The organism is Bradyrhizobium sp. HKCCYLRH1034, assembly GCF_051168375.1.
GTDB lineage: Bacteria > Pseudomonadota > Alphaproteobacteria > Rhizobiales > Xanthobacteraceae > Bradyrhizobium.
Genome location: NZ_JBNPUW010000005.1, coordinates 342036 through 556235, shown reverse-complemented (window position 1 = coordinate 556235; position 214200 = coordinate 342036). Strand labels below are relative to the sequence as shown.

General features: G+C 64.1%; 205 protein-coding genes, 3 tRNA genes and 11 pseudogenes (1 of these 219 cut by a window edge). 132 read left to right on the top strand and 87 right to left on the bottom strand.

The features are described 5' to 3' along the window. Together ACQR0W_RS15485 and ACQR0W_RS15480 are read left to right on the top strand one after the other, a co-directional pair. Positions 1–487: transposase (locus ACQR0W_RS15485; RefSeq protein ID WP_315718325.1), on the top strand; the 487-nt coding region annotated here is incomplete at its 5' end. Between the two features lie 223 nt (positions 488–710). Continuing rightward, positions 711–1412 carry a hypothetical protein gene (locus ACQR0W_RS15480; protein WP_315718324.1) on the top strand — a complete coding sequence of 234 codons (702 nt, stop codon included), beginning with the start codon at positions 711–713 and terminating at the stop codon, positions 1410–1412. Between the two features lie 402 nt (positions 1413–1814). Here the strand turns inward: ACQR0W_RS15480 and ACQR0W_RS15475 are convergent, their stop codons facing one another. Together ACQR0W_RS15475 and ACQR0W_RS15470 are read right to left on the bottom strand one after the other, a co-directional pair. Beyond that, positions 1815–2363 carry a DUF6714 family protein gene (locus ACQR0W_RS15475; protein ID WP_315718323.1) on the bottom strand — a complete coding sequence of 183 codons (549 nt, stop codon included), beginning with the start codon at positions 2361–2363 and terminating at the stop codon, positions 1815–1817. A gap of 408 nt (positions 2364–2771) precedes the next feature. Next, complete coding sequence (locus ACQR0W_RS15470) at positions 2772–3707, bottom strand: hypothetical protein (protein ID WP_315718322.1); 936 nt, start codon at positions 3705–3707, stop codon at positions 2772–2774. A gap of 429 nt (positions 3708–4136) precedes the next feature. Here ACQR0W_RS15470 and ACQR0W_RS15465 point away from each other — a divergent pair, with 429 nt between their 5' ends. The 5 genes from ACQR0W_RS15465 (at position 4137) to ACQR0W_RS15445 (ending at position 8581) form a co-directional block, all read left to right on the top strand. After that, positions 4137–4547 (top strand): hypothetical protein, encoded by a 411-nt coding sequence (locus ACQR0W_RS15465; RefSeq protein WP_315718321.1) that lies wholly within the window; start codon positions 4137–4139, stop codon positions 4545–4547. Positions 4548–4733: 186 nt separating this feature from the next. After that, positions 4734–5234, top strand: coding sequence for a hypothetical protein (locus tag ACQR0W_RS15460; RefSeq protein WP_315718320.1), 501 nt, complete (start codon positions 4734–4736; stop codon positions 5232–5234). A gap of 417 nt (positions 5235–5651) precedes the next feature. Then, positions 5652–6197 (top strand): hypothetical protein, encoded by a 546-nt coding sequence (locus ACQR0W_RS15455; protein ID WP_315718319.1) that lies wholly within the window; start codon positions 5652–5654, stop codon positions 6195–6197. Between the two features lie 477 nt (positions 6198–6674). After that, positions 6675–6917, top strand: coding sequence for a hypothetical protein (locus tag ACQR0W_RS15450; protein ID WP_315718318.1), 243 nt, complete (start codon positions 6675–6677; stop codon positions 6915–6917). A 17-nt stretch (positions 6918–6934) separates the two neighbouring features. Then, positions 6935–8581, top strand: coding sequence for a recombinase family protein (locus ACQR0W_RS15445; protein WP_315718317.1), 1647 nt, complete (start codon positions 6935–6937; stop codon positions 8579–8581). Positions 8582–8861: 280 nt separating this feature from the next. On the opposite strand, the gene ACQR0W_RS15440 is transcribed toward ACQR0W_RS15445, so the two are convergent. The 3 genes from ACQR0W_RS15440 to ACQR0W_RS15430 all read right to left on the bottom strand — a co-directional run bounded on the left by ACQR0W_RS15440 (position 8862) and on the right by ACQR0W_RS15430 (position 10833). Then, positions 8862–9947, bottom strand: coding sequence for a YeeE/YedE family protein (locus tag ACQR0W_RS15440; RefSeq protein WP_315736267.1), 1086 nt, complete (start codon positions 9945–9947; stop codon positions 8862–8864). A gap of 121 nt (positions 9948–10068) precedes the next feature. Beyond that, on the bottom strand, positions 10069–10419 hold the full coding sequence (locus ACQR0W_RS15435; RefSeq protein ID WP_315718315.1) for an ArsR/SmtB family transcription factor: 351 nt from the start codon (positions 10417–10419) through the stop codon (positions 10069–10071). 24 nt (positions 10420–10443) lie between these two features. After that, the gene (locus tag ACQR0W_RS15430; protein WP_315754880.1) at positions 10444–10833 is read right to left on the bottom strand and encodes a thioredoxin; all 390 of its coding nucleotides are present in this window, start codon (positions 10831–10833) and stop codon (positions 10444–10446) included. 121 nt (positions 10834–10954) lie between these two features. Between ACQR0W_RS15430 and ACQR0W_RS15425 the strand changes: the two genes are divergently transcribed. Continuing rightward, positions 10955–11689: a cytochrome c biogenesis CcdA family protein gene (locus tag ACQR0W_RS15425; RefSeq protein WP_315778323.1), complete on the top strand. Its 735-nt coding sequence runs from the start codon at positions 10955–10957 to the stop codon at positions 11687–11689. Here ACQR0W_RS15425 and ACQR0W_RS15420 read toward each other — a convergent pair whose 3' ends face one another. Next, entirely contained in the window at positions 11690–12406 is a 717-nt protein-coding gene (locus ACQR0W_RS15420) for a hypothetical protein (RefSeq protein WP_315718313.1), read from the bottom strand. A gap of 94 nt (positions 12407–12500) precedes the next feature. On the opposite strand from ACQR0W_RS15420, the gene ACQR0W_RS15415 reads away from it, so the two are divergent. The 17 genes from ACQR0W_RS15415 to ACQR0W_RS15335 all read left to right on the top strand — a co-directional run bounded on the left by ACQR0W_RS15415 (position 12501) and on the right by ACQR0W_RS15335 (position 28324). Next, positions 12501–13091 (top strand): SoxW family protein, encoded by a 591-nt coding sequence (locus ACQR0W_RS15415; RefSeq protein ID WP_316171758.1) that lies wholly within the window; start codon positions 12501–12503, stop codon positions 13089–13091. A 129-nt stretch (positions 13092–13220) separates the two neighbouring features. Then, positions 13221–13664 (top strand): sulfur oxidation c-type cytochrome SoxX, encoded by a 444-nt coding sequence (soxX, locus tag ACQR0W_RS15410; RefSeq protein WP_315754844.1) that lies wholly within the window; start codon positions 13221–13223, stop codon positions 13662–13664. A 20-nt stretch (positions 13665–13684) separates the two neighbouring features. Further along, positions 13685–14137: a thiosulfate oxidation carrier protein SoxY gene (gene soxY / locus ACQR0W_RS15405; protein WP_315718310.1), complete on the top strand. Its 453-nt coding sequence runs from the start codon at positions 13685–13687 to the stop codon at positions 14135–14137. An 18-nt stretch (positions 14138–14155) separates the two neighbouring features. Beyond that, entirely contained in the window at positions 14156–14482 is a 327-nt protein-coding gene (soxZ, locus tag ACQR0W_RS15400; RefSeq protein ID WP_315718309.1) for a thiosulfate oxidation carrier complex protein SoxZ, read from the top strand. Between the two features lie 33 nt (positions 14483–14515). Further along, entirely contained in the window at positions 14516–15340 is an 825-nt protein-coding gene (soxA, locus tag ACQR0W_RS15395) for a sulfur oxidation c-type cytochrome SoxA (protein WP_316171757.1), read from the top strand. A 24-nt stretch (positions 15341–15364) separates the two neighbouring features. After that, on the top strand, positions 15365–17059 hold the full coding sequence (soxB, locus tag ACQR0W_RS15390; RefSeq protein ID WP_316176139.1) for a thiosulfohydrolase SoxB: 1695 nt from the start codon (positions 15365–15367) through the stop codon (positions 17057–17059). Between the two features lie 5 nt (positions 17060–17064). Further along, a complete protein-coding gene (gene soxC / locus ACQR0W_RS15385; RefSeq protein WP_315826663.1) occupies positions 17065–18348 on the top strand; it encodes a sulfite dehydrogenase in 1284 nt (427 codons plus the stop codon). Beyond that, positions 18287–19045, top strand: coding sequence for a c-type cytochrome (locus ACQR0W_RS15380; protein WP_316186278.1), 759 nt, complete (start codon positions 18287–18289; stop codon positions 19043–19045). Before soxC ends, ACQR0W_RS15380 begins: the two co-directional genes overlap by 62 nt. Positions 19046–19071: 26 nt before the next feature. Next, positions 19072–19506, top strand: a complete 435-nt coding sequence (locus ACQR0W_RS15375; protein ID WP_316171783.1) for a DsrE family protein — start codon at positions 19072–19074, stop codon at positions 19504–19506. A 10-nt stretch (positions 19507–19516) separates the two neighbouring features. Beyond that, positions 19517–20419, top strand: coding sequence for an alpha/beta hydrolase (locus ACQR0W_RS15370; RefSeq protein WP_315718304.1), 903 nt, complete (start codon positions 19517–19519; stop codon positions 20417–20419). An 8-nt stretch (positions 20420–20427) separates the two neighbouring features. Continuing rightward, on the top strand, positions 20428–20868 hold the full coding sequence (locus tag ACQR0W_RS15365; protein ID WP_409978004.1) for a DsrE family protein: 441 nt from the start codon (positions 20428–20430) through the stop codon (positions 20866–20868). Positions 20869–20936: 68 nt separating this feature from the next. Then, complete coding sequence (locus tag ACQR0W_RS15360) at positions 20937–22037, top strand: YeeE/YedE family protein (RefSeq protein WP_315754833.1); 1101 nt, start codon at positions 20937–20939, stop codon at positions 22035–22037. A 418-nt stretch (positions 22038–22455) separates the two neighbouring features. Beyond that, entirely contained in the window at positions 22456–24144 is a 1689-nt protein-coding gene (locus ACQR0W_RS15355) for a methyl-accepting chemotaxis protein (RefSeq protein ID WP_316171756.1), read from the top strand. 452 nt (positions 24145–24596) lie between these two features. Continuing rightward, positions 24597–25139: a YeeE/YedE thiosulfate transporter family protein gene (locus tag ACQR0W_RS15350; protein ID WP_315754875.1), complete on the top strand. Its 543-nt coding sequence runs from the start codon at positions 24597–24599 to the stop codon at positions 25137–25139. Between the two features lie 10 nt (positions 25140–25149). Further along, entirely contained in the window at positions 25150–25707 is a 558-nt protein-coding gene (locus tag ACQR0W_RS15345) for a YeeE/YedE thiosulfate transporter family protein (RefSeq protein ID WP_315718301.1), read from the top strand. Between the two features lie 48 nt (positions 25708–25755). Further along, entirely contained in the window at positions 25756–26097 is a 342-nt protein-coding gene (locus tag ACQR0W_RS15340; protein WP_315718300.1) for a rhodanese-like domain-containing protein, read from the top strand. A gap of 259 nt (positions 26098–26356) precedes the next feature. Then, positions 26357–28324, top strand: a complete 1968-nt coding sequence (locus tag ACQR0W_RS15335; protein WP_316187105.1) for a methyl-accepting chemotaxis protein — start codon at positions 26357–26359, stop codon at positions 28322–28324. 98 nt (positions 28325–28422) lie between these two features. On the opposite strand, the gene ACQR0W_RS15330 is transcribed toward ACQR0W_RS15335, so the two are convergent. Continuing rightward, entirely contained in the window at positions 28423–29262 is an 840-nt protein-coding gene (locus ACQR0W_RS15330; protein ID WP_315754829.1) for an SDR family NAD(P)-dependent oxidoreductase, read from the bottom strand. Between the two features lie 151 nt (positions 29263–29413). Between ACQR0W_RS15330 and ACQR0W_RS15325 the strand changes: the two genes are divergently transcribed. Beyond that, positions 29414–29803, top strand: coding sequence for a response regulator (locus ACQR0W_RS15325; RefSeq protein ID WP_315718298.1), 390 nt, complete (start codon positions 29414–29416; stop codon positions 29801–29803). A 105-nt stretch (positions 29804–29908) separates the two neighbouring features. On the opposite strand, the gene ACQR0W_RS15320 is transcribed toward ACQR0W_RS15325, so the two are convergent. After that, positions 29909–30106 carry a hypothetical protein gene (locus ACQR0W_RS15320; RefSeq protein WP_315813825.1) on the bottom strand — a complete coding sequence of 66 codons (198 nt, stop codon included), beginning with the start codon at positions 30104–30106 and terminating at the stop codon, positions 29909–29911. Positions 30107–30363: 257 nt separating this feature from the next. Here ACQR0W_RS15320 and ACQR0W_RS15315 point away from each other — a divergent pair, with 257 nt between their 5' ends. After that, positions 30364–31596, top strand: a complete 1233-nt coding sequence (locus ACQR0W_RS15315; RefSeq protein WP_316171754.1) for a GGDEF domain-containing protein — start codon at positions 30364–30366, stop codon at positions 31594–31596. Between the two features lie 21 nt (positions 31597–31617). After that, the gene (locus ACQR0W_RS15310; protein ID WP_316171753.1) at positions 31618–32247 is read left to right on the top strand and encodes a peptidoglycan recognition protein family protein; all 630 of its coding nucleotides are present in this window, start codon (positions 31618–31620) and stop codon (positions 32245–32247) included. Positions 32248–32322: 75 nt separating this feature from the next. Here ACQR0W_RS15310 and rpoH read toward each other — a convergent pair whose 3' ends face one another. Both rpoH and ACQR0W_RS15300 read right to left on the bottom strand, forming a co-directional pair. Continuing rightward, the gene (gene rpoH, locus ACQR0W_RS15305; RefSeq protein ID WP_315718327.1) at positions 32323–33222 is read right to left on the bottom strand and encodes an RNA polymerase sigma factor RpoH; all 900 of its coding nucleotides are present in this window, start codon (positions 33220–33222) and stop codon (positions 32323–32325) included. A 219-nt stretch (positions 33223–33441) separates the two neighbouring features. Then, the gene (locus ACQR0W_RS15300; RefSeq protein ID WP_316171780.1) at positions 33442–34437 is read right to left on the bottom strand and encodes an RluA family pseudouridine synthase; all 996 of its coding nucleotides are present in this window, start codon (positions 34435–34437) and stop codon (positions 33442–33444) included. A gap of 31 nt (positions 34438–34468) precedes the next feature. Here ACQR0W_RS15300 and ACQR0W_RS15295 point away from each other — a divergent pair, with 31 nt between their 5' ends. The 3 genes from ACQR0W_RS15295 to ACQR0W_RS15285 all read left to right on the top strand — a co-directional run bounded on the left by ACQR0W_RS15295 (position 34469) and on the right by ACQR0W_RS15285 (position 35852). After that, on the top strand, positions 34469–34807 hold the full coding sequence (locus tag ACQR0W_RS15295; protein WP_316171752.1) for a hypothetical protein: 339 nt from the start codon (positions 34469–34471) through the stop codon (positions 34805–34807). Positions 34808–35160: 353 nt separating this feature from the next. Further along, positions 35161–35682, top strand: coding sequence for a DUF2846 domain-containing protein (locus tag ACQR0W_RS15290; RefSeq protein ID WP_316171751.1), 522 nt, complete (start codon positions 35161–35163; stop codon positions 35680–35682). A gap of 95 nt (positions 35683–35777) precedes the next feature. Next, a tRNA-Glu gene (locus tag ACQR0W_RS15285) sits at positions 35778–35852 on the top strand. A 189-nt stretch (positions 35853–36041) separates the two neighbouring features. Here the strand turns inward: ACQR0W_RS15285 and ACQR0W_RS15280 are convergent. Continuing rightward, a pseudogene (locus ACQR0W_RS15280) lies at positions 36042–36737 on the bottom strand (tyrosine-type recombinase/integrase); the annotation flags it as partial. 1020 nt (positions 36738–37757) lie between these two features. Between ACQR0W_RS15280 and ACQR0W_RS15275 the strand changes: the two are divergent. Next, positions 37758–37991 carry a helix-turn-helix domain-containing protein gene (locus ACQR0W_RS15275; protein WP_315770014.1) on the top strand — a complete coding sequence of 78 codons (234 nt, stop codon included), beginning with the start codon at positions 37758–37760 and terminating at the stop codon, positions 37989–37991. A gap of 410 nt (positions 37992–38401) precedes the next feature. Here ACQR0W_RS15275 and ACQR0W_RS15270 read toward each other — a convergent pair whose 3' ends face one another. The 3 genes from ACQR0W_RS15270 to ACQR0W_RS15260 all read right to left on the bottom strand — a co-directional run bounded on the left by ACQR0W_RS15270 (position 38402) and on the right by ACQR0W_RS15260 (position 41353). After that, positions 38402–39133, bottom strand: a complete 732-nt coding sequence (locus tag ACQR0W_RS15270; RefSeq protein ID WP_315770012.1) for a competence protein CoiA family protein — start codon at positions 39131–39133, stop codon at positions 38402–38404. Positions 39134–39539: 406 nt separating this feature from the next. Beyond that, positions 39540–39875: a hypothetical protein gene (locus tag ACQR0W_RS15265; protein ID WP_315770010.1), complete on the bottom strand. Its 336-nt coding sequence runs from the start codon at positions 39873–39875 to the stop codon at positions 39540–39542. After that, a complete protein-coding gene (locus ACQR0W_RS15260; RefSeq protein WP_315770008.1) occupies positions 39875–41353 on the bottom strand; it encodes a hypothetical protein in 1479 nt (492 codons plus the stop codon). The genes ACQR0W_RS15265 and ACQR0W_RS15260 overlap by 1 nt, the downstream gene beginning before the upstream one ends. A 361-nt stretch (positions 41354–41714) precedes the next feature. Between ACQR0W_RS15260 and ACQR0W_RS15255 the strand changes: the two genes are divergently transcribed. From ACQR0W_RS15255 to ACQR0W_RS15220, 8 genes are all read left to right on the top strand, one after another. Then, a complete protein-coding gene (locus tag ACQR0W_RS15255) occupies positions 41715–42611 on the top strand; it encodes a hypothetical protein (RefSeq protein WP_315770007.1) in 897 nt (298 codons plus the stop codon). After that, positions 42608–43075, top strand: coding sequence for a hypothetical protein (locus ACQR0W_RS15250; RefSeq protein ID WP_315770005.1), 468 nt, complete (start codon positions 42608–42610; stop codon positions 43073–43075). Before ACQR0W_RS15255 ends, ACQR0W_RS15250 begins: the two co-directional genes overlap by 4 nt. After that, positions 43072–44517, top strand: coding sequence for a HesA/MoeB/ThiF family protein (locus ACQR0W_RS15245; protein ID WP_315770003.1), 1446 nt, complete (start codon positions 43072–43074; stop codon positions 44515–44517). Before ACQR0W_RS15250 ends, ACQR0W_RS15245 begins: the two co-directional genes overlap by 4 nt. 3 nt (positions 44518–44520) lie before the next feature. After that, complete coding sequence (locus ACQR0W_RS15240) at positions 44521–45393, top strand: SMODS domain-containing nucleotidyltransferase (protein ID WP_315770002.1); 873 nt, start codon at positions 44521–44523, stop codon at positions 45391–45393. 9 nt (positions 45394–45402) lie between these two features. Continuing rightward, on the top strand, positions 45403–46872 hold the full coding sequence (locus ACQR0W_RS15235; RefSeq protein ID WP_315770000.1) for a dsDNA nuclease domain-containing protein: 1470 nt from the start codon (positions 45403–45405) through the stop codon (positions 46870–46872). A gap of 25 nt (positions 46873–46897) precedes the next feature. Continuing rightward, complete coding sequence (locus tag ACQR0W_RS15230; protein WP_315769998.1) at positions 46898–47956, top strand: TIR domain-containing protein; 1059 nt, start codon at positions 46898–46900, stop codon at positions 47954–47956. A gap of 108 nt (positions 47957–48064) precedes the next feature. Next, positions 48065–49372, top strand: coding sequence for a hypothetical protein (locus ACQR0W_RS15225; RefSeq protein WP_315769996.1), 1308 nt, complete (start codon positions 48065–48067; stop codon positions 49370–49372). 60 nt (positions 49373–49432) lie between these two features. Further along, positions 49433–49558 (top strand): hypothetical protein, encoded by a 126-nt coding sequence (locus ACQR0W_RS15220; protein ID WP_315769995.1) that lies wholly within the window; start codon positions 49433–49435, stop codon positions 49556–49558. An 87-nt stretch (positions 49559–49645) separates the two neighbouring features. Here ACQR0W_RS15220 and ACQR0W_RS15215 read toward each other — a convergent pair whose 3' ends face one another. Then, positions 49646–50134, bottom strand: a complete 489-nt coding sequence (locus ACQR0W_RS15215) for a hypothetical protein (RefSeq protein WP_315769994.1) — start codon at positions 50132–50134, stop codon at positions 49646–49648. 71 nt (positions 50135–50205) lie between these two features. Here ACQR0W_RS15215 and ACQR0W_RS15210 point away from each other — a divergent pair, with 71 nt between their 5' ends. Then, positions 50206–51006: a hypothetical protein gene (locus ACQR0W_RS15210; protein ID WP_315769992.1), complete on the top strand. Its 801-nt coding sequence runs from the start codon at positions 50206–50208 to the stop codon at positions 51004–51006. A 74-nt stretch (positions 51007–51080) separates the two neighbouring features. On the opposite strand, the gene ACQR0W_RS15205 is transcribed toward ACQR0W_RS15210, so the two are convergent. The 6 genes and pseudogenes from ACQR0W_RS15205 to ACQR0W_RS15180 all read right to left on the bottom strand — a co-directional run bounded on the left by ACQR0W_RS15205 (position 51081) and on the right by ACQR0W_RS15180 (position 55118). Then, entirely contained in the window at positions 51081–51701 is a 621-nt protein-coding gene (locus ACQR0W_RS15205) for an IS66 family transposase (protein ID WP_409978005.1), read from the bottom strand. Beyond that, positions 51698–52078 carry an IS66 family transposase gene (locus ACQR0W_RS15200; protein WP_409978006.1) on the bottom strand — a complete coding sequence of 127 codons (381 nt, stop codon included), beginning with the start codon at positions 52076–52078 and terminating at the stop codon, positions 51698–51700. The genes ACQR0W_RS15205 and ACQR0W_RS15200 overlap by 4 nt, the downstream gene beginning before the upstream one ends. 70 nt (positions 52079–52148) lie before the next feature. Beyond that, positions 52149–52445, bottom strand: a pseudogene (locus ACQR0W_RS15195) (transposase domain-containing protein); the annotation flags it as partial. 69 nt (positions 52446–52514) lie between these two features. Next, a complete protein-coding gene (gene tnpB / locus ACQR0W_RS15190) occupies positions 52515–52868 on the bottom strand; it encodes an IS66 family insertion sequence element accessory protein TnpB (protein WP_172179936.1) in 354 nt (117 codons plus the stop codon). Continuing rightward, complete coding sequence (tnpA, locus tag ACQR0W_RS15185; RefSeq protein WP_434840710.1) at positions 52865–53761, bottom strand: IS66 family insertion sequence element accessory protein TnpA; 897 nt, start codon at positions 53759–53761, stop codon at positions 52865–52867. Before tnpA ends, tnpB begins: the two co-directional genes overlap by 4 nt. A gap of 429 nt (positions 53762–54190) precedes the next feature. Beyond that, positions 54191–55118, bottom strand: a pseudogene (locus ACQR0W_RS15180) (3'-5' exonuclease). Between the two features lie 198 nt (positions 55119–55316). Here ACQR0W_RS15180 and ACQR0W_RS15175 point away from each other — a divergent pair. The 9 genes and pseudogenes from ACQR0W_RS15175 to ACQR0W_RS15135 all read left to right on the top strand — a co-directional run bounded on the left by ACQR0W_RS15175 (position 55317) and on the right by ACQR0W_RS15135 (position 63912). Beyond that, entirely contained in the window at positions 55317–56246 is a 930-nt protein-coding gene (locus tag ACQR0W_RS15175) for a Ku protein (protein ID WP_434840709.1), read from the top strand. A gap of 56 nt (positions 56247–56302) precedes the next feature. Beyond that, positions 56303–56569, top strand: a pseudogene (locus tag ACQR0W_RS15170) (hypothetical protein). Positions 56570–56575: 6 nt separating this feature from the next. Next, positions 56576–57181 carry a cell envelope biogenesis protein TolA gene (locus ACQR0W_RS15165; RefSeq protein ID WP_315769471.1) on the top strand — a complete coding sequence of 202 codons (606 nt, stop codon included), beginning with the start codon at positions 56576–56578 and terminating at the stop codon, positions 57179–57181. Positions 57182–57360: 179 nt separating this feature from the next. Further along, a complete protein-coding gene (locus ACQR0W_RS15160; RefSeq protein WP_315769474.1) occupies positions 57361–58083 on the top strand; it encodes a thermonuclease family protein in 723 nt (240 codons plus the stop codon). An 18-nt stretch (positions 58084–58101) separates the two neighbouring features. Next, positions 58102–59550, top strand: coding sequence for a hypothetical protein (locus ACQR0W_RS15155; protein WP_315769477.1), 1449 nt, complete (start codon positions 58102–58104; stop codon positions 59548–59550). After that, on the top strand, positions 59543–60379 hold the full coding sequence (locus ACQR0W_RS15150) for a hypothetical protein (RefSeq protein WP_315769479.1): 837 nt from the start codon (positions 59543–59545) through the stop codon (positions 60377–60379). Before ACQR0W_RS15155 ends, ACQR0W_RS15150 begins: the two co-directional genes overlap by 8 nt. A 2-nt stretch (positions 60380–60381) precedes the next feature. Next, a complete protein-coding gene (locus tag ACQR0W_RS15145) occupies positions 60382–61398 on the top strand; it encodes a hypothetical protein (protein ID WP_315769481.1) in 1017 nt (338 codons plus the stop codon). A gap of 19 nt (positions 61399–61417) precedes the next feature. Beyond that, positions 61418–62602: a hypothetical protein gene (locus tag ACQR0W_RS15140; protein WP_315769483.1), complete on the top strand. Its 1185-nt coding sequence runs from the start codon at positions 61418–61420 to the stop codon at positions 62600–62602. Between the two features lie 455 nt (positions 62603–63057). Then, complete coding sequence (locus ACQR0W_RS15135) at positions 63058–63912, top strand: DUF3883 domain-containing protein (RefSeq protein WP_315769486.1); 855 nt, start codon at positions 63058–63060, stop codon at positions 63910–63912. A gap of 135 nt (positions 63913–64047) precedes the next feature. Here the strand turns inward: ACQR0W_RS15135 and ACQR0W_RS15130 are convergent. The 6 genes and pseudogenes from ACQR0W_RS15130 to ACQR0W_RS15105 form a co-directional block, all read right to left on the bottom strand. Then, a pseudogene (locus tag ACQR0W_RS15130) lies at positions 64048–64278 on the bottom strand (DNA-directed RNA polymerase subunit alpha C-terminal domain-containing protein); the annotation flags it as partial. Between the two features lie 96 nt (positions 64279–64374). After that, positions 64375–64995, bottom strand: a pseudogene (locus tag ACQR0W_RS15125) (DNA-directed RNA polymerase subunit alpha C-terminal domain-containing protein); the annotation flags it as partial. Between the two features lie 28 nt (positions 64996–65023). Next, positions 65024–65665, bottom strand: a complete 642-nt coding sequence (locus tag ACQR0W_RS15120) for a GTP pyrophosphokinase (RefSeq protein WP_315769490.1) — start codon at positions 65663–65665, stop codon at positions 65024–65026. Then, on the bottom strand, positions 65640–66557 hold the full coding sequence (locus ACQR0W_RS15115; protein ID WP_315769493.1) for a hypothetical protein: 918 nt from the start codon (positions 66555–66557) through the stop codon (positions 65640–65642). The genes ACQR0W_RS15120 and ACQR0W_RS15115 overlap by 26 nt, the downstream gene beginning before the upstream one ends. 241 nt (positions 66558–66798) lie before the next feature. Next, positions 66799–66996: pseudogene (locus ACQR0W_RS15110) on the bottom strand (SOS response-associated peptidase); the annotation flags it as partial. A gap of 5 nt (positions 66997–67001) precedes the next feature. Next, positions 67002–67250: pseudogene (locus ACQR0W_RS15105) on the bottom strand (hypothetical protein); the annotation flags it as partial. 1454 nt (positions 67251–68704) lie between these two features. Between ACQR0W_RS15105 and ACQR0W_RS15100 the strand changes: the two are divergent. Together ACQR0W_RS15100 and ACQR0W_RS15095 are read left to right on the top strand one after the other, a co-directional pair. Further along, the gene (locus tag ACQR0W_RS15100) at positions 68705–70153 is read left to right on the top strand and encodes an AAA family ATPase (protein ID WP_410051237.1); all 1449 of its coding nucleotides are present in this window, start codon (positions 68705–68707) and stop codon (positions 70151–70153) included. Further along, positions 70117–71211 carry a hypothetical protein gene (locus tag ACQR0W_RS15095; protein ID WP_434888670.1) on the top strand — a complete coding sequence of 365 codons (1095 nt, stop codon included), beginning with the start codon at positions 70117–70119 and terminating at the stop codon, positions 71209–71211. Before ACQR0W_RS15100 ends, ACQR0W_RS15095 begins: the two co-directional genes overlap by 37 nt. Before the next feature lie 103 nt (positions 71212–71314). On the opposite strand, the pseudogene ACQR0W_RS15090 reads toward ACQR0W_RS15095, so the two are convergent. Next, positions 71315–71793, bottom strand: a pseudogene (locus ACQR0W_RS15090) (cytochrome P450); the annotation flags it as partial. A gap of 63 nt (positions 71794–71856) precedes the next feature. Then, entirely contained in the window at positions 71857–72063 is a 207-nt protein-coding gene (locus ACQR0W_RS15085) for a hypothetical protein (protein WP_315736291.1), read from the bottom strand. A 367-nt stretch (positions 72064–72430) separates the two neighbouring features. On the opposite strand from ACQR0W_RS15085, the gene ACQR0W_RS15080 reads away from it, so the two are divergent. The 4 genes from ACQR0W_RS15080 (at position 72431) to ACQR0W_RS15065 (ending at position 75594) form a co-directional block, all read left to right on the top strand. Next, complete coding sequence (locus ACQR0W_RS15080; protein WP_316235418.1) at positions 72431–72766, top strand: HPF/RaiA family ribosome-associated protein; 336 nt, start codon at positions 72431–72433, stop codon at positions 72764–72766. A gap of 51 nt (positions 72767–72817) precedes the next feature. Beyond that, positions 72818–73294, top strand: a complete 477-nt coding sequence (locus ACQR0W_RS15075) for a cupin domain-containing protein (RefSeq protein WP_316235417.1) — start codon at positions 72818–72820, stop codon at positions 73292–73294. Between the two features lie 306 nt (positions 73295–73600). Beyond that, on the top strand, positions 73601–74287 hold the full coding sequence (locus tag ACQR0W_RS15070) for a Crp/Fnr family transcriptional regulator (RefSeq protein ID WP_316235416.1): 687 nt from the start codon (positions 73601–73603) through the stop codon (positions 74285–74287). Positions 74288–74454: 167 nt separating this feature from the next. Next, positions 74455–75594 (top strand): sensor histidine kinase, encoded by a 1140-nt coding sequence (locus tag ACQR0W_RS15065; protein WP_316235415.1) that lies wholly within the window; start codon positions 74455–74457, stop codon positions 75592–75594. Between the two features lie 85 nt (positions 75595–75679). On the opposite strand, the pseudogene ACQR0W_RS15060 reads toward ACQR0W_RS15065, so the two are convergent. Next, positions 75680–75886: pseudogene (locus ACQR0W_RS15060) on the bottom strand (hypothetical protein); the annotation flags it as partial. A gap of 135 nt (positions 75887–76021) precedes the next feature. On the opposite strand from ACQR0W_RS15060, the gene ACQR0W_RS15055 reads away from it, so the two are divergent. Beyond that, on the top strand, positions 76022–76630 hold the full coding sequence (locus ACQR0W_RS15055) for a hypothetical protein (protein ID WP_316235451.1): 609 nt from the start codon (positions 76022–76024) through the stop codon (positions 76628–76630). 83 nt (positions 76631–76713) lie between these two features. On the opposite strand, the gene ACQR0W_RS15050 is transcribed toward ACQR0W_RS15055, so the two are convergent. The 3 genes from ACQR0W_RS15050 to ACQR0W_RS15040 form a co-directional block, all read right to left on the bottom strand. Further along, complete coding sequence (locus ACQR0W_RS15050) at positions 76714–77910, bottom strand: cytochrome P450 (protein WP_316235452.1); 1197 nt, start codon at positions 77908–77910, stop codon at positions 76714–76716. 348 nt (positions 77911–78258) lie between these two features. After that, positions 78259–83028: a DUF3320 domain-containing protein gene (locus ACQR0W_RS15045; protein ID WP_316235170.1), complete on the bottom strand. Its 4770-nt coding sequence runs from the start codon at positions 83026–83028 to the stop codon at positions 78259–78261. Positions 83029–83191: 163 nt separating this feature from the next. Continuing rightward, on the bottom strand, positions 83192–83836 hold the full coding sequence (locus ACQR0W_RS15040; RefSeq protein WP_315717604.1) for a glutathione binding-like protein: 645 nt from the start codon (positions 83834–83836) through the stop codon (positions 83192–83194). A 90-nt stretch (positions 83837–83926) separates the two neighbouring features. On the opposite strand from ACQR0W_RS15040, the gene ACQR0W_RS15035 reads away from it, so the two are divergent. Beyond that, positions 83927–84598 carry a TetR/AcrR family transcriptional regulator gene (locus tag ACQR0W_RS15035; RefSeq protein ID WP_316175065.1) on the top strand — a complete coding sequence of 224 codons (672 nt, stop codon included), beginning with the start codon at positions 83927–83929 and terminating at the stop codon, positions 84596–84598. Positions 84599–84602: 4 nt separating this feature from the next. On the opposite strand, the gene ACQR0W_RS15030 is transcribed toward ACQR0W_RS15035, so the two are convergent. Then, a complete protein-coding gene (locus ACQR0W_RS15030; RefSeq protein WP_316187050.1) occupies positions 84603–85568 on the bottom strand; it encodes a 2-hydroxyacid dehydrogenase in 966 nt (321 codons plus the stop codon). A gap of 88 nt (positions 85569–85656) precedes the next feature. Here ACQR0W_RS15030 and ACQR0W_RS15025 point away from each other — a divergent pair, with 88 nt between their 5' ends. The 5 genes from ACQR0W_RS15025 to ACQR0W_RS15005 all read left to right on the top strand — a co-directional run bounded on the left by ACQR0W_RS15025 (position 85657) and on the right by ACQR0W_RS15005 (position 88676). Further along, positions 85657–85974, top strand: coding sequence for a hypothetical protein (locus ACQR0W_RS15025; protein WP_316187051.1), 318 nt, complete (start codon positions 85657–85659; stop codon positions 85972–85974). Positions 85975–86073: 99 nt separating this feature from the next. Further along, positions 86074–86442 (top strand): YciI family protein, encoded by a 369-nt coding sequence (locus tag ACQR0W_RS15020; protein ID WP_315717600.1) that lies wholly within the window; start codon positions 86074–86076, stop codon positions 86440–86442. Further along, positions 86439–87710 carry an RNA polymerase sigma factor gene (locus ACQR0W_RS15015; RefSeq protein ID WP_316187052.1) on the top strand — a complete coding sequence of 424 codons (1272 nt, stop codon included), beginning with the start codon at positions 86439–86441 and terminating at the stop codon, positions 87708–87710. Before ACQR0W_RS15020 ends, ACQR0W_RS15015 begins: the two co-directional genes overlap by 4 nt. Before the next feature lie 96 nt (positions 87711–87806). Then, positions 87807–88226, top strand: a complete 420-nt coding sequence (locus ACQR0W_RS15010) for a DoxX family protein (protein WP_316187053.1) — start codon at positions 87807–87809, stop codon at positions 88224–88226. Between the two features lie 30 nt (positions 88227–88256). Next, positions 88257–88676 carry a VOC family protein gene (locus ACQR0W_RS15005; RefSeq protein WP_315717597.1) on the top strand — a complete coding sequence of 140 codons (420 nt, stop codon included), beginning with the start codon at positions 88257–88259 and terminating at the stop codon, positions 88674–88676. A gap of 5 nt (positions 88677–88681) precedes the next feature. On the opposite strand, the gene ACQR0W_RS15000 is transcribed toward ACQR0W_RS15005, so the two are convergent. Together ACQR0W_RS15000 and ACQR0W_RS14995 are read right to left on the bottom strand one after the other, a co-directional pair. Continuing rightward, the gene (locus tag ACQR0W_RS15000; protein ID WP_316187054.1) at positions 88682–89128 is read right to left on the bottom strand and encodes a hypothetical protein; all 447 of its coding nucleotides are present in this window, start codon (positions 89126–89128) and stop codon (positions 88682–88684) included. Positions 89129–89132: 4 nt separating this feature from the next. Beyond that, positions 89133–89933 (bottom strand): SDR family NAD(P)-dependent oxidoreductase, encoded by an 801-nt coding sequence (locus ACQR0W_RS14995; RefSeq protein ID WP_315717595.1) that lies wholly within the window; start codon positions 89931–89933, stop codon positions 89133–89135. 987 nt (positions 89934–90920) lie between these two features. Here ACQR0W_RS14995 and ACQR0W_RS14990 point away from each other — a divergent pair. Further along, positions 90921–92021 carry a hypothetical protein gene (locus ACQR0W_RS14990; protein ID WP_410051236.1) on the top strand — a complete coding sequence of 367 codons (1101 nt, stop codon included), beginning with the start codon at positions 90921–90923 and terminating at the stop codon, positions 92019–92021. 46 nt (positions 92022–92067) lie between these two features. On the opposite strand, the gene ACQR0W_RS14985 is transcribed toward ACQR0W_RS14990, so the two are convergent. Further along, positions 92068–92586, bottom strand: a complete 519-nt coding sequence (locus ACQR0W_RS14985) for a winged helix-turn-helix transcriptional regulator (RefSeq protein WP_316187107.1) — start codon at positions 92584–92586, stop codon at positions 92068–92070. 106 nt (positions 92587–92692) lie between these two features. Here ACQR0W_RS14985 and ACQR0W_RS14980 point away from each other — a divergent pair, with 106 nt between their 5' ends. From ACQR0W_RS14980 to ftsH, 17 genes are all read left to right on the top strand, one after another. Then, positions 92693–93244: a dihydrofolate reductase family protein gene (locus ACQR0W_RS14980; protein WP_316187056.1), complete on the top strand. Its 552-nt coding sequence runs from the start codon at positions 92693–92695 to the stop codon at positions 93242–93244. A 186-nt stretch (positions 93245–93430) separates the two neighbouring features. Continuing rightward, positions 93431–94081: a glutathione S-transferase family protein gene (locus ACQR0W_RS14975; RefSeq protein ID WP_316171488.1), complete on the top strand. Its 651-nt coding sequence runs from the start codon at positions 93431–93433 to the stop codon at positions 94079–94081. A gap of 112 nt (positions 94082–94193) precedes the next feature. Next, a complete protein-coding gene (locus ACQR0W_RS14970; protein WP_316171489.1) occupies positions 94194–94607 on the top strand; it encodes a YciI family protein in 414 nt (137 codons plus the stop codon). A 33-nt stretch (positions 94608–94640) separates the two neighbouring features. Then, a complete protein-coding gene (locus ACQR0W_RS14965; protein ID WP_315717588.1) occupies positions 94641–95057 on the top strand; it encodes a YciI family protein in 417 nt (138 codons plus the stop codon). Between the two features lie 33 nt (positions 95058–95090). Beyond that, positions 95091–95459, top strand: coding sequence for a hypothetical protein (locus tag ACQR0W_RS14960; protein WP_316187057.1), 369 nt, complete (start codon positions 95091–95093; stop codon positions 95457–95459). A 263-nt stretch (positions 95460–95722) separates the two neighbouring features. Next, a complete protein-coding gene (locus tag ACQR0W_RS14955; RefSeq protein WP_316187058.1) occupies positions 95723–96448 on the top strand; it encodes a TetR/AcrR family transcriptional regulator in 726 nt (241 codons plus the stop codon). A gap of 129 nt (positions 96449–96577) precedes the next feature. Next, on the top strand, positions 96578–97063 hold the full coding sequence (locus ACQR0W_RS14950) for a DUF2852 domain-containing protein (RefSeq protein ID WP_315717585.1): 486 nt from the start codon (positions 96578–96580) through the stop codon (positions 97061–97063). A 456-nt stretch (positions 97064–97519) separates the two neighbouring features. Beyond that, positions 97520–98203: a protein TolQ gene (tolQ, locus tag ACQR0W_RS14945; RefSeq protein WP_315717584.1), complete on the top strand. Its 684-nt coding sequence runs from the start codon at positions 97520–97522 to the stop codon at positions 98201–98203. Between the two features lie 39 nt (positions 98204–98242). Next, complete coding sequence (locus ACQR0W_RS14940) at positions 98243–98722, top strand: ExbD/TolR family protein (protein WP_315717583.1); 480 nt, start codon at positions 98243–98245, stop codon at positions 98720–98722. Then, a complete protein-coding gene (locus tag ACQR0W_RS14935; RefSeq protein WP_315717582.1) occupies positions 98719–99753 on the top strand; it encodes a protein TolA in 1035 nt (344 codons plus the stop codon). Before ACQR0W_RS14940 ends, ACQR0W_RS14935 begins: the two co-directional genes overlap by 4 nt. 68 nt (positions 99754–99821) lie before the next feature. Further along, positions 99822–101093: a Tol-Pal system beta propeller repeat protein TolB gene (gene tolB / locus ACQR0W_RS14930; RefSeq protein WP_315717581.1), complete on the top strand. Its 1272-nt coding sequence runs from the start codon at positions 99822–99824 to the stop codon at positions 101091–101093. Positions 101094–101339: 246 nt separating this feature from the next. After that, entirely contained in the window at positions 101340–103679 is a 2340-nt protein-coding gene (locus ACQR0W_RS14925; RefSeq protein WP_315717580.1) for a putative bifunctional diguanylate cyclase/phosphodiesterase, read from the top strand. 333 nt (positions 103680–104012) lie between these two features. Continuing rightward, positions 104013–104735, top strand: coding sequence for an N-acyl amino acid synthase FeeM domain-containing protein (locus tag ACQR0W_RS14920; RefSeq protein WP_315717579.1), 723 nt, complete (start codon positions 104013–104015; stop codon positions 104733–104735). A 279-nt stretch (positions 104736–105014) separates the two neighbouring features. Then, positions 105015–105509 (top strand): peptidoglycan-associated lipoprotein Pal, encoded by a 495-nt coding sequence (pal, locus tag ACQR0W_RS14915; RefSeq protein WP_172133860.1) that lies wholly within the window; start codon positions 105015–105017, stop codon positions 105507–105509. Between the two features lie 202 nt (positions 105510–105711). Beyond that, entirely contained in the window at positions 105712–106761 is a 1050-nt protein-coding gene (gene ybgF, locus ACQR0W_RS14910) for a tol-pal system protein YbgF (RefSeq protein ID WP_315717578.1), read from the top strand. A 62-nt stretch (positions 106762–106823) separates the two neighbouring features. Beyond that, entirely contained in the window at positions 106824–107897 is a 1074-nt protein-coding gene (tilS, locus tag ACQR0W_RS14905) for a tRNA lysidine(34) synthetase TilS (protein WP_315717577.1), read from the top strand. A 235-nt stretch (positions 107898–108132) separates the two neighbouring features. Next, positions 108133–110049, top strand: a complete 1917-nt coding sequence (ftsH, locus tag ACQR0W_RS14900) for an ATP-dependent zinc metalloprotease FtsH (RefSeq protein ID WP_315717576.1) — start codon at positions 108133–108135, stop codon at positions 110047–110049. 215 nt (positions 110050–110264) lie between these two features. Here ftsH and ACQR0W_RS14895 read toward each other — a convergent pair whose 3' ends face one another. Further along, on the bottom strand, positions 110265–111470 hold the full coding sequence (locus ACQR0W_RS14895; RefSeq protein WP_316187059.1) for an alpha/beta hydrolase family protein: 1206 nt from the start codon (positions 111468–111470) through the stop codon (positions 110265–110267). Positions 111471–111648: 178 nt separating this feature from the next. On the opposite strand from ACQR0W_RS14895, the gene ACQR0W_RS14890 reads away from it, so the two are divergent. The 3 genes from ACQR0W_RS14890 to ACQR0W_RS14880 all read left to right on the top strand — a co-directional run bounded on the left by ACQR0W_RS14890 (position 111649) and on the right by ACQR0W_RS14880 (position 115450). Continuing rightward, the gene (locus tag ACQR0W_RS14890; RefSeq protein ID WP_316187060.1) at positions 111649–112878 is read left to right on the top strand and encodes a glycosyltransferase family 87 protein; all 1230 of its coding nucleotides are present in this window, start codon (positions 111649–111651) and stop codon (positions 112876–112878) included. 157 nt (positions 112879–113035) lie between these two features. Then, positions 113036–113710, top strand: a complete 675-nt coding sequence (locus tag ACQR0W_RS14885) for a TetR/AcrR family transcriptional regulator (protein WP_316187061.1) — start codon at positions 113036–113038, stop codon at positions 113708–113710. A 126-nt stretch (positions 113711–113836) separates the two neighbouring features. Further along, the gene (locus ACQR0W_RS14880) at positions 113837–115450 is read left to right on the top strand and encodes a glycosyltransferase family 87 protein (protein WP_316187062.1); all 1614 of its coding nucleotides are present in this window, start codon (positions 113837–113839) and stop codon (positions 115448–115450) included. 6 nt (positions 115451–115456) lie between these two features. Here ACQR0W_RS14880 and pyk read toward each other — a convergent pair whose 3' ends face one another. Together pyk and ACQR0W_RS14870 are read right to left on the bottom strand one after the other, a co-directional pair. Next, on the bottom strand, positions 115457–116893 hold the full coding sequence (pyk, locus tag ACQR0W_RS14875) for a pyruvate kinase (protein ID WP_316187063.1): 1437 nt from the start codon (positions 116891–116893) through the stop codon (positions 115457–115459). Continuing rightward, the gene (locus tag ACQR0W_RS14870) at positions 116890–117486 is read right to left on the bottom strand and encodes a DUF1036 domain-containing protein (protein WP_315717570.1); all 597 of its coding nucleotides are present in this window, start codon (positions 117484–117486) and stop codon (positions 116890–116892) included. Before ACQR0W_RS14870 ends, pyk begins: the two co-directional genes overlap by 4 nt. A gap of 194 nt (positions 117487–117680) precedes the next feature. On the opposite strand from ACQR0W_RS14870, the gene ACQR0W_RS14865 reads away from it, so the two are divergent. After that, positions 117681–117983, top strand: a complete 303-nt coding sequence (locus tag ACQR0W_RS14865) for a DUF1244 domain-containing protein (RefSeq protein WP_316187064.1) — start codon at positions 117681–117683, stop codon at positions 117981–117983. A gap of 289 nt (positions 117984–118272) precedes the next feature. Continuing rightward, positions 118273–118548 (top strand): DUF2312 domain-containing protein, encoded by a 276-nt coding sequence (locus tag ACQR0W_RS14860; protein ID WP_008961835.1) that lies wholly within the window; start codon positions 118273–118275, stop codon positions 118546–118548. 168 nt (positions 118549–118716) lie between these two features. On the opposite strand, the gene ACQR0W_RS14855 is transcribed toward ACQR0W_RS14860, so the two are convergent. The 3 genes from ACQR0W_RS14855 to ACQR0W_RS14845 all read right to left on the bottom strand — a co-directional run bounded on the left by ACQR0W_RS14855 (position 118717) and on the right by ACQR0W_RS14845 (position 124581). Next, positions 118717–120372, bottom strand: a complete 1656-nt coding sequence (locus ACQR0W_RS14855; protein ID WP_315826702.1) for a DUF882 domain-containing protein — start codon at positions 120370–120372, stop codon at positions 118717–118719. Positions 120373–120643: 271 nt separating this feature from the next. Then, the gene (locus ACQR0W_RS14850) at positions 120644–122701 is read right to left on the bottom strand and encodes a L,D-transpeptidase family protein (protein WP_315826750.1); all 2058 of its coding nucleotides are present in this window, start codon (positions 122699–122701) and stop codon (positions 120644–120646) included. 386 nt (positions 122702–123087) lie between these two features. Further along, complete coding sequence (locus tag ACQR0W_RS14845; RefSeq protein WP_316171492.1) at positions 123088–124581, bottom strand: sigma-54-dependent transcriptional regulator; 1494 nt, start codon at positions 124579–124581, stop codon at positions 123088–123090. Positions 124582–124701: 120 nt separating this feature from the next. On the opposite strand from ACQR0W_RS14845, the gene ACQR0W_RS14840 reads away from it, so the two are divergent. The 10 genes from ACQR0W_RS14840 (at position 124702) to ACQR0W_RS14795 (ending at position 134988) form a co-directional block, all read left to right on the top strand. Beyond that, the gene (locus ACQR0W_RS14840; protein ID WP_315753921.1) at positions 124702–126684 is read left to right on the top strand and encodes a M3 family oligoendopeptidase; all 1983 of its coding nucleotides are present in this window, start codon (positions 124702–124704) and stop codon (positions 126682–126684) included. 206 nt (positions 126685–126890) lie between these two features. Beyond that, complete coding sequence (locus ACQR0W_RS14835) at positions 126891–127043, top strand: aa3-type cytochrome c oxidase subunit IV (RefSeq protein ID WP_315717565.1); 153 nt, start codon at positions 126891–126893, stop codon at positions 127041–127043. A gap of 140 nt (positions 127044–127183) precedes the next feature. Further along, entirely contained in the window at positions 127184–128311 is a 1128-nt protein-coding gene (locus tag ACQR0W_RS14830; protein ID WP_315717564.1) for a Re/Si-specific NAD(P)(+) transhydrogenase subunit alpha, read from the top strand. Between the two features lie 11 nt (positions 128312–128322). Next, the gene (locus ACQR0W_RS14825; RefSeq protein WP_315717563.1) at positions 128323–128640 is read left to right on the top strand and encodes a proton-translocating transhydrogenase family protein; all 318 of its coding nucleotides are present in this window, start codon (positions 128323–128325) and stop codon (positions 128638–128640) included. Between the two features lie 45 nt (positions 128641–128685). Beyond that, positions 128686–130083, top strand: coding sequence for an NAD(P)(+) transhydrogenase (Re/Si-specific) subunit beta (locus tag ACQR0W_RS14820; protein ID WP_315717562.1), 1398 nt, complete (start codon positions 128686–128688; stop codon positions 130081–130083). A gap of 18 nt (positions 130084–130101) precedes the next feature. Next, positions 130102–130902 carry an alpha/beta hydrolase gene (locus tag ACQR0W_RS14815; protein WP_316171493.1) on the top strand — a complete coding sequence of 267 codons (801 nt, stop codon included), beginning with the start codon at positions 130102–130104 and terminating at the stop codon, positions 130900–130902. A gap of 103 nt (positions 130903–131005) precedes the next feature. After that, positions 131006–132343, top strand: a complete 1338-nt coding sequence (locus tag ACQR0W_RS14810) for a sodium:proton antiporter (RefSeq protein WP_316166936.1) — start codon at positions 131006–131008, stop codon at positions 132341–132343. Positions 132344–132458: 115 nt separating this feature from the next. Further along, positions 132459–133556, top strand: coding sequence for a calcium:proton antiporter (locus ACQR0W_RS14805; RefSeq protein WP_316171494.1), 1098 nt, complete (start codon positions 132459–132461; stop codon positions 133554–133556). 15 nt (positions 133557–133571) lie between these two features. Then, on the top strand, positions 133572–133856 hold the full coding sequence (locus tag ACQR0W_RS14800; RefSeq protein WP_315717559.1) for a cupin domain-containing protein: 285 nt from the start codon (positions 133572–133574) through the stop codon (positions 133854–133856). A 223-nt stretch (positions 133857–134079) separates the two neighbouring features. After that, positions 134080–134988, top strand: a complete 909-nt coding sequence (locus tag ACQR0W_RS14795) for a hypothetical protein (protein ID WP_316171495.1) — start codon at positions 134080–134082, stop codon at positions 134986–134988. A gap of 227 nt (positions 134989–135215) precedes the next feature. On the opposite strand, the gene rpsU is transcribed toward ACQR0W_RS14795, so the two are convergent. The 3 genes from rpsU to purE all read right to left on the bottom strand — a co-directional run bounded on the left by rpsU (position 135216) and on the right by purE (position 137279). Next, entirely contained in the window at positions 135216–135518 is a 303-nt protein-coding gene (gene rpsU / locus ACQR0W_RS14790) for a 30S ribosomal protein S21 (protein WP_315717557.1), read from the bottom strand. Between the two features lie 166 nt (positions 135519–135684). Beyond that, positions 135685–136794 carry a 5-(carboxyamino)imidazole ribonucleotide synthase gene (locus tag ACQR0W_RS14785; protein WP_315753912.1) on the bottom strand — a complete coding sequence of 370 codons (1110 nt, stop codon included), beginning with the start codon at positions 136792–136794 and terminating at the stop codon, positions 135685–135687. Next, positions 136791–137279: a 5-(carboxyamino)imidazole ribonucleotide mutase gene (gene purE / locus ACQR0W_RS14780; RefSeq protein ID WP_315717555.1), complete on the bottom strand. Its 489-nt coding sequence runs from the start codon at positions 137277–137279 to the stop codon at positions 136791–136793. The genes ACQR0W_RS14785 and purE overlap by 4 nt, the downstream gene beginning before the upstream one ends. A gap of 87 nt (positions 137280–137366) precedes the next feature. On the opposite strand from purE, the gene ACQR0W_RS14775 reads away from it, so the two are divergent. Beyond that, the gene (locus ACQR0W_RS14775) at positions 137367–138128 is read left to right on the top strand and encodes a GGDEF domain-containing protein (protein WP_315753908.1); all 762 of its coding nucleotides are present in this window, start codon (positions 137367–137369) and stop codon (positions 138126–138128) included. Between the two features lie 44 nt (positions 138129–138172). Here ACQR0W_RS14775 and ACQR0W_RS14770 read toward each other — a convergent pair whose 3' ends face one another. The 3 genes from ACQR0W_RS14770 to ACQR0W_RS14760 all read right to left on the bottom strand — a co-directional run bounded on the left by ACQR0W_RS14770 (position 138173) and on the right by ACQR0W_RS14760 (position 139067). Continuing rightward, positions 138173–138424, bottom strand: coding sequence for a hypothetical protein (locus tag ACQR0W_RS14770; RefSeq protein WP_316171496.1), 252 nt, complete (start codon positions 138422–138424; stop codon positions 138173–138175). Between the two features lie 79 nt (positions 138425–138503). Beyond that, positions 138504–138716, bottom strand: a complete 213-nt coding sequence (locus tag ACQR0W_RS14765; protein ID WP_315717552.1) for a hypothetical protein — start codon at positions 138714–138716, stop codon at positions 138504–138506. 144 nt (positions 138717–138860) lie between these two features. Then, on the bottom strand, positions 138861–139067 hold the full coding sequence (locus tag ACQR0W_RS14760; RefSeq protein WP_009028242.1) for a YdcH family protein: 207 nt from the start codon (positions 139065–139067) through the stop codon (positions 138861–138863). Positions 139068–139357: 290 nt separating this feature from the next. On the opposite strand from ACQR0W_RS14760, the gene ACQR0W_RS14755 reads away from it, so the two are divergent. Next, on the top strand, positions 139358–139543 hold the full coding sequence (locus ACQR0W_RS14755) for a YdcH family protein (RefSeq protein WP_315717551.1): 186 nt from the start codon (positions 139358–139360) through the stop codon (positions 139541–139543). Positions 139544–139739: 196 nt separating this feature from the next. On the opposite strand, the gene ACQR0W_RS14750 is transcribed toward ACQR0W_RS14755, so the two are convergent. Next, on the bottom strand, positions 139740–140843 hold the full coding sequence (locus tag ACQR0W_RS14750) for an NAD(P)/FAD-dependent oxidoreductase (RefSeq protein ID WP_316171497.1): 1104 nt from the start codon (positions 140841–140843) through the stop codon (positions 139740–139742). Between the two features lie 211 nt (positions 140844–141054). Between ACQR0W_RS14750 and ACQR0W_RS14745 the strand changes: the two genes are divergently transcribed. The 5 genes from ACQR0W_RS14745 to ACQR0W_RS14725 all read left to right on the top strand — a co-directional run bounded on the left by ACQR0W_RS14745 (position 141055) and on the right by ACQR0W_RS14725 (position 148571). Beyond that, positions 141055–143760, top strand: coding sequence for a sensor domain-containing protein (locus ACQR0W_RS14745; RefSeq protein ID WP_316171498.1), 2706 nt, complete (start codon positions 141055–141057; stop codon positions 143758–143760). Positions 143761–143890: 130 nt separating this feature from the next. After that, positions 143891–145453, top strand: coding sequence for a glycerol-3-phosphate dehydrogenase (locus tag ACQR0W_RS14740; RefSeq protein ID WP_316171499.1), 1563 nt, complete (start codon positions 143891–143893; stop codon positions 145451–145453). 50 nt (positions 145454–145503) lie between these two features. Further along, positions 145504–146676 carry an ABC transporter ATP-binding protein gene (locus ACQR0W_RS14735; RefSeq protein ID WP_316171500.1) on the top strand — a complete coding sequence of 391 codons (1173 nt, stop codon included), beginning with the start codon at positions 145504–145506 and terminating at the stop codon, positions 146674–146676. After that, positions 146673–147587 carry an ABC transporter permease gene (locus tag ACQR0W_RS14730; RefSeq protein ID WP_315753900.1) on the top strand — a complete coding sequence of 305 codons (915 nt, stop codon included), beginning with the start codon at positions 146673–146675 and terminating at the stop codon, positions 147585–147587. Before ACQR0W_RS14735 ends, ACQR0W_RS14730 begins: the two co-directional genes overlap by 4 nt. Positions 147588–147758: 171 nt before the next feature. Beyond that, positions 147759–148571, top strand: coding sequence for an ABC transporter permease (locus ACQR0W_RS14725; RefSeq protein ID WP_315810583.1), 813 nt, complete (start codon positions 147759–147761; stop codon positions 148569–148571). Between the two features lie 101 nt (positions 148572–148672). On the opposite strand, the gene ACQR0W_RS14720 is transcribed toward ACQR0W_RS14725, so the two are convergent. From ACQR0W_RS14720 to ACQR0W_RS14700, 5 genes are all read right to left on the bottom strand, one after another. Then, positions 148673–149659 carry an alpha/beta hydrolase family protein gene (locus tag ACQR0W_RS14720; protein ID WP_315754981.1) on the bottom strand — a complete coding sequence of 329 codons (987 nt, stop codon included), beginning with the start codon at positions 149657–149659 and terminating at the stop codon, positions 148673–148675. Positions 149660–149666: 7 nt separating this feature from the next. Further along, complete coding sequence (locus ACQR0W_RS14715) at positions 149667–150518, bottom strand: carbohydrate ABC transporter permease (protein WP_315717543.1); 852 nt, start codon at positions 150516–150518, stop codon at positions 149667–149669. Further along, positions 150515–151390 carry a carbohydrate ABC transporter permease gene (locus tag ACQR0W_RS14710; RefSeq protein WP_315810585.1) on the bottom strand — a complete coding sequence of 292 codons (876 nt, stop codon included), beginning with the start codon at positions 151388–151390 and terminating at the stop codon, positions 150515–150517. The genes ACQR0W_RS14715 and ACQR0W_RS14710 overlap by 4 nt, the downstream gene beginning before the upstream one ends. A 116-nt stretch (positions 151391–151506) precedes the next feature. Then, complete coding sequence (locus tag ACQR0W_RS14705) at positions 151507–152889, bottom strand: ABC transporter substrate-binding protein (RefSeq protein WP_315717541.1); 1383 nt, start codon at positions 152887–152889, stop codon at positions 151507–151509. A gap of 142 nt (positions 152890–153031) precedes the next feature. After that, the gene (locus ACQR0W_RS14700; RefSeq protein WP_315810648.1) at positions 153032–154981 is read right to left on the bottom strand and encodes an AsmA family protein; all 1950 of its coding nucleotides are present in this window, start codon (positions 154979–154981) and stop codon (positions 153032–153034) included. 310 nt (positions 154982–155291) lie between these two features. Here ACQR0W_RS14700 and ACQR0W_RS14695 point away from each other — a divergent pair, with 310 nt between their 5' ends. Together ACQR0W_RS14695 and ACQR0W_RS14690 are read left to right on the top strand one after the other, a co-directional pair. Continuing rightward, positions 155292–156020 carry a CoA transferase subunit A gene (locus ACQR0W_RS14695; protein ID WP_315717540.1) on the top strand — a complete coding sequence of 243 codons (729 nt, stop codon included), beginning with the start codon at positions 155292–155294 and terminating at the stop codon, positions 156018–156020. Further along, positions 156020–156670, top strand: a complete 651-nt coding sequence (locus ACQR0W_RS14690; RefSeq protein WP_315717539.1) for a 3-oxoacid CoA-transferase subunit B — start codon at positions 156020–156022, stop codon at positions 156668–156670. The genes ACQR0W_RS14695 and ACQR0W_RS14690 overlap by 1 nt, the downstream gene beginning before the upstream one ends. 8 nt (positions 156671–156678) lie before the next feature. On the opposite strand, the gene ACQR0W_RS14685 is transcribed toward ACQR0W_RS14690, so the two are convergent. From ACQR0W_RS14685 to ACQR0W_RS14670, 4 genes are all read right to left on the bottom strand, one after another. Continuing rightward, entirely contained in the window at positions 156679–158400 is a 1722-nt protein-coding gene (locus tag ACQR0W_RS14685; RefSeq protein ID WP_316171502.1) for a hypothetical protein, read from the bottom strand. 178 nt (positions 158401–158578) lie between these two features. After that, positions 158579–159460, bottom strand: coding sequence for a formylglycine-generating enzyme family protein (locus ACQR0W_RS14680; RefSeq protein ID WP_316171503.1), 882 nt, complete (start codon positions 159458–159460; stop codon positions 158579–158581). 51 nt (positions 159461–159511) lie between these two features. Continuing rightward, positions 159512–160606 carry a copper-containing nitrite reductase gene (gene nirK, locus ACQR0W_RS14675; protein ID WP_315754991.1) on the bottom strand — a complete coding sequence of 365 codons (1095 nt, stop codon included), beginning with the start codon at positions 160604–160606 and terminating at the stop codon, positions 159512–159514. A gap of 350 nt (positions 160607–160956) precedes the next feature. After that, the gene (locus tag ACQR0W_RS14670) at positions 160957–161166 is read right to left on the bottom strand and encodes a hypothetical protein (RefSeq protein WP_315754993.1); all 210 of its coding nucleotides are present in this window, start codon (positions 161164–161166) and stop codon (positions 160957–160959) included. Positions 161167–161377: 211 nt separating this feature from the next. Here ACQR0W_RS14670 and hemN point away from each other — a divergent pair, with 211 nt between their 5' ends. Continuing rightward, on the top strand, positions 161378–162730 hold the full coding sequence (hemN, locus tag ACQR0W_RS14665) for an oxygen-independent coproporphyrinogen III oxidase (RefSeq protein ID WP_316171504.1): 1353 nt from the start codon (positions 161378–161380) through the stop codon (positions 162728–162730). A 72-nt stretch (positions 162731–162802) separates the two neighbouring features. Next, positions 162803–163006, top strand: a complete 204-nt coding sequence (locus ACQR0W_RS14660) for a DUF1858 domain-containing protein (RefSeq protein ID WP_409998699.1) — start codon at positions 162803–162805, stop codon at positions 163004–163006. Here the strand turns inward: ACQR0W_RS14660 and ACQR0W_RS14655 are convergent, their stop codons facing one another. Beyond that, positions 163007–163726, bottom strand: coding sequence for a Crp/Fnr family transcriptional regulator (locus ACQR0W_RS14655; RefSeq protein WP_315754997.1), 720 nt, complete (start codon positions 163724–163726; stop codon positions 163007–163009). A 170-nt stretch (positions 163727–163896) separates the two neighbouring features. Here ACQR0W_RS14655 and ACQR0W_RS14650 point away from each other — a divergent pair, with 170 nt between their 5' ends. Next, entirely contained in the window at positions 163897–165108 is a 1212-nt protein-coding gene (locus ACQR0W_RS14650; RefSeq protein WP_316171505.1) for an NnrS family protein, read from the top strand. Here the strand turns inward: ACQR0W_RS14650 and ACQR0W_RS14645 are convergent. Then, complete coding sequence (locus ACQR0W_RS14645) at positions 165093–168434, bottom strand: sensor histidine kinase (RefSeq protein ID WP_316171506.1); 3342 nt, start codon at positions 168432–168434, stop codon at positions 165093–165095. The two genes, ACQR0W_RS14650 and ACQR0W_RS14645, sit on opposite strands and share 16 nt — an antisense overlap. A gap of 319 nt (positions 168435–168753) precedes the next feature. Here ACQR0W_RS14645 and ACQR0W_RS14640 point away from each other — a divergent pair, with 319 nt between their 5' ends. From ACQR0W_RS14640 to ACQR0W_RS14620, 5 genes are all read left to right on the top strand, one after another. Next, positions 168754–169134, top strand: coding sequence for a phasin family protein (locus ACQR0W_RS14640; protein ID WP_315755002.1), 381 nt, complete (start codon positions 168754–168756; stop codon positions 169132–169134). A gap of 204 nt (positions 169135–169338) precedes the next feature. Beyond that, positions 169339–169773, top strand: coding sequence for a phasin (locus ACQR0W_RS14635; RefSeq protein WP_315755004.1), 435 nt, complete (start codon positions 169339–169341; stop codon positions 169771–169773). Between the two features lie 261 nt (positions 169774–170034). Then, positions 170035–170111 (top strand) — tRNA-His (locus tag ACQR0W_RS14630). Between the two features lie 296 nt (positions 170112–170407). Further along, positions 170408–170761 (top strand): hypothetical protein, encoded by a 354-nt coding sequence (locus tag ACQR0W_RS14625; protein ID WP_316171507.1) that lies wholly within the window; start codon positions 170408–170410, stop codon positions 170759–170761. 261 nt (positions 170762–171022) lie between these two features. Further along, positions 171023–171700 carry a ParA family protein gene (locus ACQR0W_RS14620; protein ID WP_231327589.1) on the top strand — a complete coding sequence of 226 codons (678 nt, stop codon included), beginning with the start codon at positions 171023–171025 and terminating at the stop codon, positions 171698–171700. A gap of 111 nt (positions 171701–171811) precedes the next feature. Here the strand turns inward: ACQR0W_RS14620 and ACQR0W_RS14615 are convergent, their stop codons facing one another. The 4 genes from ACQR0W_RS14615 to trxB form a co-directional block, all read right to left on the bottom strand. After that, the gene (locus ACQR0W_RS14615) at positions 171812–171982 is read right to left on the bottom strand and encodes a hypothetical protein (protein ID WP_315717524.1); all 171 of its coding nucleotides are present in this window, start codon (positions 171980–171982) and stop codon (positions 171812–171814) included. A 169-nt stretch (positions 171983–172151) separates the two neighbouring features. Next, positions 172152–173075: a 4-hydroxy-tetrahydrodipicolinate synthase gene (gene dapA, locus ACQR0W_RS14610; RefSeq protein WP_316171508.1), complete on the bottom strand. Its 924-nt coding sequence runs from the start codon at positions 173073–173075 to the stop codon at positions 172152–172154. A gap of 447 nt (positions 173076–173522) precedes the next feature. Continuing rightward, entirely contained in the window at positions 173523–174446 is a 924-nt protein-coding gene (locus ACQR0W_RS14605; RefSeq protein WP_315717522.1) for a LysR family transcriptional regulator, read from the bottom strand. Between the two features lie 7 nt (positions 174447–174453). After that, positions 174454–175419 (bottom strand): thioredoxin-disulfide reductase, encoded by a 966-nt coding sequence (gene trxB, locus ACQR0W_RS14600; protein WP_316171510.1) that lies wholly within the window; start codon positions 175417–175419, stop codon positions 174454–174456. Positions 175420–175708: 289 nt separating this feature from the next. On the opposite strand from trxB, the gene ACQR0W_RS14595 reads away from it, so the two are divergent. Further along, positions 175709–176188, top strand: a complete 480-nt coding sequence (locus ACQR0W_RS14595; RefSeq protein ID WP_015664493.1) for an Lrp/AsnC family transcriptional regulator — start codon at positions 175709–175711, stop codon at positions 176186–176188. A gap of 61 nt (positions 176189–176249) precedes the next feature. On the opposite strand, the gene ACQR0W_RS14590 is transcribed toward ACQR0W_RS14595, so the two are convergent. From ACQR0W_RS14590 to ACQR0W_RS14570, 5 genes are all read right to left on the bottom strand, one after another. Beyond that, positions 176250–176654, bottom strand: coding sequence for a DoxX family protein (locus tag ACQR0W_RS14590; protein ID WP_316171512.1), 405 nt, complete (start codon positions 176652–176654; stop codon positions 176250–176252). 255 nt (positions 176655–176909) lie between these two features. Beyond that, positions 176910–177386, bottom strand: a complete 477-nt coding sequence (gene greA / locus ACQR0W_RS14585; protein ID WP_315717519.1) for a transcription elongation factor GreA — start codon at positions 177384–177386, stop codon at positions 176910–176912. Positions 177387–177593: 207 nt separating this feature from the next. Next, a complete protein-coding gene (carB, locus tag ACQR0W_RS14580; RefSeq protein WP_315717518.1) occupies positions 177594–181058 on the bottom strand; it encodes a carbamoyl-phosphate synthase large subunit in 3465 nt (1154 codons plus the stop codon). Positions 181059–181293: 235 nt separating this feature from the next. Next, positions 181294–181370: transfer RNA gene (locus ACQR0W_RS14575), tRNA-OTHER, on the bottom strand. Positions 181371–181478: 108 nt separating this feature from the next. Then, complete coding sequence (locus ACQR0W_RS14570) at positions 181479–182183, bottom strand: class I SAM-dependent methyltransferase (protein ID WP_315717517.1); 705 nt, start codon at positions 182181–182183, stop codon at positions 181479–181481. Positions 182184–182291: 108 nt separating this feature from the next. Here ACQR0W_RS14570 and ACQR0W_RS14565 point away from each other — a divergent pair, with 108 nt between their 5' ends. Continuing rightward, positions 182292–182819 (top strand): Dps family protein, encoded by a 528-nt coding sequence (locus ACQR0W_RS14565; RefSeq protein WP_315717516.1) that lies wholly within the window; start codon positions 182292–182294, stop codon positions 182817–182819. Between the two features lie 94 nt (positions 182820–182913). On the opposite strand, the gene ACQR0W_RS14560 is transcribed toward ACQR0W_RS14565, so the two are convergent. The 4 genes from ACQR0W_RS14560 to ACQR0W_RS14545 all read right to left on the bottom strand — a co-directional run bounded on the left by ACQR0W_RS14560 (position 182914) and on the right by ACQR0W_RS14545 (position 185599). Next, positions 182914–183708: a sulfite exporter TauE/SafE family protein gene (locus tag ACQR0W_RS14560; protein ID WP_315717515.1), complete on the bottom strand. Its 795-nt coding sequence runs from the start codon at positions 183706–183708 to the stop codon at positions 182914–182916. A gap of 104 nt (positions 183709–183812) precedes the next feature. Then, the gene (locus ACQR0W_RS14555) at positions 183813–184706 is read right to left on the bottom strand and encodes an MBL fold metallo-hydrolase (protein WP_315717514.1); all 894 of its coding nucleotides are present in this window, start codon (positions 184704–184706) and stop codon (positions 183813–183815) included. A gap of 11 nt (positions 184707–184717) precedes the next feature. After that, complete coding sequence (locus ACQR0W_RS14550; protein WP_315717513.1) at positions 184718–185170, bottom strand: DUF6691 family protein; 453 nt, start codon at positions 185168–185170, stop codon at positions 184718–184720. A 6-nt stretch (positions 185171–185176) separates the two neighbouring features. Continuing rightward, positions 185177–185599: a YeeE/YedE family protein gene (locus ACQR0W_RS14545; protein ID WP_315717512.1), complete on the bottom strand. Its 423-nt coding sequence runs from the start codon at positions 185597–185599 to the stop codon at positions 185177–185179. An 87-nt stretch (positions 185600–185686) separates the two neighbouring features. Between ACQR0W_RS14545 and ACQR0W_RS14540 the strand changes: the two genes are divergently transcribed. Then, positions 185687–186013 (top strand): ArsR/SmtB family transcription factor, encoded by a 327-nt coding sequence (locus ACQR0W_RS14540; protein WP_315717511.1) that lies wholly within the window; start codon positions 185687–185689, stop codon positions 186011–186013. On the opposite strand, the pseudogene ACQR0W_RS14535 reads toward ACQR0W_RS14540, so the two are convergent. From ACQR0W_RS14535 to carA, 3 genes and pseudogenes are all read right to left on the bottom strand, one after another. Further along, a pseudogene (locus ACQR0W_RS14535) lies at positions 186014–186530 on the bottom strand (cupin domain-containing protein). 82 nt (positions 186531–186612) lie between these two features. Then, the gene (locus ACQR0W_RS14530) at positions 186613–187347 is read right to left on the bottom strand and encodes a hypothetical protein (RefSeq protein ID WP_316171514.1); all 735 of its coding nucleotides are present in this window, start codon (positions 187345–187347) and stop codon (positions 186613–186615) included. 10 nt (positions 187348–187357) lie between these two features. Then, a complete protein-coding gene (carA, locus tag ACQR0W_RS14525) occupies positions 187358–188548 on the bottom strand; it encodes a glutamine-hydrolyzing carbamoyl-phosphate synthase small subunit (RefSeq protein ID WP_316171516.1) in 1191 nt (396 codons plus the stop codon). A 181-nt stretch (positions 188549–188729) separates the two neighbouring features. Between carA and ACQR0W_RS14520 the strand changes: the two genes are divergently transcribed. The 4 genes from ACQR0W_RS14520 (at position 188730) to ACQR0W_RS14505 (ending at position 192489) form a co-directional block, all read left to right on the top strand. Then, positions 188730–189185: a GatB/YqeY domain-containing protein gene (locus tag ACQR0W_RS14520; protein ID WP_315717508.1), complete on the top strand. Its 456-nt coding sequence runs from the start codon at positions 188730–188732 to the stop codon at positions 189183–189185. 176 nt (positions 189186–189361) lie between these two features. Next, positions 189362–190969, top strand: a complete 1608-nt coding sequence (locus tag ACQR0W_RS14515) for an acyl-CoA synthetase (RefSeq protein WP_315717507.1) — start codon at positions 189362–189364, stop codon at positions 190967–190969. Positions 190970–191177: 208 nt separating this feature from the next. Next, a complete protein-coding gene (locus tag ACQR0W_RS14510; RefSeq protein WP_315717506.1) occupies positions 191178–191954 on the top strand; it encodes a DUF2189 domain-containing protein in 777 nt (258 codons plus the stop codon). 112 nt (positions 191955–192066) lie between these two features. Then, entirely contained in the window at positions 192067–192489 is a 423-nt protein-coding gene (locus ACQR0W_RS14505; RefSeq protein WP_315826724.1) for a hypothetical protein, read from the top strand. A gap of 13 nt (positions 192490–192502) precedes the next feature. Here the strand turns inward: ACQR0W_RS14505 and ACQR0W_RS14500 are convergent, their stop codons facing one another. The 3 genes from ACQR0W_RS14500 to ACQR0W_RS14490 are packed head-to-tail and all read right to left on the bottom strand — an operon-like array spanning position 192503 to position 193787. After that, the gene (locus ACQR0W_RS14500; RefSeq protein ID WP_315717504.1) at positions 192503–193015 is read right to left on the bottom strand and encodes an SRPBCC family protein; all 513 of its coding nucleotides are present in this window, start codon (positions 193013–193015) and stop codon (positions 192503–192505) included. Between the two features lie 3 nt (positions 193016–193018). After that, on the bottom strand, positions 193019–193480 hold the full coding sequence (locus ACQR0W_RS14495) for an SRPBCC family protein (protein ID WP_316171518.1): 462 nt from the start codon (positions 193478–193480) through the stop codon (positions 193019–193021). After that, positions 193473–193787: an ArsR/SmtB family transcription factor gene (locus ACQR0W_RS14490; protein ID WP_315754598.1), complete on the bottom strand. Its 315-nt coding sequence runs from the start codon at positions 193785–193787 to the stop codon at positions 193473–193475. Before ACQR0W_RS14490 ends, ACQR0W_RS14495 begins: the two co-directional genes overlap by 8 nt. 131 nt (positions 193788–193918) lie before the next feature. On the opposite strand from ACQR0W_RS14490, the gene ACQR0W_RS14485 reads away from it, so the two are divergent. Next, the gene (locus ACQR0W_RS14485) at positions 193919–194539 is read left to right on the top strand and encodes a LysE family translocator (RefSeq protein ID WP_316171520.1); all 621 of its coding nucleotides are present in this window, start codon (positions 193919–193921) and stop codon (positions 194537–194539) included. Positions 194540–194584: 45 nt separating this feature from the next. Here ACQR0W_RS14485 and ACQR0W_RS14480 read toward each other — a convergent pair whose 3' ends face one another. Both ACQR0W_RS14480 and ACQR0W_RS14475 read right to left on the bottom strand, forming a co-directional pair. Next, positions 194585–195421, bottom strand: a complete 837-nt coding sequence (locus ACQR0W_RS14480) for a PhzF family phenazine biosynthesis protein (RefSeq protein ID WP_316171522.1) — start codon at positions 195419–195421, stop codon at positions 194585–194587. A 25-nt stretch (positions 195422–195446) separates the two neighbouring features. Then, the gene (locus ACQR0W_RS14475) at positions 195447–195590 is read right to left on the bottom strand and encodes a hypothetical protein (RefSeq protein WP_315717499.1); all 144 of its coding nucleotides are present in this window, start codon (positions 195588–195590) and stop codon (positions 195447–195449) included. Between the two features lie 86 nt (positions 195591–195676). On the opposite strand from ACQR0W_RS14475, the gene ACQR0W_RS14470 reads away from it, so the two are divergent. Then, positions 195677–197086, top strand: coding sequence for a PLP-dependent aminotransferase family protein (locus tag ACQR0W_RS14470; protein ID WP_315754592.1), 1410 nt, complete (start codon positions 195677–195679; stop codon positions 197084–197086). Between the two features lie 4 nt (positions 197087–197090). Here ACQR0W_RS14470 and ACQR0W_RS14465 read toward each other — a convergent pair whose 3' ends face one another. Beyond that, positions 197091–197894, bottom strand: a complete 804-nt coding sequence (locus ACQR0W_RS14465; RefSeq protein ID WP_316171524.1) for an N-formylglutamate amidohydrolase — start codon at positions 197892–197894, stop codon at positions 197091–197093. A gap of 204 nt (positions 197895–198098) precedes the next feature. Here ACQR0W_RS14465 and ACQR0W_RS14460 point away from each other — a divergent pair, with 204 nt between their 5' ends. The 6 genes from ACQR0W_RS14460 to ACQR0W_RS14435 all read left to right on the top strand — a co-directional run bounded on the left by ACQR0W_RS14460 (position 198099) and on the right by ACQR0W_RS14435 (position 205769). Then, positions 198099–198911, top strand: coding sequence for a transglutaminase-like domain-containing protein (locus tag ACQR0W_RS14460; protein ID WP_316171526.1), 813 nt, complete (start codon positions 198099–198101; stop codon positions 198909–198911). Between the two features lie 62 nt (positions 198912–198973). Continuing rightward, on the top strand, positions 198974–199372 hold the full coding sequence (locus ACQR0W_RS14455) for a gamma-glutamylcyclotransferase family protein (protein WP_316171528.1): 399 nt from the start codon (positions 198974–198976) through the stop codon (positions 199370–199372). Between the two features lie 267 nt (positions 199373–199639). Beyond that, a complete protein-coding gene (gene dnaG, locus ACQR0W_RS14450; RefSeq protein WP_316171530.1) occupies positions 199640–201646 on the top strand; it encodes a DNA primase in 2007 nt (668 codons plus the stop codon). Between the two features lie 428 nt (positions 201647–202074). After that, entirely contained in the window at positions 202075–204183 is a 2109-nt protein-coding gene (gene rpoD / locus ACQR0W_RS14445; RefSeq protein WP_315717492.1) for an RNA polymerase sigma factor RpoD, read from the top strand. A 12-nt stretch (positions 204184–204195) separates the two neighbouring features. Next, complete coding sequence (locus tag ACQR0W_RS14440) at positions 204196–204546, top strand: hypothetical protein (protein WP_315754583.1); 351 nt, start codon at positions 204196–204198, stop codon at positions 204544–204546. A gap of 281 nt (positions 204547–204827) precedes the next feature. Next, positions 204828–205769, top strand: coding sequence for a DUF817 domain-containing protein (locus tag ACQR0W_RS14435; RefSeq protein WP_316171532.1), 942 nt, complete (start codon positions 204828–204830; stop codon positions 205767–205769). 248 nt (positions 205770–206017) lie between these two features. On the opposite strand, the gene ACQR0W_RS14430 is transcribed toward ACQR0W_RS14435, so the two are convergent. Next, positions 206018–206254 (bottom strand): hypothetical protein, encoded by a 237-nt coding sequence (locus ACQR0W_RS14430; protein ID WP_315716474.1) that lies wholly within the window; start codon positions 206252–206254, stop codon positions 206018–206020. Between the two features lie 219 nt (positions 206255–206473). On the opposite strand from ACQR0W_RS14430, the gene ACQR0W_RS14425 reads away from it, so the two are divergent. Next, positions 206474–206848 carry a thiol-disulfide oxidoreductase DCC family protein gene (locus ACQR0W_RS14425; RefSeq protein ID WP_316171546.1) on the top strand — a complete coding sequence of 125 codons (375 nt, stop codon included), beginning with the start codon at positions 206474–206476 and terminating at the stop codon, positions 206846–206848. 279 nt (positions 206849–207127) lie between these two features. Here ACQR0W_RS14425 and ACQR0W_RS14420 read toward each other — a convergent pair whose 3' ends face one another. From ACQR0W_RS14420 to ACQR0W_RS14410, 3 genes are all read right to left on the bottom strand, one after another. Then, positions 207128–207448 carry a hypothetical protein gene (locus tag ACQR0W_RS14420; protein WP_316171534.1) on the bottom strand — a complete coding sequence of 107 codons (321 nt, stop codon included), beginning with the start codon at positions 207446–207448 and terminating at the stop codon, positions 207128–207130. A 257-nt stretch (positions 207449–207705) separates the two neighbouring features. Further along, positions 207706–208218 carry a hypothetical protein gene (locus ACQR0W_RS14415; RefSeq protein ID WP_315716476.1) on the bottom strand — a complete coding sequence of 171 codons (513 nt, stop codon included), beginning with the start codon at positions 208216–208218 and terminating at the stop codon, positions 207706–207708. An 86-nt stretch (positions 208219–208304) separates the two neighbouring features. Continuing rightward, positions 208305–209249, bottom strand: a complete 945-nt coding sequence (locus tag ACQR0W_RS14410; RefSeq protein ID WP_316171548.1) for an OmpA family protein — start codon at positions 209247–209249, stop codon at positions 208305–208307. Between the two features lie 272 nt (positions 209250–209521). Between ACQR0W_RS14410 and ACQR0W_RS14405 the strand changes: the two genes are divergently transcribed. From ACQR0W_RS14405 to ACQR0W_RS14395, 3 genes are all read left to right on the top strand, one after another. Beyond that, positions 209522–210328 (top strand): lytic murein transglycosylase, encoded by an 807-nt coding sequence (locus tag ACQR0W_RS14405; RefSeq protein ID WP_315716478.1) that lies wholly within the window; start codon positions 209522–209524, stop codon positions 210326–210328. A gap of 81 nt (positions 210329–210409) precedes the next feature. Beyond that, on the top strand, positions 210410–214063 hold the full coding sequence (putA, locus tag ACQR0W_RS14400; RefSeq protein WP_316171536.1) for a trifunctional transcriptional regulator/proline dehydrogenase/L-glutamate gamma-semialdehyde dehydrogenase: 3654 nt from the start codon (positions 210410–210412) through the stop codon (positions 214061–214063). A gap of 119 nt (positions 214064–214182) precedes the next feature. Then, a protein-coding gene (locus tag ACQR0W_RS14395) for a metal-dependent hydrolase family protein (RefSeq protein ID WP_316171538.1) crosses the window boundary here: on the top strand, positions 214183–214200 show its start. The gene runs 1230 nt beyond the window's last position; the window shows 18 of its 1248 coding nt (coding positions 1–18); the start codon lies at positions 214183–214185; its stop codon lies beyond the right edge, outside the window.

The following is a 214200-nucleotide window of genomic DNA, read 5'->3' as shown; positions in this document are numbered from 1 at the left end:
GCCGCACGTGACCGTCTTCGACAAGTCGGCCCGCACCGACGGGACCTTCTCGCGTGAGGCCTTCACCTACGACCATAGCAGGGACGTCTATCGCTGCCCCGCTGGCAAAACCCTCACCACTACAGGGACGCTGGTGAACAACGATACGACGGTCCTCTACCGTGCGAGCAAGCACGATTGCCAAGCATACTCTCTCAGAAGCAGGTGTTGCCCCAACACCCCGGCCCGAAAAGTGCCGCGCTCGGTCTACGAGGGCGCTCGCGACATGGCACGCGAGATCGCAAGCTCACGGGAAGGCCGCACTTCACGCCGGCTCCGCAAGAAGATCGAGATGCTGTTCGCGCATCTCAAGCGCATTCTCAAGCTCGATCGCCTGCGACTAAGAGGGCCGAACGGCGCACGCGACGAGTTCATCCTCGCTGCAGCCGCTCAGAACCTTCGCAAAATGGCCAAGCTGATCCCGATGCCCGCACCGACGCCCGCGTGACCCCCACCAAGCCAACTCATCCGATAAACGGCAGTCGTTCACGACGAAACTACAGCCTACTTTTTCAACGGAATCGACCATAAGCGGACATTCACAGTCTCTTAAGGCCTTGAGGACCAGCGCCGATTGGGCGTATTCACAAGATAGTGCCACTTTGATACTCCTCGCGGCATTGAGCAACTCCATAGGGATTTGACTTCGATCTCTGCCTGCGGGTGCAAATGTGGTTCAGAAGAAAGTCGCCCCTCGTCTTTTTGTGATATTTGCGCGTGAAGCACATGAAGCCGTCATCTTCCGTCGGGGTCCGTCGGACTGGTTTCATATCATTCGCTGGGACACCAAGGGCGATAAGTTCTATCCGGGCGCCTGGCTGAAAGGGCGCATCTATCCAGAAAAATGTGATCTTTCGCCTGATGGCGAATTGCTGCTGTCGTTCATCCACAAAGGTCGTGGCCTGAGAACGGACTACACCGATGCATGGAGCTCGATCAGCAGGAGTCCGTGGCTTCATGCTCTTGGCCTGTGGCCCCAGGGAACAACGTATGGCGGCGGAGGACGATTTACAGATAATCGAAGCGTTGTCCTCAGATTTTACCCGGTAGCAGCACATCCAAATCATCCGGGTACCGGGATCAATGTCAGCTTTATTGCGTCTGACACGAGTTTTGCCAGAAAGACCGATCTCGCACCTTTACATCGATCGACCCAAGAAATTTCGGGAGCCGAGTGGACCGGCCGAGATCAGCGAGGCAGATTGGTTTACGCTGCTAATGGCAAGCTCATGCGCGCAGGCACAAAGACACAGCAAGCTACTTGCCTGGCCGACTTCAACAATCTCGTTCCGGACCCGCAACTGCCCCCTTTCTCCGCGACGGTGCCGCTCGGAGCGAAGAAGCTTCAGAGACGTGTCGAACGTAAACAATGATAGCAGCGCCATCTGGACCTGAGATCGTATATCAACGCGGATGGAATCTCTTTTCTCTTTTGGTGGAAGGCGCATCCCAGTAGCTCGTTCGCTATTGTCCGCTCTGGGTCAAAATGTGAAAATCCGACCTGAGCAATTCTGGTCCGTTGACCACCCCAGAGCGGACCTCAACCCGGCGGCTCGCCACTTCGCTGATGGGGAAGAAGCAGCCGTCGATGCACCCCACCCGGAAGGTCGGCTATGGGCGAATTGCGGACGTGACCGGGTCGCCGGACCGTACCCTGAATGGCCCTGGAGGCTGCCGACTTGCGGCGCTGCATCAAGTCGGCAACTATCCGAGGTACACCGGCCGTGACGCTAGCTCGTTCGGGACGGCAGCAAGTGACCCATAACGTAAGATGGTCAACGTCCTTGAGGCTTCGCCACTCGATCATACCAATACGTTCCTAGTGCCTCGACAATAGCATTATTCACGATATAGCCGTAATCTGGCCGATCTCGCAGTGCTCGCCATTCAAGATAATGAACGATCGCGACAGCCTGGCGGTGATCTAACAAGCTCCAGCGATTGCGAGCACATTCAGCCTCGAGCTTTTCGCTTTGTGGCTTGGCTCTCTTGTTGTGTGATCGGGGGGCAAAGCCGTGAGTGAGTGCAAAGATTGGGTCGACCATCCGCAGCTGGGTGGTCATATCCGCAATAATGTAGGCAGGTATGTAGAAGCAAATCGCTTCATCGGTCAGAAAGCTCAAAGCTGACCCGAGGCCGCTTGGTACCTTATCCAGCCATTCGGGCGCGAGTGTTGTCCAGTCATCCTTATCGTCAAATGCCGCGATGACCCGCAATGGCTCGTCGCCTTGGGCGCTGTTGACCAGCGGAAGGAACCGACCCTGCCGCCGTGCTGGGAAGGCCTGTCGTATTTCTTCGATTAGAGCCTCGACGGATACTGTCATGCTTTCCCTGCAAGATGCTCAGAGACGCGCCCAGTCGACGCGTCAAGCCCATGTCTCAGCTTCAACTTAACCGCCAGGCGCCCAGTGGACACATGAGGCTAAGAGACACGATTAACGCATCGTTTCTAGGGGCTATTTGTTGGCGTTCGACTTCCGGAATTGGCCCATGGCTGCCGACTTGCGGCGCTGCGGCAAGTCGCCTGTTATCTGGGGTACACCGGCCAAAGCGCCACCCCATTTCGGAGGACAGCCCATGGCCCGGCAGAGAAAGGCCGTCAGGGCCATGCCATGTCGGTTATTCGAGGTTGTGCAGAAGAGAGTCACTCGGCATAAGAATTTCAGTCTTTGACCCGAAGCTGACCTCGACACCAACTTGGAATCCCCCGACAACCCGCTCGGTTGATCTCGCTACGAGCGGCGGTGAACCTCGAACGACGCCATCAAGTCAAGGATACGCTGCTGCATCCTCTGCCAATTGGGCACGTCCTCCGGCCGATGACGGAAATAGAAGTGTCGGCCCTTGTTGATGAAGCGGTGCTGACAGGACTTCGGAACAGCCTCGGACGGCGTGCCGCAGCCTATTATCGTGGTGTTGACGCCATGACCGTCATCATAAGCAAGATAGCCATTTCCGACGTACTCCTTGCCGTCCTTGCCATGCGTGATGGTTTTGGTCTTCACGAGACCAAACTCTCTACTTTGCTCGACAATTTCTCCGCCGGGCGGATCTTTCATTAGACTTAGCATCCATTCGGGGTCCCACGTGACGAAGACCGAGTTGCTGTCAAATTCCGCCGGCATCAGACGGCGGTCGAGTGGTTGGAAGTCGGGAGCGGTCGTCGCAAGCAGCAAGCTCGGGCTTGACCCGCCGCTCCACTCTGCTTGCCAGACGGTTGGGATGAGATATGTCTCACCTCCAGAATACCTGATGTAATAGCTGTCCGGCGACACGGGGATCAGTGCCAGCCGCTTACCCACGAAGTCACGCACCTGCAGGCAGGTAATCGCCGGCCCCCGACCCTCAATATGCCCGTTTATTACGCCCGGCTCGAAGACGCGGTGGAGATACGACCAGTGATATAGGCGCACATTGGAGGGTTCGCCGACAACGAGGATCGCGTGGTGCTGCATGTAGAGCAGACCATCGTGCCTGGCCCTCATTTTAAAGATCGACAGGTCGAACCATACGCGTGCGGGCCGGTAGTCGGAGGCCCCGTCAGAAATCTGGATGCAATACGGCTCAGATCCAGCGATCTCTTCAGCGCCATGAGCTACAAGGAGCGATGTCGCCGCGCCTGCGGCGACAAAGAGCAAGGTCACAATTAGAGCCAGACCAACAAGCATTCGTAGCGAAATCAACTCAATCCCCGCCGTGCCACACATTCTATTTCGACCGGCGATATTGGAGTTTGCGCGTGGGGTCGCAGCAAGCACCGTTTATCGGAAAGTTCGGCAAATGGCCGGTGGTCGCGTACGGTATTGTACTTGTTCGTCCGCCTCCCAGAGTGAGAAACGTCAGTGTCTGGCCCAAGGCTGCCGACTTGCGGCGCTGCGGTAAGTTGCCTGTTATCTGGGCTACACCGGCCATAGCGCCACCCCATTTTGGAGAACAGCCCATGGCCCCGCAGAGAAAGGCCGTCAGGGCCATGCCATGTCGGTTATTCGAGGTTGTGCAAGAGATTTGCGCGGCATGAGAATCTCAGTGTTTGACCCATTGCTGACCTTGAGAAGTCTTGGCATCGTGTCGCGATTACTAGCGATCAGGGTGCGAATATGCGTACATTGAAGATGACAGGGCTCGGCGCGCTTTGCTTGATTGCTTGTCTTTTATTCGACCGAGCAGAGGCATGCGCGGTGGCGAGCGCACAGACTGGCGTGCTCTTCGACCATATCCCTGCGGAGCTCGATGCGCCCGTCATCGTAGAGGTGACGATCGTTGGCAGAGAGGCCGATATCAGTTCTCAGAAATACGGCCGTTTGGCTGTGATGGATGCTCGGGTCGACAGGGTTGTCAAGGGGACACCCGATCTTGACGCGTTGAAGGTTGTTACGTCCATCAGCACCTGCACCCGAATTGGCGTCGGACATGGTTTTGTTGCCGGTGCGATTGATCACGATGCCCGGATCGGCCTCGAGCTGATTGCGATACAGCGACCCTATCAAACCCTAACGCAAAGACGATGAACTCGACCGGGCTTATCAAAATGTGCTTCGTAAGGCTTCCTGTCCCGTTCACCGCGCCGACGTGAGCTTCGTTCAGCGACGTTGGCATTCATGCAATCTTTACTTGTATTCCGGACAACTCCGCTGAATGCCCCTAGAGGCCTTGGCCGATGGCGCCGGAGTTCTGACGCACCCTATGAGCCTCGTATGACATTTATTGGCCCGAGAGCCCTTTTTGGGATTTTGCTGTCTTCGTTGATAGCTGGATGCGATCTCAATCCTCAACTCCGTCCACTGCCCGTGCCAGCCGACCAGGCAGCGTTTCAGAGTGCGTGGAACGCTGGCCGCAGCTACAGTACTCTCACCAACTCGTCCAGCTACGATGGTCGTGTGGAAGAGAAAATGCCAAGGAATCTGCGTAATTGGACCGGGAAGGTGCTCATCAAGAAGACGGTGCGCGGCAAGGTCGATTTATTTGTAATACAGGTCGCCGATCAAGTTGCCGTCGTCGCCTACAACGTCGATCCGGCGCTTCGCGCTGATCTGGCAGATCGAGATAACTACGTTCAATTCAGCGGAGTTCGACCGGAACACCCGTCGCCAACATTTCCTTCGGACGAGCTACAGGTCTCCGGAATATGGGTACTTTTCGAAATGAGACTGGACAAGGTCTCAGTCCCTAATCACCGGCAGGGACAAGGCATATAAAGAATCCTTCAGAGCACGTTTCGAATGTTGGCGCGAAGGCGAATTTCACGCGCAGTCTGCGGAAGTCAGCTTTTGGCCCATCGCGACGAAATCCGCCTATGGCCTGCATGGAGGCTCTGAGGGAGTAGACCGGACCTGCCAGAGATCGGGCAAAGCCGTCGCGATCGACCCATCGCGACATATTGCGGTTCTGCACGAAGTCGGTCGCTATAGGGACAAAGCAGACATTGCTTTAGTCGCATCGCGCCGCAGGGTTTATGGGTACACGGCCTGGCCGTGAGTGAAAACCGGATATCCATTGACGTAACGAATCGGCCGTGATTCGATTCGCGGCACTGGCCGCTACAGGCCAGGCAAGCGGCCCGCACAGGTGCTGAAGACACCTGCACGAGCCTAACCCTCAACATGGAGAGTGCCATGTCTCAGGCTGATTCTGCCTATACCACGAGTCGTTCAATCTTTCCTGCCAGCCCGGCCGTTCGGCGCCGGCAGTTTGTCACCGGCGGCGGCGCCATCCTGGCCGGGGTCATCACGGCCTCACAGGCTGAAAGTGTTGGCGTTTCGACCTCGCCCGACCCGGTCCTCGATGCCATCGAGGGCCACCGCCGAGTCTTTGAGGAACTGGGGCGCCTGCTCGCCGAGCAGGATGCTGCCGAGCGCGAGCTGCGCGGTGCGCCCTGCGGCAGGCGGGCCGAGCTGGAGGCCAAGTTAAGTGGCCTCTGCGCGGCTGAAGGCGCACTCGGTCGGGCTGAGATGAAGGCCTCGCGTCAGCTCGCCGGAGTCGTGCCGGGAAGCCTCAAAGGAGCGGCCGCGGCGTTAAAGTATGTGCGCGAGTGTTATGAAGTTGGCCAGTACCCCCTTTACGAGGAGGATGGCTACCGGCTGCTGCTGCTCTCGACTGAACGCGCGATTTGTGCGGCCGTTGGTCTCGCTATTCCGCATCGTGTTGTTGATCCTCGCTAACGATTGCGCGTCTTCCTACGAGCGGGATGTGGAAACGAAGTCCTGGTCGAACCGCGACGCACCCCCAGACGAAGGCGGTGGAACGGATATCTGCGACCTACGACCATCGTGCCACATCTCGGCTCCACAAAAGGACGAAGAACAAGATCAACGTGAAGGCAATCCGGGTGCGCCTAGACATGACGCAGGAAGAGTTCGCAGCTCGCTTCGGATTCAGCGCTCAATACGCTATGCCATTCGGAGCAAGGTCGCGACAGCCGGAGGGGCCGACACGCGTGTATCTTCTCGCGATCGAGCGCGCCCCGAAGGCCGTGCAGAAGGCTTTGCAGGCTGTGTGATGCGTTCGAAATCTACGCCAAAACGGCCGTTCGTAAGTATCTGCGCGCTCCCGTACGATGGCAGGATTTTTGGTCTTCTCTTCCTGAATTCGTCGCCGCTTGATGCTCGTTTGACTTCACCAATCGGGCGAGCGACGGCATGGCAGATGACACAGAACTGGAGCTGGACGACATCAGACCGGCCAACGACAATCAAGGTCCGGAGGATGGAACGAGCAAGGCGGATAACAAGACGCGGCGACAGTTGGAGCAGGTGACGTTGACCATTTCCCGGCTGATCGGACGCCGGATTGCACGGAAACAGTTCGCGGCGCTCAGCGCCGCCAATGATAACAGGCCTCAAGCCACGAACGATGCGGAGGACGAGGCCGGCAAGGATTAGACAGAACGGAGACCGTCATGCCCCGCGTTGCGCTTTACGCCCGCTACTCGTCCGACAATCAGAGCGAAAGCTCGATCGAGGATCAGTTTCGCCTCTGCCGAGAGCACGCCAAGCGCGAGCGATGGAAGGTCACGAGCACCTATCACGACGCCGCCATTTCGGGCGCGAGCATGATCCTGCGGCCCGGTATCCAGTTGTTGTTGCAGGATGCGCAACGCGGTCTGTTCGATGTCGTGTTGGGCGAGGCGCTGGACCGGATTTCTCGTGACCAGGCGGATGTCGCCACGCTGTTCAAGCATCTGCGCTTCGCGGGCGTCTCCATCGTCACCCTGGCCGAAGGCGAGATCAGCGAGCTTCACGTTGGCCTCAAGGGCACTATGAATGCCCTGTTCCTCAAGGACCTCGCCCTGAAGACTCATCGTGGTTTGCGCGGCCGAGTGGAGAAGGGCAAGGCCGGCGGTGGCCTCTGCTACGGCTACAACGTCATGAAGGGGCTCGACGCCAACGGTGAGCCGATCCGGGGCGATCGCGAGATCATCGTGGAGGAAGCGAGGATTGTCCGACGCATCTTCCGCGCCTTTGCCGCCGGCAAGAGCCCGAAGGCCATCGCGGTCGAACTGAACAAGGACGGCATTCCCGGCCCGCTCGGCCGGGCCTGGGGCGACACCAGCATCCGAGGCCACGTCTCGCGCGGCACCGGCATCCTCAACAACGAACTCTATGCCGGAGTCCTGGTCTGGAACAGGCAGCGTTTCGTCAAGGATCCAGCGACTGGCAAGCGCGTGTCACGGCCGAATCCGGAAAGCCAGTGGATCAGGATCGAGGTGCCGCATCTCAAGATCGTGGACGATGAACTGTGGCAGGCCGCGCGGGCGCGGCAGCAGCAAATCTCGGCACTCTTTGGCCCCAACCCGGCCAATACGCGGGAGGGCAGGGCCAAGCGGCTGCACCTCGCCAACCGGCCCGTCTCCCTCCTTTCCGGCCTTCTCACCTGTGGCTGCTGCCGCGGCAAGATCGGCATCCTGACGCCGAATCGTTATGGCTGCCTCAACCATCATCGTCGCGGAACTTGCGCCAACAACCGCACCATCATGCGCGAGAAGATCGAGGCGCGGGTGTTGGCGGGACTGAAGGATCGCCTCGTCTCCTCCGAGGCGGTCGCAGAAGCGGTGCGTGCCTATGCCGAGGAGATGAACCGCCTCAACCACGACCGGCGGGCGCGGGCGGAAACAGACCACCGTGCGCTTCAGAAGATCGAGCGGGCCGTTGCCGGCATCATCGCAGCGATCGAGGACGGCCTCTACCAGCCGTCGATGAAGGCGCGGATCGACGAGCTTGAACGGCAGAAGGCGGAGATCACACAGCGCCTGTCAGAGGCTCCCGCCGACATTCCCGACATGCATCCCAACATCGCCAACGTCTATCGCAAGAACGTCGGTCGGTTCACCGAGGCGCTCGCCGATCCGGATGGCGGACGCGAGGCCGCCGAGGCGCTCCGCTCGCTCATCGGCGAGATCGTACTCACTCCCGGCAAGAAACGTGGCGAGGTCCATGCCGAGCTACGCGGCGAGTTGATGGGTATCCTTGAATTCTCTAATACCCAGGAAAATCAAAGAAGTAGTCTTGTTATGCCAGCAGTGGCTGCACCTCCCCGCAACCATTGAGACCGACACTCCCGTAGCCGACGAGGCTGCGGGAGTTTTGGTTTGTGAGCTGCTGTGCAGCTGAGGACAGTGCCGTCTCCCCCTGAAGCGTGGCATCGGAAGATCCGGGAATTATCACCAGGACGGCGCTCAGGCGACCATGCGAGCCGGCAGACAATCTGCGAAGCGCGTGAACTGAAGTATTGAGGCAACGGCGAAATCCACAATCCGTCTGCCTGCGGTACAACCCCATTGCCCTGGTGTGGGAGCGAGCTTGCACATTGCGCGAGCGCAGCCGCCGTCACGATGTCAGACGCAGCAGGTTGCGCACGGCAGGGCGCCATTCGCCGGTCATGGTGTATTCGAGGCCGAGACGTGCGCCGCAGGTGATCGCCAGCATCGTCAGCGGCGCCGAGACCGCCAACGTCGAGAATGCCGACAGGCCCTGTCCGATCGTGCAGCCCATCGACATGATGCCGCCGGTGCCCATCAGCAGCGCGCCGGTCATGTGACGCTTCAGCTCGCGCGCATCATCGCAGGCCTCCCAGCGGAAGACGCGCGAAAACATTGCCGCGACGAACGAGCCCAGGATCACGCCGGCGACGGAGCCGATCGCAAAATCGGCCCGGCTGCCGGACAGCGTGGCGATGTAGAGCACGGTATTGCCGAGCGGGGCAACGAAGGTCAGGGATGCCACGCGCGCCGGATCGAAATCGTCATTGCCGAGCCAACTGGTGGCGAACCAGCCGAACGCCACCGCGCAGCCTACGGCGAGGCCGGAGAGCAGCAGGCGCGGCGATCTCACGAGGCGCCCGTCGGCCAATGCCCAGGCCGCGAGCGCGACCGCTGCGACGGAAACGGTTGCCGGCCGCGCATATGAGCCAAGTGCGGGCGACAGCAGCATATCCATGCCCTGGGTCATCGTTTCGGGCAGGCGTATGGAGAGCGGCTCGATCAGCGAGATGCGCAGGAATCCCGTGAGCCCGCGCATCGCGGCCAGGGCTGACACGCCCAGCACCAGAAACACGACGATGGCGCGCAGATCACCGCCGCCGATACGGACCAGTGTCCCGAAGCCGCAGGTGCCGACCAGGGCCATCCCGATTCCGAACGACAAGCCGCCGAGGATGGCGCCGCCGAGCGGAATGGACGACGTCAAGTAGATCGAGCGCGACAGGTCGATCAGGCCGAAGCTGGCGAGCAGCTGGGTTGCGACCAGCGCGACCGCGGCCGCCAGAGCGAAGGATTTGAGTCGCCGGGTATCGGCGCCGAAGAACGCGTCCTCCAGCATCGCGAGCGTACAGAAGCGGCCGGCGCGACCGGCGACGCCGAGAACGGCGCCCGCGAGGAGCCCACACATGAACGTCAGTGCTGATGGGCTGAGCATTCCTCTCCGACATCCTCGTTGGTTTCCTGGCATTGTGCGCCAGGAGCGGCGGGGACGCCAGACCTCTTGCGCCGCTACGGGGCGCGCCGATGCGAAGCCCGAGACCGCGAGGGCCAACCGGTCAGCGGCGGCGCTTGCGGACCGGCTCGCAATAGACGTCGTAGATCGCCGTCAGGATCTTGCGGACATCTTCGCTCGCAAGGCTGTAGTAGATCGTCTTGCCCTCGCGCCGCGTCGTGACCAGCCGGTCGAGCCTGAGACGGGCGAGCTGCTGCGAGACGGTCGACTGCCGCTCGCCCAGGAACTGCTCGAGCTCGGTGACGGATTTTTCGCCTTCGGCGAGGATGCAGAGCAGCAAAAGCCGGGACTCGTGGGACAGTGCCTTCAGCATCTCGCTGGCTTCCCGCGCCTTCTCGATCATCTGCTCGAGCTCGGCAGAGGTTTCGATGTCCTTCAACTTCGGCAGCGGCATGAATTCTGAATCCCTCGGTTGGCGTCAGGAGCGGGCCGGAGCCCCGCTTGTAGCATTCATTATGCGGCCGAGCAGCCCAAAGAAGAACGCATCGCCGGGATAACCGCGGATGCGTCCGATCTCGCGGCCCTGATCGACCACCACGAAGGTCGGGGTGAACGCTCCCGGATCGATACCGGAAAGGTCCGTCGGCAGCGGCTTGGCAAGGTCGACCCGTCGCAGCGGCAGCGCGCGCCCCTCGTCGGTCTTGTCATAGATCGGACCGATTTCCGCGTTGAAGCGGGCGCACCAGCCGCAGCCCGGACGTTCGAACATCACGAGCTCGGAGGCGAACGCCGGGGACGAGAGGCAAATGCCGGTCACTACGGCTCCTGCGAGCGTTGCGAATCCGCGCGATGCACGTCTGCTGGTCATGCCGAGATCCTCTCTGGACTTGGTGGCCAATCTATCATTAAATTCGAATATGTACTAGTGCGCGATTTCCGAATCCTGCCCGGCAGGCCGGGCACGTAGCGCTGGCCGACCGGGGGGAAAGATGGATCTCGACGTCACGCTGGGCGCCGCGCTGGCCGCGGGTCTGTTGTCGTTTCTGTCACCGTGCATTCTGCCGCTGGTCCCGCCGTTCCTGTGCTACATGGCCGGCGTCTCGGCGGCCGACGCGATCGGCGAAACCAGCATGGCCCAGCGGCGGCGGACGGTGCTGACGGCGCTGTGCTTCGTCGGCGGTTTTTCGCTGGTGTTCGTCGGTCTCGGCGCCACCGCCTCGGTGTTCGGAAGGTTCATTGCCGGCCATCTCAGCCAGCTCGGCATCCTCGCTGGCCTCGTCATCATCACGATGGGGCTGCATTTCCTCGGGGTGCTCCGGATTCCGCTGCTGTACCGGAGCGCCACGATCGACGTCGGAAGCAAGCCGGCCGGCCTGCTCGGTGCGTTCGTGATGGGACTTGCCTTCGCCTTCGGCTGGACGCCGTGTGCGGGGCCGGTCCTTGCCGCCGTCCTGATGATGGCCGGCGCGGAGGCGACGGTGGGGAAGGGCGCGCTGCTGCTCGCCGCCTATTCGGTCGGGACCGGCATCCCGTTCCTGATCGCCGCTGCCTTCACGGGACAGTTCATGACCATGCTCAAGGGCATCAAGCCGCATCTCCCCCTGGTCGAGAAGACGATGGGCGGCTTTCTCGTCCTGACCGGCGCGGCCTTTCTCGCCGGCGTGATCCCGCGGATGTCGGAATGGATCTTCGAGCGCTTTCCGTCGCTCGCCACCATCGGCTGATCAGCCGAAGCGGAAGTCCAATAGATTGACGAAGGACTGCAGTTCGATCTCATAGCGATGCACCAGGCCGGCGTCGCTCTCGCGCGCCGCGCGGCCGATCTCGCCGGCACTCGTCGTGGCGCCGTCGATCAGGCGGCGGAACTCGGCCTGGCTCGCCACGTCGGGCGCGGCGAGGCCGTTGCAGCGTTGCAGCCGGTCGCGCAGCGCTGTGCCGGCCTGGACGACCTCGCCAGGCTCGGCCTTGCCCGCAGCGAACCGCGCAGCTGCGTTGCGCAACGCGTCCATGACGGGTGACAGGTCGAACACGCAATCGCTGAGTTCGACCACGCCGGCGTCCTGCCTCAGGGCGTGAAGCGACCGGCGCAACGCGGCAATGGCCGCCGCAGCGCGTGCCCCGTCACCTGCGGTCAGCGCTTCGTCCGCCTGCTTCAGGCGATCGTTTCCGGTGGCGATCAGCTCTGCAAAGGATTTGGCCGAATAGGGCGCATTGGAGCGCTCGGCGAGCCGGCTGAGCCTGCCCCAGGCGATCCGGGCGTCGTCGAGCTCGATCTGCGCCAGGCCCACATTGCCGGTGCGGCCATAGCTCGCGGCTGTGCGCAGGCTGGCCATCGCCGAGCGCATGAAGGCAGCAACGTCCGCGTTCTCTTCGGCGTGCCCACGGACGCCATGTGTGAGGCATGACAGCACGAGCGACAGCATGATGACGCGGCGCAGCATCGAATGTCCTTTTCACATTCTGTTATTCGAATATCATGTATCGAAATTCCGTGGACTTGGCAAAGTGGACTTGGCAAAGCGCGCGAGCGGGCTGATGACGACGAACCGGACGATGACACGGCGCGATCTGGTTGCGCTGCTGCCTGCCGCGGCGGCCGTCGGCCTGGCGTCAGCGCCGGCGCAGGCCGACGCGGCGCTCGGCGACGACGGGCTCTATCACCAGTCCTGGTTTCTCAACAGCTTCCTGGACCTGCGCGAGGATCTCGAAAGCGCGGCGTCGGACGGCAAGCGGCTTGCGATCATGTGGGAGCTGCGCGGCTGCCCGTATTGCCGCGAGACGCATCTGGTGAACTTTGCCGATCAAGAGATCACGGACTACATCCGCGCCAATTTCGAAGTGCTGCAGCTCAACCTGCTCGGCGCGCGCAAGGTGATCGACTTCGATGGCAAGGAGCTTGCCGAGAAGGAGCTCGCCGAGCGCTACGCGATCCGCTTCACGCCGACGTTCCAGTTCTTTCCGCCATCGGCCGAGGGGGTCTCTGCGAAGGAGCCGCTCGCGCGCGAGGTGGCGCGCGCGCCGGGCTATCTCAAGCCGCCGCATTTCCTCGCAATGTTCCGCTTCGTGCGCGAGAGGGCCTACGAGCGCGGCACCTTCCGCGACTATCTCGCTTCGACCAAGGGTTGAGTGCAGTGCGGCATCGAAATACGCTTGACACCAATCACATTATCAAATCATAATTCTTGAATATGATGGATCGTAAGTCCGTCGTGTCATCGTAAGGCGAGGGGACGCCTCGTCGGTCAGGGTGGAAACATGCGCCGTTTGATTCCGGCCGCCTTGCTCTGCGTGTTGCTGTCGGCAGCCGCGCGGGGTGACGAGCCGATCAGGCTCGATGTCGTCGACTATGCCATTCCGAAATCGCTGACGGGCGCGCCCGGCAATGCCGATGCCGGCAAGAAGGTGTTCTTGACGCGGACGCTGGGCAATTGCCTCGCCTGCCATCAGGTGTCGTCGCTGAAGTCGGAGGAGTTTCACGGCGAGTTCGGTCCGTCGCTCGACGGCGTCGCGACCCGCTACAACGCGGCGCAATTGCGCCTGATCGTCGCCGATCCCAAGCGCATCTTCACCGATACGGTGATGCCCGCCTTCTACAAGAACGACGGACTCAATCGCGTCAGGCCGGAGTTCGTCGGCAAACCCGTCCTCACCGCCGCGCAGGTCGAGGACGTCGTCGCCTTTCTCGAAACATTGAAGTAACCGCCTCTGGAGGATGATGCATGGGCGCAATCAACAGACGACAGGCGTTCCTTCTCGGCGGCGGTTTCGTCGCCCTGACGGTGCTGCCGATGGCCGCCAACGCCGAGCCGAGCAACGACGCGGCCGAGATGATCAAGAAGTTCACCGGCGGCAAGGAAGCGGCCAAGGGCAAGATCACGCTCGATCTGCCTGAGATCGCCGAGAACGGCAACACCGTGCCGCTCGCGCTCTCGGTCGAAAGCCCGATGACCGCCGAGAACTACGTCAAGGAAGTGCTGTTCGTGGCCGACGGCAATCCGAATGCCGGCGTCGCCACGCTGATGTTCACGCCGATGTCCGGCAAGGCCGAGGCATCGATCCGCATCCGTCTGGCGCAGACCCAGAACGTGATCGCGGTCGCGAAGATGAGTGACGGCTCGCTCTTCACGGAGCGCAAGACCGTCAAGGTCACCATCGGCGGCTGCGGCGGCTGAGACAGGGGAGAGACGAACATGGCAGACAAGCCGCGCATCAAGCTTCCGAAGGAAGCCAAGAAGGGCGAGATCATCCAGATCAAGACGCTGGTCTCGCATCTGATGGAATCGGGTCAGCGCAAGGATGCGCAGGGCAAGCCGATCCCGCGCAAGATCATCAACAAGTTCACCTGCGAGTTCAACGGCAAGCCGGTGTTCTCCTGCGCGCTGGAGCCGGCGATCTCCGCCAACCCGTACATCCAGTTCGACGCAAGGATCGACGAGGAAGGCACGTTCAAGTTCGCATGGACGGATGATGATGGCTCCGTGGTGACGGCCGAAGAGAAGATCGCGTTGAAGGCCTGATCGGCAGCGTGTGATCGCTAGGAGGAGTGACGGATGTCCATTCGCTACGGTTCTCTCGCCGTCCTGGCTTCGGCCGCGCTGGCCCTGTCGGCAGTCGCGACCTTCGGCCAGGATGCCGAACGGAAGGGCATTCCGGCGCCTCCCGGTCACGTCTTCAAGACCATCATCTCGGGCTATCAGTTCCGCACCAAGGAAACGCGCGCGCTCCAGGATGACGACCTGGAGAATCCCGGCTTCCTCGCGGTGGAGCGGGCCGCCGACGTCTGGAAGACGGTCGACGGCAGCGAAGGCAAGTCGTGCATGAGCTGCCACGGCGAGGCGGAAAAGACCATGAAGGGCGTCGGCGCCGCCATGCCCAAATGGAGCGATAAGCTCAACAAGCCGGTCAATCTCGAGCAGCAGATCAACATCTGTCGCACCGAGCACATGAAGGCGCAGCCCTGGGCCTTCAAGTCGAAGGAACTGACGGACATGACGGCGTTCGTCCGCTACCAGTCGCGCGGCATGCCGGTGGCGGTGAAGACCGACGGTCCGATGTCGCCATGGTTCGAGAAGGGCAAGGAGATCTACTATACGCGGGTCGGGCAGCTCGATCTCGCCTGCGCGTCCTGCCACGAGAAGAACAACGGCAAGTTCATGCGCGCCGATTTTCTGAGCCAAGGCCAGACCAACGGCTTTCCGACCTACCGGCTGCGCGATCAGCGCCTGATCCCGCTGCACGAACGGTTCGAGGGCTGCATGTTCGACGTTCGCGGCGTGCCCTACAAGCCGCTGTCGGACGAGTTCCTCGCGCTCGAAGTCTACGTCGCCTGGCGCGGCATCGGGCTGCCCGTCGAGACACCGTCGGTCCGCAACTAGCCGCGGACACAAGGAAGATACATCATGATATCGCGTCGCGAATTCGTTCAGGTCGCATTGGCGGCGGCTGCCCTGGCGGGTGGCTCCGGTCTTGCGGGTGCGACCCGCGCCTTTGCTCAGCAGAAGCTGACCGAGAAGGAGCTGCTGGCGTTCGATCCGGTCGGCAACGTCACCTTGGTGCATGTCACCGACATCCACGGCCAGCTAATGCCGCTGTATTTCCGCGAGCCGTCGACCAATCTCGGCGTCGGTGACGCCAAGGGCCAGCCGCCGCATGTCACCGGCAAGGATTTCCTCACCCGCTTCGGCATCGCGCCGGGCTCGTCGTCGGCCTATGCGCTGACCTCGGAGGATTTCGAGGCGCTCGCCAAGACCTACGGGCGGATCGGCGGGCTCGACCGCGCCGCCACCGTCATCAAGGCCATCCGCGCCGAGCGCGGCGACAAGGTCGTGCTGCTCGATGGCGGTGACACCTGGCAGGGCTCATGGTCGTCGCTGAAGACCCGCGGCCAGGACATGATCGACTGCATGGCGCTGCTGAAGCCGGATGCGATGACGGGGCATTGGGAGTTCACCTACGGCACCGAGCGCGTCAAGCAGGCGGTCGATGGTCTGGGCTTCCCCTTCCTCGGCCTCAACATCCGCGACACCGAATGGAACGAGCCGGCGTTCGAAGCCTCGACGATGATCGAGCGCGGCGGCGTCAAGATCGCGGTGCTCGGCCAGGCATTCCCGTACACGCCGGTCGCCAATCCCCGCTGGATGATTCCGAACTGGTCGTTCGGCGTGCGCGAGGAGGATGTTCAGACCCAAGTCGACAAGGCACGCAAGGACGGCGCCGGCCTCGTGGTGCTGCTGTCACACAATGGCTTCGACGTCGACCGCAAGCTGGCCAGCCGCGTCAAGGGTCTCGACGTCATTCTCACGGGTCATACCCATGATGCATTGCCTGAAGCGGTCAAGGTCGGCAAGACGCTGCTGATCGCGTCGGGCTCCTCCGGCAAGTTCGTCTCGCGGCTCGATCTCGACGTCAAGGACGGCGAGGTGAAGGGCTATCGTTACAAGCTGATTCCGCTGTTCTCCGACGTGATCACGCCGGATCCGGCGATGGCGGCCAAGATCGCCGAGGTGCGCAAGCCGTTTGCCGCCGATCTCGCCCGCCCGCTGGGACGGACCGAGACGCTGCTGTATCGCCGCGGCAATTTCAACGGCACGTTCGATGACCTCATCTGCCAGGCGCTGCTGCAGGAGCGCGATGCGGAGATCGCGCTGTCGCCGGGCTTCCGCTGGGGCACCAGCGTGATGCCGGGCCAGGAAATCACCTTCGAGGACGTCACCAACGCCACCGCGATCACCTATCCGGCCGTCTATCGCATGGGCATGACCGGCATGCGGCTGAAGGAGATCATCGAGGACGTCGCCGACAACCTGTTCAACGTCGATCCTTACTACCAGCAGGGCGGCGACATGGTCCGCATCGGCGGCATGTCCTACGCCATCGACGTCAACAAGCCGCAGGGGCAGCGCATCTCCGACATGCGCCTGATCAAGACCGGGGCCGCGATCGATCCGACGCGCGAGTATCAGGTCGCGGGCTGGGCCAGCGTCAACGAAGGCACGCAGGGGCCGCCGATCTGGGAGGTCGTGTCGAGCTATCTGCAGCGCCAGAAAACCGTTCGTCTCGAGCCCAACCGGGCCGTCAAAGTCTCCGGAGTGTGACGACGATGTCCAAGGACAAACTACTTCCCTCAGCCCCACGCGCGTCGCGCCGTGGTTTCCTGACCGCAGCCGGCGGTCTTGCCGCCACGGCGCTGGCCTCGCAGGCGCGTGCCGGCGTCGGCAATCCCGCCAACCAGCCGCCGAACGTGCCGGAATGGACGCGGACCCTCGGCGAGGGCGTCGCTGTGCGCCCCTACGGCAAGCCGTCGAAGTTCGAGAAGGACGTCGTCCGCCGCGACGTCGAATGGCTGACGGCTTCGCGCGAATCCTCGGTCAGCTTCACGCCGCTGCATGAGCTCGAAGGCATCATCACGCCGAACGGGCTGTGCTTCGAGCGCCATCACGGCGGCGTAGCCGACGTCGATCCGGCCGATCACCGGCTGATGATCCATGGCCTGGTCGAGCGGCCGCTGCTGCTGACGCTCGATGAGCTCAAGCGCTACCCGCGCGTCAACCGCATCCACTTCATGGAATGCGCGGCCAACTCCGGCATGGAGTGGCGCGGCGCCCAGCTCAATGGCTGCCAGTTCACGCATGGCATGATCCACTGCGTGCAATATACCGGCGTCTCGCTGCGCACCCTGCTCGAAGAGGCCGGCGTCAAGACCAACGGCAAATGGCTGCTGGTGGAGGGCGCCGACTCCGCGTCGATGGATCGCAGCCTGCCGATCGAGAAGGCGCTCGACGACTGCATCATCGCCTACAAGATGAACGGCGAGGCGCTGTATCCCGAGCAGGGCTATCCGATGCGCCTGGTCGTGCCGGGCTGGCAGGGCAATCTCTGGGTCAAGTGGCTGCGCCGTATCAAGGTCGGCGACCAGCCCTGGCACACCCGCGAGGAAACCTCGAAATACACCGATCTCTTGCCGAACGGAAAGGCGCGGCGCTTCACCTGGGCGATGGATGCCAAGTCGGTGATCACGAGCCCGAGCCCGCAGGCGCCGATCAAGCACGGCAAGGGCTTTACGATCGTCTCAGGGCTGGCGTGGTCGGGCAACGGCAAGGTCAAGCGCGTCGACGTCTCGCTCGATGGTGGCCGCAACTGGTGGCCGGCGCGGATCGACGGCCCGGTGCTCGACAAGGCGCTGACCCGGTTCTACTACGAGTTCGACTGGAACGGCGAGCCGCTGCTGCTGCAGTCGCGCGTCCAGGACGAGACCGGCTACGTCCAGCCGTCCAAGGCCGAGCTGCGCAAGGTCCGCGGCTACAACTCCATCTATCACAACAATGGCATCCAGACCTGGCATGTGCAGGCAAACGGTGAGGTCGAGAATGTCGAGGTCGCCTAAGCTCATCATTGCCGCCGCAGCGCTGGCAACGCTTGCGGGCTCGGCGGCGTTCGCCGGCGGTCCGAGCGAGAAGACCGAGGCCAAGTCCGATGCCAAGGCGCCGCAGCGCTTCAACATCGGCCGCGCGCCGAGCGCTGAGGAGATCCGCGGCTGGGACATCGACGTGCGTCCGGACGGGCAGGGGCTGCCAGTCGGCAAGGGCACCGTCGCCCAGGGCGAGAAGCTGTTCATGGACAATTGCGCCAGTTGCCATGGCGAATTCGGCGAGGGTGCCGGCCGCTGGCCGGTGCTCGCCGGCGGCAAGGGATCGCTGACATCAGACAATCCGGTCAAGACGGTCGGTTCCTACTGGCCCTACGCCTCGACGCTGTTCGACTACGTCCGCCACGCGATGCCGTTCGGCAGCCCGCAGTCGCTGAAGGTCGACGAGTACTACGCGCTGGTCGCCTATGTGCTGTATCTGAACGACGTGATCACCGATCAGAACTTCGAGCTGAGCAACAGCAATCTCGCCACGATCAAGATGCCGAACGAGGGCGGGTTCATCATGGATGACCGGAGCACGAGCGAGAAGGCGTTCTGGCAGAAGGATCCTTGCATGAAGAACTGCATCGCGCCGGTCAAGATCACCGGACGCGCGACAGCGGTCGACGTCACGCCGGAAGACAAGGACGGTAAGCCGCGAGGCGTCGAGTGAGGATTGCCGGATGCAGCCGCCGCCAGATGCTGTTGGCGGCCGCATCCGTCGCCCTGGCCGGAAGCGGGGTTGCGTCCGTCGCCACTGCAGCCGAGCCACATAGGCTCGCGTTGCAGATCAGCGACGAGGATCCGGCCAAGATGCGCGCGGTGCTCGACGTGGCCGCGAATGTCTCCCGCCACTATTCGGGCGAGGGCGCGGAGGTCGAGATCGTGATCGTCGCGTTCAATGGCGGCCTCGACATGCTGCTGGCCGACCGCTCGCCGGTGAAGGAGCGGGTGCTCGGCTTCGCCAAGTCGATGCCCAATGTGAGCTTCATCGCCTGCGGCAATACCTTGGAGACGCTCGCGAGCAAGGAGGGACGGCAGCCGCCTCTGCTCGACGGTGTCACGGTCGTCAAGACCGGGGTCGCGACCCTGCTGGAGCTGTCCGAGAAGAACTGGACGATCGTGCGTCCCTGAGGAATTTGCGATGCGGTGGTGGCTCGCTCTTGTCGTCTCGTTCATTGCGTCGATCGCCTTCGCGGCCGAGGAGCCGCGCGAGCTCACGATCGGCGGGCGTACGGCGCTCGGCACGCTCCGACTGCCGGCGCAGTCTGGACCGGATGTACCGCTGGTGCTGATGACGCACGGCACGCTCGCGCACAAGGACATGGAGACCATCCAGGGTCTGTCCAAGGCGTTGGCCGAGCGGGGGATCGCGTCGCTCGCGCACAATCTCGTGCTCGGTCTCGATCGCCGCACTGGCATGTACGATTGTGCCAAACCCCATGACTATGTGACGGACGATGCTGTCGTGGAGATCGCCGCCTGGCTGAGTGAAGCGCGCAAGACGTCGTCGCACGTCTTCGTCCTCGGTCATTCGCGCGGCGCCAATCAGGTCGCGCGCTATCTGGCCGCCAATCCCAAAGCGGCGGTCGACGGTGCGATCCTGCTGGCGCCCGCGACGGCGAGCATCGAGGCCGGTTTGAGAGACGCCTATGCGGAGAGCTACGGCCAGCGATTGGCGCCGCTGCTCGACAAGGCTGAGGCAGCGATCGCCGCCGGGCGCGGCGGTGATTGGATGTCGGTGCCGGGCTTCATCTATTGCCGCGATGCCAAGGTGACGGCGCGCGCATTCGCAGCATTCTATCGCGCCGACCGGCGTCAGGATACGGCGGCGCTGGTCGCCGATGTGAGCCTGCCGGTTCTGGTGCTTGCGGCAGCGCAAGACAAGACGGTACCGGACGTGGCAGCGTCGTTCGCGCCGCTGGCGTCACGCGCCGGCAGCCGTGTCCGACTGGAGACGATTGACGACGCAGATCACTTCTTTCGCGATCTCGCCGCCGAGGATGCCGCTGATCGCATCGCAGGATTCATTGCAGCCGCGCGTTAGGAGCCACCATGGAACGTCGATCTTTGATGCAAGCCGGTCTTGCCGGCCTGTTTGGAATCTTCGGTGTCAGCAGCGCACGCGCGGCGACGGAATCTCCGCGCCAGCGCGTCGCCTATCATCTCGCCGATCAGGACCGCGCCCTGTTCGTTCTCGGCAACCTCCAGAACCACGTCGATGGCACCGGAGGACCTGGACGCGCAGACATTCGCCTGGTGATCCACGGTCCGGGCTTGCGGGCCTTTCATGCGATTTCGGCCGACCAGACCATCTCGGCTCTGGCCGAGCGCCTCATGAAAGCCGGCGTCGGCTTCGAGGCCTGTGCGAACACCATGAAGGCGCAAGGCGTGAAACTCGACGATCTCTTGCCAGGGTTCGCGGTGGCGGAGAAGGGCGGCGTCGTGCGCCTCACGGAGCTGCAGCAGAGTGGATACGCCTACCTGCGCCCGTGACGGGCGCATGCGTCCTTGCCGATGCCGCCCGGCATGTTGAGCGGCAGGCCTGAACGACGGGAGCGCCTGTGCTCACCGCATTGATCGACCTTCTGGGTGAGGAGCTGGTGTCGCTGCTGTGCGGGCTCGCGGCCGGCGGCGCGTTCGGCTTCTTCGCCCAGCGCAGCCGCTTCTGCCTCCGGGCGGCCACGGTCGAGTTCGCGCGCGGGCAGGGCGGTCCGCGGCTGGCGGTGTGGCTCCTCACCTTCGCCTCGGCGCTGCTGGGCACCCAGGCGCTGGTGGCGATGGGCCTGCTCGACGTCTCCGAAGCGCGCCAGCTGGCGCAGCAGGGCAGCATTTCCGGCGCGATGATCGGCGGCACGCTGTTCGGCTGCGGCATGATCCTGGCGAGAGGCTGTGCCAGCCGTCTGCTGGTGCTCTCGGCCAACGGCAATCTGCGGGCGCTGCTGTCCGGCCTCGTCTTCGCGGTGACGGCGCAGTCGGCCTATCGCGGCCTGCTCGCGCCGGCACGCGAGTGGCTCACCAATCTTTGGCTCGTCGACGGCGGACCGTCGCGCGACATCATGAGCCTGTTCGGCGGGGGTACGCCCGAGAAGCTCGGCTTCGGCATGCTGTGGTTCCTGGCCGGGCTCGCCGCCGTGTCGAAGTTTCAGGTTGGCCCGAAGATCCTGCGCTCGGCGGTGGCCGCGGGCGCGGCGGTCGCCGGGGGCTGGCTCCTCACCTATCAGCTCGGCCAGGCCTCGTTCTCGCCGGTGCCGCTGAAGAGCCTGACATTCAGCGGTCCTTCGGCGGAGCTGCTGATGCAGGTGCTCGCCAGCCCGCAACTGAAGCCGGGCTTCGATCTCGGCATCATTCCGGGGGTGTTCATCGGCTCGTTCGTTGCGGCTGCGCTGGCGCGTGAACTCAATCTCGAAGGCTTCTCGGATGGGCGCGGCATGCGCCGTTACATGATCGGCGCCGTCCTGATGGGATTCGGTGCGATGCTGGCGGGCGGCTGCGCCGTTGGCGCCGGCGTAACCGGGGCATCGGTGTTTGCGCTCACAGCGTGGATCGTGCTCGGTGGCATGTGGTTGGGTGCGGCCGTCACCGATTTTGTCGTCGACCGCTGGCTGTTCGCCACCAAGCCGGCGCAGAGCCCGGTTCAGTCGCCCTCCGTCATGCCTTCTTGAGGCATCCTGCGGAAGCGAGCCTGCTTCTGCTGAGCGGCATTGGACATGCAGCGTCAAGGCGCAGCATCCATGAATCTCCGGGACCTGTCTGTCACAGGCTCGTCGACGCGTGGCGTGTCGGCGCACTTCAAGCCTCCGACGAAGAACATTGTCTGATCAGATCGGATCGAGCCCGAAGACACGCGTCTTTGCGTCGTCACGCCGGAGCGCAGATCGCGTAGTCCGCGGATTGGCCACAGGAGATGCGTGCCGAACACGGCATTCGGACCATCGTGCCCGATCATGACGTTGGTAGATTCCAGTCTGGAAATCCCGCCCGTTAACCAATTTGCGAAGGTCGGGTGATACCGTCGCGAGGGGACGACGCAATCATGCGGCGGACCGATACGAATCGCCGGGACTACGAAAGGCACGCGTGATGTCGCAACTCTCCATTCGAGCAAAAATGGCGGCCGTCATTGCGCTGCTGCTGGTGGCGATGACCATCGTCGGGTTGCTGGCCGTCCGCGGCATGCAGACAATCAATACGCATACCGAACAGATCGCCAAGAACTGGCTGCCGAGCGTGCGCGTGCTCGGCGAGTTGCGTTCGGCGATCAATCTCAATCGGGCGCAGCTGCGAGCCTACATGACGGCAGATACGACTGAGGAGAAGGACAATCTCGACCGCAACATGAAGGCAACGCTCGCCGTCATCGCGACGGCGCGCCGCTCCTATGAGGCGATGATCTCGTCGGCCGAGGAGCGCAGCCTGTTCGAGAGCTGGTCGCGGGGCTGGGAGCAATATGTCAAGGCTGCCGATGGTGTGCTCGAGGTGCTGCGCGCAGGGAACGGCAACGCGACCAAGCAGGCGAGCGATCTGTTCAACAAGACGGTCCGGAGCGTCGCCAATCAGTCGGACGAATTTCTTCGAAAGCTGATTGACCTCAACAATCGTGGCGCCGACGCCGAAACCAAGATCGCCGCGGATGGCTATGCCGAGGCATTTGCATTGATGTCGACGGTCATCGTCCTTGCCGTTCTCACCGGCATCGGCGTCGGAAGCTGGTTCGTTCGCGACATTTCCCGGTGCATCGCTTCCATCATCAGGCCGATGCAGGCGCTCGGTGAGGGTAACCTGGCGATCGAGATCCCCTATCGCGGTCAGAAGACCGAAGTAGGCATGATGGCCGACGCCCTGGAGGTTTTCAAGACCGCCTTGATTGCGAAGAAGCAGGCCGACGATATCGCTTCGAGAGAGGCAGAGGTGAAACTGGAACGCGGCCGGCGCCTCGACGAGATCACTGGCCGCTTCGAGGCCGTGGTCGGCGAGATCGTCGACACCGTGTCCACGGCATCGAGCACTTTGGAAGGTCACGCCGGCGGGCTCAGCAACACGGCGAGCCGCGCACAGAACCTGGCCACATCCGTCACCGCGGCTTCCGAGGAAGCCTGCACCAATGTGCAGTCGGTGGCATCTGCGACCGAGGAGCTCTCCGCGTCCGTCAACGAGATCAGCAGGCAAGTCCAGGATTCAGCCCGGATGGCCAATGAGGCGGTGGCACAGGCCCGCAGGACCAATGAACAGGTCAGCGAGCTCTCGAAGTCCGCTGCCCGCATCGGCGACGTCGTCGAGCTGATCAATACGATTGCCGGACAGACCAATCTGCTCGCGCTGAATGCAACGATCGAGGCCGCACGCGCCGGCGAGGCCGGCCGTGGATTTGCGGTGGTCGCATCCGAGGTCAAGGCGCTGGCCGAGCAGACGGCGAAGGCCACGGGCGAGATCGGCCAGCAGATCTCCGGCATCCAGTCCGCCACCCAGCAATCGGTCGGTGCCATCCGCGACATCAGCATCACCATCGAGAAATTGCAGGAGATTTCGTCGACGATCGCATCGGCCGTGGAGCAGCAGGGCGCTGCCACGCAGGAGATCTCGCGGAACGTCCAGCATGCGGCGGCGGGAACGCAGCAGGTCTCAGCCAACGTTGCGGATGTGCAGCGCGGTGCCGTCGATACCGGAGCCGCCGCGTCCCAGGTGCTGTCCGCCGCGAAATCGCTGGCCAACGACAGTGCCAGACTGAGCATGGAAGTGAAGAAGTTCATCGCCGGCGTGAGAGCCGCCTAGGAACTCGCAGCGACTGAGAGCCGCGCAGATCCGATCTCGCCGCCATTCGCCGGCCCGCGTCGGAGTGCTGGACAGGTGCGCAGGCCCGGCCACCACGCGCCGGGCATCGCTTCTGCGTTGGCCTGCGAGCCTCATCTCGAGGACTTCTCCCGCGGCCGCGGCAAGCGGCGCGACCGAGTCGCGTGGTGACGATGGACCTGCGAGAGGCCGCGCCGACATGAACAGAGCGTGGGGCTGCGGCGGATCATGCTCCACTGCGGCTTGCTCGGGCCTGCCATCCCCGAGGTCGTCCGTGCCGCTGATTCCTCGCCGTCACGCTGCCGCAGGACCTCGCCTTTCACCTATCGGCACCAGCCGATTTATAATTGCATAAATTCGAATATATGCATATAGTGGCGTACGTCGGTCGCGGCGCTGGGCCGCGTCAGCAGGGAGGACCCGTCGTGGCAATGATGAACGACGTCATGGTCAAGGATCTGGGCGAGTCCGGGCGCATCGACTGGTCGCCTTATCTGGTCGGCGCCGGCATCGGCATCCTAAGCTGGGTGGCCTTTGCCGGGTTCGGCGATCCGCTCGGCGTGACGACGGCGTTCTCGCGCATCGCGTCGCTGTTCGCCGTGCCGGTGATCGGATCCGACGCCGTCGCCGCCAACAGTTATTGGAAGTCGATGCCGCTGAAATGGGATTATGGCGTCTGGTTTCTGGTCGGCATTCCGCTCGGCGCATTCCTGTCCGCGGTCATCTCCGGCACGTGGCGACTGGAGCTGGTGCCAGAGGTCTGGAGGGAGCGCTTTGGCCCGTCGGTGTTCAAGCGCTTCGTCGCTGCGTTTCTCGGCGGCATCGTCATCATGTATGGCGCGCGTTTGGCCGGCGGCTGCACCAGCGGCCACGGCATTTCAGGCGGTCTGCAACTGGCGCTGTCGAGCTGGCTGTTCCTCGCCGTGATGTTCGCGACCGGCCTGGTGGTGTCGCGCGTCATGTTCCGCAAAGCATAGGAGAAGGGCCATGACGTCATTGATGAGCATCGCCGGTCCGCTGTTGATGGGCGCCGTGTTCGGCTATCTCCTGCAGCAGGGCAAGGTCACGAGCTGCAACGTGATCGAGAACCAGTTCCGGCTGCGCGACTTCACCGTGCTGAAGGTGATGGGCACGGCGATCGTGGTCGGCGGCATCGGCGTTCTGCTGCTGGTCGATACCGGCAACACCAAGTATTACGTCAAGGACGCCAACATGCTTGCGGTCGCGCTCGGCGCGGCGCTGTTCGGCGTCGGCATGGTGGTTTACGGCTACTGCCCGGGCACTGCGCTCGGCGCCATTGCCAGCGGCAGCGTTCATGCTGCAGTGGGCGCTTTCGGCATGATCGTCGGGGCGATCCTCTATGCGCTGAGCTTCGACTGGGTGAAGGCCCATGTCCTGAATGTTTGGGCGCTCGGCAAGGTGCGGCTGCCCGACATCACCGGCGTGCCGGATGGCGTCTGGTTCGCCGCGCTCGCGATCGGTGCAGGTGCGTTCTTCTTCTGGGTCGAAGCGTCCGCGGCCAAGGCGAAGCGGACACAGGGCTAGGCTGAGTCGCCCGAGTGCCCCTATGTCAAACAGTGAGAGGTTCCTCCCATGCTATCAGGACTGTTCAGCAGGTTGACCGGGTCGACCAGCGTGCCGGCGATCGAGCATGATGAGCTGGTGCGGGCGCATCAGCAGCGGAGCTGCGTCATCGTCGACGTGCGCGAGCCGCATGAGTTCAAGGGCGGCCACATCCCCGGCGCCGTCAATCACCCGCTGTCGCGTTTCGACCCGGGCAGCCTCGTGCACGACAAGCCGGTGGTTCTGATCTGCCAGGCCGGCGGCCGCTCGGCCACCGCCCTGCGGCGGGCGCTGTCGGCCGGGCGGCAGGATATCCGCCACTATGCCGGCGGCATGAGCGGCTGGCGGGCGCGCGGCGGTCCTGTCGCCTGAACGCGCCCTGCCGGACAGGTCGGACGCTCTGCTCTGTCAGCATGTTCCGACGGGACTTGTGAAGGGTTGAGGTGAAGTGATCTGCAACCAGCATGGATTGCGGCAGGTTAAGAGCAAAGTGTGCGGCGGAAGGCTCCGATAGCCGTTCCCGCCCCGCAGCAGCTAATTTGTTGTTGGTCCAGTCCATTGGTTGACTCGTTCAGGAATAATTAGTTGCAACGCTGCAATACTCGAACACCGGTCGACGTTCGAGGATCGCATGTTGAAGTTTGTTGGCTTGAGAACCCGGATCACCCTTTCTCTGGTGATCGGTGCGGCAGCGACGGCCCTCTTCGTGCTGCTGGTCGCCATGTGGATCATCGGCGGCATCATCGACCGCGCCAATGAGCGCGAGCTCCACGCCCAATATGACGCCTTCAATTCGCGCCTGCAGCTGGAGTCGACCCGCGCGGAAGCCATGAGCGCGGTGGTCGCCAAGATCCCCGCAGTCCAGGACGCCATGGCGCAGAACGACCGCGACGCCTTGATGCGGCTGTTCGGCGCGGGCATGGCCAGCCTGAAATCCGATTACGGCGTCGACCAGTTTCAGTTTCACACGCCGCCAGCGATGTCCTTCCTGCGGGTGCACCAGCCGGCCAAGTTCGGCGACGATCTGTCGGGATTCCGCAAGACGGTGGTGGCCGCCAACACCGACCGCAAGCCGATCGTCGGGCTGGAGGGCGGCGTTGCCGGCCTCGGCCTCCGCGGCGTCGTACCGATCGTTTCCGCCGGCAGGCATCTGGGCTCGGTCGAGTTCGGCCTGACCTTTGGCCAGAACTTCTTCGACGAGTTCAAGCGCAGCCGGAATGTCGAGGTCGCGTTCCGCCTGGCTGGCGACACCGGCTTCAAGCTGTTCGCGACGACGATCGGGGAGACCTCCTTCTTCGCAAGCGGCGACTATCGGGAGGCATCGGCCGGCAGCTTCCTGTCGCGCCAAGGACAGCTCAAGGGTGTTCCGGTCGTCGCGCTGCTGGGCCCGATCAAGGATTTCTCCGGCAAGCCGATCGGGGCCGTCGAGATCATCATGGACAACAGCGAGTTCATCCAGGCTCGCAATCGCGCCGGGGCGTTGGCGATCGGGATGACGCTGGCCGGCCTCGTGCTGATCGCGCTCGCCGGGCTGTTGATCGCGCGCGGCATCTCCCGCCCGATCGTCCAGATGACGAGCGCGATGCGCGAGCTCGCCGACGGCAACTTGGACGTTCGCGTCCCGGCCGACTGGCGCAAGGACGAGGTCGGACAGATGGCACGCGCCGTTTCGATCTTCAGGGACAACGCCGTCCGGATGAGGGATCTGCAGGCGGAGCAGGAGAAGGCCCAGGCTCGTGCCGAGGAGGACCGGCGCCGCATGCTGATGGAGGTGGCCGATGGCTTCGAGGCCAGCGTCCGCGGCGTCGTCGACGCCGTGTCGGCTGCGGCCATCGAAATGGAGGCGACCGCCCGTTCGATGTCGGTGACGATCGATCAGTCGAAGCAGCAGGCCCTGACGGTATCGCAGGCGTGCGGCTCCGCGTCGGACAATGTCAACACCGTTGCCTCGGCGGCCGAGGAGCTGTCATCCTCGATGAACGAGATCAGCAAGACGCTCGAGCGTGCGTCGTCCGTGGTTCGCAAGGCCGCGGACGAAGGGCAGCAATCCAACGACAAGGTGCAGCGGCTCAACATTGCGGCCAGCAAGATCGGCGAGGTCGTCGCACTCATCACCCAGATCGCCAGCCAGACCAATCTGCTGGCGCTGAATGCGACGATCGAGGCCGCGCGCGCCGGCGAGTCGGGCAGGGGATTCGCCGTCGTCGCTAGCGAGGTGAAGACGCTGGCGACCCAAACGGCCAAGGCGACCGAAGAGATTGGTGCTCAGATCGCCGCGGTTCAGGCCGAAACCGCCGCCGCGGTCCAGAGCATCGGTATGATCTGCACCACGATCCAGGAGGTCGACGAGATCTCGACCATCATCGCCTCATCGATCGCGCAACAGGACGCCGCGACCCGCGAGATCGCCGGCAATGTGAACGTCGTCGCCGGCAAGACCCAGGACGTCACGCGCAACATCGCGGGCGTCACGTCCGGGGTCGTGCAGACCGGCCACGCCGCCAACGAGGTGCTGTCGGCGGCCGGCGAGCTCGCGCAGCAGTCGACCCGGCTGCGTAGCGAGGTCAACCAGTTCCTAGCCCATATCAGGGCGGCCTGACCGGTCGTTGGGTGGCTGAAGTATCAAGCTCGCCGACACGCCGATCGCTCCGGCGTAGCCACGGGCGCGAGCTGGGGTGGGGGCTCCTGTCCCGTGGCTCATCCCTGCTTCGCGGCCGCCTTCTCGAGCCGCTTCGCCATCACGCGCCAATAGGTGCCCGGCATGAAGCGCTGCAGGAGATCCATGAAGCGCGCATCGCCGCCAATCAGGATGCGGGGCTCATTGCGCTCGATGCCCTCGATGATCCGCAACGCGGCGTCGCGCGGGCTGGTCCTGGCAAGCCGCTCGAACCGCTCGATGGCCTGCACGCGGCGCGCATTGTCGGTCATGCCCTGGCCGGCGCGGGCATTGCGCGCAATCGCCGTGGCGATGCCGCCGGGATGCACGACGGACAGCCGCACGGGACTGCCGGCGGCTGTGAGCTCGTGACGCAGGCTCTCGGAAAATCCCCTTACCGCGAACTTTGCCGCGGCGTAGGCCGATTGACCGGGCGGAGCGATGATGCCGAAGATCGAGGACAGGTTGACGACGTGCGCTTCGCGCTGGCGCGAAAGATGCGGCAGGAACGCGCGCGTGCCGTGCACGACGCCCCAGAAATTGATGTTGAACAGCCACTCCATCTCCGCCTGATCGATCTCGGCGAAGCTGCCGAACAGTGCCACGCCAGCATTGTTGACGACGATGTTGAGGCCGGGATGCGCGCGGGTCGCGTCTACTGCGAACTGGGTGACTGCAGCCACATCGCTGACGTCCAGCCGGTGCGTGGTCACCTTGCGGCCGGTTGCGGTGAGCTCGGCGGCGAGGCTTGCGAGGCCCGCCTCGTCGCGGTCGGCGAGCGCGAGATCGCAACCGCGGGCCGCCAGCTCCTGCGCCAGCGCACGGCCAATGCCGCTGGCTGCGCCTGTCACGGCGGCAGATGCGCCTCGAATGATCGTCATTGTCGCTTCACTCCCCTGATCGACCGGTTCTACGTGCCTGTTCCAATTGCAGCTGGGTTTTCGGCCACTTTTTCTGATTGGAACCGAACCATCCGGCCGTTCAGCTTTTAACTCACATTACTTTGCGAGCACACATTCGTGGAGGACCTGCATGGGACAGTCGCAACCTTTTCGCGCCACCGCACTGATCGTGGAAGACGATCTGGCGCAGCGCGAGATGATCACGCTGCTGCTCGAAGAGAGCGAGTACGACGTGATCGCGTGTGAGAGCGCGGAGGCCGCCGAACTCGTCCTGAACAAGCCGGGTCATCGCATCGTGCTGCTGATGACCGACGTCAATCTGGCGGGCCGCATGAACGGGGTCGAGCTTGCCCATCTCGCCAAGGCGCGTCACCCCCACATCAATGTGGTCGTCACTTCTGGCCGGCCGTTGTCGCAGCCGCTGCCGGGCGGCACGAAGTTCTGGAGCAAGCCGTGGGCGCCGCTGGACGTGCTGCGCGAAGCCGAGGTGACGCTCGAGCGCACGCCCGATATCAGGTGAGGCGTGTTGCGTGGCAACCGCCGACCGGTGGAGACGTAGGATCGGCTAGCGGGTCGAGCTGACTGAGAGCCGGGTGGAAGCCGCGCTCCCACCCGGGAAGTGCAACTACTTCTTCTTGGCAGCCTTCTTGGTCTTCTTCGCAGCTTTCTTGGTGGCCTTTGCGGCCTTCTTCGCCTTCTTCGCCATGGAATCCTCGTCAGGAGTTGATGGATTGCAACGCGACTTCGAGGCTTCGCTGGCGCACGCCAGCCATGCATCAGCCTCGGGTGTCGATCCCAGCAGATTCGCGAAGCTCTGCCTCACGCTGTCACCAGCGTGGTTGCGCTTATCCACAGCTCGATGCATTCGCCGGCCAGTTGCGCCACTGGCGCTGGGGGCGTGACAAGGTTAGCGGATCGTAAAAGGTGTCTTCATTGATTCAAAACCAAGGCGCAACCTTGGTTGGGCCCTTGAGGAACCGTTAACTGCGCCGCGCCCATGTTGCCTCGAGCAACAGGGTAGCTCATGAGCGCGGCGTTATTGAACATCGAGGACAGGACCTGCGGCGTCCTGCTGTCGGGATGCTGAACGTTCCGACGCTGTGGACCGCCTTCGTGGTCAATTTCCTCGCGTTGGGCCTGATCTGGGCCTACGTGATGCGCAGCTATCCCAATCTGGATTCGGCGCGGTACTGGACGGCATCTGCGTTCATGTGCGCGCCGGCGGCGGCGTTCGCGCTGACGCGGTTCTATTTCGGCTCGTTCGTTCCGCTGCTGGTCGGCGGCTCGCTGATGACCTTCGCGATCTGCCTCGCGGCGATGGGCGTCGAGCGCTTCTATGGCTCCAGGGCGTCGTGGCGACTGAGCTTGACCGTCGTCGCGATGACCTGCTCGTCGATCGCATTTTTCCAATACGGATACGACCACGGCCCACTGAGGATCCTGTGCTACTCGATCGGGCAGGCGGTCCCCATGGCGATCATCGCGCGGCTGGTGCTGGATGCGAGGCGCGGGCCCGTCAATCCGGGAGCGCGGCTGGCCGGCCTGCTGTCCGTTCTGATCATCGCGGTGTTTGCCGTGCGCTCGATCGGGGCGTTCATCGGCGCCGATTTCAATTTCAGCCGCTCCACCAGTGGCCAGGCCGCCGCGGTGCTGCTGCTGATCTTCCTGTCGATGTCGCTCAATTTCGGCTTCCTGCTGATGGCGGTGGACCGGCTGCGCAACGAGGTCGCCGACCTCGCGCTGCTCGACGATCTCACCGGCGTCGCCAACCGCCGTCACCTGATGCAGCGCCTGAGCGAGGAATGCGCGCGCGCCGAGCGCTCGCGGCGGCCGTTCGCGCTATTGGTGATCGATCTCGACGGCTTCAAGATCATCAACGACACCCATGGCCATGCCGCCGGCGATGCCTGCCTGCAGCACTTCACGCTGATGGCCCAGACCCGGCTGCGCCCCGGCGACATGCTGGCGCGCACCGGGGGCGACGAATTCTGCATCGTGCTGCCGGCGTCCGCCTTGCGCGAAGGCGCGATGATCGCGCGGCGCATCCTGCAGATCTGCCGCGACGATGCGGAGGCCTGTGCCGGCGCCGAGGTGCCGATCGAGGTCTCGATCGGCGTCGCCGAATGGACCGAGGATGTCGGCGCCTTCCCCGACCGGCTGATGGCGCGGGCGGACCAGGCGCTCTATGCGGCCAAGAAGGAGGGCAAGAACCGCTATGCCGTCTTCGCCGCCGACCCCGAGACGCCGACACTGGCGCCGGACCAGATCGAGCCGATGATGGCGCCGCGTCGGCAGGATGCCGCCGCCGGGTAGCCGGTGCTATCGTTGCCGGCCATGAGGCCGGTCCTGTTCTCCCTCCGCGCAGCGCTCGCGCTGTTTCTCGTCACGCTGCCTCTGCCTGTTACGGCTGAGGATCTCACGTCGCTCGCCCGTTCGTCCGGCACGCCGGACATCCCGGGACTGAAGATGGTCTGGCTGGCGCCGTGGGGCGATCCGCACCTCGCCCATCCCTGGACCAACATCATCATCCACCAAACCGAGGGTCCGGCCGGGTCGGCGCGGGCGGGGGCGCTGGCCCAGGCCAAGAACCCGAAACGGCGCGGCGTCACCGTGTGGGTGGAAACCGACGGCACGGTGTATTGGGCGGTGCCGGACACCCTGGTGACCCTGCATGGCGACGGCGCCAACCGCAACGACAACCGCTATATCGACAACGGCCCGACCTATCGCAAGGTCGTGCGCGACAATTCCATTGGCGTGGAGTTCGCCGGCAACTATCCCGACGTCACCCGGCCCGCCACGGACGCCCAGGTCGCCGCCTGGCGCGTGCTCTCGAAGCTGCTCCGGCTGCGCTATCAGATTCCGCGGGAGCGGATCTATGCGCACAACTGGATCGACTACAAGGATGCCCGCTACTGCGAGGGCTGTGCGCTCGCCGAGCTCGCCCGCGCCGCGCCCGACTAACTGCACCTAACAAGAAGCCGGCGTCTCCGCCGGCTCCGATCGCATCCAAAAACCACCTTCAAGCAAGCCGCGCGTCTAGTGCGCGGCCTCCAGGGCCGCCGCCTCCTGCTTGGCGATGGCGCCCTTGACGGCGGACTGCACCTTCTCGAACGCGCGCACCTCGATCTGGCGGACGCGCTCGCGCGACACGCCGAACTCGGCCGCCAGGTCCTCGAGCGTCATCGGCTCGTCGGCCAGGCGCCGCGCCTCGAAGATGCGACGCTCGCGCGCGTTGAGCACGCCGATCGCGCCGTTCAGCGCCTGCCGCCGGTGGTCGTATTCCTCGTGCTCGGCCATGATGGCTTCCTGGTTGGGCGTATTGTCGACCAGCCAGTCCTGCCATTCGCCCGCTTCGCCGTCGTCGCGGATCGGCGCGTTCAGCGAGGCGTCGCCGCCGAGGCGGCGGTTCATGTCGACCACGTCCTGATCGGTCACGCCGAGGCGCTTCGCGATCAGCTTGACCTGATCCGGATGCAGATCGCCTTCATCCAGCGCGTTGATGCGGCTCTTGGCCTTGCGCAGGTTGAAGAACAGCTTCTTCTGGTTCGCGGTGGTGCCCATCTTCACGAGCGACCACGATCTCAGAATGTACTCTTGTATCGACGCCTTGATCCACCACATGGCGTAGGTGGCGAGGCGAAAGCCCTTCTCGGGCTCGAACCTTTTCACCGCCTGCATCAGGCCGACATTGCCTTCCGAAACGACTTCGGATATCGGCAGGCCGTAGCCGCGATAGCCCATGGCGATCTTGGCCACGAGCCTGAGGTGGCTGGTCACGAGTTTATGCGCTGCGTCGCTGTCGTCATGCTCGCGCCAACGCTTGGCGAGCATGTACTCCTCCTGCGGTTCCAGCATCGGGAACTTGCGGATCTCGGCGAGGTAGCGTGAAAGTCCCGATTCTCCGTTGAGAACCGGCAGTGTAGCTGTACGGGCCATTGAGCGCCCTCCAGTTGGTTCAGGCCCCCGATAGCGGCGGGCCAGGCAAAGCGGTCGCTTGGTTAAAGCCGGCCGGTTTGCGACGTTCCATGCGTCGACCATTCGACGCAGGCGCAACATACACCATTTTCGCCCCCCGGTGGAAGGATTCCGGGGGTCACGACCCCGTGTGGCTCCATTAAGTTTTTGACATGCTTGCGTTTTTCTGAAGGTCCTGCGTCATAGCGCCGCTCGCAAGGCGCGCCCCAAAAGAGAAAGATCCTCCGGAAGCTCCGATTCCCAGCGCATTATTTCTCCCGTCCGGGGGTGCTCGATCACCAGCAGATAGGCGTGCAGCGCCTGCCGCCCGAGCGCCTCCAGCGCGGCGCGCGCGCCCGGCGCGAGCTGGTTGGCCTTGGTCTTGAAATGCGGGCCATAGACGGCGTCGCCCATCAGCGGATGCCCGAGATGGGCGAGATGCACCCGGATCTGGTGGGTGCGCCCGGTCTCGAGATGGCAGGCGATCAGCGACGCCACCGGCTTGCCGTCGCGGCCAGGAAAGCTCTCCTGCACCTCGTAATGGGTGATGGCCTCGCGGCCCTTGGGCCGCACCGCCATCTTGTCGCGGGCATGCGGATGCCGGTCGATCGGCGCATTGATGGTGCCATGCGGCCGGTGCGGCACCCCCCACGCGAACGCCAGATAGCCGCGCTCCATCGCGCCGGTGCGGCCGTGGTCGGCGAACTGCGCGCTCAGCGAGGCGTGCGCCTGATCGTTCTTCGCCACCACCATCAGCCCGGTGGTGTCCTTGTCCAGCCGGTGCACGATGCCGGGGCGCTTCACCCCGCCGATCCCGGAAAGACTGGCGCCGCAATGCGCGATCAGCGCGTTCACCAGCGTTCCCGTCTTGTGCCCGGCCGCGGGATGCACGACGAGGCCGGCCGGCTTGTCGATGACGACGATGTCGTCGTCCTCGTAGATGATTTTCAGCGGGATCGCCTCGGCCGCCGGCTCGGCGGCGACAGCCTCCGGCACGTCGATTGTGATCGTGTCGCCGGCTGTGACGTGATAAGCGGGGTCCCGCACCGCCTCCGCGCCAAGGCTCCCTGAAGTAAGGCTGACCTGACCGGCCAGGATCAGCGCCTTCAGCCGCGACCGCGACAGCTCCGGCAGCCTGGCCGCGAGCACGCGATCGAGCCGCGGCGAGCCTTCGTCGCCGGCGACCGTGACCGTCATCAGACCGTGGGATTGTGAAGTCGAGATGTCCATGAATTCTACCGTTGCGCCCGAGCCGTCCTCGCCCGAGCAGGCCCAGCTGATGGCGCGGCTGCGGCGCATGATGATGATCGCGGGCGTGACCACCTCGATCGCGATCGCAGTGCTTCTGGTCGCCATCGGCTACCGCCTTTTCCGCGGCGATGGAAGCACTGCGTCGGGCCCGGACCTCACCGCCATGCTCCCGAAGGGCGCCCGCATCGTTTCCACCGGCACCGCCGGCGACCGCCTGGCGGTGACGCTGGATGTCGGCGGCACCACCGAGATCCGCACCTTCGACGCCAAGACCCTCAAGCCCACCGGCCGCCTCCGCTTCGCCGTGGAGCCGTAGGGGCAGGGCGGTTTCGCCTGATCATTTTGGCCCATCTTTCTTTTAGCCCCGGCTTTCACACCGCGGGCGGTCAGCGCCTCTCCCGCCTGCGGGGGAGGTCGCATCGCATCGAAAGATGCAATGCGGGTGGGGGATCTCTCTCCACTGGCACCGGTGCCCGCGGCCGCCCCCACCCCAACCCTCCCCGGCAAGCGGGAGAGGGGGCGCACCGTCGGTGCGGCTGACAGCTCGGCTTCGTCCCGGGAACCATCGCCAAACCCGCGAAAGCCGGCCCATCTGCCACTCCCGGTATCGTTGTCCGCCGGTTCCATGTCTGCTCTAAAGACCCCCGGGGAACTCTGGAGTGGGGTGGAATGACCGGACATCTTTCGCGCGCGCTGAGCCTGCTGGCGGCGGCGCTGCTGCTGACCGCCTGCGCCGCCACGACGGCGCTGGAATCGCAGACCAAGCAGCGCGACGGCCGGATGGCGCGGATCTATTTCCTGCGCGAGAAGGGCCTCGTCGGCGCCATGGGCACCACGGCGGGCACCGCCGACGTCAAGGTCGCCGGCAAGACCGTCGGCGCGCTGCGCAACGGCTATTATCTGTTCGTCGATCGTCCGGCCGGCACCTACGAGCTGTCGGTCAATTCCGGCATTTCGCTGCCCTATGAGACCGAGATCCAGGTCGAGGCCGGGCAGGTCTACTATCTGTGCCTCGGCGCGACGCCCTATGGCCCGCCCGGCCAGGTGCTGCTGAACCAGGCCTATGCCGGCGGCAGCGGCACTCTGATGCCCCCTAGGTCGGGTCTGTCCGGCGCGATGTCGGGCACCGTGCTGTATCGCATGGACCCCGGCCCGGGCGCCGCGCTGATGGCCCAGCTCCAGGCGCCGTGAGGCCGGCGGCGAAAACCCCTCCGCAACATCGCATGCGAAATTTGCCTCTTCCGTCTTGCGGCGCGGCGATTTCGAGGCTATGCGGTTCACCTCACGCTCCCTTCGTCTAGCGGTTAGGACGCGGCCCTCTCAAGGCTGAAACAGGGGTTCGATTCCCCTAGGGAGCGCCAGTTCTGCCTTTCCCCCGCTGATTTCTTTGAGCTTTTGGTCGGTTTTCCCAAACCGGCGGATTGCGGTTGGGGAAGACCGTTCGCCTTGTGTCCTTCAAGCCGCGCCAGAGCATCGACCGCAAGGCTCGCCTGATCAGCCTCCTCAGTGTATCGCTCCGCCTCTGCAAGAGTGGTGTGGCCAAGGACGGACATGATCATCTTTGCCGTCGCGCCGGCCTCCGCCAGGCGGCGGCCGGTCGCCTTCCTCAGGCCGTGCGGCTGACAACCGAGCGGCAGGCCTGCGTCAGTGATGGCGTCGCGCATCCATTGGCTGAAGCCGTCGACGCTGAAGGACTGACCGTAGGCGGTCGTAATGATCGACACGTGGTCACGCTTTGCGACGGCCAAGGCCGAAAGCAGGTCACGGTGGAGCGGAATCAACAATCGCCGTCCTGTCTTCTGCTGCGCGACGGCGATTCTGTTTTCGGGCGTGATGTGGGACCATGCCATGCGGACCACGTCGGATCGTCGTTGGCCCGTGTTTAGGAACAGTTCGAAAGCCAGCCGCTGTTTGGTTTCCAGAGGCCACTTCTTGCGGAAAAGCTCGATCTCGTCCTCGGTCCAAGATCTGATGCGCTGAAGCTTGGGTCGCTTTATCCCGAGCGACGGGTCGTGCTTGATCCAGCCGATGTTGATTGCGTGACGGATCAGAATGCGAAGTTTCTTGAGGGTATCGAGAGCCGCGCCTGGCCGGTCGGCGAACGGCTGAAGAATGCCGGTGATGATGCGCTCGCGAGAAAGTCCAGTGACGGTCCGATGCCCGTGCTCGATTCTGAGGGCCTCGAGGCGTCTGCCGTACCCCTCCTTGCTGGTCTTTCGAAGGCCGACGTATTCCGAGCTTCGCATGTAAGAGGCGATCAGCGCAGAGATTGTGCCCTGAACGGGAGAGCAGATTTCGGGTCTCGATGTTGTCACCTGACCGAGAAGGGCGCTTTGGTAGGCCGACATGAACTCAGGGCTGGTCGGGTCATCTGGCAGGCGAATGCGCCGACCCTTGCCGCGCCGAAATGACAGGTACGTATGCCCCTTGACGTGATTGCGCTCAACGTATGGCGGCAACCTTCGAGGCATCGACATCACTCCACGTCTCGTCAAGGCCAGGATCATTGCCATCTGAAGGCAGCAGATCAATGGCAGTATCCAGTTCTCGGACGTCCCATGCTTTCCGGCGCTCACCTAGGATTTTGGGCCTTGGCATAGTGCCTGCTCGCACCATTTGATCAAAGACGTTGGCGGAAACGCAGATGTATGCGGCTGCCGCCTCGCGAGTAATGAGCCGCGGCTTGAGTGATGACGGGAGAGCCGTCTGCCGTGGCATCGATCGGATACCCTTTCCGAAGCCCTGTGCACCTGCCGGAAAAAAAGCCGGAGGACGTGTCTAGGCCTTGGATCAGGTAACAGTGAAGGTCTTTGCGTCCTTCGGAAGTGTCATCGCGCTATCGGAAGCAAAAGGGTCGGTTCACGGGCTCTATCGCGGGTGCTCATCGTCTGCTTGCGAGGCGTCATCCTGCTCGGACACGAGGAGCTCGGAGACGCGAGATACAGCGTCCGAGTGACTGCGAATCATCCCGCTCCACGTTCTGCTCTCCCGCGTCTCGCCGCGAAGTGGACCTCCCAAAATCGTGGTGATGAAGCCGCAGACCGGGGCGGCGGACACGGTGCGCTCGCACGTTAAGCTTGCAACTGTAATGACCACGTTGCCATGTTCTATCGCGGTCACTGCCACGGCACGACCCTGCGAATTTGGTTCGGCGAAACGACCTTGCGACACAGAACCTCCTCTTAGGCCGATCAGGCGTTACATACTTTAGTGGATACATACTATAGTTGATAAAAACCATGCGCGCAATGGGCTGACTTCTGCCCATGGACATGCGTCGGTTGGTTGGCCGCAACGTTCTGCGGATCCGAAAAAACAAAGAAATGACTCAGGAGAAGCTGGCGGAGATTTCCGGCTTCAGTCAGCAGTATATCAGCGGCCTGGAGAAGGGTCAGCGAAACCCGACCGTCGTCACGATTTACGAGCTGTCGGTTGCGCTTGATGTGGACTATCTCGACCTACTGAAGCCCGACGCTCAGTCGAAGAGAGAAAAGGAATAGCGATCTCTGCAATAGCCCGCGAACGCCGAGAATGCCAAAGCACGGCGTAGGTGTTCCATTGAGCGCCGTTTCCTGACCACGGAACGGCCAGGTATTGGCTTGAGCGAGAAAGGGGATCGCAATATCGAGCAGCGCGGTAGGTTCGCGGACGGCACGACGATTTACCCCTATCCAAACTTGTGCCGTCTGACCGCGTTCGAAAGGATCGCCTATCCTGGGCATATAGAATGCCTCGTCTGTACCGCGACCAATTCAGAAAGCTTGACGATTGCGTGCCTCGACAGTCTCTTTGCAGACATCAGTATCTCATCGCGAGCCGAAGCCGAGCGGATGATACGGTGAACTATCTGACGCCTCATACCGCGGTCTAAAAACGCCGCCGCGCGCGTTGCCTTCGTGTCAGGTGCCAATCAAACGCGTTGGGTTCGGTGTCGGGCTTCCTCACGTTCACGCAGAAGGTTTGCGACTAGCCGAAGCGTCTCCGTAAACGGCTCATCGAATGCCACGCCGTTCCGGTAGACCTCGATAAGATAAGACTTCGCGACAGGCGAAAGAAGGACAGCCCCGCCTTCGCTGCTCGGGTTCAGCCGCCAAAGTGTGGGCTCGGCGAATCGGCAAAGATCGGCAGGTAGGCTGTCGCAAAAGTCGAAATACACCGGGACGCGGCTCGCCTTCCAGTCTCGCAGGAGCGCGCTATCTTGCATGCGCGCAGGGATGACCAGCGGCTGCTGGTGCACGGCAATTCCGAAGGAAGCGAAGAATTGAGCCCTGTCCCGGTTCCGTCGTTGTCCATCGACGACCCAAATCAGCTTGGGATAAAACTGCTCACGCGCCTGTCGCTCTGCTTCTGGCAAAAATGAGTGTTGAAATTCGAGCGTGACGCCTTTTGCTGTTTTGACATCGGCGATGTGTTTTTCATCACCAGGCACCGCGTGGATGCACTCTTGCCAGTCCTTCGGAAAGTGGTCTTTCCAATCGCGATGCCACTGCGTCTCTGCCTCCCACCAGGTGTCGCAGGTGCTTGTCCCTCTGTGTGCCCAATGCCAAACGCGATGCTGACCGCACTTCGCGACCGTGGGATCGCCACAGACGCGGCATACACCGGGCAAGGCCCGGCGCCGCATCGCGGCATTCGCCTTCAACGAGAGCAAATCTCATCAGCCCTCCATTTCGGGCCCGACTAGATCTCGCAGTGCCAGTGTGCGGATGATCAAGTTCTGGCGCATCAGGCGTCTCCTTCGGTAAGGGGGATGCTGATACAGTGCCTCAAGGCCAGTTTTTCCGTCATGGCGGTGAGTGATTGCGGGAGCTGCAAACTCAAGTCACGGCCTAGGCCGGGGTCGCCCGCGTGGCAACGAAGGCCGTCGGAGATGAGCTGGCCTACAGTCTTCGAGCTAGAAAAGTCCACCTTGCCTTCGGCGACATCGTCCGCGGGCACGACCGAGATGCTTGAAGGACCATGTGCCCAAACGTAGGAGGAATTTGTGCGATCTTTCATGTCGTGCACTTGCCGGGCCAGGCCCTTTCGGTCTTTCTTCGACTGAACAATCATTCCCTTGTTGATGTGGATGCCGGGAGCTTCCACAACGGGGAAATATACACGTCTGCGCCCGATTTTTTCTCCCAACTTTTGGGGCCTTTGTCCGGGAAATCTTGTGCGTGCACTTTGACGTGCATGCCCTGCACCTCCATGTCGCGAATTTCGCGTTCGATGAGGGCCGTGATCTTGCTCGTGAACTGGTGCTCTTGAGTGGGCGCCAGATAGTGCCTTGCACAGGTCTGGGCGACGATGCCGTCGACGATCTCGCCGATGAGGCGATAGGCTCGCTCCTGCCGCTCCTCGTCGTCTTCCTTTGTAAGCACCGCTCCCCCCTGAATTTTCATTAGGCCGATCCAAGGGTGGTTGGCGGTTGCCCGTCGGCCCGCATGGCTTCCAAATACTGGAGAAGTTGCTGCAGTTGCTCTTCCGGTGTGAGATGCAATTCCGCAGCCCATTGCTTGGCAATCAAGGCCGGATCTCCAAGCGCCGCGACATCCGGCTGTCCATCGATAACGGGGAGCGATCGAAGTTTTTCGGCCAAGCCCTTAGCCGCTTGGTCGCGGTGAATACGAAAAAAGGTGTTTAATCCTTCCGCTGCCCGTTCTTTTCCAAGCTTGCGAAGATTTTCACCGATGCGCCGTTCCAAGCGCTCACTGGAAGTGCGCACGATGCCAGCGCGGTTGTCGAGCCAATCGGTGGCCGCGGCAGCCGTGATCTCTACTTGTGACGTGAGATGCAAAAGAAAGGCTGGCACGTCACGGGCATCGGGACTCACGATCTCAAGGCGCCGGTCAGGGTGGAACTCGAGCCACTCGCGGATGACAAGATTGATATGCAGATCGCCAAAGCCGTAGCCGATACACACGAGCGTAGTGACGAAATTGAGGTTCTGCTGAAAATGCTTCAGCATGCTTTTGGGAAGGACCTGTTGGCTTCGGGCATCGAACTTGTAGGCACCCGCAAGCAACGTTCGCCGTAGAAACTGCATCACGCCCTGTTCATCCGGGTAGCAGATCTCGTTTGCCGCCTTCACCGCGCCGGGATGACCCGGAATCTCGTAGAACAGGCCTTCGTTGACGGCGCGCAACACGTCGATCACGCCTTGCTGCCCAGGCGCGTTGGGTAAGAGCTTCAGCAGGTCCTTACCTTCGTTGAACGTGAAAATGTCCAGCGCGCCGTGAATCTTGAGGAGATAGATTCCAGGCACCGCCGGGTTCGAGAAACGCATGGCGCCGTGTTCATGCTCCTGCTGCGTGAGCACTTCCGCCTGGATCTCACCGATCGGTTTTCCCGTACGATCACGACGGACGAAGCTTTTCCGCTCCGGGCTAAACCCGCTGTGAAGCGGAATGGAAAGGCGGGCCGAGATGGCCTCGACGATCACGTCGTGGTTAAGCGAGAAAATCCATAAGGGCGTATTCTCATCGGCCAGCGCGCGCAGCCCATCATAGGCGGATAGCTGCCGCGCGAAAAACGCTTCGTTGTTGACATGCCGGTAGTAGAGCATGTGGTAGACCATTTCGACCAGCCACACATAGAGCCCGTGATACGCAAGCGCATGGGCGCGGTGACGGCGCCATTGCGTTTCAAGATAGCCAAGGATCGCTTCGTAGTGCATCTCCGGCCGTCCGAGGCAGACAATCATGTCCTCGATCACCTCGTCGGGATAGCCGCCTCCCTGAATCCGCCATCCTCTGTTGAACTCGCGCAGCTTGTCAGGTGTCAGCCATTCCTTGAGTTCTTTCGTCAGTTCCCAAACGAGCGGCAATCCCGCTTCGTAAGAGGCGCCGGCGCCGAGAAAAAGTCCGGTAAGCTGCTTCACCAAGAATCCTCCTCGCGGGCCTCGCTGCTGCGCTGCCCCACGAGCCATATTCTCATAGCCGCCAGCCCACCCAGCACAAGAAAATATAGGTTCGCCAGCTGGTTATAGCCGATCTTGATTTGCGGGGAAAAGGCTTGTTCACTCATTGTTCTTGACGACTGCATGGTGCAGAATGGTCTACTCCCGATTCGTAGTTGAGTTGGGTCTTTGAGTTATTGGGTGAGACGGAATGGTAATCAAGCGGATTGCCAGCTTTCTTGGCCGACGCAGGTCTAAGGCACTCGCGCCGTCCGCGCCAGCGCCGCGGGTAGACCGCGCGCCCGCAACGCCTCCCGCCCGTCCGGCGGCCAGCAAGCCACTCGTGATTTGGGAGTCGGAGCTGCGCGCGATCGCCGCCGAAGCGGCAGCGTGGACCGTCGAGACGGGAGGCGATCTCTTTGGGCGCTGGCCGGACAATCCGACGGTATTCCTCGCAACGAAGGCAGGGCCGAACGCACAGCGCGACAACGCCCATTTCCGCCTGGACGTCGATTATCTCAGGCAACTCAGCGAGCCGCTCGCGGCGGATTGGGCGCTTCGCTATTTCGGCGACTGGCATTCCCATCACCGCCTCGGCCTCTCGGAGCCGAGTTCGGGCGATCGAAGTCGCATCCGTCAGCTCGGCAAACGTAACGCCTTCCCGGGGATGGTGGAGATCATCGTCACAACGGAAGGGTCCCGCCAGACGCCTACGGTGCGTATTCACCCATGGTTCTACGACCTCGGCACGGAGGAAGAGCCGGTCGCGATGAGCGTCACGGTGCACGCCGGGTGCAGTCCGGTCCGGCAAGCGCTGATCGCGCGCGGCTTGTTTCCGGAGCAGTCGCTCAAGGAATGGGAAGCCGTTGCTCTGGCTCGTGTTCGCATTGGCGATGCGGGTGAGCCGCCTGTCCTCGGTTGTGCGCCTGCGGTTGACGCGGCGACGCGCGAGCGCGCCATCACGCATCTCGCCGAAGCCCTGGAGCGGGAGAGCGGCGCCCCCATTGAGCAGCATACGACGGCGTTCGGAAAAATTCTGGTCGCCCAATTGAAGGAGCCGCATCACCTCGCGTTCGCCATCGATCAGAAATGGCCGATGGATGTGCTTGAGGTTCATCGCCTCGATCGGGCGACGGGCAGCGCGGAGCAAATCGAAGCACCGGCAGGGCTCGTGGTCCCCGACATCAATGGAATCGTGCAGGTATATCGTGCGGCAAAGGGCCAAAGAGGTATTGCGTGACGTGGACAATGGCACACCGGCAGCGCATGGCGCTTGAACACCAAATCCTTCAGAATGAGGGTTTTACGCAGTTCGGCGTTTATCACTACCCGGCAGATGATACGTACAACGCTGGCGGCACGGCGACGACCAGCGTAGGCAGGAGTTATCGTCTTTTCTGCATGATCCCGCCGGGATATCCGACGCAGCGGCCGTCACTCTACATTACAGACCCGAGCCCATTGCTGAATTTCAGCGGTGTGGCTATCTCTCGGCTGGGCGTCTCGCACGCCATGCACACTCTTGAGCCGCACGCGGTGGGCTGGGTTCAGATTTGCCATTGGCGCGCCGATCGCTGGCATGCTGGCATCGTTTTGCAGAAGGTATTTCTCAAGGCGATGCTGTGGCTCGAAGCCTACGAGCAGCACCTCGCCACCGGGCGCGATCTCGCCGACTTTGTCCGTACCATGCAGGAGGCCGCATGAGCGACCAACGCTCGATGATCCGCGATGCGATGCAGGCCATTGCGCAGCGGAAACCCGGCAAGTCGAAGCTCGTCTACGACAAGACGAGGCGCACGATCGTCGCGGTTTCCGAGGGCGTGCCTACCCCGCAGGCGCTCAATATCACCGCTGACGATGCCGACATGTTCGGCGTCGTCACGCTTTCTTCGGGATGGTTGCGCGACAAGTGGCCGTCGTTGACCAAAGCTGGTTCCCTTCCCGTCGGCTTCAGCTCGTGGGACGATGGCGATGCGCTCACGCAGTTGGAATTGTGCATTCAAGGCAGCGGCACCCATGCGGCAGCGACGCTCGTCCTCGGCCAGCAGCAAGGGCAGGCCTCCGAAGGAATGGTGATTGCCATCGTTCCCACGGACAAGCCAACGCATCGCTCCGATGTGTTCGTATCGCCAGACAACATCGCTTACCGGGCCGAGCTGATTGAGTCAGCCGAGCCCGCGGCCAACCCGCGCGACGTCGTGTTCGCCGATATTGAGCCGCAACTTGACCTTCGCCGCGCCGGCATACTGGAAACGACTGTTCTCAAAGACCGAACCGTTCTGTGTATCGGGCTCGGAACGGGCGGCGCCCATGTCGCGGTAGAGCTCGCCAAATCCGGCGTTGGTCACTTCATCCTGGTGGATCGCGACCGCCTGTCGGTTGGCAATGTGGTGCGGCACCCGGGCGGAATCTCGCAGGTGGGCCGGACCAAAGTGAACGTTACGCGTGATCTCATCCTTGAAAAGAATCCCGGCGCGCAGGTCGAGGTGCATGTGATGGACGTCGGTTTCGAGAACCGTGACGTGCTCGCCGGGCTTGTGCAAGCCTCCGACCTCGTCATTTGCGGGACCGACAACCGGCAAAGCAAGTTGCTGATCAACGAGCTTTGCGTGTCGGCCGACAAGCCCGCCGTCTATGGCGGTGCCTTCCGCCGCGCCTATGGCGGGCAAATCCTGCGCGTCCGCCCGAAGCAGTCCCCCTGCCAGCAGTGCTTCGTCTCTTCCTTGCCGGACGAAGCATCCGATGTTGAGGTGTCTTCACAGGATGACGCCGACGCGATCGCCTATTCGGATCGCCCCGTCGCCGTGGAGCCGGGCCTTTCCTTAGACGTGCTGCCCATCGCGACGCAGCTCGCCAAGCTCGCCATGCTCGAACTCCTTGCCGACAAATCCTCCACGCTCAATGTGCTCAAGCGTGACTTCGATGCGCCGTGGTATCTCTGGCTCAACCGGCCCGAACCCGGCACGCAGTATGCCGACATGCCTCCCTTGAGCGAGAGCCGCGATGAAATGACGATTAATCGCTGGTATGGCATCTACTTTGAACGCGACGAGCAATGTCCCGTTTGCGGCGATTTCCTTTCCGGTATCGCCGCGGCGTACGGCCTCGACGCAACAAAACTTCCTGCGCTTCCGGAAAAGGAGTGACGGGTGGAGCTCTCTGCTGATTTCGCGCGCTACGTCAGCTCATGCGAGCCCGATGACGATGCTGTAAAGACAGCCAAGAAAGCGCATGAGAAAGTTCGTGATGAACTGAAGACGGACGAAGAAACCAAGGACGCTCACGAAGAAACGTTCCTGACGGGCTCGTATCGACGGCATACCGCCATCCACAATATCGAAGACGTCGATGTGGTGTGCATTCTCGATTTAGATATTTATGCCGACGGCTCCGAGCCCGAGGTTGTTCTCACCTGGCTTCAGGGCGTACTTGACAAATACTACAGCGAGACACGGCCGCAAGGCCGCTCGATTGGCATTAGTGCCAAGGGCGTGTGGCTTGACATCGTGCCCGGCACGCCCGTTTACGAGGACGGACCACTCTGGATTCCGGATCGCGACGCCAAGCAATGGGTGCAGTCGCATCCCAAGGGACAGATCAGCGCCGCAAGCGAGAAGAACAAGGATACGGGCGGTTATTACGTGCAAATCGTCAAGCTGATGAAATCCTGGCGCGACCGGCTTCCCAGCGAGAAATCGAAGCCGAAATCCTACATTCTGGAAACGCTCGTCCACCAGACGATCGGGCTTCCGACGTCGCACGCGCGGGCTGTCGCGAATGTGCTCGAAGGGATCAACTCGACCTTCGGGTTCTACCGCGGCTTGGGCACCGTGCCGTTCATTGCCGATCCGGGTTTGGGAACCGTCAATGTTGCCAAGCGCTGGGACAGCGCCGAGTTTGATGCGTTCCTCGACCAGGTGAAAGCGGCGGCTACGACCGCTCGCCAAGCGCTTGAAGCAACCGATGAAGCCGAAAGCCGCAAGCTATGGCGAAAGCTTTTCGGCTCGACCTTCGGGGCGTAGGAGAAAGGAATGGCCAAAACCCCCTCTGGACTGCCCGACACCACCGGATCCCTTCTGTCGCCGGACGCGATGGGCGGTCTGAATGCTGGAAAGGGCTTTGATTTTCAAACGCGCTACACGGTGTGCCATCTTCCGATCTGGTTGCAAGATGGCTCGTTCCATCAAATCTTTACGGAAGGCACCGGCGATATCGACATCCGCTATGTTGACGAAGGTAAGTCGCTCCGGAAACACATCCAAACCAAGGACCACGATGTCGCGCCCGCCGAATTCAAGGACGTGATCGAGGCGTTTCGCAGATACGATGCCGACATGCCGGGCACCTACCACGAGTTCCGGCTGGCATGCCCAAGCCTTTCGCAGCAGATGCGGCCGGTTGAAACCGGCCTCGCGCGCTATCGTAACGCCAAGCCCTTTTATGACGACGCCGTTCCCGCGCTCGCGCAGACACAACACGATGTCGACCAGCGTATGCGGGCCGTCGGCCTGAGCGACGAACAAATCGCCTTCATCCATGAGAAGGTCTTTATTGACATCGGGTATGGCGATCTGGCGCATGATGAGCGAGCGCTTGATATCTTCATAGCGAGAATGCTCAGCCATCCCGATTTTGCGAGCAAGATTCGAGCGATGGTCCAGCCCGCTTACGCTGCCCTTATGAACAAGGTCGGGGCCAGCAAAGGCGTGGTGCTGGACAAATCCTCGATCGAAGCGCTCTTGCGCTCTGCGGTTCTCGCGGACTTGTCCGCAGAAGCCAGTGTGACGCTTTGGGTTCATAACTGGACGAAGGAAGCCTTCACGCCGCCGGCGGATTACGAGCTGGATTGGACGCCGCTCTTTGACCGGGCCGCGCGCAAGGTGCCTTCGCCGGACGCCTGGACCAACGATCTTGTCCCGCAACTCGATACCTTGCGGAAGCAGATCATGGCGGCCGGAGCCGTACGCACAATCCGGCTCCGCGGAAAATGCGCCCTTTCAACCGGCCTTGCCGTTGGCGCAACGTTTCCGGCCGTGGGCAGTTGGACGTTCGAAATTCCGCAACCGCCCGCAAAGGAGTTTTGGCGCTCGGATGCGACCCCGACGCCCGGCTACACTTTGCAGACGGAAATCACGGAGGCCGACCCAAACGGCACCGACCTCGTGCTCGGACTGAACATTCGTGGCGATGGCCGCGTGGATGTCATGCGGTATATCGAGTCCACCGGACAGGCTCCCAATGCGTACGTCTTCATGGCACCGCCAAGCCAGGGCGCGCAATCGATCGGCGGCGATGGCGACGCCATCGCGATGGCGATGGCAGTTCGGGAGGAATTCGGCAAGCTCCAGAAGGCACGCCAGCTCCGTACGACGCGGCTCTTCTTCTATGGGCCGTTTGCGCTCTCGGTGTTCCTCGGCCAGCAGCTCACATCGATGGGACGCGTCCAATTGTTCGAGTATCAAGACCCCAGCTACGTACCAAGCTGCCTTTTGAAGACCTAACCCCTTTGATCGCATCCCTCGTCTCATGCCGGCGCCAGATAAACGACCAGAACTGATACGGCTGCAAAAGGCCTTCGAGGAGGAGGCCGGGAAGTTCCCGGATATCTCGCTATCCATCTTGTATTTCTCTCAAGAAAAAATTCCGGCCGATCGCCTCTTGAGAAAGCCCAATCACCAGATCATGCTCTGGCAGTACTACGGCCAGCTCGACGACTCCGACGATGCAGTCATGCGACTGTACAACAATATGCAAACTAGCAACTTCGCCATGGCCGGCTTAAGGGGCTGCCAGTTCTCCTGTTACGGGTTGCTGGAAGGCGAACCGACGGCCCACTTCATTCGTATGGCGCAGCGCGCTGCCAACCTCTTTTCCGAGAAGGAATGCGAGCGGATCAAGAACCAAGCCATCGCCGATTTCACATCGAACCTTCCTCCGTCGACGACGGGCAAGCCGATCTCCTGTAGCAATGCGAACAGTTTGGCGATTTGGCTCAATCATCTTCTGCATCACCTCGGACGAACGCATCCTCGCTACCTCATGGAAGCCAAGATTGGCGTTGATCCTTACGCGGCCTCCCTCTCTGCGATCGATGCGATGCTCGCCAAGGCGAAACGCAAGGCACCGGCGCCGCAGGCGATCGATACACGGCGCTTCAGAGTTGCGCTTTCCTTTCCTGGCGAATACCGCCCGTTCGCCTGTGCGATCGCCGAGCACCTCAAGGACGAGCTCGGAAACGATGTCGTATTCTATGACAATGATTATGTCGCGGAGCTGGCGCGGCCCAATTTGGATGTGCTGTTGCAGCGCATTTATCACGAGAACGCGGACCTTGTCGTCGTATTCCTGTGCGGTAACTACAACGGGAAAGAATGGTGCGGCCTCGAATGGCGAGCGATCCGGGACATCCTCAAGCAACGCCGCGATGCAACGGTGATGCTCCTGCGCCTTGATCAGGCGCAGGTGCCCGGACTGTTCGGTATCGATGGTTACATCGATGTCTCGGCATGGACGCCGGCTCAGACCGCCGAGGCGATCGTCAAGCGTCTCCAGTCAAATGATGCTTCGGCTCGCCACATCGGCTAACCTTGCGACTGACGCACGCGCATCTGAATTGAAGGTCGTTCTTTATTTTTCCGGTCCTTTGCCCCAGGCATCTGAGAAACGACCGGGATAAGAGACAGGAGTGATGGGATGGCCAGCCGATTTGCTGCGGGACGCCAACGTGATCACTTGGCTATGCCCGATGATGAATTCGACCGCCGGCTCGGGGCGATTGAAACCGCGTTTGGGGCCGATTGGCTCGCGACTAGCGATACAAGCCTCGGTAAACTGTGGCGGCGGAAGGACGCCGCGGCCGTAAACCAGTTGTGTTTGCTCGGGGACGCGATCGCTGGATTGGAGGGCATCGACCCGAACTGGGTCGCTGATCATGTCAAGAAAATCAAGAGCACCGATGCGAATAGCCGACGCGGCTCCCTTTTCGAGCTGATGGGCGTCAGTCTATTTCACCGTCCGCCTCAGACTGTAAGGCCGACTACACGCAACCATCCGGGTTACGATGCCGTCGTTACGACAGCCGACGGCGCGACTGCCGATATATCCTTGAAGAGTTACGGTGCGTCGGCACATGAGCAGGAGTTCACAAAGCAGGCGAAATTGACCGAGGAAGCTATCCTGCGCGTATTCAAGGAGCGCGGGCACGGCGGTGTGCTGTTCGCGATCGCGAACGCCTATCCCTCGACGGCAGATTGGAATCAACTCCGCGACGCGTTACCGACGCTGACATCGGGGCAATCAGCTTCGGTGGGGGTATGGGCCGTCAAGCTCGACAATACCTTACCGCAGAAATTTGGGCCTTACAGTAAGCAGCAGATATCCTATCAATTGTTCTTTGGCGCTCCATTTCACCAGAACGAAAGCAAGAATCTTTCGGACAAGTTTGATGGCGCGTTTGCCAACGCAACCAAGCATGCGGAGACATCGCCGAATGGTGTTCGTGTCGTCCTTATGCGCGTCCCGGAGACGATGTCGCTGCCTGCTTGCGATGGATGGGCCAAAGATTATTTGAAGAGCAATCCCGCCAGCCCGATCGATGCTATTTTTCTGTACCAACTGGCGGTGGTCGATCAGCCGAATGGCAGCAGCGTCATGGGCCATTCATTGATGGTTTCTGATACGCCCCGGTTCGCCGCATGGCGAAGCGCGGTGACGCCGCCACGAGGATTGGTCATGAATCTCGCGGTTGGAATTGGGATTGCGCCGAGCCGAGTCCTCATTACGAACGGTCCGACGAACGCTGTTTATCAAGATGGCTACCACTATCAGCGCGGCGAGTTCTTCACCGCGTATCCTCATGATCCGAACCGGCCGACGAACGTAGTCCTCCGTAATCTCGCGTCCGGCATTTTCCAGCATGCCGTGATTATTTACCCAAATGGCACAGAGCAGCTGCTCGGAGGGCATTTTCCGCCAACCAAGGACATCACCCTCTTCGAATGAGTCTACAACATTGAATCAGTGCCATGGCGAACTCGAAACAACTTCCTTCACGGTAACAAGATGCAGCCCGCGAACCGCAAGCGCGATACCGACCTCATGCGCTCCGCTCTCTTTGTCATCGAGGCCGTATTGGATGCCGATCGTGCATTTGGCGGCGCCTTCCGCGAACCGCAGCAATTCTTCTAGCCGAGCTCGTGACGGCGATAGTCGGCGTAGCTGTTCGGGCAACTATGGGAGCGCGGGATAGAGTTTTTCTATGACCGCTTGACACAACTAAAGGGATGCGAGCGCGCCTTGCGGAAGCAAATGGATATTGCCGTGGGCAACGTGATTGCGCAGCATGGGTATGAAATCGAGCTGGCACGCCATGGCGCCGCTTCCGGATGGCGAGGGCACTTCAAAGTCGCCGCGCTGAAGATACCCCTTGTCAAGCGCTGCTTGCAGGAGTCGGCTTAAGCCGGGGCTCCTCGAGGTGTTGGGCATAACCGCCGGGTCAAGGCGCCGGCGAAGAGCCAATTCCAGGACGGTGTAGCCGCCAAGTTCAGCGAGCGTGGTGAACTCGTATACAAACCACGAATAGACGAACGCGTTCCGCGCGGTGTCGAATTCGCGCCGTATCTCGTCCGGCACGGCATCCGATAGCTGGATCGGCTCGACCATGGCATGCAGATCCGCCATCGACATCGGACGGGTCCCGCTCGCATCCGCCAGGTTGCGGAACCGGATGTCGGGCTTGTAGATCGATGAAATGGATTTGAGCATGCTAGGTCCATCGGCACGTTGTCGCGGCGCCGCCCATTGGAATCGGCCGCCATACGGCGCAGAATATCCCAATGTCCATTGAAGCCGAAATTGAAGCCCATGTCGCCGCGATCACGGAGGCGTACCGGGAAACCGTCATGGGGCCCGATGCGCAGATCGAGGGGGGCGCGCGCCTGTGGGGCCAGTTTGAAGACGCCGTCGCCGCATGGCGGGCAAAGCCGTCCCCGAAACGGGTCCTCGCCATCATCGAACGGGTCAACGAATTGACCGTCGCGGGCCTGTTCATCAAGGACGATTCCATCGTGAAGCTTGAATACGAGCCACGACAGGCGGGGCTTGAAGGGCGTATCGACTTCCGCCTCGGCCTCGATATGGGGAAAGCGGCCCATGCCGAAGTGAAGACGGTCCAGCCGCAGACCGATGACAGCGACGAAAACTGGGAGAAATACGAGGAGCGCCGCCAACATTTTACCGCTGACACGCATGTCATCGTCCGAAAGGAATGGATGGGCGCGCAGCTTTTCGGTCGGTCGTTCTCAGCCCGGTCCGCCTTCATGCGGTACACGCTGGAATTCGAGAAAAGACTTGAAGCGGTTCAGGCCGCGTCGCCCGGTTCGGGCTGCCTGATCTTCTGCGGAAACGGTATCGATTGGCATCCGTCGCAGCTCGAAGACTTCGCCGACTTCTACCGTACGGGCAAGCACCGCCCGGACGATTCCTTCGGGGATATGGAACGTCATCACATGAAGGAGAACAACATCACGCTGCGCCGGAATATCCATTCCTTCGGCTGCCTGACCCGAGGGCATAGCGATCTTCAACCCAGCCGCTGGATTCTCCCGGTTCGAGGACCCCCCATCCCTTGCGCGTAACCTTGGCATGGCCAAGCCGCAAGCCTAGCTGTCGAGCCGACCGAGGTAGCGCGCCGCGCCGAGGCGCATCAAGTTTAATAGCGTCCGTTGATCGCAGGGTGACCGCGCTGCATCGTTTGTCGGAAAAGCGGTTCATATCGGGGTAAGGGATCGGCGTTCGACCGGCAGCTTACCTCCCGTGCGCGGGCGAACGCCGTCTCGCTTGTCATGGTGGCGATCTCCGCAGGCGTCAGATCGTACATCATCTCGGGCGGCGTCGCCCAGCGCTCGGCGTCGGCATGCCCGTCCGGGCAAGAAAGCCGTCGAATTTGCGTAGGCCGAGCGCCGTTTGCCTCTGACGCGCTCGGACCATTGCGGTCCACCGTCATCCACGAAGCGGAACATATGCACTCCGAAGACATCCCCGTCGCGGCGGAAGCCGCTGGCCCATATGAAGGAGCATGCGCTCGCGCAGAGGCAGGCAAAGCCATCGGGGTCTGCGAGGCCGTCCCCTTCCGGCCGCGCCTTGTCTTGCGTCGCGAGTGGCTCCAACAAGCTGCGAGCGTGATGCCCTCCTTGTCGGCCAGTTGCTCGAAGCCGGCATATCCGTCGACATGCAGGATACCCTTGAAGGCAGCAAGATGTGCGGCTGGACGTTCGGCTTTGCGGTCCGGAGCGAACAAATAGATGGCGGCCGGAGGTTTGGGGCCGCTCACGGCCTTTGCTCGCGCGCGTACACCCAAAGCCGTCCCGTCTTGGTTCGCCCACGGCCAGGATCGAGCACCGGGATCGGCGTGTCATCGGCAAAGAGATGGTTGGAGGCGAACACGTTATTGCACAGCCGTTCGTGCAAGGCCTCGAGCCACCAGCATGCGCCGCCAACCCAGCCCGCGAGCGTCGAGCGGCAGAGAGCGGCGCCATGACGGTCGAAGATCTGCGACTGCCGATAGACCGGAAGGTGATCGCAGTATTTGCTGATCAACACGTGGGCGAGCACCGCGGGCGTCGCCAGGCCGCCAACAATCAACCGCTCCGGCGCGCCGGCACCACGGTGTTGAGCTCGGCAGCCGTATTTCGGACGGGTCGTACGCATGACGCGAAGCTGCGCCGGGACCACAGCGGCCACAAACCCTGTCTTGCACGTTGAGCAGAACGTCTTCGCGTGGCAGATGATCGGGCAGCGCACGGCGTCGCGGTGGAGACTTGGCTTCCGGAGTGGCCTTCGGTTGAGCTTCCTCGACGCGGCCGATGTCGCTGTCGAGATCCTCCAGACCGAGTGCAAGCTGATCGGGATCGATGCGCTCCGAGCTACGACCGAACTGCATCCGCTGCAGCTGTTTGATGATGGACTTGAGACGCTCGATCTCGGTGTCGCGATGGTCGATGGCGGCCGCAATGTCGCGCACCAGGCGCTGCAGAAGCTCAGGATCAGAGGGAAGATTGGCGAGATCGAGCTGCATGTCCGATGGTACTCGAACACGCTGATTCGTAGAAGAATCGCAACTCAGTTCAGCACCGGTTTTGGCGGATCATCCTGCAATCGCAGGCCTCCATACGCGTTCTGGCGCGCGCCAGTCGATGCCTTCGATCAGCATCGCGAGCTGCGCCGGCGTGAGCGTGATCGAGCCATCATAACCCGCCATCACCGGCCACACGAAGCCGCCCTGGTCGATGCGTTTGGTGAACAGACAAAGCCCGTTGCCGTCCCAGAACAGGACCTTCAGGATCGATGCCTTTTTGCCGCGGAAGGCAAACAGATGACCAGAGAACGGGTCCTTCTTCAGCGTGTCTTGCACCAGCATTGCGAGGCCGTCCATGCCCTTCCGCATGTCGGTGTAGCCGAGGGCCAGGTGCACCTTCACGCCTGCAGGAACGAACATCATGATGCTGTCTCTCCGCTTTCGATCTGCGCCCGCACCGCATCCGGATCGCTGCCGGCGGGAGCGAAGACACGCCGTCCGTCAGCGAGGTCGACGGCCATCATGCCCTCCGGTGGACGCACGAGATCGCGCAGGGCGCGTGCGGCGGGCATGTCGTCGGGCAGCACAACACCGGCGAGCTTGGAGCGCTTCTTTTGCGCGATGCCGAACTGCGCGCGCCAGCGGAACAGCAGCCCGGTGACGATACCATGCTTGCGAGCGACGGCAGAGACTTTGGCGCCTGGTAGCTCGGTTTCCCTGGCGATCGCGAGCTTCTCCTCGTCGCTGAAGAAGCGCCGGGCCGGCGTTTTGGGCGCGGCTGGATCGCCGATTTCGGCGGCTGTCAAGCGACGTTCGGGCTGTGAGTTCCTAGCACTAGTGCTAACGGTGGGACGGGCGGAGGGATGAAGATGGGCGCGCCAATCGATCGTGACCTCGCCGGCCGCCAATCGGTCGCGCCATTTGCGCAGCGAATGCGGCGACAGCTGCATCGCCGCAGCGTAGGCGCGGAGCTCCATCCCGCTCCAGTTCAGCGCCTCAACATGCATCGCCCAGAACGCCTGCGAGGCCCGATTGCGCACATCCGAGGTGATCGTGAACCTGCGCTGCTTCTGCTTTCGGAGCGCCTTTTCTCGCTCTTCCCGGGCGCGCTCGCGGCGCAATTCCGTCTGATATTTCTCAAGCTTAAGCGCAGTCTCGTTGCCGGCCAGCCGCTTCAGCCAACGCCGCAACGTGTTCTCGGTCAGACGTTGTTGCTGGCAGTATTTGCGGATCCCGAGACCGCTCCGACGCCACGCTTCGATGTGCAGCGACCACCATTCGCGGCGAGCTCTGTTCTTGAAATGTTTGGATCCCACCGGAGATTCTCCACAGCAGCAGAGAACTCGAAATGGAACGACAACACACACGAGGGGGAAGGTGTGCAGAGACCGGACGGTTACCCCCGGCCGATTAAAGCGGCAAGATAAAAGCGGCTCGCCGGTTGAACAGCAAGCCATTGACATGGCTTGCGTTCAACCGTGCCGTTCGGTCGGAGCGCGTGCCGCGCTCGCAGTTTCTGCGAACTGAATCAATGCGATCTGTGGCACTCATCGTAGTACAGCGGGCTCAAGCGTAGAGTATCGAAAGTCTCTTAAATCCCTCGCTTGAAACAAGGCCAAGCGTGATCAGGACCTGCTTGAACCGGCCGTATTCCCGTGCAATTTCTTGGCCGTCGTAGAAGGCTCTTTGTCTTGCAAAGAGAGCTCCCGGTTTCTTTGCACCCTTTGGACAGGCCACCGTTCCTCTCAACCACGATTCGAAAATCGTTCGAATGCGGTCAGGCGCTGCAGCCGCGGCTCGAGATCGCGGAGATAAACCTCGTCTCTAAGATACGCGACCTCGGCTTCGATGGAGGACTCTTGCACGTTGACGTACCACGGCTTCGGCCGTCCATCCGTACCGTCGGACCACCGATAGCCGCGCTTCTTCAGGGAATCCTTGAGGCCGAAGGGAGACTGCTCCGCCCACACCCTAATGATCGGCTTGCGCGCGGTCTGGAGCAAGGCAGCCAACGCCGGCGCGCCTGTCGTGGGCAGGACGAAATCCAGGACCTCAAGCAGAGCGTGGCAGTCGTCGACTGCGCGATGGGCCTGGTGGAAGAATCCGGCGCCGTGCAGAAGGTAACCCAGCTGGGCGCCGGCGAAGCCGTGCGAGCGCCAGTCGACCTCGGTCGCGCTGCAGCCCCAGGCCTTACGCTCGAAAATCGGCCAGTAGCGCTCGGCGAACCGACGGTCGAAGGCCGCGTTGTGGGCGATGACGATGGCCGCGCCGGCGACGAACGCCGATACCGCGTCCGGATCGATACGCTGTCCGGCGACCATCTCGTCGGTGATGCCGGTGAGCGCCGTCACCTCGGCGGAGATGGGGCGGCTGGGTTCATGGAAGGCGGAGAAGACGCTCCTGACGCCGACGATGCGACCTTCCCGGATGTAGTCGAATGACAGCATGCCGAGTTCGATGATCTCGTCCCGGGAGTGGGTCGAGGCCGGTGGTCTTGGTGTCCAGCAGGACGGCCGTCCTGACCTCCTCTCCGATGGCGGCAGGGGAGGGGGCCCGGGGGACAAGCCTGCGCAGCACCCGGTAATCGGGCGATTGGGCGAGGGCATCTGCCATGGCCGCCAAGTCGGCAGCCTCGTCAAAATGGTGTCGGTGGAATCGCGGCGCGGCAGTCATGACGCGCCACCATACCCAAGCAAATGACCACCAGGTATCGGAGCAAGGCGATTCACGGCCATTTTCGGCCCACCTCGAGCCTCGCCAGGCAGTGCGAAGAGGATCACTTGGTTTCCCGATATTGATCAGCGGCCATGTCGGAACCCGGCGCCGTCATTCGTCTTAATTCCGGACCGTTGAAACCGGAGTTCCGCGTACATGGCCCCCCGCGCCAATTGGAAAGGCTTCCTGCGCCTGTCGCTCGTCACGTGTCCGGTGGCTCTCTACCCGGCCACGTCCGAGTCCGAGAAGATCAGCTTCAACCAGCTAAACCGGACGACCGGCCATCGGATCAAGTACGTCAAGGTCGATGCCGACACCGGCGAAGAGGTTCCCAACGAGGACATCGTCAAGGGCTATGAGCTCGAGAAGGGCCAGTACATCGAGGTCTCGAAGGAAGAGCTTGAGGAGATCGCCCTGGAGTCCACGCGTACCATCGAGATCGACGAGTTCGTCGACAAGGCCGACATCGACCCGCGCTATCTGATCCGCCCCTACTATCTGCGCCCCGACGGCAAGGTCGGCCATGACGCCTTTGCGGTGATCCGCGAGACCATCCGAGAGATGAACAAGGTCGCGATCGGCCGGATTGTGCTCATGAACCGCGAGCACATCATCGCGCTCGAGCCGATGGACAAGGGCCTGGTCGGCACCCTCCTGCGGTATCCTTATGAGGTGCGGTCGGAGCAGGAGTATTTCGACGATATCCAGGACGTGAAGATCACGAAGGACATGCTGGACCTCGCCCGGCACATCGTGAACCAGAAGGCAGGGACGTTCGCGCCGGAGAAGCTCGAGGACCACTATGAGACCGCGCTGATCGACCTGATCAATCAGAAGCGTGCGGGCAAGACGATCCGCCCGAAGGATCGGCCGAAGGGCGAGAACGTGGTCGATCTGATGGAGGCGCTGCGCCGTTCGGTCGGGCAGCAAACGCAGCCCTCGGATGCGAGCAAGCCCGCGAAGAAGCGGAAGAAGGCTGCCGCTGGCCAGAAGGAGATGCTGATGCCGATCGCCGGCAAGAAGGCTGCCGCCAAGGAGGCGCCGGCGAAAAAGCCACCCGCCGGCCGCCAGCGGAAGTCGGCTTGAAGCATCCTGTGACTCCGGACGGGCGCTGCTTCGTCGTTAAAGGGCGCCTTTGGCGGATGGCCGATCCTCGCCTCAGGGAGACCGAGCGCTCCCTGCTGACCCCGGCAGCTGATGTCGGCCAGGCGCGCCGTTCGAGCCGCCAAGGCGGCGGAGGATCCGAAGGCTGAAGCCGCGGCGCACCGCGCCGTGGACCAAGCCAAGAGAGCGCTGGGGAGCGGGGGCCCGTCTGGTGGACGGACGGCTCGCCCGATCTGAACCGCCATATGGCAAGGAACACGCCCTACGCCGCATGGTACGTTGAGGCCTTACATTCGTGCAGGTAACCTCCCGTGCCACGTAAGCTGAAAACCTATCAGACCTCGCTCGGCTTCTACGATCTCGCGATCGCCGCGCCGTCCATGAAGGCGGCGCTTGAGGCATGGGGCGCCGGCAGCAATCTCTTCCACCAAGGGGCCGCCAGGGAGACTGAGGATCCGGCCGTGGTCGCCGCTACCATGGCAAAGCCAGGCGTGGTCCTGAAGCGCCCAGCCGGATCGAGCGGCCGCTTCGCGGAGCAAGCTGGTATGCCAGACCTAGATGATGACTCCGGCGGTGCGAGGAGAAGGCGCCGTCTCGAACCGAAACGGAAAGTGGCACCCGAGATCAGCGCGGAGGACAAGCGCAAGGCCGCCGTGGAGTTCGAGCGCGAGCAGAAGAGACGCGAGGCCGAGCGCCGCAGGGAAGAGGCAGCGCGGGAGAAAGAGCGGGCCAGACGTGAAAAGCTGATCGTCAAAGCGCAGGCGGCGCTGGAGGCAGGACAGCGGCAGTACGAAGAACGAAGGGAAGCTCTCGACGCGGAGCGGCTTGAGCTGGAGAAAAGAATCGAGGCCGAAGAGACGCGATGGGAGAGCGAACGGAGAAAGCTCAACGAAGCGCTGCGCCAGTCGAGGGATTAGGTCTCCACGCTTTATTCCCGGCGGCCTCAGGGCAGCATTCGTCCAGCAGCCGAGCATGAGTCGAATTAACTATGACAGCGGGGACCGTGTCCGACAGATTGTCCCTTCCTAGTCCTCGCGAGGAAAGTGTAATAGGCTGTTAACTATCGATTTTTCATCAGATTTGATTGCGGTGCAGTATGCGCGCTGCTGTTGTCATCTCATGCTGCTTTTTGGCTCTCTCTTCCGCAATTGCGCGAGAGGTAAAGGGCGTTCCGCAAATTGTTGACGCGGACACCGTTTACGAGGGGACCGTCAAGATTCGACTTCTTGGGATCGACGCGCCTGAGACGGACCAGGTTTGCCTCGACGCGGGTGGTAAGGCTTGGGATTGCGGCATTGTGGCCAGACAACAGCTGAGAGCCTTTGCGCGCGAGCAATCCTGGAACTGCGAACTGACCGGCCAGGACGTCTATAGGCGGCATCTTGGGTCCTGCACAGTTTCTGGTCAGGATGTCTCACGTTGGCTAGTGAGAAACGGCTGGGCGCTGGCGTTTCGACGCTACTCGACGGCCTACGTTGCGGACGAAGATTTCGCCCGAGAACAGAAGCGCGGCCTCTGGAGCGGCGCTTTTGTAGCTCCCTGGGAGTGGAGGCATCGCAGCAACAATACCGTGATCCTTGGCGCGGTCGCCGTACCCGCGCAGGCGCAACGGATACTGATGGCGCCGGCTACTGTGGCCGAGCCGCCTTCGCCCGCTTGTGTCATCAAGGGCAATCTTAAAGGTGCTCATGAATGCATCTATCACGTGCCCGGAGGACGGTTCTACGATCGGCTGTCGATGGATCGAAGCTCGTCTCGTCGTTGGTTTTGCTCGGTAGCGGATGCTGAAGCCGCTGGCTGTCGCAAGTCCAAGCTCTAGATCCAGATTGAGATCCTTATGAAACCCACCGGCACACGTCAGTCAGCGATCGCACGCATTTTGGGCTTCCTGAGCCAACCCGTTCATCACTATCAACCGGCGACGAACATCTTTCTCGATCTCAATGTCGACCGCATAGCCGATGAGCTCCAGCTCGTCGAACACGGGAGAGAACGGGGAGCGCAAAACCATCCTGCTTCAGATGTACAGACGCTCGACGATATCGAGCATCAGATCATTGAAAGAATCGAGAGGCACAAGCAGGACTCCCACTCGATATACCTTGATCACCTGCACACCTATGATGAACGCGTCACGGCACTCAGCTTCGAGGAGCGCTTCGCGACTATTCAGCAGGCCGCACCCGAGGCCGTAGGTGATTTCAGGGCCGAGGCGACCGTCGGCCGAGATGAGCTGTTTGCCTTACGGCGTCGGCTCAATGAATCTGAAATCGAACGGGAGCGCTTTCGCACCCGTCATCGGATAGAACGGCCCGCCAGGCTAGCTAGCCTGGGGAAAGTCATTCTGAAGATCGGCATCCTAGCAATTTTGTTCGTTACCGAAGTGGTGGTGAACGGCAGCTTTCTTGCCAATGCAAACATAGGCGGTCTGCTAGGAGGGTTGGTCCAGGCGGTGGTATTCGCTGCCTTGAACATCCTTGCGAGCTTCCTCTGCGGTATGGTGCTCATACGTCTGGTCAACCAGCGAAGTTACTTCCTGAAGCTGCTCGGCGTCTTATCGTGTGTCGGCTATCTTGCTTTTGCCGTCGTACTAAACTTGACCCTTGCCCACCTGCGCGAGATTCCACCGACGATCAGCGGCGACGTCGGCCAAGAGGTGCTCCACCGTCTCCAAACCGCACCGTATATGCTCACCGACATCAATTCGTGGGTATTCTTCAGCGTCGGCTTTATTTTTTCTCTGGTCGCGATGGCCGACGGCTTGATGTTCTTTGACCCCTACATGGGGTATGCTGGCCTAGAACGTCGATGGCTAGACGCGAGCAAGCAGTTTTCGCGTGTCCGGAGTGAATTAATCGATCGACTACGCGACATTCGCGAGGACTGCACCGACGCCATGAACAATGCGGCGAGGGACCTCTCCGTTCGACGTGGGGAATACGATTCGCTGCTTCAAGGTAGGGGGCGCCTCGCCCAGCGCTTTACTCAGCACCAGAACCAGACAGAGCAAGCTGGCCGTGCCTTGCTTGAGATCTATCGCGAAGCCAACCGACGGGCACGTTCTACACCGCCCCCGAGCACCTTTTCGCGCAGCTATACTATGGAGCGCATCATCTACGCCGGCGGTGAACCGGATTCAACGGCTAGGGAACACCTGCGGAAGATGATCGCCGAAACCCAGGAGCTTCTAAACCAGCAGATCAAAGCCATTCATGAGGCCTTCGACGATGCCGTAAAGACATATCGTGAGATCGACGAGCTGCTGCCGGAGAAGAAGAGTGGCTAAGAGGCGCCCCAAACGGCAGAGCGCGTCCGGCATCGGTTGGGCCGGCATCGGCGGGATCTTGCTGATTTTGGTCGCAGTCGCATGTGTCGCTGCCCTAGCTTATTTCTATTTATCGACACCCAAGCGACCCGCTCTCGATGCGCAAAGCCTGTGCCCCCTTGATGGTCCGCACGGTATCAACGTGGTCTTGGTCGATACGTCCGACGACTTGCCCGAGGCGACGCGGCGGGAGGTGCAAGTGATCCTCGACGACCTAGTCGCGACTCTTCCCCCGTTTTACAGGCTTGATATCCGGGTGCTCGATATCGTGCGCGGCCGCAGTCGTTCGTTGTTTTCAAAGTGCAATCCGGGTGACGGTGCGGGCCTCAGCGAATGGACCGATAATCCCAGAATTGCTCGGCTGCGTTGGATAGAGAACTTCCGTAAGCCGGCATCTGAGGCAGTGAAGAACAGCATAGCCTCGGCCAAAGCTGCCAGTTCACCGCTCATGGCAGCGATCCAAGATATTGCCATTGATGAGTTTTCGGGTGCGGCCAATCAAAACGCAAAGAAAGCTCTGATAGTGATCTCCGACATGATCGAGTATACGCGAGACTATAGCCAGTACCCGTCTGCCGGTGATCTTACATTCCAGCGCTACAAACAATCACCAGCCTACATGAAGTATCGCACCGAATTGCATGGCGCTGCAGTATCAATCCGGTATGTCACGCGCCAGCCGAAGGGGCAGCCCCTGCTCAATGACATCAAGCACGCCGAGTTCTGGATTCAATGGATGAAGGACAATGGCGCGTCCTCAGTTGACGTCAAACGACTGCAGGGAGCCTAGGCATGGCTGTTCAAAACAATCTTCGAATTACACCAGGGTTGGCCAGCGGCCTGCTATTCTTCTCGGTGGTGGCGCTGGGTAGCGGATATATTGCTATCTCCAAGATGTATGGCTGGCCGGCGCTCTACGTCACCTCTGTTCCAGTTCTTATCATGATCGGATACGCGCTGATCCTAGGAATCGCGCGGCTCTTTCGCCTGCGGGACGACCAGTCGGGCGATAATCTCTATTATATGGGGTTCCTGTTCACGCTGACGAGCCTTGCCGTTTCGCTTTATCAATTCAGGGCTGAGGGGGCCGCCGAGCAGATCGTTCAGAACTTTGGTATTGCCATCGCATCGACGATCGCCGGCATCACACTCCGTATCTTCTTCAATCAGATGCGGCGAGATCCGATTGAAGTGGAAGCGACCGCCCGACTGGAGTTGGCAGATGCTTCGCGAAAAGTGAAGCGTGAGCTTGAAAGCACGGTTTTGGAATTTGGGTACTTCCGACGCATGACTCAGCAGTCGATTACAGAGGCGTTGGACGAGATAAACGAAACGCTAGGCACTGCGAGCGATAAGCTCGCGACCGAGATCCGGACTTTCGCGCAAACGGCCGGAAAACCTCTGGAAGAAGCCTCCCAGAAGTCTGGCAAAACTCTCGACGCCCTGAACGAAAAGGTTGTCGATACTCTCGAAACGGTTTCGGCCCGCCTCGTAAATGAGTCCGACCAGCTTTCGCGAAGTACGGCTAGTATCGTAAAGGCGATTGACGGCCTCGCGGCCAAGCTCGCATCGATGCAAATGCCTGAGCAGATCATTGAGATAAAGCTCGCGCCGGTCGTTTCCGGGTTAACAAAGGCAATCAACTCATTCAGTAAGAGTGCCGAGGTTCAAGCCAGGACGATTGATTCGAGCCTCCGCCAAACGCAGGCCATGGGTGCCGCTATTGATCGCCTCGTGCAGACTGTTCAGGCTGCAGAGGCTGCGCGCCCAGCCGCTGGACCTTGGGGGTCCAGTAATCGTGCGCCCTAGCCGCTGAAAGGTTGCAAGCATGGCTATGGATGGAGAGATCATTCAGCAGCGCTCGTCGTATCGACAGGGCCTTGTGCTCGGACTGACGATGGCTGAGATTATGCTGCTGTTGGTATTCTGTCTCCTCATCGCGATGGCCACCTTCTTGAAGCGCGAACAAGACAAGCGCTTAGCTGCCGAGCAGCAGCTGCAGCGGCAAGTCACGCAGAACCAGCGTGATCGAGACGTGGTGGCCTCGCTACGGGAGAATACAGCGGTCGCGGAGAAGCTTAAGAATTTTTCGGGCCTGACCGATCCCGCAGAGATCGATAAGTATTGGCGCGAGCTGGTCGACAGCCAAACGGCGATGGCCGATCTTGAGCGGAGTGGGGTATCGATCAAGGAGATTCGAAGTCGGATCGCCGATCTGGAGAAGCTGAAAGCAAGCGGCTTAGATATCGAAAAGGCTCTCAAGAATGCCGAGACAGTCAACGCAATTAATCGGGCGATGTCAAAGTCAGGTCAGCCTCCACCCTCGACGACCGCGATTCTGGAGAAACTCGAACGTGGATCAGCCGAGACTCCCGGAGCAGGGCCGAGTGGCCACCAGTGGCCGCCGATCATTACACTGAGTGACGCAGCGGGTTATTCATTCAAGAGCGGCAGCGCGGAGCTTTCACAGAAACTGATGGATGCGCTGACCGGCAAAACGCCTGAGGAGATCTTGGCATACATCAAAAAGTACGACGTGGATGTTATTGAAGTCGTTGGCCACACCGACGAACAGCCACTTGGCGTTCGGCCAACGAATTTGGACCGCGATCTCCCTTCCGTCCTCAAAGGCACCTCAAACATTTCGACGTTGGTTCCTGCCGACAACGCCGGCCTCGGGCTGGCGAGGGCGGTTTCTGTTGTAAGCGTGCTCCGACAGAGCCAACTGTTGGCGCCTTACAAGCTCCTGCCACTATCGGGCGCCCAATTGGTCAACACGGACGAGACGTTGTCGATCGAAGGGGCTCCACGTGATGATCCGCAGCGCCGGCGCATAGAGATCCGATTGCGGAAATCGGTGCCTCGAGAGATAACGTCAACCATTCCGCTAGAGCCAGCCATTACAACGCCAGTGCCCATGCCAAGGTCGAGACCTGTTCAGAAGCCGCAACCTCTATCGCTCACACCGGCACCTAAGCCGGTCCGAGCTCCCTTATGGACACCTGGAAACTGACCGTTGGCTGCCTTAAGGGCTGGGCTCTTAGACTGTGCCCGGAGCCGGTTCGCCATTTCCGCCCAGTCTGCATCATCCGCGTCCGTCCAAAGATCCCTGCGCTTACGAATCCGACGAGTCGCCGGTCCCTCTACTTCGTGTCGGATCGGATGACGCATGGCTGTCAATCGGCGTTCAAATATTGCGGGCCGAATGACATCGTCAGCATCGAAATTCACTCCATCACCATGAATCCTTCCGCTCGCCTCCTCGTTCCGTGCGGCTAGCGAGCCGCAGGGATTCGAATCTGGCGATGCTGACCCTGGGGCGGGGCTGACAATTTGGGGGCGGGCCTCTCTCGGGCAGGTTGAAACGCATTGAGGCGGACTTAGAAGCACAGCTGCTTGGTGCGCCTTGGCGAAATTGCGGATCTATAGGTCCATGGTAGGATCCCAGCGGAGCACGGGAAGCGACCGGTGAATACCAAAGGCTCGGCGCAGGGATCCAAGGGGACTGACTGGACAGCCGAGCAGGTTGCCATCGTGGTCGCAAACTACTTCGTGCTTCTCGAGAAGGAGCGCGCCGGCGAGAAGCTCAACAAGGCCGAATTATACCGTAGATTGGCGCCAGACATGGGCCGCTCCGAGAAATCGATCGAATGGAAACTTCGAAACGTATCCGCGGTCCTGGACGAGCTTGGGATCGCCTGGGTCTCTGGGCTGGTGCCCGCCCATAATTACCAGGACTCTCTAGTGGAGGCCGTAGAGATCCAGTTAGGGCGACATCCGAAGGTTCTTACTAGCCCGACCTCGGTGGCGCCGCGTTTTACGCCGGCGGGAGCGCCTGTGTTGGTCCCACCACCTGCCTTCCTCAATTCGGACCTGCAGGACCGTCATCCGGCGCTGCAGCGCCTGGTCCGGAAATACGACCCAGCAGTGAGGGACGAGTTCAACCGCTCCCTAGGGCGCGCCGGCGAGGAAATGGTGTTCAAGTTCGAATTTGATCGACTCTGCCGGGCTGGCCGGCGCGATCTCGCAAAGGAAATGGATTGGCCCGCAGATCGCGGTGAAGACCATCGAGGCTACGACGTGCGAACCTTCGAATCGGACGGCGAGGAGCGGCTGCTCGAGATCAAAACCACAAACGGGCACGCGCGGACTCGCTTCTGGTTGTCGCGTACCCAGTACGAAGTTGCGGCTCAGAACCCGTCGACTTACCGCGTCCGGAGAGTCTTCCATTTTCAGAACGGTGCTCAGATGTTTGACATCAAGCCACCGCTCCACGCCAGTCTAGAACTCATCCCGGACAAGTACGCGGCGGTGCCCCGGTAGACTATGTCGCGGTTCGGCATGCCCAGACCATGTGGTCAGCCTTGCCCAAGCAGATTGCCATGAGATATCCGCGATTCAGGCGATTCACGGCCATTCGGAGAAAGTCCGTTGGCTCAGGTCGGCTGGCGTTCGGGTCTACTCCGTGGACGCAGGGCCAAGGGGCCAACGCGACAGGTCCATCCCGAGATGCAGGTCCAGCTCATCGAGGACCTCCTTGATCTCGTTGAGCGACTTGCGTCCGAAGTTCGGTGACGTGATCAGGTCGGTTTCGGTCCTCTGCACCAGCTGTCCGATGTAGACGATCCCACCGTTCGTCAGGCAATTCGAGGTCCTCACGGACAGTTCTAGTTCATCGACGAGCGATAAAAACTTCGCCGCCTCGACTGCCCGAGCCTCGACGTCGGCTGGCGGCCACCCAGCGGGCCCTTCGCCTATCGACAGCCCCATCGAGGCCAGGAGCTCGACGATTTCGGTGAGAACCTTGCGGCGGAAACCGGGGATGCGCAGGAGATCCGTCTCGCTCCGCGAGATCAGATCACCTACGTAGCGCACACCCGCATTCTTCAAACAATTGTAGGCCAGAACGGACAATTCCAGCAGATCGAGGTCCTTGAGTAGGTGGATCGTCGGCGGGAGCCCGACCGGGGGCGGCGGTGGGCAGCGGGGCGGAGGGGGCGGGGTCCAGCCAAATTCGTATCCGCTCGATCGCGGATAACTGATGGCGCCACCGCGCTCAGACTCGTTCAGCAGGCTCTCGACAGCTTCGAGCGCGAGGCCGAACCTACAGCTGACCATCTCCCGTCCTTTTTGCCAGTGCCCCTCCTTGTCGTACTTCCGGAGCACCCGGTATCGGCGGAGGATTCTGCGCGCGTCGTGTTCGACCCGCCCTCCCTCCGACACCTCGACGTAGTAGAGCAGGCGCCAGTCGTCGATGCTGCCGTACCGGTCCCTCCGGAGCCGTTTTTCCTGGGCGCCGATGTTGATTGTCGTGCCTATCTTCAGGATACGATGCGCGAGAGACCCGGCGATGTAGACGTAGCCGGGCGCGTAGTACCGATCTCGGAAGTTGTCCGACCAATCCATCGGCTTCCCTCGATAAGCCGGCAATTGCCTATTTTATCACCACCGTGCTGCGAGACCTGAAGAGTTCGTCGAACATCTGATCCGCGCCCCACGCCTGCGCGGACGTATATGCAAGCTTGCGCTTTTCGTCGGAACTAAGCGGTATGGAGCCGGGTTTATAGCCAAGATCGTGTTCCGCTTCGGACCAGGCGTGTTGGAAAAGCGTCTTAATCTGGAGTTCGAAGAAGTCGGGCAGCATGGACTTGTCTAGGAAGTCGCCCTTGACGTCGCTCGGCAGCACCAGAACGTAATGCCTTCCGAAGTAGCCGAACTCCCACTCGGATTCCGGAATCCTATCGCGGTACTCGATGAGCTTGAAGTAGCTCTTGACGATTCCGTCCAGCCGCTCGACGTCGGCTTTGAAGAAAACGATGATCCGGGCGCCGATCTGGTCCTGTATTTGAGCCAGCGGCTCGGAGTATTTTTGCTTTCCGTTCGCCAGCGCCTGTGCCTTCTTGAGGAAGCTGGCCGGATCCTTCGCACGCGCCGTCACGCGATCGATCCGTGGCTCTGCCTTGAGGAGGTCGGCGAGATGTTCGCGCAACGCGGTCGCCGCGGGTTTGAGCGCGTTTTCGTAGCGGCCGCCATATTCTGTTGCGAGCGCGTCACCGCACTGTCTTGAGCTTTTCATCGATCACTTGGCCTCTTGTAACGAACCTGATCTCGTCTTTTGAACCTTCGACCGGCTCCTGTTCGAACACCTCGTCGAATTTCTCAGTGTCGGCAGTGAGCAGCGCGCCGTTGCTGAGCTCGACCGACTTGAATGCGACGAGGCTCTTGTACGTGCCGATGTCGAACTGGAAGACTTCCTGTGCGGCAGCGGAGGACTTTAGCTCATTCTTGATTGCGCTCTTAGCGGCGTCAGAAAGACCCAGTCGTTCTCCAAAATCGTCGATGTTCAGCCGTTGTCCGGCCAGACCGCTCGCGAGTGTTCCGGCCGCAGTCAGCTCCTGTTTGACGTCCAACGGGGCCCTCTTGGCAGCGTCCCGGAGCGCTATCGCGAGGCGGCGCGTACCCATTGCCGGTGTCGTGGTGAAGTCTGAGAGGAGAAAATCATTGATCCAGTAGTTTGACGGTTCGCCGGATAGCGTGTTGAGCTGCTTGTCGATCGCGCGTCCGAACCAAAAGCCGCCCTGTAGCGACGAGTGCTGGTAGAGAACCGCCTTGTAGGAGGTCCTACTCTTCATGAAAACGCGTTCCAGGAATTGGACGGACAGCGCGCCCGGCGTTTCGTCAACGTAGATCGCGCTATCGGTAGGGAAGCGAGAAAGGACGATCTTATGATCGCGTCCCTCCTTGCCCGCGATCAGGAAAAGCAGGCCCAAGCCCGAACGGCCATCGCTGTACTCGGCGAGCCGCTCTGCGATTTTGCGACCCTTCGGAAGATCTGGCTTGCTCAGATACGACACCAGCAGATCTCTGAAGTCGTTCTGCTGCCTACCGTCAGCGGCGGGGCTGAAAGTAATATCGACGTTGCACTCTGTGTCCGCTTTTGTGTACACGCCGCTCAGAAGGTCGAACATTCCTCCGGTCAGAGAAACCGTTGTACCTACGATTTTTGTCTTTCCCGATCCTTTTCCGGGATGCACAAGAAACGTATGGATGTGCTGTACAGCCAAATCTCCCCCCAACCCCTGATCCAGGATTCTCCCTTTTTGACGTCGATTATAGCTACGCAGCGTCAGCGAGCACAACTGAGACTAGCTTAGGGCGTATTCACGCCACTCGGGCGGGAGCGGACAGCAAACCTAGTCCTGGAAGATGTTAGGTCCCTCCGGCCGCATCCTCCTTTGGGCCGGTCGCCACGATCCGCAGCGCGCCATCCGGTAGCGGCCGCTGCAGCATCTTGGCCTTATCCCAGGGAGCGCGCATCCAGACGCCGTATTCCTCGGGCGTGGTCAGGATCACTGGCACGGCCTTAGGGTGAACGGTGCCGACCTCAGCCTTTGGCTCGCAGGTCAGAAGCCGTAGCCGCCGCTGATCGCCTGGTCGATGGCCGGTGACGGATCGGCCGGACCGCCGTTGGCCCACATGCGTTCGTTCCAGCTCTCGCAGAGAAGCTTGTCGGCCTTCCGGATCAGCGCCTCCCCTTGAGCACGTGCTTCGGCGGCCTGCTCGGTCAGAATCGTTGTCATGAATCGCGCCCGGCCGAGCTCCTTCTGCAGCGCCTTGCGGTCGCCTCCGCTGAGCGGAGTGGGGTGACGTTTAGGCGCCATTTGGACGTGGTCAATCGAAAGACGGCCAGCAGCCGTCCTCTTCGTAGCGCCCAGTCCTACGGGTGCACGTGTCGTCCAGGAGGCGTTGCCCGATCTCCCGCCAGACCGCCTCCGCACCGTAAAGGCGGAGGGCGTCCGCCTTTTGGATCTCGACGGTTCGGCCGCACCGTCGGCATTCAACCCGCAGCACGTGGCCGGGCACTTGACTGAGCCGCAGTAGGCGCTCGGAGGTGCCGGGGCCGGCTAGTCCACCGTCGGCCGCCGCGGCCTCTAGGAGGGCTTGCCAGTATTCGTCAGGCAAATCGTCTCCCGGATCCAGCCCGCGCACGGGAAGGGTCTTCCTGCCAACGCCGCGGGCCATATCCTCCATCTGTTTCCGTGTCGGCATGCGCCAGCTGGCGGGGCGGTCGATCATGGCAGAATGAGAACATAGCGCGAACTTGGAGTCGAGTCCTCCTATGCGGACATCTATTGAAATGGCACCTGTTGTCGTCCGAGTTCGGCCGCGTCGTTTGGGTGACGGTCCTGAAAGGCCTTGCAGAACAACGATGCCATTCTTTCCCAAATGGATTCTTACTTCGCTGATTTCGTTGGCTTTTTGCGCTTCCCTAGGGAGCGCCATTCCCCGGCGCTCAACCCTCGATCTCTGACCTGCACGCGCGGCTCCTCAGCCTCGCGGCGCGCTTTCGCGTCCGAGCTTTGCTCATCGGCACGCCCTTCCGAGAGAAGGGCGCAGGGAAGGCCGGGTGCAGGCCGCACCCATGGCCCGCCTGCAGAAAGAAAAGCAGGCGGCAGTCACCACAGGATTGGCCGAACAACCGGCCTTCCCTGCGCGATGGGTTGAACGGCTGCTCCGTGCTCTCCCAGGGGACCGGGCTTGCTTGCCCCCGTCATCGGGATGTCGCCGACCAAGACACCAGCGTCGGGGTGTCGGGACCACACGGCTTGACCGTCCGCTCGGGGTTCGTTCGTCCGCACGCGAAACGCGCACTGCGACCCCAGGCGGCCACCGCATCTCCCGCTCCACGGTCCGTGACGATCGCGAAACGCCCCTTCAGTGAGCGGAAGACGGCGAGGAGCATCGATCTGATTTGCCCGACGACACAAGGCCGGATTTGCCCGACGGAATGCGGCAAACTGGCACGACGGGCAGTTAGAGATAAATCGAGCGTGGAGGTTGCGCTGCTTCCGCGACGAAATGACGACTAGGTCCTATAGCTGAGCGCCGTGCGCGCGACCGATATGGGTTGCCTCTCATGCGCAAAAGTTACTATTTTGGATCTGCAAATGATTTGGATCAGAGGTCTTTTATGCTCAGTTTCGGAGTCTCAAATCTTAGGCGTTTGAAGTTTGTGCCTCCGATCAGGCTGAAGCCGATTACCATATTGGTCGGTCGTAACAGCAGTGGAAAAAGCTCATTTCTTAGAGCGTTTCCGCTTCTCAGGCAGTCAATAATGACGCGGACAAGCTCGCCCATCCTTTGGTATGGCGAGCTGATTGACTTTGGCTCTTTCGATATCTCGCGATCTGATCATGCTTTTGACGAGCCCATAACCTTCTCATTTGTTTTGGATACAATAACGAGTACACCGCGCCGCTTTTATTGGCATCCCGCCCGCGATCTTCCCATCTATTCCGGAGTTCATTTTGGTGTGAGCATCGTTGCCGCGGGTGAGCGCACACGTATTTCTCGCATTCACCTTCGTGTTGATAACCCGCAAGTTGAGTACGACATTCTGATTGGCGAAGACTTCAAAGTGCAGCAGCTTCTGCTGAATGGACGTGTGACAACAGAAGTAATCAGCGATGTGTCGCTCCAAATTACGCCGGGAACCGTGCTGCCCGAAATGTCTGTTGTTGTTCAATCTGGTGAAGCCGAAAAAGTAGCTCGTCCAGAGTTTGAATTCTATCAAAGCAAAGATCCTTTCGTTCAACCCCTTAAGAAATTCATCAAAGGTTATACCAAAGGAAAATTGAGTGACCGCGCGTTGGAATCCCTTTCGGATGATCTGATCGAGCTCGGTTTGCCTGATAATCAGCGTATACTCGGATCGCTGGGGCGGAGCGGTCCAAAGCCGTGGCAATCGTTCATTCGTGATGCATGTGTAAATGAAAGGAGCACTGCTTACGCAGGGCTACATCAATTGCTTTCAGTGGCTTCTCTGCCAAATTTGCTTGCAAGCATTCGACTTGAGTTGCGCTCAGTTATTACTTCGACGCTCTACATAGGTCCTGCAAGAGCGCGAAGTGAGCGATACTATCGATATCAGGATCTTGCCGTCTCAGAGATTGATCCTGACGGAAAAAACTTCCCCATGTTCTTGAATTCGTTGCAGCCTTATCAGATTCACCAGCTGTCTCGTTGGATCGAAGGGTTGTTTGGTTATGGTTTAGATATTGATCGTCAGAGTGCCGGCGGGCACATGAGTATCAATCTTGTAGTGCGAGGTATTAAGTCAAACATCGTAGACACAGGATATGGAGTTTCACAGATTTTGCCGGTTCTCGGGCAGATCTGGTGGGCAAGGAACAAAATCGTTCGCGAGCCGAACCCTCGTCCTCGCGTTTCATTGCTTGCCATTGAGCAGCCCGAGTTGCACCTGCATCCAGCTCATCAGGCGCTTTTGGCGGATGCGTTAGTTGGGGAAGTTGCTGAGAAGGGTGGTTCAAACCAGCCGGGTATCAATTTCTTAATCGAAACCCACAGTGAGACCATGTTGAACCGATTGGGTGAACTGATCTCGCTCGGTCGAATATCGAGCGAAGACGTTCAGGTTGTCCTCTTCGAAGCGCTTGAAGATGACGAAGATGGTCGTGTAACCGATGTTAGAATCGCCAACTTTAATGAAAGCGGTGAATTGCTTGATTGGCCATACGGATTCTTTCAGCCGGTAGTTTTCTGATGCTTTTTCATTTGGACGAGCCCGTTCAGGAGCTATCCAAGCTCGATGCTGATCAATTGGCAGAAGTTGTATCTGATCTTCTTGGTGCGGCGAGGCTTGGTTATCATGTTGTTGCAATTAGTAGAACTTCTGCATCGTGGATCAATGCAAATATTGATTTGTCGATGCGAGAACGCGCAATGCTCTCGCGGATATCTAGTGATTACACGCAGGCGGCTGGTCTGAGAAAGGTAGCAAAACGATACATAAATCTCACCTCTAATGATTTGTTGCACCTCGGGGTAACTGGAAATTGTGTGTCGGTGGCTGTCTTGCGATTAAAGCAATGTCGGTTGCTCGAAAGGTCAGTGCTGCTCGTAGAGAATATAAATTCAGACGGCGCGATATATGAGTTCTTGTTAAGCAACCGCCATAAATCAATTGGGTGTCCGGCTATTTCATTCGTTCGCTATCACGGAGGTGGTGATGATTTGCCAAAAGTAATGGAGCATTTAATCGTAGAGAGACGAATCGTTTGCGCAGTAGTGGATTCAGATAAGTCTGCTCCCATTTCGTTTAACAAAAAGATGCACCGCTTAAGTAAGGTGAGTGATGGTTTTAGCTGGCCGCTCTGCTTTTTGTTGACTCCCCCAGCGAGAGAAGCGGAAAGCTTAGTTCCCCTTGCTATCGTCGCTCAACTGCCTTGTGGTAAGGGTAGTGTGACGAATGGGGTTCATCTGAATATTGCTGCGGCGGAAAAGGTCGGTGGGCACGCTTCTACAGACGCGTTTTGGCTTTACTTTGATCTCAAAGAAGGTGTTTCTGTTGAAAAAGTCAATCGTCTGAATGATGCGGAGAGGGATTGGCTAACTGGCAAGCTCTCTTTGGTGGGAATCGATCCGGCTCATGTTAGTATTCCTGGATACGGCGAGAACATTATAAAGCAATTGTTTGAGAGTAACCGGCTATTGGGAGAATACAGGGACGCCGTGCAGCATCGCTCATGGCGTGATGTATTTGACCATTTCATATCTGAGATGGTGTGGATATTCGCCGGTGCGCCGAGGGTTCGCACTTAACAAGGGCGATCCGCTATATAATAAATGCTTAGTCTAAGGGGTGCACGCAGGATACGTTACGATATCGAGGTGGTGGCCCGAGGTAAAGCTGCTTCTGATCAATTTACCGCAACCTCACCGCAAGATTCAGCGGCCCCCGAAATCCAAACCCGTGCCACCGCACGCTGGCCGCATCCACCAGCTCCATCTTCGGAAACCGCTCGAACAGCATCGGCAGCAATATCGCGCCGACGGTGCGGCGGGAGAGGTGGGCGCCGGCGCAGTGGTGGGGGCCGTTGCCGAAGGCCTGGTGGGGGGTGGGGTCGCGCAGCGCGTTGGTGGTCTCGCCGTCGGTGAACAGCTCCTCGTCGCGGTTGGCGGGGGCCTGGATGGTCATCACAGTGTCGCCCTTCGGGATCAGGCAGCCGCGGATCTCGGTGTCCTCCATCACCAGGCGTGAGCTCGCCTGGATCGGCGCCACCCACCGCACCCTTCGTCGAACGCGGAGCGCCACTTGTCCTGCGCGCGCACGGCGGCAGGCTGCTCCGGGTTGGTGAGCAGGCCGTAGAGGATCGTCAGCAGCGCGTCGCGCGGCTCGTTGATGTCGCGGCAGCGGCCTCCGCACAGGAATGTGCAAGACGGGACGTTTGCGTTTCGAGACCGCCGCTACGGCGTCCAGTTCGCCGGGCCGAGCAGGGTCGGAGGAATGAGCGCGCCGGTCATGGCGTGGATGAAGTGGAATCTCGTGCAGGCCGGGCAGCTCACGGTCTCGAAGGTCACGGTCTCGAACCGACAGTCGTCCTTCGGCTGGTGCAGGATGGCATCGACCTCGGACCCTGTCTGGGGGCAGCGAAATGTGATCGGACAATCCATCATCCCATCTCCGGTGCAGACTCGAAAGTTGGGTCGCCGCAGGTTGCGCCTGATTCTCCGGTATTGACTGAGCAATATTGATCAGCCGCGCGCGTTCGCCTCTGGCAGTCTGGTTGCGGGAGACATTGGGAGACGCGCCTGAACAGCCGCTTCGCCGCGCCTGAAAGGCCCCGAGGTGGATCAAGCGTCGCTTCAGACCCTCAGTATCACGGGGCGTTCATTCGTGGCCGCCGCCCGCGAACGACGTGTCATGGCGTCGCGGGCCGTGCGGCGACGTCGAAGCTTGGATGACGATCATGCCGGGGAGCTGATCATGATCGCGAATTCCATCTTGCGACGATTGACGCTTCACCTGAAGGAGACACGGATGTTGATCGATGTCAGGACCGATGGAAACGTCGAGGGCGGCGAGCAGTTGTCGCAGGACGTGAAGGCGTCGCTTCATGCGGTGCTCCATCGCTATGAGGATCAGGTCAGGCGGATCGACGTGCAGCTCAGCGACGCGGTGAGCCACAAGCCCAGTCACGACGACAAGAGCTGCAAGATCGAGGTGCACCGTGACGGCGGCGAGCCGATCGTCGCGGCGCATCAGGACAGCTTCATGGAGCAGGCCGTGCGTGGCGCGGTCCACAAGCTGAAGCGCGCGCTCGACCATGCCTTCGGCAAGGAGGCGGTGTCCGATCAGCTTCGGGATCATCGCTAGACGCGTGGCGGGACGGTTTGCCGGCAAGGCCGCCGGGTGGGAGATCCGATGATGGACATGCTTGCTGAGATCACCGACATCGGGCCGCAGCCGCAGGCGTTCGACATCGAGCGGGCGACGCGGGACAATGCCAATTATCGGTCGGTCGCCTGGAGCGGGCGCTATCTGCAGGTGACGCTGATGTCGATTCCGGTCGGCGGCGACATCGGCCTGGAGGCGCATCCGGAAACCGATCAGTTCCTGCGGCTCGATGCCGGCCGCGGCCGGGTGCAGATGGGGCCCGCCAAGGACAGGCTGTCATTCGACCAGACGGTGTCGAACGGCTGGTGCGTTCTCGTTCCGGCCGGGACCTGGCACAACATCACCAACATCGGCACGACGCCGATGCAGGTCTACGCGATCTATGCGCCGGCCCATCACGCGCCGGGCAAGGTGCAGGCGACGGCGGCTGCGGCCGCAGCCGACCGTGACGACGCGCCCGCGACCTGGTCCGTGCAACCCAAACAGGTGGCCGATCACCACGGATGAACGACCGCGAGGATGCGATGAGGCCTCATTCACTCGGCCGGCTCGCGCCGAGGAGATGATCGAACGGCGCGGGGTCTGGTGCACGTCGGTCTCTCGTTCGAGGCGGCTCCGCCGTGAGCATCCTCCATCATGTGAGTGGCGACATCGCATGGAAGCTCTCGCATCGATTGCAGAATGGCGCTCGCGGCGCCCCGGCCTCGCCGAGAGCTCAATCGGAGGGTGATAAGCAGATTGATCTAGCGCAAAGCGGGAAGCGGTTTCCACCGTAAAAGTTGGGCATGTCCATCAACATGTCCATCGAGCGGGATGGGGGCTGTGCCGAGTTCGAACCTCGCCAGATTTGATCCGAAGGCCTTTCTCGACAAGGTTTGCCCGGGGCAGAAGGTCCTGAAGGTTCCCAAGGGGGGAAGCGTGTTCGCCCAGGGCGATCCGGCCGACGCCCTGTTCTTTCTCCAACAGGGAAAGATCAAGCTGACCGTCGTCAACGACGTCGGCAAGGAAGCGGTCATCGGCATCGTCGATGCCGGGCAGTTTTTCGGCGAAGGCTGTCTGACGCGGCAGGCGGTGCATACCGGCTCGGCATTCGCCCTGCAGGATTGCGTGGTCACCGCCATCGCCAAGAAGACGATGATCGCAGCGCTTCGCCTCCATCCCGAGCTTGCGGAGATGTTCGTCGCGTTTCTGCTGGCCAGGATCGACCGGTTCGAGGCGGACCTGATCGACCAGCTCTTCCATAGCAGCGAAAAGCGGCTGGCGCGGCTGCTTCTGACGATGGCCGATTACGGCCGCGGCGAAACGCCGCTGCCGGTCATTCCAAGAATCAGCCAGGAAACGCTGGCCGAAATGATCGGCACGACGCGGTCGCGCGTCAGTCATTTCATGAACAAGTTCAGAAAGGCGGGCCTGATCGAATATGACGGCGAGATCGTCGTCTATCCGGCGCTGCTGCAAGCCGTCCTGAACGACAACCTGCGGGCGGAGCAGCAGAACTAGCTGCGGTTGTGCAGCGCGCGGGTGGTCTGTTTTGCACAGACGGAACTCCGTCCGCATCGCTAGCTGCCATAACTCGCCGCCGGGCTCTGCGTTTCGTTTCGCCGCTTGAAGGCGGGACACGCGAAGGGTTCGTGACGGGGGGACGTGTTGCGTAGGGAGGGGACCACATGTTCAAGCAGCAGTTTTCCGACGCGTCTGACGCGTGCGCACTTGCCGAAGCCATTGTGGACACGGTCCGGGAGCCGCTGCTCGTCCTCGACCACGATCTCCGCGTGATTGCCGCCAGCCGTTCGTTCTATCTCACCTTCTCCGCGACGCCCGAGGACGTGCTGGGACAACTCTTCTATGAGCTGGATGACGGCGCCTGGAATATTCCGGCGCTGAAGTCGTGGCTGAGCCAGATCTTCTCCAACACCGGCGCGCTGCATGATTTCGAGGTGGAGCACGTCTTTCCCGCCGTCGGACCCCGGGCGATGCGGCTGAACGCCCGGCAGGTGTCCTACACGGTCGGGTCCCATACGACCATCCTGCTCGGCCTCGAGGACGTCACCAGCGAGCGCGAGATGGCGCGCCGGAACGAGGAGCTGCTGCGTCAGAAGGATATGCTGCTCGAGGAGTTTCAGCACCGCGTCGGCAACAGCCTGGCGATCATCGCCAGCATCATCTCGTTGAAGGCACGGTCCGTCGGCTCCGAGGAGGCGCGACGCCACCTGGACGACGCCCGCGACCGGGTCATCTCGTTCGCGAACATCCAGCAGAGTCTCCACACCTCCGCGCGCAGCGGCGTGGTCGCGCTCGGAGCGCATTTCGCGAGGCTCTGCCAGGCGATCTCGCAATCGATGATCGCCGACCATCAGCGGACCAGGATCGAAACCCGCGGCGACGGTCAGGCGACGACGAGCGAAGCCGAAAGTCTCGGGCTGATCGTCACCGAGCTCGTCATCAACTCCCTCAAGCATGCGTTTCCCGAGGACACCGCGCATGGGCTGATCACCGTGACCTACGAGTCCTCCGGAGCCGGCTGGACCCTGTCCGTCTCGGACAATGGAACGGGGAAATTGCGGCTGAACGGCCGGCCGAAGGGGGGCCTCGGCACCGGCATCGTCACGGCGCTGGCGAAGCAGCTCGGTGCCGAGGTCACGACCGTGGCCGGCCGGCCCGGCACGACCGTCTCGGTGCGTCACGCCGCCGTGGCGACCCGCGACGACTTGACCGGAGCAAGCGTGCCGTCCGCTTCCGCGATCCGATCCAGGGCCGAATCCAAGGCGGGATCCATGGCCGGATCGCGAACCGTCAGCCGATCGTGACGTCGTCGCCGATCAGTACGACCCGATCAGTACGACGGCGAGACCAGGGTCCTAGCCCACCCGCGACCAGATCAGGCGCACTGACTCAGCGCGCAGTAGAACGATCCCCCGCGCGCTGCTTCTCCTGCAGCCGAACCGGCAGATTGAGCGGGCCGCGGAAGCCGAACCCGTGCCAGCGCACGCTCGCAGGATCGGGCAAGGTCATGTTGGGAAAACGCTCGAACCGCATCGGCAGCAGGATGGCGCCGACGGTGCGGTGGGAGAGGTGGGCGCCGGCGCAATGGTGCAGGCCGCCCCGATTGCGCAGCTCACTCTCCTCGCGCGAGCGACGGCGTCCTGATCGCAAGGAACCAATGGTCCGACACGGAGATTGGTATCGAGACCGGGCTGGCCCCACTCCGGCGATGCCGCACAGGAAGGCCTTTCAATGAACAAGCGCAAATCAAATGGCTCCCACAAGGGGAACAGCGCGAAACCCGTCGTGGCGAAGCCGGTACCAATGCCCAAACACGCCGACGCGACAGCGAGGCAGAAGCGCGCTCGCGTGCTAACCGAGTTCGTAAGCTCGGACGCAGACGAACTGCAGGCAGTTCCGGAGACCGAAACGAGGCTCCCGGGACGATCAGCCCAGGAGACGGAAACGATCCTGCCGCCGCTCCCGCCTCTTGAGCCCGAATCCGCGCCGGCGCGCCTGCCGCCTCTCAGCGAGCTGAAGCCCGATGCCGTTCAGCCTGTCGGCGCTGGGACGGACTCGCACGAATCCCAACCAACCCCGATCGCTGAAGCCAGGGCGGCCGATCCCTCGCCCGTGGCGGGCGGACCGCCGCCGGCGCTCGCCGGCATGGAGGCCTGCCAGACCCTGCTTATGGAGATGACGCGAGACAATCTCGATTTGGCGGCCAGCCTCGCCACGATGCGCTCGCCTCTCAGCATGTTCGGCGTCGCGACCACGTTTGCCGGCAGACAGATCGACATCTACCGCAGGTTCACGAAGGCCGTCGTCGAGATCGCCGCCGGGCCTGCCAAAGCGCGATAACTCGAACGTGGTGATTCCAACCAACCCGGGCCCGGCTCAGGTGCACTGAGACAACGCGAAGAACAACGCCCTTCGTGCCGGACCTATTGCAGCCGTACCGGCAGATTGAGCGGGCCGCGGAAGCCGAATCCGTGCCACCGCACGCTCGCGGGATCGGGCAGCGTCATCTTCGGGAAGCGCTCGAACAGCAGCGGCAGCAGGATGGCGCCGACGGTGCGGCGGGAGAGGTGGGCGCCGGCGCAGTGGTGGGGGCCGTTGCCGAAGGCCTGGTGGGGGTTGGGGTCGCGCAGCGCGTTGTAGCTCTCGCCGTCGGTGAACAGCTCCTCGTCGCGGTTGGCGGAGGCCTGGATGGTCATCACGGTGTCGCCCTTCGGGATCAGGCAGCCGCGGATCTCGGTGTCCTCCATCACCAGGCGTGAGCTCGCCTGGATCGGCGCCACCCAGCGCACGCCCTCCTCGAAGGCGGAGCGCCATTTGTCCTGCGCGCGGACGGCGGCGAGCTGCTCCGGGTTGGTCAGCAGGCCGTAGAGGATCGTCAGCAGCGCGTCGCGCGGCTCGTTGATGCCGCCGCCGATCGCGATCTTGATGTTGGCGATGATCTGGCTTTCGGCAATTGGATTCTTCGCGTTGACCATGAAGGAGAGCGCGGAGGAATCCGGCTCCGCCTTCACGCGCTCCATGTTGGCGCGGATACAGCGGTCCATCTCCGCGTTGGCGATATCGGACGCGTCGAACGGCCCCGGCGTCCAGCCGAAATTGCCGGCGCCGTCGATCAGGGCCTGCGACCAGCGCTGCATGTCTTCATCGCTGGCGTCGGGAATGCCCATGACATGGGCGAGGATGCGCGCGGCCAAGGGGCCTGCGAGGGCGGGGAACAGGTCGACGACCTCGCCGCGCGGCAGGCGGTCGAGATAATCAGTGGCGAATTTGGTGTAGAGCGGCTCCCAGACGGCTTCGATCGTCTTCGGCATCAGAGCCGGCATCATCGCCATGCGTTCGGCGCGGTGCTCATCGTGATCCTTGCGCATCAGGGTATGCGCGAGGAAGGCGCGCTTCATCGGCGTGTTCGGATCGTCGGACGAGAACAGCGCCGCATTGTCCTTCACATATTTGGTGTCGGCCGCCTTGGTGAGGAACGTCCGGCCCACCGACTTGACCCGCAACACCGGCGCTTCGCGGCGCAGGCGCCGGTAGATCGGATAGGGATCGCGCGTCAGCTCCGCGATGGTGATGGTCTCGTCCAGGGGAGCCAGGGTCTGAGCCGGGGTCGCGGTCGGCATGGGGCGCTCCTATCGGGATGCGGGCCAGCCCGTGTCTCGCCTCAAGGATAGTGGCCGGGACGGACCCGTGCAATCCTGGTCCAATGCATTGGCCGGGACGAGCGTCCGTGCTGAACGAATTCTGACCTCGCCTGTTCCGTTCCTTCAGCGATTCCGCGCGGTTGCGGGGACAGCCGGAGGGCGACATGTCGCCCTGCGAGGCGTCAGCTCCGACATCGTCGGCGCGCCACCGCCGTTGCAGGACGCCGATGGATCGCGAGATCGTCGTTGCCAGCGCCCCTGCGCAACGCGGTGCGACGTGCGCTCCGCGGGGCGGCTGTGATGCGGCGTTCGGGCCGTGATTCCCGGTCAGTCCTGCGCCGCCGGCGAGGCCTCCTGCGGCCTGGTCAGCAGCGCTCCTTCGCGGCGCAGGTGTCCTGCGTCGAGAAGACTTCTGAGACTGCCCTGCACGGTCTCCCGCAACTGGGCGCTGGTCGACCCGAAGCCAAACAAGCGGGCCACCGCCTGGATCAACTGGTCCTCCTCGGCACCGAAGTTCTGCTCGACGATCTGCATGATGGCCGCCTTGATCTCGTCCGGCGGCAGCATCTCGGGCTTGCGCAGGGACTGCGATTGCACGTCCTCGCGCGTGCGGACGACGATCGCCTGTCCGGGCACGGCGTAGAACGGACCTCCGGCGATCTGTCCCCTCGCAACTGCCGATCCCAGCGCCGCTCTCACGGCATCGCGGATGCGGTTGCCGGCGCGGGCAAGGCCCCAGGCCGATCTGATCCGGACGATGATTTCCGATTCATGCACCGGCCCCTCGATGGCGACGATCTCGACGACATGCCGCGTCATGTCGGCAAGCGGCGTCTCGTGCGGCTCGATCTCCCGACGGACGCGCAGCTTCGCCTCTTCATAGGGGGCCACCGTCGGTGCCTGTGCGAGGATCTCCTGAGGGCGCTGCCCGGTCTGCTCCGGCGCCGGCACATCAGAGGTTGCCGGAGGCTCGGGTTGAGCTCGCGCAGTCCCTTGGTCGATGTCCCGCCAATGCGCCTTCGCAGCGTCGATCGCGCGGAGGACCTTCTCGGTTTCCTCCTTGGGACGGAGAAACCAGTCGGTCGACCAGATGCGATGCAGCACCCAGCCATGCGCTTCCAGCACATTCTGCCGCAGGCGGTCGCGGTCTCGCGCCGAACGAGACGCATGGTACTGGGCGCCGTCGCATTCGATTCCGAGCAGGAAGCGGCCCGGCTTGTCGGGATCGACGACAGCGAGGTCGACGAAGAATCCGGCGGTGCCGATCTGGGTCTTCACGTCGTGACCAAGCGCCCGGAGCCTGGCGGCGACCTGCTCCTCGAACACCGAGTCGGGATCGCGCCCGGTCTCCTGCGCGATGCCGAGCCGCCCCGTCTGGGCGAAGGTCAGGAACGTCTTCAGCGCCGCGATGCCGCGGCCCTTGGCGCGCGACAGGTCGATGTCGTCGCCGGTGATCGACGAGAACACCTCGCATCGGAGCTTGGCGCGCGAGATCAGCACGTTCAGCCGGCGCTCGCCTCCGTCCGAGTTGAGGGGGCCGAAGCTCATCGAGACGAAACCTTCCTTGGTTCGCCCATAGCCGATGGAGATGAAGATGACGTCGCGTTCGTCGCCCTGGATGTTCTCGAGGTTCTTCACGAAGAACGGCTCGCTGGCTCCGCGGACGAAGAAGCTCTCCGTTGCCGGGTTTTCCTTACGCAGGATTTCGAGCTGATCCTGGATCGCCTGGCGCTGCGCCACCGAGAAGGTGGCGACGCCAAGGCTTCGGTCCGGCGTCTCGCGCGCATGGCGCATGACGGCCTCGGCGACGAGCCGCGCTTCCCTGGGGTTGGTCCGGCTGCTGCCGCGTTCGTAGTGCGCATCGGGGTTGTAGTTGAACTTCAATCCCATTCCCGCGACGGCGTCGTACGGGCTCGGCACGATGAACAGCCGGTTGTCGTAGAACTGCTTGTTGGAAACGGCGATCAACGACTGGTGTTTGCTGCGATAGTGCCAGTTCAGCATCCGATGCGACAGGCCCTTGGCAAGGCAGAGGTCGAGAATGCTCTCGGCGTCCTTGACCTGGAAGGTCGGCTGATCCTCGTCGTCATTGTCCTCGTCGTCGTTACCTGTCAGCTTCGCGAAGAAGCGCGTCGGCGGCAGCTGCCGCTCGTCGCCGACGACCACCATCTGCCGGCAGCGCGCGACCGCGCCGAGCGCGTCGACCGGCTCGATCTGCGAGGCCTCGTCGACCACCAGCAGATCGAAGGCGATCGCGCCGGGCTTCAGGAACTGTGCCACCGACAGCGGGCTCATCAGGAAGATCGGCTTGATCTGCTGAATGACCGGACCGGCCCGTTCCAGGAGCTGGCGGATGGGCAGATGATTGCGCTTCTTGGCAAGCTCGCCGTTCAGCACGCCGAGCGGCCCGATGCCGCCGGCGTTGCGCGGCAGGGCCGCGGCATGCTCGTGGGCGATCTGGTCGCGGGCCAGCTGCATGCGTGCGACGTCGAGCTTGCGGAAGCCGTCGACCAGCCGATCGTGCGATTCGCCGTCGAAACGTTTCAGTTCAGGATGATCGGCGAAGATCACGCTGCGCATGGCGTCGTAATAGGACCGGTCGAAGGCGGCTTCGAGCGCTTCGCCCGGCAAGGAGCCGTCGAGCGTGCGGTCGACCAGCGCGGCGAGGCCTTGCGCGCGCGCAAGGCGGACCCGGCCCATGAACGCGATCCAGCGGGTGAGGCGCTCGGTCGCGTTCTGCCACTCCGACAATGTCTGCGACAGGCCGTCCAACCGGATCTGGTCGCCGGCGTCGAGCGGGATGCGGGCAGGCTCGAGCTGGAGAAAGTCGATCAGCCTGCCGAGGCCGGACCTCAGACTCGCGAGGCCGCGGTTGAGCTGTTCGATCGATCGTCGATCATCGGCCGACAGCGTCAGCTGCGTCAGCCGCTGGCGCGTGTCGTCGTTTGCGAACGGTTTGGGGAATGCGGTCCACCAGGTCGCCAATCTGGAAAGCGCATCCCAGTCCGACCGTTCCTTCTGCCACGCCGTTCCGAATGCGGTGCTGCCGGCAGCTTCGACCTCCTCGAAGGACCGGCGTGCGGCTTGCGCCGCGATGAGGCCGTCGAGCAGCAGGAGCCGCTGCTCGAGCGTTTTCGGCATCGGCACCTTCAGGTACGAGGCCAGCAGCGCCACCTGCTCGCGATAGCGCGGGCTGAGCAGGCGCAGCCAGGAGCGGCCTTTCTCGGCGATGACCTTGCGGCACTCGGCGATCGGTGCATCCCAGGCGGCCTCGACGAAGGCGCTCTCGAAGGCCGTCCTCAATTTCGCGTAGCGCAGTCCCTTGTCGATGATGTCCGTGATGAGTCCGGCCTGACTCCAGATGGCATTGCGGAAGGCGGTCCGGTCGCACTCCGGCATCGCGGCCGCGGCCTCGGCGAAGGCGAGTATCCCCGCGGCATCGGCCAAGGTGGCCGGCGGCGGGAGATCGAGCAGCGTGGCGAGGCGGGCCGCGCCTGTGGATACGCTGCTGACAACGCTCGAAATGTCGCCCAGCGAGCTCCGCAGCTCGGTCATTTCGGCTGGATCGAGCGCGTCGCGGCCGACACCGCGCCAGGGATGCAGGTGCGGCGCGCCGTCGGCCGCAATTCGTTCGGCGAGTTCGGCGATCAGCTCACGCCGCCGCTCCAGATCCAGAGGAGACCAGGAGGGGGCGCCCTGCAACGGATAGGGAGGCTGCGCGGAGTTGTCCCCGTAGCGCACGAGATGACCCAGCAGCCTGAACGGTGTCAGTTCGCTCGGCTGATGCGGCTGGTGCATCATCTCCGCATGCCGGTTGAGGCCATCACGGCTGTCGGTCAGGCGCTGCACCAGGGTGGCTTCGCCGCGCGGGACCGGGACCTCAGCCGATTTGCAGCGTTTCAGCTCTTCGAGCAGAACGCGCTTGTTGGCCTTGTTGGAGTGCAGCTCCAGCGCGAGCGCGCCGAGACCGACATGCTTCAGCCGTCGGTGCACGACCTCGAGCGCCGCCATCTTCTCGGCCACGAACAGCACCGTTTTTCCCTCGGCGGCAGCCGACGCGATGATGTTGGTGATGGTCTGCGATTTGCCGGTTCCGGGCGGTCCCTTGACGACGAGGTCGCGTCCGCGGACCACTTCCTCGATGACCACGGCCTGCGATGAATCCGCATCGACGACATGGTTCATCGCCACTGGCGGGATGACGGAATCGATCTTGCCGTCGTCGGCCACGATCGGCTCCGCGCCCTCGAAGCCGTCCTGAAGCAGCGCTGCAATCAGGGGGTGACGATCAAGGCCGCCATCTGCGGGCCAATTCTCTGGATCCAGATCGCGATACATCAGGAACTTGGAGAACGAGAAGAAGCCGAGAACGATCGCGTCCGTCCTGACCTCCCACCGCTGCTTGTTGGCGACCGTCTCCGCGACGCCGGCGAGATAGGTCGCGATGTCGACGTCGTCCTCGTCGCCAAAATCCTCGATCTTGAGTCCGAATTCGGCGTCGAGCTTGGCCTGGAGCGAGAGGTTCGGCGACGGCGGCTCAGCGCGCGAGACCAGGTGAAACCGATCGGCGGCGCTGCTGCGTTCCAGGCGGACGGGCAGCAGGACGAGCGGTGCGAAGCGCTCGACATCGGATTTGTCGTCCTCGAACCATCTCAGCAGCCCGAAGGCGAGATAGAGGATATTGACGCCCTGTTCTTCCTCGAGCGTTCGTGCGTCGTACCAGATATCCAGCAGGCGCTTCTGCAGCGCCTCCGATGACAGCCGGGTCCTGAGCCGGGTGTCCGGCTGCCGCGTCTGCGACTCCGAATCATCACCTTCCTGGTCCACCTTGGTGGTCGGCGTGTCGGATCGAGGTGCCGGCACGCTCAAGGGCAGGGTGCCTTCCGCCTCCGCAGTCTCTGCCTTCGTCGGAAGGAACGTGAAGCGCTTGCCTTCGCCGAGAAGCTCGAAGAGCGCAGCAGAGCGCGCGCCGACGATGTCGATGGTGCGGATGGTCTTGGTCTTGAGCGGGATGTGCACGAGCCGGTTGCGCGTGCCCAGATCGAGCAGCGCGCGCCGGTCCGCCAGCAATCGGTCTCGTACGGATGTGGTTGCCACGTGCAATCCTCCTGCGATTCGAGGATTGCAACCCGGAATGATCGCGGTCAAGCATCCGGCGCGGTGGAGAAGGGGGCAATGAGCGATGGTTCATCTTCCCCATGAAGAGGTCTCATCTCCCAATCGAGGGAGATGAGACTCGTATGTTCCCAGGCTCCTGTTCCTAGGCCGCCGCCTTATGCCGCGCCAGTTCCGCCTTGTAGAGCTCGAACTCCTCGGCGATGGCACGGGCGATCGACGGCCGCGCGCGCAGGCGCTCGTAGTACGCCTTCACGGCCGGCCATTTCGCGAGCTGGACCGGCGGCGTTGCCATGGTCCAGTTGATCACGGTGACGAGATACGCGTCGGCGACCGTGAAATGATCGAGCAGATAGTCGCGGTCGCGCAGGTGGTTCTCGAGATGATCGAGCCGCGACAGGTTCTTCTTCAGGACATGGGCCTTCATTTCCTCGGGCGCGGTCTTGTCGAGGATCGGAATGAACAGGCCCTTGTGCAGCTCGGTGCCGATGAAGCAGAGCCATTGATGCAGCCGGCTGCGGTCCATGCCGGGGCCGGTGCCGAGCTTGGCCTCGGGGAAGCGATCGGCGACATATTGCAGGATCGCGGCGTTCTCGGTCAGCAGGTCGCCATCATCGGTGCGGAGCGTCGGGACGAGCCCGAGCGGGTTGACGGCGCGGAAATCGGAGCCGTCGTTGAGGACGATCTTGGTCTTGGGATCGACCTCGAGATAGTTCGCCTTCGCGCCGGCTTCGTAGAGCGCGATGCGGGTGGCGAGCGAGCAGGCGAGCGGCGAGAAATACAGGTCCATGGACGTCTCCCTCGGGCTCCGGACCGGAGCATTGGTTGATTTTTATACTGTCTCGCATAATATGAGCTCGGTCAAGGAATTTCGTGCGAAATGGTACAAAAAAAGAATGGGCCGCCGCAAGGCGACCGTCCGATAGAAAAGGCGGGTGCCCCCGACCAGCCGAAGCGGCGCGGGAGGCCGCGGGCGTATGAGCCGGATGTCGCGCTCGGCAAGGCGCTCGACCTGTTCCGGTCGACCGGCTTTGCGGCGACCTCGCTCGACGATCTCAGCGCCGCCACCGGCATGAACCGGCCGAGCCTCTATGGCGCGTTCGGCGACAAGCGCGAGCTCTACATCAAGAGCTATCAGCGCTATCGCGACGATGCCCGCGCCCTCATGGGCGACGTCTTCAGTAACGATTGGCCGGTGCGACGGCAGCTTGAGCAGATCTTCGCCACGGCGCTCGACATCTATCTGTCGGGCGAGGAGGGACCGCGCGGCTGCTTCACGGTGATGACGGCGGGCTCGGAGGCGGTCGCCGACCCCGACATCCGCGCCATGGTGCAGAACGCGCTGACCGAGCTCGACAAGGCCTTCGCGCATTGCTTCCGCCGCGCCAAGGAGAAAGGCGAGCTGCCGGCCGACGCCGATCCCGTCGTGTTGGCGCGTCTGGCGTCGGCGACGATCCACTCGATCGCTGTCCGGGCGCGCGCGCGGGCGCCGCGTCAGGAGCTGGAGGCGATCGTCGCCGGCGCGATCGATGTGATGGTCGGCAACAAATAGCGGTTCAATATCCCCTGACGCGATCGACCAAATTGCGCAGCGCCCCGCCGGCCTCGAAGGTCGCGATCTGCTCGGCGACGTAGCGCGAGATCGCGTCGGCGTCGGTGTCGGCCGCATTGTGCGGCGTCAGCACCACCTTCGGGTGGGTCCAGAACGGGCTGTCGACCGGCAGCGGCTCCTGGCCGAACACGTCGAGCGAGACCGAACCAAGTGTGCCGTCGTCGAGGCAGGCGAGGATGTCGGCCTCGTTCTGCAGGCCGCCGCGCCCGGCATTGATCATGACGGGGGCGCCGAGCGGCGAACTGCGCCGAAGCCTCGCGAACATCTTGCGATCCAGAATGCCGCGCGTGTCGGGCGTCAGCGGCAGCAGCGACACCAAAATGTCGGTCCGCGCCAGGAACGCATCCAGCTGCGCCGCACCGTGGAAGCACTCGATGCCGTCCGCCTGCTTTTCGCTGCGGCTCCAGCCGGCGACCTGGAAGCCGAGCCGCTTGAGCACCTCGGCCGCATCGATGCCGAGCGTACCCAGTCCGAGAATACCGACTCCGATCGCGGCCGCCGGCCATTGATACTTGGGCGCCCAGCGCTTCACGCGCTGCGACTCGCGCAGATACAGCTCCTGCCGATGATGCATCAGCACGTGCAGCACGACATATTCGGTCATCCGCGCCGTGAGATCATCGACCGCGACCCGGACCAGCGGCACGCTCGGCAGCGTCTTGTCGGCCATCAGTGCGTCGACGCCCGCGCCCAGATTGAAGATCACGCGCAGGTTCGGAAAGCCGGCGAGCTCGCCGGGGACCGGCTTCCACACCGCGGCGTAGTGCACCTCCGCCGGATCGAGGCTCGGGTCCGGCAGCAGCACCACCGGGCGGTCGCCGCAGACGTCGTCGAAACGCGCCTTCCAGCGCTGCGGCGACCAGTTATCGGTGCCGCCATGGATCAGGAGCGCCAGCGCGCCTTTGGTCATCGGAGGGTCCTCGAGCTTATGTGACGTGTTCCACATACCAGATCGCGCGCGCAGGCCAATCTCCGGCCATCAAAAGGGAGACATCGTCATGCGCAAATTGCTTCTCGCCGCCGCTTTCGTCATCGCATCCGCCTCGGCCCAGGCTCAGACCATCGATGTCGGGTCGATCCTGTCAGCCAACGGCATTTCCATTGGCAAGGGCGGCGGTCAGCCGCAGGCCGCCAGTCAACAGGGCGCCGCGGACGGCATGGCGCAAGGTGCGGGCGGCCAAGGTGCCGCAGGGCAAGGTCAGGGGCAGGGCCAAGGCAAGTCGCAGCGCCAGACGGGCCGAGTCAGGCAGCCGCGCGAGAGCGCGCAGGAGACGCGGGCGCGCAACATCGCGGCCAAGTACGGCATCTCTTGGTAGGCGGCTTGTTCCTGCAGGCGGAACCCGCGAAAATACTTCGTGGGTCTGTCGGCCGGAGGCATACTCCGCCGTCTTGAAGACGAATGGAGATGACTTCCGATGCTGTATGCACTGCTCTGCTATCATGACGAGGATGTCGTGTGCGCCTGGAGCAAGGACCAGGATGCCGCGGTCATGGCCAAGCTTGCGGTCATCCAGGAGAAGCTCGCCAAGCAGGGGCGGCTCGGGCCGGTGGCGCGGCTGCTGCCGACCACGGCCGCGACGACGCTCCGGAAGGAGGATCCGCCGCTCGTCATCGACGGCCCCTATGCCGAGACCAAGGAGCAACTGCTCGGCTTCTATCTCGTCGACTGTGCCAATCTCGACGAGGCGCTCGAGGTCGCGCGCGAGCTCGGTGAGGCCAATCCCGGCGGCTCCTACGAGATCCGTCCCGTCGGCACGTTCAGGCCGGGTGGAGCGCTGGCATGACCGATACGGCCTGGATCGATGCAGCCCTGACATCAGCACGTCCCCAGGCCGTCGGCGCGCTGCTGCGCTATTTCCGCGACCTCGACACGGCGGAGGAGGCATTCCAGAACGCCTGCCTGCGCGCGCTGAAGAGCTGGCCCCAGAATGGGCCGCCGCGCGATCCCGCGGCGTGGCTGATCATGGTCGGACGCAACGCGGCCATCGATGATGTCCGCCGTGTCCGCCGCGAGCAGCCGCTGCCGGAGGACGAGGCGATCTCGGATCTCGACGACGCCGAGAGCGCGCTGGCCGACCGGCTCGACGGCTCGCATTATCGCGACGACATCCTCCGCCTGCTGTTCATCTGCTGCCACAAGGATCTGCCCGCGACGCAGCAGATCGCGCTGGCGCTGCGCGTGGTGTCCGGACTGACGGTGAAGCAGATCGCCCGGGCCTTCCTGGTCAGCGAGGCCGCCATGGAGCAGCGCATCACCCGCGCCAAGGCGCGCGTCGCGCAGGCGAACGTGCCGTTCGAGACCCCGGGCGCGGTGGAGCGGTCGGAGCGCCTGACCGCGGTCGCCGCCATGGTCTACCTGATCTTCAACGAGGGCTATTCGGCCAGCGGCGAGACCGCCGCGCAGCGCCAGCCGCTGTCCGAGGAGGCGATCCGGCTGGCGCGGCTGCTGCTGCGGCTGTTTCCGAGCGAACCGGAGATCATGGGGCTGACGGCGCTGCTGCTGTTGCAGCACGCCCGCTCCGCCGCCCGCTTCGACGCCGAGGGATTGCCGATTCTTCTGGAGGATCAGGATCGCTCGCTGTGGAACCAGCCGATGATCGCGGAAGGCACAGCCCTGATCGACAAGGCGATGCGCCATCGCCGCAGCGGTCCGTACCAGATCCAGGCGGCGATCGCGGCGCTGCATTCGCGCGCCGCGCGCCCGGAGGACACCGACTGGACACAGATCGACCTGCTCTATGGCGCGCTGGAAGTGGTGCAGCCCTCGCCGGTGGTGACGCTCAACCGCGCCGTTGCGGTGTCCAAGGTCCGCGGCGCCGAGGCGGCGCTCGACCTGATCGCGCCGCTCGAAGGGCGGCTCGCCAACTATTTCTATTTCTTCGGCGTGCGCGGCGCGCTGCTGATGCAGCTCGGACGCACCGACGAGGCACGGACCGCCTTCGACCGCGCCATCGCGCTGGCGCACAGCTCGGCGGAGGCCGCGCACATTCGCATGCAGCTCGATCGCCTGATGCGCGATAGCGCAACGGCTCAGGTCCAGGTCGGCCAGTGACATTCCGCTGAGATTCGATCCAGAATTTTGAACCGGGCTGTCGGCGGCACGCTCCTTCATTCGTCCTTGGAGCAGCATTGCGGGGAGGAGCTGCAGATGACGACGATCACCTTGGAAGAACCGGTCTCGCGCGCCGAATTGTGGAGCGGCCGCATCCTGAGTGGGCTGGTGACCCTGTTCCTGCTGTTCGACGGCGCGATCAAGCTCGTCCCTCTGCCCGTCGTCACCCAGACGCTGGATCAGATGGGCTATGGCGCGAGTGACGGCACGGCCCGCGCGCTCGGTCTGATCACGATCGTCTGTACCGTGCTCTATGCGTTGCCGCCGACGTCGTTCGTCGGGGCGATCCTGCTGACAGGCTATCTCGGCGGCGCCATCGCTTCTCATGTCCGCATCGGCAGTCCGCTGTTCAGCCACGTCCTGTTCGGCCTCTATCTCGGGCTGATGCTGTGGGGCGGCTTGTGGCTGCGCGATCGCCGGCTGCGCGCGCTGCTGCCGCTGCCGCTGCCGCGCTGACGAATGATCTTTCAACAAAGGAGGATGACGATGATCTGTCCCTATCTGACGTTCAACGGCGATTGCGAGCAGGCGCTCAAGCACTACAGCGAGGTGCTCGGCGCCAAGATCGAGATGATGATGCGCAACGGCGAGGCGCCGCCGGAGATGCCGTGTGCGCCGGAGCATAAGGACAGGATCATGCATGTCCGCTTCTCGATCGGCGGCGGCGTCCTGATGGCCTCGGATTCGCCGCCCGAATATTATCAAGGCAAGCCGCACGGAATCTCGGTCTCGCTGCAGATCGCAGACCCGGCCGAGGCCGAGCGCAAGTTCAACGCGCTGCTCGAAGGCGGTGCCGTCACCATGCCGTTCGGCAAGACCTTCTGGTCGAAGGGCTTCGGCATGGGCGTCGATCGCTTCGGTATTCCGTGGATGATCAATTCCCCGGCGGAAGGCTACGCGGCGTGACGCCGCTAGCGGCACGAGGGGTACATCGCCTTGAGTTCGCGCCCGCGCAACAACAGAAGCCGCGACGTCAGGCCGCCGCGGCGCTCGATCCAGCCGCGCACCGACGTGGGATAGGTCTGCAGCACCAGCTTGGAGGCTTCGGGTTCCGCATAAACGCGGCCGCGCCGGTCGACCGAGCGTGCGGCGTGGAAGCCGAGGGTGGCTCGCCGCGTCACGCAGATGCGGTCCTCGGGCACGACGCTGAGCACCAGCGTGCAGGCCGACAGGCAGGGACCGTCGATGATGACACGCTCCCCGGAGGCGCGCACCTTCTCGAACAGATCGAGGAACGGTCCCACCTCGCCGCCGGGCGAGGAGATGATGCGGACGTCGGCGCGCGCCAGCATCGTCGCGATCCCCCACAAGAGGACGGCGAGCAGCAAGGTCAGGATGATGCGCGTCCGGCTCGGCATCGTTTCATGTGTTCCTGCGTTGGCCGCGCAAGGTCGGCAATCCGATTCCCGCGGCATCGAAGCCGCCATCGACGGCCAGGATCTGTCCGGTGATATAGCTGGAGCGTTCGGAGCTGAGAAACAAGATGGCCTCGGCGAGCTCGTCCTCGAGGCCGTAACGGTTGAGTGGAATGGCGTCGTGATAGTCGGCGCGGATCTCCGGCGTGTGCACGTCCTTGGCCATCGCGGTCTCCACCGGGCCCGGCGCCACCGCGTTGACGCGGATGCCGGCGGAAGCGAGCTCGACCGCGAGCTGCTTGGTCAGATGCGCCAGCGCCGCCTTGCTGGTGCCGTAGGCGGAGCGCAGCGTCGAGGCGCGGACGGCTGAAATCGAGGTGATGTTGACGATGGTGCCGCCGTGCTCGCGCATCAGCGGCACCGCGGCGCGCGTGCACAGAAACGGCCCGGTCAGGTTGACGTCGAGGATGCGTTGCCAGTCGGCTTCGCTGGTTTCCATGATCGGGGCGAAACGCGCCACGCCGGCATTGTTGACCAGTGCATCGAGACGACCGAAACGGCCGGCAATGCGCGCCAACGCATCGGCGACCATCGCCGCGTCCGCGACGTCGCAATGCAGCGCGAGCGTTCGATCGGGGGATTTGAGTGCCGATGTGGCGTCGTCGAGCAGCGTCTTCTCGATGTCGAGAAGCGCCACGCGCCAGCCTTCGTGCAGAAATCTCTTTGCCGTCGCCAGCCCGATGCCGCGTGCCGCCCCGGTGATCAGGGCGACCTTGTCAGTCAGCGTCGTCGTCGATGTTTCCGTCACGGGGGTCGACTCCTCGGGCCGGCAGCCCGGCTCTCCTCGTCGTTGAGTCCTAACATGCGCTGCGCGGATCGGATGTGAAGGCCGTCACATCTGTCAGTGTACGTTCAATCCAGCTCCGCGCTATGCGTATAGCCAGCGAAGTTCGTGGGCGTTGTCAAACAGCCAGGGGTGGTAACGATGACGTCAATTCGCGCGGTGTCGAAGCACCCGAGTCATGCTCGCCTTGGCCTCCCTCTCGGTCGGAGGGCGCAGGGAAGACCGGGAGCTTGCCCGCCCCATGGCCCCCGCGGGAAAAATGCACGGGGCAGGAACCACAGATTCGGCTGAGACATCCCGGCCCTCCCTGCGCGATGCCCGGGGACCGGCTGTCTTGCCCCCGTTTCCGCCACAATACGCTCCCGCATCGGACACGGCATCAGCATCGGGATGCCAGGGACCACATGATTTCGCCGTACGCGCCGCGTTGTTCGTCTGCGTGTCCTCATATGAGCATGATCTTGTCGGAAAGCTGTGGCGCAATAGCCGTCAACGGCCTCCGGTTCCGAATCATGCTCCACGCTGCAACATCGACGCGTCCACCGCATCCTGCTCCCCACGTTCGTGACGACCGCGAAACGTCCCTCTCGATCGGGAACAGGACGTGGCTAAAGGAGCATGAATTCTGGAAAGGCGAAAGAGGGATTTTTTTACGGGAAGCACTGGACAAGGGTGATCGACTTGAAAGTCTTCAGGAAAAGAGCAGCCTCTCCAGGCGCATTTCCCCGTGGAATTGGACAGTCCCGCCGTCGGCTGATTTGCCCGTCGTCGGGTGGCTCTCGGACGTGTCCGGGACGAATCTGAACCGGTAGCGTAGAGTTTAAGAGTCTCGGTAGAATCGACATGGGCGATCTATTCATCAGCCGGCGAATCACCCTCGTCAGAACCACGGAGCTGCACGCTTTGTCGCACGGGTCGAATGGTCTGAGGCGCGGGTGCGGCGCGTTGCTGTTGTCGTGCATTGTCCTCGGGCTCGCGGCGTCCGGCGCGGCCGGAGCGGATGGCAGCGTTGCTGCGAAACCGGCAGAGACCGAGCAGGCTGCGCACGATGTCGCGCCGCCGCAGCAGCCGCAGACGGCGGAGCCCGAGACGGTGGGGCGGCCGTCGGACGTGCAGACGCCGGCTCTGAAAGTGGTCGTTCCACCGACCGAGCCTGCGAAGCCGATCGCGGTCGAGCGCAAGGGCGACCCGCGGAGCGACGCCAAGACCACGAAGAATCTGTCGGTGCCTCAGCGCGCGCTGCCGGCCGACGTCGCGCAGATGATCGGCCGCAAGATCTGGCTCAACGAGGCCGGGGGACGGCGCGACGCGATCACGTCGTGGAATGCGGGTGAAGAATTCGCCTCGCTGGGAATCGGGCATTTCATCTGGTACCCGTCCACCGCGAAGCCGCCTTATGAGGAGGGTTTTCCGGGGCTGATCGCATTTCTGCGCAAGGGCAAGACGCCGTTGCCTGCATGGCTCGACAAGACGCCGATTCCGGCATGCCCGTGGACCAGCCGGGCCGACTTCAAGCGGAATTTCAACTCGCCGCAAATGCGGCAATTGCGGCAGTTCCTGCTCGACACGATTGCGGAGCAGACGCAGTTCCTGGTGGCGCGTGCGCAAGGCGCGATGGACAAGATCCTCGCCAACACGCCCGACAGCGCCGAACGCGAGCACATCGTCGCGCAATATTCGCGGGTCGTGCGCGCCTCCAACGATCTCTACCCGCTGATCGACTACATCAACTTCAAGGGCGAGGGCACCAATCCGTCCGAGACGGCCGTGGACAAGGAGACGGGCCAGCGCCAGGGCTGGGGTCTCAAGCAGGTGCTGCTCAAGATGAACGGCACCACCACCGAGTCCAAGGCCGTGCTCGCCGAATATTCCGACGCGGTGCAGGTCGTGCTGCAGCAGCGGGTTCGCAATCTGCCCTCGAACCGCGTGTGGGAGGCGGGCTGGCTGCGTCGCGCCGAGACCTATCGCCGTCCGATCGCGCAGCTCGAGCAGGCCCCCGAACGCGCCCCGCGCAAATCATCGCGCTACAGGGCCGACAACACGCGGTTCTGATGCGGGAAGCGGCGCGCACGATCCGTGCGCGTCGCGAGGCGTGCGATCATCGGCCGCCTGCCTCGGCCTTCTTGGCAGCGACGACGTTCTGGTAAGCGGCCTGCAGCCGCTCGCCGACGCTCGGTCCAGCCCTCCTGCGCCGTTTCGCGCCGAGATGGGTTTCGCGCAGCTCGTCCATGAATTCGGCCCACATCTTCGGGCCGCCTTCCATCAATAGCTTGGCGCGGATGCCGAGCTCCTCCGAGACGGGCAGATACTTGTAACCCCAGCCCGCCATCTGCGCGAGGATCGGCAACAGCTCGATGCCCTGCTCGGTCAGGGAATAGATGCCCTTCTGCCTGTGGCTCGGATCGTCCGCACGGCTGATGATGCCGGCCGCGAGCAGCGTCTTCAGCCGGTCGGCGAGAATGTTCGAGGAGATGCCCTCCTCCGAGCCGCCGAGCAGCTCGCGATAGTGCCGGCGATTTCCGAACATCATGTCGCGGATGATCAAGAGGCTCCATTTGTCCCCCACCACTTCAAGCGACAGGTTGATCGGGCAGCCGGAGCGCTGAGGGTCGGACATCGAAGTCTCGTGAGCAGGGATCGCGTATAAACCGCTTGCAATATTGCACTGGTCTGGGCATTCTCCAACTGCTTGCAAAATGAAAGCAGTTAGGGAGAGGCAGTCGATGGCGAGGCTGGTGATGTGGAACATGATGACGCTGGACGGCATGGTTGCGGGCCCGAACGGCGACATCTCCTGGCACGAGGATGTGTGGGGCCCGGAGCTGGAGCAGATCTCCGAGACGCAACTGCACGAGGCGGGCGGATTGCTGTTCGGCCGGGTGACCTACGATCTGATGGCCGGCTATTGGCCGACGGAGAAGGGCGTGATCGCCGACGTCATGAACAGCATCCCCAAATATGTCGCCTCCCGCACGCTGTCTCGCCTGGCATGGTCAAACGCGCATCTGCTGGGTCCGGAGCTCGCGGCCGAGGTCGACAAGCTCAAGCAGGAGAATGCCAAGGACCTGTTCCTGTTCGGCAGCGCGGACCTCGGCTCGACGCTTGTGGCACACGACCTGATCGATGAGCTTCGAATCGCGATCAATCCTCGCGTGCTTGGCGCCGGACGGCCGCTGTTCAAGCCGGGGCAGGCCTTGAAGCTCAGCCTGATCGACAGCCGGGCGCTGTCCAACGGCGTTGTCATCGCGCGCTATGCCCCCGTTCGGGACGTGTGAGCCCATATCTCGCGGCGCGCTCCGGGTTCCGGGGGAGCGCAGGTCTTTCCACTCACACCACCCGTGCGTCTAGCGCCTCAGCTCAACCCTCTCCCCGTGAACAACGGTCCGCGGGAGCGCACCGCCCTGCGGCCGCGCGTTCGGGACCAAACGACTTGTTCTCACTCAACTCAGCAGGAGCGTACGATGTCCCTGACCCTTTACTATCATCCGCTGTCGTCGTTCTGCTGGAAGGTGCTGATCGCGCTGTATGAGAACGACGTTTCGTTCACGCCGAAGCTGATCGATCTCGGTGACGCGGATGAGCGCGCGGCGTTCTTGAAGCTGTGGCCGGTCGGTAAATTTCCCGTGCTGCGCGACGAGCAGCGCACGATTCCGGAATCGAGCATCATCATCGAGTATCTCGACCAGCACTATGCGGGCAGGACGCGCTTCATTCCCGATGATCCCGATCTCGCTTTGCGGACACGTCTGCGCGATCGCTTTCTCGACCTCTATCTGCACATGCCGACGCAGACCGTCGTGTTCGACCGGCTCCGGCCGGCCGATGCCCGCGATCCGCTCGGCGTCGCCGACGCACGAAGCCGGCTCCGCACGTCCTACGCCATGCTCGAGGCCGAGCTGCCGCCGCTTGGCTGGGCGATGGGCGACCCTTTCACCCTGGCGGATTGCGCGGCCTTGCCGGCGCTGTTCTACGCCGACAGAGTGGAGCCGCTGGGTGATGGGCTGCCTGGGGTCACAGCCTATCTCGACCGCCTCAAGGCGCGGCCATCCGTCGCGCGGGTGCTCGCCGAGGCCGAGCCTTATTTCCACATGTTCCCGCAAGAGCCGGGCTGAACCGGGAACCCGGCCAAAATAATTGCGGGAGCGTGTCGGCCGTACCGGGGCCGGATCGTCCTACTGATGAGGGCAGGGCAGTCCTGCCGGACAGCATCAGGGGAGAGGCGCCATGCGGTTCATGGTGATCGTGAAGGCGACCAGGGACACGGAAGCCGGAATCCTGCCGACCACCGAGGAGTTCGCGGCGATGGGCCGGTTCAACGAGGGCTTGGTGAAGGCCGGCATGATGGAGGCCGGCGAGGGCCTGCATCCGACCGCGAAGGGGGCGCGCATCGATTTCTCGAACGGGACGCCGAGCGTCGCGCGCGGTCCGTTCGATCTCTCCCGCGATCTCGCGGCGGGCTTCTGGATGCTCAAGGCCGGCTCGCTCGAGGAGGTGATCGAGCACATGAAGCGGGCGCCGTTCCCGAGCGGCGAGATCGAGATCCGCCAGGTCTATGCCGCGGAGGATTTCGGCGAGACGTTCACGCCCGAATTGCGCGAGCGGGTCGAACGGCTGCGTGCGCAGGCCGCCAAGAGCTGAACCGACCCTGATCAGGAGAGGAGGATAAACGCGATGCGATTCATGATGCTGATGATCCCGCTCGGCTATGAGAGTGCGCCGCCGGACGTGCAGCTCGATCCCGAGCGTGTCAAGGCGATGATGCGCTACAACGAGGCCCTGAAGGACGCCGGCGTGCTGATCACGTTGGAGGGCCTGCATCCGCTGTCGATGGGGGCGCGGGTCTCGTTCGCGGGCGGCAAGCCTGTGGTGACCGACGGCCCGTTCGCGGAGGCCAAGGAGGTGCTCGGCGGCTATTGGATGATCGAGGTCGCCTCGCGCGACGAGGCGATCGCCTGGGCCAGGCAGTGCCCGGCCTCGGACAACGAGATCATCGAGATTCGCCAGGTCCAGGAGATGGCCGACTTTTCCGAGGAGGTGCAGCAGGCGGCGGCGGGCTTCGCCGAGCTGCCGCATGCCGGCCGTGTCTGATCGATCCGTTTCACAGCAGGAGAGGGAAGTGCAATGAGCGACAACAGCAACACCTATCTCGCCGTCTTTCTCGGCAGCAAGACCAGTCCCGTCTGGAAAGCCTGGGAGGCGCTGCCCGAGACGGAGCGCAACGCCAGGGGACAGCAGGGCATGGCGGCCTGGCATGCCTGGGTGGACCAACACAAGGACGCGATCGTCGCGATGGGCGGGCCGCTCGGCAAGACCAAGCGGGTCGACAAGGGCGGCGTCAACGACATCGCCAACGAGATGGGCGCGTTCACCGTGGTCCGCGCCGCGTCGCACGAGGATGCCGCGAAGTTGTTCGTCAACCATCCGCATTTTGCGATCTTCCCGGGCGAGCGGGTCGAGATCATGCCGGTGCTGCCGATTCCGGGCGGCTAGCTGAGCGGCCTGCAGGGCGGAGCACGTCGGCTGAGGTGAATGTCCCGCTTGCTGCGGGCGCCCGGCGTTTGTGCCGGGCGGCGCTGATCTCGCGGCGAGTTCGGTGCCACCCTGCCCCTTGCGGGGGCCCTCAAGGGGCGAGGGTGGCACCTGTTCGCGGGGGCTTAACCGGACGGCGCGATAGAGCGTCCCGGAAGTCGGCGGCTGACCCCGCCCAAAAGTCGCTGGCTTCCTTCGACCCGGCTCATGTAAAAGCCATTTACATGAGCTGGCGCAAGGAAGAGCGCCGCGCCGAGCGCGGCTATCATCACGGTAACCTCAAGGAGGCGCTGCTGCAGGCGGCGCTCGACCTGATCGCGCAGAAGGGGGCTGCCGGCTTCACCTTTGCCGATGCGGCCCGCATGGCCGGCGTCAGCCCGGCCGCGCCCTATCGCCACTTCCGCGACCGCGACGAACTGCTGTCGAGCATCGCCCAGCGCGGCTTCGAGCAGTTCGAGGCGCAGCTCTCGGCGGCGTGGGACGACGGCCGGCCCGACACCGTCACGGCGTTCGAGCGCGTCGGCAAGGCGTATCTCGCATTTGCCCGTTCGGAGCCTGCGTTCTATTCGGCGATGTTCGAATCCGGCGTGCCGGCGGACTCCACCGCGGGCCTGTTGGCGGCGGGTGAGCGCGCTTTCGGCGTCATTCGGGCCGCGGCGGAACGGCTGGCGGCGCTGGCGCCGCCCGGGATGCCGCGGCCGCCGGCCCTGATGATGGCGCTGCACATCTGGTCGATGGCGCATGGCATCGCCTCGCTGTTCGCGCGCGGCGATGCCGCCCGGCGCAAGCTGCCGATGTCGCCCGAGGAGCTGCTGGAGGCCGAGCTGCTGATCTATCTGCGCGGGCTCGGCTTCGCGACCGACCGCCGGCCTGCGCCGTCCTCCGCTGCCGAGCCGCCGCCGCTGCCGGACGATGACAAGCCGGCAGGGCCCTGGGGCCGCCCGAAATAAGGTTCAAAGAACGCCGAAAAATAATTCGAGCGACGCGTCAGGCGGTCGCCTTGACAAAATCCCGGGTTGAGCTAGCTATGTAAATGTTATTTACATTCACACGGCATGGCGCCGCGAATGGAGAGGGAGATGGCCTACACCGCAGATGTCAATCGTTGGCGCGGTTCGGAGGAGGAGCAGAGGTACCGGCCCCGCATGATGGAGTCGCCCTGGCATCCCGGCTGGATCGCCGTGACCGTGCTCGGCTTCATCATCTGGTGGCCGATCGGACTTGCCCTTCTCTTTTTCACACTCGGGAGCAGAAAGATGTCGTGCTGGAACGGCGGCGATCGCTGGTCGAACAAGATGGAACGGATGCAGTGGAAGATGGACCGCATGCGCGACAAGATGGAGCGCCGCGGCTTCGGCTTCGGCTTCTCGCAGCCGGCTTCGAGCGGCAACCGCGCCTTCGACGAGTACCGCATGGAGACCCTGCGGCGGCTCGAAGAGGAGCAGCAGGAGTTCCGTGACTTCCTGACCCGGCTGCGCCACGCCAAGGACAAGGAGGAGTTCGACGCGTTCATGGCCCAGCACAAGCCGCGTCCGACCCCGCCGAACGACCAGCCGCAGAGCTGATCGCCTCTCACCTGACGCCGCAGGGCTTTCAGCCCCCGCCCTGACGGCACAAGACGCCCGCCTGCGGTTCCCCCGCCGGCGGGCGTTTTGCGTTCTCCGATACCGCCCGCCTGCGGCGGCTGGCCGCTGTCCGCCGCCGGCCAAAACGGTCAAGCGGCTGATCACAAAGGCTCTATCTGGCTGGTCCGGCTGGACCTTTGACCTCGGCAATACTCCGCGGTAACCCCGCCTTAACCCCGGAGGGGGTTTGGTTAAGGGGCGCTTACGCGCGCCAAGAGCCCTTGTTTTGACACGTTGGCAGAGGAAGCAGGCCGCTTATGGCTTCGGCGGGCCTCTTAAAGCGATCAGTTCAGGGTTTTCTCGCGCAGGCGCTTTCCGCCGCGACGGCATCCGGCATGGAACGGCGGCTGCATGGTCCCGGGCATCCCGGGATGATTGGTTGAGAGGATACTGCAGATGTCTGTCGATAGCGGCGGCCTGTCCCTGATCGATCTGTTCGGCAATGCCGGCTGGGTGGTTCGGATCATCATGCTCGGCCTGATCTCCTGCTCGATCTGGGTCTGGGCGATCGCGATCGACAAGATGTTCCTGTTCTCGCGGACCCGCCGCTCGATGGACCGGTTCGAGCAAGCCTTCTGGTCCGGGGAATCCATCGAGGAGCTGTACCGGGTGCTATCGGCGAAGCCGACGCAGTCCATGGCAGCGTGCTTCGTGGCGGCGATGCGCGAGTGGAAGCGCTCGTTCGAGGGCCACGCGCGCTCCTTCGCCGGCCTGCAGATGCGCATCGAGAAGGTGATGAACGTGTCGATCGCGCGCGAGGTCGAGCGGCTGGAACGCCGTCTCCTGGTGCTCGCCACGGTCGGTTCCGCCGGCCCGTTCGTCGGTCTGTTCGGCACGGTCTGGGGCATCATGACCAGCTTCCAGGCGATCGCGGCCTCCAAGAACACCTCGCTGGCGGTGGTCGCGCCGGGCATCGCGGAGGCGCTGTTCGCCACTGCCATCGGCCTGATCGCGGCCATCCCGGCGACGATTTTCTACAACAAGTTCTCTTCGGAGGTGAACCGGCAGGCGCAGCGGTTGGAAGGCTTCGCAGATGAATTTTCGGCCATCTTGTCCCGTCAGATCGACGAGCGGGGATGAGGGCAGGTATAGTGGCATCCGGATCGTGAGTACCACAGCATGGGCATGAGCATGGGCAGCGCGTCCGGCGGCGGTGGTCGCCGCGGTCGGCGCAAGGCGGCCGTGATGGCGGAGATCAACGTCACGCCGATGGTCGACGTCATGCTGGTGCTGCTGATCATCTTCATGGTCGCGGCGCCGCTGCTCACCGTCAACATCCAGGTCGACCTGCCCCAGGCGCAAGGCGGCTCGGCCTCGACGGCCGACGCCAAGCCGCCGCTCGAGGTCACCGTGAAGAAGACCGGCGGCGGCTGCGCGTCGAAGGTGGACGTGTATCTCGGTGACTCGCCGATCGCGATCAACGAGCTTGGGCCGAAGATCAAGGCGATGAAGGAGGCGGGCGCCGGCGGCGGCGACAACGTCGTCAAGATCCGCGGCGATCGCGACGCCTGCTACTCCGACATGATGAAGGTGCTGGGCCTGGCGCGCGATGCCGGCTATCGCGCCAGCATCGTCGTGCTGCCGGATCAGGGCTCATGACGTCGAAGGACCTCATCCGGTTCGTGCGCACGCGCAAGGGGACGGTGCTGTCCGTCGCCCTGCACGTGCTCGTGCTGTGCTGGGGCCTGTTCAGCTTCTCCGCGCGCTCGATGGTGGCGCCGCCGGAGGACCTTGTGCCGGTCGACGTGATCTCGGAGGACAACAGCTCGAAGGCCAAGGCCGGCGCGCTGACGGGCAAGAAGGAATCCCAGAAGCTGCTGGCCGACAAGATCGGCGAGAAGAAGCCGACCGAGGACATCGTCGGCAAGGTCGACACCAAGCAGGTCACCGAGACCGACGCCGCGCCTGAGCCGCAGCCCAAGCCGGAGAAGCCGGTCGAGAAGAAGCCCGATCCGCCGAAGCCGGTCGAGAAGCAGCCGGATACGCCGAAGCCGGTGGCCGAGAAGAAGCCGGAGCCGCCGAAGCCCGCGCCGGCGGAGAAGCCGAAGCCGGAGGAGAAGAAGCCGGACCCGTTCAATCCGGACCAGATCGCCAGCGTGCTCAACAAGGACAAGGCGAAGCAGCCGCCGAAGCCGCAGGCCGCCGCCGCGCCGCCGGAGCCGCCCAAGCACAAGAGCGAGCGCAAGTTCGACGCTGAGAAGATGGCGAGCTTGATCAATCAGAAAGATCCGACGCGGCAGGCGGTCACGGGATCCGAGATCAATGCTAATGCGGCACTGGGCTCGGTGCGAGGAACGGCAGAGGCCAATGTCGCGAGCTGGCAGGCCGCGTTCCAGGAGGCGGTCACCCGCTGCTTCAATGCGCCCTATAGCGGCGTGGATGAAGACAAGATCTCGGTTGATCTCGATATCCAGCTACGGCCGGATGGATCGCTCTTTGCTGCTCCCGCCGTCGTCGGCATGACCGGACCGTCCCGTACCGTCAGCCTGGCCATGGCGGAAAATGCCAAGCGTGCGGTCGAGAACTGTGCGCCCTACGCGTTTCTGCCGAAGAACCGGTACAATGAGTGGAAGTTGATACCCGCGACATTCAACCTCAAAATGATGAATTCGATGCGAGGCCGAACTTGACGACACCTCCGACGCGCAAGACAGGATCCACCACGCGGCGCCAGGTTCTGCTGGGCGGAGGAGCCGCCATGGCAGCCTTGGGCGCGGGGCCCGCGTTCGCGCAACGTGTGATTATCGGCCCCGGCGAGTTCAAGCCGATCCCGATCGCGATTCCGCCCTTCGTGCCCGGCGGTGCCGGTGACGCCGATGTCGGCAACGGTATCGCACAGGTGATTACCAACAATTTCAAGCGCAGCGGGTTGTTCGCGCCGGTGGACCCGGCCGCGTTTCCCGAGCGCATCAGCAATTTCGAGGCCCCGCCGCAATTCGCGAGCTGGAAGCCGCTCGATCTGCGCGGGCTCGTCACCGGCCGCGCGACGCGGCAGCCGGACGGGCGGCTGAAGGCCGAGTTTCGGCTGTGGGACCCGAACTCGGGCCAGCAGCTCACCGGCCAGCAATATGTGACGGCGCCGGAATATTGGCGGCGCATCGCACATATCATCTCGGACCAGATCTACACCCAGATGACCGGCGAGAAGGGCTATTTCGACAGCCGCGTCGTGTTCGTCGACGAGAGCGGCCCGTCCGAGCGGCGCGTCAAGCGGCTCGCGCTGATGGATCAGGACGGGGCCAACGTCCGCTACCTCACCCGCGGCGCCGACCTCGTGCTGACGCCGCGGTTCTCGCCGTCGAGCCAGGAAATCACCTACATGGAGTTCGGGCAGGGCGACCCGAGGGTCTATCTGTTCAACATCGAGACCGGCCAGCGCGAGATCGTCGGCAACTTCCCCGGCATGTCGTTCTCGCCGCGGTTCTCGCCGGACGGCCAGCGCATCATCCTCAGCCTCCAGCAGGGTGGCAACTCCAACCTGTTCGTGATGGATCTGCGCTCGCGCACGACGACGCGGCTCACCGACACGCCGGCGATCGACACCTCGCCGTGCTACTCGCCGGACGGCAGCCAGATCTGCTTTGAAAGCGATCGCGGCGGCAAGCCGCAGATCTACGTGATGTCCTCCAGTGGCGGCGCAGCGCAGCGCATCTCGTTCGGCGAGGGCAGCTACTCGACGCCGGTGTGGTCGCCGCGTGGCGACTTCATCGCCTTCACCAAGCAGGGCGGCGGCCAATTCGCGATCGGCATCATGAAGACGGACGGCTCGGGCGAGCGCATCCTCACCGCCGGCTTCCACAACGAAGGGCCGACCTTCTCGCCCAACGGCCGCGTGCTGATGTTCTTCCGTGACCCCGGCGGCACCGCTGGTCCGTCGCTATATTCGATCGACGTCTCCGGCCGCTTCGAGCAGAAGGTGCCGACGCCGGGCTTCGCCTCGGATCCGGCCTGGTCGCCGCTGCTGTCGTGATGGAGCGAGCCTCTGGGCCCGCTCACGTCGTGGTGGACGCGACTTTTCCAGTCGCGCGATGCGTGTTTCCGTGAAATATGGAACCATTCGTTGCAGCAACCGGGTAGTGTTTGCCTAGTTATCTGAATTTTCGAGCGAATTCGTGCACATCGCGAACGCGGAAACGCTCCGCTAACGATGTTCCCTCAGAAAGACTTCACCTGCGAGCGGTAATGTTTGTGCACCGAACAGGACGCGTGCGCACGAATGCAGCTTGCCACTCAGAACGGAGAAGACGATCGAAAGTTGTCGCCTGCGATCCAGGCGGCTCTCGTCGACTCCCTCTTCCAGGATCCCGGCCCGATGTTCGCCGGCGCACTCTGCGCCGCCGTCGCCGCCGTCATGACCGCGATCAAGAGCGGCGACGTCAATCTGTGGCCGTGTGCCGCGATGCTGATCATCGCAGGGGCGTTCCGTTCGCTCGACATGCGCTACTATCGAAACCTGTGCGACAACGGCCGCCTCACGCAGGAGGCGGTCGAGCGCTGGGAGGTTCGCTACCAGATCGGCGCCATGATCTATGCGCTGGTGCTCGGCGTCTGGTGCGTGGTCGCCCTGGTCGACAACAGCGACCCGGTGGTGCACCTGATCGCGATCACGGTGACGCTCTGCTACATGTCGGCGGGCGCGGGCCGGACCTACGGGCGGCCCTGGATCTTCCACGTCCAGATCCTGCTCGCCTGCGGACCGCTCGCAGTGGCCCTCGCGATCCACGGCAGTCCTTATTACCTGGGCATGGCGGCGTTCTGCGTCCTGTTCTTCGTGTCGCTGAAACACATCTCGACCAACCTGCAGCGGATCTTCGTCCAGGCCTTCGTGGCGCGCGAAAGCGAGGCCGCACTGGCCAAGCAGTTCGATACGGCCCTGAACAACATGCCGCACGGCCTGTGCATGTTCCGCTCCGACGGGCGTCTGGCCGTGATGAACCATCGCTTCGGCCAGATGATGAGCCTTCCGGATGACATCCTGCAGCGTGGCGGCAAGGCGGCCGACATCATCAACGCCTGCGTGATTGCAGGCTCGATCTCCGCTTCGAGCGGCCGGCTGATCCTGGCCGAGATCGAGCACACCAAGACCCATAATGTCATTACCAGCGATCCCGACGTTGCGCGCGACCGGTCGCTGTCCTGGACCTTCCAGCCGATGGCCGACGGCGGCGCCGTGGTCCTGCTCGAGGACATCACCGAGCGCCGGCATGCCGAGGCGCGCATCTCGCATCTGGCGCGCTACGACGAGCTCACGACCTTGCCGAACCGCGTCAGCTTCCGCGACGAGATCGAACGGCTGCTCAGAATTCCGCAGCGGCACGGCGAATTGTCCGCGCTGCTGTTCGTCGATCTCGACCGCTTCAAGCAGGTCAACGACACGCTCGGCCACCCCTGCGGCGATCAACTGCTCTGCGCGGTCTCCGAGCGGCTGCGCGACATGCTGCGTCCGGAAGACTTCGTCGCGCGCTTCGGCGGCGACGAGTTCGTGGTGTTCCAGCGCAACATCCGCTCCAACGACGACGCGGCGATGCTGGCGCGCCGGATCGTCGACCAGCTCAGCGAGCGCTACAAGATCGACAATCACCTGGTCGAGATCGGCGCCAGTGTCGGCATCGCCATGACCGGGCCGGGGATCAGCGCCGACACCCTGCTGAAGAATGCCGACATGGCGCTGTACCGCGCCAAGGCGGAGGGACGCGGCACCTTCTGCTTCTTCCGCGATGAACTCGCCCAGACGGTGGAAGCACGCCGCATCCTCGAGCTCGACCTGCGCAAGGCGCTGGCGAACGAGGAGTTCGAGCTGTTCTACCAGCCGCTGGTCAACCTGAAGTCCGGCAAGATCTCGACCTGCGAGGCGCTGCTGCGCTGGAACCACCCGGTGCGCGGCACGGTCTCGCCGGTCGACATCATTCCCGTCGCCGAGGACATGGGCCTGATCGTCGATCTCGGCCGCTGGATCCTGCGCAAGGCCTGCCTGGAATGCATGAAATGGCCGGATGCTGTCAGCGTCGCCGTCAACTTCTCGCCGCAGCAGTTCCATCAGCGCGATGTGCTCAGTGAGGTCCGCTACGCGCTCGAAGTGTCCGGGCTGCCGCCGCATCGGCTCGAGATCGAGATCACCGAATCCTCGCTGTTGCGCAACACTCAGCTCACGCACGATGTGCTGTCGCAGCTGCACATGCTCGGGGTCCGTATTTCGCTCGATGATTTCGGCACCGGCTATTCGAGCCTCAGCTATCTGCACAACTTCCCGTTGGAGAAGGTCAAGATCGATCGCTCTTTCCTCGAAGGCATCGACAGCGATAGGCCGCTGACCCTGTTGCGCGGTGTCGCAAGATTGTCCGCCGATCTCGGCATGTCGGTGGTGGTGGAGGGCATCGAGACCAACGAGCAGCTCGAACTGGTCAGCGCCGACGGTACGGTCACCGAGGCGCAGGGCTATCTGTTCAGCCGGCCCGTCCCCGCCATCCGCATCCGGCAGCTCCTGAATGCATCGCATGGGCGCCGTTCGAGCGACGGGGCGATCGCGGCCGCCGGCGGGACACGTTCGATCGCTTGATCGCCCGACCTCCGCCTTGATGCGGAGGTGCCAGGAAAGATCGACCAGTGCTGAAGGCGGCTCTGTGCGCAGCATCCCGCCGGTCCGAGCATGTAACAACCCCACGTCGCATCGTTCGGAAACATTGCACGTGTATGGCAAGCGAATCCGTTTCGATTTGATACGCAAGTGATCCGAAGCAATCGTCCAGCGTAGCATCCAATCCCGTAAGTCACGGTTACGCCTCCGGGATTCTACGTGCCGTTAACTTTGTACCGGCGAAAGCTTTGCGTCGGCATTAACCCGCTGTTAAGCTCATACTGCTCGTAGGAGTTGTGTGAAAAGGGGTTGCGGATGAAGTCGGCGGCTAGAGTGAGTGCCGTTGCTGAGCAGAAGTCGGATGTGCTGGAGAACGTGGACTATCGACTGGCGCTGACTGCTGAAGACAAGGACGAGATCTATCGGCTGCGCTACCGCGCCTATCTGCGTGAAGGCGCCATCCTGCCGTCGCCCAGCGAACGCGTCAGCGACGAATATGACGATCTTCCCAACAGCTTCATCTTCGGCGTCTACGTCAATGGCGAGCTCTACAGCTCGATCCGCATCAGCGTGCTGAACTCGCAATGGCGCCGATCGCTGTCCTCGGACATGTTCGCCGACCTGCTGCATCCCGAGCTCGATCGCGGCAAGGTCATCATCGACCCGACACGGTTCGTCGCCGACCATGAGAAGGCGCGGCTGTTTCCGGCGCTTCCCTATGTGACCGTCCGGCTCGGCTACGTTGCCTGCGCCCATTTCAATGCGGATATCGGTCTCGCCAACGTGCGCCCCGAGCATCGTGCGTTCTACAAGAAGGTGTTCCTGCAGGAACCATGGGGTGAACCGCGGCTCTACTCCGGTCTCACCAAGCCGGTCGGCCTGGTGGCGGCGCATTATCCTTCGATCCGCGATCGCGTGTTCCAGCGCTTTCCGTTCATGCGATCGAGCGCGTTCGAGCGACGGATGCTGTTCGATCGTCCGGCGCCGGACGCCTTCACTGATTCGTTCAGGATTCACGCGGTCGCGAGGGCCGGCTGATCGTCGGCCGATATCGGGGCCAGTTCGGCCGTCCGGCCGGTTCGCACCGTGGCAGCGATGCAAAAATCAGCGAAAAAGCGCCCTGCTGCAGGCGCTGAGCGGCTTGCCTTCACCCTGGCGCCACATTTACAACCCATTAACCATCGCGGTCGCTTTTCGGGTTTCGTTAGCATTTGACGGGGTTCGGCAAGACCCCATCAAGGTTGACGGAACGTTCGCTTAACCATCGCCCTGTAGACCGGATGGCAGTCTAAGAACGTGAGCGTGGAGGCTCCGGGAATGAAATATCAGATGCGTATCCTCCAGGGATTGAAGTTGGCCGCCGTGCTGGCCGTGGCGCTGTCGATGGGCGCCTGCGCCAACAAGAATCTCACCGGGGCCGACGGGGCAATGGCCAGCGCTGCGACTCCAGGCAGCCAGCAGGATTTCGTCGTGAATGTCGGCGATCGCGTCTTCTTCGAGAGCGATCAGACCGATCTCACGCCGCAGGCGATCGCGACCTTGGAGAAGCAGGCGCAGTGGCTGCAGAGCTATCCGCGCTACTCCTTCACGATCGAGGGCCACGCCGACGAGCGCGGCACCCGCGAGTACAACATTGCGCTGGGCGCGCGGCGCGCGCAGTCGGTCCGCAACTTCCTGGCGTCGCGCGGCATCGACCAGGGCCGCATGCGCACGATCTCCTACGGCAAGGAGCGGCCGGTGGCGGTCTGTAACGACATCTCGTGCTGGTCGCAGAACCGCCGTGCGGTGACGGTCCTGAACGCCAGTTCATAAAGCTGAACGAATCCGTTGCTGATGAAGCCGGCGTCGCCCATCGACGCCGGCTTCGTCGTTTGTTGTCGGCGGGTCTCGGCCGGACTTGGTATTTTCTTCGCTTGAACGTCATTTGTATCCGTCGCATTTCTGCTTTACAGCCACGCTCACAGGCCTGTTTTCAACGTCTCGCCGATCTGGTCGTCAGGGCAGCATGTCGTTCATGTTTCTTCCACGGAGCGCCGCCGCGATCCTCGCCGCGCTCGTCATTTTCTCGTGCCAGGCATTTTCGTCGCGGGCGCTCGCCCAGACCGATGATGATGATCCCGAGATCCGGATTCAGCGGCTCGAAAATCAGCTCCGGCAACTGACCGGTCAGAACGAGGAGCTGCAATATCGCAATCGCCAGCTCGAGGAGCGGCTGCGACAACTGCAGGGCGCAGCGCCTGGCGGCGCCCCCGCGGCGCAGCCGAGCGCGGCCGCGCCGGCGCAGGCCAATCCCGCCTACGGCCAGGCTGCTCAGCCGGCCAACGGCCAGCAGCAATATGGCCAGCAGCCGTACGGCCAGCCGCAACAGGCCTATCCCCAGCAGCAGCCGGGCTACGCGCAGCCGCAGGCCGGCGCGCCGGTGCAAATCGTCCAGGAGCCCGCGGCCCCTGGCCGGGGCCGCCGCGGCGATGCGTTCGATCCGAGCCAGAATCCGACGGCTCCCGGCGCCCCGCAAGCGCTCGGCGGCGGCCAGTTGCCGATCCAGCCGGGTGGCGGCCAGCCCGCCGGCCGTCCCGCCGGCGATCCCACGACTCTCGCCAACACGGGCGGTCGCTATCCCCAGGGTGCGCCGCCGGCCGCCGCTCCCGGCGCTGGCGGACTGGAAACCGCGCCGCCGCGGCAGACGCCGCGCGACGAATACGACCTCGGCATCGGCTACATGCAGCGCCGCGACTACGCGCTGGCCGAGCAGACGATGCGCAACTTCACCCAGAAATATCCGAACGATCCGATGGTCGGCGACGCGCAATACTGGCTCGGCGAGAGCTTCTACCAGCGTCAGCAATATCGCGATGCCGCCGAGGTCTTCCTCGCCGTGACGACGAAATACGAGAAGTCGGGCAAGGCGGCGGATGCGCTGCTCCGGCTCGGCCAGTCGCTCGCCGCGCTGAAGGAGAAGGAGGCCGCCTGCGCCGCGTTCGGCGAAGTGACGCGTAAATATCCGCGCGCCTCGGCGGGCGTGAAGGCCACCGTCGATCGCGAGCAGAAGCGGGTGAAGTGCTGAACGTCCCCGGGCGAGGGGTAGCCTCTCGCCTATAATCGGCGGGGCGGGTAGGCTGCGGCGCCATGTCGAAGGCCCGTTCCGAAGCCGATCCTGCGATCTCCGCAGCCGAAGCCGAGCGCCTGTTCGCCCCGCTTTCGGGGGCGCCCGCGCTGGTGCTCGCCGTGTCGGGCGGTCCGGATTCGATGGCTCTGATGTGGCTCGCGGCGCAGTGGCGCGCGGGGCTTGCGCAGGGGCCGCGCCTTGTGGCCGTGACGGTCGACCATGCGCTGCGGCGCGAGTCCGCCCGTGAAGCCCGCATGGTGAAGGAGACCGCGCGCCGGCTGGCAATTCCACACCGGACCCTGCGCTGGAACGATGAGAAGCCGGACACTGGGATTCCCGAAGCGGCGCGCCTGGCAAGATACCGCCTGCTGGCACGCGCGGCGCGGCAGGCGGGCGCCGGACACGTCGTCACCGCCCACACCCGTGACGACCAGGCCGAGACCGTGCTGATGCGGCTCTTGCGTGGCAGCGGCATCGCGGGGCTCGCGGCGATGGCACCGCTCAGCGAGCGTGAAGGGCTGTTGCTGGCGCGGCCTCTGCTCGACGTTGCCAAGGCCAGGCTGGTGGCGACGCTGCGCTCGGCCGGCATCCCGTTCGCAGATGATCCGACCAATCAAGATCCCGCCTTCACCCGGCCGCGGCTGCGCGCCCTGATGCCGGCTCTGGCCGCCGAGGGCGGCGATGCCCGGACGCTGGCGACGCTGGCCGACCGGCTCGGACGGGCCAATGCCGCGATCGAATTGATGGTGGATGGCGCCGAACGCTATCTTGCACTGCGCGCGGCCGGGAGCAGGCCGGTGGGCGCGATTCACGGCGAGACCTTCGAGGCGCGCGCCTTTGTCGCACTTCCAGCCGAAATCAGGCTGAGGCTGCTGATGCGCGCGATCAACCGCATTGGAACCGAAGGTCCCGTGGAACTCGGCAAGGCAGAGTCGCTGCTGGCGCGGCTGGACCGGACTCTTGCGGAGATCGCAGATGGTGGTACGTCTGCTCCGGGCAGGCTAAAACAGACCCTGGCTGGTGCACTGGTAAGCATGACGAGAGAGACGATCCGCATCACGCCCGCGCCGCCGCGGCGGTCGCGCGGGATTTGAAGCGGTTCACCGCCTTCGCGGACGCTTAACCACCTGCCTTGGCGGCGCTTTCCCGCGCCATTTTTTGAGCGGGAATCGGGCTAGGATGCGATAAATAGTCCTTTCTAGTTCCCTTGGCATTGCGGCGAGTGGTACCTAGATTACGAGATGGTCGACCGGGGGATTCCCTCGTGGCTACCCAGGGATGAGTCCGAGGACTAACGGCCGCGATCCGCGCGACCACGAAGGAAAATCGATGAACGCCAATCTGCGCAATTTCGCCCTTTGGGTCATTATTGTCCTGTTGCTGTTGGCGCTGTTCACACTCTTCCAGAACCCGGGGCAACGCGCGTCGTCGACCGACATCAACTTCTCGCAGCTGTTGACCGAGGTCGATCAGGGCAATGTGCGCGACGTCGTGATCCAGGGGCCGGAGATTCACGGCACCTTCAAGAACGGCTCGTCGTTCCAGACCTACGCGCCGAGCGATCCGAACCTCGTGAAGCGCCTGTACGACGCCAAGGTCAACATCCAGGCCAAGCCGCCCGGCGACAACGTGCCGTGGTTCGTGTCGCTGCTGGTGTCGTGGCTGCCCTTCATCGCGCTGATCGGCGTCTGGATCTTCCTCTCCCGGCAGATGCAGGGCGGCGCCGGCAAGGCGATGGGCTTCGGCAAGTCGCGCGCCAAGATGCTGACCGAGGCGCATGGCCGGGTGACGTTCGAGGACGTCGCCGGCGTCGACGAGGCCAAGCAGGACCTGCAGGAGATCGTCGAATTCCTGCGCGATCCCGGCAAATTCCAGCGGCTCGGCGGCCGCATCCCGCGCGGCGTGCTGCTGGTCGGCCCTCCCGGCACCGGCAAGACGCTGATCGCGCGTGCGGTGGCCGGCGAAGCCAACGTGCCGTTCTTCACCATTTCGGGTTCTGACTTCGTCGAGATGTTCGTCGGCGTCGGCGCCAGCCGCGTCCGCGACATGTTCGAGCAGGCCAAGAAGAACGCGCCCTGCATCATCTTCATCGACGAGATCGACGCCGTTGGTCGTCATCGCGGCGCCGGTCTCGGCGGCGGCAATGACGAGCGCGAGCAGACCCTCAACCAGCTGCTGGTCGAGATGGATGGCTTCGAGGCCAATGAGGGCGTGATCCTGATCGCGGCCACCAACCGGCCCGACGTGCTCGATCCGGCGCTGATGCGTCCCGGCCGCTTCGACCGCCAGGTCGTGGTCTCGAACCCCGACATCATCGGCCGCGAGCAGATCCTCAAGGTTCACGTCCGCAAGGTGCCGCTGGCGCCGGACGTCAACCTCAAGACCATCGCCCGCGGCACCCCCGGCTTCTCCGGCGCCGACCTGATGAACCTCGTCAACGAGGCTGCTCTGACCGCCGCCCGCCGCAACAAGCGGATGGTAACGCAGTCCGAGTTCGAGGAGGCCAAGGACAAGGTGCTGATGGGCGCCGAGCGCCGCTCGATGGTCATGACCGAGGAAGAGAAGATGCTGACCGCCTATCACGAGGCGGGACATGCGATCGTCGGCCTCAACGTCCCGAGCCACGACCCGATCCACAAGGCGACCATCATTCCGCGCGGCCGCGCGCTCGGCATGGTGCAGTCGCTGCCCGAGGCCGACCGCCACTCGCATACCCGTGAGTGGTGCGTCTCGAAGCTTGCGATGATGTTCGGCGGCCGCGAGGCCGAGGTGCAGAAGTTCGGTCCGGAGAAGGTGACCAACGGCGCCACCGGCGACATCCAGCAGGCCACCAACCTCGCTCGTGCGATGGTGATGGAATGGGGCATGTCCGACAAGCTCGGCCGCGTCCGCTACCAGAGCAATGAGCAGGAGGTGTTCCTGGGTCATTCGGTGGCGCGCTCGACCAACATCTCCGACGATACCGCCCGCCTGATCGACTCCGAAATTCGCGGCCTGATCGAGGCCGGCGAGCAGGAGGCGCGCCGCATCATCACCGAGAAGCGCGACGACTGGGAAGCGATCGCCCAGGCGCTGCTCGAATACGAGACGCTGACCGGCGAGGAGATCAACGACCTCCTGAAGGGCAAGAAGCCGAACCGCGAATCGGCGATCGAGCCGTCGACGCCGCGGGCGTCGGCCGTGCCGCCGGCCGGCAAACCGCGGCCGCGACCCGATCCGGGCCTGGAGCCGCAGCCTCAGGCGTGAGCCAGGGTTGATATGCAACGGACATCCGGCGGTCAGCCCGTCTGATCCGGAAGATTAAGAGAAACGACAGGCCCGGCTTGCAGCCGGGCTTTTCGTTTGTTCGGAGTCGGGCCGGCGGCAGTTCGATTCGCGCGCGGTGGGCGCGCGTTCTGTTTGTCACGTCTTTCGTTGATGGGGTGCTGCGCCGCGGACCGCATCCAGCGGCGCCGCGCGCATTACGGCTTGTCGAACCAGGCCTTCCACTGCGGGACGGCGGTCGCGAACGTGCCGCGATGGCTGGTCGGTCCCGTCGACACCGCCTCGACCTTGCTGTTACCGGCCCCGATCGCCTGCTGGTAGGTCATCGCCAGGCGGCCGAGACCGGTCGAGATCGCCTCGTCGGTCTCACCGTAATAGTTGCGCACCGGCGTCTTGATGATCCAGCGATAGGCCTGCGTCTGCGCGACCAGGCGGCCGTAGGCCGACGCCGCGAAATACTCCGCATCGAAATAGTCGGGCTTGAGCAGCTTGTGCAGATCGGTCGGGACGTCGGCGACGTTGAAGGGCTCGCGCTCATAGGCCTTGCGCGCCACATCGTAGTAGCTGTCGCTGATCACCGAGCGCGCCAGCCCCGGCACCGCATAGTAGTTCTCGAACGCGAACGCCGACAGGATGAACAGCGAATTGACCCAGGCGGCGTCGTCCTTGCGCGGGAAGCTGAGGAAGCCGTTGAGCGCCACGGACACGTCGACAGGGGCGCTCGCGGTCGCCGCCGCCGTCACCGGCACGCCGGCGCTTTCGAGCTTCTCGAGAAAGGCCATGGTCACGAAGCCGCCTTGCGACCAGCCGGCGATGTCGAGCCTGGCGCTCGTCAGCTTCATCTGGTCGAGCACCGCGCGGCTCGCCCGCAGCATGTCGTAGGTGGCCTGCTGATGGCTGGCCTTCACCATGTAGCCTTCTGGCTCGGTCGAGATGCCCATCCCGAAATAGTCGGCGCCGATCAGCAGATAGCCTTGTCCTGCGAACTGCGCGATCATCAGCTGGGTCTCGGGCGACTGCTCCGGAAACGACGGCACCTCCTGCTTCCCGTACACCGTGCCGTGCTGATAGGACACCATCGGCAGGCTGGTCTCGCCGGTCTCGGGCACCGCGAGCAGGCCGCTCGCCGTGATCGGCTTGTTGCCGCGCTCGGGGATGACGGACGCATAGGTGACGCGATAGAGCCGGACGGCGTTGCGGGCCGGGGTGTAGGTCACCGAAACGCCCGCGAATTTCGACGTGTCGACGGTGAGGATGGTGTTCAGCCGGGCGACGTCCCAGCGGGCCAGATATTCATAGCTGACGTCGGAGGAGACATGGGTAGGACCCTTGTCCTGGGCGCGGCTGGTTACCGGCCAGATCATGCAAACGAGCAGGGCGATGAGAGCGCGATAAACGAACATGGGATCTCCCCGGCCTGCCGCCGTTGGTTGCATTCGGACCCCTGCGATACAGATTACGAGTAAACAATCGGTGCGGCGCCCGTGGTCGCGCGCCGTTGCCCGCGCTTAAGCCTTCTTCAAGCGTCCGCGCCTATGTCTCGATCGGGAATGCATCCATGCAGCGCGGGGCGAGGTCCAGATGGCCGACAATCCTGATGCCGCCGCCGCGATCCCATCGCAGCGTCGTGACGTTCCGCTCGGCCTGTTCGCGGCCTGCTTTGCGCTCGCCTGCATCAACGCCTCCTTCTTCCCGGCCGGACTGTGGTCGGGCACCTGGATCTGGGACCAGGCCGGGCTCGGCATTCCCACGGACTTCGTCAATGTCTGGGCGGCCGGCAAGCTCGCGCTGCAGGGACATCCGGCCCTGGCCTGGGACTGGGACGTGCAGCGCCAGGTCGAGCTCGCTCTGCTGCGGCAGGATTTTCCGGGCTACTTCGCCTGGCACTACCCGCCGCCATTCCTGTTCGTCGCGGCGTTCCTGGCGCAGTTTCCCTACACGCTCGCCTTTGTCGGCTGGGTCTATGCCAGCTTCGTTCCCTATGCGCTCGCGATGCGCGCGATCGTCGGCCGCGGCTTCGGCTTGCTGCTCGCAGCCGGCTTTCCGGCCCTGTTCTCGAACGCGCTGGTCGGGCAGAACGGATGCCTCACCGCCGCGCTCGTCGGCGGCACACTCTATCTGCTGCCGGTGCGGCCGGTGCTGGCGGGGATCTGTCTCGGCCTGCTGACCTACAAGCCGCAATATGGCCTGCTCTTCCCGATCGTGCTGATCGCCACCCAGCGCTGGACAGCCTTCATCTCTGCGAGCGTCACCGCCATCGTGCTGGCGCTGCTGTCATGGCTCGCCTTCGGGTTGGAGAGTTGGCAGGCCTTCTTCCATTGGCTGCCGATGTTCTCGCAGGCGTTCCTGACCGAGGGCAAGGCGACCTGGTGGAAGCTGCAGAGTCTGTTTTCGCTGGTGCGCTATTTCGGCGGCTCGGAAGCGCTCGGCTGGACCTTCCAATGGGTGCTGACCGCGGCCGTTGCGGTCGTGCTGGTGATGCTGTGGCGCAGCCCTGTGCGCTATGCTCTGAAGGCGGCCGCGCTGGCCGTCGGACTGCTGCTGACGACGCCTTATCTGTTCATGTACGACATGATGGTTCAGGCCATCGCCGTGGCGTGGCTGGTGCGGATCGGCCTCGCCGAGGGCTTTCGCCGCTACGAGCTGCCCGCGCTCGGCGGCATCGCGGCGCTTCAGATCACGTTCATGCTGTCCGGGATTCCGCTTGGGCTCGCCGCCAATCTGATCATGGCCGGCTTGGTGCTGGCGCGCGCCGGCTCGTGGTGGCGTCGGCGGCCGGTGCCCGCCGGCATGGCGCTCGCGCACGCCTGACGTATCGATCACGCGGCACAGGGTCATGATTTCTCTTGTCTTATCGCGTGAACAAGTGTTCAGTTCTTCCCAGCCATTTGTGAGGTCGATCCTCCAAAAACACTGAACCAGCGTTCGCCGGGTGCCCTGGACGAGCGCGTCCGGGACGAGAAACGCCATGGTCTATCGGCGAACCCATCAGGTCGTGAAGCGGCTGGCGGCCCGCCGCAGTGCGATTCTGGCAGCCGCGCGCGAAACCGCCGCGGAAGGCGGCATGTCGGCCGTCCAGATCGCCCCGGTGGCGATCCGGGCCAATGTCGCAGCCGGCACCGTCTATCGCTACTTTCCTTCCAAGGCCGATCTGATCTCGGAGCTGATCGCGGAAGTCTCGCGCGACGAGCTCGCTGCCGTGCGGCGCGCCGCCGATGCGGCGCCTGGGCCGTCCTCAGCCCTGGCTGCCGCGGTTTCCACGGTGGCTGTGCACATCCTGTCGCAGCGCAAGCTCGCCTGGGGCATCTTGGCCGAGCCGGTCGACGTCGACGTGACGGCGCCACGGATCGCGAGCCGCCGCGAGATCGTCGGCGAGATCGCCTCGCGGATCGACGCGGCCGTCCGTGCCGGCCACCTTCCGGCGCAGGACACCCAGTTGGCCGCGACCGCGCTGCTCGGCGCGCTGCACGAGGCGCTGGTGGGGCCGCTGGCGACCGAGAATCCCGACGACCCTGCCAAACTCCGTGACACGGTTCAGGCGGTCACCCTGCTGGCGCTGCGCGCGGTCGGCGTCATGGATGCGCGTGCGCGCGGTCTCGTCGTGCAGGCCGTGCTGCCGGTCAGGAGCCTGGTCGGCGCGTAGTCCGCGTCACCCATGCCTGTCGGGCAAGGCCGCGCTTAAGCAAGGATTCACCCGTCGCGGCGATGGTGGGGGCTGGCGCGCCGCGAGAAGGCCGCCCTTGCCTCACTCCAGGTGCCTCCTCGGACGATGTCGATTGCACGCAACCCTCTGGCGACGCGCCTCGTCATCGCCGGATCGGCCGCCGCCGGCGCCGTCTATGCGTATCTCGCCGGCGAGGATATCAACTGGGACTGGCAGAACTATCACGACTATGCCGGCTTCGCGCTGCTGCACGGCCGCTTCGATGTCGATGTGGCGCCCGGCGGCTTTCAGAGCTTCCTCAATCCGCTGATCTACCTGCTGCCTTACGCGGTCCGCCACGGGCTCGAGGCGCCGTGGTGGGGCGTCGCGCTGGGCGCGCTGCACGGCCTCAATCTCGCGCTGGTCTATTGGGTCGCGCGCGTGCTGCTCGGGCGCGCGGCTGACGCGTTCACGCTCGGCGCCGCGCTCATCATCGCCGCCCTCAGTCCGATGGCGCTGTCCGAGGTCGGCACCAGCTTCGCCGACATTCTGACGACCATTCCGATCCTCGCCGGCATCGCGCTGATCTTCGGGGAGGACGATGAGCGCGGCCGCCGTTTCGTCGCCGCGGGCCTGCTGATCGGCGCGGCCACGGGATTGAAGCTCACCAATGCGACGTTTCTGGTCGGAGCGGGCGTGTCGCTGCTGCTGGTGGCGCGGCCGTGGCGCGCGATCGTCGCGTTCGGGGCCGGCAGTGCGGCCGGCGCGATCGTGACCGCGGGGCCGTGGGCGCTGAAGATGGCGCGCGACTACGGCAGCCCGCTGTTTCCGTTCTACAACACGATCTTCCGTTCGCCCGAAGCGCCGCAGGCCTCGATCGTCGATACGCGCTTCATGCCGCAGGGACTGCTCGATGCGCTCGCCTATCCATTCTATTGGGTGATCGGCAAGCATCCCTCGTCGGAATGGCCGTTCCGCGATCCGCGCTTCGCCATCGTCATCGTGCTGCTCGTCGCGCTGATCGTCACCGGCCTGTGGCGGCGGCGCGAGGTGCTGCCGCTGCGCGAGCGTCGCCTCCTGATCTTCTTCTGGCTCAGCTACGTCCTGTGGATGCTGGCCTTCTCGATCCAACGCTATCTGATGCCGCTCGAGCTGTTGTCGGCGCCGCTGATCGTCCTGCTGCTCATCCGCCTGATCGATTCCTGGCAGGCGGGCTCTGGCCTGGACGTGTCACCGTCGCGGCGGATGACGCAAGCCGTCACGGTGATGGCCGCGCTCGGCATCGCGCTGGCGTCGCAGCCGACCGACTGGATGCGGCGGTCGTGGTCGGACCCCTATCGGCCGCAGCTCGCGGCCAACCTGCAGCGTCCGGCGACATTCCTGCTGCTGCAGAAGCCGCTCGGCTACGTCACGTCGTTCCTGCCACAGGGCTCGCGCGTCTATCAGTTGTCCGAGCTCGTGGTGCCGATCGTGCCTAGCGGCGTGCTTGACCGCCGGGTTCGCAACGGCCTGGCCAACCCGCTGCCGGGAGGCGTATGGGCGCTGTATCTGTCCAGAAGCCCGGCCGACAACCCGCCGCGGCTCGAGGTGCTCGCCGACTACGACCTCCAGATCGATGCGTCGCGTGGCTGCGAGCGCATTCCTGGCGCCGCCGGCATTGCCATCGAGGCCTGTCCGGTGCTCGCGCGGCTCAAGCCCCCGTCCACGGCCGGATTGGGCGCGATCGATACGACCCAATAGGTCGTCTCAGATATGGGCGTCGCTCGACGGCCCGACATAGGCGATCCGCACCATGTTCGTGGTGCCGGGCGTGCCGAGCGGCACGCCCGCGACGATGATGACGCGCTGTCCGGCGCGGACGAAGCCGTCGCGGAAGGCAATCGAGCCGGCGCGCTCGACCATGTCGTCCTGGTCGCGCGCGTCCTCGGCCACCACGCAGTGCACGCCCCAGACGACCGACAAGCGGCGCCCGGTCGCCAGGTTGGGCGTGATCGCGACCACCGGCGGCTTCGGCCGCTCGCGCGCGACACGGATGGCGGTGGAGCCTGACGAGGTCCAGCAGATGATGGTGGGTAGATCGAGATTCTCCGCAATCCGCCGCGCGGCTTCGGCGATGGCGTCGCCCGCCGTCGATTCCGGCTCCGGCCGTTGAGCCGCGATCACGGAGCGGTAGACCACGTCGCGCTCGACCTCCTCGCCGATGCGGTTCATGGTCGACACCGCCTCTACCGGATATTTGCCGGCGGCCGACTCGGCCGACAGCATGATGGCGTCGGCGCCTTCATAGACGGCGGTGGCGACGTCGGAGACCTCGGCGCGGGTCGGCACCGGCGACTGGATCATCGATTCCAGCATCTGCGTCGCCACCACCACCGGCTTGCCGGCGCGGCGCGCCAGCCGGGTCATCTGCTTCTGCAGTCCGGGCACGCGCTCCAGCGGCAGCTCGACGCCGAGATCGCCGCGCGCCACCATCAAGGCATCGGAGACATCGACGATGTCGTTGAGCCGGTCGATCGCCTGCGGCTTCTCGATCTTGGACATCACCGCGGCGCGGCCGCGGATGATCTTCTTGGCTTCCAGCACGTCGTCCGCGCGCTGCACGAAGGACAGCGCGATCCAGTCGATGCCGACGTTCAAGGCTGCATCGAGGTCGGCGCGGTCCTTCGGCGTCATCGCCGAGACCGGCAGGTCGGTGTCCGGCAGGCTCACGCCCTTGCGGTCGGACATCCTGCCGCCGATCACGACCCGGGTGACGGCGCGGGTCGGCGAGGTCTCCTCGGCGATCAGCCGCACCTTGCCGTCATCCAGCAGCAGCGCATGTCCCGGCTGCAGGGCGGCCAGGATTTCCGGATGCGGCAGGTGGACCCGCGTCACATCGCCCGGCGTCTTGTCCGAATCGAGCACGAAGCTCTGGCCGTTGTTGAGCTGAACCGGGCCCTCGGCGAAGGTGCCGAGCCTGAGCTTCGGGCCCTGGAGGTCGACCAGAATGCCGATCGGGCGGCCGTAGCTCGCCTCCACGCTGCGGATCGTGGCCACCAGCTCCCGCAACTTGTCGTGCGAGGTGTGGCTCATGTTGATCCTGAAGATGTCGGCTCCGGCCTCGAACAGCTTGCGAATCATCGTGCTGTCCGAGGAGGCGGGACCGAGCGTGGCGAGGATCTTGATGCGTCGCAGCCGCCTCATGGCTTGGGTGCTTGCCCTGGCGGCAGGGCCGGCGCGGCCGCCGGCGGCGTGCCCTGCGGCCCATTCGGCAGGCCGGGGACGTTGCCTCCGGGCCCGAGCGTGCCCGGGATACCCGGAACGCGCTGCTGCGCCGGCTGCTCATTGGCCTCCGTGAGCTGCACGGTCCAGGCGCGCTGGTCGCCGGTGTCGACCTCGAAGAAGCCGGTGCGGTCGAAGCCTCGGGCCAGGCAATTGTCGGTGCCCTTGATGGTGAATTCCTTGTCACGCGAGCACATGAAGGCCTGTCCCGACCATTCACCGCCGCGGTCATAGTCCAGCGCATAGATGTAATAATAGCGCGCCACCAGCGTGCCCTTGAGCAGCGTCTCGCAGCTGCGTGACGACACGTTCCACCAGCCTTCCGTGGTCCAGCCTTCGGCGTCCTTGTAGCCGAGGGCGATCCCGACCCGGCTGGAGGTGTTGTTGCAGAGCCGAAAATCGGCGGCCGCCGGGGACGACCACAGGCAGAGCGCGGCCAACCCAAGCAGCGAAAGCAGTCCGTAACCGGGGCGGAAGGGATTGCGATGCAAGAGAGAGGAGATTTTCGGGATCATTGCGCGACGCTATATCAACCGTTGAACGATGTCGCTGGGCTTGGCTGCGGCCATCAACGCCATGACGATCTCGTGCGAAGCCGCTGCGATCCAGCGCCTCGCTCCTCCTGACGGTGCTGCGATATGGCCAAATCTGCGACGAAGCCTCATTATATAGCAGACATCCGTCACGGCGCGGAACAGGGAACAAAGAGATGACGATGGACAGCACCACCCGGACCGAGCTCGAAGCCGCCGCCTTTCGCCGGCTCGTCGAGCATCTGCGGACCAGAACCGACGTTCAGAACATCGATCTGATGAACCTGGCAGGCTTCTGCCGCAACTGCCTCTCCAACTGGCTGAAGGACGCCGCCGACGCCCAGGGGGCGCCAATGACCAGGGACGAGAGCCGCGAGGCGGTCTATGGCATGCCCTACGAGCAATGGAAGGGGAAGTACCAGCGCGAGGCGAGCGCCGAGCAGCACGAAGCGTTCAAGAAGGCGCATCCGGGCCACTGAATCCGGAAGGAGCGCGCAGGAGACGCGCTGTGTTGCCCTGCGCGCGCGAGTCCAGACTTGGCAGGGGCTTCGAACGGCGAATCGGGTGCTGCGCGCGATGGCGACGAAACACAAGTGGCGCGGGCGGCTTGCGCGGGCTTGACGCTGCGCAGGCCAACAAGATGTGGGCGCTCTGTGGATGAGGTCGATGTCGCCTTGACGCAGGGCACGCCAGATTTGAGGGTCGCGGCGAACACGCAGCGCCCTTTGGCGCCTTCCTTGGACACAGAGTTCCACTCAGGAGTATCAGATGGCCACCTCCGCCGCCGCGAAGGACGACGACTCGCCCGCGACCCGCTTTGCCGTAGACCAGCTCAAGTCGATCATCGAGCGGATCGAGCGTCTCGAGGAGGAGAAGAAGGCGATCTCCGAAGACATCAAGGACGTCTACGCCGAGAGCAAGGGCAATGGCTTCGACGTCAAGGCGCTGCGCACGATCATCCGGCTGCGCAAGCAGGACCCGAACGAGCGCCAGGAAGAGGAAAGCATCCTCGAGACCTATATGCAGGCGCTCGGGATGATCTGAGCAGCCGGCCTCGCTCACCAGCAGGAGACCTCCGCCGGCCCCTGACGGGGCATTCGCTTTCTCGCGATTCGGCTCGGCGCGCCGGCGGCATGCGCGTGCTGCGGCGATCGACGCCGCACTCCAAACGCGTCAATGCTGAGGAGAACGACGAAGCCGGCCGCCTCGGCGTCAGCGCAAGGCTGCGGCGCGCATGGCGAAGGATTTGGTTTCGAGCTTGATGATCGCCGGCCCTGTGAACTGGTCATAGCTCAGTCCCGGCGTCGGCTCGGCGGCGAAGCTCATCGTCAGCGCGACCTGCGGCTTGACGAAATAGCTGCGCATCACGGTGAGGTCGACCTCGCCCATTTTCGTCACGGACATCGATGACGATGCGCTCGGCGTCAGCATGATGGCCCGCATCCAGGTCGAATCGGGGCCCTTGGCCGCGGAGATTCGCGTCGCCATCGTGATGGCGCCGTCCTGACCTTGCCCGTTCTTCGCGGCCACCGGGGCGGGCTCCGGCGCCGGCGTGACGCTGCGGGTCGCCGGGCGGGAGTTTCGCACCGGGATGGCGGTCGTGGAGGCGGCATTGGCGCGATCGAGCGGAGAGGAGGCCGGGGGCGCGAAGGCCATGGCCTGCATCAGGCTCGCCGTCTGTTGCTGATCGATCGACGACAGCGCACGGCGCGCCGTGATCGCGGCAACCTGCTCGGGGGTTGCCTGCTTCGGCGTCCCAGGATTGTCACCCCAGAAGCCGCGCGAATTGATGATGTCGGCGACGCTCTGCGGCGCGCCGTCCCTGGATTTGCTGCCGACAGCGCCCGTCGTTTCGGACTTCGTCTCGGGCCTGGTCGCCACGGGCTGAGCGGCAGATTGCGCATCCGCGGAGGCCAACTGCAGCGCATTGGCGATCTTGCCACGCGCGGTGGCGGCTTTGCTGTCCACCGCTCGCTCGGCGGTCCGGCTGTCCTTGTCGGAGCTCTTGTCAGCCGGCTTGGCGGCGAGTGCCGCGGTTTGGACCGGTTTGGCGTCGGCCTTGCTCTCGCTCTCGCCAGACTCGTCGTCATCCTCGCTCGGACGACCGCGGAACAGCCGTGCAAACAGGTTGGGGCGGCTGGACGACGCGTCATCGCCATTGCCGCGTTTCTCGATCTCGGCCTTCGCCAGCTCATAGCCCTTGAGCGGAACGCCGTTGCTCGGCACGTGAACGGTCTTTCCGTCCGGGAAGACGCGGGCAAGCTGGTCAGCCGTCATCCGCGGCCAGTGCCGGATGTTGCCGGTGTCGAGGTGCACGAAAGGCGAGCCGGAGGTCGGATAGAAGCCGACACCGCCGCGCTGCAGGCGCAGGCCGGCGAAGCGGATCTGCTCCAGCGGCACATTGGGAATGTAGAAATCCATCGCGTGGCCCAGCATGTGCTGGCTGTGCCGCGCCACACCGGAATGCGCCGAGCGACGGCGCAGCATCGAATTGGTGGCGGGCGACCGGTACGACGAGATGATCTGGATCGGCTGCTTGGCGTCGACGTCGCGATAGACTTCCCAGAGGATGTCGAACAGGCGGCGGTCCATGACCGTCTCGTCCTGGGTACGCCAGTCGCGGAGGAAGTGATTGAGCTTCTTCAGCGCGTCTTCGTCATAGCGGCCCTCGCGCTTGAAGGTGACCGTCAGGTCCTCGCCGGAATGGGTGTGGTGGAAGGAGAGGGTGTGGGTTTCATTCAGCGCCGCTGCGTCATGCACCGAGCCGGCGCCGATGAGCAGCAGCAGCGCCGCCAGCCCGCATTGGCATCCAGCCTTCCAACCCGCCCTCGTGAGCGAAACAGATTGGCGCGCGAAAACAGACAGCAAGATGCAGCCCACCCCGTCGACGAGCGTTTACTCGATTACCCTCTTGCGGCCCGTCCGGCGGAAGAGAGAGGAAACGCTTACCTAAGGCGGGATGGTTAAGGGATACTGACCGGCCCGCCCCCCAATTACCCTTAACATATACTCTTGAGTGTGGCGAAAAAGAGCCATCGAATCTTGGTTGATCCTTGTGGTTAACCTAAAGCAAAGGCCCCGCCGATCGGCGAGGCCTTTGATCTCCAAACGGAAATTGTGACCGTGATTGGCGGCCTGATCAGCGGGTGAAGACCCGCCGGGCAGGACGGCCGACCGGCGCCGGCGGCGTCGGCGGGCCACCGCCACCGAACAGACGCTCGAAGAAGTTCGGGCCGGAGGAGAAGCTGTTGTCGCTGAGGCTGACCGAGTTCGGCAGCGCCCCCTTCGGACGCGCGTAGCTGGGTTGGGCGTGGGCGACGACGTTCTCGAGATCCTTGCCGCGGTTGTTCTTCAGGATCGCGATCATGGTGGCGTCGCGGCCATAGATGTCCTTGCGGAATTGCAGCTTGCCGGCATCGTCGACGAAGGCGGTCTGGTAGGTGATGTTGACCGGGATCGGCGTCGGGAATTTCAGGTCGATCTCGCTCCGGCCGTACATGCTGCGGATGCGCTCTGGCGTGTAGCGCTCGTTCGGCATGGTGATGTTGAGCAGCACCGACGCGTACTGATCCGGATACTGCACGCGCATGCAGCCGTGGCTGAAGGCGCGCTCGTCACGGGCGAACAGGTTCTTGTCCGGCGTGTCGTGCTGATAGACCAGGAACTTGTTCGGGAAGTTGAAGCGGATGCGGCCGAGCGCGTTGGCCTCGCCCGGCGGCTGCGAGATGTGGATCGAGCCGTCGCGCGCGCGCTCCAGCCGCAGGCCCATGCGGTCCAGCACGGTCGGGTCCTGCTGCAGCGCCGGCAGATACTCGTTGTAGATGATCGACGGCGGCACGTTCCAGGTCGGATTGACCGTGATGAACTTCATCGTCTCGCTGAGCAGCGGCGTCGCATGCTGCCCGGGCTTGCCGGTCACCACGCGGGTGGTCCACACCTGCGCGCCGTGTTGCATCACCTTCAGCGTGTAGTCGGGAATGTTGAGGATCACATAGGCGTCGCCGATCGCAGGCGCGCCGAGGTCGCGCGGCAACCAGCGCCAGCGCTCCATGTTGACGAGGACCGTATCGATCTGCTTGTCACGCTTGGGCGTGTTCAGCGCCTTCACGGTGCGGTCGTCGAGCACCCCGGTCGGCTTGAGGTCGACACTCTCCTGGAACTTGCGGACGGCGGCGGCGACCTTGGCGTCGTAGCGGATGTCGTCGGCATTCTCGGTGAGACCGAGCTTGGCGCGCAGCTTGGGCACGCGCGGGTCGGACATCTGCGCCTCGGCTTCCTGCGCATTCTTGCCGCGGGCCGGGGTGTATTTCAGCGGCTGGCCTTCGTCGATGATGACGGGCGCGCCGTCGGTGACGCCGCGCAGCTCGGCAAGCTTGGCCTTCAAGAGCTTGTAGAGCCGGTGCGGCGGGTTGTAGCTCTCCAGCGCCGCGGAGGCGTCCTTGGCGCCGGTGACGTTGGCCAGCACCTCGTTCGGGTCGATCGGGTGCTCGGGATACTGGATGTCCGCCGAGACCTGCGACCAGTGCATGCGGCCGCTCTGCGCCTGGCGGGCGTAGTCCATCATGCTCTCGGTGAGCCTGAGATCGGCCTCCGCCAGTGCGTCCGGTGCGGAGGCTGCGGCCGCGAAGTCCGGCACCGGATAGTCGCCGGGATTGAGGCCATCGGCCGCTGCATCCTTGAGACGGGCGATGACGCCCTTCGCGGCGGCCGTCAGGTTGCCGCCCTGGGTCCAGATCGGCGCGTAGTCGCGGCCGGTGTAGAATTTCTCGACGGCGGCGCGTTCGGCCTTGCGGTCGAAATACCTTGTCGCCTTGGTCGCCATCAGGTCGCGCAGACGGTCGGCAACCGGCTGATCGGCGGCGGGAACGGTGCTGGCGGCCTTGACCGGCTCTGGGACTGTCGCGGTCGCAGGGGCTGCTGCAGGCGGCGTGGCGATGGTCTTGGCGGGATCGGCCGCAGGCGCCGCGGCAGAGTCGAGCGGCTTGGTCGTCGTCTCCGGCGCCTTGGCCGGGTCGGGCGACACGGTGGCGGTGGTGTCGAGTTTGAAGTCGCTGGCGGTCGGTGGCGGCACGTTGGCCGGCTCGGGGAACGGGATCGCAGCATCGATGGCGAGCTCGGCCGCGCTGCTGCGGGGCGGATCGCTCTGGGCGAAAGCAGAGGTCGAGGACACCGCGAGGAAGGTCGCCGCGACAGCCATGAGCACGCGGTCATATCCGCCACGGGTGGTCACACAATCTCGCATCGTCAATCCCTCGGATGATCTGTCCCGGCTGGAACAGGTGTAACAAGGTCGATCTGCCAGCTTCGGCGTCGGTACCGCCGGTGAGGATGGTTCACGTCTGCACGCAATGATTCACGCCCAAACGATACTCAAGCCCCACTTCTGCGGCCAGCGCCACACGGGACAACTCACGACAAACTGACTCTTGGGAAACCCCGGCCAAACCGATCGTGCGTTTGTGCCACGCGTTATTTCCTTTGTCTGTCACCGCAAGGCAACGGTTCAGATGTTCCAGTGTTGCCAAGACTTGCGGCCTTTTTCGGACGACAGCCGAGCGCGACCATGGTGAGGATCCGAGCGGCTCAGCCGAGCGGCGGGCTTTCCGTCGCGGGCGTCTCGCCATTGGCCTCGTCGAGCTTGCGGTAGAGCGTCGAGCGTCCGATTTTGAGGCGGCGCGCCACCTCAGACATCTGGCCGCGGTAATGGGCGATGGCGAAACGGATGATCTCATGCTCCATCTCCTCGAGCGGCCGCACCTCGCCGCTTGCGGTGAGCAGCGGCAGGAACCCATGCGAGGGCAGGGGGGCAATGGGGACTTCACTCCCCGGCACCATCGCAGGCAGGGGAGGAACGGGCCGCTCCACGGTGAGGGCCGGCGCAGGCTCCACCGGCGGCGCGTGGGTGGGAATCAGCGGAAAATCGGCAACGCCGAGCTGGTCGCTCTCGCCCATGACGACGGCGCGGTAGACCGCGTTTTCCAGCTGGCGGATATTGCCGGGCCAGTCGAGCTTGGTCAGATAGGCGACGGCCTCGCCGGTGATGCCCGAAATGGCGCGGTTCTCCTCAGCCGCAAACCGCGCGAGGAAATGCCGCAACAGATGCGGGATGTCCTCGCGGCGGGTGCGCAGCGGCGGAACGGTGAGCGGCAGCACATGCAGCCGGTAGAAGAGATCCTCGCGGAAGTGGCCTTCCTTGACGCGGTCGAGCAGCCTGCGATTGGTCGCCGAGATGATGCGCACGTCGACCTTGACCGGCTTGCGGCCGCCGACGGCTTCCACGGCGCCCTCCTGCAGAGCGCGCAGCAGCTTGACCTGGGCGGTGAGCGGCAGCTCCGAGACCTCGTCGAGGAACAGCGTGCCGCCATGGGCTTCGACGAACTTGCCCATGTGACGCTCGGTCGCGCCGGTGAATGCGCCCTTCTCGTGGCCAAACAGGATCGATTCCACCAGATTGTCCGGGATCGCGCCGCAATTGACGGCGACGAACGGCTTCGTCTTGCGCTCGCTGGTGCCGTGGATCGCGCGGGCGAACAGCTCCTTGCCGACGCCCGATTCGCCTTCGATCAGCACGGGAATCGACGAAGTCGCGGCCTTCTCCGCGATGCGCAGGATCGGCGCCATCGCCTCGGCGCGGGTGATGATGTCCGCGAAGGTCAGGCGCCCCTCGCGGCTGTGCCGGATGCGCTGCAATTCGCCCTTCAGGGCCGAGGTATTGAGCGCATTGCGCAGGGAGACCTGGAGCCGCTCGATGCCGACCGGCTTGACGACGAAATCCTGCGCGCCGGCGCGCATCGCGGAGACCACGTTGTCGATGCCGCCATGCGCGGTCTGCACGATCACGGGTATCGAGATCCCCGTCTCGCGCATCTTGGAGAGCACGCCCATGCCGTCGAGGCCGGGCATCACGAGGTCGAGCACGATGGCGTCGATGGGGCCGGCATCAGGATTCGTCAGCTTCTCGATGACGGCGTCGCCGGTCTCGACGACGACCGCCTCGTAGCCGCATTTCTGCACCATGTTCTCCACCAGCCGGCGCTGGACCGGATCATCATCGGCAATCAAAATGCTGGCAGCCATGGCTTTCCTTGCACGCTACGACTATCTGTCTCGAATCGGGGCACTCTCGCCGACGCCGATTAACGCAACCTTAAACCTCGCTGATCGGGATAAACGTTCGAACAACAGGTTACCCATCCGATGACCTCGCGCGCCTCTTCTGCCCTTCGCAAGCCGACCAAAGCTGCTCCTCCGCCCAAAACCGCGTCAAAGACTGCCAAGGCCAGGCCGGCCAAGAAGTCCGTCGTCAAGACTCCGTCGAAGCAGGCAGCCGCCAAGACCAAGCGTGGCGCGACGGCCAAATCGTCTGCAAAGCCGGCGAAGAAGGTGGTCGCGGCCAAGACGGGGATCGGGACGCTGCCCGAATGGAATCTCGGCGATCTTTATATGGGCATCGACGCGCCGGAGATCGCTCACGATCTCGCGAAGATGGATGCCGAATGCGTCGCGTTTGAGACCGACTACAAGGGCAAGCTTGCCGAGCATGTGGCGCGCGAAGACGGTGGCGAATGGCTCGCAGAAGCCGTGCGGCGCTACGAGGCCATCGACGACCTCGCCGGACGGCTCGGCTCCTTCGCGGGTCTCGCGCATGCCGGCGACAGCGTCGATCCCGCGATCTCGAAATTCTACGGGGACATCTCGGAGCGCCTGACGGCCGCGTCGACGCACCTGCTGTTCTTTCCGCTCGAGCTCAACCGCATCGACGACGCCGTGATCGCGCGCGCGATGGAGACGCCCGCGCTCGGTCACTACCGGCCGTGGATCGAGGATCTGCGCAAGGACAAGCCGTATCAGCTCGAGGATCGCGTGGAGCAGCTGTTCCACGAGAAGTCGCAGACCGGCTATTCGGCTTGGAACCGGCTGTTCGACCAGACCATCGCCGGTCTACGGTTTCAAGTCGGTGGCAAGGAGCTTGCGATCGAGCCGACGTTGAATTTCCTTCAGGACCGTGACGGCGCCAAGCGGAAGGCCGCCGCCGAGGCGCTGGCCAAGACCTTCAAGGCCAATGAGCGAACGTTCGCGCTGATCACCAATACGCTCGCCAAGGACAAGGACATCTCCGACCGCTGGCGCGGCTTCCAGGACGTTGCGGATTCGCGCCATCTCAACAATCGCGTCGAGCGCGAGGTGGTCGATGCGCTGGTGGCCTCGGTGCGCGCGGCCTATCCGAAGCTGTCGCATCGCTACTATCAGCTCAAGGCGCGCTGGTTCAAAAAGAAGAAGCTCGCGCATTGGGACCGCAACGCGCCGCTGCCCTTCGCCGCCAATGCCACCATCGCCTGGCCCGAGGCCAAGAACATGGTGCTGACGGCGTATCGCGGCTTCTCGCCCGAGATGGCCGACATCGCCCAGCGCTTCTTCGACCAGAGCTGGATCGATGCGCCGGTGCGGCCGGGCAAGGCGCCGGGCGCGTTCTCGCATCCGACCACGCCCTCGGCGCATCCCTATGTGTTGATGAACTACCAGGGCAAGCCGCGCGACGTCATGACGCTCGCGCATGAGCTCGGCCATGGCGTGCACCAGGTGCTGGCAGCGAAGAACGGTGCGTTGATGGCGCCGACGCCGCTGACGCTGGCCGAGACCGCGAGCGTGTTCGGCGAGATGCTGACCTTCAGGCGCCTGCTGTCCGAGACCAAGGACGCGAGGCAGCGCCAGGCGCTGCTCGCCGGCAAGGTCGAGGACATGATCAACACGGTGGTGCGGCAGATCGCGTTCTATTCGTTCGAGCGTGCTGTTCACACCGAGCGCAAGAACGGCGAACTGACCGCGGAGCGGCTGGGACAGATCTGGCTGTCGGTGCAGACCGAGAGCCTCGGCGAGGCGATCGAGATCAAGCCGGGCTACGAGAACTTCTGGATGTACATCCCGCACTTCATCCATTCGCCGTTCTACGTCTACGCCTATGCCTTCGGGGACTGCCTCGTGAACTCGCTCTACGCCGTCTACGAGCATGCCGCCGAGGGGTTCGCCGAGCGCTATCTGGCGATGCTCGCGGCCGGCGGCACCAAGCACTATTCGGAGCTGCTCGCCCCGTTCGGCCTGGACGCCAAGGACCCCAGGTTCTGGGACGGTGGTCTCTCGGTCATCGCCGGGATGATCGACGAGCTGGAGCGGATGGGGTAGGGGCGTATAACATGTGTTGAACGGGTCGAAGAGGCGCGCCGGCGAGGTCAGCGAGGCCAGCCTGACGCGCTGGATCCGTGATAATTGGCCTTGCCAATAGGGCGATCGGAAAAGGTGATAAAACTGCCTTGCATGCCAGCCGTTGCCCTTGCATCGGCTTTGGGGTATGCGACCTTAACAAAGCATATTTTCTCTGGGGGACCCCGATGGCAAACCATGGCGAGATCGCCTACTCGACGGCTGACGGCAACGACTATCTGGCGCATGAGGCCACCTACGAGGGCTTCATCAGGCTGGTGAAGTACGGCACGATCGGCGTCGCTCTCATCGTCATCTTGATGGCTATTTTCCTCGCTTAATGTCGCGATCGGCCCGCCGGCATCCCCGCTGGCGGGCCTTCAGCTGACTGCCGAAGCCGATTGCTGACCAGGCGTCACGCTGTAGCCCATGGACGTCCCGCCCTCTTAAAGCTCGCGCGCGCATTCGCGCCGGAGGCCTCATGAAGATTGCCGTCGCCAAGGAAATCGACCCGTTGGAGCCGCGGGTCGCCGCCTCTCCCGACACGGTGAAGAAGTTCAAGGCGTTGGGTGCCGAGATCGCGGTCGAGCCCGGCGCCGGCATCAAATCCGGCCTGCCGGATTCGGAGTTCACGGCGGCGGGCGCAACCGTGAGCGCCGATGCGCTCAAGGACGCCGACATCATCATCAAGGTGAAGCGGCCGGAAGCCTCCGAGCTTGCCAACTACCGGCGTGGCGCCTTGGTGTTCGCGATCATGGATCCCTACGGCAACGATACCGCGCTCAAGGCGATGGCCGATGCCGGCATTGCCTCGTTCGCGATGGAACTGATGCCGCGCATCACCCGCGCCCAGGTGATGGACGTGCTGTCGAGCCAGGCGAACCTCGCCGGCTACCGTGCCGTGATCGAGGGCGCCGAGGCGTTCGGTCGCGCCTTCCCGATGATGATGACCGCGGCCGGCACCGTGCCGGCGACCAAGGTCTTCGTGATGGGCGTCGGCGTCGCCGGCCTGCAGGCAATCGCAACCGCGCGCCGGCTCGGCGCCATGGTCTCCGCCACCGACGTGCGCCCCGCCACCAAGGAGCAGGTGGAGAGCCTCGGCGCCAAATTCCTGGCGGTCGAGGACGAGGAGTTCAAGAACGCGCAGACGGCCGGTGGCTACGCCAAGGAGATGTCCAAGGAGTACCAGGCCAAGCAGGCGGCGCTGACGGCGGAACACATCAAGAAGCAGGACGTCATCATCACAACCGCGCTGATCCCCGGCCGTCCGGCGCCGCGCCTCGTCACCATGGAGATGGTGAAGTCGATGCGCCCGGGCTCGGTCCTGGTCGACCTCGCGGTCGAGCGTGGCGGCAATGTCGAGGGTGTCAAGCTCGGCGAGACTGTCGAGATCGACGGCGTCAAGATCATCGGCTACCCCAATCTCGCCGGCCGGGTCGCAGCGTCCGCCTCCGGCCTGTACGCCCGCAACCTGTTTTCCTTCATCGAGACGATGATCGACAAGAAGGAAAAGACACTGGCGGTCAACTGGGACGATGAGCTGGTCAAGGCCACGGCTTTGACAAAGGATGGCGCCATCGTCCACCCGAACTTCCAGCCGAAGGCCTAAGGAGCAGAGCCATGGAACATGTCGTCCAAGCCGTCGACCCCTTCGTCTTCCGGCTGTCGATCTTCGTGCTGGCGGTGTTCGTCGGCTACTTCGTGGTGTGGTCGGTGACGCCGGCCCTGCACACGCCGCTGATGTCGGTGACCAATGCGATCTCCTCGGTGATCGTGGTCGGCGCGCTGCTGGCGGTCGGCGTTCCCATGCTCTCGAGCGGCAGCGGTCTGGCGCGAGCGTTCGGCTTCGTCGCGCTGATCTTCGCCTGCGTGAACATCTTCGGCGGCTTCCTCGTCACCCAGCGCATGCTGGCGATGTACAAGAAGAAGTCCAGGTAACAACGCCGCACGACGCGGGATGACAGGCACAACGGGGCATCTGCAATGAACGCCAATCTGTCGGCACTCCTTTATCTCGTGGCAGGTGTGCTGTTCATCCTGTCTCTTCGCGGGCTGTCGAGCCCGGCCTCGAGCCGGCAAGGCAACTTCTTCGGCATGGCCGGCATGGCGATTGCGGTCGCCACCACCCTGGCCGGGCATCCACCGGCGGATGCGATCGCCTGGGTGCTCGTCATCCTCGGCGTTGCGATCGGCGGCGGTATCGGCGCGGTGATTGCGCGCCGGGTGCCGATGACGTCGATGCCCGAGCTCGTGGCGGCGTTCCATTCGCTGGTCGGCATGGCCGCGGTGCTGGTCGCCGCCGGCGCGTTCTTCGCGCCGGAAGCCTTCGACATCGGCACGCCCGGCAACATCCATCCGCAGAGCCTGGTCGAAATGTCGCTCGGCGTCGCCATCGGCGCGCTGACCTTCACCGGCTCGGTCATCGCCTTCCTCAAGCTGTCCGCGCGGATGAGCGGTGCACCGATCATCCTGCCGGCGCGCCACATCATCAACATTGCGCTCGCGGTCGCGCTCGTCTTCTTCGTGGTCCGCCTGGTGATGACCGGCGGCGGCTTCGACTTCCTGATGGTGACGCTGCTGGCGCTGGCGCTCGGCGTGCTCATGATCATCCCGATCGGCGGCGCCGACATGCCGGTCGTGATCTCGATGCTGAACTCCTATTCGGGCTGGGCCGCGGCCGGCATCGGCTTCACGCTCGGCAATTCGGCGCTGATCATCACCGGCGCGCTGGTCGGCTCGTCCGGTGCGATCCTGTCCTACATCATGTGCCACGCGATGAACCGGTCCTTCATCTCGGTCATCCTCGGCGGCTTCGGTGGCGAGACCGCAGCGGCCGGCGGGGCGACAGGCGAGCAGAAGCCGGCCAAGCTCGGCTCGGCCGACGACGCCGCCTTCATCATGAAGAACGCCTCCAAGGTCATCATCGTCCCCGGCTACGGCATGGCGGTCGCCCAGGCGCAGCACGCGCTGCGCGAGATGGCCGACACGCTGAAGAAGGAAGGCGTCGAGGTGAAATACGCGATTCATCCGGTCGCGGGCCGCATGCCCGGCCACATGAACGTGCTGCTCGCCGAAGCCAACGTTCCCTACGACGAGGTGTTCGAGCTCGAGGACATCAACTCGGAATTCGCCCAGGCCGACGTCGCCTTCGTGATCGGCGCCAACGACGTCACCAATCCGGCGGCCGAGGAGGACAAGTCCTCGCCGATCTACGGCATGCCGGTGCTGCAAGTCTGGAAGGCCGGCACCGTGATGTTCATCAAGCGCTCGCTCGCCTCGGGCTATGCCGGCATCGACAATCCGCTGTTCTACCGCGACAACACGATGATGCTGCTCGGCGACGCCAAGAAGATGACCGAGAACATCGTCAAGGGCATGTAGCCCACGGCGTCGGGAGCCATGACGTTTCTGAAATGGCTCCTGATCGTCGTGGCGGCGGTCTACGGCATCGTGCTTGCGGCCCTGTTCGTCCGCCAGCGTGCGATGCTGTTTCCCATTCCGCCGGTCGGCCGCACGGCACCGGCTGCAGCCGGGTTTCCTCAGGCTGAGGAGCATGTGCTGACCTCGGCCGATGGCGAGCGGGTCATCGTCTGGCATGTGCCGGCGAAGCCGGGCCGCAAGGTCGTTCTGTACTTCCCGGGCAATGGCGATTTTCTTGCCGGCGTGGCGTCGCGCTTCAAGGCGCTCACGGCCGACGGTACCGGTCTCGTTGCGCTTTCCTATCGCGGCTATGCGGGGTCCAGCGGCAGTCCCAGTGAGCCCGGGCTGCTGCAAGATGCCGCAGTCGCCTATGCGTTCACGACAGAGCGCTACGAGGCGGGACGGATCGTCGCCTGGGGCTTTTCCCTCGGCAGCGGTGTCGCCACCGCCATCGCGGCGGAGCACCCGATCTCCAAGTTGATCCTCGAAGCCCCTTATACGTCGACCGTGGACGTCGCCTCCGCGATGCTCAGGGTCGTCCCGGTCAGCCTGCTGATGCGCGACAGCTTCCATTCCGACCAGCGCATCGCCAATGTGCATGTGCCGCTGCTGATCATGCATGGCGAACGGGATCCGGCGATTTCGATCCGCTTCGGGGAACGATTGTTCGCACTTGCGCATGACCCCAAGCGCTTCGTACGGTTTCCCGGCGGCGGACATAACGACCTGGATCTTTTCGGTGCGACTGAGACGGCAAAGAGCTTCATCGACAATCCGTAACGTCCGTGGATCGCGGTGGCCGGCCCTGCGCGGGACCATCCTGCTCCTTGTCTTTGCGAGCCTGCCGGTGCAGGCGCATGCGGCCGGGCTGAACGGCTCCGCGATGACCTGGCCGTTCGCGCTGCCGTTCGCGGGACTGCTGTTGTCGATCGCGCTCGGGCCGCTGCTGTTTGCCAGGTTCTGGCATCATCACTACGGAAAGATCGCCGCGGCATGGGCCTTGGTGACGTTGGCGGCGTTGACCTGGAATGCAGGGCTCGGCACGGCGCTCGACGCCTTCGTCCACGCGCTGCTCGCCGAGTATCTCAGCTTCATCGTGCTGCTGTTCGCCCTCTATACGGTGGCCGGCGGCATCCTGGTGACCGGCGACATCAGAGGTACACCTGCGACAAATACGGCCATCCTGGCGCTCGGCACGATCATCGCGAGCGTCGTCGGCACGACGGGCGCCGCGATGATCCTGGTGCGCCCCCTGATCCGCGCCAATCTGAGCCGGCCGCATAATGTGCATGTGCTGATCTTCTTCATCATTCTGGCCGCCAATGTCGGTGGTGCACTGAGCCCGCTCGGCGATCCACCGCTGTTCGTCGGTTTTCTGCGTGGTGTCGACTTCTTCTGGACGACGCAACATCTCTGGCTGCAGACCGCGATCGTCGCCGGATTGCTGCTCATCGTCTTTGCCGCTACCGACTGGTGGCGCTTCCGCGCGGAGAAGCTTGCGTTGCAAGCGTCCGTAACAAGGGAGCCGGTGCGCATTCGCGGCCTCATCAATGTCGTTTTGATCGCCGCGATCGTTGCCAATACGCTGCTATCGGCGACCTGGAAGCCGGGCATCTCCTTCGACGTCTTCGGCACGCATGTCGAGCTTCAGAACCTCGTGCGCGATGCCGTCCTCGTGGCGATCGCCGGACTGTCGCTCTGGCTGACGCCGGACGAGCACCGCGAGGCGAACGGGTTCAACTGGGAGCCGATTCGAGAGGTCGCCAAACTGTTCGCGGCGATCTTCACCGCGATCGTCCCGGTCATCGCCATGCTGAATGCGGGGCGCAGTGGCTCTTTCGGCTGGCTCTTGGATGCCGTGACGACACCCGCCGGCGCGCCGCGGGAGGTCGCCTATTTCTGGTTCACCGGGCTGATGTCGGCCTTCCTCGACAATGCCCCGACCTATCTCTTGTTCTTCGAATTGGCGGGCGGCGATCCCAAGGTGTTGATGGGCGAACTCTCGGGGACGCTGGCGGCGATTTCGATGGGCGCAGTCTACATGGGCGCGCTGACCTATATCGGAAATGCGCCGAACTTCATGGTCGCAGCGATCGCCACTGAGCGCGGCATCAAGATGCCGAGTTTCTTCGGCTACATGCTGCGGGCAGGTGCCGTCCTCATTCCGCTGTTCGTGCTGCTGACCGTGCTTCCGATCCATCCGCTGCTCAGCCCGCATTGACCTGATCGACGGCACTTTCAGAGACCGTCCAGGTTGACCCGGTCACGGCCGGACCGCGTGACGATCGCCTCGCGGTCGCGCATAGTCGGACAGAACGGATCGAAGGACGCGAATCATGAGCGTGAAGGGCGCAACGCCCGCATCATCGGTGATCTTTCCCGGCCTGGCGGTCGCGCTCGTCGCGATCGTCACGGCGACGCATTATGAATTCACGCCCTCGGCCGCCGGCGTGGTCTTCGCCGCAGTGCTGCTGGTGATCCTGTTCGGCACGGTGTTCGCGGCCGTGCACCATGCCGAGGTGATCGCGCATGAGATCGGCGAGCCGTTCGGCACGCTGCTCCTGACCCTGGCGGTGACGGTGATCGAGGTCGCGCTGATCGCCACCATCATGCTCGGCGACAAGGCTGCGCCCGCGCTGGCCCGCGACACCGTGTTCGCGGTCGTCATGATCGTGTGCAACGGCCTGGCCGGCATCTGCATCTTCATCGGCGGCCTGCGCTATCGCGAGCAGGACGTGCTGGTCTCCGGTGCCAATCTGTATCTCAGCGTACTGTTCACGATGGCAACCATCACACTGGTGCTGCCGAATTATACCTTGACGTCGCCTGGTCCGGTGTATTCTGCCGTGCAGATCGCCTTCGTCAGCGTCGTGACGATCCTGCTCTACGCGGTGTTCCTGTATACGCAGACCACCCGCCATCGGGATTATTTCGTCGGCGGCTCGGCTGGGTTCGCCGATGACGATGTCCGGCTGCCGCGTGCGAAGCTGTTGCTCAGTGTCGGGCTGCTGCTGGTCGCTCTGCTCGCTGTGGTCCTGCTTGCCAAGAAGTTCTCGCTGGTGGTCGACGCCGGCGTTGCCGCAACGGGGGCGCCGCAGGCGGTCGCAGGCGTGCTGGTGGCGCTGTTGATCCTGCTGCCGGAGAGTGTCGCCGCCCTCTCGGCCGCCCGCGCCAACGACCTTCAGAAGAGCATCAATCTCGCGCTTGGCTCCTCGCTCGCCACCATAGGGCTGACCATCCCGGCAGTGGCGGTCGCCGCCCATGTGCTGGACAAGCAGCTCGTCCTCGGGCTGGACCCGCAGGGAACAGTGCTGCTGGTCCTGACCTTCGTCCTGAGTATGCTGACCTTCGGCACCGGACGGACGAACATCCTGTTCGGGCTGGTGCACATGGTGGTGTTCGCGATATTCGTGTTCCTGCTCTTCGTCCCCTGATTCAAGAGATCCAGCATGCTCAGCGCTCAGTCCGACGTCCAGGTCGATACGCCCGAAGTCCGCGTCACGGAGTGGCGGCTATTGCCCGGCAGTGCCACGGGGCGCCACGTTCATGAGATGGATTACGTGATCGTGCCGGTCACAGCGGGCGAGATGACGATCGTGGCGCCGTCCGGCGAGCGCTCGAAGGCGCAGCTCGCGGTCGGCAAATCCTATTTCCGAAAGGCCGGTGTCGAACACGATGTGCTGAACGAGACTGGTTCCGAGATCGTTTTCCTCGAAGTTGAATTGAAGCCGTAACCAATTGTTTACCGGGATGCCGCTGATTGTGGTATCTTGAGCCGGCGATCCGGAAGCTGTGGCAACACCCTCGGATTGCTGGCTCCGGTTTCAAAGGATTTCAGGAAACGACTTTTCGGCGGTCGCGTCTGCGCGGAGTGCAGTCTGCGAGCTTCGGAAGGTGTGGGATGGTCCCTTAATTGTGCCTCAAAGTTCCCGCAAATACCGCGCGGGAGTGGTCAGCATGCTGAAATATCTCACAAAGTTCGCCATGGAGATCATCCCGTCGGTGGTTGCCACCATCATCGGGGCCTACATCGTCAATCACTACATCAACACCAAGCCGGACTCGCCGCCATCGACCGTGGCGTCGGTGGCGTCGGCTGCCTACGCCAAGCTCACCGGCTCAAAGAGCGACGCTCCGAAATCCACGGGCAAGGGGACCGACCCTGCCAAGCTGGAAGCGAAGGCCGATCCCAAGTCTGACGCCAAGCCGGCGGAAACGTCGAACGAGGTCTCGAGCATTCCCGCTCCCGGCATCAAGGCCAAGGGCGTGTCCGAGAAGTCGCTGGCCGACAAGGCTGCAGAGAAGGCAGTTGAAGTGAAGCCGGCCGAAACGGCGAGCCTCCCGGCCGATCCGCAGGCCTCGCGCCATCCCGCGTCGCCGCGGGAAAAGCTGATTGCGCGCGGTACTCCGGCCGAGGCCCCAGCGACCCAGCAGGAAGATCGCCGGGATGCCGCTGATCTCGCCCGCGCGGCGATCGAGCGGTTGCGCGCGAGCGAAGGTACCGGCAAGACGGCTGTCGAGAAGCCGTCGAGCGACGCACCCCGGGGCGCTGGCGAGGCGCCGCGCATCGCGACCGTCGCGCCACCGGTGTCGCCGATCCGTCCGCTGCCGCCTCCCGTGACGGTGTCTGCGCCACCGGTCGAGCAGGGCTTTGCCTTGCCGTCGGCCTCGAGCCCGCCCTACACGGGATCATTGCAGCCGGACGGGCGCCCGACGCCTCCGGCGGAGATCCCTGTCCAGCAGTTGCGTCCGCTCGACCTGCGCGCCGACAAGACTGATCCATCGATCAAGGACCAGATGTCCAACGTGGCGCAGGACATGATGTCCGCAGCCAAATCGGTGTTCCACTCGGTGTTGCCGAAGTAGCCGATCGAATCGTTCGCGGACGTGATCGAGGCGGTGGGCCCGGGGGGGGGGCCTGCCGCTTTTTCTTTGGAGTGGCGAACTCTGCAGCGATGCGAGGAGCGGGCGGCGCAGCCCGGATTGACCCCGGTCGCCGGATGGCAGGAGGCGCGAAATCAAAAGAGGCGCCCAAAACAAAAACGCGAGCCAAAGGCCCGCGCTTCAGACGACGTCAGATCAATCAGGCCAGATCAGCGCGGTGCGCTGGGACGGGCACCTGCACCCGGACCACGACCAGCACCACGGTCACCGCCGGGGCCAGCGCCGAACACCGGCTTCGGCTTCATCGGCAGCAGGCCTTCACGCTGCAACTTCTTGCGGGCCAGCTTGCGCGCACGACGCACGGCTTCGGCCTTCTCGCGGGCTTTCTTCTCGGACGGCTTCTCGTAATGGCCGCGAAGCTTCATCTCGCGGAAAATGCCCTCACGCTGCATCTTCTTCTTGAGCGCCTTGAGGGCTTGATCGACATTGTTATCGCGAACGAGAACCTGCACGCGGCATCCTCTTTCTCAGTCTATCGGTTTGAAATCTGGTGAAGCCAGGGCTGGCAGATGGCCGCGCCCTTGACCTTGAGCGCGCCCGTGTATCAGAGGACATCCTCGCTGTCCACCCGCTGACGGGCTCTTGACCGCAAGTTTAACCCCGCCGGAGCGGTTTATTTCAGCCCTGCCTCGGCGGCAGTGGCGAGACCTGGGTCACATGCCCCATCTTGCGGCCCGGACGAGCGGCGCCCTTGCCGTAGAGATGCACGGTGGCGCCAGGAACCGTGAGCCACTGCTCGTAGCTGTCGATCTCGTCCCCGATCAGGTTCGTCATCGTGACGTGACCGTGGCGCAGCGGCTTGCCGAGCGGCCAACCGGCGATCGCCCGGATGTGCTGTTCGAATTGGGAAATCGAGGCGCCATCGAGGGTCCAGTGGCCGGAATTATGCACCCGCGGGGCAATTTCGTTGACCAGCACGCCTGGAGTGGGGCCGTCCGACACCACGAACATCTCCACGGCCAGCACCCCGACGTAGTCGAGGGCGGTGGCGATCCGGCTGGCAATGTCCCTGGCCTCGTCGGCGAGCGCATCAGGGATACGCGCCGGCGCCCGCGACACCTTCAGGATGTGATCGCGATGCTCGTTCTCGGTCACGTCGAAGCACTCGACCTGACCGTCGGCCGCTCGGGCCGCCACGACCGAGATCTCGCGCTCGAACGGAACGAACGCTTCGAGGATGGCCGATTTGGTGCCGAGCTCGGCCCAGATCCGCTCGAGATCGTCACCCTGTTGGATCTTGATCTGACCCTTGCCGTCATAGCCAAATCGCCGCGTCTTCAGCACGGCCGGTAAGCCGATCCGGAACGCAGCTTCGCGCAAGGTGGCGACCGAGGACACATCCGCATAGGGCGCGGTGCCGATGCCCAGCGAGGTGACGAAATCCTTCTCGGTGAGGCGATCCTGGGTGGTCTCGAGCGCCGAACGCCGCGGCAGCACCGGGCGTCTGGCCGCCAGCACCATGGCCGCAGCCGAGGGGACGTTTTCGAACTCGTAGGTGACGACGTCGACATCATTGGCGAACAGCTCGAGCGCCTCGACGTCGGCATATTCGGCGCAGGTTGCGTTCAGCACGACGTCGAAGGCGGGGGAGTCCGGGTCCGGCGAGAACACCTGGCAGCGCAGCCCGAGCCGCGCCGCAGCAAGCGCCAGCATGCGGCCGAGCTGGCCGCCGCCGAGAATACCGATGGTGTCGCCGGGCTTGAGCTTCACCCGATTGGAGTCGGTCACGCCGTGCCCTCCGGACGTTCGGCGATCGCATTGGTCTGCGCCTGGCGCCAAGCCGACAGACGGCTGGCAAGCGCGGAGTCCGAGAGAGCGAGCACGCTGGCCGCCAGCAGCGCTGCGTTAATGGCGCCGGATTTGCCGATGGCGAGCGTTCCGACCGGAATTCCGGCCGGCATCTGGACGATGGAATACAGCGAATCGACCCCCGACAGCGCCTTCGACTCGACGGGAACGCCGAACACGGGCAGTTCCGTGAGCGAGGCCGTCATACCCGGCAGATGGGCGGCGCCGCCGGCACCGGCGATCACGACCTTGTAGCCCGCCGCCTTGGCACCCTTGGCGAAAGCATACAGCCGGTCCGGGGTGCGGTGCGCCGAGACGATCCGGGCGTCGTAGCTCACGCCCAGGGCGTCAAGCGTCTCGGCGGTATGGCGCATGGTATCCCAGTCCGACTGGCTTCCCATGATGATGGCGATCGGGGCGGTCATGACCTCAATTCTTCTCGGGAATCCATCAGCATGGGCCGGAGTATAGGATCGGTCCTGACAGCGGCAAGCCATGGCATGGAGGTCCGAATGGACTATCCTGTCTTGGTCAAGCCCGGCAAGCCCAAACGATGGCGCGGCAGGTGTCCGATGAAAAAGAAGCGCATGGCGGCCGCGTGGCGAGCCGGGAAGCGAAGAACCCGCTACCGTCATCGGCCTTCGCGGCGCGCGCGGGCTCCTGAACCCGGTTCCGTACCGGCAGGCGCGCGGCACACGATCCGACGCCTCAAGGCCGAGTTGGCGACAGCACAGGCCCGGATCGCCGAGCTGACGGCCTCCGCTGAGCGCGATTTCCTGCTCGACATCTTTAATCGTCGCGGCTTCGCCCGCGAACTCCATCGTTCCATCGCCTTCATCAAGCGCTACGACGCGACCGGTGCTCTCATCGTGCTCGACGTCGATCGGCTGAAACCGATCAATGATACGTTCGGCCATGCCGCCGGTGATGAGGTCCTGAAGGCGGTTGCGCGTGTCCTCGGCGAGCATGTCCGATCCTCCGACGTGATCGGTCGGCTCGGCGGCGACGAGTTCGGCGTGCTGCTCTGGCACCTCAGCGCGGCGGACGCACATGCCAAGGCGACGGAGCTGGAACAGGCCATCGACAGCCTGACCTTCACCTTCGGCGATCAGACCGTGCGTGCCGGCGCGTCGGCCGGGATTGCCCTTCTCGACAAGCGCGTCAACCCAGTGCGTGCGTTGGAGGAAGCCGACCGTGCGATGTATATGCGCAAGGCCCAGCGGAGGTACGAGAGCCCCGCGCACGGCACGGCCCTGTCGGGCGACCAGCGGTGACGCTCGTGGGCCGTCCGCTCCGATGACAGAGCTGTGCACGGCGCTCACAACTCGCCGAGATCGTCGGGCAACTCGCCGAACTTGTGCAGCAGCCGGGCGTCGCAGAATTCCCCCAGCAAGGGATCCCCGCTGCGGCTGAAGGCAATGGCGCCGATGTTGTCCGGCAAGCGCGACATCGCTTCGGCACGACGCAGCGCTGCGGACGAGCTCTGGCATTCCTCGGCCGCGCCTGCGACCAGCATCCCTGCCTCGTCCCGTCTGAACGGCATGGCGACGTAATAGGTGATGTCAGGCATTGCACGCACCTCCCGGCCTTCGTCGAAGCTGCGAGCGAGCGCGGTGGCAAACGTCCGGAGAGCCTCGACGGCCTAGGGCTCAGGCCGCATTGTTCTGCGCATCGTCCGAAATGGTGTTGGGCATGCAGCCGCAGGAGATTGCCGCCCGCAGCTCCTGCAGCTCCAGCTCGAGATACTCGTTCGCCATGATCAGCGCCTTGATCGTGGAGCGCAGATTGCCGTCGCACATCGCGATGGCTTGGTCACAGGCCTGTTCATAGAGGCGATCCTGTGGGGAGAAGGAGGCGGGCATCACAACCATCCTTGTTGTCAGGAGTTACGAGGGGCTGGTCCGATTGTTCTCTTTTTGTTCTTGTTGTCAAGGCGCTTCGGCAAATCCTGCACCGCTGTTGCGTATTGCTTGTGTGCATACGGTCAGCCGTGCTGACGCTTCGCCTCAGGCGATGATGTCGGGCGTGATCTGGTCTTCGATGAAGGCGATCCGATCGCGTAGCAGAAGCTTCCGCTTCTTCAGTCGTTGCAGCCGCAACAAATCGGGGGCGGGCGATTGATGCAAAGCGTCGATCGCCGCGTCGAGATCGCGGTGCTCCTGCTGCAGGCGCGCGAGTTCGGCCTGCAGTTCGCGCTCGTCTTGGTCAGCCATGATCTATGATAGCAAAAAAGCGGAAGGAAGTGGAAAGCCTTGCGAAGGCGGGCGCAAATATTGCGCCTGCGAAGCTGATAAGCAAGTCGCACTCCTCGAGATCGGTGCAGCTGTCCCGTGAATTTCGGGTTGGCGCCGGCTTTAGATTCGTCCGGATCTGCTCACGCTTCGTTACACACGGCGCTCAAATTTGCATGTGCGGTCTTTTGGCCCCATCGACAGGTCAAGCGACTTGTGTACACTCATTAGCCCTGGTCGAATCTCAGGTTCACCTACCGAGGAGGTTTCGAATGGCCATTCAGGCGCATCTCGTTGAACTGGAGCGTAAGCATAAAGTTCTTGAAAACGAATTGCATCAAGCTCTCCTGCATCCATCGACGGACGACCTGCGAATTGTCGAACTGAAGCGACGCAAACTGATGGTGAAGGATGAGATCGAGCGCTTGAGACAGGTAACCAGCGAAACACTTCACTGACATGTGACCATCATCCGCCGTACCATCTGATCGTAAGACCGTGCGCCTGGGATGGTGACGAGTCCATCCCAGACGCAACTCCAATCAAATTAGTTGCGATATACGATGAGGCGGACGCATCTGCCTGCGTTGTCTGCCTGCGTTGTCTGCCGGCGCATCTATCGCGACACGCCGTTCATCGCGATATCTGGGGTCTTCAGCTCGAGGCGAGATCGCAGACGTGAGCCGCAATCGCGAGCGATGACGTCAATCCAGGCGATTCAATTCCGAACAGATTGATGAGTCCGGGCACCCCGTGATCGCGCGGGCCCTGAATGACGAAATCCTGCGACGCCACGGCCGGCGGTACGATCTTCGGCCTGATACCGGAATAGCTCGGCATCAGCGCCCCATCCGGCAGCGACGGCCAATACTTGCGGATCGCCGGGTAGAAGCGCTCGGCGCGCGCCGGATCGACCGTATAGTCGATCCGGTCGATCCACTCGACGTCGGGGCCGAATCTGGCTTGGCCTGCCATGTCGAGCGTGAGGTGCACGCCGAGGCCGCCTGGTTCCGGCACCGGGTAGATGAGCCGGCTGAACGGTGCCCGGGCGCTGCAGCTGAAATAGTTGCCCTTGGCGAGATAGGCCGTCGGCATCAGCGACGACGGCATGCCGTCGATCAGCCGCGCCAGCTTCGGCGCGTCGAGGCCGGCGGCGTTCACCAGCAGCCGGCAGCTCAGCCTCATCGGTTGCGCGCCGCCCGCATCGACCTCGATTGATCCCCCGGTCGCCTTGGCCCGCAGCAACGGCGTGTGGAAGGCGAAGGCACCGCCGGCATCCTCGATCTCGCCGCGCAGCGACAGCATGAAGGCATGGCTGTCGAGGATGCCGGTGGACGGCGACAGCAGCGCGGCCTGGCAGGCCAGGGCCGGCTCCAGCGCCAGCGCTTCGGTTCCGGATAGCAGCCGCATACCTTCGACACCATTGGCTTCGGCGTGCGCGCGGATGCCCTGCAGCTTCTCGGTCTCGGCCGGATTGGTCGCAACGATCAGCTTCCCGCAATTGCGGTAGGGCACGCCATGGTCGTCGCAATAGCGGTAAAGTAGGCGTTTGCCGGCCACGCAGAAGCGGGCCATCAGGCTCCCGGCCTTGTAGTAGATGCCGGCGTGGATCACTTCGCTGTTGCGAGACGAAGTGACGGTTCCGATACCCTCGGCCGCCTCGAGAACGATGACCTCGCGTCCGGCCCGCGCCAATTGACGTGCGACGGCAAGTCCGACGACGCCGGCGCCAACGACGACGCAATCCACTCTATCCATGCATAGTCCTGAGACGATTGGGAGAAGTCATGCCTCGCTGCAATCCCTGGTGGGCGGAACCCCGGTCCGGAGTGCGAGGGCCCTTAGCAAACCATTCATCATAAGGCGCCATTGACCAAATTTGCTTCGTCTTTTTCGAAGTTTGCAGAACCCGTTTACCCGATCCCAATAGGTGAAGCCAGATACTGTCGCCGAATACCGCGGGTGATTGATGGCTGGCAAGAATTGGCAGGCGAGCGACCGAAACGCGTTTTCTGCGCGTGTCGTTGCGGCCTCGGTGGCCGCCATGGCAGCGTGGGCGGCTGCGCCGACCCGGGCCTGGGCCGCTTCCTCCGATTTCTCGCCCTCCGGTTACTTGGCCACCATCGAGCCGGACGTGCTCTGGAAGGTGTTGATCGCCGGCGTTGTCGTCTGCGCCTTCCTCGCGTCGGTCGTGATCTGGATCCATTCGGCCTTGCGGCGCGCCAAGCGGGCACAACTGCGGCGTAATGTTTTCATCAGCTCCGCGCTCAACAATCTGAGCCAGGGGCTGATGCTGACGGACGCCGCCAACCGCGTCGTCTTCTACAATCATCGCTTTCTCGAGATCTACGGCATGAGCCGGGCCGACATTCCGCCCGGTTGCACCGGCCGGGATCTGGTCGAGTTGCGGCGGCAGCGTGGCCTGCTCAATCTGACGGTCGAGGACTATGCGCGCCAGGCGCGGGCACCGGACGGGTGCCTGACCGAATTGCCCGACGGACGTGTGGTGCGTGCCCAGATTTTCCGTCTTCCCACCGGAGGATCGATCGGCATCCATGAAGACTGTACGGTGCAGCACCGGCTGGAGCGCGAGCTCGCCTCGACCAAGCAGTTCCTGGAATCGGTGGTCGATCAGGTTCCCGTCTGCGTCGCCGCCAAGAACATCGAGGACGGCCGCTACATCTTTGCCAACCGGGCGTTCGAGCAGTTCGCGCAGGTGCCGCGGGATCAGATCATCGGACGGCGCCCGAGCGACCTGTTCGGCGAGGAGACCGCGGCCGACATCGCGGCTGCCGATCGCGAAGCGATGCTGGCGCCTGGCACCACCTATTGCAGCGAACTCGTGGTTCAACGCGGTGACGAGAAGCGCATCCTGGACGCCCACCGGGTCGTTGCACGCAACGACAAGAACGAACCGCAATTCCTCATCGCGCTGTTCGACGATGCCACGGAGCGGCGATCGCTGAGCCGCGAGCTGGAGAACAGCAAGAAGTTCCTGGAACTGGTTGTCGACAACATTCCGGTTTCGCTCATCGTCGAGAGCGTCAGCGACGGCCGTTATCTGCTCGCCAACCGCAGCGCCGAGATCATCCTCAACCGCAAGCGCGAGGACGCCACGGGCCTGACCACCGCCGACATCTTCAATCCGCGCGAGGCCAGACTGATCACGGCGCGCGACGAAGCCGCCATCAAGAAGCGCGGCCTTCTGACCGAGGAACATCCGATCTCGACCAAGGACGGCCTGCGGCTGTTCCTGACCCGGCGGGCAACCGTGCTGGGCGAGACCGGCGAGCCGCAATATCTGATCAAGACCTATGAGGACGTCACAGACCGGCGCCAGACCGAATCGCGGATGGCGCACATGGCCTATCACGACGGCCTGACCGATCTGCCGAACCGCGCCGCGTTCCTGCAGGCCCTGAGCCAGATGATCGAGGCCTGCGCGGATACGGACGAGGAGTTCGCGGTCCTGAACGTCGATCTCAAGGGCCTGAAGGACGTCAACGACGTCTTCGGCCACGCCATCGGCGACAAGCTGTTGATCGAGGTCGCCCGTCGCGTCCATGCAGTTGCCCGGGGCGGGGTGGTCGCGCGGCTCTCCGGCGATGAGTTCGGGCTGATCATCGACGGCAAGCAACCGGAAACGGGCAGGGCGCTGGCCGAGCAATTGGCGGCGGCGATCGCGGTGGACTTCCAGATCGAGGGCAAGTCGATCCGCACCGCGCTGACGACGGGCATCTCGGTGTTCCCGCACAATGGTTCGGATCCGGCGTCGCTGCTCGCCAATGCGGGTGCCGCTCTGTTCCGCGCCAAGGCCAAATCGCGCGGCAGCATCACCTTCTACGAGCCTGAAATGGATCAGCAGATTCGCGACCGCCGCGTTCTGCATCAGGAGCTGTCTGTCGCGATCAAGCATGGCGAACTGTCGCTGTACTTCCAGCCGCAGGCCGTCTCCGGCCGCACGGTCGACGCCAGCGAGATCATCGGCTTCGAGGCGCTGGCGCGCTGGCAGCACCCGGTCCGGGGTTTCGTGCCGCCGAGCGACTTCATTCCGCTCGCGGAAGAGAGCGGCCTCATCGTCGAGATGGGCGAGTGGATCCTGCGCGAGGCCTGCCGCGAGGCGGCGTCGTGGCCCAAGCCGCTGCAGGTCGCGGTCAACCTGTCCCCGGCCCAGTTCGTCCATGGCGACCTCGTTGCGCTGGTCCACTCGATCCTGATCGAGACGGGGCTCGCGCCCGGCAGGCTCGAGCTCGAGATCACCGAGGGTGTGCTGATCGAGGATTTCGATCGCGGTGTCGCGCTGCTGCGCCGGCTGAAGGCGCTCGGCGTTCGCGTCTCGATGGACGATTTCGGCAGCGGCTACTCGTCGCTGAGCTACCTGCAGGCATTCCCGTTCGACAAGATCAAGATCGACCGCGCCTTCGTCATGAACATCGGCCGCAATCCGCAATCGGCGGCGATCATTCGTGCGGTCATCGGTCTGGGTCACGGCATGAACATGTCGATCGTGGCGGAAGGCGTCGAGACGCCCGAGCAGCTTGGCTTCCTCGCCGAGCAGGGCTGCGACTCGGTTCAGGGCTATCTGCTCGGCAAGCCCCTGCCGATCAACAAATACGACGGCATTGTCGGTCGCGCTCACGACGACGACGTCGCGTCCGTTCGCAAGACGGGCTGACCAGGCACTCCGGTCAGAGGCTGTTGCGCAACAGCGCGAATTTATCCGCGCGCACGACAGCTCGGCCGCTACGAGAATCATTTCCGCCGGTCTACGATCATTCGCCCTGGCACGCTCGAAGACCTTGCGTATGGCGGACTACGATCTTGCGATCATCGGCGGCGGTCTGAACGGCGTCAGCCTGGCACGCGATGCGGCCGGCCGCGGCTTGCGCGTGATCCTGGTCGAGCAGGGCGATCTTGGCGGCGCCGCCTCGTCGGCCACGTCGCGGCTGGTGCATGGGGACCTCGCGGCGCTGGAGCGCCGCGGCTTTCTGCGCGTGCGCCGCGCGCTCGCCGAGCGCGACGTCTGGCTCACGGTCGCGCCGCATCTGGTGCGGCCGATCCGCTTTGCGATTCCGGCTCACGCCAATGAGCGGCCGCCATGGCAGCTGCGCGCAGGGCTCTGGCTCTACGATCGCCTCGCTACGCGCAACCGGCTGCCGGCCGCGTCGGTGCTCGACGTCACGCATCATCCGATCGGCGATGCCCTGAAGCGTCCGATCGGGACGGCGTTCGACTATTCCGACTGCGTGGTCGACGATTCCCGCCTGGTGGTTCTGACCGCGATGGATGCCGCCGAGCGCGGCGCAGAGATCCGCACCGGCGCCCGCTGCGTGCGAGCCGACCGTGACCATCTATGGCGGCTCGCCATCATCGACCGCGGCCATCGCCGCATCGTCACCTCGCGCGCGCTCGCCAACGCCACCGGCGCGTGGAGCGTCTCGACGGCGGAAACCGTGCTGCGTCAGCCGCCGCCGCGGGTCACCGCGCGGCAGGTCAGCCAGATCATCGTGCCGCGGCTGTTCGATGTCGAAGCGGTCTACGTGTTTCAGAATTCGGATGGAAGGCTGATCTTTGCCCAGCCCTACGAGCAAGATTTCACCCTGATCGGCACGGTGGCCCACGGCTTCAAGGGCGACCCAGCCGTGGTGGCGGTGCCGGCGGCAGACGTGGCCTATCTCTGCAAGGCGGCGAACCGCTATTTCCGCTCGGACGTCCAGCCCGCGGATGTGGTCCGGAGCGTGTCCGGCGCCAACATGATGGTGCTGCGTGCTGCCGACAGCGGGGAATTGGAAACGATCGTGAGCCTTGATGCCGGCCGCGCCAAGGAGCCCGCCAAGGCGCCGCTCCTGACCATGTGCGGCGGCGATGTCACGACAGCCCGGCACCGGGCCGAGCGGGCGGTCTCGCGGCTTGCGCGCTTCTACCCGATGTCGCCGCGCTGGACTGCGAGCGCGCCGCTTCCGGGTGGCGATTTCGCCTGGGATCGGTTCGAGGATCTCGTCGACGACGCACGGGAGCGCTGGCGCTTTCTCGGCGAAGCCGAGGCCCGGCGGCTGGTCGGCGCCTATGGCACCCGGCTGGCGGAGATCCTCGGCGGGGCGAGATGCCGGGCCGATCTCGGACAGGCGTTCGGGCCGAAGCTGACGGAGGCGGAGGTCCGCTACCTCATGACGCGCGAGTGGGCGCGGTTTCCCGACGACGTTCTATGGCGGCGGACCAAGCTGGGCCTGACGCTTCCCGCTGCCGAACGCGATGCGCTCGCCGCGTTCATGGCGACGGTCGCCTGTGGCCGGGGCTCGCCGCAGGCCGCTGACGCGAGCGGGGATAGTCCGGCCCGTGCGGTTGAGCTGCAATCCATGGGCGGCTAGCTTGCCGACCGGCCGGGCGTTGTGGCCGGGCAGGGTGATTTGATCAGGACATGGCTGACGACATCGCAAATCCAGCGCCCGCCGAGGAGTCGGCGGCATCAGCACTGCCGGAACCGCGCCCCGATCCTCAGCCGCCGATCCTGCGGATCGAGAACGTCGTCAAGACCTTCGGCAGCTTCCGCGCCGTCGACGGCGTCTCGCTCGACATCCGAGCCGGCGAGTTCTTCGCGCTGCTCGGCCCCAGCGGCTGCGGCAAGACGACCTTGCTGCGCATGCTGGCCGGCTTCGAGACGCCGGATGAAGGGCGCATCCTGCTATCGGGCGAGGAGATCGCGCAGGTGCTGCCGCATCAGCGGCCTATCAACATGATGTTCCAGAACTACGCGCTGTTCCCGCATCTGAACGTGCGCGACAACATCGCCTTCGGCCTGAAGCGCGCCGGCATGCCGCGCGCCGAGATCGCCACCCGCGTCGCGGAGATGGTGGCGCTGGTCCGGCTCGAAGGCCTGGAGAAGCGCAAGCCCGATCAACTGTCCGGAGGACAGAAGCAGCGCGTCGCCCTGGCACGCTCGCTGGCGCGCCGGCCGAAGGTGCTGCTGCTCGATGAGCCGATGGCGGCGCTCGACAAGAAGCTGCGCGAGAGCACGCAGTTCGAGCTGATGGAGCTGCAGCGCAAGCTCGGCATGACCTTCATCATCGTCACCCACGACCAGGAGGAGGCGATGACGGTGGCGAGCCGGATCGGGGTAATGAACGCGGGAAGGCTCGAGCAGGTCGCTGCACCGCGCCGCCTGTATGAAGAGCCCGTGTCGCGGTGGGTCGCGGAGTTCGTCGGCGACATCAACCTGTTCGAGGGCGAGGTGACCGCGCGTGAGTCGCACCGGCTCCGGATCACGACCGCCGCTGCCGGCGAGCTCGCCGCAGCGCAACCCGTCACTCCGATCAGCGAGAGCAAGGTCGCAGTCGCGATCCGTCCCGAGAAGATCCGCCTCGCGCTTCGCCGGCCGGCGGCTGATGCCGCAGCGATCAACTGTGTCGAGGGCGCCATTTCCGATGCGAGCTATCTCGGCGGCAAGACCGTGTACAAGATCAAGCTCGACGGCGGCGCTGTCCTGCACGCGTCGCAAGCCAACACGGCCCGGCTCGACGCCGACGGCTATGGGCTGAACCAGCGCGTCGTGGCCTGGTTCACGCCCGATGATTGCGTGGTGCTGGAGCGATGAGCGCGCGCCGCATCTTCTCGCGTCCGGCGCGATTTGCGGCGATCGCGCCTTACGTCTGGATGGTGCTGTTCTTCCTGGTGCCGTTCGCCTTCGTCGCCAAGATCAGCCTGTCGCAGACTGCGATCGCGCAGCCCCCCTATACGCCGGTGTTCTCGCTGGCTGATGGTTTGTCGTCGCTTCGGGATGCATTTGCGGCGCTGTCGCTCGACAATTTCCGTCTGCTGCTGTCGGACGATCTGTATCTCGCGTCCTATCTGCGCAGCGTCGTCGTCGCGGCGACGTCGACCGCGATCCTGCTCCTGATCGGCTACCCGATCGCCTATGGCATGGCGCGGCTGCCCAGGCGTTGGCAGGGCATCGCGATGATGCTGGTCATCGTCCCGTTCTGGACCTCGTTCCTGATTCGCATCTATGCCTGGGTCAACATCCTGCAGCATGACGGCCTGTTGAACCAGATCCTGCTCGCGCTGCATCTGGTGTCCGCGCCGGTGGTGTGGCTGTCGACGGACAGCGCGATGTATGTCGGGATCGTCTATTCCTATCTGCCCTTCATGATCCTGCCGCTGTTTGCGACGCTGACGAAGCTGGAGCCGGCCCTGGAAGAGGCCGCCGCCGATCTCGGCGCCTCGCCGCGCCAGACCTTCTGGCTGGTGACGTTTCCGCTGTCGCTGCCGGGTGTCGGCGCCGGCGCGCTGCTGTGCTTCATTCCGATCGTCGGCGAGTTCGTCATTCCCGATCTGCTCGCCGGCTCGAAATCGCTGATGATCGGCCAGACGCTGTGGCTTGAATTCTTCACCAACAAGGACTGGCCGGTGGCCTCCAGCATCGCCGTGGTCCTCTTGGTCGTGCTGTTGCTTCCGCTTCTGCTCTACGACCGGCTGCAGCGCCGGCAGTTGGAGGAGAGCAGGTGATGGATGGCGTACAGCAAGGCACGTTCTCTCGCTCCCCTCCCCCTTGCGGAGAGGGGTTGGGGGTGGGGGTCCGCATCGGCGGTCTTTGCTGGGTGCCCCCCTCCCTGACCCTCCCCCACAAGGGGGGAGGGAACGGAGAGGGTTTCACTGGGATTGAGGGAGGAGGAGATCGTGCCTAGTCCCTCCCGCCTGTCGCGCTTCAACGTCGCCTCGCTGACGCTTGGGCTCGCCTTTCTTTACCTCCCGATCCTGATCCTGGTGATCTATTCGTTCAACGCCTCGCGGCTGGTCACGGTCTGGGGCGGCTGGTCGCTGCGCTGGTACCACGAGTTCTTCAACGACCGCGCGATGATCGATGCAGCCTGGATGAGCCTGCAGGTCGGCGCCACCTCGGCGACGGTGGCGACCTTGCTCGGCACCCTTGCCGCGGTGGCGCTGTCGCGCGGCCAGGGATTTCGCGGCCGCATGCTGTTCTCCGGCATGCTGTATGCGCCGCTGGTGATGCCCGAGGTGATCACCGGCCTGTCGCTGCTGCTGCTGTTCGTGGCGCTGGAGGCCGAGCGCGGCTTCTGGACGGTGACGCTCGCCCACACGACCCTCACGATGTGCTTCGTTGCGGTGATCGTACAGTCGCGGCTGGTCTCGCTCGACCGCAGCCTGGAGGAAGCCGCGATGGACCTCGGCTGCGATCCCTTGCGCGCGTTCGTGATGGTCACCTTGCCACTGATCGCCCCGGCGGTGGTCGCCGGCTGGATGCTCGCCTTCACGCTGTCGCTCGACGATCTCGTGATCGCGAGCTTTACCACCGGCCCGGGCTCGGCGACGCTGCCGATCCGGATCTATTCGGAAGTACGGCTCGGGGTGAAGCCGGAGATCAACGCGATCTGCACGCTGGTGATCGGGCTGATTGCCGTGGTGATCGTCGTGGCGTCGTTAGCTTCAAAGCTGTCGAGTGATCGCGGCGAGAGCGCTGCGCCACTATAGAAGTCGTCATTGCGAGCGTAGCGAAGCAATCCAGGGCCGCGCCAGGACTCTGGATTGCTTTGCTACGCTCAAAATGACGGAGAATGCTGCGGCAGCGTCGCTCAGGCCTCGAACAGATGCAACGCGGCGGCCACAACCGTGCGGTGGATCGCGCCGCGGTCGACCGACGGCGGATCGACGCAGCACGCCGGGTCGGCGCTGCGTCCGAGCGCGGTGCTCTTCGGCAGGAACACATAGTGGCCGGCCTCGTCGGCAACGACATCAAAGGTGCTGCCGCTGAGCCGCTCATGCAGCCAGCGCGCGGATGGCAGCAGGGCGTCCCCACCGCCGACCATGATGCGTGCGGGTACGCTGATCGCGGCGACGCTCTCGTCGGAGAAGCCCTGCACCGATCGGCCCGGCGCCAGCAGCAGCGCGGCCTTGATGCGGGGATCGCGATAGGAGGCCGACATCCGCCCCCAGGAGTCGCGAAAGATCTGGCTCTTCTCCATCAGCCGCGGCAGATGATCGACGAGATCGGGAAACTCGCGCGGTCCGCGGCCCAGATTGGCGCCCGGCTCGAACGGCGAGCGGAGCATGATGGCGCCGAGCAAGGCGGTGGCGGTGACGCCGCCGAGCGAATAGCCGACGGCGTAGATGCGGTCGGGGTTGATACGGCCTTCGAAATCGGGATGAGTGGCGATGTGGTCGATCAGCAAGGACATGTCGCGCGGGCGTTCCCATGAGCAGAGGAAGCCCTCTGCCCGGTAGGGTTCAGCGTTGCTGTTGCCATGATGATTGACGGCGACCGCGACAAAGCCGCGGGACGCCAGCTCGCGCGCCAGCCATTCGAACTGCAGGCCGTTGCAGCCGGTGCCATGCGAATACACGACGAGCGGGCAAGTCCCGTTGGGACCGAGCGGCGCATCCAGCGCCGCAGGTCCCGCCTCGAACCATCCTTGCGGCCATGGGGCGACCGGAAGCGCTGCTTCGATCGCGCTATCCGCGGCCGGATACCAGGCGAACCAGTCGATGGGCCGCGGCCCGTCGTCGTCCCAGTTCGGCCGCGAAGCGTCGGCGAACCGTCCCTGACGAAATCCGACCCTCATCGCTCCGTCACGACTTCACGGCGCCGGCGGTCAGGCCGCCCACCATGTAGCGCTTGAAGGCATAATAGACCGCCGCGGGCGGCAGCGCGTAGATGAAGCCGGTGGTCATCAGGAGCTCCCACGGCGAATCGTCGGCGGCCAGGAAGTTGCCGAGCGCCACGGGCAGCGTGATATCCTTGTCGTTCGACAGCAGGAGGAACGCGTAGAGGTACTCGTTCCAGGCCAGCAGCACCGCATAGGTTCCGATCGCGACCAGCGAGGGCATCATCAGCGGCACATAGACGAGGCGGAAGATCTGCAGCGGGCTGGCGCCATCCATGACGGCGGCCTCGTCCAGCTCGACCGGCAGCTTGTCGGAGGCCTGTTTCAGCACCCAGATCGCGTAGGGCGAGGCAATCGTCACCATCGCCAGGATCAGCGACCAGTCGTTGTTGAGCAGGCCGTATTTGCCCATGGTGCGATACATCGGCACCGCGAGGAACGCCGCCGGGATGAAATAGGTGAACAGCGCGAGGTTCATCACCACCCGGCTGCCGGGCACGCGCAGGCGCGAGATGGCGTAAGCCGCGCAAGTCGCGATCACCAGGGTCAGCGCGCCGACGGCGGCGGCAATGATGACGGAGTTGCCGAACTGGATCCAGAAATCGCGCAGGAAGTAATGCTGCTGGTGGAACACGATCGAGAAATTGTGCAGCGTCGGATGGTCCGGCCACAGCTTGCCCGAGAACGCGTCCTCCTTCGGCGAGATCGCGAACAGGAACATGTGGTAGATCGGGATCATCGTCCAGATGAAGACGGGGATGCCGATCAGCAGCAGCCGGGCCTCGGTGCCGACTTCGCGCAGGGTGGGGAGCTTCATCGCGACAACCGCTTCATCATGAAATAGACCAGGGGGAGCACCAGCGGCATCGCGCAGACGATCGAGGCCATCGCGAGGCTGAGCTGATCGAGCCGGAGATAGCGGATGCCGAGCGTCGCCAGCACGTGGGTGAGATCGGCGGGACCGCCGCCGGTCAGGAGATAGACGCTGTTGAAGTCGCCGAGCGTCCAGATCATCGAGAGCAGCGTGCAGGTGATGTAGAGCGTCTGCATCGACGGCCAGGTGATGAAGCGGAACTTCTGCCACCAGGTGGCGCCGTCGACCTCGGCGGCCTCGAACAGGTCCTGCGAGATCGCAAGCCGCCCGGTCATCAGGATCAGGGTCCAGAACGGCAGCGATTTCCAGATGTGCATGCCGATCGCCATCGACAGCGCGACCGTCGGATCGTTCAGCCAGTTGGGGCCATCTTCGCCGGTGAACTTGAAGATCAGCTGGTTCACCACGCCCCATTCGGGATTGAGCATGAAGCGCACCGACAGGATGGTCGGGATCGAAGGCACCGCCCAGGGCAGGATGAAGATGACCGACAGCCATTTGATCCAGCCGCGCTGCTGAATGAAGAATCCGGACAGGAACAGTGCGATCACCATCTTCAGATTGATGCCGACCACAAGGAAGATCAGCGTGTTGACGGCGGCGCGCGCGAAGATGGGGTCGTTATACAGCGCGACGTAGCTGGCCGGCTCCCGGGCGAGCCACAGGCCGTAGCCGACGGGATAGACGACGAAGGCGAGGAAGACGAGCAGATAGGGGGCAAGCATGACGATGCCCCACACCTGTGACGGTGTGAGCAGCACCGGGCGCGGCGCCTCCGCGAGTGCGGAATCGGAAGCTGAGAGCGTGATCGCCATGGTCGTTTTTCCCGGGTCGTCTCTTCCCGCCTATAAGCCATCCCGGCCGCATGCGCTGCGGCCGGGTTTTGTTGTCGTTGTCAGGATCTCGAGCTGGTGCCTCGCGAGGCGAGAGACTAGCCGGCGACCTCCTTCAGCCGCGCGATCAGCTCGTCGACGGCCTTCTCGACCGGCACCTTCTCGCTGACCACGCGGTTCATCGCCTTGGCCCAGACGTTCTCATTGTTGAGGATCGTGAACTTGTAGTTCTTGGTGAAGTCGAACGGCGTCGTGCCGCCGGTGAACTGGGTGTACACGGCCTTGCGATGGCGGTCGGCCTGCCAGAACGGGCTCTTCTGGCCTGCGGTCGTCACCGGGAACCAGCGGCCCAGCGCGCCCTCGATGTAGGGGCCGAGGTTCTCCTCCTGCATCAGGAACTTGATGAATTCCTTGGCCTGCGCCTTGTGAGGAGCATTGGCGAAGATCAGTCCGGTCTTGACGTCGGAGCGGTACTTGATCGGCGTGCCGTCCGGCTTGTTGGGGAAGGACGCGGTGATGATGTCCTCCTCATAGGCCTTCTTGCCGGCCGCGCGCTGCTCGGGCGTCAGCGCCGGGTTGGTGGAGTCCTCGAACCACTTGGCCGCGATCGAGATCGTGAAATTGTGGGTCATCACGATCGTCTTGTTGTGGAACGCGACGTTGTTGTCCGGATCCTTCCACGTCGTGGAGGAGGGCGGCGTGCAGCCCTTGATGTAGGTGTCGGTATAATCCTTCATCGCCTTGACGAGGCCGTCGCGCACCTTGGGGTCGTCGACCAGCAGCTTGCCGTCGTCGTCGACCAGCTTGACGTTGTAGGCGTCCATGAAGGTGTAGAACGACTGGAACGAGTCGGTGGATTCCACGCCCATCGGCTGACCGACGCCATACATGCGCTGGCCGGTGGCCTTGCGGACCGCCGGCTGCACCTTGTCGCACCAGAACGTCCAGTAGTCTTCCCACTTGGTGGGGATGTCGCTCTGCTTGAAGCCGGCCTTGCTCAGCAGGTCGCCCCAGATCTGGACGTGCATGCTCTGCTGCTTCAGCGGGAAGCCGTAATAGGCCTTCTTCTTGGTGACGTTGTTGTAGAGGTAGGCGGTCTCGAGCGTGTTCGGAGCGAACGCCGACTTCATCGGCTCCAGGATGTCGGTGAGATCCTCGAGCTTGCCTTCGTAGGCCCACTTGCCCTGGGCCTGAACGTCGTAGGTGTCGGCGTAGGCCACGTCGGGCACGGTGCCCGAATCGAGCGCGGCGACCGTCTTCGGAATCATGTCCTGGATCGCGTATTGCGACAGCTCGACCTTGATGCCGGTCTTGGCCTCGAACTTCTTGACGACGTTGAGCAGCGCATCGTCCTCGGACTTGTAGAAGCCCTTGCTCCACCAGATCGTGATGGTGTCCTGAGCGATGGCTGGTGCTGCAGCGCAAAAAAGCCCGGCGGCTGCGACTGCGATCGAAAGCGCACCCATTCCCCTGGATTTCACGTGTCTCTCCCTGATCCGCCGATCTTGCTTGATCGGTTGCGGCCGGACACTAGCCCAGGGACCCGACGTGATCCAGAAGTAATATATCAGACATAGGTCGTGACGGCGGCCGCGTATCGGCACGCGAAGCAAGCCGCGTCGGTCAGTTCTGCTTGGTGGGAGGGTCGCCCGTCGGGGCGTCAGCCTGCGGCGCAGTGTCCGGCTGCGCCGGGCGCAATCCGCCGCCGGTGAATCGTTCCAACACCGAGCGCACCGCATCCCTCGTCTTGCGGTCCTTGACCGCATCGAGCAGAGGGGCGGCGGCCGGAGCGCGGCGGATCAGGCTTTCCGGATCGGGAAAGATCAGCGGATCTTCCCAGGGGCCCTGGACGACGAAAGGCAGTTCGAAGCCGTTGCTGCCGTTGCCGGACGACAGCAGGCTCGCGACGCCCTTGAAATCGTATTCCCGTGTCGGCACCGAGGCCGTACCGGTCATCGTGATGCGCGCGGTCGGGCTCTCGACGCGGATGTCCTCTGCGGTCGCGATACCCTCGGAGAACTTGACCGCGATCGTCAGCGAATCGTAAGGCGTCGAACCGGAGCGGAAATTGCCGCCGCGCGACAGCGGGCTGCGCTCGAGGCGCTTCAGGAGCTGCTCGACGTTGAAGCCGGAGATCGCGCCATCGCGGCCCTGCAGGTTGGCGCTGCCGTCGAGCGACTGGGCGAGCCCGAACGGGCTCGAGCCCGAAGCCGTCAGCGAGACGTTGAGATTGCCGCGTCCCGACAGCGACGACACGCCGAACATCTCGTTCGCGCAGGCCTGCAGATCGACATCGTTGAATTGCAGCTCAGCCTTCACGTCGGCCACGGTGTCGGCACGGGCGATTCCGAACGAGCCGCGCACGATGCCGCCATACATCTGAGCCTCGCCGACCGAGAGGGCGAGCACGCCGTTGCGCAGGTTGGCGCCGAAGGCCGTGCGTCCGATTTTCGAGGAGCCGACCGTGACCTTTGCGGCCGATAGCCGCATGTCGAGGTCAGTGGTGGACAAGGCCTTGAGGTCGAAGAGTTGCCGATTCCAGTCGCGGGCCCCATTGGCCAGCAGCCGGACCGTCGAGATGTAGGGGGTGAAGTCGAGCGCGTCGGCCGCCAGCGTCGCCTGCAGCGTCTGCCGGCCGTTATTGGCGTAGGTCATCACGCCTTCGGCGGTGTTGCCGTCGAGTTCGACGTTGACATTGGTGAGGGCGATCGAGGCGCCGACCACGTTGGCACGGGCGCGCAAGGCGAAGCGCCCGAAGCCGCCGCCGCCGAGCGGCGTCTGCCCCGTCCAGCGCAGCGCATCGCGGAGCGAAGGGCTATCCACCGTCAGCATGCCTTCCATCAGCGCGCTGGTGCGGTTCGCGACCGTGCCGTCGAAGGCGACTTTCAGCGGCGCGCTGGCGAGCCGCATCTTCAAGCCGGACCGGTCCCCCGACAGCGCAGCCAGGAAGTCGCTGACGCTGATGGAGCCCTCGATGCGCTGGCCGCGCCAATCGAACTGCCCGGTCGCCGCGAACGAGCGCGAGATCGACGGCCAGGCGAGCGACAGGTCGATATCGTCGAGCCGCTCGGAAGCGTGGTGGTCGGTGTCCTCGTAGACCAGGATGCCGTCCTGAATGCGGATCTCGGAGAACGACATCTGGCTGTCGGGCCCCGGACGCATCGTGCGCGCGATGGTCTCGATGAAGGGCGTCCAGTTGCTGTTGCCGTCGGCCTCGCGGGTGACGTTGATCTGCGGCCGCAGCATCATGACATCGGCGATTTCGAACCGCTGCAGCAGCAGCGGCAACAACTGCAGATTGGCGGTCAGCACGTCGACGCGCAGGGCCGGATCCGCGGTGCCGCTGCCCTTCAGGCCGACATCGTGGAACGAGACATAGCTGCCCGGAAACAAGGAGACGTCGATATGTCCCTTGACGACGAGCTCGAGCCCGGTCACCGCGCGGATCTGGCTCTCCACCGCCTGCCGCAGTGCCTCGCGATTGACCAGCCAGGAGCTCGCGAGCAGGGCCACGAACGCGATGCCCAGCAGCACCGCGATCGGTGTGCCGAGGCGCCTCATTCCTTGGGCCATGGTCACGGACATGTCCTGGGATCGTCGGATCGCTGGTTACGCGGGATGGGCAGGGTGCGCCGAAAACCCCTGCCAACATCAACAACTTGATGCGCTTTCTTGACGCTTTCAAGGCCACGCCGCCGGTGTGGCCGGATTGCGGCGGAGCCCTGATATTCCGGACTCCGGATCGCCACGGAGGCGCAGGCTGGTGCGACAGCTAAAGCAGGATGTGCGCGTTGGGAAGGCATCATTGACGCATTGCGAAGATTTCGCCTAATAATCCGGTCGATATCCGCGCGGTCGCCGCTCTCCATCAGGTCATTCCCGTATGAACAAGGTCTATCCGGACGCCAAATCCGCCCTTGCCGGCCTCCTCAAAGACGGCATGACCATCATGTCGGGTGGGTTTGGTCTTTGTGGCATCGCAGAAACGCTGTCCGACGCCATTCGCGAGTCCGGGGTGAAGGACCTCACCGTCATCTCCAACAATGCCGGGGTGGACGGCATCGGCCTCAGCCGGCTGCTGGAGACGCGGCAGATCAAGAAGATGATCTCGTCCTATGTCGGCGAGAACAAGCTGTTTGCCCAGCAATATCTGGCCGGCGAGCTGGAGCTCGAATTCTGCCCGCAGGGCACCCTGGCCGAGCGCATCCGCGCCGGCGGCGCCGGCATCCCGGCCTTCTTCACCAAGACCGGCGTCGGCACGCTGGTCGCGGAGGGCAAGGAGGTGCGGGAGTTCGACGGCGAGAAATATCTGATGGAGCGCGGTCTGTTTGCCGATCTGGCGATCGTGCACGCCTGGAAGGGCGACACCGCCGGCAACCTCGTCTACCGCAAGACCGCGCGCAACTTCAATCCGATGATGGCCACTGCGGCCAAGGTGACGGTCGCGGAGGTCGAGCATCTGCTGCCGGCCGGCCAGATCGATCCCGACCACATTCATACGCCGGGCATCTTCGTGAAGCGCATCATCCAGGTCGGAACTGCGCTCAAGCGCATCGAGCAGCGCACCGTGCGCAAACGTGAAGCCGCCGCCGCAGCCGGGGAGGAAGTCTGATGGCCTGGACGCGAGAGCAGATGGCGGCGCGCGCCGCCAAGGAGCTGCGGGACGGCTACTACGTCAATCTCGGCATCGGCATTCCGACGCTGGTCTCCAACTTCATTCCGCCGGGCGTCGACGTCGCGCTGCAGAGCGAGAACGGCATGCTCGGCATGGGTCCGTTCCCCTATGAGGGCGAGGAGGATCCCGACCTCATCAATGCCGGCAAGCAGACCGTTACCGAGCTGCCGATCACCAGCTATTTCTCGTCAGCCGAATCCTTCGCCATGGTCCGCGGCGGCCACATCGACCTGTCGATCCTCGGCGCCATGCAGGTCGCCCAGAACGGCGATCTCGCCAACTGGATGATCCCCGGCAAGATGGTGAAGGGCATGGGCGGCGCGATGGATCTCGTCGCCGGCGTCAAGCGCGTGGTCGTGGTCATGGAGCACAGCGCCAAGGACGGCCCGAAGCTGCTCAAGCAGTGCACCTTGCCGCTGACCGGCGAGCGCGTGGTGGACATGGTGGTGACCGATCTGGCGGTGTTCACGATCGACAAGCACGGCAATGACGGCATGGCCCTGATCGAGCTCGCCGACGGCGTGACGCTCGACGAGGTCAAGGCCAAGACCGAAGCCGAGTTCCGGGTCGCGCTGAAGAATGCCTGAGGGCGCGGCTACCAGCGCCGGCACAACATCTCCGCGACCTTGACGGCGAGCCGGCATGCCGCTCGCCGCGGCGGGCTCGCAGCAGTGGACTGCGCGGTCTCCGCTAGCCCCTGAATGATGAGACACGGCACACTGCGGCTGAGGCAGATCAGCCCCATCGCATAGGCCATGTTATCCGTCGCAAGCGCGCCTGGAAACGCTGCCGAGATCTCGGCATTCGTGCCGTCGCCATCGCACGTCACCGTCATTCCTTCGAAGAACACGCCGATGTCATCCAGCATGCCATCCGCGGCCTCGTGCGCGAGGCGGCAAAGCTCGGGATCGGCCGGAATGATCATTCCACTGTCATCGACCAAGGGCGGCTCGGCAATGCTGAGCGCGTCGCGCAGCTTGATCTGAATCCGGAATGGCGCGACCGCGGTGGCGATGACGAGATCACCGGGGCCGGCGCCGACGAATCGCGGGCCGCGGGCCGCGTGCGGGAGATTCGGGCCCAGTGCTTCGGCCCGTCCCGGCATGATCAGCCACTGCGCCCCATGCTCTTCGATCGCCACTGCGGCCGCGCTCGCCACCTCGGCCATCGATCGCCCGAGGCACACGACCGCATGGAAGCAGGAATGCCTGATGATGGCGCGCGCCGCGTTGCGCTGTTCAATCAGTGTGCCCGGGCCCATGGCCTGGACCAGGGCTTCGATATCCTCCGGCGTTTCGACCACGAAACCGATCGTGTTGGCTTTGGCATGGAGAAATCGCAGCGCGTCGAGCATCGCGTTGATGCTGGCCTTCTCCCGACCATCGAGCTGCTGCCACAGCGCTTCGAGCACGTCCAGGGAGGCCTCGATGTCGGCGCCGATCACGCCCTGGCCGAGCGGGCGGCCGGGTGTCTCGCAACGGTAGAGCTCCTCCAATGCCTGCAGGACGGTTCTGCGGTCCTTGACGGCGTAGGCTCCTTGCAGGATGCGCGCGAGAACCTGGGCGCGCTTGCCAAGTTCGAGCGGAACGGCGAGCCAGGCAAAATCAGCCAGCTCGGCCGCCTGCTCGCTTGCGGCGCGCTGGAATTCGCCGACGACCTGACCGTAGTGCCAGCTCAATTGCCACGGCGTCACCTGCCGTCCGCGATACCTGCCGCGCTCGATGCGTTCGAGCGATTGCGCCTGCAACTCGTTGCGCAGGTCGGGATCTATTCCCGATGCGCGGGAATCCAGCAGACGATAGGCGCGTGTTGCGATCGCCGGTCCGAACCATTCGTGCTCGGGGTCGCCGACCGAGAGACCGCTCGGCATGCGGATGTGGACGGTCCTGCGAAACTGGTCGAGCTCGCGTCTTGCGACCTGGGCCGCGGTCACCGAAACCTGCTGCACCTCGCACAAACCGTCGACCACACTGGCCCAGTCCCAGAAGTCGTCGCCATAGAACGGAATGCGATATTGGCGGCTCGCGACGATCCGTGCGCAAGCCTGTTCGATGGCGGGAGCCACGCGATCGAGAATATCCTTGCGCGCCAGCGCGCCGTCCGTGAGACATTGGTGCACGAGACGCGCCGCGCCCGCATTCACCACGTGCCAGTCCCTGGCGGCGAATTTAGGCGACGTCCGCAGATATTCGAGCGCGTCGATGAGGCAGCGTCCAGCCAGTGCGCGGGGCGAATCGTCGTCGAACCAGCTGGTGTTGCCAATTCCGTAACCATGCAGGTCGGACGTGAAGAAGACCGGCGGATGTCGAGAATTCACACTCGCCTCCTGGTCCGCTTATCGCGTCTCTCAACGAAAATTGTCTAACGTTTGTAGCTTACATCTCGCAATCGAAAGTTGATTTTGCGTGACTGTCATTTGTGCCAGTGTCAGGGCACCGCCGATCCGGCACCGGCGTGGGTTGCTGTCGAGCGTGCTTAACGCTGAGCACGCCGCGTCAGGCGCGAATGGCGCCGAGGAGCCGGCTGAGACGCTGCGTCATGCTGCGGCTCCATGAGGGCTGTTCGCGGACCAGCCGGAAGCCGAGATTGGCAGGTGGCGTGCCGGAGGCGCAGCCGCCGGCGCGCGCGTCGCGGATGAAGTCGGTCACGTAGGCTCGATGCGCGCCTTCGGCCAGCCGCACGCCGCAATTGCTGACGGTCTTGGTGACGCGACCTGCACTATCCTGCGTCTTGCGTGTGAAGCAGGTCGAGGTCCACTCCCAGACATTACCCGCGAGGTCGGCAATGCCGTGCTCGTTGATGCCGAAGCTGCCGAAGCCGCGCGTCTCGGAGTCCTCTTGCAGCGCGGCTTCCCGCTCGTAGCGGGCAATCCAGCGTCGGGAGGGATCGGCGTCGTCGATCGAGACGCCATCGTCCTTGAAGCGGCTGCCCGCCGCATAGGCCCACTCGGTATCGGTCGGCAGACGATAGCTGTGGCCGGTCCGGTGTGAGAGCCATTCGGCGTAGGCCACCGCGTCATGCCAACTCACCTGCACGGCCGGGCGATCGCTGGCGATGGGAACGTTGCGATCGAGCGCGCGGCACGCATGCGCTTCGACGCAGGCGTGGTAGTCCGCGGCACTGACCTGGTTCGTCATGATCGTCAGCGGATGATCAAAGCGGACCGTCGTGATGGGCGCTTCGGCCTGCCGCCCGCTGCGGAGATGGTCACCGGAGTCGCGGTAGCTGATCGTACCAGGTGCGATCTCGGTGAGGGCGGGGCCGTCGAAGTCCGCAACGCGGTTTGGCAGATCGGCAAGGATCGGTGCCATTGCGGTCGGGCCAGCCAATCCGACGACGCAGGCGATGGTGAGCTTGAGCTTGAAAGCGAGCAGCATGGCAGCACACTCAGGAGAGTGGGGGCCGGATACGCCGGCCCCCAGGGCCGATCAGTTCGTCGTGCCGGTCGGAATGTCCGCCGGGGCCTTGACCTGCGTCATCAGGTCGTCATTCCACTTGCCTTCGACCTTGAAATGGGCCGTCGCGCCGAGATTGGCCGCCTCGATCAGGTTGTGGGTGACGTAGGCGTAGATGCCGGGCTGCAGGAATTTGTAGAGCGCGGCGCCTGCCGAGCCGCCCCGGATGAACCAGGTCTCGAGCCCGGTCTCCGGCGCGTTGGAAAATTTGCCGGTCTCCCAGACATAGTCGCCGTGGCCGCCGATCAGATGCGGACGACTGTCGCGGTTCGCCTGCGAGTGCACGATCAGAACGTTCTCGCCGACATTGGCCGTGAGCGCATTCTTTCCGGTGAGCGCGCCGGCCTTGCCGTTGAACACCACATGGGTCGGCGTGAGCTTGCGCATGACCTCCTCGGTGTCGCTATAGGCTTCGCCGGGCGAGTCGTAGGACTTGAAGTTTCCCTTCTCGTCGCGCGGGACGTAGAGGTCCTGCTCGCCGATGTAGTAGACGCGATCGTAGCGCAGCGCGTGTCCGCGGCCGTCATTGAGACCGTCGCGCGGCAGCACCATCACGGCGCCGTTCATGCCGGAGACGACATGCCAGGGGATCATCGGTCCGCCGGGGGCGCAGTGATAGACGAACACGCCGGTCCGCGTCGCCTTCCAGCGTAGCACGACCTGTTCGCCCGGATTGACCAGGGTCAGCGCGCCGCCGCCCAGCGCTCCGGTCGCGGAGTGGAAGTCGATGTTATGCGGCATGCTGTTGGTCGCGGGATTGACCAGGGTCACCTCGACATAGTCGCCCTCATGGACCACCATCAGCGGGCCTGGCATCGAGCCGTTGAACGTCATGGCCTGGAAGGTGGTGCCCTTCTCGTCGATCACCATCTTCTTTTCCTGGACCACGAGCTTGAACTCCATGATCTTGGGCCCCTGCTTCGTCGCCTGCTCGTGCGCATGCACGAACGGCGGAGCCACCAGATCGACCTTCTGGCGCGGCAGCTTGAGGTCCTCGGCCATCGCGGGAGCCGCAAGCATCATCGCGGCGATGGCTGCACTGAACATGGCGGTGCGGCGGGTCAACATGGATCGCTCCTTCATTGGATCTGTTGTAGTGCCGCAATCATCATGCTCCCGTTGGAACTCGGCTTGTTTGTGCTGCAACAAGCAACTTCGCAATTGCGGAATCAGGCGGCAGATCTTGAGCGAATTTGGCGCGGCTGCGCCCGCGCAGCGCGCGAATGAGTTGCATCGGCGCGCAGTTTCGTGGGAGGCCGGACAGGGTGCGGAGCAAAGCGGGCCGGACTGTCCCGCGCGACGACGCGATAAGATGATGGGATCTGTCCGTCTGCCCATACGGCACGAGAATCGCGGGCGCTATGATGCGCGCTTCAGAGCGCAGCTCTGGACCGATCGACGATGGGCTCCCGAACTCGTCAGCTCAGCCAGCGCACCGCCAGCAACACGACGAAGGCCACTGCCGCCGCGATGCAAAACACCGTGGTCATGAACATGGCGATGTTGCCGAGCAGGCCTGTCGGCCCCGACTCGTCGCGGAACGATTCGAAGCCGTCGGACTGGGGGATATGGCCGCGGATGCCGGCGAGGAGAGCAAATGAACGGATCAGCAGTTGCACAGCTTCCATTGCGATTTCCTCGAATCGTCGATGATTCGATGATGACGGGAAATGAGCCGGCCACTTTGAGGAAGCGCAAAGTCCGCGGTGATCACCGGCGTTCTACTGCTCCAACAGGGTATCTGCCGGCCGCGCCTTGAGAAAGCTCAAGGTCGTCCCTCTTGCCTTGTGTCAAGAACCTCCGAACCCCAGGTCGACACGCTCAGGTGACAGGCAGGACATGAGACCAGATCTTGCAGCATGCTACGGACAGGAGCGCCTCCCGCGCTACACCAGCTATCCCACGGCGCCTCATTTCTCCAACGCGGTCGGCCCGTCCACCTACGCAGAATGGCTGCGTGCGATACCAGCAAGCGCGACGGCATCGTTGTACCTGCACGTGCCCTTCTGTCGCTCGATGTGCTGGTATTGCGGCTGCAACACCATGGTCGCCAAACGCGACGAGCCGATTGCGGTCTACGAATCGGCACTACGTTGCGAGGTCGACATGGTGGCGCGCCAGATCGGCCGGCGGCTGCAGGTCGGGCACATCCATTTCGGCGGCGGCACGCCGACCATCATGGCGCCGGAGTCCTTCGTCGATCTCGTCGGATCGCTGCGCCATTCCTTTTTCGTGTTGCCATCGGCGGAGATCGCCATCGAGATTGATCCGCGCACGCTGACGGCGGAGATGATCGCGGCGCTGGGGGTGAGCGGGGTCAATCGCGCCAGTCTGGGCGTGCAGAGTTTCGATCCGCGGGTGCAGCAGGCGATCAACCGGGTGCAGAGCTTCGAGCAGACTGCGGCGGCCACGAACGGGTTGCGTCAGGCCGGCGTTGCCGGCATCAACTTCGACCTGATCTACGGACTGCCGCATCAGAACGTCGAGTCGTGTCTCGACACCGTCCGGCGCGCCATCGACCTGCGCCCCGACCGGCTCTCCGTGTTCGGCTACGCTCATGTGCCATCGTTCAAGACGCACCAGCGCAAGATTCAGGACTCGGCGTTGCCGGACAGTCTGGAACGCTACGATCAGGCCTGCGCGATCGCTGACGCGCTGAAGGACGCAGGCTACGTCCAGATCGGGCTCGATCATTTCGCCTTGCCCACGGACCCGATGACCATCGCGTTCCGCGAAGGCCGGCTGCATCGTAATTTCCAGGGCTACACGACCGATGCCAATGATCTGCTGCTCGGCTTCGGCGCCTCGGCGATCGGACAGCTGCCGCAGGGCTATGTCCAGAACGCGCCGCAGGTCCGGGCCTATGAGCAGAAGATCGCGTCCGGCAGCCTCGCGACCGTGAAAGGCTATGGCCTGACCGATGACGACCGCCTGCGGGCGGACATCATCGAGCGCATCATGTGCGACTACGGCGTGGATCTCGACGTCATCTGCACCCGCCATGGCACGGACACCGACGACATGCTGAGATCGGCGCCGCGGCTGCAATCGCTGATCTCCGACGGTGTGGTGGAGCTCAACGGCGGTGCGCTCGCGGTGACCGAGCATTCCCGGTTCCTGGTGCGCAGCGTCGCTGCGGCGTTCGATGCGCATCTCGACGCGTCGAAGCAGCTGCACAGCCGGGCGGTCTGACTGTCGAGGTGCCGCGGTGCTTGTGCCGCGACAAAGACCGCAAAGGGCATGCCCGCTACCGTTCGCGCTGGAATGGAGGCGCGCATGCCAATCTCCTTCGATGAACTGGTCGACGATGTCATGCGGCGAAGGCCGGAGACGATCGGCGTCTTTCTTGCTTTCCAGATGCGTTGCGTCGGTTGCCCGATCGCCTGTTTTCACAACGTCGCGGATGCCTGCCACGAGCATGGCGTCGATCCCGACGCGTTCCTCGCCGCCCTGTGTGCCTGCTCGTGATCAGGTGCGGGATGCGGCCGCGTCGCCGGCGCCCTGCTGCGCCAGCAGCACGATCTTGTGCGGCTCGCGCAGGACGATCTTCTGACGGCCGCTTTCGACCAGGCCGAGCTGCTCCCAGCCGGAGAGGATGCGGCTCACCGTGTGCAGCGTCGTCCCGGTCATCTGCGCAATGTCCTGCCGGCTGATCGGGAAATCGATCTGCACGCCATGATCGAGCTTGCGGCCGGCCTGGTTGGCGAGCCGAAGCAGCGCATGCGCGATGCGCTGCTCCACCTGCTGCGTCGACATTTCGATCACGCGCGCGTGGGTTTCCTGCAGCCGCTGGCCGACCGTCTGCAGCGTGTTCGCCGCCAGCGATGGGAACTTCGCGACCAGCCGCGGCCATGAGGCGGACGGCCAGGCCAGCACGATGCTGTCGTCGACGGCGGTCGCTGTCGCCGGATAATGTTGGAGTCCGATGGCGGGGGCGACGCCGAACGTGTCCCCTGGCACGACATAGCGCACCACGATCTGGTCGCCGGTGGGCGTCGTCTTGCTGGCGCGGACATGACCGTGGAGCAGCAGGAAGAACGAGGTCGCATCGGCGCCCTGCTCGAACACCGCACCGTTGCGGGGGACGCGAAGGGAGCGGGCCTCCCGCAGCACGTCCGTGAGATCCTCAGCGGACAGCCCTGCAAACAGCGGCAGATGCGCGACCAGCGAACGGTCGATGGAAGCCATGATGTTCTCCGGGGCCGGATTCGGCTCAATTTTGCGGCGCTCAATAGCACGTTTTTGCGATCCGTCGGAAGTTTGTGCTGGCGCAAGCCATAGTGGGCGACGCGCAACTACATGTTAAGCACAGCGCCGCGATCGGTGCGGTTCCCGTCCTTCATCGAGCGAGCATGCACATGGCCATTCCACGCAACTATCAGGGCTGGACCGTCCTCGCCAACGGGTTCAGGCCGTTCTTCCTGCTCGGCGCGCTCCAGGCTGCGCTGGCGATCCTGATCTGGCTCCCGGCCTTTTACGGTGAGCTGAAGCTGAGCTCGGGCTTTGTCCCCCGAGACTGGCACGTGCACGAGATGCTCTACGGCTACCTGCCGGCCATCGTCACCGGCTTCCTGTTCACGGCGATCCCGAACTGGACCGGACGGCTGCCGATCCGGGGCCTGCCGCTGCTCACCCTGGTGCTCGTATGGACGGCCGGACGACTGGCCGTCACGGTGTCGGCGCTGGGTCCCTGGTGGGCCGCGCTGCTGATCGATGCGAGCTTCCTCGTGCTCGTCGTCCTGGCCGCGGCGCGCGAGATCGTCGCCGGGCGCAATTGGCGCAATCTGCCGGTGGTTGCGATCGTCACGGTGCTGTGCGCCGGCAACATCGCCTTCCACGTCGAGGCCCATCTGCGTGGCTCGGCCGATTACGCGATCCGCGTCGGCGTTGCCGTGATCGTGCTGCTGCTCGCGCTGATCGGCGGCCGCATCACGCCGAGCTTCACGCGCAACTGGCTGGTCAAGCACAATCCCGGCCGGCTGCCGGCGCCGTTCGGCCGCTTCGACATCGCGGTCGTGCTGTTCAGCGCGCTGAGCCTGCTCGGCTGGATCCTGGTTCCTGAGAGCGCGCCGACCGCGCTCGCGCTGGCTGCGACCGGCATGTTGCATGTGGTGAGGCTCGCGCGCTGGGCCGGCGATCGCACCTTGCGCGAACGGCTGCTGGTCATCCTGCATGTCGGTTACATGTTCGTTCCGCTCGGCTTCCTGCTCACGGCGGCCGCCAGCCTCGGATGGATTCTGCCCAGCGCCGGGCTGCATGCCTGGATGGTCGGAGCCGCCGGCATCACGACGCTTGCCGTGATGACGCGGGCCACGCTCGGCCACACCGGCCAGGCGCTGACGGCCGCGCCCGCGACCCAGGCGATCTATCTGGCGATCATCATCGCAGCGGTGACGCGGATCTGCGCCGCAGTGGCGCCGGCGCACGGCGAGGTGCTGCTGCACGTCGCGGCGTTGGCCTGGATCGTCGCATTCGCCGGCTTCGTCCTGGTGTTCGGTCCGCTTCTGCTCGGTCTCAAGCGTCGGTCACTGGCCGTGCGGCGGGCGGGATCGGCTCAGCCGGTGCTCTGATTGCGCGCCACGGCGCGGGGAAACACCACCTCGATCAACGTGCCGGATTTCGGCGCCGCCTTGATATGAAACTGCGCCCGGTTGGCTTCGACCAGCGCCTTGGTGAGCGACAGGCTGAGACCGGCGCCATCGGGGCCTTGCTCGGAAGCCGAGGGCGCACGGAACGGTTCGAGCGCGGCGGCCACCTCCTGATCGTTCAGGCCATGACCGGTGTCGCGCACGCGCAGCGCGACCTCGCCGAAATCGGTCAGCGCGGTCGAGACGATGACCTGGCCGCCGGGATTTGCCAGCGAGATCGAGGCCGAGATCAGGTTCATCGCGATCTGGCGCAGCGCCCTTGTGTCGGCGATGACCGGCGGCAGCAGTTGCGACAGCGAGGTGCGGATGATGATGCGGGCGCGGTTGGCCTGCGGCTGCATCACTGCGACACAGTTCTCCACCAGCTCGTTGAGGTTCTGGCTGGTGAAGGTGAGCTCGAGCTTGCCGGTCTCGATGCGCGACAGCTCCAAGAGATCGTCGATCAGGGAGACGACGCGCTCGCCCGAGGCGCGGATGTCCTTCATGTATTCGGCGTAGCGCGTGTTGCCGATCGTGCCGAAACGTTCGCCGATCATGACCTCGGCAAAGCCGATGATCGCGTTCAGCGGTGCGCGCACCTCGTGGCTGATCCGGGCCAGCATGTCGGCCTTGGCGTTGGCGGCCCGATCGGCCACGCGACGAGCCTGCAGCAACTCGCTATCGCCGCGATGGAGTTGCGACAGGTCGCGGAACACGGCAAAGAAATTCGGACCGCCGGGCCGGGTCCGGCCAATTGCCATCGACAACGGAATGACGCCGCCCTGAGCGACCTTCCCGAGCACCTCGCGGCCCTGATCGAGCCCGCTCGACGCGCCGGCCTGCTGCACGCTGTCGAGGTCATCGAGCACGAGGCGGGCGCTTTCCGGCGCGAACAGCTCGATCAGGTTACGGCGCACCAGCGCCGCGCCATCGTAGCCGAACAGCGCCTCGGCGCTGCGGTTGCAGGCGTGGATGTTGCCGCCGGCGTCGAACATCAGGATGCCCTCGGCTGTGACGTCGAGGATCGCCGCAAGATCTTCGGCTTCGGCGTGGCCGGCGGCCGGAGGCGGGGCCACGACCAGGGGGGCCGGTGCAGCCGAGGCCTGCGCCGACATCGGTGCGGCGTCGGCGGCCGTCGGAACCGCGGCTGCGGTGCCGGGCGCCGGAGCGAAGATCAGGGCATGGGCGGTATCGCCGTCCCAGGTGATCGTGAACAGGCGGGCTTCCGCCTTCACCTCCTCGCTGGAGGAGCCGTCGGCGGCCGAGATCGTGACGGGGGTGCCGGCCTCCGACTTGTTCGACGCGGACGACACGCCCGGCTCGACATAGAGCGCATCGAGCCCGCCTGCCTGCTCCAGGGCCGCAAGATCGGCGTAGCCCATCTGCCTGAAGAAGGCCGGATTGCCATAGAGCAGCCGATCGAGCCGGTAGATCAGCATGCCCGTCGGCAGCAGGTCGAGCAGGATGCGGTCACGCTGACTGTCGCCCTGGGCCGGCGGCTCCTCGGGGCTGAGCCATTCGGTCTGCAGCTCCGAGCCATGATCGGTCGCCGTTTCCGTCGCCGACGGAGCCTGTTGCTGCGGCGGGACCGACGGATCGCTCACGCGCGATCCCGGCTCGAGCGCCGCACTCGCGACGCCCGCGGCTGAGTTGCGGATCTCGCCTTCGAGCCGGGCCGACAGCTGACGCGCGAGTTCATGGAACGCACTGTTCTCCACCGGCGTGAGCACCGGATGCTTGGACTCGCCCGGAGCGCGGAACGGGACCACGTTCCCGGTCGTTTCGAGCCCGATACCGTCGATGTGGTGTACGTCCGGCGCAATGGAAGCCTCACGCGATGACGCAGTGATGTTGTCCTGCTGCGGCGGCACATCTGCGGCCTGCACATGGTCGGATTGGGCAGGTTCGGTTTCGTCGGCGTCCGGAGCATCGGTCGCGGCTGCATCGGTCGATGCGGGGCGACGTAGTGCGGCCAGCCGGTCCAGGGCGTCGAGGTCGCGACAGACGCCGAAGCCGCGATAGCCGGCATGGGTTCTGTCCTCCGTCAGGACAGGCAGTCCCGACAATTCGACCGCAAGCCGCTCGCCCTCCGCGGGCCAGCTGACGACGATCCCGCTCCAGGTCTCTTTCGTTTCGATCGCGGCACTGATTCGCCCTTCGGGATCGAGGCCTAGCGATGCAGTGAGCTCATGCCAGGGATGGCCGAGCTTGGCGGCGCTGTGCCGCCCGATCAGGCGGGTGAATTCATCGGAGCCGATCGAGAACCGTCCCTCGGCATCCATCTGCCAGGAAAATCGGAGCGGATGGCGGCGGCCGACTGAAAGGTCCGCCGCGCCGGAATCGGCAGGATGCGCGTGATCTTCCGTTTGCGGCGCCGACGCCTTGAACAGGTCGGCCTCGGCCGGATCGTCGATCAGCAGGAACTCGGCCGGCGCTTCGTTCGACAGCGCGGGGGATTCGTCGTCGGTTTGGCGTTCAGTCATTGCATCCATCGGAAGAGGAGGCGAAGTCACGACCGTGGGCCCAGCGGCAACATCCACGGGGGCTGGTGATGCCGGGGCGGCATCCGCGGTTGGCTCAGGTATTGGCGCCGTGCCCGGCGCCTCGATCTCCTCGGCAGGGGCCGGCATCGGGACGGCCACCAGCCCGACCTGGTTGCCGCTGCCGATGCGGTAGAGCGCTGCGCGCTCCGTGCCAAACGTCACCTCGGCCATGCCATCGGCCAGCGCCGCCCTGCGTATCCCGACGAAATCCGGCTCGCTCAGGTCGCGCATGCCAAACAGGCGCCGTCCGGCTGAACTACTGCCGGCGAACTGACCGTCCTGGGTGAATGCGATCAGCGCATGCTCACTCGTCTCCACGAGCCGCTTCAGGCGATCCGCCAGGGGGAAGCTACGTCCACCCCCGTCGGTGCCGGTGATCAGCACCGCGCGCGTGCCATCCGGCAGATCGATCCGGGCGCAGCCGCAGGTCGCGAGCGTGCCGAGCGGCGCGCCGAAGCCACGGAGGCGTTCGAGCCGCAAGGCGCCGGTCTCGGGCAGCCGCCGTCCCAATTGAGCGACCTGGCGACGATGCGCGTCGGCAGGGCCGAGCGTCTTAGCGATCAGCGCCGCTGCGCTCGCCGCGCCGAGGGCGCGCGCACCGGCCGCATTGGCCCACAGCACACGGCTGCCATCGGCCGACCATAGCCAGGCCGGCAGACTGCCGGCGGCGTGGACGGCCAGCCGGGGGTCGCTGAGGGCCTGCAATTCGAGATCGGCGTAGGTCATGGGCGACGACGGCAAACGGCTCTTGTGATGTTGATCGGCCGACGGATCGGCGGTCGGAACTGGTCGCGTTAAGAATTCGTTACTATCGCGCGTTTTGAGGGCCGAGGTCCACGGCGGGGCCGCGCTCCTGTCCTGCTAAAGCTTGGATAACCTTAATGTGTTCCTCGTGAGCCGCAGCGCGCGGAATCGCGGCGAACCCCCCTGTTGGGGACCACGATGATACCTGGGCAGGTCGAGAGCTGCGCGGGCAACGGGACGGTCACCGCGAGGACGAGGCGCTAAGGGCGCCAGCCAATCGTGACGTCAGAAGGAGGGAACCATGACCGACGACGGGCGACGATTCGAGATTCCGAAAGACATGCGGGCGATGGCGGAGGCAGGCTTCAACCAGGCACGTCAGACGTTCGAGAAGTTCTTGGCTGGAGCGGAGGCGACGGCCGGCTCGCTCGAACACCGCAGCACGACGGTGCGGGCCGGGGCCAAGGACATCGGCGCCAAGGTCTTGTCCTACGCTGAAAAGAACGTCCAGTCGTCGCTCGACTACGCCCAATCGCTGGTGCACGCCAAGGACCTGCCCGAGGTGCTGCGGCTGCACGGCGAATTTGTTCAGGGCCAGATGCGGTCGCTCGCCGAGCAGGCAAGCGAAATGGGGCAGGCCATCGGCAAGGTTGCGATCGACGCCACAAAGCCTAAGGCCTGACGGAACGTTCTCCGCTCCCGAAAATCTGGAAGCGGGTGCGGCAAACAGTTCCTGATGGTGGAATTTCCGTTGCGTTGCACAAAAGCGCCACGATATAGCTCTACGCGAGGTTGTTACCTCCCAGGGGCGGTTCCTCTGCGTGATCCGAAGTGACGTCCCGATTGCCGGGACGGTCCAGTCTCAATGTTTCGAAGGATGCATGCCATGACCAATGCCACCGATCCTTTCTCCGCGTCCATCATCCCGTTCGAGGTTCCCGAGCAGATGCGCGCGTTCGCCGAAAAAGGCGTGTCCCAGGCCCGCGAGAACTACGCCAAGTTCAAGGACGCAGCGGAAACCCACAATTCGGCCATCGAGGCCTTCTTCGCCAACGCCAGCAAGGGCGCCGGCGCCTACTCGTCCAAGGTCATGGAATTCACGAAGGCCAATACCACGGCTTCGCTCGACTTCGCCCAGGAGCTGTTCGGCGTGAAGTCGCCGTCGGAGGCGATGGAGCTTTGGACGGGCTTCGCGCGCAAGCAGTTCGAGACCTTCACGGCCCAGGCCAAGGAGCTCGGCGAGCTCGGCCAGAAGGTTGCGGCCGAGACGGTTGAGCCGATCAAGGAAAGCGCCACCAAGCTGTTCAAGACGGCGGCCTGAGGGCCAGCCTCAAGTCTCGCCGGGTGCGCGGTACGGCCGTGTGCCGACATGGACGGCGGGAGATCCATGACCCGGGCGCGTTCGCGGCCGGGTTTGCTTTCTGGGGCTCGCCGTTTGCACGGGGGCTCGTTCGGGCCGAAGCGGCGTCAAAAAACGCCGTCACGGCAGGGGACTTTATCCGTTCTCGGCCTTGCCAAATTCGCCCGTTGCACCTAGTTTCCGGCCCGTTCGGACGCCCCTCGTGGGCCGTCCCATGCGGATGCAGTTGTAGCTCAGTTGGTTAGAGCGCCTGTCTGTGGAACAGGAGGTCGGTGGTTCGAGCCCACCCAACTGTACCATGGCCACGCCCATCGCTGTGCCGTTCGCAAGCTCACCTCCATCCGTGCTCCGCGCCCCATTGATCCTGCGCCGTGATTTGTAGCCCCGTCGCGACCTCTCGCGCAGGGCCGGGGCGTGGGCGCAGAGCTTTGGTCGCGGAAGCCCGAGCCCGGTCTCCGTATTTCGACGGATATATCGCCGGATCGTGCGCTCGCTTGCGGTTTTGCTGCGCCGGATCGGTAGCACGGCGTGGCGCCGTTGCTTGCGAATCCGGTCTCCTTCAATCACAGTTGGCGGCAACGAGGGGGAGGGGGCGATGAGAGGGATTGATCTCGATCCATGCATCTCTGCCGTACTGATCGCTATAGCCGCGCTGTTAGTCCCCGTAACCGCACGGGCCTATACCGCCGAGCAGGAGCAGGCGTGCACAGGCGATGCGTTCCGGCTTTGTAGTTCCGACATTCCCGATGTCGATCGTGTCACCGCCTGCATGGTCCGCCGCAAGGCCGAGCTGTCGCCGCCATGCCGCGCCCAATTCGGGCCGCCAGAGCGCCAGACAGCGTCATCGGGCCGCGCGGAGCGGCCGATGAGCATTCGTCCTGTCACCAGGAAGCCGATCACTGCGCGCGCCGGCAAATCGAAGAAGTCGACGCGACCGGACGCGACGTGAGCGATGCCGATGGCCGCATTTGGCGGCACCGGGAATGGCGGCGGTTCTCGACGCGCAGCCTCAACATGTAAGTGCGATGGGGCATGACCGGATGTTGTCGAACATCGCGGCCTGATCTGCTGTTTTGCCTGCTTTGGTGTGACTCAAAAACCAATGCGTTTCGGCAATCAGGAGTTACGTCTTATCGATCGCTAAATTTATCTTCCGCGAATCAGTCCGCTGATTCATTTTCGCTGCCGGGGTCAATCTGGAGGCCAAGGTATGAACGTTATTGTTTTCGCATCGCGTAAGGGCGGTTCAGGCAAGAGCACCCTGGCCGCCCATCTCGCTGCGCAGATCAAGTCGAGCAAGTCTTGTCTGCTCATCGATGCCGACCCGCAGGGGTCGCTGACGCTTTGGCACAAGCTGCGCGGCACCAACGAGCCGCCGATCAAGACGGCCGTGAACTCGGTGAGCGCGATCGTGTCCGCCGCCCGCCGCGACGGCGTCGAATGGGTGCTGATCGATACGCCGCCGACCATCTCGGCCGTCGTCGAGGATGCGATCAAGAACGCGACCATGGTGATCATCCCGGCCCGCCCCGGCGTGTTCGACGTCAACGCGGTACAGGAGACGATCCAGACCTGCCGCGCCGCGCGCAAGCCCTACGCGGTCGTTCTCAATGGCGCGCCGGCGCGCCGCGACGATGCCGAAAGCCCGATCGTCACCATCGCCCGCGAGGCGCTGGCGAAGTTCAAGGCCCCGGTGTGGGGCGGCCAGATCACCAACCGCGCCGATCTGCTGATGGCGCTGGGCCAGGGTGAAGGCGTGCGGGAATATTATGCGGAGGGCCGGGCTGCGGCCGAGATCGCACGCCTCTGGGCTGCGATCGAGCGTTCGGTGCGGGCGATTCGCGGGACTGTGTCGGCCAACGGCGCCATGCACAAGCAGGCGGCCTGATCGCGGCATCAGATGAGGCATCGACGCGCGGTCTTCCGCGCGTTTTTTGCGTCGGGTCACACGATCTGGCGTGAGTGCCGACCTCGCGCCGCGCGAGAGGGCGCGGCGAGGTCAGGCAACCATCAGGAAATAGAAGGCGATTGCCGGCGTCAGGGTCAGGATGACGGACCAGATCCCGACCGCCCAGAGAATGTCTTCGACGCTGAACCCCTGGTGCTCAGGGTATGGATGATCCTGCAAAGCCACGACGCCCTCGCGCTCTTTGATGTTTTCAACATCCATAGCGGAACATCTTTAAACACGAGGTTGCGGACTGCGCCGCTTTTGATCGCGTTTGTTAGCTCGGATTAACCACGGAGATTCTGCTCCGGCTCCGCAGCGGTGGCGCGGCTCTGCCTGGCCGTCCCGATCGGGAAGGCAAGGCAGAGCCGGCGAATAGGTTGGGACGTGCTCAGGCAACGCGGTTCTGCGCGGTCGTCGGCTGGCGCCGCTCGATCTGCTGATCCAGCCGTGCGGCGAGGTCGTCGCCAACCTCCACCATCGGCAGCCGCACTTCGGGGCTCGCAATGACGCCGGTGCGCGCCAGCCAGTACTTGGCCGGTGCGGGGCTCGGCTCGGTGAACAGCAGCCGCGTCAGATGCTCGACCTGCGCCCAGCACGCTGCTGCCGCGTCGTGACGGCCGGCCTTCACGTGCTGCAGGATTGCGGCAAACGTCTCGGTCTCCAGATGTGCCGAGAGCAGGATGGCGCCGTCGGCACCGGCCTGCAGCGCATCGAAGCTCTGGGCGTCTTCGCCCGTCAGGATATGAAAGCCAGCGCGCCGGCGCGTGATCAGGTCGCGCGTCTGCGTGCGGTTGGCGCAGCAATCCTTGAGCCCAGCGATGGCGGGATGCTCGGCGAGCTGCAGCAACGTCTCGTTGTCGAGGCCGACCGCCGACCGATAGGGAATGTTGTAGAGCACGATCGGATGGGCGGTGCGGTCAGCCAACGCGGTGAAATGCGCCAGCAGGCCGCGCTGCGACGGACGCACGTAAGGCGGACTCGAGATCAGATAGAAGTCGATCGGCCATGACGCGGTTCGGTCGAGCGCTTCGATCACCTCGGCCGTCGCCACGCCGCCGACACCAAGACAGATCGGCAGCGACCGGCCGGTGGTGTCGAGCTCGTCCCGGACCACGCTGATCAGACGGGCGCGCTCGTCCCATGACAGCGCCAGTCCTTCTCCTGACGTGGCACCGAGCACCAGTCCATCGATCCGCTTGGCAGCGTAGTGCCGAACCAGACTGCGTAAGGATGGTTCGTCGAGCGCGCCATCGCGGAACGGCGTGATCAGGGGCAGCCAGAGGCCCTGCAGTCGGGTCGTAACGTCGGTCATGGTCCATCTCCTTGGGTTGGCAGGAGCCGGAGACGGGACACGCAAAAAAGCCCCGTCCTCGCGGCGGGGCTGGTGATGCGGCGGTGAATTCGAGAGATTCTAGCGCGCGCGTCCACATGTCCCCGGGAGGGGAGCTTTTTTCGACGACAACTTGGCGTACGAAGACGTGGACATGCGATCTAGATGCGCGGTGCGGGCGATGCTGTCAACGCCGCATCGGGCACGACACGGAAACATTCGGCAAAAAAATAGCCGGGCCCAAATGAGCCCGGCTGGAGGTATTGGCCAAAGCGGCCGACACAATCACCTTCCAAGAGGGATTTCTGAACGCTCGCGCCACTGGAGGAGGGGGACAATGCGCAACGCCAACGCTCAGCACATCCTCAGTATGGGCTCTCGCATGGCGTCGCAGCAACCATGCAAGCCGCATGTCAGACATGCACAATCTTACGCCGGCCAGCGCTGCGCTTTGCTCACGACGAAGTCACGGAACACTTGAACGCGAGCGACCGTTTTCAATTCCTCGGGATAGACGAAGTAGGTGTCGAGCTGGATCGAATCCGACTCTCCGAACAATTGCACGAGACGGCTGTTTTCCTCGACGAGGTAGTCCGGCAGCGCGGCGATGCCGAGTCCTTGCTGGCAGGCGCGGACCAGGCCGAGAATGTTGTTGACCCTGAAATAGGCCTCGCGCGGACCGGAGCCGTTGCGGCCGGCATCGACCAGCCAGCTGCGGTTCTGGAGATGCGGCGCGACTTGGCCGTCGGCCAGCATGATGATGCGATGATCATCGAGCTCGTCGAGCGTGCGCGGCGTGCCGAAGCGCTTGACATATTCCGGTGAACAATAGGCGTGGAAGCTGATCGCGAACAGCTTGCGCTGGATCAGATCGGGCTGAGTCGGCTTGCGGGTGCGGATCGCCACGTCCGCCTCGCGCATCGACAGATCAAGCTCCTCGTCGGTGACGATCAGCGAGATCCGGATCTCCGGATAGAGCGCGGTGAATTCTCCGAGTCGCGGGATCAACCAGTTGATGCCGACGCCCGGCGTGGTCGTGATCTTCAGGTCGCCGCTCGGGCGCTCGCGGCTGTCGGTCAGCTTGGCGCGCGCCGCCTGCAGCTGCATGAAGACGTCATGCGCGGTTCGGAACAGGAGGTCGCCTTGCTCCGTCAGGATCAGCCCGCGGGCATGGCGGTGGAACAGCGAGACTGCGAGCTCCTGCTCGAGCGCGCTGACCTGGCGCGACACCGCCGATTGCGACAGCCCGAGCTGCTCCCCGGCATGCGTGAAGCTGCCTGCTTCCGCCGCTGCGTGAAACACCTTCAGCTTGTCCCAATCCATATCCGTAAATCCATCCCGTGATCGTGGCATCGTCAGTTCATTCCGCCGCGGCGCGTTCGCTCGCGGCGTGGGCGAGGAAGCGTTCGGCCTCGAGGGCGGCCATGCAGCCCATGCCGGCTGCGGTGATCGCCTGCCGATAGGTTTCATCGGCGACGTCGCCGGCTGCAAACACGCCGGGAACGGAGGTCGCGGTCGAGCCCGGCACCACCTCGACGTAACCGGAAGGCTTCAGTTTCAGTTGCCCCGCGACCAGCTCGGTTGCCGGCGCGTGGCCGATTGCAACGAACACGCCATCGGCGGGCAGCTCGGTGAGCGCGCCGGTCTTGACGTTCTTGAGCCGGACATGCGTGACCTTGGATGGCGAGCCGGCGCCGCAGATCTCATCGAGGGCGCTGTCCCAGACGACCTTGATCTTGGGATGCTTGAACAGCCGCTCCTGCAGGATGCGCTCGGCGCGGAAATGGTCGCGCCGGTGTACGACGGTGACGGTCGATGCGAAATTGGTCAGGAACAACGCTTCCTCGACCGCGGTGTTGCCGCCGCCGACGACGACGACCTCCTTTCCGCGATAGAAGAAGCCGTCACAGGTCGCACAGGCCGAGACCCCGAAGCCCTTGAACGTCTCCTCCGACGGCAGCCCGAGCCAGCGCGCCTGGGCGCCGGTCGCCAGAATGATGGTCTCGGCGAGGTAGACGTCACCGGAGTCGCAGGTCAGGCGGAACGGACGCTGTCCCAGCTCCAGCTTGGTCACGAGGTCCGTCTTGATCTGGGCGCCGACATGCGTCGCCTGCTTTTCCATCTGCTCCATCAGCCAGGGACCCTGGATGACGTCGGCAAATCCCGGATAGTTCTCCACGTCGGTGGTGATGGTGAGCTGGCCGCCTGGCTGGATGCCCTGAATCAGCACCGGCTCCAGCATAGCTCGTGCCGCGTAGATCGCCGCCGTATAGCCAGCAGGGCCGGAACCGATGATGACGACTTTGGCATGGATCGGAGCTTGCATGTGGCCGAAGACTCGCTGGAAAAGGGAGGATTACCGACGCAGCGAGCGGAATGCGCGGAAGAAACGCTCCGAAGCCCCATCGAAAATGTCAAATCCAAGTCTAAGCCATCTGGCAAGCTATGCAAGAATTGCAACGCATCTCGGCGAATTTTCCCTTCACGAGCCGGTCAACAGGGGAAATCTAAAGCAATAAAATTGCGTGGATTGACCGGCTTGCGCTAAGAGAGTTGCCCATCGTCGCCCGGCGCCCCCTGCGCCTCCTCCTGTTCCGCCAGAGCCCACAATCCCCGTGTCCAAGAATCTTGATGAGATCGATCTCAAAATCCTGAGCGAAATTCAGGCCGACGGCAGGATCACCAATGTCGAGCTCGCCAAGCGGGTCGGCATCTCGCCGCCGCCTTGCTTGCGCCGCGTGCGGACCCTGGAGGAGGAAGGCTACATCACCGGCTACCGGGGCCTGCTCGACCCGCGCAAGCTCGGCTTCGACGTGACCGTGTTCGCCTCGGTCCACCTGTCGAGCCAGGCGGACGCCGATCTGAAGGCGTTCGAAGAGTTCGTGCGCTCCGAGCCGCTGGTGCGGGAATGTTGGATGCTGTCCGGCGAGGTGGACTTCATCCTGAAATGCGTGGCACCGGACATGGCGACGTTTCAGGAGTTCGTGACCCACCTGACGGCGGCACCTCACGTGCGCAACGTGCGAACGTCCCTGGTGCTGCACAACTCGAAATACGAGGCGGCGGTGCCGCTCGAGGTCAAGGGACGCAGCTAGGCCCACCGCCATTCCGGGTTCGCCTCGTTCGAGGCGCCCCGGAATGACTGTGAGTGAAAGCCTACGCCTTCTTACGCAGCATCGCGTCGAGGCTGATCGGACCCCCGCCGGCCGTCGCCAGATAAAGGCATGAGAAGCAGAATGCGATTGCCGCGGTGCCGTTGTTCAGGAGAGGCAGCCACACCGGTTCACCTGTCTTGAACATGTGACCGAGGAAATAGGCGAAGGCCATCTGACCCGACAGAATGAACGCGACGGGCCGCGTGAGCAGACCCACCATCAGCAATCCGCCCAGCACGAGCTCGATCAGGCCGGCCGTATAGATGAGCGGCGGAATGTTTGCGAAATACGGGATCACTGGAAACTTGAAGATCTTCGCCACGCCGTATTGAAACAGCAACAGGCCCGTGACGAAGCGAAACAGGCTGAGTACAGCCGGTTGCCATTTCGAGAACATCTGCTCCATGTCGATTATCCCCCAATCAAAGCCATCATGATGCGACGGACCGGACCCATCCTCCCGGCACGGCTCGTCGGTTCTGCACTAGCTCATTCCCGAAAGCCCGTCACCGGCGTGTGGCCTGCAGCCCGATGAATTGACCGTGTGCTGCCGAACGCCATTGTGCCGCAGTGCGGCCGGCCAAACGACGAAGGGCCGCGCCTTCGCGCAGCCCTGGTTTCGTCCCAACGGTCACAGGCACCGCTCCGGTGCCTCGGGTCCTCAGCGCCACTCGACCTTGGCGATCTCATAGGACTTGGCGCCGCCGGGCGCCATGACCTCGACGGTGGTGCCCATCTTCTTGCCGATCAGCGCGCGCGCCAGCGGCGAGGTGATCGAGATCTTGCCCTTCTTGGCGTCCGCCTCGACCTCGCCGACGATCTGCCAGACCGTCTTCTTCTCGGTGTCCTCGTCGATCAGGGTCACCGTCGCGCCGAACTTGATCGTGTCGCCGGAGAGCTTGGTCACATCGATGATGTCGGCGCGCGCGAGCTTGTCCTCGAGCTCGGCGATGCGGCCCTCGTTGTGAGACTGCTCTTCCTTGGCGGCGTGATATTCCGCGTTCTCGGACAGGTCGCCATGCGAACGCGCTTCCGCGATATGTTCGATGATGCGCGGACGGTCCACCGATTGGCGCTGCTTGAGCTCGTTCTCCAACGCGGCGTAGCCCATCGAAGTCATGGGAACCTTTTCCACCATCTCTTCTCGTCCTTCAGTCGTGCGGGCGGGGGCGCGCACGATCAGCATCTTCAGAATAGGCCTTTGCGGCTCAAAGCAAAGCCTCAAGGCCCGGCAAGACCGTCCCGTCAAAGGCCGGTACAACATCGAACGGGGCGGCGAGTTCCTGAAAGCTTCTATTGCCGATTGTTGCCAACCGCTTAGCGGGCGTTCGCCCGCGCTCTGCGATTAGTTTTCGGAAAAGTAACTCTGCAGGGTGCGGACCTCAAGGTCTCCCCCGAGATAGGCACGGATGCCTTGCGCGGCCGCCACGGCACCCGAAAGAGTGGTGTAATACGGCACTTTATGCAAGAGGGCAGCGCGCCGCAGCGAGCGGCTGTCGGCCAGCGCCTGCGGGCCTTCGGTGGTGTTGAAGACCAGCTGGATGTCGCCGTTGGTGATAGCGTCCACGATGTGCGGCCGGCCTTCCAGCACCTTGTTGATCTTCTCGGTCGGCACGCCCTGGTCTGTCAGGAAGCGCTGGGTCCCGGAAGTCGCTACCACCTTGAAGCCGAGTTCGTGCAGCATCCGCACCACCTCGGTGATGCGCGCCTTGTCGCTTTCACGCACCGACACGAACACCGTGCCTTTGCGCGGCACGCGTGTGCCGCCCCCGAGCTGGCTCTTGGCGAACGCCACGGCGAACGAGCGGTCGATGCCCATCACCTCGCCGGTGGAGCGCATCTCCGGGCCGAGCACGGTGTCGACGCCGGGGAAGCGGGCGAACGGGAAGACCGATTCCTTCACCCCGACATGCTTGAGCGCGCGCTTGGTCAGCCCGAAATCGGCGAGCTTCTCGCCCGCCATGATCCGGGCCGCGATCTTGGCGACCGGCGTGCCGACCACCTTGGCGACGAAGGGCACCGTGCGCGAGGCGCGCGGATTGACCTCGAGCACGTAGATCGTGCCGTCCTTGATCGCATATTGCACGTTCATCAGGCCGACGACGTCGAGCCCGAGCGCCAGCTCGCGGGTCTGCCGCTCAAGCTCGGCGATGGTCGCCTCGTCGAGCGAATGCGGCGGCAGCGAGCAGGCGGAATCGCCGGAATGGATGCCAGCCTCCTCGATGTGCTCCATGATGCCGACGATGAAGGTGTCCTTGCCGTCGGAAAGGCAGTCCACATCGATCTCGGTGGCGTCCGACAGGTAGCGGTCGAACAGCAGCGGGTTCTTGCCCAGCACCGTGTTGATCTGGCCGGTTTTGTCGTTGGGATAGCGCGCCTTGACGTCGGCCGGCACCAGCTCCGGCAGGGTGCCGAGCAGGTAGTCGCTGAGCTGGTTGTCCTCGCGGATGATCTGCATCGCGCGGCCGCCGAGCACATAGGACGGGCGCACCACCAGCGGCAGGCCGAGATCGGCCGCCACTAGGCGCGCCTGCTCGACCGAATAGGCGATGCCGTTCTTCGGCTGCTTCAGGTGCAGCTTGTCGAGGATGCGCTTGAAGCGGTCGCGGTCCTCGGCCAGGTCGATGGCTTCCGGCGAGGTGCCGAGGATCGGTACCTCGGCGGCTTCGAGCGCGCGCGCGAGTTTCAGCGGCGTCTGGCCGCCGAACTGCACGATGACGCCATGCACGGTGCCGTTCTTTCGCTCGGTGGCGATGATCTCGAGCACGTCCTCGGCCGTCAGCGGCTCGAAATACAGCCGGTCGGCGGTGTCATAGTCAGTCGAGACCGTCTCCGGATTGCAGTTGACCATGATGGTCTCGTAGCCGGCATCGGCCAGCGCGAAACAGGCATGGCAGCAGCAATAGTCGAACTCGATGCCCTGGCCGATCCGGTTCGGACCGCCGCCGAGAATGATTACTTTCTTCTTGTCCGACGGCGCGCTCTCGTCGCCGAGAGCGCCGGCAAACGGCGTCTCATAGCTCGAATACATGTAGGCGGTCGGCGAAGCGAACTCCGCTGCGCAGGTGTCGATTCGCTTGAACGCCGGACGGACGCCGAGCGCCTGCCGCTTGGCGGCGACCTCGGCTTCGGTGGTGTTGGCGAGCACCGCGAGCCGCGCGTCGGAGAAGCCCATCGCCTTCAGCGTGCGCATGCCGCTGGCATTCGGCGGCAGGCCATGACGGCGAACCTTGTCCTCCATCTCGACGATGCCGCGCATCTGCGCCAGGAACCACGGATCGATCTTGCAGGAGTTGAAGATGTCCTCGTCCGACCAGCCGAGGCGCATCGCCTGCGCCACCTGGAGCAGGCGGTTCGGGGTCGGCGTGCCCAGGGCGGCGCGGATCGCATTCTTGTCATCGCCGCGGCCGAGCCCCTCGATGTCGATCTCGTCGAGGCCGGTGAGGCCCGTCTCCAGGCCGCGCAGCGCCTTTTGCAGGCTTTCCTGGAACGTGCGGCCGATCGCCATGACTTCGCCGACCGACTTCATCGAGGTCGTCAAGGTGGTCGAGGCGCCCGGGAATTTCTCGAAGGCAAAGCGGGGGATCTTGGTGACGACGTAGTCGATCGTCGGCTCGAACGAGGCCGGGGTCGCGCCGCCGGTGATGTCGTTGGCGATCTCGTCCAGCGTGTAGCCGACCGCGAGCTTGGCCGCGACCTTGGCGATCGGGAAGCCGGTCGCCTTGGAGGCCAAGGCCGAGGAGCGCGACACGCGCGGATTCATCTCGATCACGACCATGCGGCCGTCGGCCGGGTTGACGCCGAACTGCACGTTGGAGCCGCCGGTCTCGACGCCGATCTCGCGCAGCACCGCCAGCGAGGCGTCGCGCATGATCTGATATTCCTTGTCGGTCAGCGTCAACGCCGGCGCCACCGTGATCGAGTCGCCGGTGTGCACGCCCATCGGATCGAGGTTCTCGATCGAGCAGACGATGATGCAGTTGTCGTGTTTGTCGCGGACGACCTCCATCTCGTACTCCTTCCATCCGAGCACCGATTCCTCGATCAGCACTTCGTTGGTGGGGGAGGCATCGAGACCGCGCTCGATGATGTCGAGATACTCTTCCTTGTTGTAGGCGATGCCGCCACCGGTGCCGCCCATGGTGAAGGAGGGACGGATGATCGCGGGCAGGCCGATCTCGGACAGCGCCATCAGCGCCTGTCCCAGCGCATGCTCCTGATAGCGCTTGCGGCGCTCGTTCTCGCCGAGCGTCCATTGCCGGTCGAGCTCGTCGCGCGCGGCGCCCGACAGCGTCTCGCGCTCGGCCAAGTATTTGTCTCGATACTGCTTCTTCAGCGCCGACGCATTGGCGAGCCGCGACTTCGGGGTCTGCAGCCCGATCTTCTCCATCGCATTGCGGAACAGCTGGCGGTCCTCGGCCTTGTCGATCGCGTCAGCCGTCGCGCCGATCATTTCGACGTCGAACTTCTCCAGTGTCCCCTGCCGGCGCAGCGACAGCGCGCAGTTCAGCGCGGTCTGCCCGCCCATGGTCGGCAGCAGTGCGAAGCCGCCGGGGATGACGTGGCGTTCCTTCTCGATGATCTTGGCGACGATCTCCGGCGTGATTGGCTCGATATAGGTCGCATCGGCCAATTCCGGATCGGTCATGATCGTGGCCGGATTGGAATTGACGAGGACGACGCGATAGCCCTCCTCCTTCAGCGCCTTCACCGCCTGCGTACCGGAATAGTCGAATTCGCAGGCCTGGCCGATCACGATCGGACCGGCGCCAATGATCAGGATGGTCGAGATGTCGGTTCGTTTCGGCATTCAAGCTCACGGGCAAGAAACGGGCAGGAATTGGGCACAAAAAAAGGGCGCGCGTGCCGCGCGTCCCCGAAGGCCAAGGCGCGACCATTGCTCGCGCGCGAGCGGTCTTTAGACCAGTTTCCTCTGAGCGAAAAGGGTTTTGGGCCGAAATCAACGGCCAATTTGGCCGAAGAGGGTCTGAGGGGCACGGCGCCGTCGCTGGCTCGCCGAGCCGAAGCTGCGCAGCAGCGACGGCTGGAGGCCCGGCCTGGACTTGAACCAGGTTCAAGAGCGTTGCACCGCTCTTCGCGTCGTAGCTTCCGCCACCGGGCCGGGGGTGATCTTACCTCTCACGGCCGCGTGAGCCAGCCCGTGTTTCAGTTAACCCTAATCCGGTTGCTCGATGTTGGGCCACGGCGTGGGGTTGGTCGGCTCGGCCGGTCACACGGTTCCCATTGCCGGCTGCGCCACGAAGGTCATGCGCCAGGGATTGTGGCCGATATTCTTCGGCGCCCGGACGGCAGAGAGGCCGGCCTTCTTCAGCCGTGCCAGGATCTCGGCCTCGCTGTAGCGCTGCAGGCCGACCTTGGTCCGCAACTGCCGGTAATCGGACAGGGCAGTGGCGACCAGCCCGACCAGGGCATCCTTGAGGAAGCCGTCCCGCGCCGCGAACATCAGCAGCGCGAGCACGTCACGGCCCATGCCGACGTCCGGACGCAGGACGTCGCCGAGGACGAACTTTCCCGACGGCTTCAGCAGCCGCCTGATCACGGCCAGGGCTGCATCGAATTCCGCCTCGCTCATGTACTGGGCCACGGAGTTCATGACCACGAGGTCGATCGAGCCTTCCTGCATGTTGCGCAGCTCGTCCAGCGACCGCACGCGGATCTTGGTGTTGGGGGCGAAGCGCGCGATCAGCCGGCCGCGCACGCCCGGCGCCGGCTCGGCCAGGATGAGCGTCATGCAGGCGTCGGCGACCTTGGCGGCCGACAGGGCCTCTCCGCAGGAATAGTCGAGAACGACTGCGTCGGGCGAGGGAATATAGCCGACGATGTCGCGCGCGATCCCCTCGAAGTGCAGGTCGCGATGCAGCTTGCTCGCATAGATCGTGTGCGTGGAATCGTAATAATCGATCCAGTCGTCCATGGCGGGTTCCGGCAAACACAGTTCCTTGATCGGAACTGGAGGGGTCAGCGAGCGTTAACGGGTCCGATCATCCGTGTCCATCGCTGCTTCTAACAGGAAGGCCAAGCCGTGAGTAAAGCAAAGACCGACAAGACCGCCCCCGAGCTCGATACCCCGACCGATCTGTCCCCGGATGCCGTGAACAAGATCTCGACGGCATTGAACACGCTGCTTGCGGACGCCTTTGCGCTCTATCTGAAGACCAAGAACTTCCACTGGCACGTCAGCGGACGGCATTTCCATGACTACCACGAAATGCTCGACGAGCAGTCGGACGCGATCTTTGCCACCACGGACCAGCTCGCCGAGCGCGTGCGCAAGCTCGGTGGCACCACGCTGAAATCGATCAGCCAGATCAGCAAGCTGCAGACCATCAAGGACAACAACGAGGAGTATGTGCCGCCGCGCGAGATGTTGCGGGAGTTGATGGAGGACAACAAGCACGTCGCGGCTGCGATGCGGAAAGCGCACGGGCTGTGCGACGACAATGACGATCCCGCCACCGCGGGACTGCTGGAGACCTTCATCGACGAGACCGAGCGCCGCACTTGGTTCTTGTTCGAAGCCAGCCGCCAGGAAGGCAGCAACGCGGCGTAGGCGGGCCAGCGTCGAGTTGAGGTCCGGGCGCGCTGCGAGGACGTGGCGCGCCGGTCCGGCCTCGATGCCGGCCTCCGGCTCATACCATGCCAGGCTATGCGGAGTGGCCGAGTGCCGACCAGCTCCGATAGATCATGTAAGCCGCCACCACGAATACCACCGTGGCAAACACCTTGTTCAGGGTGCCGCGCGTACCGGACAGGCGAGCCGCCAGCTTCGCACCGACCAGGCCACCGGCGATGCCGGCGACGAGAAAGGTCGCCGCCAGCGCCCAGTCGACCAGTCCCGACAGCGCGTAGTTTGCTGCGGTCGTCAGTCCGAACGCCGTGACGGACACGAGCGAGGAGCCGATCGCGTAGAGGATCGGCATGCCCGTCGCAAACATCAGAGCCGGAACGATCAGGAAGCCGCCGCCGATGCCGAAGAAGCCGGACAGTGTTCCCGTGCCGAAACCGAATGCCAAGAGCGGCAACAGATTGTCGCGCGAAAGCTTGACGTCCAGCTGGCTGTTCGTGCCGCGCCTGCGCAGCATCAAGAGGCCGATCACGATCATGACCAGGGCGAACAGCAGCAGCAGCTTCTGACCGTCGACCATCTTGCCGAGCGTCGAGCCAGCGAAGGCGCCGACCACGCCCGTTGCAGCAAACACCAGCGCGCAAGGCCATTTGACGTTCCCGGAGCGGGCATGATTGGCGAGATTGGCCGCCGCGTTGATCGCTACGGCGACCGCGCTCGTGCCGATCGCGACGTGGGGATTGCCGACGCCTACCAGATACACCATGAGCGGCACGGCCAGCACCGATCCGCCCCCGCCGATCAGGCCGAGCGTGAATCCGACGAAAGAGCCCGACAGCGAGCCGAGCGCAAGCTGGGCAGCGGACAAGGTCATCCTGCGATGCTCCGGAGTGGCGTGCCGCGCCGGCGCCCGGCCGTTGCCAAATGGGAAAGCCGAGCCGCGACGTCTGCCGCGTGGTCGGTGGGGCGAGGGGTGTCCTAGAGTGCGTTGAGCGGGACTTTCAGGAAGCGCCGGCCGTCCTGATCGGGCGTCGGCAGCCGTCCCGCCTTCATGTTCACCTGCAGGGAGGGGATGATCAGCTTGGGCATGTCCAAGGTGCGGTCGCGCGCCTCGCGGGCGGCGACGAACTGATCCTCGGTGATGCCGTCGCGGACGTGGATGTTGTGCGCGCGCTGCTCGGCCACCGTCGTTTCCCAGCGGATGTCGCGGCCGTTTGGACCGTAGTCGTGGCACATGAACAGCCGCGTCGCGTCAGGCAACTCCAGCACCCGGCGGATCGAGCGATACAGCGTGCGGGCATCGCCGCCAGGAAAGTCGGCGCGTGCCGAGCCGCCGTCCGGCATGAATAGCGTGTCGCCGACGAAGGCGGCGTCTCCGATCACATGAGTCATGCAGGCCGGCGTGTGCCCCGGCGTATGCATGGCGAAGGCGGTGATTGCGCCGATCCGGTAGGTGTCGCCATCATGGAACAGGCGGTCGAACTGGCTGCCGTCGCGCTGAAACTCGGTGCCTTCGTTGAAGATCTTGCCGAACGTCTCCTGCACCATCCTGATGTTGGCGCCGATGCCGATCCTGCCGCCCAGCCTTGACTGGATGTAGGGCGCCGCCGACAGATGGTCGGCATGGACATGGGTCTCGATCAGCCAGTCCAGTTGCCAGCCGCGATCCTCGATCAGGCGAATGATCTCGTCGGCCGAATGCGGTGCGATGCGCCCCGATGCATAGTCGATGTCCATGACCGAATCGATCACCGCGCAGGCCCGCGAGCCTGGGTCCTTGACCACATAGCTGACGGTGTTGGTGGCGCGATCGAAGAACGGTGTGACCTCGGGTTTCACTGACAGGTCGACCGGATGAGGAATGCCGGACATTCAAGCCTCCCTCATTCTGAAGCGACTGCGGCGAGCGAGGGCCGGCGGCTCGCGAGCATGCGGGCTGCGGCCATTCCGATCATCATGGCCGTGACGAACAGGACGATGGCAGGCGAGCCGTAGCCGAGCGCCACGAAGGCCGGGCCCGGGCAGATGCCGGCGAGGCCCCAGCCGATGCCGAAGATCGCAGGGCCGGTTGCGATCCGCCAATCCAGCGTCTGAAAGGATGGCAGGTGGAATTGGTCACCGAGGACGGGACGCCGGCGCCGGAAAACCAGTCGGAAGCCGGCGAAGGTGACCCCCACCGCTCCAGCCATCACGAGGATCAGGCTCGGATCCCAGCCGCCGAAGCGGATCGCCGCGAAATCGAGGAAGTTGAGCACCTTCTCTGGATTGGACATGCCCGAGAGCAGCAGCCCGAGTCCGAAGATGAGGCCGACGGTGAACTGGACGAAAATGATCATGGTGCCTCACAGCACGTGGCGAACGAGGAAGGTGGTCGCGACCGCGGTGGCCATGAACACCAGCGTGGCGACGATCGAGCGCGGCGAGAGGCTGGCGATGCCGCAGACGCCATGACCCGAGGTGCAGCCGTTGCCCCAGACCGCCCCGAAGCCGACCAGCAGCCCGGCTGCAACCATATCGATCGGACCGACCTCCAGCTTCAGCGGCGGCAGGCTCCCGCTGACGATGCGGACTGCAAGGGCGGCGGCGACCAGCCCTCCTATGAAGGCGAGCCGGCCAGCGAGCGCACCGTCCCAGGGTGGCAACAGCCGCGCGGCGATGCCGCTGACGCCGGCAATACGGCCGGTCAGGCCCATCAGCATGACGGCTGCAGCGCCGATGAGGGCGCCGCCTGCGAGCGCCGTGACCGCTGTATACTCCGTGATCATATCGTCCTTGATTCCTCGTCGGGGGCATGTTGCAATCGGCTATCATGTGCATTATTGCATATATACGAAAATGAAGAAGTAACAATCATGACAACACAGGCCAGGCGCAAAACCCGTGAGGCCATGGTGGCGGCGCTCGACGACAAGGCGGAGGAGGCGGCGGGCCTGCTCGCTGCCATGGCGAATTCGAAGCGCCTCATGGTGCTCTGCAACCTCATCGACGGCGAGCGCGCGGTCGGCGATCTCGCCGAACAGGTCGGGTTGCGACAGGCGGCGCTGTCTCAGCATCTCGCGAAGATGCGCGCGCTCGATCTCGTCGCCACCCGGCGCGATGGCCAGACCATCTACTATCGGCTGGCGAGCCGGGAGGTCCGCGAGATCCTGCAGACGCTGTATCGGCTGTATTGCGCCTGATCAGCGCGCCTGGTGCCACAGGCGCGTGAGCGGGCCGCCCGCGCCGAGCACAGGATCGGTCGCGGGCAGCGGCACCTCCGGAATGGTTTTCGATGCGCGGGCGTGGTTCTCCGGCGTCGGCCGCGTGATCTGCATCTTCGGTCCGGGCGGATAGGCGCCGACGATGCAGAAATCGCTGCTGGCAGCGATGCATTGATGTCCAGTGCCGGCCGGCAGGATGGCGACGTCGCCCGGCCTGAGCTCCAGCTCCCGGCCCTGATCGCCGCCGAAGCGGACCCGCGCCGTTCCGGCGGCGACACCCAGCGCCTCGTGCACGGTCGCATGATAGTGCAGATAGTCGTAGACGCCGTTGCGCCACATGTCGCCCCAGCCATTGGCCGCGAACACGCGCTCGACACTGGCGGCCGAGATCAATGGCGTTCTTGTAGACCAGAAACGGCATCGGATTGTTCGGCACCAGGCCGTCATCTTCGAACACGATCGCCAGCGGCTCAACCCCCTCCTTGATCGCAGACATTGGAGCCTCCGGTGACCCGAGCATAAGCTAAAATTCAACGGCGGCAGAGGCCGCGAGCTCCGTGCTCACCCAAGTAGGTTGTCTACTTCACTAGGCCATCAAGAATGCTAAAGCCTTTGCTCTTGAGCCAGTTGAGAAGAGAATCTTTGGCAACGAGAGCTGCCACCCCAATTGCAGCTTTGCCGAACTGCTGAATCAAAGCCCCCAATGGCTTGAGAGCGAATTCGTTCAAGTACATCCAAGTAATCTGCTTATCTTCCTTCAGCCGTCTCGCGGCCATCGAAAGTTTGTCCAGGATAAATGTCTTTTCCTCCGGACGGGTTGCGGCGTAGCCATTGTCGCCCCGGAGTTTCTCAATCACGTCATCTAATTTTTCAACAGCTCTTCGTTGGGCTTCATCGGAGCCATCAAGCGGTATCGGCTCCCACAAGTCACCTTCCGACCCAGCGGGAAGCGTCAACTCATCGAGGGCTAGATCGCGCTGCAATTTTGCGTAGAATTCATCTTCGAAGCGGTCGACCTTAATAAGTCCGCTTTTCGAAATTCTGTAGCCATCCAAGGCAACCTCGTAAGTCGCGCCTCCTTGAATCGCTATACCAGCAAAAGTCGATTTTTCACGCGTTTCAGTCCGCTGCTCCACGTCTCGCTGACTTACTAGTTGAGTCAACTCCATTCTGATCGCGTTTGCTGGCTGTGCCGCAAGCGCCGACCTAATTTGTGCGAACGTAAGATAGGTCGTTGTGTCGTCGAAGAAACGATGATGCAGGATCATCAAGATCTGGTCAGAAATCGACTGTAGATCCAATCGACGCCGCATCATTGTTTCCTTAGGCGCGCTTCTTCTCGCGCATCAGCTCGGCGAAGCGCTGAAAGAGGTAATGCGAGTCGCGCGGGCCGGGCGAAGCTTCCGGGTGGTACTGCACCGAGAACACCGGTTTGCCCTCGAGCTGGATGCCGCAATTCGAGCCGTCGAACAGCGAGATGTGGGTCTGCGTCGCGCCCGATGGCAACGTGTCCTGGTCGACCGCGAAGCCATGGTTCATCGAGGTGATCTCGACCTTGCCAGTGGTCTCGTCCTTGACCGGATGGTTGGCGCCGTGATGGCCCTGGTGCATCTTCTTGGTCTTGGCGCCGACCGCAAGCCCGAGCATCTGATGGCCGAGGCAGATGCCGAAGGTCGGTGTGCCCGACGAAATCACCTGCTGAATGACCGGCACGGCATATTTACCGGTCGCCGCGGGATCGCCGGGTCCGTTCGACAGGAACACGCCGTCCGGCTTCATCGCCAGGATGTCCTCGGCCGGCGTCGTCGCCGGCACCACCGTCACCTTGCAGCCGACGCCGGCGAGCAGGCGCAGGATGTTGCGCTTGATGCCGTAGTCGATCGCGACGACGTTGAACTCCGGATTGACCTGTCGGCCGAAGCCCTCGTTCCACACCCAGGGGGTCTCGTCCCAGGTGAAGCGCTGGGCGGAGGTCACCATCGGCACGAGGTCCATGCCCTCCAGGCCGGGCCATTCCCGCGCTTCCTTCTTCAGGGCGTCGAGGTCGAAATTGCCGTCCTTGGCATGCGCGATCACGGCGTTCGGCATGCCCTTGGAGCGGATCAGCGCGGTCAGCGCCCGGGTGTCGATGCCGGACAGCCCGATGATTCCGCGCGCACGCAGCCACTGGTCGAGATGGCGGGTGGCGCGGTAGTTCGACGGATCGGTGATCGCGGTGCGCAGGATCACCCCGCGTGCGCCCGGCGTCGCCGCCATGTTCACCGTCTCGATATCCTCGTCGTTGGTGCCGACATTGCCGATATGCGGGAAGGTGAAGGTGATGAGCTGGCCGGCATAGGACGGATCCGTCAGGATCTCCTCATAGCCGGTCATGGCGGTGTTGAAGCAGACCTCGCCCACGGCGTGGCCTTCGGCGCCGAGGCCGTAGCCTTCCAGCACCGTGCCGTCGGCGAGCACGAGGAGCGCGGTCGGTTTATGGTCCGGCCAGGCGGCGTCAGTATCGATGTGTGTCATGAGGCCCCTACATAGTGCCCCAGGCGCGCGGCGTCAAAGCGGGAAGCGGCCGATTCACATGCGATTTCGGTCAATTCGGCCGGAGTTTCGAGGCATCCGACCGGAACGGATGCGGAACCGTGTTGTTTCGGGTGGGCGAACCGCCTAGACCAGCGCCAATGGATTTTGAGAGGGCGAGAGCATGCTGCGCGACGACATCAACAATGCGGTCAAGGAGGCGATGAAGGCCAAGGACGAGCGCAAGCTGTCCACCCTTCGCATGGTGAACTCGACCTTGAAGAACGCCGACATCGCCGCGCGCGGCGAAGGCAAGCCGCCCTTGACCGACGCCGACGTGCTCGCGGTGCTGCAGAAGATGATCAAGCAGCGTCAGGAGTCGGTCGAGCTGTATGAAAAGGGCGGCCGCGCTGAGCTCGCCGCCGGCGAGCGCGAGGAGATCGCGGTCATCTCGGCCTATCTGCCGAAGCAGATGAGCGACGACGAGGTGAAGACCGCCATCTCCGCTGCAGTCGCCGAGACCGGCGCCGCCGGCATGAAGGACATGGGCAAGGTGATCGCCGTGCTGAAGGCCAAGTACACCGGGCAGATGGATTTCGCCAAGGCGAGCGCGCTGGTGAAGGCGGCGCTGTCGGGCTAGGCCGCGCGACGCGAAGCGCCCATGCATCCCCACATCGTCATGCCCGGGCTTGTCCCGGGCATCCACGTCTTTAAGACTGTCATCAAGAAGAAAGACGTGGATGGCCGGGCCTTCGCCGCGCCGAAGGGGCTTCGGCCCCGCAGGCGGGTCTTCGCCTGGCCATGACGGAGAGAACAATGCTCAAGGAAACGTCCGACTACGACCAGCTCACTCGCGACTTCCGCTGGGACATCCCGGCGCAGTTCAACATCGCGGTCGCGACCTGCGATCGCCACGCCGACGGCTCGGGGCGCCTGGCGCTGATCGTCGTCGAAGAGGACGGCGCCGCACGGCGCGTCTCATTCGATGAGCTGCGCGATTACTCCTGCCGCTTCGCCAACGTATTGAAGGCCGATGGTCTCGCGCAGGGCGACCGCGTCGCGGTGTTCCTGTCGCAGTCGCTGGAGCTGCCGATCGTCCATCTGGCGGCGTTCCGCGCCGGTCTCGTCTCGGTGCCGCTGTTCACGCTGTTCGGCGAGGACGCGCTGCAATTCCGGCTGCAGAACTCCGGCGCCAAGGTCGTCGTCACCGACGCCACGGGCCTTGCGAAGCTCGCGCGCATTCGCGACCGCCTGCCGGAACTCAAGACGATCTATGTCACTGACGGCGACGGCCTCGGCGCCCAAGCCTTCTGGCCGACGCTGGAGCGCGCCTCCGATCAATTCCCGACCGTCGCCACGTCGAGCGACGACCCTGCCATCATCATCTATACCTCGGGTACGACCGGAAATCCCAAGGGCGCGCTGCACGCCCATCGCGTACTGCTCGGCCACCTGCCCAATGTCGAGATGGTGCACGGCTTCCTGCCGAAGCCCGGCGACGTCATGTGGACGCCGGCGGATTGGGCATGGATCGGCGGCCTGTTCGATGCGCTGTTTCCTGCATGGTATCACGCGATCCCGATGATCGGTTATCGCGCCAGGAAATTCGAGCCGCAGGCCGCAATGCAACTGATGGCGGACTACGCCGTCCGCAACGTGTTCCTGCCCCCGACCGCGCTGAAGTTGATGCGCCAGGCCAATGTCAAGCACGAGGGCGTCAAGCTGCGCAGCATCCTCACCGGCGGCGAGTCGCTCGGCGCCGAGCTGCTCGACTGGGTGCGCGCGACCTTCGGCATCGATGCGCACGAGATCTACGGCCAGACCGAATGCAATCTCGTCGTCGGCAACAATGCGAGGCTGTTTCCGATCCGGCCGGGCTCGATGGGCAAGGCGACGCCGGGCTTCGAGGTGCTGATCGTCAACGACAAGGGCGAGGAGCTGCCGCGCGGAGAGAGGGGCATCATCGGCGTGCGCCAGCCCAATCCCTGCACCATGATCGAATATTGGCGCAATCCGGAGGCGACGCAGAAGAAGTTCGCGGGCGACGTGCTGCTGACAGGCGATCTCGGCACCCAGGATGACGACGGCTATTTCTGGTATGCGAGCCGCGAGGACGATGTCATCACGTCGGCCGGCTATCGCATCGGCCCGGCGGAGATCGAGGACACGCTGCTCAAGCATCCGGCAGTCGCGCTGGCGGCCGTCGTCGGCATTCCCGACCCGGTGCGCACGGAGGCCATCAAGGCGTGGATCGTGCTGCGCCCTGGCTTCGTTGCAAATGACACGCTGTCGCGAGAGATCCAGGACTTCGTCAAAGTGAAGCTTGCCGCGCACGAATACCCGCGCCACGTTGAATTCACCGACACCCTGCCGATGACGGCGACCGGCAAGGTGCTGAGGCGGGAGTTGCGGGCGCGGGGGTAGGGGGCTCCCGTTCGTGGGTGCCCAATGGTGCGCCTGGCTCCCTCGCCTCGCTGGCAGTCCCGCGCGGCACGACGGATGGCGACAGACGAGTGCAAAACTGCATCGTCATATGTGATCGCTCCGCCCCTCTGCCCACAAGTTGAAATTGAAATCCCCGCCCTCCCGCTGTTAGCATCACGGCAACAACAACATTCAGGAGGGACCGCCGATGACCGCATCCGTCTCGGGACGATCCGATCCCGTGGTGCGCCGCATCACCACGGCCGATATTGCCGAAGCCTTGACGCAAGGCCTCCGCGATTTTCAGGCTCAGCCCATGTTCGGCCTTGCTTTCGGGCTGATCTATGTACTCGGCGGCATCAGCATCGTGCTGTGCGTCACCGCCTTCGGGATGGTCTACTTGGCCTATCCGCTGGCCGCAGGGTTTGCGCTGATCGGCCCGTTCGTCGCGATCGGTCTCTACGAGGTCAGCCGCCGCCGCGAACTCGGCCAGCCGATTTCCTATGGCGGGATCTGGCGCACGATCACTTCGCGCGGCGAGATCGGCTGGATGGCGTTCGTGACGCTATTTTTCTTCATCATCTGGATGTACCAGGTGCGCCTCCTGATCGCGCTGCTGCTCGGGCTCAATGCCTCGTTCTCCAGCATCAAGGAGTTCATGACCGTGGTGCTGACGACCAACGAGGGTCTGCTCTTCCTCGCGATCGGCAATCTCGACGGCGCCGCTCTATCGCTGGTGCTGTTCTCGCTCACGGTCGTGTCGTTTCCGCTGCTGCTGGAGCGCGACGTCGATTTCGTGACGGCGATGATCACCAGCGTGCGCGCGGTCGTGACGAGTCCCGGCCCGATGATCGGCTGGGCCGCCGTCATCACCGTGCTGCTGATCATTTCGGCATTACCGTACTTCCTCGGGCTGCTGGTCACTGTGCCGGTGCTGGGCCATGCGACCTGGCATCTGTACCGCCGGATCGTAGCTCCGGCATAAGGCAAGGGCGAGCCGCGACGTAGGTTCGATGGCGCATGGACGCCGTCGAACGGGCTCGTTTCGAAACGCGGCTCGCCGGTGGTCCGGCCGGCCCCAATGTCGGAGGAGGATGATGCCGGACAACATCGCGTTGTTTGCCACGATCGTCTTGTTGCTGCCGATGTTCTATCTGCTGCTGGCCGCGCCGGCCTTTCTGCTGGTGCGGCTCGACATCGTGCCGGTCACCCGGCTCCTGCGCGGCATGTTCGACTCCTACTTCGTGGCGCTTTCGATCGCTGGCGGCATCGGCGCGCTCGCCGTGCTGGCCGACGGCCGCCCCGTTCTGGGGCTGGGCATTGGGCTGATCGCGGCGTTCGCGCTGCTCTCGCGCCGCTGGTTTCTGCGGCAGATGGACGCGCGTATCCGCGACAGGGATTCTGGCGATGCGACGGCCCTGCGTCGGCTGCGTTGGTTACATTGGGGTGGCATGCTGAGCAATGCGGTCCAGGTCGGCGCCGTCCTCGCCAGCATCCCACAGATCGCCGCGGTGTCGTAGCAGGCCTTGTCGTTTAAGGTACTGCAATCCCCATCGCCTTCAGGGCCGCCAGCATGCGCGTCGGCGGCGTCATCTTCACCGCGAGCGGCTTGCCCGTCTCGAGCACGCTCTTGAGGCTCGACAGGATGGCCGGCCAGCCCTGGCGTCCGCCAGACAGGATGTCGTCGGAGAGCGGCCGCTCATGCGCTTCAGTCATCGTGAGACGGACGGCGTCGCCGGCCGGTTCGATCTCATAGGTCACGAGCGTGCGGCCCAGTGCCTCGACGAGGCCGGGCCAGTTGACGTCCCAGGTGACGGTCAGCCGGTGCGGCGGCTCGCAGACGATCACCTGGCCGCTGATGTGTTCGGAGCCGTCCGGCGCGCGCACGATGAAGGCGCCGCCCGCCCTCAGTTCGGCTTCCACGGCGAAGCCGAAGAAATATTGCCGGCTGAACTCGGCGGAGGTCAGCGCCTGCCACACCTTCTCAGGGCTGGCGGCGATGTAGATCGTGTAGACGGTGGCGGGCTTGAACTTTGCAAGATCCATCGCTCAGACTCCCTTGCCGAGCGCTGACATCGGGATCACCAGCGCCGTTCCGGTCTCAAGCAGACTTTTTAGGCCGGACATGATCGCGGGCCAGCCGTTGGAAACCGCATCGAGCAATCTCCGTGCCCCTTCGAAGCCTTCATGCGTCAGGGTCAGCTTGACGGAGTTGCCGTGCTGTTCGATCGCGAACACGACCTTGGTCGGCTGCTCGTTGCGAAACTCGTCTTTCAGGACGTGCTGGAAGGTGTAGGAGAGCCGGCGTGGCGGATCGAACTCCAGAATCTGGCCGACATCCGTCGCCATCCCGTCGGTCACCAGCGTGAACGGCGAGCCGACGCGCCAGTCGGAATGCAGTTCGGTGCCGAACCAGTAGCGCTTTGCGAATTCGTTTGATGTCAGCGCTTCCCACAATTTCTCGGGCGTCGTCGCGATATACGTGACGTAGACGAATTCGGGCTTACTCATCGCGCTCCTCCAATTGCCGCTTCAACTCGCTGAGCGCGGCGAGCTTGCCGCGCTCGAATTTCCTGATCCAGCGCTCCCCGATGTGATGGATCGGCACCGGATTGAGATAGTGCAGCTTCTCGCGGCCATGCCGGATCGTCGCGACCAGATTGGCCGCTTCCAGAATGGCAAGGTGCTTGGTCACGGCCTGTCGCGTCATCGCGAGGCCGTCGCAGAGTTCGGTCAGGGTTTGCCCGTTCCGCGCGTGGAGCCTGTCGAGCAGGGCGCGTCGTGAGCCGTCCGCAAGCGCCTTGAAGACATCATCCATGTGAGAAAGAATAGGCAACCAAATGGTTGCGTGTCAAGAACGCTGCGCTGTGGATCGCGCGAGGACAAGCGGGCTTTCCTCTGCAGACATGTCGTGCATTAGTGAGCGCCTCATTCGCATCGAGGCGCCTCATGTCCCTGCAAGTCTATCTCGCCTTCGTCGCCGCCTGTATCGGGCTGGCGCTGCTGCCGGGTCCCGTCGTGACGCTGCTGATCGCCAACGGTCTGCGCCACGGGACCCGCGCCGCGCTCATCAATATCGCCGGCGTGCAGACCGGGCTGGCGATCGCGATCGGCATCGTCGCCGTCGGCCTGACGTCGCTGATGGCCACGATGGGCTATTGGTTCGAATGGGTGCGGCTGGTCGGTGCGGCCTATCTGGTGTGGCTCGGAATTCAGCTCATCCGCTCGCCGATCGAGGGGATCTCTGCGGGCGAGGCGCCGCCACCGCCGCCGCGCGGCGGCTTTTTCCTGCAGGGGCTGCTGGTGCTGCTCTCAAACCCGAAGGTGATGGTGTTCTTCGGCGCGTTCCTGCCGCAGTTCATGGACATGAGCCGGGATCACGTGCCGCAGGTCGGTTTGCTCGGCGTCACTTTCATGGTGATCGCGGGTCTCACCGACGCGATCTATGCGCTGCTCGCGGGCCGTGCGCGAAAACTGTTCTCGGCCAGGCGGACGCGGCTGGTGTCGCGCATCTCCGGCGGCTTCATGATCGGCGGCGGCGTGTGGCTGGCGCTGACCCGGGCACGGTGAGCACGCGTTCGGCCCCGCGGCCGCATCGCCGTCTGCTGACGCGCGCTACAGGCTGATCGTCCCCTTCACCACCGGCGCGACGTCGCCGCCGATCCAGATCGTGTCGCCGTCCTGCGCGACATGGACGCGGCCGGCGCGACCGAGCACGGTGCCCTGGGAGGCGACATATTGCTTCGGAGCAATTCCGGCTCCGATCAGCCATTGCGCCAGACTTGCATTGAGGCTGCCCGTCACCGGGTCCTCGCCGCCGCCCCACATGAAGCCGCGGACCTCGTAGTCGGCATCTGTGCCATCTTGCGCCCGATCCCATGGCGCAACAACGCCGATCGGCTGTTGCGGCAGCGACGCCGGATTGTAGCGGATGTCGAGCAGCGCGCGGCGCGAGTCGATCAGCACGCCGATCCAGCCCGGGCCGTTGTCGATCCACTGCACGGCGCGCATCGTGCTCGTTGGGATGCCGAGCGCTGCTGCGATCCTGCTCGTCAGCTCGGCATCGACGGCGCCGGAGCGGCGGAGGGGCGGGGCGGCGAAGGCGAGGCGATCTCCGTCACGCTTGATGCGCACGAGGCCCGCGCCGCATTCCTGCACCACATGCTCGCCCTTTGGCCGGCCGCCGAGCGCGAGCCATACGTGGCATGAGCCGAGCGTCGGATGGCCCGCAAAAGGCAGTTCGCGCTGCGGGGTGAAGATGCGCACGCGATAATCAGCGCCCGGATTCTGAGCGCGTGACAGGAAGGTCGTCTCGGACAGATTGGTCCAGTTGGCGATCGCCTGCATCGCTGCATCGTCGAGGCCGTCGGCCTCGGCGATCACGGCGAGCGGGTTGCCTTTGAAGGCGACCTTGGAGAACACGTCGACTTGATGGAACGGAAGCGCGAGCATTGCGGTGCCCTCCTCGATGTCGGCGTCAGTCGCGCCAGAACGGCTTGTTGGCCTCTTCCTGCACGACCACGGGATCAAGGCCGCAGTCGCGCATCTGCTCGCGATCGAGCATCGCCAGTTCGGACCGCCAGAACAGGCGCCGCAGCCAGAGTTGCGGGACCTGGAGCAAATTGCTCTTTCCGTGGGCAACCTGCGGAGTTGCCCAACGCTGCGCCAGGGAATATGCCATGAGTCACCTATCGCTCTTCAATTGCGTTGTTCGAAGAGCAATCGCGCAGTACATATCTCGGTGCAATCGAAACATTGCTCTCGGTGCAATATAGCATGAATGCTTCGTATACGGCCCTGGTGGACGACATTGCCGAGGACATCGCCAACGGCAGGCTGAAGGCCGGCGACCGGCTGCCGCCGCAGCGTCAGTTCGCCTATGAACGGGGAATTGCCGCATCCACGGCAGCGCGCGTCTATGCCGAATTATTGCGCAGGGGTCTGGTCGTGGGCGAGGTCGGGCGCGGCACCTTCGTCGCGGGAGAGGCGGTACCGGTACCACCCTCGCTGCGGCTGGAGCCGTTCGATGGCCGCATCGATCTCGAGTTCAATTTCCCGACCCTGCCGGATCAGGCGGCCCTGATCGCGAAGTCGCTTGCCGCATGGCAGCGGCCGGAGAAGCTGGCGCCGGTGCTGGCGCCGATCACGCAGCGGCGGCTGGCCGAGGCCGGGCGCACCGCCGCGGCCTTCTTCGCCAGCGAGCGCTGGCGCCCGCGCGCGGAGAACTTCGTCTTCGCCGGCAGTGGTCGGCAGTCGCTGGCTGCGGCGATCTCGGCGCTGGTGCCGGTCGGTGGCCGGCTCGGCGTCGAGGCCGTCACCTATCCGATGATCAAGGGCATCGCGGCGCGGCTGGGCGTGACCCTGGTGCCGCTCGCGATGGACGGCGAGGGCGTCCGCCCGGATGCCCTGACCAAGGCGCACCGCGCGAGCGCGCTCAACGCGATCTACATCCAGCCGGTGATGCAGAATCCGCTCGGCCTGACGATGAGCGAGGCGAGGCGCGAGGAGATCGTGCGTCTGGTGCGCAAGCACGAGCTGATGATCATCGAGGACCTCGTCTACGGCTTCCTCAGCGATCAGGTCTCGCTGGCGACGCAGGCCGAGGAGCGTGTCGTCGTGGTCGACAGCCTTGCCAAGCGGCTCGCGCCGGGGATTGCGGTCGGTTTTCTCTACGTGCCGGGAAGCATGCGCGAAAAATTCGCCGCCACGGTGCGCACCGGGGCCTGGTCGGTGACGTCGCTGGCGCTGGCCGCCGGCATGGGGCTGCTCGCCGACGGCACGGCGGCCGAGATCACCAGGCGCAAGCGGGCCGACGCGCTGGTGCGGCAGGCGATCGTCGCCGAGTGCCTCGCCGGCCATCACATCGAGGCCGATCCGCGCTCCTACCATGTCTGGCTGCATCTGCCGGAGGGCTGGCGCGCCGAAGCCTTGACCGCCGCGGCCGCGCGCGCCGGCATCGCGATCACGCCGGCGAGCGCGTTTGCGGTGGCGCACGGCCATTCACCGAACGCGGTGCGGCTCGCGCTCGGCCTGCCGAGCCATGACGATCTGCGCACGGCGCTGTGGCGGCTCGCGGGCCTGCTCGCCCATCACGACGCCTCCGACATGACGGAGTAGCGGGCTAAGCGAGACCCTTGCTGCGCAGCTCGACCTCGATCTCGCCGAGAATGCGGATCAGCCGCTCGGCCCAGCGCTGCTGGTCCTCGGGCTCGGCGATTTCGTTCTGACGAATCTCGATGCCGGAATTGATCAGCCCGCGCGCCTCGCCATGCAGGGGGATGGTGTAGTCGGTGCCGTCGCCGACCGCATAGGGCTGATTGTCGCCCACCACGAGATCGGGCTCGGCCCGCAACGCCCTCAACAGCAGCGGCGGCAGCACACGGTCGTGCTGATACAGCGTGCCAATGTGCCAGGGCCGCGCGATGCCCGCATAGACCGGCGTGAAGCTGTGCAGCGAGACGAGGATGGTCGGCCGCCCCGCGGCCTTGCGCGCATCGAGCACCTCGGTGATGCGGTCGTGATAGGGATCGAAGATCGCGCGGCGCCGGAGCTCGGCGTCCTCATGCGTCAGACCCTCATTGCCGGGGATCGTGGTGCGCTCGCTGATCATCGGAATCGCGTTCGGCGCCTTCGGCGAGCGGTTGCAGTCGATCACCAGCCGCGAATAGCGCTGCGCGATCAGATGCGCATCGAGCGCCCGCGATACGGCCTCCGCGACGCCGGCGATACCGATGTCCCAGGCGATGTGCCGCTCCAGTTCGCTTTCGGGCAGGCCGAGATCGCCGAGTGCGCGCGGCAGCAGGCGGCCATAGTGATCGCACGTGAAGAACAAGGCCGACGCCCCATCGGCGTTGCGCTCGAGCACGGGTGGAACTTCGTCTGGCTGGAGGAGTCGATGAGTGTTGCTCGTGCCGGACACGGTCATGCTGCCTCCCGTTGCTTCATGAAGCGGCAGACCGATCTCGGATTGGGCAGACGGATGAGGATTGGGCCGGCGGACATCATGATGGTCGCCCAAACGATGCTGATTCTGGCGATCATTCACAAGACAGAAGTTCGCAATGGGCCTACGGTCCGGGCTGGATGAGGCTGGCGCATCGTGCCGCTCGAACGGGGCGAAGGAGCCTTCATGCTGATCAAGGTTGGATTTGAGATCGCCTATGCGGCTCCGGCGGCAACGCCGATGGTGATCATGCTGTCGATCCATCCGTCGCGCTTTCCCGACATCGTCGGCACCGAGACGATCACGACCGAGCCCAAGGTGCCGATCAAATTCTACAACGACAGCTTCGGCAATCTCTGTGGACGGCTGGTGGCGCCGGCCGGCGGGGTCACCTTCCACGGCAGCGCCATCGTCCGCGACAGCGGGCGGCCGGACGCGATCGATCCCGGCGCCCAGCAACTGTCGATCGAGCAGCTGCCCGATGAGCTTCTGCTGTATCTGATGCCGAGCCGCTATTGCGAGACCGACAAGCTGGCCGAGGTCGCCTGGTCGTTGTTCGGCAGCGCGCCGGCGGGATGGGCGCGCGTGCAGGCGATCTGCGACTTCGTGCACAGCCACGTCACGTTCGGCTATGAGCACGCCCACGCCATGAAGTCGGCGCACGACGTCTATCAGCAGCGCGCCGGCGTCTGCCGCGACTTCGCCCACCTCGCGCTGACCTTCTGCCGCTGCACGGGCATTCCGGCTCGCTATTGCACCGGTTATCTCGGCGACATCGGCGTGCCGCCGGACCCTGTCCCGATGGATTTCTCGGGCTGGTTCGAGGTCTATCTCTCGGGCCGGTGGTACACGTTCGATGCCCGCCACAACGTGCCGCGCATCGGTCGCATCCTGATGGCGACCGGACGGGACGCCGCCGACGTCGCGCTGTCGACCTCGTTCGGCCTGATGACCCTGACCAAATTCCACGTCGTCAGCGATGAGATCGCGGCCGCCTGAGCAGAGAAAGGCGCGGCCGGCCGCCGCTTCGCATCATCGGCGATCGCCGCTATAGACGGGCCATGACCACCGATCTCCTGTTCGTCTACGGCACGCTGATGCGCGGCTTCGACCATCCGATGGCGCGGCTGTTGTCGGCCAATGCCGATTTTGTCGCCGAGGCAAGCTGCCGTGGCCGGTTGTACCGCATCCAGCATTATCCCGGCCTGGTCCTGTCCGATGACGCGGCCGATCTCGTCCATGGCGAACTGTTCCGGCTGCGCCAGCCCGAGCCGATGCTGCGCGAGTTCGACATGTACGAGGCCTGCGGCGAGGGCTTCGCCGCGCCCACCGAATATCTGCGCCGGTGCCTCGCAGTGACGCTGGCCGACGGCGCGGCCCGCGAGGCCTGGACCTACGTGTACAACTGGCCCGTGGACGAGGTCGCCCGCATCGCCTCGGGACGGTTTTTGGCGCCCTAAGTCTCTCCGCGCCGTCATTCCGGGACATCGCGCAGCGATGGGCCCGGAATCCATAACCACAAACGGTGCGAGGACACGCAGTGGCGCGGCCGTCCCGCCTCACGACTGGTCGTGGTTATGGATTCCGGGCTCGCCCTGCGGGCGCCCCGGAATGACGAGAGGAGAGGGCCGTGCCTGTGAATAGCCCGGACAAGCCGGAGGAAGTTCACATTTCGTACACGGGTGCCTATATGCCTAGGCCACCACCACAGGACCACCAGCCCGCTCATGGCCCGCTTCACGCCGGAATTTCTCGATGAGCTGCGCGCCCGGCTTCCGGTCTCGGACGTCGTCGGCAAGCGCGTGAAGCTCAAGAAGGCCGGGCGCGAGTGGAAGGGGCTGTCGCCGTTCCAGCAGGAGAAGACGCCGTCCTTCTACGTCAACGACCAGAAGGGTTTTTATCACGACTTCTCGTCCGGCAAGCACGGCAACATCTTCGACTTCGTGATGGAGACCGAGGGCTGCAGCTTCCCCGAAGCCGTGGAGCGGCTCGCGGGAATCGCCGGCCTGGCGCTGCCCGCGGTCACGCCCGACGCGGCGCGCCAGGAGCGGCAGCGCAAGACGCTGTACGACGTGATGGAGCTGGCGGCGAAGTTCTTTTCTGACACGCTGGCGTCCCGTCATGGCGCGCGCGCCCGCGGCTATCTTGCCGATCGCGCGATCCTGCCGCAGACGCAGCTCCAATTCCGGCTTGGCTACGCGCCGCCGGATCGGTTCGGCTTGAAGGAATATCTCGGCGCCCAGGGCGTCCCGGTGGCCGACATGGTCGAGGCGGGATTGCTGGTCGGCGGCGACGACATTCCCGTGCCGTATGATCGCTTCCGCGACCGCGTGATGTTCCCGATCACCGATCTCCGCGGACGCGTCATCGCCTTCGGCGGCCGCGCGCTGCAGAAGGACGTGCCGGCGAAATACCTGAACTCGCCGGAGACGCCGCTCTTCCACAAGGGCGACAACCTCTACAATCTCGCCAGCGCCCGTCAGGCCGCCCATAACGGCGCGCCGATGATCGTGGTCGAGGGCTATGTCGATGTCATTGCGCTGGTCGCGGCCGGCTTTGCCGGCGCCGTGGCGCCGCTCGGCACCGCGCTGACCGAGAGCCAGCTTTCGCTGATCTGGAAGATGGTCGACGAGCCGATCCTGTGTTTCGATGGCGACCGCGCCGGCCAAAAGGCGGCCTATCGGGCCGCAGACCTTGCTTTGCCGCATCTCAAGCCTGGCAAGAGCCTGCGCTTCGCGCTCTTGCCCGAGGGACAGGATCCCGACGACCTCGTCCGCTCCGGCGGTCGCGGCGCGGTCGAGGAGGTGCTCAAAATCGCAAAACCCCTCGCCGAGGTGATCTGGTCGCGCGAGATCGAGGGCGGCAGCTTCAACACCCCGGAGCGCCGTGCCGCGCTGGAGGCGCGGATCGGCCAGCTCACCGGCGGCATCGCCGACGAGGTGGTACGGCGCTACTACAAGCAGGATCTCGGCGACCGGCTGTACCGGGCGTTCGCCCCGGACGGCGGCCGGGGGTTTGGCCGCGGCTTCGGTGCCGAATCAGGACGGCGTTTTGCTCCCCGCAGTCCCGGTTCCGGACAGCCTGGGCGGTTATCCACAGGAGGCGGTCGCCGCGGCGGACCGCCATCCACAGGCCAGGCCATGGCCCGCGGCCCCTACCAGGCGGCCAGCCCGCAGCTCGCCATGAGCCCGATCATGCGCGGCCAGCGCTCGGCGATCTCGCGCCGGGAGGCCCTGATCCTGCAGTGCCTGATCAACCACCCCTGGCTCCTGCACGACCACCTGGAGGAGGTCGCCGCGCTGGAACTGGCCCATCCCGAGGCGCACAAGCTCCGCGCCGCCATCATCGCCGCCTTCGCCCACGACCATCACCATTCGCCGGATCCGGACGAGCAGGCCGAGAAGATGCGGGCCGATCTGGAGAAGGCAGGCTTTTCCGAGCTTCTTCAACGGGTTGAGCGCGCGATCACGACGGCGGCGGTGTGGGCGACCAAATCGGGCGCGGCGCGCGATGACGTTCTTGCGACCTGGCATCAGCTGGTTGCCTTGCATCGGCAATGGCACTCCTTACTTAGGGAATTGAAGGATGCCGAGCTGGCGCTGGGCGAGGAGCCGAGCGAGCCGAACATGGGCTGGTTGAGGGACGTGAAGGCCAGGATGGCCGAGATGGACGGCACCGAGGCGCTGATCGAAGGCTTCGGGGAACTGTCCGGACGCACCAACCGCAACGTGTAGATGGGACGCCCGGCGCCCTGTCGCCAGTTGAGCACATTTCGGCCCGATCCGCCCGCGCGGTATCAGGTCCGCGCGAAAAGACTCGCCAAATCCATGGTTTGGCTGCAAAAACAGGGTTAATCGAAGTTTAAGAGGTCCGGGGCATTTTCTGCGGCAGATGGGTTGGTTTCGCTGTCGGACACCGCGCCTGCATGTCGGGCGCCGGATTCGATTGCAAAACCGGTATCGCTTTTGCAAGAAACGCGCGCCGGTCCGAAAACGGGACGACACCAGCGTAGGACGAAACGAGCGACGGGCTTCAGGGGGTGGCGACGTTAAAAGTGCGCCGCCCTTTCCGCGTCGAGAACAGTTTGAGTAGAGCAGGCGGGCGCCGCGATGCCAAGGGCTACGATGCCACGGGCGGAGCGGGCGCGTTTCGGGAGCAATGAATGGCCACGAAGGCAAAGACGCTGCAGGTGAAGGACAAGGAAAAGGACGACAAGGCCGCGGACGCTCCCGAGAAGGACGCCGCCGATGCGCCGTCGCCGTTGCTCGACCTGTCGGACGCCGCCGTCAAGAAGATGATCAAGCAGGCCAAGAAGCGCGGCTTCGTGACCTTTGATCAGCTCAACGAGGTCCTGCCTTCCGACACCACCTCGCCGGAACAGATCGAAGACATCATGTCGATGCTCTCCGACATGGGCATCAACGTGACCGAGGCCGAGGAGGCCGACGAGTCCGACGAGAAGGACGACGGCGAGGACGAGACCGACAACGAGCTTGTCGAGATCACCCAGAAGGCCGTCACCGAGGTCAAGAAGTCCGAGCCCGGCGAGCGCACCGACGATCCCGTGCGCATGTATCTGCGCGAGATGGGCACCGTCGAGCTGCTGTCGCGCGAGGGTGAAATCGCCATCGCCAAGCGCATCGAGGCCGGCCGCGAGGCGATGATCGCGGGCCTCTGCGAAAGCCCGCTGACGTTCCAGGCCATCATCATCTGGCGCGACGAGCTCAACGAAGGCAAGATCTTCCTTCGCGACATCATCGATCTCGAAGCCACCTATGCCGGCCCTGAGGCCAAGGGCGGCATGAATCCGCAGATCGCCGCGCCGGTGAATGGCGAGGGCGCTGCGGCCGAGGGCGGCGAGGTCCAGGCCGCGGTCGCGCCGCCGGCCGCCCCGCAGCAGCCGACGCCGTTCCGCGCCGCGCCGAACGGCGCGCCCGCCGAGGAGAAGGATCCCGGCGAGGCGGCGGCCGAAGCCGACATGGACGACGACGAGTTCGAGAACCAGATGTCGCTCGCCGCCATCGAGGCCGAGCTGAAGCCGAAGGTGGTCGAGACCTTCGACAAGATCGCGTCCGAGTACAAGAAGCTGCGACGCCTGCAGGAGCAGGACATCGCCAACCAGCTGCAGAGCGAGTCGCTGTCGCCCTCGCAGGAGCGCAAGTACAAGAAGCTCAAGGACGAGATCATCGTCGAGGTGAAGTCGCTGCGCCTCAACCAGGCCCGCATCGACAGCCTGGTCGAGCAGCTCTACGACATCAACAAGAAGCTGGTCTCGTTCGAGAGCCGGCTGATGCGCTTGGCCGACTCCCACGGCGTCGCGCGCGAGGACTTCCTGCGCAACTACCAGGGCTCGGAGCTCGATCCGCGCTGGCTCAACCGCGTGTCCAAGCTCTCCGCCAAAGGCTGGAAGAACTTCGTCCATTACGAGAAGGACCGCATCAAGGACCTGCGCCAGGAGGTGCAGGCCATGGCCGCGCTCACCGGTCTGGAGATCGGCGAGTTCCGCAAGATCGTGCACTCGGTGCAGAAGGGCGAGCGCGAGGCCCGTCAGGCCAAGAAGGAGATGGTGGAAGCCAACCTCCGTCTCGTGATCTCGATCGCCAAGAAGTACACCAACCGCGGCCTGCAGTTCCTCGATCTGATCCAGGAAGGCAACATCGGCCTGATGAAGGCGGTCGACAAGTTCGAGTACCGCCGCGGCTACAAGTTCTCGACCTACGCCACCTGGTGGATCCGGCAGGCGATCACCCGCTCGATCGCCGACCAGGCCCGCACCATCCGCATCCCCGTGCACATGATCGAGACGATCAACAAGATCGTCCGCACCTCGCGCCAGATGCTGAACGAGATCGGCCGCGAGCCGACCCCCGAGGAGCTCGCCGAGAAGCTCGGCATGCCGCTGGAGAAGGTGCGCAAGGTCCTCAAGATCGCGAAGGAGCCGCTGTCGCTCGAAACGCCCGTGGGTGACGAGGAGGACTCTCATCTCGGCGACTTCATCGAGGACAAGAACGCCATCCTGCCGATCGACGCCGCCATCCAGTCCAACCTGCGCGAGACGACGACCCGCGTGCTCGCCTCGCTCACCCCGCGCGAAGAGCGTGTGCTGCGCATGCGCTTCGGCATCGGCATGAACACCGACCACACGCTGGAAGAAGTCGGCCAGCAGTTCTCGGTGACCAGAGAGCGCATTCGTCAGATCGAGGCAAAGGCGCTGCGGAAGCTGAAGCATCCGAGCCGGTCGCGGAAGCTGCGGAGCTTCTTGGATAACTAATTCGGCCACCGATTGGTCGTCATTGCCGGGCTTGACCCGGCAATCCATCGAGACATCAACGGCGGGCCGAAAGGCCCGTCTTTTTGTTTGTTCTGCTCATGGTTCCAGCGCACGAAAGAAGAGCTTCCGATGTCCTCGACTCTGTTCGCGAGCATGCGCCTGCTCGACAAACTCGGCCTTCACTTCTTCATTGAACGAACGCGCCCCGATACGATCCGCCTGTCGGTGACGTTGGTAGGCGAGCGGCTCGAGATCGATGTGTTCGAAGATGGCCATCTCGAATTCAGCCGCTTCCGCGGCGACGAGAGTGTAGAGGGCGGCTACGAAGAGCTGATGCTCTTTTTGCAGTCTCAAGGGGAGTGAGCATGCGCATCCAATCATCGCTGGACGCGGTGCCTGCGTAGTTCGTGTTGCATGCTCCGGTTGTCCGTCATTGCGAGCGAAGCGAAGCAATCCAGAGCTGCGCGTACGATTCTGGATTGCTTCGCTCGCAATGACGAGGGGCGGCGCTGAGGTGTCCGGGTTAGCCGACACGACCTCTTGTCCGCAAATGTCCGTGTCCTTGCTGCAAGAGGCCGAACTTTGCGCAGACGGCGTTGGGCGATCGGCTGCTAGGAATTGGCGCCTCACCGGACGCCTATCCCATGCATGACGACGAGTTCTCATCGGCCGCAGCGCACGACAGCGCCGCCGCGATCTGGGCGCCGCTGCGCCCCTTCATCGCCGCCGAGGCGCGTCTCGCCGCGCGGGCGGCGCAGCAGCCCTGGACTGCAGCCCTCTACGAAATCCTCCGCTTCGGCGTGAAGCAGGCTTGGGCCTGCCTGTTCGGCGGCATCGCGGTGGCGCTGATGCTGCTGACGTGGCGGTTCTATCCGGCGAACGCGCCGCTCGCGCGCTACGATTTTCTCTTCCTCTGCATGCTCGGCGTCCAAGCCGCATTGCTCGCTGCGCGTCTGGAGACATTCGAGGAGGCGAAGATCATCCTGATCTATCACCTCGTCGGCACCGCGATGGAGCTGTTCAAGACCGCGACCGGCTCGTGGATCTATCCCGAGCCAAGCCTCATCAAGCTCGGCGGCGTACCGCTGTTCTCCGGCTTCATGTATTCCTGCATCGGCAGCTATCTCTGCCGCGTCTGGCGGCTGTTCGACTTCCGCTTCACCGGCCACCCCTCACGGCGCTGGCTGATCGGCTTGAGCGCGGCCATCTACCTCAACTTCTTCACCGACCATTACGGGATCGATCTGCGGGTCGTGCTGTTCGGCTGGGCGGCGCTGCTGTTCGCACCGGCGACCGTTCACTTCAAGGTCTGGCGCGTGCACCGGTCGATGCCGCTGCTGCTCGGGCTGGTCCTGGTGTCGCTGTTCATCTGGCTGTCGGAGAACATCGGCACCTTCACGCGGGTCTGGCTCTATCCGCAGCAGGCCCATGGCTGGGCCATGGTGTCGCCGGCCAAGCTCGGCTCGTGGTTTCTGCTGCTGATCATCAGCTACACGCTGGTCAGCCTGATCAACCGACCGAGGGCGATGGAGCAGGGCAGGGCGGTGAGGCCGGCCGCCGTCGAGCCGGAGCGAGAGGCGGCGTGACGGTCGGATGTGGGTCGAGATATCTCCGCGTCGTGCGCGGGCTTGTCCCGCCTGCGCGGCCGAAGCCGCTTCGTCGCGGCGAAGGCCCGCCCATCCACGTCATTGCGACGTCAACGACGCGGATGGCCGGGACAAGCCCGGCCATGACGCGTAACCCATGATGAGGTCGTTCGTGGTACGCAGTTGATCGTGGGCACGCGGCCGCCTGGCGGCGGTCGCTTTGCCCACCCTACGGCAGCTCGGCCGGCCTACTTCTTCTTCGCCCCGACGCGCTCGAGCGACTTGATCTGAAGCGGCGGGCGGCCGGACTTTTCGGCGATCTCGCGGTCCTGCTCCATGATGAAGCCGCGCGCGGGCTCGTCGCCGTCGAGGCCGCCGAGCAGCTCGGCCGGGACGCGCCGGTTGGAGCGCTGCGAGCCGTCCTCGTAGGTCACGTTGAAGAAGGCGAATTCGCCTTTGGGATTGGAGCCGGGTTTTTTCGCCATGGATGGCGCTTTACGGCGGCGGGACCGGTCCGGTCAATGCCAGAAAATGCTTATCCGCTGCCCGATTTTGACTTTTTCGTCATATGGTTTTCGCCGAATCGGCAGGGCGGCCAGAGCGATCACGGACCGGCCGGCGGGGTCCCGAAACACCTCGATTTTGCCGGATGAAAGTGCGTTCATCGTGGACGTGTCACCCCGCCGCGAATGCAGCCCATGTCGATGCCCCAACTCACCATCTGGTACAACACGCGCTGCCCGGTCTGTGACGCCGGCATCGACTGGCAGCGCAACAAGCTGCTGGCGCTGGTCAAGTCGGGGCGGGTCGCGTTCAAGGACATCAACGAGCAGCCCGACGCGCTGGCCGCATTCGGCGCCGATGTCGACGCCGTCCGCCGCCGCCTGCACGCGACCGACGAGGACGGCGAGCTGATCACCGGCGCCGACGTGGCGCTGCTGCTGTGGGCGCTTACGCCGGGCGAGGGCTGGCTGGCGACGCTGTTCGGCAACCGCCTGGTGCGGCCGCTGACGCGGTTCGGCTATGACCGGTTTGCCGATGTGCTGTTCGCCTGGAACAAGCGGAAGGGGCATTGGTGAGCGAGAGCTGCCGCTTGAGCCAAGGCTTCGGCCGCTGGCGCGGTCGACTCCCCTCCCCCTTGCGGGGAGGGGTCGGGGGTGCGGGTCCACGAGTCCCGCTTGAGCTGAGACGCACTGATCTCGCCGAGCATCTTCACGGATGACGCCAATCGAGTTGAGCGCCTCCGGACTCGTATTGTCGAGCGCGCCTCACTGAGTTCAGCGCCCGGAGACCCCCACCCCCGACCCCTCCCCGCAAGGGGGAGGGGAGCGCACCGAGCGCGTGGTAACAGCTCGACTCTAACGCCGCCGCACCTTGACCTGGGCGTGCACCCGCGTGCCGCCGTGCGGACCGTCGTCATCATCACCGCGGCCGAGCGCCATGATCGCGGTGCCCATCGCGGTCGAGCCGAAGGTGACGAAGAACGAGCCGAGCAAGAGACCGATGGCGACGACGGGCGAGTGGTCGGCGAAGATCAGGTGACGCAGGCCCCAGGGATCGAGCAGCAGCAATCCGCCGACCAGCACCACGGCCATGCCGAGGCCGAGCGCGAGGTTGATCGCGAGCAGGCGGAACAGAGGGATCTGGAGCAGTCTGCGCGGCTGCTGGCTGGGTTGCATCGGCGATCTCCCGAGGGATCGTGAACGACAACGATATCGTAGCACCGTCCGCGACCGGCTCAAGGCCGGAGCCGCTCGGGGCGGGCATGGCTGCGTCGCGCCGGGCGCGTCGATTTGGGACAGGAGGCGGGAGTGTCCCGGCGGCCCTCTCTCGTCCGCGGACCTCTGCGCACAAGGCGCCCGCGGCACATCTCGCTCCGTCATTCCGAGCCCCCGCGCGCTCCGGATGACGCCTCATTGAAACCGGAGCCGCGGCCTCACGCCGCCTCGCCCTCGGCCACCCCGTGCTGCCTGGCGATCACGCTCTGCCAGACGCTGGCGATCGCGCGTTGCGTCTCCGGCGCGATCAGGCAGTGGCCTTCATTGTCGAAGCCGCAGAAGCGCACCGAGGGATCGTGCCTCACCTCGACCAGCGCCTTGTTGATCATCTCCAGCGAGGCCATCACCTGGCCGATGTTCTGCAGCCGCGTGTGATGCAGGATGTCGATCAGGCGGAACATCATGATCGGCGGCTGGCCCATTGCGATGCCCGGCCGGCCGAACTCGAAGAATACGTTCACCGCGGGCAGCGCGCTCTGGATCTGCGCTAGGACCTTGGCCGCATCCTCGACGCTGCAGGCGACGAGATGCGCGCTCTGGGCGGGGAGGGTAGGCGTCAGCGGCGCCTCCGGGCCGAGCCCGAGACCCGACAGCACCTGATGCTCGATCCAACGCCGCACCTCCGGCGGCGCCGAGCGGATCTGGTCGGTCGACAGCGTAATCCCGATCATGGCGATCTCCATTTCGGCCGCGGAGCTTAGGGCGTCATGATGGCACGGTGTTGACGAGGATCAAGCGGCCGCGCCGGCGCAGCGCCTCAGGGCGCCACCAGTTCGACGCGGCGGTTCAGCGCGCGGCCCGCATCGGTGGCATTGCTGCCGACCGGCGCGAGCAGGCCGACGCCCGCGGTGCGCAGCCGCGCTGGCGCGATGCGATAGCTGCGCGAAAGCTCGGCGGCGACCGCCTCGGCGCGCCGCCGTGACAGATCGAGATTGTAGTCGTAGCTGCCTTGGTTGTCGGTATGGCCGACGATGAAGACGCTGAGCTGCGGCTGGCCGGCGAGCAACTGCGCGATCTGCTCCAGTGTCGGCCGGCTCTCCGGCTTCATCGTCGCCTTGTCGGTGTCGAAATAGATGCCGTAGAGCGCGATGTGGCCCTTGTCGCCGAGGCCCTTCGCCATCTCGGCTGCGCTCACCATCTTGTTCTCCATCGCGCCGAGCTCGGCAACGGTGAGCTGGGCATAGATCTGCTCGTTGTTCTGGCTGACCAGCACGCTGGCAAAAGTCTCGCGGCCGCCGGCCTCCTTGCGGCCGGCAAAATAGCGGTAGTCGAAGCCATCGGCCCACATCTGCGGAACCGGCAGCAGGTCGATCGCCTCGGTGAAGGGAATGCCGCCGCAGGCATCGGTGTCGCAGGCGAGGAGCTTCTCGAAGCCGGCCTTGGCGAGCTGGTTTTCGAAATTGCGCGACACTTCGAGGATCGAGGGACCCGGCGCGGTGCGATAGGCGATTCTGACGACGCGCCCCTCCGGGCGTCGCTCGTCGGTCGCCTTGTCCGCCTTGAACGGCGCCGCCTGCAGCCGCATCGCATCGAAATCCTTGGTGACATAGCCGGTGATCACGCTGCCGGCGAAGCGGCCGATCCCGGGGTAATCCTTTGCGCCCGCCACATCGCCCGGCTGAGCGGCCGCGGGCGCCAGGCCGTGACACATCAGGGCCGCGACCAAGGTGAGCTGCGCCAGTGTGCCGAGCCGGAACATCATCGTCATGGGGACCTCTCCCGAAAAGTGGTGCCAACGCTCGTGGTTTTCAGAACGCGCGCTTGGATCGGCGCGCGAAAACGGCGCGACGTCGGACGAGGCACGCCCTGCATGAGTGGCGACGAGCGCGCCGACCGTTCAAAAAAAGATGACGATGGGGTGCGGTTCGGTGGCTATCGCCCGCCGGCTGGCCTGGTACCGCCAAATCAGGCATTGTGACGGCGTCCGCCGCCGGACTGCCGTCATCATGCTCTCATGCAGGGACCTTTCTCCTCATGTCCGTTGTCCGCTTCCTTGTTGCCGTCGCGATCCTCTCCTTTGCCTCTCCCGCTTTGGCCGCGCGCTGCGGCGGCGACTTCAATACCTTCATCGCGGGCGTCTCGGCGGAGGCGCAGAGCGCCGGCGTCTCGGGCGGCACGATCAGCCAGGCGTTGTCGGGCGTGACGCTCGATCCGGCCGTGCTCGCCTTCGACCGCCGCCAGCGCTACACCTTCAACAAGAGCTTCGAGCAGTACGTCTCGACCCGCGTCGGCGCGGGCCGCATCAATGGCGGCCGCGCCATGCTGCAGCGGCACGCGGCGCTGCTGTCGCGCATCGAGCAGCAATATGGCGTGCCGCGCCAGATCCTGGTCGCGATCTGGGGGCTGGAGACCGATTTCGGCAAGGGCGACATGGGCAAGCTGCCGGTGATCCGCACGCTCGCCACCCTGGCGCATGACTGCCGCCGCACCGAACTGTTCCAGGGCGAGCTGCTGGCGGCGCTGAAGATCGTCCAGCGCGGCGATCTCACTCTGCGCGATCTCGTCGGCGCCTTCGCCGGCGAGATCGGCCAGACCCAGTTCCTGCCATCGTCCTACATCAAATACGGCGTCGATTTCGACGGCGACGGCCGCGTCGATTTGCGCCACTCCACGGCCGACGTGCTGGCCTCGACCGCCAACCTGCTGCACAGCAACGGCTTCAAGATGGGTGCGCCCTATGACGAGGGCTCGGCCAATTTCGAGGCGATGCGCGAGTGGAACAGGGCGGTGATCTATCGCAAGACCATCGGCTACTATGCCGATCAGTTGATCGGGCGGTAGCGCGGATCGTCGCTCGCTCTGTGCTCTCAGGCCCCGTGCATGCGCGGTGAATGACCAGGATCGCTTCAGAGGAGACGGGTCATGTCGCAGTCGTCGCCACGACCGTTCGCCGCGTTCGATGCCCAGGTTCAGCGCCAGATCGGGCTGCGCGCCGCAATCACCTCGGCCTATCGTCGCGCCGAGCCGGACTGCATCGCGCCGCTGCTCGATCTCGCCGCGCTCCCGGAGGCATCGTCGGCACGAGCGGCCGGTCTGGCGCGGGATCTGGTCCTGCGTCTGCGCGGCAAGGCGCAATCCGGCGGCGTCGAGGGACTGATCCACGAATATTCGCTGTCGAGCCAGGAGGGCGTGGCCCTGATGTGCCTGGCCGAGGCGCTGCTGCGGATTCCGGACACCGCGACGCGCGATGCGCTGATCCGCGACAAGATCGCGACCGGCGATTGGCGCGCCCATATCGGGCACAGCCCGTCGCTGCTGGTGAACGCCGCGACCTGGGGCCTCATCGTCACCGGCACGCTGACGGCCGCTGCCAGCGAGGACAGCCTGGCCTCGGCGCTGACGCGGCTCATCGCCCGCGGCGGCGAGCCGATCATCCGCAAGGCCGTCACGCTCGCCATGCGCCTGATGGGCGAACAGTTCGTGGCCGGTCAGACCATCGACGCGGCGCTGTCGAACGGCCGTCCATGGGAAGCGCAGGGCTTCCGCTACTCCTATGACATGCTCGGGGAGGCCGCGACGACGGCGGAAGACGCCGCGCGCTACTTCGCCGCCTACGAGGCGGCGATCCATGCGATCGGGCGGCATGCGGCCGGTGCCGGCATCTACGACGGGCCGGGCATCTCGATCAAGCTCTCGGCGCTGCATCCGCGTTACGTCAGCATCAAGCGCGACCGCGTCATGGACGAGTTGCTGCCGCGACTGAAGCGGCTGGTGCTGCTCGCGCGGCGATACGACATCGGCCTCAACATCGACGCCGAGGAAGCCGACCGTCTCGACCTGTCCCTCGATCTGCTCGAGGCGCTCTGTATCGATCCGGACCTCGCCGGCTGGAACGGCATCGGCTTTGTCATCCAGGCCTATCAGAGGCGCTGCGCCTTCGTGGTCGATTGGCTCATCGACCTCGCGCGGCGCACGCGGCGGCGGCTGATGGTGCGGCTCGTCAAGGGCGCCTATTGGGACAGCGAGATCAAGCGCGCGCAGGTCGATGGTCTGGAGGACTTTCCGGTCTTCACGCGCAAGCACCATACCGACGTGTCGTACCTCGCCTGCGCCCGCAAACTGCTGGGCGCGCCCGACGCGGTGTTTCCGCAGTTCGCGACGCATAATGCCCGGACGCTGGCATCGATCGTGGAGATGGCGGGCTCCAGCTACGAGCGCGGCCAGTACGAATTCCAATGCCTGCACGGCATGGGCGAGCCGCTCTACGAGGAGGTTGTCGGACCCGCACGGCTCGGCCGCCCATGCCGCATCTACGCGCCGGTCGGTTCGCACGAGACGCTGCTGGCCTATCTGGTGCGGCGGCTGCTGGAGAACGGCGCCAACACCTCCTTCGTCAATCGCATCGCCGATCCCGCCGTCTCCGTCGACGATCTGATCGCGGACCCCGTCGCCATCGTTCGCGCGTCGGAACGCCCGGGCGCGCCGCACGACAAGATCAGGCGCCCGCCCGAGCTGTTCGGCCCGGACCGCGCGAACTCGGCCGGCTTCGATCTCTCCGATCAGCGCGCGCTGGCGCGTCTCGGCGAAGGCCTGGTCACGAGCGCGAGCCTCGATTGGACGGCTGCGGCGCCGGGAGCGACCACCAGCGAAGGCGCGCGCCGCATTCGTAATCCCGCCGACCGCCGTGACGTCGTCGGCGCGGTCAGGGATGCCGCGCCCGCCGAGATCGAGGCGGCCCTGTCGCGTGCGGCGAACGCCGCGCCGGCCTGGGCCGCGACCAGCCCGCGCGCGCGTGCCGCATGCCTGCGCGCCGCGGCCGAGACGATGGAGGCGCGTCGCCTCGTCCTCATCGGCTTGATCGTCCGCGAGGCCGGCAAGACCTTTGCGAACGCTGTCGGCGAGGTGCGCGAAGCCGTCGATTTCCTGCGCTATTATGCAAGCGAGATCGAACGTCTCTCCGAGGGCGATAGTCCCGGCTCGCTCGGCCCCGTGGTGTGCATCAGCCCGTGGAATTTTCCGCTCGCGATCTTCACCGGCCAGATCGCGGCCGCACTCGCGGCCGGCAATCCGGTGCTGGCGAAACCTGCCGAGGAGACGCCGCTGATCGCCGCCCAAGCGGTTCGCATCATCAACGAGGCTGGCGTGCCGGCCGATGTCCTGCAATTGCTGCCGGGCGATGGCCGCGTCGGCGCGGCGCTGGTGGCCGACGCCCGCGTTCAGGGCGTGATGTTCACGGGATCGACCGACGTCGCGCGGCTGATCCAGAAACAGCTTGCCGAGCGCCTCACCGTCCATGGACAGCCCGTGCCGCTGATCGCCGAGACCGGCGGTCAGAACGCGCTCGTCGTGGATTCCTCGGCGCTCGCCGAGCAGGTTGTCGGCGACGTCATCACCTCGGCTTTCGACTCTGCAGGCCAGCGCTGTTCGGCGCTGCGCATCCTCTGCCTGCAGGCGGACGTCGCCGACCGCATCCTGTCGATGCTGCGCGGCGCGCTGCGCGAGCTCGAACTCGGCAATCCCGCGTCGTTGTCGGTCGATGTCGGCCCGGTAATCAGCGGCGAGGCCCGCGACACGCTCGATGCGCATGTCGCCACGATGCAGGCGCGCGGCCATGCCGTGGAGCGGCTGCCGTTGCCACCGCAGGCGGCGCATGGAACGTTCGTCGCGCCGACCATCATCGAAATCGGCAACATCTTCGATGTCGAGCGCGAGGTGTTCGGCCCCGTCCTCCACGTCCTGCGCTACCGCCGCGAACAGCTCGCTGACCTCGTCGACGCGATCAACCTCACCGGTTATGGCCTGACCTTCGGTATCCATTCGCGGATCACGGAGACGATCGCGCGTGCGTCGAGCCGCAGCGCCGCCGGCAACATCTATGTCAACCGCAACGTCATCGGCGCGGTCGTCGGCGTGCAGCCATTCGGCGGCTCCGGCCTGTCGGGGACCGGGCCGAAGGCCGGCGGTCCGCTGTATCTGCGCCGGCTGTTCGCGATGCCGCCGCGCCAGCGGCTCATGGCGTCGCAGTCTGACGCGGTCTTGCGCTCTTATCTCGACGGGTTGCGCGCCAGCGGACACGCCGAGGCGGCGCTGGCGTGCGAGGCGCATGGGCCCCAGGTGCGGGCCGGGCTCGAGATCGAGTTGCCAGGACCCGTCGGTGAACAGAACATCTATCGCATCACCGCGCGCGGCGTCGTCGCTGCACTGGCGAGAAGCGAGCAGGCGTTGCTGGTCCAGATCGGCGTCATTCTGATGACCGGAAACGACGCGTTCGTCGAACGCGCCAGCCCTGCTTGTGCCGTGTTGGGACCGCTCACCAGCCGGCTGCGCGGCCGCCTGCGGATCGTCGACAGCTGGCGGGCTCTCGGCGATCTGCAGGCCGTGCTTGCCGACGGCGAGGCGGATGAATTGATCGCGCTCGGCCGCGACCTCGCCACGCGCCCCGGACCGATCGTCCCGCTCGTCACGCCGCGCGCCAGCGACGGCTGCTACGATCTCGACCGGCTGGTCACCGAGGTCAGTCTCTCCACCAACACCGCGGCCGCCGGCGGCAATGCCAGCCTGATGTCGATCGGCTGAGAAGACAGGTATTCCGTCCCGGGCTGGCTCGAGGCCGCAGGACAGGATAGGGGAGAACACCGTCATCGTCGGCCCGCTCCGCCCGCTGACGCACGCTTCGCTCCGATCGAGGACATCTGATGTCGACCATCCTGTTC

Bases quoted from the DNA above. Each gene is read 5' to 3' on its own strand.
- ACQR0W_RS15365 (WP_409978004.1), top strand. From the start codon at position 20,428: ATGGAACGTCGATCTTTGATGCAAGCCGGTCTTGCCGGCCTGTTTGGA.
- ACQR0W_RS14695 (WP_315717540.1), top strand. From the start codon at position 155,292: ATGAACAAGGTCTATCCGGACGCCAAATCCGCCCTTGCCGGCCTCCTC.
- dapA (WP_316171508.1), bottom strand. From the start codon at position 173,075: ATGACCGACGTTACGACCCGACTGCAGGGCCTCTGGCTGCCCCTGATC.
- ACQR0W_RS14405 (WP_315716478.1), top strand. From the start codon at position 209,522: ATGTCCGTTGTCCGCTTCCTTGTTGCCGTCGCGATCCTCTCCTTTGCC.
- ACQR0W_RS14745 (WP_316171498.1), top strand. From the start codon at position 141,055: ATGGCTGGCAAGAATTGGCAGGCGAGCGACCGAAACGCGTTTTCTGCG.
- ACQR0W_RS14510 (WP_315717506.1), top strand. From the start codon at position 191,178: ATGACCGCATCCGTCTCGGGACGATCCGATCCCGTGGTGCGCCGCATC.
- ACQR0W_RS14425 (WP_316171546.1), top strand. From the start codon at position 206,474: ATGCCCCAACTCACCATCTGGTACAACACGCGCTGCCCGGTCTGTGAC.
- ACQR0W_RS15075 (WP_316235417.1), top strand. From the start codon at position 72,818: ATGGACATGCTTGCTGAGATCACCGACATCGGGCCGCAGCCGCAGGCG.
- ACQR0W_RS14700 (WP_315810648.1), bottom strand. From the start codon at position 154,981: ATGGCCCAAGGAATGAGGCGCCTCGGCACACCGATCGCGGTGCTGCTG.
- ACQR0W_RS14515 (WP_315717507.1), top strand. From the start codon at position 189,362: ATGCTCAAGGAAACGTCCGACTACGACCAGCTCACTCGCGACTTCCGC.
- ACQR0W_RS14890 (WP_316187060.1), top strand. From the start codon at position 111,649: ATGGCCGACAATCCTGATGCCGCCGCCGCGATCCCATCGCAGCGTCGT.
- ACQR0W_RS15440 (WP_315736267.1), bottom strand. From the start codon at position 9,947: ATGCTCAGCCCATCAGCACTGACGTTCATGTGTGGGCTCCTCGCGGGC.
- ACQR0W_RS14715 (WP_315717543.1), bottom strand. From the start codon at position 150,518: ATGAAGCTCCCCACCCTGCGCGAAGTCGGCACCGAGGCCCGGCTGCTG.
- ACQR0W_RS14955 (WP_316187058.1), top strand. From the start codon at position 95,723: ATGAGCTGGCGCAAGGAAGAGCGCCGCGCCGAGCGCGGCTATCATCAC.
- ACQR0W_RS15220 (WP_315769995.1), top strand. From the start codon at position 49,433: ATGCAGCCCGCGAACCGCAAGCGCGATACCGACCTCATGCGCTCCGCT.
- pyk (WP_316187063.1), bottom strand. From the start codon at position 116,893: ATGAGGCGGCTGCGACGCATCAAGATCCTCGCCACGCTCGGTCCCGCC.
- ACQR0W_RS15430 (WP_315754880.1), bottom strand. From the start codon at position 10,833: ATGACCAGCAGACGTGCATCGCGCGGATTCGCAACGCTCGCAGGAGCC.
- ACQR0W_RS15245 (WP_315770003.1), top strand. From the start codon at position 43,072: ATGAGCGACCAACGCTCGATGATCCGCGATGCGATGCAGGCCATTGCG.
- ACQR0W_RS15100 (WP_410051237.1), top strand. From the start codon at position 68,705: ATGACGCGGACAAGCTCGCCCATCCTTTGGTATGGCGAGCTGATTGAC.
- ACQR0W_RS15275 (WP_315770014.1), top strand. From the start codon at position 37,758: ATGGACATGCGTCGGTTGGTTGGCCGCAACGTTCTGCGGATCCGAAAA.
- hemN (WP_316171504.1), top strand. From the start codon at position 161,378: ATGAGACCAGATCTTGCAGCATGCTACGGACAGGAGCGCCTCCCGCGC.
- ACQR0W_RS15085 (WP_315736291.1), bottom strand. From the start codon at position 72,063: ATGGATTGTCCGATCACATTTCGCTGCCCCCAGACAGGGTCCGAGGTC.
- ACQR0W_RS14500 (WP_315717504.1), bottom strand. From the start codon at position 193,015: ATGGATCTTGCAAAGTTCAAGCCCGCCACCGTCTACACGATCTACATC.
- ACQR0W_RS14590 (WP_316171512.1), bottom strand. From the start codon at position 176,654: ATGGAGCAGATGTTCTCGAAATGGCAACCGGCTGTACTCAGCCTGTTT.
- ACQR0W_RS15230 (WP_315769998.1), top strand. From the start codon at position 46,898: ATGCCGGCGCCAGATAAACGACCAGAACTGATACGGCTGCAAAAGGCC.
- ACQR0W_RS15065 (WP_316235415.1), top strand. From the start codon at position 74,455: ATGTTCAAGCAGCAGTTTTCCGACGCGTCTGACGCGTGCGCACTTGCC.
- ACQR0W_RS14530 (WP_316171514.1), bottom strand. From the start codon at position 187,347: ATGCGGCGTCGATTGGATCTACAGTCGATTTCTGACCAGATCTTGATG.
- ACQR0W_RS14410 (WP_316171548.1), bottom strand. From the start codon at position 209,249: ATGATGTTCCGGCTCGGCACACTGGCGCAGCTCACCTTGGTCGCGGCC.
- ACQR0W_RS15140 (WP_315769483.1), top strand. From the start codon at position 61,418: ATGGCTATGGATGGAGAGATCATTCAGCAGCGCTCGTCGTATCGACAG.
- ACQR0W_RS14835 (WP_315717565.1), top strand. From the start codon at position 126,891: ATGGCAAACCATGGCGAGATCGCCTACTCGACGGCTGACGGCAACGAC.
- ACQR0W_RS15215 (WP_315769994.1), bottom strand. From the start codon at position 50,134: ATGCTCAAATCCATTTCATCGATCTACAAGCCCGACATCCGGTTCCGC.
- ACQR0W_RS15330 (WP_315754829.1), bottom strand. From the start codon at position 29,262: ATGACGATCATTCGAGGCGCATCTGCCGCCGTGACAGGCGCAGCCAGC.
- ACQR0W_RS14765 (WP_315717552.1), bottom strand. From the start codon at position 138,716: ATGCCCGCCTCCTTCTCCCCACAGGATCGCCTCTATGAACAGGCCTGT.
- ACQR0W_RS15070 (WP_316235416.1), top strand. From the start codon at position 73,601: ATGGGGGCTGTGCCGAGTTCGAACCTCGCCAGATTTGATCCGAAGGCC.
- ACQR0W_RS15010 (WP_316187053.1), top strand. From the start codon at position 87,807: ATGACGACGATCACCTTGGAAGAACCGGTCTCGCGCGCCGAATTGTGG.
- ACQR0W_RS15005 (WP_315717597.1), top strand. From the start codon at position 88,257: ATGATCTGTCCCTATCTGACGTTCAACGGCGATTGCGAGCAGGCGCTC.
- ACQR0W_RS14505 (WP_315826724.1), top strand. From the start codon at position 192,067: ATGCCGGACAACATCGCGTTGTTTGCCACGATCGTCTTGTTGCTGCCG.
- dnaG (WP_316171530.1), top strand. From the start codon at position 199,640: ATGGCCCGCTTCACGCCGGAATTTCTCGATGAGCTGCGCGCCCGGCTT.
- ACQR0W_RS14885 (WP_316187061.1), top strand. From the start codon at position 113,036: ATGGTCTATCGGCGAACCCATCAGGTCGTGAAGCGGCTGGCGGCCCGC.
- ACQR0W_RS14540 (WP_315717511.1), top strand. From the start codon at position 185,687: ATGACAACACAGGCCAGGCGCAAAACCCGTGAGGCCATGGTGGCGGCG.
- ftsH (WP_315717576.1), top strand. From the start codon at position 108,133: ATGAACGCCAATCTGCGCAATTTCGCCCTTTGGGTCATTATTGTCCTG.
- ACQR0W_RS14625 (WP_316171507.1), top strand. From the start codon at position 170,408: ATGAGAGGGATTGATCTCGATCCATGCATCTCTGCCGTACTGATCGCT.
- ACQR0W_RS15080 (WP_316235418.1), top strand. From the start codon at position 72,431: ATGTTGATCGATGTCAGGACCGATGGAAACGTCGAGGGCGGCGAGCAG.
- ACQR0W_RS14460 (WP_316171526.1), top strand. From the start codon at position 198,099: ATGCTGATCAAGGTTGGATTTGAGATCGCCTATGCGGCTCCGGCGGCA.
- ACQR0W_RS15035 (WP_316175065.1), top strand. From the start codon at position 83,927: ATGGTACAAAAAAAGAATGGGCCGCCGCAAGGCGACCGTCCGATAGAA.
- ACQR0W_RS14815 (WP_316171493.1), top strand. From the start codon at position 130,102: ATGACGTTTCTGAAATGGCTCCTGATCGTCGTGGCGGCGGTCTACGGC.
- ACQR0W_RS14920 (WP_315717579.1), top strand. From the start codon at position 104,013: ATGAAGTCGGCGGCTAGAGTGAGTGCCGTTGCTGAGCAGAAGTCGGAT.
- tilS (WP_315717577.1), top strand. From the start codon at position 106,824: ATGTCGAAGGCCCGTTCCGAAGCCGATCCTGCGATCTCCGCAGCCGAA.
- ACQR0W_RS14650 (WP_316171505.1), top strand. From the start codon at position 163,897: ATGGCCATTCCACGCAACTATCAGGGCTGGACCGTCCTCGCCAACGGG.
- ACQR0W_RS14975 (WP_316171488.1), top strand. From the start codon at position 93,431: ATGTCCCTGACCCTTTACTATCATCCGCTGTCGTCGTTCTGCTGGAAG.
- ACQR0W_RS14985 (WP_316187107.1), bottom strand. From the start codon at position 92,586: ATGTCCGACCCTCAGCGCTCCGGCTGCCCGATCAACCTGTCGCTTGAA.
- ACQR0W_RS14800 (WP_315717559.1), top strand. From the start codon at position 133,572: ATGCTCAGCGCTCAGTCCGACGTCCAGGTCGATACGCCCGAAGTCCGC.
- ACQR0W_RS14870 (WP_315717570.1), bottom strand. From the start codon at position 117,486: ATGATCCCGAAAATCTCCTCTCTCTTGCATCGCAATCCCTTCCGCCCC.
- ACQR0W_RS15055 (WP_316235451.1), top strand. From the start codon at position 76,022: ATGAACAAGCGCAAATCAAATGGCTCCCACAAGGGGAACAGCGCGAAA.
- ACQR0W_RS14825 (WP_315717563.1), top strand. From the start codon at position 128,323: ATGGAACATGTCGTCCAAGCCGTCGACCCCTTCGTCTTCCGGCTGTCG.
- ACQR0W_RS14430 (WP_315716474.1), bottom strand. From the start codon at position 206,254: ATGGCGAAAAAACCCGGCTCCAATCCCAAAGGCGAATTCGCCTTCTTC.
- ACQR0W_RS14560 (WP_315717515.1), bottom strand. From the start codon at position 183,708: ATGACCTTGTCCGCTGCCCAGCTTGCGCTCGGCTCGCTGTCGGGCTCT.
- carB (WP_315717518.1), bottom strand. From the start codon at position 181,058: ATGCCGAAACGAACCGACATCTCGACCATCCTGATCATTGGCGCCGGT.
- ACQR0W_RS14615 (WP_315717524.1), bottom strand. From the start codon at position 171,982: ATGGATGTTGAAAACATCAAAGAGCGCGAGGGCGTCGTGGCTTTGCAG.
- ACQR0W_RS14810 (WP_316166936.1), top strand. From the start codon at position 131,006: ATGACCTGGCCGTTCGCGCTGCCGTTCGCGGGACTGCTGTTGTCGATC.
- ACQR0W_RS15210 (WP_315769992.1), top strand. From the start codon at position 50,206: ATGTCCATTGAAGCCGAAATTGAAGCCCATGTCGCCGCGATCACGGAG.
- ACQR0W_RS14805 (WP_316171494.1), top strand. From the start codon at position 132,459: ATGAGCGTGAAGGGCGCAACGCCCGCATCATCGGTGATCTTTCCCGGC.
- rpoD (WP_315717492.1), top strand. From the start codon at position 202,075: ATGGCCACGAAGGCAAAGACGCTGCAGGTGAAGGACAAGGAAAAGGAC.
- soxB (WP_316176139.1), top strand. From the start codon at position 15,365: ATGATATCGCGTCGCGAATTCGTTCAGGTCGCATTGGCGGCGGCTGCC.
- ACQR0W_RS14965 (WP_315717588.1), top strand. From the start codon at position 94,641: ATGCGATTCATGATGCTGATGATCCCGCTCGGCTATGAGAGTGCGCCG.
- ACQR0W_RS15200 (WP_409978006.1), bottom strand. From the start codon at position 52,078: ATGCGTACGACCCGTCCGAAATACGGCTGCCGAGCTCAACACCGTGGT.
- ACQR0W_RS14480 (WP_316171522.1), bottom strand. From the start codon at position 195,421: ATGCTCGCGCTTCCGTTCCATCAAGTCGACGTGTTCTCCAAGGTCGCC.
- pal (WP_172133860.1), top strand. From the start codon at position 105,015: ATGAAATATCAGATGCGTATCCTCCAGGGATTGAAGTTGGCCGCCGTG.
- ACQR0W_RS14840 (WP_315753921.1), top strand. From the start codon at position 124,702: ATGACCTCGCGCGCCTCTTCTGCCCTTCGCAAGCCGACCAAAGCTGCT.
- ACQR0W_RS15030 (WP_316187050.1), bottom strand. From the start codon at position 85,568: ATGACCAAAGGCGCGCTGGCGCTCCTGATCCATGGCGGCACCGATAAC.
- carA (WP_316171516.1), bottom strand. From the start codon at position 188,548: ATGACACACATCGATACTGACGCCGCCTGGCCGGACCATAAACCGACC.
- nirK (WP_315754991.1), bottom strand. From the start codon at position 160,606: ATGTTGACCCGCCGCACCGCCATGTTCAGTGCAGCCATCGCCGCGATG.
- ACQR0W_RS15445 (WP_315718317.1), top strand. From the start codon at position 6,935: ATGCCCCGCGTTGCGCTTTACGCCCGCTACTCGTCCGACAATCAGAGC.
- ACQR0W_RS15450 (WP_315718318.1), top strand. From the start codon at position 6,675: ATGGCAGATGACACAGAACTGGAGCTGGACGACATCAGACCGGCCAAC.
- ACQR0W_RS15020 (WP_315717600.1), top strand. From the start codon at position 86,074: ATGCTGTATGCACTGCTCTGCTATCATGACGAGGATGTCGTGTGCGCC.
- ACQR0W_RS15455 (WP_315718319.1), top strand. From the start codon at position 5,652: ATGTCTCAGGCTGATTCTGCCTATACCACGAGTCGTTCAATCTTTCCT.
- ACQR0W_RS14845 (WP_316171492.1), bottom strand. From the start codon at position 124,581: ATGGCTGCCAGCATTTTGATTGCCGATGATGATCCGGTCCAGCGCCGG.
- ACQR0W_RS14485 (WP_316171520.1), top strand. From the start codon at position 193,919: ATGTCCCTGCAAGTCTATCTCGCCTTCGTCGCCGCCTGTATCGGGCTG.
- soxA (WP_316171757.1), top strand. From the start codon at position 14,516: ATGTCCATTCGCTACGGTTCTCTCGCCGTCCTGGCTTCGGCCGCGCTG.
- ACQR0W_RS14640 (WP_315755002.1), top strand. From the start codon at position 168,754: ATGACCGACGACGGGCGACGATTCGAGATTCCGAAAGACATGCGGGCG.
- ACQR0W_RS15350 (WP_315754875.1), top strand. From the start codon at position 24,597: ATGAACGACGTCATGGTCAAGGATCTGGGCGAGTCCGGGCGCATCGAC.
- ACQR0W_RS15340 (WP_315718300.1), top strand. From the start codon at position 25,756: ATGCTATCAGGACTGTTCAGCAGGTTGACCGGGTCGACCAGCGTGCCG.
- ACQR0W_RS15000 (WP_316187054.1), bottom strand. From the start codon at position 89,128: ATGCCGAGCCGGACGCGCATCATCCTGACCTTGCTGCTCGCCGTCCTC.
- ACQR0W_RS14490 (WP_315754598.1), bottom strand. From the start codon at position 193,787: ATGGATGATGTCTTCAAGGCGCTTGCGGACGGCTCACGACGCGCCCTG.
- ACQR0W_RS14635 (WP_315755004.1), top strand. From the start codon at position 169,339: ATGACCAATGCCACCGATCCTTTCTCCGCGTCCATCATCCCGTTCGAG.
- ACQR0W_RS14940 (WP_315717583.1), top strand. From the start codon at position 98,243: ATGGGCATGAGCATGGGCAGCGCGTCCGGCGGCGGTGGTCGCCGCGGT.
- ACQR0W_RS14720 (WP_315754981.1), bottom strand. From the start codon at position 149,659: ATGAGGGTCGGATTTCGTCAGGGACGGTTCGCCGACGCTTCGCGGCCG.
- ACQR0W_RS15425 (WP_315778323.1), top strand. From the start codon at position 10,955: ATGGATCTCGACGTCACGCTGGGCGCCGCGCTGGCCGCGGGTCTGTTG.
- ACQR0W_RS14570 (WP_315717517.1), bottom strand. From the start codon at position 182,183: ATGGACGACTGGATCGATTATTACGATTCCACGCACACGATCTATGCG.
- ACQR0W_RS15470 (WP_315718322.1), bottom strand. From the start codon at position 3,707: ATGCTTGTTGGTCTGGCTCTAATTGTGACCTTGCTCTTTGTCGCCGCA.
- ACQR0W_RS14545 (WP_315717512.1), bottom strand. From the start codon at position 185,599: ATGATCACGGAGTATACAGCGGTCACGGCGCTCGCAGGCGGCGCCCTC.
- ACQR0W_RS15025 (WP_316187051.1), top strand. From the start codon at position 85,657: ATGCGCAAATTGCTTCTCGCCGCCGCTTTCGTCATCGCATCCGCCTCG.
- soxC (WP_315826663.1), top strand. From the start codon at position 17,065: ATGTCCAAGGACAAACTACTTCCCTCAGCCCCACGCGCGTCGCGCCGT.
- ACQR0W_RS14750 (WP_316171497.1), bottom strand. From the start codon at position 140,843: ATGGATAGAGTGGATTGCGTCGTCGTTGGCGCCGGCGTCGTCGGACTT.
- ACQR0W_RS14755 (WP_315717551.1), top strand. From the start codon at position 139,358: ATGGCCATTCAGGCGCATCTCGTTGAACTGGAGCGTAAGCATAAAGTT.
- ACQR0W_RS14895 (WP_316187059.1), bottom strand. From the start codon at position 111,470: ATGTTCGTTTATCGCGCTCTCATCGCCCTGCTCGTTTGCATGATCTGG.
- ACQR0W_RS15325 (WP_315718298.1), top strand. From the start codon at position 29,414: ATGGGACAGTCGCAACCTTTTCGCGCCACCGCACTGATCGTGGAAGAC.
- ACQR0W_RS14770 (WP_316171496.1), bottom strand. From the start codon at position 138,424: ATGCCTGACATCACCTATTACGTCGCCATGCCGTTCAGACGGGACGAG.
- tnpB (WP_172179936.1), bottom strand. From the start codon at position 52,868: ATGATGTTCGTTCCTGCAGGCGTGAAGGTGCACCTGGCCCTCGGCTAC.
- ACQR0W_RS14670 (WP_315754993.1), bottom strand. From the start codon at position 161,166: ATGGAAGCTGTGCAACTGCTGATCCGTTCATTTGCTCTCCTCGCCGGC.
- ACQR0W_RS15050 (WP_316235452.1), bottom strand. From the start codon at position 77,910: ATGCCGACCGCGACCCCGGCTCAGACCCTGGCTCCCCTGGACGAGACC.
- ACQR0W_RS14880 (WP_316187062.1), top strand. From the start codon at position 113,837: ATGTCGATTGCACGCAACCCTCTGGCGACGCGCCTCGTCATCGCCGGA.
- trxB (WP_316171510.1), bottom strand. From the start codon at position 175,419: ATGCAAGCTCCGATCCATGCCAAAGTCGTCATCATCGGTTCCGGCCCT.
- ACQR0W_RS15465 (WP_315718321.1), top strand. From the start codon at position 4,137: ATGCGTACATTGAAGATGACAGGGCTCGGCGCGCTTTGCTTGATTGCT.
- ACQR0W_RS15315 (WP_316171754.1), top strand. From the start codon at position 30,364: ATGCTGAACGTTCCGACGCTGTGGACCGCCTTCGTGGTCAATTTCCTC.
- ACQR0W_RS15290 (WP_316171751.1), top strand. From the start codon at position 35,161: ATGACCGGACATCTTTCGCGCGCGCTGAGCCTGCTGGCGGCGGCGCTG.
- ACQR0W_RS15225 (WP_315769996.1), top strand. From the start codon at position 48,065: ATGGCCAGCCGATTTGCTGCGGGACGCCAACGTGATCACTTGGCTATG.
- tolB (WP_315717581.1), top strand. From the start codon at position 99,822: ATGGCAGCCTTGGGCGCGGGGCCCGCGTTCGCGCAACGTGTGATTATC.
- tolQ (WP_315717584.1), top strand. From the start codon at position 97,520: ATGTCTGTCGATAGCGGCGGCCTGTCCCTGATCGATCTGTTCGGCAAT.
- ACQR0W_RS15420 (WP_315718313.1), bottom strand. From the start codon at position 12,406: ATGCTGCGCCGCGTCATCATGCTGTCGCTCGTGCTGTCATGCCTCACA.
- ACQR0W_RS15355 (WP_316171756.1), top strand. From the start codon at position 22,456: ATGTCGCAACTCTCCATTCGAGCAAAAATGGCGGCCGTCATTGCGCTG.
- ACQR0W_RS15380 (WP_316186278.1), top strand. From the start codon at position 18,287: ATGGCATCCAGACCTGGCATGTGCAGGCAAACGGTGAGGTCGAGAATG.
- ACQR0W_RS14415 (WP_315716476.1), bottom strand. From the start codon at position 208,218: ATGATCGGGATTACGCTGTCGACCGACCAGATCCGCTCGGCGCCGCCG.
- ACQR0W_RS15265 (WP_315770010.1), bottom strand. From the start codon at position 39,875: ATGAAAATTCAGGGGGGAGCGGTGCTTACAAAGGAAGACGACGAGGAG.
- ACQR0W_RS14550 (WP_315717513.1), bottom strand. From the start codon at position 185,170: ATGATCATTTTCGTCCAGTTCACCGTCGGCCTCATCTTCGGACTCGGG.
- ACQR0W_RS15415 (WP_316171758.1), top strand. From the start codon at position 12,501: ATGACGACGAACCGGACGATGACACGGCGCGATCTGGTTGCGCTGCTG.
- ybgF (WP_315717578.1), top strand. From the start codon at position 105,712: ATGTTTCTTCCACGGAGCGCCGCCGCGATCCTCGCCGCGCTCGTCATT.
- ACQR0W_RS14690 (WP_315717539.1), top strand. From the start codon at position 156,020: ATGGCCTGGACGCGAGAGCAGATGGCGGCGCGCGCCGCCAAGGAGCTG.
- ACQR0W_RS14495 (WP_316171518.1), bottom strand. From the start codon at position 193,480: ATGAGTAAGCCCGAATTCGTCTACGTCACGTATATCGCGACGACGCCC.
- ACQR0W_RS14865 (WP_316187064.1), top strand. From the start codon at position 117,681: ATGACGATGGACAGCACCACCCGGACCGAGCTCGAAGCCGCCGCCTTT.
- ACQR0W_RS14555 (WP_315717514.1), bottom strand. From the start codon at position 184,706: ATGTCCGGCATTCCTCATCCGGTCGACCTGTCAGTGAAACCCGAGGTC.
- ACQR0W_RS15160 (WP_315769474.1), top strand. From the start codon at position 57,361: ATGCGCGCTGCTGTTGTCATCTCATGCTGCTTTTTGGCTCTCTCTTCC.
- ACQR0W_RS14935 (WP_315717582.1), top strand. From the start codon at position 98,719: ATGACGTCGAAGGACCTCATCCGGTTCGTGCGCACGCGCAAGGGGACG.
- ACQR0W_RS15175 (WP_434840709.1), top strand. From the start codon at position 55,317: ATGGCCCCCCGCGCCAATTGGAAAGGCTTCCTGCGCCTGTCGCTCGTC.
- ACQR0W_RS14645 (WP_316171506.1), bottom strand. From the start codon at position 168,434: ATGACCTACGCCGATCTCGAATTGCAGGCCCTCAGCGACCCCCGGCTG.
- ACQR0W_RS14605 (WP_315717522.1), bottom strand. From the start codon at position 174,446: ATGCCACGATCACGGGATGGATTTACGGATATGGATTGGGACAAGCTG.
- ACQR0W_RS14795 (WP_316171495.1), top strand. From the start codon at position 134,080: ATGCTGAAATATCTCACAAAGTTCGCCATGGAGATCATCCCGTCGGTG.
- ACQR0W_RS14775 (WP_315753908.1), top strand. From the start codon at position 137,367: ATGGACTATCCTGTCTTGGTCAAGCCCGGCAAGCCCAAACGATGGCGC.
- ACQR0W_RS15375 (WP_316171783.1), top strand. From the start codon at position 19,072: ATGCTGTTGGCGGCCGCATCCGTCGCCCTGGCCGGAAGCGGGGTTGCG.
- ACQR0W_RS15235 (WP_315770000.1), top strand. From the start codon at position 45,403: ATGGCCAAAACCCCCTCTGGACTGCCCGACACCACCGGATCCCTTCTG.
- ACQR0W_RS15295 (WP_316171752.1), top strand. From the start codon at position 34,469: ATGAATTCTACCGTTGCGCCCGAGCCGTCCTCGCCCGAGCAGGCCCAG.
- ACQR0W_RS15475 (WP_315718323.1), bottom strand. From the start codon at position 2,363: ATGACAGTATCCGTCGAGGCTCTAATCGAAGAAATACGACAGGCCTTC.
- soxY (WP_315718310.1), top strand. From the start codon at position 13,685: ATGGGCGCAATCAACAGACGACAGGCGTTCCTTCTCGGCGGCGGTTTC.
- rpoH (WP_315718327.1), bottom strand. From the start codon at position 33,222: ATGGCCCGTACAGCTACACTGCCGGTTCTCAACGGAGAATCGGGACTT.
- ACQR0W_RS14740 (WP_316171499.1), top strand. From the start codon at position 143,891: ATGGCGGACTACGATCTTGCGATCATCGGCGGCGGTCTGAACGGCGTC.
- ACQR0W_RS14735 (WP_316171500.1), top strand. From the start codon at position 145,504: ATGGCTGACGACATCGCAAATCCAGCGCCCGCCGAGGAGTCGGCGGCA.
- ACQR0W_RS15435 (WP_315718315.1), bottom strand. From the start codon at position 10,419: ATGCCGCTGCCGAAGTTGAAGGACATCGAAACCTCTGCCGAGCTCGAG.
- ACQR0W_RS14960 (WP_316187057.1), top strand. From the start codon at position 95,091: ATGAGCGACAACAGCAACACCTATCTCGCCGTCTTTCTCGGCAGCAAG.
- ACQR0W_RS14850 (WP_315826750.1), bottom strand. From the start codon at position 122,701: ATGGCTGTCGCGGCGACCTTCCTCGCGGTGTCCTCGACCTCTGCTTTC.
- ACQR0W_RS14420 (WP_316171534.1), bottom strand. From the start codon at position 207,448: ATGCAACCCAGCCAGCAGCCGCGCAGACTGCTCCAGATCCCTCTGTTC.
- ACQR0W_RS14980 (WP_316187056.1), top strand. From the start codon at position 92,693: ATGGCGAGGCTGGTGATGTGGAACATGATGACGCTGGACGGCATGGTT.
- ACQR0W_RS15370 (WP_315718304.1), top strand. From the start codon at position 19,517: ATGCGGTGGTGGCTCGCTCTTGTCGTCTCGTTCATTGCGTCGATCGCC.
- ACQR0W_RS14730 (WP_315753900.1), top strand. From the start codon at position 146,673: ATGAGCGCGCGCCGCATCTTCTCGCGTCCGGCGCGATTTGCGGCGATC.
- ACQR0W_RS14520 (WP_315717508.1), top strand. From the start codon at position 188,730: ATGCTGCGCGACGACATCAACAATGCGGTCAAGGAGGCGATGAAGGCC.
- ACQR0W_RS15145 (WP_315769481.1), top strand. From the start codon at position 60,382: ATGGCTGTTCAAAACAATCTTCGAATTACACCAGGGTTGGCCAGCGGC.
- ACQR0W_RS15300 (WP_316171780.1), bottom strand. From the start codon at position 34,437: ATGACGGTCACGGTCGCCGGCGACGAAGGCTCGCCGCGGCTCGATCGC.
- ACQR0W_RS15040 (WP_315717604.1), bottom strand. From the start codon at position 83,836: ATGGACCTGTATTTCTCGCCGCTCGCCTGCTCGCTCGCCACCCGCATC.
- ACQR0W_RS14970 (WP_316171489.1), top strand. From the start codon at position 94,194: ATGCGGTTCATGGTGATCGTGAAGGCGACCAGGGACACGGAAGCCGGA.
- ACQR0W_RS15120 (WP_315769490.1), bottom strand. From the start codon at position 65,665: ATGAAAAGCTCAAGACAGTGCGGTGACGCGCTCGCAACAGAATATGGC.
- ACQR0W_RS14660 (WP_409998699.1), top strand. From the start codon at position 162,803: ATGGAGGCGCGCATGCCAATCTCCTTCGATGAACTGGTCGACGATGTC.
- ACQR0W_RS15345 (WP_315718301.1), top strand. From the start codon at position 25,150: ATGACGTCATTGATGAGCATCGCCGGTCCGCTGTTGATGGGCGCCGTG.
- greA (WP_315717519.1), bottom strand. From the start codon at position 177,386: ATGGTGGAAAAGGTTCCCATGACTTCGATGGGCTACGCCGCGTTGGAG.
- putA (WP_316171536.1), top strand. From the start codon at position 210,410: ATGTCGCAGTCGTCGCCACGACCGTTCGCCGCGTTCGATGCCCAGGTT.
- soxZ (WP_315718309.1), top strand. From the start codon at position 14,156: ATGGCAGACAAGCCGCGCATCAAGCTTCCGAAGGAAGCCAAGAAGGGC.
- ACQR0W_RS15335 (WP_316187105.1), top strand. From the start codon at position 26,357: ATGTTGAAGTTTGTTGGCTTGAGAACCCGGATCACCCTTTCTCTGGTG.
- ACQR0W_RS15155 (WP_315769477.1), top strand. From the start codon at position 58,102: ATGAAACCCACCGGCACACGTCAGTCAGCGATCGCACGCATTTTGGGC.
- ACQR0W_RS15310 (WP_316171753.1), top strand. From the start codon at position 31,618: ATGAGGCCGGTCCTGTTCTCCCTCCGCGCAGCGCTCGCGCTGTTTCTC.
- ACQR0W_RS14620 (WP_231327589.1), top strand. From the start codon at position 171,023: ATGAACGTTATTGTTTTCGCATCGCGTAAGGGCGGTTCAGGCAAGAGC.
- ACQR0W_RS15015 (WP_316187052.1), top strand. From the start codon at position 86,439: ATGACCGATACGGCCTGGATCGATGCAGCCCTGACATCAGCACGTCCC.
- soxX (WP_315754844.1), top strand. From the start codon at position 13,221: ATGCGCCGTTTGATTCCGGCCGCCTTGCTCTGCGTGTTGCTGTCGGCA.
- ACQR0W_RS14950 (WP_315717585.1), top strand. From the start codon at position 96,578: ATGGCCTACACCGCAGATGTCAATCGTTGGCGCGGTTCGGAGGAGGAG.
- ACQR0W_RS15460 (WP_315718320.1), top strand. From the start codon at position 4,734: ATGACATTTATTGGCCCGAGAGCCCTTTTTGGGATTTTGCTGTCTTCG.
- purE (WP_315717555.1), bottom strand. From the start codon at position 137,279: ATGACCGCCCCGATCGCCATCATCATGGGAAGCCAGTCGGACTGGGAT.
- ACQR0W_RS14680 (WP_316171503.1), bottom strand. From the start codon at position 159,460: ATGCTGCTCGCTTTCAAGCTCAAGCTCACCATCGCCTGCGTCGTCGGA.
- ACQR0W_RS14455 (WP_316171528.1), top strand. From the start codon at position 198,974: ATGACCACCGATCTCCTGTTCGTCTACGGCACGCTGATGCGCGGCTTC.
- ACQR0W_RS14760 (WP_009028242.1), bottom strand. From the start codon at position 139,067: ATGGCTGACCAAGACGAGCGCGAACTGCAGGCCGAACTCGCGCGCCTG.
- ACQR0W_RS15115 (WP_315769493.1), bottom strand. From the start codon at position 66,557: ATGTTCGACCTTCTGAGCGGCGTGTACACAAAAGCGGACACAGAGTGC.
- ACQR0W_RS14925 (WP_315717580.1), top strand. From the start codon at position 101,340: ATGCAGCTTGCCACTCAGAACGGAGAAGACGATCGAAAGTTGTCGCCT.
- ACQR0W_RS14435 (WP_316171532.1), top strand. From the start codon at position 204,828: ATGCATGACGACGAGTTCTCATCGGCCGCAGCGCACGACAGCGCCGCC.
- ACQR0W_RS14710 (WP_315810585.1), bottom strand. From the start codon at position 151,390: ATGGCGATCACGCTCTCAGCTTCCGATTCCGCACTCGCGGAGGCGCCG.
- ACQR0W_RS14465 (WP_316171524.1), bottom strand. From the start codon at position 197,894: ATGACCGTGTCCGGCACGAGCAACACTCATCGACTCCTCCAGCCAGAC.
- ACQR0W_RS14820 (WP_315717562.1), top strand. From the start codon at position 128,686: ATGAACGCCAATCTGTCGGCACTCCTTTATCTCGTGGCAGGTGTGCTG.
- ACQR0W_RS14655 (WP_315754997.1), bottom strand. From the start codon at position 163,726: ATGGCTTCCATCGACCGTTCGCTGGTCGCGCATCTGCCGCTGTTTGCA.
- ACQR0W_RS14860 (WP_008961835.1), top strand. From the start codon at position 118,273: ATGGCCACCTCCGCCGCCGCGAAGGACGACGACTCGCCCGCGACCCGC.
- ACQR0W_RS14830 (WP_315717564.1), top strand. From the start codon at position 127,184: ATGAAGATTGCCGTCGCCAAGGAAATCGACCCGTTGGAGCCGCGGGTC.